This window comes from Paenibacillus massiliensis subsp. panacisoli DSM 21345, from assembly GCF_000426545.1.
GTDB classification, from domain to species: Bacteria; Bacillota; Bacilli; order Paenibacillales; family Paenibacillaceae; genus Paenibacillus; species Paenibacillus panacisoli.
Genome location: NZ_AUFO01000016.1, coordinates 1 through 200093 on the forward strand (window position 1 = coordinate 1; position 200093 = coordinate 200093).

Annotated in this window: 166 protein-coding genes, 1 pseudogene and 1 riboswitch; of the genes and pseudogenes, 134 read left to right on the forward strand and 33 right to left on the reverse strand. The window is 47.4% G+C overall.

Features of this window, described 5'->3' with window-relative positions:
- A partial coding sequence (locus K331_RS29525; protein WP_036634888.1) for a helix-turn-helix domain-containing protein occupies positions 1-243 on the reverse strand: 243 nt, incomplete at its 3' end.
- 1320 nt (positions 244-1563) lie between these two features.
- Between K331_RS29525 and K331_RS0113440 the strand changes: the two genes are divergently transcribed.
- The gene (locus K331_RS0113440; protein WP_028590710.1) at positions 1564-2184 is read left to right on the forward strand and encodes a hypothetical protein; all 621 of its coding nucleotides are present in this window, start codon (positions 1564-1566) and stop codon (positions 2182-2184) included.
- Between the two features lie 1606 nt (positions 2185-3790).
- Here the strand turns inward: K331_RS0113440 and K331_RS0113450 are convergent.
- Positions 3791-4972, reverse strand: coding sequence for a pyridoxal phosphate-dependent aminotransferase (locus tag K331_RS0113450; RefSeq protein ID WP_028590712.1), 1182 nt, complete (start codon positions 4970-4972; stop codon positions 3791-3793).
- 228 nt (positions 4973-5200) lie between these two features.
- On the opposite strand from K331_RS0113450, the gene K331_RS0113455 reads away from it, so the two are divergent.
- The 6 genes from K331_RS0113455 to K331_RS0113480 all read left to right on the forward strand — a co-directional run bounded on the left by K331_RS0113455 (position 5201) and on the right by K331_RS0113480 (position 13637).
- Positions 5201-6019: a carbon-nitrogen family hydrolase gene (locus K331_RS0113455; RefSeq protein WP_028590713.1), complete on the forward strand. Its 819-nt coding sequence runs from the start codon at positions 5201-5203 to the stop codon at positions 6017-6019.
- Positions 6020-6293: 274 nt separating this feature from the next.
- The gene (locus tag K331_RS0113460) at positions 6294-6617 is read left to right on the forward strand and encodes a hypothetical protein (protein ID WP_018886158.1); all 324 of its coding nucleotides are present in this window, start codon (positions 6294-6296) and stop codon (positions 6615-6617) included.
- 2 nt (positions 6618-6619) lie between these two features.
- The gene (locus tag K331_RS0113465) at positions 6620-7030 is read left to right on the forward strand and encodes a hypothetical protein (RefSeq protein WP_028590714.1); all 411 of its coding nucleotides are present in this window, start codon (positions 6620-6622) and stop codon (positions 7028-7030) included.
- Between the two features lie 64 nt (positions 7031-7094).
- A complete protein-coding gene (locus K331_RS0113470; RefSeq protein ID WP_028590715.1) occupies positions 7095-7409 on the forward strand; it encodes a hypothetical protein in 315 nt (104 codons plus the stop codon).
- Between the two features lie 330 nt (positions 7410-7739).
- Positions 7740-10475, forward strand: coding sequence for a glycoside hydrolase family 9 protein (locus tag K331_RS0113475; protein ID WP_028590716.1), 2736 nt, complete (start codon positions 7740-7742; stop codon positions 10473-10475).
- Positions 10476-10625: 150 nt separating this feature from the next.
- Positions 10626-13637: a glycoside hydrolase family 48 protein gene (locus K331_RS0113480; protein WP_028590717.1), complete on the forward strand. Its 3012-nt coding sequence runs from the start codon at positions 10626-10628 to the stop codon at positions 13635-13637.
- 139 nt (positions 13638-13776) lie between these two features.
- On the opposite strand, the gene K331_RS0113485 is transcribed toward K331_RS0113480, so the two are convergent.
- The gene (locus K331_RS0113485; protein ID WP_018886153.1) at positions 13777-14709 is read right to left on the reverse strand and encodes a LysR family transcriptional regulator; all 933 of its coding nucleotides are present in this window, start codon (positions 14707-14709) and stop codon (positions 13777-13779) included.
- A 375-nt stretch (positions 14710-15084) separates the two neighbouring features.
- On the opposite strand from K331_RS0113485, the gene leuC reads away from it, so the two are divergent.
- From leuC to K331_RS0113590, 21 genes are all read left to right on the forward strand, one after another.
- On the forward strand, positions 15085-16506 hold the full coding sequence (leuC, locus tag K331_RS0113490) for a 3-isopropylmalate dehydratase large subunit (protein WP_028590718.1): 1422 nt from the start codon (positions 15085-15087) through the stop codon (positions 16504-16506).
- A gap of 20 nt (positions 16507-16526) precedes the next feature.
- A complete protein-coding gene (gene leuD, locus K331_RS0113495; RefSeq protein ID WP_018886151.1) occupies positions 16527-17129 on the forward strand; it encodes a 3-isopropylmalate dehydratase small subunit in 603 nt (200 codons plus the stop codon).
- Between the two features lie 288 nt (positions 17130-17417).
- Positions 17418-18962 carry an N-acetylmuramoyl-L-alanine amidase family protein gene (locus K331_RS0113500; RefSeq protein ID WP_028590719.1) on the forward strand — a complete coding sequence of 515 codons (1545 nt, stop codon included), beginning with the start codon at positions 17418-17420 and terminating at the stop codon, positions 18960-18962.
- 446 nt (positions 18963-19408) lie between these two features.
- Positions 19409-19993, forward strand: coding sequence for a hypothetical protein (locus K331_RS0113505; RefSeq protein WP_028590720.1), 585 nt, complete (start codon positions 19409-19411; stop codon positions 19991-19993).
- Positions 19986-22133, forward strand: coding sequence for a tetratricopeptide repeat protein (locus K331_RS0113510; protein ID WP_028590721.1), 2148 nt, complete (start codon positions 19986-19988; stop codon positions 22131-22133). Before K331_RS0113505 ends, K331_RS0113510 begins: the two co-directional genes overlap by 8 nt.
- Before the next feature lie 518 nt (positions 22134-22651).
- Entirely contained in the window at positions 22652-24100 is a 1449-nt protein-coding gene (locus tag K331_RS0113515) for an N-acetylmuramoyl-L-alanine amidase family protein (RefSeq protein ID WP_028590722.1), read from the forward strand.
- An 84-nt stretch (positions 24101-24184) separates the two neighbouring features.
- Positions 24185-24823: a GerMN domain-containing protein gene (locus tag K331_RS0113520; protein WP_051289839.1), complete on the forward strand. Its 639-nt coding sequence runs from the start codon at positions 24185-24187 to the stop codon at positions 24821-24823.
- 210 nt (positions 24824-25033) lie between these two features.
- Entirely contained in the window at positions 25034-25744 is a 711-nt protein-coding gene (nth, locus tag K331_RS0113525) for an endonuclease III (protein ID WP_018886146.1), read from the forward strand.
- A 30-nt stretch (positions 25745-25774) separates the two neighbouring features.
- Complete coding sequence (locus K331_RS0113530; RefSeq protein ID WP_018886145.1) at positions 25775-26044, forward strand: hypothetical protein; 270 nt, start codon at positions 25775-25777, stop codon at positions 26042-26044.
- Between the two features lie 221 nt (positions 26045-26265).
- Positions 26266-29973 (forward strand): dynamin family protein, encoded by a 3708-nt coding sequence (locus K331_RS0113535; RefSeq protein WP_084165473.1) that lies wholly within the window; start codon positions 26266-26268, stop codon positions 29971-29973.
- Positions 29974-30333: 360 nt separating this feature from the next.
- The gene (locus K331_RS0113540; RefSeq protein WP_028590725.1) at positions 30334-32103 is read left to right on the forward strand and encodes an ABC transporter ATP-binding protein; all 1770 of its coding nucleotides are present in this window, start codon (positions 30334-30336) and stop codon (positions 32101-32103) included.
- Entirely contained in the window at positions 32100-33968 is a 1869-nt protein-coding gene (locus K331_RS0113545; RefSeq protein ID WP_028590726.1) for an ABC transporter ATP-binding protein, read from the forward strand. The genes K331_RS0113540 and K331_RS0113545 overlap by 4 nt, the downstream gene beginning before the upstream one ends.
- 121 nt (positions 33969-34089) lie before the next feature.
- A complete protein-coding gene (gene purT / locus K331_RS0113550; RefSeq protein WP_028590727.1) occupies positions 34090-35274 on the forward strand; it encodes a formate-dependent phosphoribosylglycinamide formyltransferase in 1185 nt (394 codons plus the stop codon).
- Entirely contained in the window at positions 35267-35725 is a 459-nt protein-coding gene (locus K331_RS0113555; protein WP_028590728.1) for a GNAT family N-acetyltransferase, read from the forward strand. The genes purT and K331_RS0113555 overlap by 8 nt, the downstream gene beginning before the upstream one ends.
- A 162-nt stretch (positions 35726-35887) precedes the next feature.
- A complete protein-coding gene (locus K331_RS0113560) occupies positions 35888-36616 on the forward strand; it encodes a CAP domain-containing protein (RefSeq protein ID WP_028590729.1) in 729 nt (242 codons plus the stop codon).
- A 226-nt stretch (positions 36617-36842) separates the two neighbouring features.
- Complete coding sequence (locus K331_RS29530; RefSeq protein ID WP_051289828.1) at positions 36843-37700, forward strand: GDSL-type esterase/lipase family protein; 858 nt, start codon at positions 36843-36845, stop codon at positions 37698-37700.
- A 26-nt stretch (positions 37701-37726) separates the two neighbouring features.
- Entirely contained in the window at positions 37727-38731 is a 1005-nt protein-coding gene (locus tag K331_RS0113570) for an ABC transporter ATP-binding protein (protein WP_051289840.1), read from the forward strand.
- On the forward strand, positions 38724-39713 hold the full coding sequence (locus K331_RS0113575) for an ABC transporter permease (protein WP_018886136.1): 990 nt from the start codon (positions 38724-38726) through the stop codon (positions 39711-39713). The genes K331_RS0113570 and K331_RS0113575 overlap by 8 nt, the downstream gene beginning before the upstream one ends.
- A 78-nt stretch (positions 39714-39791) precedes the next feature.
- Positions 39792-41771 (forward strand): DNA topoisomerase IV subunit B, encoded by a 1980-nt coding sequence (parE, locus tag K331_RS0113580; protein WP_028590731.1) that lies wholly within the window; start codon positions 39792-39794, stop codon positions 41769-41771.
- Between the two features lie 107 nt (positions 41772-41878).
- Complete coding sequence (gyrA, locus tag K331_RS0113585; protein WP_028590732.1) at positions 41879-44338, forward strand: DNA gyrase subunit A; 2460 nt, start codon at positions 41879-41881, stop codon at positions 44336-44338.
- Positions 44339-44672: 334 nt separating this feature from the next.
- Positions 44673-45077 carry a MarR family winged helix-turn-helix transcriptional regulator gene (locus tag K331_RS0113590; protein WP_018886133.1) on the forward strand — a complete coding sequence of 135 codons (405 nt, stop codon included), beginning with the start codon at positions 44673-44675 and terminating at the stop codon, positions 45075-45077.
- Positions 45078-45199: 122 nt separating this feature from the next.
- Here K331_RS0113590 and K331_RS0113595 read toward each other — a convergent pair whose 3' ends face one another.
- From K331_RS0113595 to K331_RS0113610, 4 genes are read right to left on the reverse strand one after another with little or no spacing between them, the layout of a single operon-like run.
- Positions 45200-46165 (reverse strand): glycoside hydrolase family 43 protein, encoded by a 966-nt coding sequence (locus tag K331_RS0113595; protein WP_028590733.1) that lies wholly within the window; start codon positions 46163-46165, stop codon positions 45200-45202.
- A 35-nt stretch (positions 46166-46200) separates the two neighbouring features.
- Positions 46201-47046: a carbohydrate ABC transporter permease gene (locus K331_RS0113600; protein WP_028590734.1), complete on the reverse strand. Its 846-nt coding sequence runs from the start codon at positions 47044-47046 to the stop codon at positions 46201-46203.
- Between the two features lie 50 nt (positions 47047-47096).
- Positions 47097-47975 (reverse strand): carbohydrate ABC transporter permease, encoded by an 879-nt coding sequence (locus K331_RS0113605; RefSeq protein WP_028590735.1) that lies wholly within the window; start codon positions 47973-47975, stop codon positions 47097-47099.
- 58 nt (positions 47976-48033) lie between these two features.
- Positions 48034-49281 (reverse strand): extracellular solute-binding protein, encoded by a 1248-nt coding sequence (locus K331_RS0113610; RefSeq protein ID WP_028590736.1) that lies wholly within the window; start codon positions 49279-49281, stop codon positions 48034-48036.
- Between the two features lie 266 nt (positions 49282-49547).
- Here K331_RS0113610 and K331_RS0113615 point away from each other — a divergent pair, with 266 nt between their 5' ends.
- The 4 genes from K331_RS0113615 to K331_RS0113630 all read left to right on the forward strand — a co-directional run bounded on the left by K331_RS0113615 (position 49548) and on the right by K331_RS0113630 (position 54257).
- Complete coding sequence (locus tag K331_RS0113615) at positions 49548-50450, forward strand: ArsR/SmtB family transcription factor (protein ID WP_028590737.1); 903 nt, start codon at positions 49548-49550, stop codon at positions 50448-50450.
- A gap of 111 nt (positions 50451-50561) precedes the next feature.
- A complete protein-coding gene (locus tag K331_RS0113620; protein ID WP_028590738.1) occupies positions 50562-52052 on the forward strand; it encodes an alpha-N-arabinofuranosidase in 1491 nt (496 codons plus the stop codon).
- Positions 52053-52300: 248 nt separating this feature from the next.
- Positions 52301-52741, forward strand: coding sequence for a MarR family winged helix-turn-helix transcriptional regulator (locus K331_RS0113625; RefSeq protein WP_036634889.1), 441 nt, complete (start codon positions 52301-52303; stop codon positions 52739-52741).
- 1 nt (position 52742) lies between these two features.
- Positions 52743-54257, forward strand: a complete 1515-nt coding sequence (locus K331_RS0113630) for a DHA2 family efflux MFS transporter permease subunit (protein WP_156897663.1) — start codon at positions 52743-52745, stop codon at positions 54255-54257.
- Positions 54258-54592: 335 nt separating this feature from the next.
- Here the strand turns inward: K331_RS0113630 and K331_RS0113635 are convergent, their stop codons facing one another.
- Positions 54593-55306, reverse strand: coding sequence for an RluA family pseudouridine synthase (locus K331_RS0113635; RefSeq protein ID WP_404821489.1), 714 nt, complete (start codon positions 55304-55306; stop codon positions 54593-54595).
- Between the two features lie 5 nt (positions 55307-55311).
- On the reverse strand, positions 55312-56175 hold the full coding sequence (locus tag K331_RS0113640; protein ID WP_028590742.1) for a class I SAM-dependent methyltransferase: 864 nt from the start codon (positions 56173-56175) through the stop codon (positions 55312-55314).
- A gap of 175 nt (positions 56176-56350) precedes the next feature.
- Here K331_RS0113640 and K331_RS0113645 point away from each other — a divergent pair, with 175 nt between their 5' ends.
- Positions 56351-56767 (forward strand): hypothetical protein, encoded by a 417-nt coding sequence (locus tag K331_RS0113645; protein WP_028590743.1) that lies wholly within the window; start codon positions 56351-56353, stop codon positions 56765-56767.
- An 18-nt stretch (positions 56768-56785) separates the two neighbouring features.
- Here K331_RS0113645 and K331_RS0113650 read toward each other — a convergent pair whose 3' ends face one another.
- Entirely contained in the window at positions 56786-57370 is a 585-nt protein-coding gene (locus K331_RS0113650; protein ID WP_028590744.1) for a TetR/AcrR family transcriptional regulator, read from the reverse strand.
- A 169-nt stretch (positions 57371-57539) separates the two neighbouring features.
- Between K331_RS0113650 and K331_RS0113655 the strand changes: the two genes are divergently transcribed.
- The 12 genes from K331_RS0113655 (at position 57540) to cysC (ending at position 70169) form a co-directional block, all read left to right on the forward strand.
- The gene (locus K331_RS0113655) at positions 57540-58115 is read left to right on the forward strand and encodes a flavin reductase family protein (RefSeq protein WP_028590745.1); all 576 of its coding nucleotides are present in this window, start codon (positions 57540-57542) and stop codon (positions 58113-58115) included.
- Between the two features lie 237 nt (positions 58116-58352).
- Positions 58353-58802 carry a flavodoxin gene (locus K331_RS0113660; protein ID WP_018884187.1) on the forward strand — a complete coding sequence of 150 codons (450 nt, stop codon included), beginning with the start codon at positions 58353-58355 and terminating at the stop codon, positions 58800-58802.
- 27 nt (positions 58803-58829) lie between these two features.
- Complete coding sequence (locus K331_RS0113665; protein ID WP_028590746.1) at positions 58830-59612, forward strand: hypothetical protein; 783 nt, start codon at positions 58830-58832, stop codon at positions 59610-59612.
- A gap of 371 nt (positions 59613-59983) precedes the next feature.
- On the forward strand, positions 59984-60637 hold the full coding sequence (locus K331_RS0113670) for an HlyD family secretion protein (RefSeq protein WP_025680138.1): 654 nt from the start codon (positions 59984-59986) through the stop codon (positions 60635-60637).
- 11 nt (positions 60638-60648) lie between these two features.
- Positions 60649-62160 (forward strand): DHA2 family efflux MFS transporter permease subunit, encoded by a 1512-nt coding sequence (locus tag K331_RS0113675; protein ID WP_028590747.1) that lies wholly within the window; start codon positions 60649-60651, stop codon positions 62158-62160.
- A 166-nt stretch (positions 62161-62326) separates the two neighbouring features.
- Positions 62327-63793 (forward strand): efflux RND transporter periplasmic adaptor subunit, encoded by a 1467-nt coding sequence (locus tag K331_RS0113680; protein ID WP_028590748.1) that lies wholly within the window; start codon positions 62327-62329, stop codon positions 63791-63793.
- A gap of 300 nt (positions 63794-64093) precedes the next feature.
- A complete protein-coding gene (locus K331_RS0113685; RefSeq protein ID WP_028590749.1) occupies positions 64094-64933 on the forward strand; it encodes an STM4015 family protein in 840 nt (279 codons plus the stop codon).
- Between the two features lie 57 nt (positions 64934-64990).
- Positions 64991-66334: an STM4014 family protein gene (locus tag K331_RS0113690; RefSeq protein WP_318842590.1), complete on the forward strand. Its 1344-nt coding sequence runs from the start codon at positions 64991-64993 to the stop codon at positions 66332-66334.
- 44 nt (positions 66335-66378) lie between these two features.
- Positions 66379-67161 (forward strand): STM4013/SEN3800 family hydrolase, encoded by a 783-nt coding sequence (locus tag K331_RS0113695; RefSeq protein WP_028590751.1) that lies wholly within the window; start codon positions 66379-66381, stop codon positions 67159-67161.
- Between the two features lie 166 nt (positions 67162-67327).
- A complete protein-coding gene (locus K331_RS0113700) occupies positions 67328-68674 on the forward strand; it encodes an STM4012 family radical SAM protein (protein WP_226383600.1) in 1347 nt (448 codons plus the stop codon).
- Positions 68671-69561, forward strand: a complete 891-nt coding sequence (locus tag K331_RS0113705) for an STM4011 family radical SAM protein (RefSeq protein ID WP_028590753.1) — start codon at positions 68671-68673, stop codon at positions 69559-69561. The genes K331_RS0113700 and K331_RS0113705 overlap by 4 nt, the downstream gene beginning before the upstream one ends.
- Positions 69558-70169 carry an adenylyl-sulfate kinase gene (cysC, locus tag K331_RS29535; protein ID WP_036634891.1) on the forward strand — a complete coding sequence of 204 codons (612 nt, stop codon included), beginning with the start codon at positions 69558-69560 and terminating at the stop codon, positions 70167-70169. The genes K331_RS0113705 and cysC overlap by 4 nt, the downstream gene beginning before the upstream one ends.
- A 154-nt stretch (positions 70170-70323) precedes the next feature.
- Here the strand turns inward: cysC and K331_RS0113715 are convergent, their stop codons facing one another.
- From K331_RS0113715 to K331_RS0113730, 4 genes are all read right to left on the reverse strand, one after another.
- Complete coding sequence (locus K331_RS0113715) at positions 70324-70602, reverse strand: YxcD family protein (RefSeq protein WP_018884198.1); 279 nt, start codon at positions 70600-70602, stop codon at positions 70324-70326.
- 6 nt (positions 70603-70608) lie between these two features.
- Positions 70609-71064, reverse strand: a complete 456-nt coding sequence (locus tag K331_RS0113720) for a hypothetical protein (RefSeq protein ID WP_018884199.1) — start codon at positions 71062-71064, stop codon at positions 70609-70611.
- Between the two features lie 243 nt (positions 71065-71307).
- A complete protein-coding gene (locus K331_RS0113725) occupies positions 71308-71877 on the reverse strand; it encodes a PadR family transcriptional regulator (RefSeq protein ID WP_018884200.1) in 570 nt (189 codons plus the stop codon).
- A gap of 327 nt (positions 71878-72204) precedes the next feature.
- Positions 72205-72777, reverse strand: coding sequence for a beta-class carbonic anhydrase (locus K331_RS0113730; RefSeq protein ID WP_028590754.1), 573 nt, complete (start codon positions 72775-72777; stop codon positions 72205-72207).
- Between the two features lie 148 nt (positions 72778-72925).
- Between K331_RS0113730 and K331_RS0113735 the strand changes: the two genes are divergently transcribed.
- The 21 genes from K331_RS0113735 to K331_RS31005 all read left to right on the forward strand — a co-directional run bounded on the left by K331_RS0113735 (position 72926) and on the right by K331_RS31005 (position 99617).
- The gene (locus K331_RS0113735; RefSeq protein WP_028590755.1) at positions 72926-74443 is read left to right on the forward strand and encodes a carboxypeptidase M32; all 1518 of its coding nucleotides are present in this window, start codon (positions 72926-72928) and stop codon (positions 74441-74443) included.
- Positions 74444-74810: 367 nt separating this feature from the next.
- On the forward strand, positions 74811-75812 hold the full coding sequence (locus K331_RS0113740; protein ID WP_028590756.1) for an ABC transporter substrate-binding protein: 1002 nt from the start codon (positions 74811-74813) through the stop codon (positions 75810-75812).
- A 27-nt stretch (positions 75813-75839) separates the two neighbouring features.
- Positions 75840-76616, forward strand: coding sequence for an ABC transporter ATP-binding protein (locus tag K331_RS0113745; protein WP_051289830.1), 777 nt, complete (start codon positions 75840-75842; stop codon positions 76614-76616).
- Positions 76617-76621: 5 nt separating this feature from the next.
- A complete protein-coding gene (locus tag K331_RS0113750; RefSeq protein ID WP_028590758.1) occupies positions 76622-77452 on the forward strand; it encodes an ABC transporter permease in 831 nt (276 codons plus the stop codon).
- A 223-nt stretch (positions 77453-77675) separates the two neighbouring features.
- Complete coding sequence (locus tag K331_RS0113755; protein ID WP_028590759.1) at positions 77676-78653, forward strand: aromatic acid exporter family protein; 978 nt, start codon at positions 77676-77678, stop codon at positions 78651-78653.
- Positions 78654-78760: 107 nt separating this feature from the next.
- Positions 78761-79315 carry an outer spore coat protein CotE gene (locus tag K331_RS0113760; RefSeq protein ID WP_018884207.1) on the forward strand — a complete coding sequence of 185 codons (555 nt, stop codon included), beginning with the start codon at positions 78761-78763 and terminating at the stop codon, positions 79313-79315.
- A gap of 178 nt (positions 79316-79493) precedes the next feature.
- Positions 79494-80741 (forward strand): putative amidoligase domain-containing protein, encoded by a 1248-nt coding sequence (locus K331_RS0113765; RefSeq protein WP_226383597.1) that lies wholly within the window; start codon positions 79494-79496, stop codon positions 80739-80741.
- 270 nt (positions 80742-81011) lie between these two features.
- The gene (mutS, locus tag K331_RS0113770; protein ID WP_028590761.1) at positions 81012-83918 is read left to right on the forward strand and encodes a DNA mismatch repair protein MutS; all 2907 of its coding nucleotides are present in this window, start codon (positions 81012-81014) and stop codon (positions 83916-83918) included.
- A 61-nt stretch (positions 83919-83979) separates the two neighbouring features.
- Entirely contained in the window at positions 83980-86340 is a 2361-nt protein-coding gene (mutL, locus tag K331_RS0113775) for a DNA mismatch repair endonuclease MutL (RefSeq protein ID WP_028590762.1), read from the forward strand.
- A gap of 43 nt (positions 86341-86383) precedes the next feature.
- Entirely contained in the window at positions 86384-87202 is an 819-nt protein-coding gene (locus tag K331_RS0113780) for a class I SAM-dependent methyltransferase (protein ID WP_028590763.1), read from the forward strand.
- Positions 87186-88166, forward strand: coding sequence for a tRNA (adenosine(37)-N6)-dimethylallyltransferase MiaA (gene miaA, locus K331_RS0113785; RefSeq protein WP_028590764.1), 981 nt, complete (start codon positions 87186-87188; stop codon positions 88164-88166). The genes K331_RS0113780 and miaA overlap by 17 nt, the downstream gene beginning before the upstream one ends.
- A gap of 19 nt (positions 88167-88185) precedes the next feature.
- Positions 88186-88431, forward strand: coding sequence for an RNA chaperone Hfq (gene hfq / locus K331_RS0113790; RefSeq protein WP_018884213.1), 246 nt, complete (start codon positions 88186-88188; stop codon positions 88429-88431).
- 176 nt (positions 88432-88607) lie between these two features.
- Positions 88608-91241: a PBP1A family penicillin-binding protein gene (locus K331_RS0113795; RefSeq protein WP_028590765.1), complete on the forward strand. Its 2634-nt coding sequence runs from the start codon at positions 88608-88610 to the stop codon at positions 91239-91241.
- A gap of 141 nt (positions 91242-91382) precedes the next feature.
- Positions 91383-91940: a DUF402 domain-containing protein gene (locus K331_RS0113800; protein ID WP_028590766.1), complete on the forward strand. Its 558-nt coding sequence runs from the start codon at positions 91383-91385 to the stop codon at positions 91938-91940.
- A complete protein-coding gene (locus tag K331_RS0113805; RefSeq protein ID WP_211237338.1) occupies positions 91937-92599 on the forward strand; it encodes a YdcF family protein in 663 nt (220 codons plus the stop codon). The genes K331_RS0113800 and K331_RS0113805 overlap by 4 nt, the downstream gene beginning before the upstream one ends.
- Before the next feature lie 149 nt (positions 92600-92748).
- The gene (locus K331_RS0113810; protein WP_028590768.1) at positions 92749-93717 is read left to right on the forward strand and encodes an AAA family ATPase; all 969 of its coding nucleotides are present in this window, start codon (positions 92749-92751) and stop codon (positions 93715-93717) included.
- Between the two features lie 291 nt (positions 93718-94008).
- A complete protein-coding gene (gene hflX, locus K331_RS0113815) occupies positions 94009-95295 on the forward strand; it encodes a GTPase HflX (protein ID WP_028590769.1) in 1287 nt (428 codons plus the stop codon).
- A gap of 101 nt (positions 95296-95396) precedes the next feature.
- Positions 95397-96650 carry a methionine gamma-lyase family protein gene (locus tag K331_RS0113820; protein WP_028590770.1) on the forward strand — a complete coding sequence of 418 codons (1254 nt, stop codon included), beginning with the start codon at positions 95397-95399 and terminating at the stop codon, positions 96648-96650.
- A gap of 83 nt (positions 96651-96733) precedes the next feature.
- Entirely contained in the window at positions 96734-97144 is a 411-nt protein-coding gene (locus tag K331_RS0113825) for a MerR family transcriptional regulator (protein WP_018884260.1), read from the forward strand.
- Between the two features lie 49 nt (positions 97145-97193).
- Entirely contained in the window at positions 97194-98522 is a 1329-nt protein-coding gene (gene glnA / locus K331_RS0113830) for a type I glutamate--ammonia ligase (RefSeq protein WP_018884261.1), read from the forward strand.
- A 366-nt stretch (positions 98523-98888) separates the two neighbouring features.
- Positions 98889-99617, forward strand: coding sequence for a M23 family metallopeptidase (locus K331_RS31005; RefSeq protein ID WP_051289831.1), 729 nt, complete (start codon positions 98889-98891; stop codon positions 99615-99617).
- Positions 99618-99896: 279 nt separating this feature from the next.
- On the opposite strand, the gene lexA is transcribed toward K331_RS31005, so the two are convergent.
- Complete coding sequence (gene lexA, locus K331_RS0113840) at positions 99897-100523, reverse strand: transcriptional repressor LexA (RefSeq protein ID WP_028590771.1); 627 nt, start codon at positions 100521-100523, stop codon at positions 99897-99899.
- Between the two features lie 482 nt (positions 100524-101005).
- Between lexA and K331_RS0113845 the strand changes: the two genes are divergently transcribed.
- From K331_RS0113845 to K331_RS0113860, 4 genes are all read left to right on the forward strand, one after another.
- The gene (locus K331_RS0113845) at positions 101006-101356 is read left to right on the forward strand and encodes a LysM peptidoglycan-binding domain-containing protein (protein WP_028590772.1); all 351 of its coding nucleotides are present in this window, start codon (positions 101006-101008) and stop codon (positions 101354-101356) included.
- A 411-nt stretch (positions 101357-101767) separates the two neighbouring features.
- Positions 101768-101980, forward strand: coding sequence for a DUF896 domain-containing protein (locus tag K331_RS0113850; protein ID WP_025680105.1), 213 nt, complete (start codon positions 101768-101770; stop codon positions 101978-101980).
- A 69-nt stretch (positions 101981-102049) separates the two neighbouring features.
- Positions 102050-102574, forward strand: a complete 525-nt coding sequence (locus K331_RS0113855) for a hypothetical protein (RefSeq protein WP_018884266.1) — start codon at positions 102050-102052, stop codon at positions 102572-102574.
- 20 nt (positions 102575-102594) lie between these two features.
- The gene (locus K331_RS0113860; protein WP_028590773.1) at positions 102595-103389 is read left to right on the forward strand and encodes an HAD family hydrolase; all 795 of its coding nucleotides are present in this window, start codon (positions 102595-102597) and stop codon (positions 103387-103389) included.
- 328 nt (positions 103390-103717) lie between these two features.
- On the opposite strand, the gene K331_RS0113865 is transcribed toward K331_RS0113860, so the two are convergent.
- Complete coding sequence (locus K331_RS0113865) at positions 103718-104260, reverse strand: 1,2-dihydroxy-3-keto-5-methylthiopentene dioxygenase (protein ID WP_028590774.1); 543 nt, start codon at positions 104258-104260, stop codon at positions 103718-103720.
- Between the two features lie 317 nt (positions 104261-104577).
- Here K331_RS0113865 and metH point away from each other — a divergent pair, with 317 nt between their 5' ends.
- The 25 genes from metH (at position 104578) to K331_RS29550 (ending at position 139805) form a co-directional block, all read left to right on the forward strand.
- Positions 104578-108015 (forward strand): methionine synthase, encoded by a 3438-nt coding sequence (gene metH, locus K331_RS0113870; RefSeq protein WP_028590775.1) that lies wholly within the window; start codon positions 104578-104580, stop codon positions 108013-108015.
- Between the two features lie 73 nt (positions 108016-108088).
- Positions 108089-109021, forward strand: a complete 933-nt coding sequence (gene rnz / locus K331_RS0113875) for a ribonuclease Z (protein ID WP_028590776.1) — start codon at positions 108089-108091, stop codon at positions 109019-109021.
- Between the two features lie 348 nt (positions 109022-109369).
- Entirely contained in the window at positions 109370-110149 is a 780-nt protein-coding gene (locus K331_RS0113880) for a TIGR01457 family HAD-type hydrolase (protein ID WP_028590777.1), read from the forward strand.
- Between the two features lie 33 nt (positions 110150-110182).
- Positions 110183-111004 carry an Fpg/Nei family DNA glycosylase gene (locus K331_RS0113885; protein WP_028590778.1) on the forward strand — a complete coding sequence of 274 codons (822 nt, stop codon included), beginning with the start codon at positions 110183-110185 and terminating at the stop codon, positions 111002-111004.
- A 3-nt stretch (positions 111005-111007) separates the two neighbouring features.
- Positions 111008-111847 carry a deoxyribonuclease IV gene (locus K331_RS0113890; protein WP_028590779.1) on the forward strand — a complete coding sequence of 280 codons (840 nt, stop codon included), beginning with the start codon at positions 111008-111010 and terminating at the stop codon, positions 111845-111847.
- A 110-nt stretch (positions 111848-111957) separates the two neighbouring features.
- Positions 111958-112296 carry a cyclic-phosphate processing receiver domain-containing protein gene (locus tag K331_RS0113895; RefSeq protein WP_028590780.1) on the forward strand — a complete coding sequence of 113 codons (339 nt, stop codon included), beginning with the start codon at positions 111958-111960 and terminating at the stop codon, positions 112294-112296.
- Positions 112297-112302: 6 nt separating this feature from the next.
- The gene (locus K331_RS0113900; protein WP_028590781.1) at positions 112303-112617 is read left to right on the forward strand and encodes a thioredoxin family protein; all 315 of its coding nucleotides are present in this window, start codon (positions 112303-112305) and stop codon (positions 112615-112617) included.
- Positions 112614-113387 (forward strand): ABC transporter ATP-binding protein, encoded by a 774-nt coding sequence (locus K331_RS0113905; protein WP_028590782.1) that lies wholly within the window; start codon positions 112614-112616, stop codon positions 113385-113387. The genes K331_RS0113900 and K331_RS0113905 overlap by 4 nt, the downstream gene beginning before the upstream one ends.
- 14 nt (positions 113388-113401) lie before the next feature.
- A complete protein-coding gene (locus K331_RS0113910) occupies positions 113402-114466 on the forward strand; it encodes an SAM-dependent methyltransferase (RefSeq protein WP_036634904.1) in 1065 nt (354 codons plus the stop codon).
- Between the two features lie 256 nt (positions 114467-114722).
- Positions 114723-116213, forward strand: a complete 1491-nt coding sequence (locus K331_RS0113915; protein ID WP_025680113.1) for a serine/threonine protein kinase — start codon at positions 114723-114725, stop codon at positions 116211-116213.
- A gap of 21 nt (positions 116214-116234) precedes the next feature.
- Complete coding sequence (locus tag K331_RS29545) at positions 116235-117401, forward strand: SAF domain-containing protein (RefSeq protein ID WP_051289832.1); 1167 nt, start codon at positions 116235-116237, stop codon at positions 117399-117401.
- A 15-nt stretch (positions 117402-117416) separates the two neighbouring features.
- The gene (locus K331_RS0113925) at positions 117417-118160 is read left to right on the forward strand and encodes a hypothetical protein (RefSeq protein WP_025680115.1); all 744 of its coding nucleotides are present in this window, start codon (positions 117417-117419) and stop codon (positions 118158-118160) included.
- A gap of 1 nt (position 118161) precedes the next feature.
- Positions 118162-119016, forward strand: coding sequence for a hypothetical protein (locus K331_RS0113930; protein WP_028590784.1), 855 nt, complete (start codon positions 118162-118164; stop codon positions 119014-119016).
- Positions 119016-120890 (forward strand): P-loop NTPase family protein, encoded by a 1875-nt coding sequence (locus tag K331_RS0113935; protein ID WP_051289833.1) that lies wholly within the window; start codon positions 119016-119018, stop codon positions 120888-120890. Before K331_RS0113930 ends, K331_RS0113935 begins: the two co-directional genes overlap by 1 nt.
- On the forward strand, positions 120887-122956 hold the full coding sequence (locus K331_RS0113940) for a hypothetical protein (protein WP_028590786.1): 2070 nt from the start codon (positions 120887-120889) through the stop codon (positions 122954-122956). The genes K331_RS0113935 and K331_RS0113940 overlap by 4 nt, the downstream gene beginning before the upstream one ends.
- A gap of 42 nt (positions 122957-122998) precedes the next feature.
- Positions 122999-123415, forward strand: coding sequence for a hypothetical protein (locus K331_RS0113945; protein WP_018884284.1), 417 nt, complete (start codon positions 122999-123001; stop codon positions 123413-123415).
- 33 nt (positions 123416-123448) lie between these two features.
- The gene (locus tag K331_RS0113950) at positions 123449-123832 is read left to right on the forward strand and encodes a hypothetical protein (RefSeq protein WP_028590787.1); all 384 of its coding nucleotides are present in this window, start codon (positions 123449-123451) and stop codon (positions 123830-123832) included.
- Positions 123833-123844: 12 nt separating this feature from the next.
- Positions 123845-124396, forward strand: a complete 552-nt coding sequence (locus K331_RS0113955) for a hypothetical protein (RefSeq protein ID WP_028590788.1) — start codon at positions 123845-123847, stop codon at positions 124394-124396.
- Positions 124383-125357, forward strand: coding sequence for a hypothetical protein (locus K331_RS0113960; protein ID WP_028590789.1), 975 nt, complete (start codon positions 124383-124385; stop codon positions 125355-125357). The genes K331_RS0113955 and K331_RS0113960 overlap by 14 nt, the downstream gene beginning before the upstream one ends.
- Before the next feature lie 105 nt (positions 125358-125462).
- Positions 125463-126719, forward strand: a complete 1257-nt coding sequence (locus K331_RS0113965) for an S-layer homology domain-containing protein (RefSeq protein WP_028590790.1) — start codon at positions 125463-125465, stop codon at positions 126717-126719.
- A 149-nt stretch (positions 126720-126868) separates the two neighbouring features.
- On the forward strand, positions 126869-130129 hold the full coding sequence (locus K331_RS0113970; RefSeq protein ID WP_226383598.1) for a DUF5704 domain-containing protein: 3261 nt from the start codon (positions 126869-126871) through the stop codon (positions 130127-130129).
- Between the two features lie 19 nt (positions 130130-130148).
- Complete coding sequence (locus tag K331_RS0113975; protein WP_028590792.1) at positions 130149-136379, forward strand: OmpL47-type beta-barrel domain-containing protein; 6231 nt, start codon at positions 130149-130151, stop codon at positions 136377-136379.
- Between the two features lie 246 nt (positions 136380-136625).
- A riboswitch (TPP riboswitch) is annotated at positions 136626-136734 on the forward strand.
- Between the two features lie 314 nt (positions 136735-137048).
- Positions 137049-137252: a sulfur carrier protein ThiS gene (gene thiS, locus K331_RS0113980; RefSeq protein WP_028590793.1), complete on the forward strand. Its 204-nt coding sequence runs from the start codon at positions 137049-137051 to the stop codon at positions 137250-137252.
- A gap of 721 nt (positions 137253-137973) precedes the next feature.
- Complete coding sequence (locus K331_RS0113985; RefSeq protein ID WP_051289844.1) at positions 137974-138990, forward strand: thiazole biosynthesis adenylyltransferase ThiF; 1017 nt, start codon at positions 137974-137976, stop codon at positions 138988-138990.
- Between the two features lie 104 nt (positions 138991-139094).
- Positions 139095-139805: a response regulator transcription factor gene (locus K331_RS29550; protein WP_051289834.1), complete on the forward strand. Its 711-nt coding sequence runs from the start codon at positions 139095-139097 to the stop codon at positions 139803-139805.
- Positions 139806-139956: 151 nt separating this feature from the next.
- Here the strand turns inward: K331_RS29550 and K331_RS0113995 are convergent, their stop codons facing one another.
- Together K331_RS0113995 and K331_RS0114000 are read right to left on the reverse strand one after the other, a co-directional pair.
- Positions 139957-140460, reverse strand: coding sequence for a C40 family peptidase (locus K331_RS0113995; protein WP_028590795.1), 504 nt, complete (start codon positions 140458-140460; stop codon positions 139957-139959).
- Between the two features lie 591 nt (positions 140461-141051).
- Complete coding sequence (locus tag K331_RS0114000; protein ID WP_028590796.1) at positions 141052-141693, reverse strand: thiamine diphosphokinase; 642 nt, start codon at positions 141691-141693, stop codon at positions 141052-141054.
- Between the two features lie 432 nt (positions 141694-142125).
- Here K331_RS0114000 and K331_RS29555 point away from each other — a divergent pair, with 432 nt between their 5' ends.
- On the forward strand, positions 142126-142794 hold the full coding sequence (locus K331_RS29555; RefSeq protein ID WP_036634892.1) for a trimeric intracellular cation channel family protein: 669 nt from the start codon (positions 142126-142128) through the stop codon (positions 142792-142794).
- Between the two features lie 3 nt (positions 142795-142797).
- Positions 142798-143271, forward strand: coding sequence for a low molecular weight protein-tyrosine-phosphatase (locus K331_RS0114010; protein WP_028590797.1), 474 nt, complete (start codon positions 142798-142800; stop codon positions 143269-143271).
- Positions 143272-143662: 391 nt separating this feature from the next.
- Here K331_RS0114010 and K331_RS0114015 read toward each other — a convergent pair whose 3' ends face one another.
- Positions 143663-144397 carry an alpha/beta hydrolase gene (locus K331_RS0114015; RefSeq protein WP_028590798.1) on the reverse strand — a complete coding sequence of 245 codons (735 nt, stop codon included), beginning with the start codon at positions 144395-144397 and terminating at the stop codon, positions 143663-143665.
- Positions 144398-144673: 276 nt separating this feature from the next.
- Here K331_RS0114015 and pdhA point away from each other — a divergent pair, with 276 nt between their 5' ends.
- From pdhA to K331_RS0114095, 16 genes are all read left to right on the forward strand, one after another.
- Positions 144674-145741, forward strand: coding sequence for a pyruvate dehydrogenase (acetyl-transferring) E1 component subunit alpha (gene pdhA / locus K331_RS0114020; protein ID WP_028590799.1), 1068 nt, complete (start codon positions 144674-144676; stop codon positions 145739-145741).
- A 98-nt stretch (positions 145742-145839) separates the two neighbouring features.
- On the forward strand, positions 145840-146817 hold the full coding sequence (locus K331_RS0114025; protein WP_018884300.1) for an alpha-ketoacid dehydrogenase subunit beta: 978 nt from the start codon (positions 145840-145842) through the stop codon (positions 146815-146817).
- A gap of 30 nt (positions 146818-146847) precedes the next feature.
- Complete coding sequence (locus K331_RS0114030) at positions 146848-148167, forward strand: dihydrolipoamide acetyltransferase family protein (protein ID WP_028590800.1); 1320 nt, start codon at positions 146848-146850, stop codon at positions 148165-148167.
- A gap of 3 nt (positions 148168-148170) precedes the next feature.
- The gene (gene lpdA / locus K331_RS0114035; RefSeq protein WP_018884302.1) at positions 148171-149592 is read left to right on the forward strand and encodes a dihydrolipoyl dehydrogenase; all 1422 of its coding nucleotides are present in this window, start codon (positions 148171-148173) and stop codon (positions 149590-149592) included.
- A gap of 262 nt (positions 149593-149854) precedes the next feature.
- Positions 149855-150649, forward strand: coding sequence for a thymidylate synthase (thyA, locus tag K331_RS0114040; protein WP_028590801.1), 795 nt, complete (start codon positions 149855-149857; stop codon positions 150647-150649).
- Positions 150650-150712: 63 nt separating this feature from the next.
- A complete protein-coding gene (locus tag K331_RS0114045; protein ID WP_028590802.1) occupies positions 150713-151195 on the forward strand; it encodes a dihydrofolate reductase in 483 nt (160 codons plus the stop codon).
- A 442-nt stretch (positions 151196-151637) separates the two neighbouring features.
- Positions 151638-153125, forward strand: coding sequence for a glutamate synthase subunit beta (locus K331_RS0114050; RefSeq protein ID WP_028590803.1), 1488 nt, complete (start codon positions 151638-151640; stop codon positions 153123-153125).
- 577 nt (positions 153126-153702) lie between these two features.
- The gene (locus K331_RS0114055) at positions 153703-154176 is read left to right on the forward strand and encodes a hypothetical protein (protein WP_028590804.1); all 474 of its coding nucleotides are present in this window, start codon (positions 153703-153705) and stop codon (positions 154174-154176) included.
- A complete protein-coding gene (locus K331_RS0114060; protein ID WP_028590805.1) occupies positions 154173-155174 on the forward strand; it encodes a CehA/McbA family metallohydrolase in 1002 nt (333 codons plus the stop codon). Before K331_RS0114055 ends, K331_RS0114060 begins: the two co-directional genes overlap by 4 nt.
- A 14-nt stretch (positions 155175-155188) precedes the next feature.
- Positions 155189-155917, forward strand: a complete 729-nt coding sequence (locus tag K331_RS0114065; protein ID WP_028590806.1) for a glycerophosphodiester phosphodiesterase — start codon at positions 155189-155191, stop codon at positions 155915-155917.
- 7 nt (positions 155918-155924) lie between these two features.
- On the forward strand, positions 155925-156941 hold the full coding sequence (locus tag K331_RS0114070) for a LacI family DNA-binding transcriptional regulator (RefSeq protein WP_028590807.1): 1017 nt from the start codon (positions 155925-155927) through the stop codon (positions 156939-156941).
- Between the two features lie 30 nt (positions 156942-156971).
- Positions 156972-157796 carry an ABC transporter permease gene (locus K331_RS0114075; RefSeq protein WP_028590808.1) on the forward strand — a complete coding sequence of 275 codons (825 nt, stop codon included), beginning with the start codon at positions 156972-156974 and terminating at the stop codon, positions 157794-157796.
- A 32-nt stretch (positions 157797-157828) separates the two neighbouring features.
- Positions 157829-158872 (forward strand): ABC transporter ATP-binding protein, encoded by a 1044-nt coding sequence (locus K331_RS0114080; protein WP_028590809.1) that lies wholly within the window; start codon positions 157829-157831, stop codon positions 158870-158872.
- Positions 158873-158887: 15 nt separating this feature from the next.
- Positions 158888-160063: an extracellular solute-binding protein gene (locus K331_RS0114085; protein ID WP_028590810.1), complete on the forward strand. Its 1176-nt coding sequence runs from the start codon at positions 158888-158890 to the stop codon at positions 160061-160063.
- Positions 160060-160899 carry an ABC transporter permease gene (locus tag K331_RS0114090; RefSeq protein WP_028590811.1) on the forward strand — a complete coding sequence of 280 codons (840 nt, stop codon included), beginning with the start codon at positions 160060-160062 and terminating at the stop codon, positions 160897-160899. Before K331_RS0114085 ends, K331_RS0114090 begins: the two co-directional genes overlap by 4 nt.
- Before the next feature lie 232 nt (positions 160900-161131).
- Positions 161132-163432 carry a type IA DNA topoisomerase gene (locus tag K331_RS0114095; protein ID WP_028590812.1) on the forward strand — a complete coding sequence of 767 codons (2301 nt, stop codon included), beginning with the start codon at positions 161132-161134 and terminating at the stop codon, positions 163430-163432.
- 61 nt (positions 163433-163493) lie between these two features.
- On the opposite strand, the gene K331_RS0114100 is transcribed toward K331_RS0114095, so the two are convergent.
- Together K331_RS0114100 and K331_RS0114105 are read right to left on the reverse strand one after the other, a co-directional pair.
- A complete protein-coding gene (locus tag K331_RS0114100) occupies positions 163494-164255 on the reverse strand; it encodes an HAD family hydrolase (protein ID WP_028590813.1) in 762 nt (253 codons plus the stop codon).
- Between the two features lie 23 nt (positions 164256-164278).
- The gene (locus K331_RS0114105) at positions 164279-165199 is read right to left on the reverse strand and encodes a hypothetical protein (protein WP_028590814.1); all 921 of its coding nucleotides are present in this window, start codon (positions 165197-165199) and stop codon (positions 164279-164281) included.
- A gap of 320 nt (positions 165200-165519) precedes the next feature.
- Here K331_RS0114105 and K331_RS0114110 point away from each other — a divergent pair, with 320 nt between their 5' ends.
- The 6 genes from K331_RS0114110 to K331_RS31010 all read left to right on the forward strand — a co-directional run bounded on the left by K331_RS0114110 (position 165520) and on the right by K331_RS31010 (position 172335).
- Positions 165520-166707 carry an MFS transporter gene (locus K331_RS0114110; protein ID WP_028590815.1) on the forward strand — a complete coding sequence of 396 codons (1188 nt, stop codon included), beginning with the start codon at positions 165520-165522 and terminating at the stop codon, positions 166705-166707.
- Between the two features lie 151 nt (positions 166708-166858).
- Positions 166859-167584 carry a phosphonate ABC transporter ATP-binding protein gene (locus K331_RS0114115; protein ID WP_028590816.1) on the forward strand — a complete coding sequence of 242 codons (726 nt, stop codon included), beginning with the start codon at positions 166859-166861 and terminating at the stop codon, positions 167582-167584.
- The gene (locus K331_RS0114120) at positions 167581-168936 is read left to right on the forward strand and encodes a hypothetical protein (protein WP_028590817.1); all 1356 of its coding nucleotides are present in this window, start codon (positions 167581-167583) and stop codon (positions 168934-168936) included. Before K331_RS0114115 ends, K331_RS0114120 begins: the two co-directional genes overlap by 4 nt.
- Positions 168933-169631: a response regulator transcription factor gene (locus K331_RS0114125; protein WP_018884320.1), complete on the forward strand. Its 699-nt coding sequence runs from the start codon at positions 168933-168935 to the stop codon at positions 169629-169631. The genes K331_RS0114120 and K331_RS0114125 overlap by 4 nt, the downstream gene beginning before the upstream one ends.
- Positions 169628-171121: a sensor histidine kinase gene (locus K331_RS29560; protein WP_036634893.1), complete on the forward strand. Its 1494-nt coding sequence runs from the start codon at positions 169628-169630 to the stop codon at positions 171119-171121. The genes K331_RS0114125 and K331_RS29560 overlap by 4 nt, the downstream gene beginning before the upstream one ends.
- Before the next feature lie 116 nt (positions 171122-171237).
- Positions 171238-172335 carry a GNAT family N-acetyltransferase gene (locus K331_RS31010; RefSeq protein ID WP_051289835.1) on the forward strand — a complete coding sequence of 366 codons (1098 nt, stop codon included), beginning with the start codon at positions 171238-171240 and terminating at the stop codon, positions 172333-172335.
- Between the two features lie 215 nt (positions 172336-172550).
- On the opposite strand, the gene K331_RS0114145 is transcribed toward K331_RS31010, so the two are convergent.
- Positions 172551-173768 carry a glucose-1-phosphate adenylyltransferase gene (locus K331_RS0114145; RefSeq protein ID WP_028590818.1) on the reverse strand — a complete coding sequence of 406 codons (1218 nt, stop codon included), beginning with the start codon at positions 173766-173768 and terminating at the stop codon, positions 172551-172553.
- A 263-nt stretch (positions 173769-174031) separates the two neighbouring features.
- On the opposite strand from K331_RS0114145, the gene glgB reads away from it, so the two are divergent.
- Entirely contained in the window at positions 174032-176032 is a 2001-nt protein-coding gene (gene glgB, locus K331_RS0114150) for a 1,4-alpha-glucan branching protein GlgB (protein WP_028590819.1), read from the forward strand.
- Positions 176033-176066: 34 nt separating this feature from the next.
- Positions 176067-177512 (forward strand): glycogen synthase GlgA, encoded by a 1446-nt coding sequence (glgA, locus tag K331_RS0114155; RefSeq protein WP_028590820.1) that lies wholly within the window; start codon positions 176067-176069, stop codon positions 177510-177512.
- 259 nt (positions 177513-177771) lie between these two features.
- Here glgA and K331_RS0114160 read toward each other — a convergent pair whose 3' ends face one another.
- Positions 177772-178953: a M20 family metallopeptidase gene (locus K331_RS0114160; protein WP_028590821.1), complete on the reverse strand. Its 1182-nt coding sequence runs from the start codon at positions 178951-178953 to the stop codon at positions 177772-177774.
- A 132-nt stretch (positions 178954-179085) separates the two neighbouring features.
- On the opposite strand from K331_RS0114160, the gene K331_RS0114165 reads away from it, so the two are divergent.
- Together K331_RS0114165 and K331_RS0114170 are read left to right on the forward strand one after the other, a co-directional pair.
- Positions 179086-180540, forward strand: a complete 1455-nt coding sequence (locus K331_RS0114165) for an ABC transporter substrate-binding protein/permease (protein ID WP_028590822.1) — start codon at positions 179086-179088, stop codon at positions 180538-180540.
- A complete protein-coding gene (locus tag K331_RS0114170; protein ID WP_028590823.1) occupies positions 180527-181249 on the forward strand; it encodes an amino acid ABC transporter ATP-binding protein in 723 nt (240 codons plus the stop codon). The genes K331_RS0114165 and K331_RS0114170 overlap by 14 nt, the downstream gene beginning before the upstream one ends.
- A 186-nt stretch (positions 181250-181435) precedes the next feature.
- On the opposite strand, the gene K331_RS29575 is transcribed toward K331_RS0114170, so the two are convergent.
- Complete coding sequence (locus K331_RS29575; protein WP_051289836.1) at positions 181436-181789, reverse strand: transposase; 354 nt, start codon at positions 181787-181789, stop codon at positions 181436-181438.
- Positions 181790-182595: 806 nt separating this feature from the next.
- Here K331_RS29575 and K331_RS0114180 point away from each other — a divergent pair.
- Positions 182596-182862 carry a hypothetical protein gene (locus K331_RS0114180; protein ID WP_028590824.1) on the forward strand — a complete coding sequence of 89 codons (267 nt, stop codon included), beginning with the start codon at positions 182596-182598 and terminating at the stop codon, positions 182860-182862.
- A 287-nt stretch (positions 182863-183149) separates the two neighbouring features.
- Entirely contained in the window at positions 183150-183797 is a 648-nt protein-coding gene (locus K331_RS0114185; RefSeq protein WP_028590825.1) for a 3D domain-containing protein, read from the forward strand.
- A 160-nt stretch (positions 183798-183957) separates the two neighbouring features.
- On the opposite strand, the gene K331_RS0114190 is transcribed toward K331_RS0114185, so the two are convergent.
- Positions 183958-184797: a polysaccharide deacetylase family protein gene (locus tag K331_RS0114190; RefSeq protein WP_028590826.1), complete on the reverse strand. Its 840-nt coding sequence runs from the start codon at positions 184795-184797 to the stop codon at positions 183958-183960.
- A gap of 224 nt (positions 184798-185021) precedes the next feature.
- On the opposite strand from K331_RS0114190, the gene K331_RS0114195 reads away from it, so the two are divergent.
- Together K331_RS0114195 and K331_RS0114200 are read left to right on the forward strand one after the other, a co-directional pair.
- The gene (locus tag K331_RS0114195; protein WP_028590827.1) at positions 185022-185690 is read left to right on the forward strand and encodes a PspA/IM30 family protein; all 669 of its coding nucleotides are present in this window, start codon (positions 185022-185024) and stop codon (positions 185688-185690) included.
- Between the two features lie 168 nt (positions 185691-185858).
- Positions 185859-186263, forward strand: a complete 405-nt coding sequence (locus K331_RS0114200; protein ID WP_025677134.1) for a DUF350 domain-containing protein — start codon at positions 185859-185861, stop codon at positions 186261-186263.
- A 111-nt stretch (positions 186264-186374) separates the two neighbouring features.
- Here the strand turns inward: K331_RS0114200 and K331_RS31470 are convergent, their stop codons facing one another.
- Genes K331_RS31470 through K331_RS0114235 form a run of 7 tightly spaced genes read right to left on the reverse strand, consistent with a single transcriptional unit; the run spans position 186375 to position 192579 of the window.
- Complete coding sequence (locus tag K331_RS31470) at positions 186375-186680, reverse strand: restriction endonuclease (protein ID WP_084165476.1); 306 nt, start codon at positions 186678-186680, stop codon at positions 186375-186377.
- 39 nt (positions 186681-186719) lie between these two features.
- A complete protein-coding gene (mnhG, locus tag K331_RS0114210) occupies positions 186720-187100 on the reverse strand; it encodes a monovalent cation/H(+) antiporter subunit G (protein ID WP_018884334.1) in 381 nt (126 codons plus the stop codon).
- On the reverse strand, positions 187090-187374 hold the full coding sequence (locus K331_RS0114215; RefSeq protein WP_018884335.1) for a Na(+)/H(+) antiporter subunit F1: 285 nt from the start codon (positions 187372-187374) through the stop codon (positions 187090-187092). Before K331_RS0114215 ends, mnhG begins: the two co-directional genes overlap by 11 nt.
- Positions 187374-187850, reverse strand: coding sequence for a Na+/H+ antiporter subunit E (locus K331_RS0114220; RefSeq protein ID WP_028590829.1), 477 nt, complete (start codon positions 187848-187850; stop codon positions 187374-187376). Before K331_RS0114220 ends, K331_RS0114215 begins: the two co-directional genes overlap by 1 nt.
- A gap of 5 nt (positions 187851-187855) precedes the next feature.
- Positions 187856-189334, reverse strand: coding sequence for a Na+/H+ antiporter subunit D (locus K331_RS0114225; RefSeq protein WP_028590830.1), 1479 nt, complete (start codon positions 189332-189334; stop codon positions 187856-187858).
- Positions 189327-189665, reverse strand: a complete 339-nt coding sequence (locus K331_RS0114230) for a Na(+)/H(+) antiporter subunit C (protein WP_028590831.1) — start codon at positions 189663-189665, stop codon at positions 189327-189329. Before K331_RS0114230 ends, K331_RS0114225 begins: the two co-directional genes overlap by 8 nt.
- 1 nt (position 189666) lies before the next feature.
- Positions 189667-192579 (reverse strand): Na+/H+ antiporter subunit A, encoded by a 2913-nt coding sequence (locus K331_RS0114235; RefSeq protein ID WP_226383599.1) that lies wholly within the window; start codon positions 192577-192579, stop codon positions 189667-189669.
- 308 nt (positions 192580-192887) lie between these two features.
- Here K331_RS0114235 and K331_RS0114240 point away from each other — a divergent pair, with 308 nt between their 5' ends.
- Together K331_RS0114240 and mobB are read left to right on the forward strand one after the other, a co-directional pair.
- Positions 192888-194180, forward strand: coding sequence for a molybdopterin molybdotransferase MoeA (locus K331_RS0114240; protein ID WP_028590833.1), 1293 nt, complete (start codon positions 192888-192890; stop codon positions 194178-194180).
- Positions 194177-194743, forward strand: a complete 567-nt coding sequence (gene mobB / locus K331_RS29580) for a molybdopterin-guanine dinucleotide biosynthesis protein B (RefSeq protein ID WP_051289837.1) — start codon at positions 194177-194179, stop codon at positions 194741-194743. The genes K331_RS0114240 and mobB overlap by 4 nt, the downstream gene beginning before the upstream one ends.
- Positions 194744-194766: 23 nt before the next feature.
- On the opposite strand, the gene xerS is transcribed toward mobB, so the two are convergent.
- On the reverse strand, positions 194767-195849 hold the full coding sequence (xerS, locus tag K331_RS0114250; protein WP_028590834.1) for a tyrosine recombinase XerS: 1083 nt from the start codon (positions 195847-195849) through the stop codon (positions 194767-194769).
- Positions 195850-195912: 63 nt separating this feature from the next.
- On the opposite strand from xerS, the gene K331_RS0114255 reads away from it, so the two are divergent.
- From K331_RS0114255 to K331_RS0114275, 5 genes and pseudogenes are all read left to right on the forward strand, one after another.
- Positions 195913-196398 (forward strand): GNAT family N-acetyltransferase, encoded by a 486-nt coding sequence (locus K331_RS0114255; RefSeq protein WP_028590835.1) that lies wholly within the window; start codon positions 195913-195915, stop codon positions 196396-196398.
- Positions 196399-196581: 183 nt separating this feature from the next.
- On the forward strand, positions 196582-197976 hold the full coding sequence (locus tag K331_RS29585) for a helix-turn-helix domain-containing protein (protein ID WP_036634895.1): 1395 nt from the start codon (positions 196582-196584) through the stop codon (positions 197974-197976).
- Between the two features lie 242 nt (positions 197977-198218).
- Positions 198219-198374: an aspartyl-phosphate phosphatase Spo0E family protein gene (locus tag K331_RS31475; RefSeq protein ID WP_084165477.1), complete on the forward strand. Its 156-nt coding sequence runs from the start codon at positions 198219-198221 to the stop codon at positions 198372-198374.
- Between the two features lie 262 nt (positions 198375-198636).
- The gene (locus K331_RS29590) at positions 198637-199782 is read left to right on the forward strand and encodes a pentapeptide repeat-containing protein (RefSeq protein WP_051289838.1); all 1146 of its coding nucleotides are present in this window, start codon (positions 198637-198639) and stop codon (positions 199780-199782) included.
- Positions 199779-200093, forward strand: a pseudogene (locus K331_RS0114275) (hypothetical protein); the annotation flags it as partial. The gene K331_RS29590 and the pseudogene K331_RS0114275, both read left to right, overlap by 4 nt.

Here is a 200093-nt window from a genome sequence, read left to right on the forward strand (position 1 = left end):
AATAAGGGTCGACTGCTGCAATGTCCATTTCCCCACAGGGATGGAGGACTTGCGCCTTTGGACATAGCTCTCCTGAGATCGCTCAGCACGATATGACTCCTGCGCCAGGTTTCGACGGAGTTCTCGGCAAATGGTGGCATGATGCCTGCCTAATTCACTGGCAATGGCTCTGGCACTTTTCCCCTGCTGGTGGAGGATTTCTAGCTTGCTGCGCTCGATTATGCTAAGATGTGTGTAGCTCATGGTGGATTCTCCTTGTGTGAATGCGTGGTGTAGGAACCTTCATTCTACACGAATCCGGCCATGGGCCCTTTTTATTTATTTCCAGTAGGTGTCGCACTTCATATTACAAACCGTCATTATAAAAGTAAAGTAATGGCGGAAAGACAGGTTCAATTATATAGTGATCTTGGTGAATATAAACTCAAAAAAAACCTCGAAGTCGGGTTATACTTCATACTCGAAGGTTTACGTTTAGCCATTAACATACGCAGCATACGTTACATGGTTAGTTGTATGAATTTACTTGAGCGATATAGGGACCATTCCAATCCAGAGGCGATAACTATGTATGAACAATTAAAAAAAAGAAGCATATAAAATTATTAGTTAATATATTGATTGTATAATATTATTTAGAAGAGGACCTCTCAGATATGAAAGGTCCTTATTTACAATGCATGAGAAGGGGTTATGATTTTCGTTCGATCCAACCATTTAAAAAATCATAGGGTTGTCTCTAGTGTTTTATTCAATAAAATGACATGTCCAACTAATATATTACATAGAAAGTTATTCCAGTAGAGTGGTGAGTAATTTTCTAGCTCGTGTATATCTTAGTTAGTCAAGGAGTTGATCGGTCTAAAGCTAAAATTACGTGATTGGAAGCTACAGAAGAGATTACGAGTTTATGTAGTGTGATGTCCCTGTCTTCAGAATCAAAGCATATATTAAATAAAAATGAAGAGGTGTTCTAATTTATGAAAGAGAAAATTGCCATAGTACTAATGACAACATCCCTTGTACTTTCTATGGGCGCTGTAGCCTCAGCAGAGAACTCTTCAGTTAGTGCAGCAGTGGTAGTACAGAAGTGGTAGTAACAAACCTAGCCCCTAATTCTAACGGTGCGGGTCCAGATTAATAAAGCGAGCAATATTACGGAGGAGCCGCAAATCTATAAACTGAAGGAGCGTTTAGCATTAAAAAAATATTAATTGTAATTGGAGTTGTGATGACAGTATTAGTTGTACTACATGTAGGCCTTATAACACTTTATAATGTTGAACCTTCTATTCAAATGAAGATGGAAAGATGATGAAATTTTTCTTACGCTCAAAAATGTTATTAGTACACAGAGGAAGTCTTTGAAAAATTCTCCTGATTTACGGTTGACAATCTAAGCCATATAAAATATGTATACGCGCTAATTTTATATGTCATTTTTATTAGATCAAATGACCCAATAAATTGAATAAATATGAATATTGCATTATTTACCAATTAAACGCTTTTAATTACAATATAAGTGTGATTATCACTACTTTAGGGAGGAGTAACAAGGAAATGAGTAAGAATTTAAAAAGGATTGTTGTTAGTTGTTTGGCCTTTACCTTGTTATTTGGAAGTGTTGGTATTGTAGGGGCCACTGAGTCAACCAGTATTAATAGTAACTCTGATCTTACATCCAGTGATTCATACATAATTAGTGACTCCAAGAGCCTTACCAAAGAACAACTAGAAAGTGTCTATACGATTTCAATGAATAATCCTGCTGTAAAAAGTGGTAATGAATCCTTTGATATTATCACACCTTCTTCTGAAATTATCGGTGAATCAGGAATGGTTGTGGCAGGCCCTTTGTATCAAACTCACACTAATAAATCGGCTCGGATAATTGCAGATGGAATGGTATCATGGCTAATTACAAAAACTCCACTAGGGAAAGCTCTGGATCAGAGCAAAATACTGGTATGGGTTTACGGCATCGCTCAAGGCTGGGGCTTAGACTTTGCTATTGGCCCTAAGTATACAGGGATGTGGACTACCAGATCTTATAATAATCACACAGGAATGTATCATTATTACCTTAACCTTGTCTATTACACTAACAATTCTTTTGTAACCCCGATTGATGTTCAGTACCGAGAGATACACAGGTCTGTCAGGCCAATCGAGAATTTTTAGGACATGAACTAAATACTGCCTTCATAGTCTTAAAAGAAAGCCCAAAGAGTCTATGAAGGCATATACATAAAGGAGAAATATCAATGTTTGGCAATTTTTTTAGGAAAATAGTTCGTGATAGATATCACTTTTTTTTCGTGTTGTGTATAGCATCATACTTTTTGATTTTTACACCTAATCAGCTAACGTTTCTAGTTGAGAACTTATATGGAGGCCGTTCATTTTTTTCTCAATTCACAATCTTCATTATCTTTTTATCTTGTGTTAAGCTCAGTGAATTCTTAATTATAGCCTTGAGAAGTTTGGTTTCAAAGGCTCCGATCATGCTATGGATTCTTTATATTCTCATAATTGCGTTGATGATCTATGGATTGTTTCAAAAATGAATCACTGTTGCATAGTTTGTTTTTGATCTAGCTATCTGTATCCAAAAATTAATTGAAGAACAAACAAAGCCTCGAATTTATCAATAAGCCGAATATATCAAACTTAATTATTATAATGAGTGAAACCACGCCAAGGGGCAATTACAAGCCCTTGTCTTAGCGTGGTTTCAACATGATTCGGTAGTTGATTGAAGGATGTCCTATTATTCAGTAGAAAAATATCCATGCATCCGTGTAGAGTGCGACTTCGACACGCGTACTAAGTTCGGTGAGATTTGTTTCAACCCACGCACTCAAGTAGAGTGCGACTTTCTGCGGAGTGACAATTTTTGTTCCGCTGAATTTATTTCAATCCACGCACTCAAGTAGAGTGCGACCGCTGTGCTTGTGCATTACACAGTTATCGGGAATGTATTTCAATCCACGCACTCAAGTAGAGTGCGACTTGCGTGGGCAGGACAAACAGGATATTGGATGCCTATTTCAATCCACGCACTCAAGTAGAGTGCGACAGCGAAAAACAACTATAAAGGTGTATGATGAGATTTGTTTCAACCCACGCACTCAAGTAGAGTGCGACTAGCTGAGGCAGGACAAACAGGATATTGGATGCCTATTTCAATCCACGCACTCAAGTAGAGTGCGACAGCGAAAAACAACTTAACCAAGTTGTTAGTACTCCTAATTCTAACGTTTAAGCGTGAAAATATAAAGGATAAGTGCTGCTTTCTCAGATGTGTGTTCACATTTCATTCACATTCGACATGGATTCGACAAAATCTGAGGTGCTAATCCCCCGGGGAAATCATGTGAGCTTGGCATTCGCACCAAAGGTTAGCTGGCAATTATGCAGTATAGCTATTGCATTTTACAGCATCAGCAAGGGCAGTAGCGGAGGGTCGGAGGAATTCTGGAGAAACGAAGTGTTCGCCTTTAAAACCTTATTTACACCGCTAACTCTTTTATCTAATGAATAAATCAGGTTTTAACAGCGATCGAAGGAAACCTCCGAGCCCGTAGCGTCACGACGCGCAAAACCATGCCGGCAGCTTCATCATGCACGAATTACGAGTCGAAGCCTCTGCCCGAATAACATGCACGCAGTTCACCATGCTCGAATACCGAGCCCGTTAGCGACTCCATGCACAATTCCCGAGCCCGTAGCCACGCCATGCATCATACCGCGCCCGCAGCACACCCATACCCGCGCCAGAAAAACCTTAGCCGAACAATCCCAGCCTTCCGATACGCTGAGCGGCCTCAATGAGTCGTTCTTCCGAGCTCAGCAGCCCAATTCGAACATAGCCCTCTCCATGCGCACCGAAGCCAACGCCTGGAGCAACGGCCACCTTGGCTTCTTTGAGGAGCAGCTCTGCGAATTCGGATGAGCTGTACTTCTCAGGAACAGGCAGCCAGCTGAAGAATGAGCCTTGGGGACGGTCTGCCTTCCAGCCGATCTGCTCCAATGCACCAAAGAAGGCGTCACGCCGTGATTCATACCGTCCGACCAGCTCAGCGACACAATCCTGTGGGGCTGTAAGCGCCTTGGCTGCCGCCGCCTGAATCCCTCCGAACAGGCTGACGTAGATATGATCTTGCAGCAGATTGATTTTGGAGATAATCTCCGCATTTCCGAGCGCGAAGCCGACCCGCCAGCCTGCCATATTGTAGGTCTTGGATAATGTATAGAATTCGATCCCGACCTCCTTGGCACCGGGAGCTTGCAGGAAGCTTACTGGTCGATTGCCATCAAAGCCGATGGCACCATAGGCAAAATCACTAGCAATCACGATCTGATGCTTCCGCGCAAAAGCAACTGTGTCCTCGTAAAAGGACAGCGGAGCTGTAGCAGACGTCGGGTTGTTCGGATAGTTGAGGAACATCAGCTTGGCCAGCTCACGCTCCTGCTCCGAAATAGCCTGATAGTCAGGCAAGAAGCTGTTGCTCTCCAGCAACGGCATGAACGACATTTTCGCACGAGCAAGTGCTACACCTGACCAATAATCCGGGTAGCCGGGATCAGGCACGAGACATACATCTCCGGGATTCAGCAAGATTTGCGGTAGCTGTACAAGTCCCGTCTTGCCGCCGAAGAGAATGGCGACCTCGGTCTCGGGGTCAAGCACTACGCCATAATCCTCCAAGTACCGACGTGCGATGGCTTCCTTCAGGAAAGCATGCCCGGTGAATGGAGAATATTTGTGAAATTGCGGCTCTGTTGCAGCTGTCTGAAGCTCCTCGACAATATGCTGCGGCGTAGGCGTATCGGGATTTCCCTGTCCCAGATTGATGACATCATGCCCTGCTGCAATTTCACGGTTGACTTGCTGAACCAAGGTGGCGAAGAATTGTGTTGGCAATTCGTTCATGACTGTAGCAGTTGGGATTGGAAATGCGGATATCTTATGCTGGACTGAGTTTGGGTTCATCGGTTTCACACTACCTTTATTGTAGGGTCTGAATTTCGTTAAAGCTTAATCTATCATGATATTCCCGGGTTGTATAGGGGGGATTAACCTGCTATCTGCATGAAATCACGGTTGCACAGAGCTGGATGAAGCGGCTATGATAAGGTCACTACGTTACACGAGAACCGATATCGGGAGTATTATAGACAAAGGAGGCGTATGATGTCACAACAGGGAGATTCACAGGTCCATATTGCACTTATTCAGGCGGATATTGCGCTTGGTAATCCTGAACACAATCGGAGTCATATCGAGAAGCTTATGCAGGAGGCCGTGCAGACCGGCCCTACAGATCTGATCGTGCTGCCTGAGATGTGGAATACTGGCTACGCCCTAGATCGCATTCATGAGCTGGCTGATCCAGAGGGTCAGGAGACACGGGCATGGGTCAGCGAATTTGCACGTACACATGCTGTGAATGTGGTCGCAGGGTCCATTGCGGAGAAGCGCGCGGACGGACAGATTTACAATACGATGTATGTATTCGATCGCGAGGGCAACACGGTATCCTCTTATTCGAAGATTCATCTGTTCCGTCTTATGGATGAGGAGAAGTATCTACAGGCTGGTACAGAGCAGGTACAGTTTGAGTTGGATGGGCACATCCGGGCAGGTGCTTCGATCTGCTACGACATCCGCTTTCCTGAGCTGGCTCGTTCACTTGCCTTGTCAGGTGCGAATATGCTGATTGTTCCGGCGGAGTGGCCGCACCCCAGACTTCATCATTGGCGTACACTGCTCACTGCAAGGGCGATCGAGAATCAGATGTACGTGCTGGCCTGCAATCGCGTGGGGCGCGGGGGAGAGACGGAATTTTTCGGGCATTCGACGATCATTGACCCTTGGGGAGAGATTGTCGCAGAGGGTGGCGAAGCCGAAGGAATCGTGCGGGGAAGCATTGTACCAGGACTCGTCACGGAGGTGCGAGGTCGCATTCCAGTATTTGAGGATCGGCGTCCAACACTGTATTCTTTGGATTAAATTACTTATTAGAATAAAACATACTAATTAGTATATGTAACATTTTTATATGTAAATGTAATCATTTTAATGGTGAGAAAAGTCCTGTTGCTGGATACATTGTATTCAGTGGCAGGATTTTTTACAGTGCAGATTACGATCTACTAGGATCTATGGTGTAGACACTGCGGGTCCCTTGGCTGACCCGTCAGGTTAGGCAGGAACACATTCTTTTCTCCTGCATACTGTATCACGTAGGTTGCATAACTACTGGTATAGTCAAGGAGGGATTATCATGAGCATGCCGCAAATTCCAGAAGAGCGGTTCAGGCCCACCAAAGAAGAGGTTGTCATTGATCTCCTGAAGTCCATTGCGATGGAAGAAACGGCCATTTCTCATATATTGAATGCTGAGGCCGAGAAAATTCAAGCCTTTGTGGGCAAGAATCTGGATTTCCCAGGCTGTCCGACGACAAAGGAGATTATCCGTTTCAATGCGCAGGTGTTCAAAGTAATTGATGTAGTAGTCATGAAGGAATGGCTACTGCTGAGAAAAATGGAAAATGCGATGGAATTGGAGACGACTGCCTGCCACATTGAAGTTGAATGTGAGGAATAGTCATGATCCATCAGGAGCTGAAGGAAGTTGCTCAATCGTTGGATCACTATGTGGATGCAGTGTCTAGACTATCACAGGCGATCGAGCAAAACGGAATTCCTGTAGATTCGGAAGCGTCCATGAAGCGTTTGCTGATGCCTCTGCAATTTTTCACGGATACGATTATGCCGCGCTTCTCGGTGCTGCTTAACGGTGAGACACAAAAGTGGTATGTACTTTCCCGCAAGCTTGGCACCAGAATACGCACACTGCAAGGCAATCAAGGCTCACAGAAACGGCGTATTGCAACGGGGGGAACGGCAGTATATAAGGCGACGCATATTGCGAGGCCTCCCACAACGGTTGTTCGTTCGCTGATTATGGACGTTCCTCCCTGGCTTCATCCTATGGTCAAAATTGGACGAAGAGGCTAGTATCAGATCAAATCGTTCAGTGATGCCAGACTTGGGAAAGATCAAAGTAAAGGAGGGGAGTAGCTTGTCTCAGCCTACAATACCAAATATCACCCCCAATATAACGGTAACTGAGAAGGAAGCAGTAAATTTGCTGCTGGCCTCAATCGCTCTAGAGGAGATGTCACTTGCACATATCATGAATGCCGAGGCCGAGAAGATCCAGTTCGTCCTGGGTACGCTGAATTCGACGACAAGATCGCCTGAGAAGATAACGAATCAGGATTTGTTCAAGATTAATCAATCGGTATTGAATATGATGCATGAAGTGATCGTCACCGAGATATTGCTGCAGATGAAATTCTCCAACGTGCTCAGGCTCGTGGAGAAGAAGAAGTAACCATTCGAGGGTCTCGCTCCTCTGAATGTATGCAATTAAGAGTACAGGCTGGAAAAGCGGAGACGATCAGTCCTTTTGCAGTCTGTACCAGGCTTTTGAAAGTAAACGGCCTAGACGAAAAAATAAAAAAAGGAAATCATAGTAAAAGAATGGATATTTTTTACTTATTGTGCTATATTGAATGCAGGGCCAGAGTAAGACAGGGCATTCACTGCAGCGCGTCCTTTACTTCAGATGAAAGTGAGGTGACGGGCTTTTTGTGTTGCTGATCATGACTGAAAGGAGGCTCTCCAGCTTCACCCAAATCATGAGAAGGAGGCACAGAACAGCATGGGAGGACGCAGCAAGCTTTCGGGAAAGAAAGCAGTTCGTTTTATGTTAGCGCTTACAATTGGTGCGGGAGTATATTCCTTTCCTGGCGCAATTCAAGCGGCTCCTACAGATTACAATTACGCTGAGGCACTGCAGAAATCGATTTATTTTTATGAAGCTCAGCGTTCGGGAGCCTTACCGGAAAATAATCGTGTCGAATGGCGCGGCAATTCCGGAATGACGGATGGATCGGATGTCGGTCATGATTTGACCGGAGGGTGGTACGACGCTGGTGACCATGTCAAATTCGGTCTTCCGATGGCGTACTCCTCCACCATGCTGGCATGGTCTGTATATGAGTATCGTGACGGCTATGAGCAGACTGGGCAGCTCGATGAGATTCTCGACAATATTCGTTGGGCGACAGACTATTTTATGAAAGCGCATACTGCGCCGAATGAGCTCTATGGCCAGGTAGGAAATGGGACCGCCGACCATAACTGGTGGGGACCTGCAGAGGTAATGCAGATGGACAGACCTTCATACAAGATTGATGCTCAGCGTCCAGGTTCTGATCTGGCAGGCGAGACAGCAGCGGCGCTAGCTTCCGCATCTATTATATTCAAGGAGAGTGATCCTGCTTATTCTGCTGAACTGCTTCGGCATGCCAAGGAACTGTATCAATTCGCGGATCAGTACCGCGGCAAGTACTCGGATAGCATTACCGATGCTCAACAGTATTACAACTCCTGGAGCGGCTATGCAGATGAGCTGAGCTGGGGTGGAGTATGGCTGTATATGGCGACGGGTGAACAGATTTATCTGGACAAGGCCGTTGCTGCGAGCAATCTATGGGGCAAGGATCAGAGTGGGAACTGGGATTACAAATGGGCTCATGCATGGGATGACAAGCATATTGGCGCATCCTTGCTGCTCGCTCGAATTACCGGAGATGCCCGTTACGTGAACACGATCGACAAGAATATCCAATATTGGAGTACCGGTGTGGAGGGAACCGGGGAAAGAATCAGCTATACGCCAGGTGGACTAGCTTATCTGGACCAGTGGGGTGTACTGCGTTACGCAGCGAATCAGGCGTTTCTGGCCTTCGTATATTCGGATTGGGTTACGGACGAAGGCAAGAAGGATAACGCTCGCGAGTTCGCTGAAAGTCAGATTCTGTATATGCTTGGCGATAATCCGCGGAATAGCAGCTATGTGGTCGGCTTTGGCAACAATGCGCCAGAGCATCCGCATCACCGGACATCGCATGGTTCCTGGGCAGATAGTCAATCCGTGCCTGACGATCACCGCCACGTGCTGTACGGTGCGTTAGTAGGAGGTCCGAACAAGACGGATGGCTATACCGACAGTATCGGCGATTATGTGTCGAATGAGGTGGCTACAGACTACAACGCAGCCTTCACCGGGGCGCTGGCGAAGATGGCACTTCTGCATGGACAGGGTCAGCAGCCATTGGCTAATTTCCCGACACCAGAGGTGCGAGACGACGAAATGTTCGTTGAAGCGGCAGTGAATGCCAGCGGGAATAATTTTGTCGAAATTAAGGCGTTGCTCAACAATCGTTCGGGCTGGCCTGCGAGAGTCAGTGACCAAATGAGCTTCCGTTATTATGTCGATTTGAGCGAAGCCGTAGCTGCTGGCTATGGTCCAGACGACATCACAGTGACGGCCTCTGGCTACAATCAGGGCGGTGCAGTGTCTCCGCTTAAGCCGCATGATCCGGACAATCACATCTACTATACGGAGGTGGATTTTACAGGAACCAAGATCTATCCAGGTGGACAGTCGGCGTATCGCAAGGAAATTCAATTCCGCCTGTCAGCACCTCAGCACACAAGCTTCTGGAATAACAGCAACGACTACTCCTTCGAAGGCATCGCTTCAACAGGCACAACGCCTGTGAAGGCTATGAATATTCCGGTATTCGACGCTGGCCAGCTCGTATTTGGCAATCAACCAGGAGCCGGTCAACCGGGTACACCAACAGCTCCGGCAGCACCTCGTAGTGTTCAGGCGGCTTCCGGTGATGGCGAAGTCCGGCTTACCTGGGGTGCTTCTGCGAATGCCGAGAGCTACAAAGTCTATCGTTCCGAAGTGAACGGGGGACCTTACAGCGAATTGGACGAAACGCAAGACAAGAGCTATACAGATCGTGCAGTGACTAATGGTCAGCTGTATTACTATGTGGTATCTGCCCTGAACAGTGTAGGCGAGAGCGTATACTCGGTTCAGGTGCAAGGGGCGCCACGGGAGGTTACTGCGCCTGAGGTCGGAGCATTAAAGGTACAGTATCGCAATAATGACAGCAATGCTTCGGACAATCAGATTCGTCCCTCGTTGAAAATTGTCAATACAGGCGATGAAGCTGTAGCACTTCAGGATGTGAAGCTGCGCTACTATTTCACAGTAGATGGCGATCAGCCACAGCAATTCCACTGTGATTATGCTGCGCTGGGAAGCTCCAATGTGAAGGGAGAATTCGTGAAGCTGGATCAGCCAGTGTCCGGCGCGGATTATTATCTGGAGATCTCATTCACCTCTGGAGCGGGTGTACTTGCCCCTGGAGCAGACAGTGGCGAAATTCAGATTCGCTTCAACAAGGCGAACTGGACGAATTATAACGAGTCCGATGACTACTCATACAACGGAAATATGCTCAGCTTTGGAGATTGGGATCGGATTTCACTCTATGTCGGGGAAGAGTTGACATGGGGAACGGAGCTGGATTAATAAGAGAGCTGGAACAGTTGAATGGGCAGAGCCAGCAATGGTGATTGTGTGCCTTACTTCTTGTTCCGCCTCGATAGATCACTTGCCCAAAGAGAAGCAAGCTTCACACTTGATCATTCCAAAATTCATAATGGGAAGGAAGATTAGGGTATGAGGAGATTTACATGGAAAAAGCCTCTCTCCATCGCCATGACAGCAACATTGTCCTTAACTATGGTGTTCGGCTCCTTTCAGGCAACCGCATCAGCGGCTGCAGAAGATTCCACACCAATAGCAGTAGCTTCCTCATCGGAAGCAACAAGATTCCTCCAACTGTATGACCAAATTAAATCGCCATCGAGCGGTTACTTCTCCGCTGAAGGCATTCCCTATCACTCTATTGAGACTCTGATTAGTGAGGCGCCGGACTACGGGCACATGACAACCTCGGAAGCTTACAGCTACTGGATGTGGCTGGAAGTGCTGTACGGATACTATACGGAAGATTGGAGCCACCTGGAAGATGCATGGGATAATATGGAGAAATATATTATTCCGATCAATGAGGGGGATGGCAAGGAAGAACAGCCGAGCCAAAATAAATACAATCCGAATAGCCCGGCTACCTATGCTGCGGAATATCCGTTCCCAGATCAATACCCTAGCCAACTGTCTGGCAAGCACCCAGCAGGAAAAGACCCGCTTGATGCTGAGCTGAAGGCTACTTATGGTAGCAACCAAAGCTATCTCATGCACTGGCTGCTGGATGTGGACAACTGGTATGGCTTCGGCAATCTGCTGAATCCAAGCCATACAGCAACGTATGTGAATACATTCCAGCGTGGTGAGCAGGAATCTGTATTCGAGGCTATACCACACCCTTCACAGGATAACAAAACCTTCGGCAAGACTGGGGAAGGCTTCATGTCCCTGTTCACGAAGGAAAATCAAGCTCCTGCAGCTCAATGGCGCTACACGAATGCTTCCGATGCGGAAGCCCGTGCTGTGCAGGCGATGTTCTGGGCGAAGGAACTGGGATACGATAATGAAGTTTATCTGGAAAAAGCCAAGAAAATGGGCGATTTCCTTCGCTACAACATGTACGATAAATACTTCCAGGTCATTGGCAGTGCTGCTGATGGCACACCGCAGGCAGGCAACGGGAAGGATGCAAGTCACTACCTGATGTCCTGGTACACAGCCTGGGGTGGAGGTCTTGGTCAAGGTGGAGACTGGGCTTGGAGAATCGGGGCCAGCCACGTACACCAAGGCTACCAAAACGTAATGGCCGCATACGCTCTATCCGATGACGAGAACGGCGGTCTGGTACCGAATTCGCCTACAGCCCAAGCGGACTGGGAGAAGTCCCTGAAGCGTCAACTGGAATTTTACACATGGCTGCAATCCAATGAGGGTGCAATTGCAGGCGGAGCCACCAATAGCTATGGTGGTGACTACAAAGCATATCCTGCTGGCACAAGCACTTTCTATGATATGGCTTATGTGTCTGCTCCTGTCTATAAAGATCCACCGTCCAACAATTGGTTCGGCATGCAGGCTTGGCCTGTTGAGCGTATTGCCGAGCTGTACTACATCATGGCGAAAAATGGCGAAACGTCCGGCGAGAATTTCCAAATGGCAAAACAGGTTGTTCAGAACTGGGTTGATTGGTCAATGGACTATGTATTTGCCAACGAGCGCCCGGTTACAGACAACGACGGTTACTATCTGAATGCAGCCGGTACACGCATTCTGGGTGGTAAAAATGCACAAGTAGCTACAACGTCGGCTCCAGGTGAATTCTGGCTGCCAAGCAATCTGGAGTGGTCAGGTCAGCCTGCGACTTGGAATGGCTTTGCAGGTCATGCGCCTAACACGAATCTTCGCGTAGTTACCAAGGCTCCTGGTCAAGATGTTGGTGTACTGGGAAGCTATGTTAAAGCGCTCACATTCTTCGCTGCTGCCACAAAGCTGGAAAACGGCGAATATACAGCACTGGGTAACGAGGCTGCTCAATTGTCCAAGGAGCTGCTGGACGTAGCTTGGGATTACAATGATGGAATCGGGATCGTAACGAAGGAGAAAAACGGTTCTTACTCCCGTTACTTCGAGAAAGAAGTATTCTTCCCGGCTGGCTGGACTGGAAAAGGTGGCCAAGGCAACATTCTGCCAGGCAACAACACGATTCCTTCTGACCCTGCCAGAGGAGGAAATGGTGTCTATGCAAGCTTTGTCGATATCCGTCCGAAGCTGAAGGAAGATCCAAAATGGTCTTACCTGGAGAACCTGTACAACAGCTCGTGGAACCCAGTGACAAAAACTTGGGAGAACGGTGAGCCAGAATTCACTTACCACCGCTTCTGGTCACAAGTAGACATTGCTACCGCTTACGCTGAGTATGATCGTCTGATTAATGGCGGAATTGGCGAGCCAGAACCAGCTGCTCCAAAAGCACCAACGAATCTCAAAGCAACAGCTGGAGATCAAGAGGTGACGTTGAGCTGGAGCAAGTCTACTGGAGCTGATAGCTATACTGTCAAACGCTCCACAACAGCTGGAGGACCTTATACGACTGTGACAACAGTAACCAACAGCACGTACACAGATGTTCAACTGGTAAATGACACTCCATACTTCTATGTAGTGAATGCTGTAAATGCCATCGGCACAAGTCCTGATTCGGCCGAGGTTCGCGCTGTCCCTACAGCTGCACCTGAACCGGCTGTGGGCGATGTGAAGGTCGAATACAGAGCCAGTGATACCAATGCGAGTGACAACCAGATTCGCTTCAATCTTCGGTTGACGAATCATGGAACGGAGGCTGTTAATCTCAGCGACGTGAAGGTCCGGTATTACTACACCGTTGAAGGCGGACAGTCCCAAGAATTCCATTGTGACTATGCGGCGCTGGGTAGCGGCAATGTTCGCGGAACCTTCGTGCCACTGTCAGGGGCGGTAGCGGGTGCCGATCATTATCTGGAGATATCCTTCGCTCCGGGAGCAGGAACATTGGAGCCTGGTGCAAATTCGGGCGATATTCAGATCCGTATGAACAAGTCGGATTGGTCTAACTACAATGAGAGCGATGACTTCTCTTACGATCCAACGAAGACTTCTTATGCTGAATGGGAGAAGACCCCACTGTACCTGAACAATACGCTGATCTGGGGCTTGGAGCCTTGATCTGATATTGATGGTGTAATACCATCACCAAGCGAAAACAAAAGACGGTTCTGCAGGCTGGAGTTCAGCCTTGCAGAACCGTCTTTCATGCGTGTTAAGAGCTGCGAGCCGAATTAGTCAGCTTTCCCGTCTATTCGTCCTATCTGCGGAACGAGAAGCCAACGGAGAGCTGGTCCACGGTGTCCTTGAAGGTATCAATGAATGCCTCCGCGGCCTTCGACAAATAACGTCCCTGGCGGTATGCGATGACAAGCGTTCGGCTCGGTGCAGGCTCAGCGAGCTGCAGATAGACAGGAACGAACTCGCTGCGGGCCGCCCTGGCAATGAACCTTGGAACAAGGGTAATGCCCATGCCTGTGGCAACAAGTGATTGAACCGTCTCAATATTGTTGCTTTCAAATACGACCTTCGGCTCGAATCCTGCCTGCTGACACAGATCGACCATAATTTTGCGGAAGCCCTGTCCTTTCTTGAGCACGACGAAGGGTTCATTCTTCAGCTCCTCCAGACGTACCGGAAGCGGCTCTCTACCGTTAGCGCGCTCAGCGAGAGGATGCAGGGGAGGAACTGCCAGATCAATGAGCTCTTCTCCAATGGGCACATAGGATAGGGAGGGCTCATTCAGGGGGAGGGAGAGCAGACTAAGATCCGTCTGACCGCTGGCTGTTTTCTTTTCCAGATTCATGGATGAATCCTCCAGCAGTGTGATCTCAATGTCCGGGTATGCCTGTTTGAAAGCAGGCAGTACATGTGGCAGCAAGTGTGAGCCTGTGATTGGCATACTGCCGATGACAACCTTTCCCTTACGTAGCTGAGAAATGTCATCCATTTCACGCCGCAGCAGCTCCATACCATCCACGATCTTTTGCGCCTGTCTCACGAAGGTCTCACCTGCATGCGTAAGCTCTACGGTGCTCGTACTTCGCTGGAAGAGCACAACACCCAGTTCCTTCTCCAGCTTGGACACCTGCTGACTAAGGGAGGGCTGGGCGATATGAAGCTTCTCTGCTGCTCTTGAAAAATTCCGCTCCGCTGCAATTTGTAAAGTATATTGAAGCTGTCTGAATTCCATGTTCAACCTGCCTTTATATTCTAAAAATGCGGTTTCTCACACCAATACTACTATTATATATAATATGAGCTGCGAAGACCATCATAGCTGCATATGTGCTACGAAGACTATATAGCCACAGAAGCCAGTGTGTAAGCACTTCGGGTTGCTGTATATATGGGGCACTTACAATTTAATGAAGGTTGCACCTTATCATAGGGAGAGGTTACAGATAAATAATTGGTGACATTCCCCTAGGTTGTCTTTATAGGCTAAGACTATAGCTCTCATAGATATTATATCTTGGAACAATGGACATGGGGATGATATATTAGTGTCACTATAGAGAAGGGTTAACGCCTTCTTACATGTTCGAATCCAACAGGGGTGAATAGAATGAGCAAAAAGACGATGTTTGAAAAGATCTGGGACAATCATGTAATTCATTCGGAAGACAATAAGCCTAGCATCCTGTACATTGACCTGCATTTGGTGCACGAGGTGACTTCTCCGCAGGCTTTTGAGGGTCTGCGCATGAACGGTCGCAAGGTACGCCGCCCTGACCTTACATTTGCAACGATGGACCACAACGTACCTACCAAGGACAGATTCAATATTACAGATCCGATCTCCAAGCAGCAGATCGACACGCTGACTTCCAACTGTCGTGACTTTGGCGTAACACTTTATGATCTGGATACGATTGACCAAGGCGTTGTTCACGTTATGGGTCCTGAGCTTGGGTTGACGCATCCAGGTAAGACAATCGTCTGTGGTGATAGCCATACGTCCACACACGGTGCTTTCGGAGCGTTGGCTTTCGGTATTGGTACCAGTGAAGTGGAGCACGTACTTGCAACCCAATGCTTGCAGCAGGCCAAAGCGAAGACGATGGAAGTACGCTTTGTCGGCAAGCGTAAGCCGGGTGTAACTGCCAAGGATATGATTCTTGGAGTAATTGCCAAGTACGGTACAGATTTCGCGACAGGTTATGTTATTGAATATACAGGTGAATCGATTCGCGAGCTGTCCATGGAAGAGCGCATGACCGTCTGCAACATGTCCATTGAGGGCGGTGCAAGAGCGGGTATGATCGCTCCTGACGAGACGACATTCAACTATCTGCGTGGTCGTCAGCATGTACCTCAGAACGAAGCTTTCGAAAAGGCAGTCGAGGTATGGAGTCAACTGGTAACGGATGAAGGAGCAGAGTTCGATACCGTGCTGGAGTTCGATGTAGATTCATTGATTCCGCAAGTAACCTGGGGAACCAGCCCGGGCATGGGTACGGACATTTCCTCCGCGGTACCGAACCCGGCAGACCTGCCAACCGAGAATGAACGTAAAGCCGCTGAGAAGGCGCTCGAATACATGGATCTGGCACCAGGGACTCCAATGTCTGAAATTCCTGTAGACTATGTATTTATTGGTTCCTGTACGAACGGTCGGATTGAGGATCTGCGTGCAGCGGCTGAGATCGCACGTGGCTACAAGGTATCGGAGCAAGTAACAGCTATCGTCGTTCCTGGCTCTGGACGCGTGAAGATTCAGGCAGAGCAAGAAGGTCTTGATGTGATTTTCAAGGAAGCAGGCTTCGAATGGCGTGATGCAGGCTGCAGTATGTGTCTCGCAATGAATCCGGATGTATTGAAGCCAGGACAACGCTGCGCCTCTACCTCTAACCGTAACTTCGAGGGCCGTCAGGGCCGTGGTGGACGGACGCATCTGGTATCTCCGGCGATGGCAGCCGCAGCAGCAATCCATGGACGTTTCTACGATGTTCGTGACTGGAAATTCAAGCAGGAAGTAGTCAGCTAGTTGACGGGAGGAGACGTACAATGGAAGCATTCAAGACATTAAACGGAATTGTGGCTCCGGTAGACCGGGTCAATGTAGATACAGACGCAATTATTCCCAAGCAATTTTTGAAACGAATCGAGCGCACGGGGTTCGGACAATTTTTGTTCTATGAGTGGCGCTTTGACGAGGAAGGCAATGTGAATCCGAATTTTGAACCGAACAAGTCCCGCTATGAGGGAGCCTCCGTGCTGATCTCACGTGCGAACTTTGGTTGTGGCTCCTCTCGTGAGCACGCGCCTTGGGCGATTCTGGATTATGGCTTTCGCTGCGTAATTGCTCCGTCCTTTGCGGATATTTTCTATAATAACTGCTTCAAGAATTCCATTCTGCCAATCAAGCTCTCGGAGGAGCAGGTCGAGGATCTGTTCCAGCGTACAGCTGCGCATGATGGGTATCGCCTGAATGTTGATTTGGAGCAAAAGAAGATTACGGACGAGTATGGTCTGGAAATCAACTTTGATCTGGATGAGCACCGCAGACAATTTTTGCTGCAAGGGCTGGATGACATCGGGCTGACGCTTCAGCATGAAGACAAGATTTCCTCCTATGAGCGTGACCGTGAAGCTCGTGCTTTTGTATAATTAAGCTGTCATTCATTTGGAGAATAGGGTGAACTGCCTGGAGAGCAGCCATATGTTTGCTATGCTTGTTCTCATTAAATTAGGCCGTCAAGTATAGTAGCTCTCTGGGTAGATGAACTCCTTCGTTCGCAAGATAGAACGGGGGAGTTTTTGCTATTACAAAAAATGCGGAATTTCTCGAAATGTACCGAAACATTTACAAGGCGAACGGCGTCTAATTATGTAATAGGTGTAATCCATATTTTGGAGTCCTGTCGAGACGAACTACAGATTGAAGGAGATATGGAAATGAAAAAATACGGATGGATGATAATCCTGGCCTTTTTTGTATGGTTACTACCCGTATACAATCAGGCTGCGGCGGCAGGTACGTCATTATTCATGAACGGAGAACGACTTGACACGGGAGCCAATGCGGGTCCTGAGATGGTGAACGGGAAAGTAATGGTTCCACTAAGAGTGGTCGGTGAGCAATTGGGCTACCAATTCAATTGGGAGCCGGAGCAGTTCAAAATTACGATACATAAGGATCAGTCAGAAATGGCTATGTACGTAGGACGCACGATGGCCTATGTCGGATCAGAAGAAGTATCCCTCGATACACCGCCTCTACTGCGGGGTAACTCCACAATGGTGCCATTGCGCTTCGTGGGTGAGCAGATGGGTCTTAAGGTAGACTGGAATAATGCTACGAAGACGGTATATCTGGAGAGCAACGCAGGCTCAGGAGCAGGTGGGAAGGGCACCGTGAGCTCAGGTAATGAGGGGACAGAGAAGCCAGTTCCTATGACTCCGACTGACTCTGAACCAGCAGTTACGCCTGGCAATGAAGGCACATCGGATACCAGTGATGCGACCGAGGATAATGACACATCGGATACTTCTGAAACGAATGAGCAACAATTGATTAGGGATATCCTCTTCAGTGACAACCGCCTCACGGTAAGAACAGATTCCGGACTGAAGCCGAGTGTCTTCACGATGACAGGACCTGATCGTATTGTGATAGACTTTGCGGGAGCAGGTTTTGCAGGCGAGCTGAAGGACGCATTCCCGCTCGGAAGCAGCGGCTCCAGAGAGCTGGAAATCTATGATAATCCTGCCGTGAAGCAGATTCGCTTTGCCATGTTTAATGAAGGAAGGACATCATCCGCACGCATTGTACTGCAGTTGAACACAGCGAAGGAATACATCCTGTCGAACGAAGGTGACGACAGCATTGTCATTTCCTTGCAGGACAAGCAAGGTCCGATTATAACACCGAGTGGAGAGAGTGGTCGACATGTTGTCGTGCTGGATGCAGGACATGGTGGTTCAGACCCTGGAGCGTCGAGTGTGACCGGACGCAAGGAGAAGGAATTCAATCTGGCTGTTGCTCTGCTGGTGCAGCAGCAATTGCAGAATGACCCTGATATTGAATTGGTGCTTACTCGTAATGGTGATACCTATCCGGCGCTGAAGGACCGTTCAACGTTGGCGAACCAGGTTAATGCGAATCTCTTCGTATCCATTCATGGAAATAGTATGGACCTCGAAAAGTCTGCCAAGAATGCGCTGATCAATGGAACGGAGACTTATTATACCAAAGCGGATAGCAAAGCTTTTGCCGATGTGTTGCATAAACACCTCATAGCAGCAACAGGACTTAAGGATAACGGTGTACGGGTGAAAAACCTACATGTTACTCGGGAGACAAAGATGCCTGCAGTGCTGCTGGAGGCCGGATATTTGAGTAATGTTAATGATGAGGCTGTATTATTCACTCCTGACACTCAGCAGAGGATAGCAGACGGAATTGTAGCTGGTATTAAAGAGTACTTGGGGTTGCAGTAGTGGCTGACTGACAGCGACAGACTGTAAAGAATATGAGACGTTCATGGGGCCTGCATGGTTGCCTATGAGCGTCTCTTTTTTGCCTGTTCACATAGCTAATAGCCGAGTGTTTAGTTGTTTACGAGATGTTTTTCGTTGTGGCCGCTACTGGCTCGGAGGTTCCTTCCACTCGCTGTTAAAGCCCGATTCCTGATTGGATCATAAATATAGCGGTGGAAATCGGGCTTTAAAGGCGACCACTCCGTTGCTCCAGAAATCCTCCGACCCTCCGCTAGTACGATGCACGGCTGATTTTATTATTTAAAGCTGGCTGTACTAGAGAAACTAGATTTCGCACAAAAAAATTTGTTCTTTATTGTTTTCTATTGGAAATGAAGCAGAATTATTGGTGCCTCTGTGATAGTATTTAAGAATCTATTTGATAATATTGGGAATGGTGGGGTATTGTGAAAATCGATAGGGATAAGATAAGTTTATTAAATGAGACTGTTTATAACGATTTAACAGGGATTATAAAAAAATTGAATAAACGCATTTACATTAAGTTGTATGCTCTTGTTTATGAAACAGAGGAGGTATCAACTCCTGTTAAAATAATTCGTATTAAGAAAACTGTGTCCATAAATAAAGATTCAACCTTGGTTTCTCAAGATACATTGCAGACACTAACCAATGTATACTCCGAAATAAAAATTGATTCTGAGATCGTTGGTAGTTCTTTTGCTCAAATCAAATCTTATATGGACCAGAAGTGGTACAACGAATTCAATCAAGCAAATCAAGGTAATATAGTTGTTGCGGATAGTTCTTCAATTCAAGATGATGATGGGGGTAAAAACAGCGCAAGCAACATTAATGACACGCGTATATTATATGCAGGCCAAATTTCTCTTAAAGACGGGAAGTCTTCATGTTTAGTTACATACATATTAGAAATAAGGAATGCTGATAATGAGACTAAACGGACTTTCTACGAAATGCCGGAGGTCTCTTTCTTAAGAATGGTTTTGGATTATTTCTTTTTTGGATGACATTAAAATAAGCAAAGATGAGATTACACAAAAAAATACAATCAATAGAAAATATAATGAAGACGGTGCCCAGTTTAATAGAAGGTTAGCACGTTTGTTCCTCGGGAAACTCCAAACTTATATTCAGGATAACTTCAGTGATAATGAGTTTAAAGAAGAATTTGAAAACAAACTAAATAATCAATATTACGTTAACAGTTTATTAGAGAAGATTGAAGATGTTTCTACTCTAACTTATGAAAGTAGTAGTCCGTTTGGCTCAATTCTGTTCATGAATAAAGAAGTCATTCTAAAAACACCTCTGATTAGCTTTGCAGTTACATTTACTGAGGAAGATCGGATTCACTTGGATGATGCCAAACGCATACGTAAGTTGCTGGAGCTTACCAACATAGACAAAGACTTATGCCTAATTGCTGATGAGAATGAGATATATGGACTAGGGGTAGTTAAATGGAATCTACAGAGAGAAGTAGAAGTCTTTAATCAAAAGGGGGCTTTTGCACTTAGACTCGACCTAACCGGATTGTCTAAGTACAGTCTTGTATTAGTACAATCAAGTGTTGATCCTGCAAGCAACGGGGAGTTACTAATTGAGAATGGGAAAAAAATCTATCGTTCAGATCTAAAATTAATAGAAACAGAGCTATTGTCCGTCTCATTCAAAAATCCTAGACTTGGAGAGGAAGGGTACAGTTCTGAGAAGTTTACAAGTCTTTTGAAAAATGTGTTTTGGGGACAGGTTGCTGACATTGAACAAGTTAAATTTAAAGTAGACAGACTGGAACAAATTGTTCGCCAAGCGCGGGAACAAAAGCATGGCACAATGGTAGTTATAACTGACCATTGGACAGCCAAGCAGGAGCTGGATGAACTTAGAAAGCAATCTACACTGATTGAGCCAAAGGGGATCAATAAAGACTACATCAAATTTCTAACCTCAATTGATGGTGCGATTTATTTCGACACGGAAGGAAATTGTCATGCTATTGGTGTTATTTTAGATGGTAAAGCAAAGCAGGATATCGGGAATGCCAGCCGTGGTGCACGATTTAATTCTGCACATCGTTATTTGCATAAACTAAAAGACTATAATGCGGATAGGCATGAAGATGAGCCTGAAAGAAAATGTGTGATTGTTATCATCTCGGAGGATGGTTCAGTGGATTTGATTCCAGAATTAGAGAATGAGGAGATGTTATTAGGATTGTCAGAAGAAATTGTTGACTTGATTAATGAGAAATCTTCTGATCAAAATAAAAAAGAGAGACTTCGCGAGAAGGAAGAGATACTTCTGAACTCACCAATCGTGGATAGTGACTGGTTGTTTAGAATAGGAGAAGCACTCTATACAAATAAAAGTTGGGATAGGGCTGTAGACTTTTTTGAACGCGGAAAAACACAGGCAGAGGGAAGCTATATAAATTCGTTTTATTTGAACTTGTTAGGAATATGCTACGCTTGTATTGAAAAATATACTGATGCAAAAAATTCGTTTGAATTGGCTATTAAAAGCGAAAGTGATCTTATGAAAAAAATTGTATATACAGGGAATATAGGAATTAATTTTGTTTTCCATGGTTTTAAGTTGGAAGATAGTAAACAGGAATTCATAAAAGCAATTGAGTACCTTACTAAAAGTATTGAATTAGGAAATAATTCAGAGGACCCCCGAAAACAAATTTATTTCAGTCATAGAGGCAGAAGCTATTTAGAATTGGCAAATTTAGAAGCAGATCAAAGTGAAAAGACTGCTCTATTGATAAAAGCTACGGAAGATTACGAAGAAGCTATTGATTTAAATGATAAAGACGACACCTATTACTGGTTTAGACATAAGGCTTATAAAGGGCTAAACCAAATTTCGAAATGTATCAAAGACTTGATTCAAGCAGAATACATTAAGCATAATGATAATTATATTAAAACTTTGAATGATTTATTAGATAGTGACATAAACCATGTGACAGAAACGGTGGACTTCTACAAAAAGCTCGTTAGTCAGAATAATGGGTCAGAAGGTACGACTCAATTAAATGAACTTATGTCTGAGCTAGAGATTCGACTTGAGTTAGGCAAGACAACTGAAGAAGCCGCTGTCCACAAAGAAATTCAAGTGAATGAGGATCCAAAGTCATAAAATGCAGAGATTTTACTCAATGAAAAAAACTATGATAGACGTTATGTAGCGGAGGGGCGAAAGATTTCTGGAGGAACGAAGTGTTCGCCTTTAAAGCCGGATTACTTCCACGGTCCCATCCTAGTTAATCAGAAATCCGGCTTTAACAGCGACTGGAAGAAACTTTCGAGCCCGTAGCTTCTCCCGCGACATTATTTCCCTACATACTGAGCCCAAATATGTACGAATCATTGAGTCATGCGACAAGAATTCGTCTCTTGTAGTGTGGCTTCTTTTGTATTCATTGACATAAGGATCACACTTTGGGCGTGAATCTATAGTCCTATTTCGCCGTGCGCAATCCTGCATTTCGACAAATTTTCGGGCTAAAGCATAATATTTTGCCGGGAAAAAAGAAATGTTTCGCAACTTTTGGAAGTGAGGAACGTCTAAAAGGTTGTCCGATATTGCGCAAGCATGCATTATCGGGACACTAGCCGGAGCATGTGGCAAAAATTCAAGAATGGTAGGGGTGAAGGATGAAGAAATTTGGCTTTTTATTGTTTCTATTTGTCTTCATGTGGGCGATTCCGGGCTACGGGCACGCAGCATCAGGTGGTGCTTCAATCTACCTTGACGGCGAGCGGATCAGTGTCCCAGGCGGCGCTAAAGTAGAGGTCGTGAATGGCAGTACGATGGTTCCCATTCGTGTGATCTCTGAGAACCTGAATTATGATGTGAATTGGAATCAGCAATCTCGAACGGTCAAGATCTCCAAGGACGGTACGAATATTGAGCTGGTCATTGGCAAGAAGACTGCTACCGTTAATGGACAAAGCAAGACGTTGATTGCTTCTCCACTCATACGCTCCGACATTACTTTGGTTCCACTGCGCTTTATTGCGGAGCAAATGGGTGTGGATGTGAGCTGGGATGCAAATAGTAAATCCGTATACTTAGTTACCCAGAACAGCGGCTCTGGAAACGGTGAGGTAACCCCGCCGGCTGCAGGAAATAATGGGACAGATGGAACAGAGGTCGTGCCGGGAGACACGAATGAGGGTCTTGCACTGGTGAACGGAATCAGCTTCAGTGACAACAAGCTGATTATTTCCACAACCAATGGTACGGTACAACCGTCCACGTTCACGATGGCAGGACCAGACCGGATTGTCATTGATCTGCCCAACACAGCTTTCGCAGCTAATTTTGGAAGCATGCAGTCGCTGAATGAACAGCTCAGCGGGCAATTGGATGTATGGTCCAATGAGAAGGTATCTCAAATACGGTATGCACTATTCAGCGAAAATCCGTCTACCATACGTGTCGTAATGGATCTGACTGAGTCGATGAGTTATAGAGCTTACAATGAAGGCTCCAACCTGATTGTCGTGGATCTGGGCAATACGAACTCGAATACAGGCTCTTCAACGCCAATCGGTCCGAATGGCAAGCCTGTCGTTGTTATTGATGCAGGACACGGAGACCAGGACCCAGGTGCCGTGAGCAAGAACAAGAAACGGGAAAAGGACTTCAACCTGACCATGGCTTTGAAGGTCGAGCAGGCCCTCAGTAAATATCAGGACATTGAGGTTGTATTGACCCGTAGTAATGATACGTTTCTGGCATTAAAGGAACGGGTACAAATAGCTGAGAACATGAATGCCGCAGCATTCGTATCCATTCATGCGAACAGTGCTTCTTCTGCTACGGCCAGTGGAACAGAGACCTACTATCAGCGGAGTGACAGCAAGGAATTCGCGAATGTAATGCATAAGCATTTTGCGGCAGCAACGGGACTTCCTGACCGGGGAATCCGCTATGGTAATTTCCATGTTATACGGGAGACGACGATGCCTGCAGTTCTGCTGGAGGCTGGATATCTAAGCAATACGAAGGATGAGGCCGCGCTCTTCTCAACGGCATTCCAGGATCGGGTAGCCAAGAGCATCGCTGATGCCATTGCTGAGTATCTTGGATTGAATTAGGATGAACGCACATAGGCCATCGCTCAGTTAGATGAGAGATCAGCAGAGTGCACATCGGTGAGGAAGGAGGCGGATACAGTGAAGATGAAAGTCTGGCTAATTTGCATTTTTGCAGCAGTAGTAGCTTTAAGTGCTGGCTGTGCTGGTCGACAAGCAGCTCCTCCGGTAGCACCGGCGACTCCCACGGAGGAGGTATCGGGAGCTACTGAGCAGGAGACAGAGCAAGAAGCGGGTAATGATTCAGAGGGACAAGCTACCGATTCTGGTGTAGTGAATGCTCCGAATACGACCCCGGCTGCCAGTGACCAAGGTACTGGGGAGCAGGAGGTCGTGACCGAAACGATTAGAGCGTACTATACGGATACGCAGCTAATGCAGCTAATCGAGACGAATAAGGAGATTACTTATCCAAGTCAGTTGGAGAAGTATATGGAGTCCTTCAAGACCTTGCAAAAGAGCGATTCTGAGGACCAGCTTACGTTGTGGTCGGATCAGATTGTTGTTCACCAGATCAAGTTCGAGCAAGGCAAGCTGACCTTCGATATCGCGCTTCCGGATGAAGCTCGACTCGGTTCGGGCGGTGAAGCCTTGGCGATCGAAGCCTTCAAGCAGACGATGTTCCAGTTCGATGAAGTGAAGTCTCTGGATCTACTCGTTGATGGCAAGGCACTGGACAGTCTGATGGGACATGTGGAGCTAGAACATCCCATGACACAGGAGTAGCAGGAAAATGCTGCAATTGTGTGAAAAACTGAGTTTTTAGGTGCAATCCTTGTCATTTAATGTTACACTATTAGGGCGCATCCGGGCCAATAATTGGCGGTGCGCCCTAAATAGTAATCATTCCTTGATTTGGAGGATTATTTAGAATGACCGTCTTGATGCGGGCTTGCTGCCGTATCAAGGCGTTTTTTTTGGTAGGAGGTAGGATTCGTGAATACAGCCACAGCACGTCATATTCTGGATACGATCGCAACTATGTTTCCTGATGCTCATTGTGAACTGAATCACAGTAACGCTTTTGAACTGACGATTGCGGTTCTGCTGTCCGCACAGTGTACGGATGAGACTGTTAACAAAGTGACGGCGGATTTGTTTCGTAAATACAAGGCACCTGAAGATTATGTAGCGGTTCCTCTTGAGGAGCTGGAGCAGGATATCAGAAGGATTGGTCTGTACCGCAACAAAGCCAAGCACATTCAGAATCTCTGCCGCATTCTACTGGAGCAGTACAATGGTGAGGTGCCGCAAGCGCATGAATTGCTCGTTCAGCTACCGGGTGTTGGACGAAAGACGGCCAACGTGGTGGTATCCAATGCTTTTGGCGTTCCGGCTATTGCGGTGGACACCCATGTCGAGCGTGTCTCCAAAAGGCTGGGCTTCGCTGGCTGGGACGACAGCGTACTGGAAGTGGAGAAGAAGCTAATGAAGCGTGTGCCGCGCGAAGAGTGGACTCAGACGCATCATCGTCTAATTTTCTTTGGACGGTACCATTGCAAAGCTCAGAATCCCCAGTGCCCGGTCTGTCCATTGCTGGACGTATGCCGGGAAGGCAAGAAACGTATGAAAACCTCCCAGAGCAGGAAGGATAAGGAGAAGAGCAAGGTTTCTCCCAAGCCTGCATCTGCCCGCAAGACCGTTTAATTTTATGATTAGAAAAGGATGAGACAAACAATGAAGTGCATTTCCGTGTATACTGACAATTTTGAAGCTTTTTCCGACGTTTTTGAGCAAGTGCTGGATCGTGGTCTGTCCGAGAACGAAGAGACCGAACTCGAAGGCATTACAGTAAGTCATTCAGGTGATGTACCTGATCATTATCTGGAGCGTATGTCCCAAAAGCCTGAGGTTGTCGTGATGAAGGACAAGTCACGCGGTATTACAATCCTGCAGCACGGTCAAGTATTTGAAATACTGCTGCCAGTGCTGGAGACGGTCAACTAATACGTGGCTTGAAGCACAACATGCTGAATGCAGCAGCAGATCTTCAGAGGGATTAGACCAATCCTTATGGATAAGTGATACATGAGCAGGACGGAATCTTGTTTCCGACCTGCTTTTTTTTTGCTGTTTTGTGCTACAATAGAATGAATTTAAAGTAATAAATGGCAAGCTGCAAATCGAGTATATGTTAGATGAATTCGACAAGGAGTGGAACCGGGCTAATGAAACCAATGATCCACGAAGTGTCCGGAGCCATGGAACGCTTACAGGACTTTTTTCGTCAAGCGAATGATGCAACAGCCGCAGGAGCAGTAGGAGATTTGTTGAAAAAGGCACAGGCCGGGGAGCTGACCATTGCATTCTGCGGTCACTTTTCTGCGGGTAAATCCAGCATGATTAATGCCCTCTGTGGGCATCAGGTGCTGCCTTCAGGTCCAGTTCCGACCAGTGCCAATGTGGTAGCGATCCGGCAGGGGCAGCCGCGCGCTCTGATCTATGGAGCTCAGGCAGCGATGGCCGTGTCAAGTGGGGCAGCAGGAACTGCTGTAGCTGTAGACACATCACTGTCCGTAGACACGCCACTTGAGGTCAATGCGTCAGAGTTGGCTGATTATTGCAAGAATGGTGGAGATTATCGCTCCATTGAAGTATGGCAGGATATTGCCGTACTGGAGGGTGGCGGCGTATTGCTGGATACGCCTGGAGTTGATTCAACCGATCGTGGTCACGCTCTGGCAACCGATTCGGCTCTGCATTTGGCAGATGTCGTGTTCTATGTAATGGATTATAATCATGTTCAGTCCGAGAACAATCTTACGTTTGCCAAGAGTCTGTCGGATTGGGGCAAGCCTTTGTACCTCATCGTCAATCAGGTGGATAAGCATCGGGAGCAGGAACTGTCGTTTGCGAAATATCGTTCATCTGTTGAAGAGAGCTTCCAGGCCTGGGAAGTTCATTATACTGATCTGCTGTTCAGCTCATTGATGAAGCCAGAGCTGCCCTATAACCAATGGGACCAGATTCCTGAGCTTATTCGCGCCCTGATTGCTCAGAAGGAATCGTTAGTCTCCTATAGCTTGCTGACCTCAATGCATGCACTGGCAGAAAGACATGTGCAGGCCGAGGATGAGCGAACGAGGGAGGAGCGAGAAGCTCTGCTGGAGCAGGCAGGTGGTGAGGAGCAGGTCAAGCATAATCAGCAGGCGCTAGCTGAGCTGCAGGAGCGTGACGAATTTCTGAGAACGCTTACGGATCGGGAACGGTCCAAATTCAGATCAGCGCTTGACACGATATTGGAGCAGGCACATTTAACTCCGGCTGAGCTGAGGGACGTAGCTGCTGAATATCTGGATACTAGAAGGCCTGGCTTCAAGGCCGGCTTTTTGTTCGCGCAGGCGAAGACGGAGCGTGTAAAGGAAGAGAGGCTGGAGCAGCTGACACGCATGCTGCGGGATCAGGCTGAAGGACAGCTGCTTCCGCATGTTCGGTCACTGGTGCGTTCACTTGGACAAAGCCATGGGCTATGGAATGCAGAGCTGGAGGAGGAGCTTGCTGTTGCAGCACCGGTCATTGATAGCAAGCTTGTGCAGGAGCAGGTTAGGGAGTCGGCTATATCCAGAGAATATGTGATCCATTATTGTCAGCAGCTGCGTTCTGAGATCATTGCTCGTTATCGACAGGCGTCTCTAGGGCTGGCTGAACGAATATTCAATTCTCTGAAGCAAAAGACGACTCATGAACAGGAGGAGCTTGCTGAACAAATCGGAATAGCGGAGCAGAAGGCAGCGAGCGCACTGCGATACACTCAGCACCAGTTGGAGGCAGAGGCTCACAAGGCGAAATTGCTGGCTGTCCTGCCGGAAGTGGCAGGCCCACCAGCTCATATGCCGCAGGTTCGACCGATGGATGAAGCGGTGCTGACAGCAATAACGGCCCAGCAGCACGTAAGTGATGGGGGGACCGAATCCATAGCAGCATCCGTGCGTGGCGCTGCATATGAGAGCGCTGAAGCTGTAGCTAGTCCGGGCGATGGCGGGAGGTTGCAGCGCTTGGAGCAAGCAGCCCGACAGCTGCAAGCAGCCGCAAATATCGCTGCTCCATACCCAGCCTTGGATTCCTTGGTGCAGGCCCTAGTGGAGCGTGCAACGACTCTATCGCAAGGGAAATTTACTCTCGCGCTGTTTGGGGCATTCAGTGCGGGCAAGTCTTCATTCGCCAATGCTCTGCTTGGTGAGTCCGTCTTGCCGGTATCTCCACATCCAACGACGGCAGCCATTAATCGGATTATGGCTCCAGATCCGCAAGCAGGCCAGCACCATGGAACGGCTGCTATTCGGATGAAGTCGGCCGAGGCCTTTCATGAGGACCTTGCTTACTCTTTTCGTTTGTTAGGTCTCGAAGATCCGGGTACGTCAGATTGGAGGCTGGCGGTAGAGCGCCTGACCCCTGCTGGTGTTCACCCTGCTGGACGGCCTCACTATAGCTTCCTTAAGGCTGCAGCTGCAGGCTGGGACCATATAGGTCCTTATCTGGGGCAGGAGCTAGTGGTTAATATGGACGAATACAGGCAGTATGTAGCTGAAGAGAGCAAGTCATGCTTCGTAGACAGTATTGACCTGTATTATAGCTGTCCTCTGACCCAGCAAGGAATTGTCCTGGTTGATACACCAGGAGCCGATTCCGTGAATGCCCGTCATACGGGTGTGACCTTTAACTACATGAAGCACGCTGATGCGCTTGTATTTGTGACCTACTATAACCACGCCTTTACCCAGGGCGATCGGCAGTTCCTGATGCAACTGGGCAGGGTGAAGGATGCCCTTGTTATGGACCAGACCTTCTTCGTTGTCAATGCTGCTGATTTATCCTCAGGGGAGGAAGAGCTGGCAGCAGTTGTACAGCACGTCTCGCAAGAGCTCCGTAGCACAGGGATTCGTCAGGCCCGAGTCTATCCTGTATCGAGTTTGCTAGCACTACAGGGCAAGTCGCAAGCTGATACAGAGAAGTATGAGCGGTCTGGATTTGCGGCGTTTGAGGAAGCCTTTGCATCATTTGCAGGGCAGGAGCTTGCAGGACTGTCGGTTCGTGCGGCTGCCCAGGATATCGGGCGGCTACGTCAGCGCATGGAGCAATGGGCTGAGGCCGCATCTGAAGGCATCGAGGCACGAGAGCAGAAGCTGCTCATGCTGAAGACAGTACAGGCTGAGACGGCTGCAATTGCATCAGCATGGGCTTCCCAGCGCTCAGTGACAGAGCTGGAGGGAGAGGGAGAGGAACTACTTTACCATGTGCGGCAGCGAATGGGCTACCGTATTCCCGAGTTCATATCGGGAGCGTTTCATCCGTCCGTGCTCAGAGAGGGCGCAGGAGATCTACGAGCGATCTTCGCGGCATGTGGGCGAGAGCTGCTTCGTATGCTGGAGATTGAACTAAGTCAGGAATTGCTTGCAACTACGCTGCGTATTGAGAAGGCGGGCAAGCAGCTTCTTCATCATGAAGCAGCACGTTGCTGCGAGGAGATCAATGGGAAGCTGGACGGTCTGGATTGCATTCCTCCAGAGCCCGGTGCTTGGTCCGTACCAGAGCTGGAGGATGTAGCGTTGCAGATCGGCAGCGACTGGAAGAGCTATTGGTCTTTGTTCAAGAATCCCAAGCACTTCTTCGAATCCCAGGGACGTCGTTCTCTTCAGCAGGCGTTGGAGCCGTTGCTTCGTGATGCAATCGCTACGGAGACGAACCGATTGAAGGTCAGATTGTATGAGCATTATACAGAGCTTGTCCGCAAGGAGAGACAACGTCAGGCTATGCACCTTGAGCGACAGGTGGCGGATAGCATTAAAGGCATGGAGCAATCTATGTCGGGGGCAGAGGAGCCTGGGCATTGGCGGAAGCTGGCCGCAGAGCTGAGACAGCTGGAGGAAGTAATCTAGCTAGCTCTCCTCAGGTACTAGCCACTACATGGGCCATTGAGAAAGAGGTACATTTCAAAATCTTCAACAGCATAGTGCTGATAAATCTGCATATTATTGTAATAATGCAGCATAGGTAGTTAGGAGGCACCCCTGCCATTGGCAGGGGTATTTTATGTCTATGAATGAATAAGAGCGGAAGTGCGAGTTATCTCCCATATTCCATTAAAAGAAAGCGATTTATTTTCAGGAATGGGGAACTATTGCCTGTGAAGGCTGAATTTGCCGGGAAATCCTCTTTGCCGCTCTGTGAAAGCGGTGTTAAACTTCATAAGGCTGATGTACTTCATTTCATTAAAGAACATGATGGAGGGAAAACTCATGGACGTTCTCAGGCAACTGCAGGGCTTCTTCCGAGAACGAAGGCATTATTTGCTGCTTTCGATCCTTTGCCTTGCTATTGCGACTGCGCTCGGGTTAGTCTACCCTACCCTGCTGCGGTTGCTGATTGATGATGTCATTGTCCCAAGAGAGTTTGATGCAGTGCCCATTCTCGCCTTGTCTGCACTAGGTGTAGTGGTCCTCAAGGCAGGTATGCAATTCCTGCACGGCTTCTTCGGTGGACGACTCGGTAATTTCCTCGCTTATCGACTACGTAATGCCTGCTACGAAAAGCTTCAATTTTTATCTTTCCGTTACTACGATACAGCCAAGACCGGCGACCTGATGTCACGTCTGACGGGTGATCTGGAGGCGATCCGTAACTTTATCGGCTTCGGCTTCGCACAGCTCCTGAATGTATTACTGATGGTCATTTTCGGCTCAATCATGATGCTGTCCATCAATTGGCAGCTGACACTCATTACGTTAGTCAGTATGCCGCTTCTTACCTTCGTAGCTCTACGTTTTGAATCCAAAATTCACCCCACCTTCCAGGACATGAGGCTGGCGCTGAGCTCCTTGACAACAGCAGTACAAGAGAATATCACAGGTGTTCGGACCGTGAAATCTTTTGCCAGAGAATCCTATGAGGTTGAGAAGTTCTCACTGCGCAACGAGTATTACAAGAACAATCAGATTGCAGCCGCTACTCTATGGAGTCGTTATTTTCCCGTAATGGAACTGCTGGCTACCTTCAGCATTGTCATCCTTATGGGTGCCGGTGGCTATCTCGTGATTCAGAACACCCTGACTCTGGGCGAGCTGGTTGCCTTCTTTAGCTTGATTTGGTACATTATCGGACCTATGTGGGGAATTGGCTTTCATATTAACAACTACACTCAATCCAAGGCATCGGGTGAACGTGTGCTAGAGCTGTTGAATCAGCCTGTTGATGTCCAGGATTCGCCAGCTGCGCGTTCGTTGGCGGATACGGAGGTCCACGGACATGTCAAGTTCGAGGAGGTTACCTTTGCGTACGGCAATAAGATGCCTGCTGTAGTTGATATTAATATTGATGCACCGCCAGGAAGTGTCATCGGCCTTCTCGGAGGTACCGGCTCGGGCAAGTCTACTGTAATTCAATTGCTCATGAGAGCCTATGATGTTAGCAAGGGGAGAATTTCGCTCGATGGCATAGATATTCGCGAGCTTAAGATCAAGGATCTGCGCTCCCAGATTTCCTCGGTCTTTCAGGAGACCTTCCTGTTCTCCTCCTCCATTCGTAATAATATTGCATATGGCATGAGCTATGTCACCATGGAGGACATCATTCGTGTCTCGAAGCTCGCTAAGGCACATGATTTTATCTCGGAGCTTCCCGAGGGCTATGATACTGTGGTGGGTGAACGCGGCCTTGGTCTGTCAGGGGGGCAGAAGCAACGGATTGCGATTGCACGGGCTTTACTTAAGAATCCCAAGATTCTCGTGCTGGATGATGCCACGAGTGCAGTGGACATGGAGACAGAACACGAAATTCAGAGCGGCTTCCGCGAGGTGATGGAGGGCCGTACGACCTTTATCATCGCCCACCGGATCTCCTCCCTGCGTCATGCTGATGAGATTCTGGTGCTGGAGGAGGGGAGAGTCGTGCAACGCGGCACTCACAAGGATCTTATAGAACAGCCTGGACCTTATCAGGATGTGTATCACATTCAATATGCTGATCATATTGCACAGATGCAAGCTGCATCGGAAAAGGTGAATCCATGAGTATTCAGACAGAGCGTTCCACGCGCAGCGGCTCTTTCAAGCCGTCCGAAAATCCAGAGCAGCGGCCACAGAATGAGCGATTCGTGTATCAAGACGACAACGTAATTGACAAACCCTTCAACTGGGTAGAATTCAAGCGATTGTTCGCATACATGAAGCCTTATGCAAGGCAAATGCTGCCGCTGATTATCGTCATGATGATTCTTGGAACGGTGACAAAGCTATCGGTGCCTTATCTTACTAGCCTGGCCATTGACCGTGCAATCGCACCACCGTCTCCTCTTCAGCCCAGCGTCAGTCTACTATTCCTGCTTACATCGGCAGTGTTCATACTTATCCTCATTCAATGGGGAGCCAATACTTATCGCATTAAATACACAAACATTATCGGGCAGCGGGTCATTTATGATCTGCGCTCCGATCTGTTCCGGCATATTCAGAAGCTATCGTTCAATTTCTTTGATAAAAGACCTGCTGGCTCTGTATTGGTGCGGGTGACGAATGATATTAACTCCTTACAGGACCTGTTCACTAATGGGGCCGTTAATGTAATGATCGACTGCGTGCAGTTGCTGGGCATTATCGTTATTCTGTTGCTCATCAATTGGAAGCTGGGTCTCGCCGTCATTCTGACTGTACCGATCATGTTCATTATCTCGACGAAGCTGAGGGTTAGAATTCGCAGAGCCTGGCAGGAGGTGCGGATGAAAAATTCGCGGATTAACTCCCATCTCAATGAATCCATTCAGGGCATTCGCGTTACTCAGGCTTACACACAGGAACAGGAGAACATGAGCTACTTTGACGGCATGAACAACTCCAGCAAGAGATCGTGGGACAAAGCATCCGCGATGAACCAAGGCTTCGGCCCTCTGATCGATATCACCGGTGGCTTCGGTACGCTGATCCTCTTCTGGTTCGGTTCCTATCTCATCCAGACAGATCAGCTCACGGTGGGCTTATTGGTAGCCTTTGCGACGTATGTGGGTAACTTCTGGGAGCCTATCAATCGCTTGGGTCAAATGTATAATCAGCTGCTGGTGGCCATGGCTTCCTCCGAGCGAATATTCGAATTCATGGATGAACAGCCCTCGATTACCGACAAGCCAGGTGCCAAGGAGATGCCAACCATTCGCGGTGATGTACGCTTGAAGGATGTGGTCTTCGAATATGAGCCAGGCAGACAGGCGCTAAAAGGGATTCAATTGGAGGCAAAGGCCGGGCAATCCATAGCCCTTGTCGGACATACAGGCTCGGGTAAGAGTACGATCATTAATCTATTGAGCCGTTTTTACGACATCACCTCTGGTGAGCTTACGATCGATGGACTGGACATTCGCGATGTGAAGGTAGAGAGTCTTCGTAGCCAGATCAGTATCGTGCTGCAGGATACCTTTATTTTCTCGGGAACGATACGTGACAACATTCGCTTCGGGCGGCTGGATGCAACGGATGAGGAAATTGAGAAGGCGGCCAAGGCTGTGCATGCGCACGATTTCATTATCAATTTGCCGAGGGGCTATGATACAGAGGTAGAGGAGCGAGGCAATGTACTGTCGATGGGGCAGCGGCAGCTTCTGTCCTTCGCCAGGGCACTACTGGCTGATCCTAGAATTCTGATTCTGGATGAAGCAACGGCCAGTATCGATACCGAGACTGAGTTGAAAATTCAGGATGCGCTGAAGGTATTGCTTCAGGGCAGAACCTCCTTCATGGTAGCGCATCGACTATCCACCATTCGACATGCCGATAACATCATCGTACTGGACCATGGTGAGATCATCGAATCCGGTAATCATGACCAATTAATGAAAAAACAAGGTGTTTATCGCGGGCTCGTCGAAGCACAGTTCAGATTTGTGTAAAAAAAATCGTAAAAAAATCGCGTTTTTTGTAAATAAATTAGCGGAGCACTATTGCAATCTTGGGCCTGAACCCTGAAAATATAAGATGTTAGAGCTATATTGTCAGAGGGGGAAGGAACAGATGTGGGGTGCTCCATATTCATCCGGAGCCAAAAAGATGCTGCTGCTCGGCAGTGGTGAGCTCGGTAAAGAGGTCATCATTGAAGCACAGCGTTTTGGAGTCGAATGTATTGCGGTTGACCGCTATGCCAATGCTCCTGCGATGCATGTAGCTCATCGTTCACATTGTATCGACATGCAGGATGCTGATGCACTCAAGGCTCTGATTCGCCTTGAACAGCCCGATCTGATCGTCCCGGAGATTGAAGCGATTGCTACACAAGCACTTATCGAGCTTGAAGAGGAAGGCTACAATGTCGTTCCTACAGCGAGAGCTGCTCGTCTAACGATGGACCGTGAGGGCATTCGGAGATTGGCAGCAGAGGAACTGAACTTGCCGACAGCCGATTACCGCTTTGCAGATAGTCTGGACGAGCTCCAGGCAGCTGTTGATGAGCTTGGTACACCGTGTGTGATCAAGCCACTCATGAGCTCTTCTGGCAAAGGTCAATCGGTATGCAGCCAGCCTGAGGAAGCAGCGGCTTGCTGGGAAGCAGCACTTGAGGGCGCGCGGGGTAAGACTGCAAGAGTCATCGTAGAGTCCTTTGTTCCTTTTGACAGTGAGATTACATTGTTGACTGTACGTTCGGTATCAGGAACGGTATTTTGTCCGCCGATCGGCCATATTCAGAAAGACGGGGATTATGTGGAATCCTGGCAGCCTCACTACATGTCGACAGAAGAGCTGCAAGAAGCGCAGGAAATTGCCAGAGCTATTACTGATGAGCTAGGCGGTTATGGCATCTTTGGAGTAGAGCTTTTCTTGACACCGAATGGTGTGGTCTTCAGTGAAGTGTCACCAAGACCTCATGACACAGGAATGGTCACGATGGTCAGTCAGGAGTTATCTGAATTCGCTCTCCATGCACGCGCAATACTTGGCCTGCCTGTTCACGATGTGAAGCTGATCGCACCAGGGGCGTCAGCTACGTTGAAGGCTGAGAGCTCAACTACTAACTTTACGATTGGTGGCTTGGAGGAAGCACTCGCCATACCAGGCACTCAGGTGCGGGTATTTGGCAAGCCAGAGACCAAGGTTGGCCGTCGTATGGCGGTTGCTTTGAGTACGGCGGAAGAAGTGGAGACGGCTCGTCAAACAGCTAAGCAAGCTGTAAATAAGCTGAAAGTGGAGGTATACCATGTCTAACAACGTTTTGGCTCCCGAGCTTACGATACGGTCCAGTAAGCTTGATGACAGTGAATGTATCACCGGATTAATGCGGGAGATTTGTTATCCGATGACCTGCGGTGTGATGCGCGAACGAATGGAAGCCATTGAGGGAGACGCTCATGCCATGATGATGATTGCTGAACTGGACGGCAAGGTAGTAGGTGCTGTCGGTGCACAGATTGTTCAAAGTCATGCTTATCCAGAGCCTGCAGCACAGATTACGCTATTGATTGTCTGCAAGGAGAACCGTGGTGAAGGAATCGGCAAGCGCCTGGTAGCATCTGCAGAGCAATGGGGGCGTGAGCAAGGCGGTAGCAGTCTTCTCGTAACCGGAGCGAACCGGGAACGTAATGCGGATGCTCTGGATTTTTATGAGCACATCGGATTTGAAAAACATGGATACCGAATTAGCAAGAAGCTTATTTAGCTTCTGATCTGTTAGAACAGCCTAGAGCTGTTCTTTTTTTGCCATTTGATTTCCAGTATTTAAGTTACCCTATCCGCCATCATTCGTGCTATACTGACACAGTAAACATGACAAGTTTGTAATCATTTTGTAATCAATTTATTCACAAGAGGAGTTGACGGAATGCAACGCACATGGAAAAAGATGTTAATGGCTAGTTCAATGACGGTGGCTCTGTCGGCCGCATTGGTAGCCCCTGCTTCGGCAGCAGCAGGATCTTCACCGGAGGACCTGTCTTCATATTTGCAAAATTGGCTCCAAAATAATGGATATAAAGTAGTCGTACAGAAGGGTGAGGTTCAATGGCCTAGCACGCAGACTGAGGTGGTCAGCAAGCCAACCAAGCCTGCTACGACGACCACAACGTCTCCACAGGCTACGAATCCACAGCCTGCGCCAACCAAGCCTGCAGCGTCCCCATCGACGGGAACGAGCAGCAACACGAGTGGAAATAACAGCTCCAGCGGGAACACACAGGACAAGTCCCAGTTTGCAGCCAAAGTAGTGGAATTGGTTAATGTAGAACGGAGCAAGGCAGGACTCGGTCCGCTGACAGTGCATACCAACCTGACCAAGGTTGCTGTTGAGAAGGCTAAGGACATGAGTGTGAACAACTACTTCTCTCATACTTCACCAACCTATGGTTCGCCATTTGATATGATGAAGCAATTTGGGGTCACTTATTCCTACGCAGGCGAGAATATTGCCATGGGTCAAAAAACGCCTGAAGAAGTCATGAAGGGCTGGATGAATAGTCCTGGACACAAGGCGAATATCTTGAACAAGAACTTCACGATGATCGGTGTAGGGTATTACAACGGCTATTGGGTACAGGAGTTCATTGGAAAATAAGAATTCATTTGAAGGAGCGGTTCCCTGACAGGGGGCCGCTTTTTTCTGTCCATACTCTTTAGCTATTATCCCCTAAATTATTCAAAATCCATCATACATGAATCACAATTCAATTTACGTAATACAAGCTTGCGAGGGACGAATCCTGCCGTCGCAGGGTGTAGTATTTGCAAAATATGCCTGGAACCTATATCTTAATTACATTAGCTTTCGGGAGGGAATGGAAGTGAATTCGACAACTTGGATTTGGCGCACAGTAGGTTCTGTGTCGGCAGCGGCTACGCTACTGCTGTTATTTGGCTTCATCTCTGCAATAAATACGATCGTAAATCCATCCTCAGGAGGTGCAGCTCCTGCCCCAGATCAGCAGACAGCACCGTCAGCGACCCCGGCAGCCGGAGCAGATGAAGCCTCCGAGATTCGAGTAGCAGCTATTGGTGATTCGCTCGCCAAGGGTACGGGTGACGATACAGGTAATGGCTTTGTCAGAAGAACGGTCCAGATTCTGAACGAGCAGGAGGGCCGTAGCGCCCGTCTGATTAACAATCTTGGGATTAATGGACTTACGACAGAGGGATTGTTGACCAAGCTCGATGAGCCAGGAACGTCATATGTGCTGAAGGAAGCGAATCTGATCATGCTCTCGATAGGCGGTAATGATCTGTTTGCAGGTGTACAGGCTACGGAAGGCACAGGTGTACCACCGACAGCCGAACAGTTAAGAGCGGTACTTCCTGCTGCCCAAGAGCGAGTTGCGCAAGTGCTGGAGAAGCTGCATACCATAAATCCAAATGCCAAGGTTGTGTACCTTGGGCTATATAATCCCTTCGGGGATTTGAAGGAATATCAGGTGCCAGGAAATGCAGTTGTAGCGGAGTGGAATCAATCTATATTAGCGTTAATGAGCAAGCATCAGAACATGGTTCTGATTCCTAGCTTCGACTTGTTTCAGCAAAATCTGCAGTCTTATCTGTCCTCTGATCATTTTCATCCGAATGGAGATGGATATCAAGCGATAGCAGAGCGAGTTGCACAAGGATATGGTCCTGCACCGCTGTCGAAGAAGGAGGAGGCACAGCCATGAACCAGATAATTTCTAAAGAGGCAGAGATGTTAAATGGTGATGCGGGAGATGTGAGGGACAGACAATCTCGGGCTTCTGATGAAGTAATTCTGTCTGTTCAGGGCGTGAAAAAGAAGATAGGCTCTAAATGGATTATTCATGATGTAACCTTCGACGTACGAGCAGGTGAAATTTTCGGCTTTCTGGGTCCGAATGGGGCGGGGAAGACGACGACGATTCGGATGCTGGTCGATCTGATCAAGCCGACGCGCGGCACGATCAGTGTCTGCGGGTATCCTGTGAACCGTGATCCCGAACGAGCACTGCAGTATGTTGGCTCCATCGTCGAAAATCCGGAAATGTACAGCTACCTTACGGGCTGGGAAAATCTTGAGCATTTTGCACGTATGCAGCCAGGCATTAGAGCGGAGCGAATTCAGGAGGTTGTAGAGCTGGTACAGCTGGATCGGAGAATCCATGATAAGGTGAGTACTTATTCGCTTGGTATGCGGCAGCGACTTGGTATCGCTCAAGCTCTGCTAGGCAAGCCCAGACTGCTTATCCTTGATGAGCCGACGAATGGTCTCGATCCCAAGGGCATTAAGGAAATGCGGATCTTCATCCGTCAGCTGGCCGAACAAGGTATGGCCGTATTCGTATCCAGTCATTTGCTGAGTGAGATTCAGCTTCTCTGTGATCGTGTAGCTATTATCAGCCGGGGCAGAGTGCTTGCAGTTGGAGGCGTCAAGGAGCTGGTAGCGCAGAACTCAGGGCTGGCGGGCTGGCAGCTTGCCCCAAGAGAAGCAGGGTTAGCCATCCTGCAATCAACTGCGGGTGTCAGCGTGCTGGATCGGCCAGATGAAGTACTGGATGATAGCATCATAGCCGGTATGGGACCCACTGCCATCTTTGCCGAGATGGATGAGCAGATGATTCCTGGACTTGTCACGACGCTTGTAGCCGAAGGTGTATCCGTGCTAGGCGTTACGAAAATCAATCCGACTCTGGAGCAGTTGTTCCTGAAGATGACAGAGGGTGAAGTCATTGAGTAGCATTCTTCCGCTCGTACAGAACGAGACGATCAAGATTATCAAGAAAAAGCGGTTTTACGTTATACTGCTCATATTGCTCGTATTAGTGCCCATGTTCACCTATGCGCAAATGAAGGTGGCTCAGAATAATCGGGAGAAATTCGGTGGCGACTGGCGACTTGAGGTCAGACAGGCTATTACCGATAATCAGAATTCGCTGGGCAGTGACAGAGTTCCTGAGGAATGGAAGAAATATCGCAGCATCTTCATTCAGCAAATGCAATACTATCTGGAGCATGACGTGAACCCGAGTGAGCCCAATGGTGTGACCTTTACGCGTGAGTTCATGGATAACTCCGTCAACCTGTTTATACCGCTGTTAATTATGGCCATTGCTTCAGACCTTGTATCCGGGGAACGTACGACTGGCACGATCAAAATGCTGCTAACCCGTCCCGTGCGACGATGGAAGGTGTTGCTGAGTAAACTGATTACGCTAATGATGTTTGTCTCCTTGATCGTGTTGTCGGTCTTTATTATGAGCTACGTCATTTCAGGGTTGTTCTTCGGGTATGGCGGGTTCGGTATGCCGGTCTTTACAGGATTCCAGATTAGTGGTGCTACTGTAGATGTGTCGCAGGTGCAGGCTATTCCACAGTGGCAATACATGCTGCTGCAAAGTGGATTGATCTGGTTCGTAAGCATGGTCGTAGCGATTCTGGCCTTCATGGTGTCCGTATTGGTGCGAAGCACGGCAGCAAGTATTGTGGTGATGATGGCAGCATTAATTTCGGGAACCATCTTGACGAATATGGCTTCGGCGTGGCAAAGTGCAAAGTATCTGTTCATGGTGAACCTCGGCTTGACGGATTATCTGGCTGGTGACCCCCCTCCAATCGAAGGAATGACATTGCTATTTTCCCTTGCGGTGCTTGGGGTCTGGGGAATTATCGGCTTGGTCGTATCATTCACCGTCTTTACGAAACGGGATATATTGAATTAAAATGGACAAAGTAAAAGAAAACATCTGTTTGCATTTTTAAGCAAAACACGGTCATGATTAGACAAAGGGGGAGCATGAATGGTCGACCAACTCGACTTGTTCGCCAGAGAATCCGGGCAAGACAAACGCAGCTCGGATTATGGCGCGGACGACATTCAAGTTCTCGAAGGGCTTGTGGCGGTACGGAAACGGCCGGGCATGTACATCGGGAGCACCAGTTCTTCGGGACTGCATCATTTGGTATGGGAAATCGTTGATAATGCGGTGGATGAGCATCTCGCCAAATTTTGCTCCCGTATAGAAATTACATTGCACAAGGACGGCTCAGTTACCATCACGGATAATGGGCGAGGGATTCCGACGGGAATGCACAAGATGGGAATTCCCACACCTCAGGTAGTCTTTACGATTCTGCATGCAGGGGGCAAGTTCGGCGGCTCCGGCTATAAGAAATCCGGCGGTCTGCATGGTGTCGGTGCTTCTGTAACGAACGCATTATCCGAATGGCTTGAGGTAGAAATCTACCGGGAAGGCAAGGCTCACCGTCAAAGATTCGAATATTGGGTGGATGAGCAGGGCACCGAGCATGTGGGCGAGCCAACGACAGGACTTGAAGTTCTGGGAAATACGTCGAAATCTGGAACGAAGGTTACCTTCAAGCCGGATATTCGGGTCTTCCAGAGCGGAATTAATCTGAATTACGATACACTGGCGGAGCGACTGCAAGAGATCGCATTCCTGAACTCCGGGCTTCGAGTGTTCATCAAGGATGAGCGCAGTGGCAGAACTGACGAGTTCTATTATGAAGGTGGCGCTAGTCAATTTGTTGCTTATCTGAATGAAGGTAAGGACGTACTGCATGATGTCATTCATTTTTCGGCTGAAAAGGACGATATTGAGGTCGAGGTAGCTGTTCAATATAATACAGGCTACACCGAGACGCTGGCTTCCTTCGTCAATTCAATTCCTACACGGGGTGGAGGAACACATGAGACCGGATTCAAAACGGCTTATACCCGTGTTATGAATGATTATGCCCGTCGTACGGGGATGCTGAAGGAGAAAGAGAAGAATCTGGAGGGAAATGATCTCCGCGAGGGCATGATGTCTGTCATTAGCGTCAAGATGTCTGAGGTAGAGTTCGTCGGGCAGACCAAGGATCAGCTCGGTAGTGCTTCAGCACGAAGTGCTGTAGATGCGATTGTAGCAGAGAGCATGCAGCGGTTCCTCGAAGAGAATCCACAGGTTGCCCAGACGCTGATTCGCAAATCCATCCAGGCCTCCAAGGCCCGTGAGGCAGCACGCAAGGCTAGAGATGAGATGCGTTCTGGCAAGAAGCGCAGTGAGAGCTCGAATCTGAACGGTAAGCTGTCCCCGGCACAATCGAAGGATTTCTCGCGCAACGAGCTGTTCATCGTCGAAGGAGATTCGGCAGGCGGCTCAGCCAAGCAGGGTCGTGATTCCAAGATTCAGGCCATCCTGCCGCTAAAGGGCAAGCCGATGAATCCAGAGAAGGCGAAGCTTGCAGATATCATGAAAAATGAAGAGTATCGGGCCATTACGGCTGCTATCGGAGCAGGGATTGGACCGGAATTTGCGGTAGAAGACAGCAATTATTCCAAGATCATTATTATGACGGACGCGGATACGGATGGTGCTCACATTCAGGTGTTGCTGCTTACCTTCTTTTATCGCTATATGAAGCCGCTGATTGATGCAGGCAAGGTGTACATAGCTCAGCCGCCGCTGTACAAGATTACACGCAAATCCGGCAAGCTGGAGACGGTACGTTACGCCTGGAGCGATGAGCAACTGCAGAATTACCTCAAGGAATTCGGGCGTAATTTCGAACTGCAGCGCTATAAAGGTCTGGGTGAGATGAATCCGGATCAGCTATGGGAGACAACAATGAATCCCGAGACACGGGTACTGCTACAGGTACAGATTGAAGACGCCGCTAAGGCTGAACGCCGTGTATCTACACTAATGGGCGACAAGGTAGACCCGCGCAAGCGCTGGATTGTGGAAAATGTAGATTTTACCGCCTTCGAGGAGTAAGATGTACAGCTAGTCTCGCTTATCATTTCATATAGTTCAAGGGCTGTAGTAGTTTTGTAGAAGGGCATGTGTTTGCCAAGAGACATGCAGAAGAGGTGCTGTTTTAGATGAGCTTATCCGAACAATTTTTACCGGCTTTTCTGGAAGAAGTCGTTGGAGACCGATTTGGCAGATACTCCAAATACATTATTCAAGATCGGGCTATTCCCGATGTGCGCGATGGCTTGAAGCCTGTGCAGCGCCGAATCCTGTACGCTATGTACGATTCAGGCAATACACCCGATAAGCCATATCGCAAATCGGCCAAGACGGTCGGCGATGTGATGGGTAACTATCATCCACACGGGGATTCCTCCATCTATGAGGGTATGGTGCGGATGGCACAGCCTTGGAAGATGGGGCATGTGCTGGTGGATGGACACGGTAACTGGGGTTCTCAGGATGATGATCCGGCTGCAGCGATGCGGTATACAGAAGCCAGATTATCTCCCATCGCATTGGAGATGTTGCGTGATATTGAGAAGCGTACGGTGCTGTTCAAGGATAACTTTGACAATACTGCCAAAGAACCCGTCGTTCTCCCTTCCAGATATCCGAACCTGTTGGTGAACGGTGTCAGCGGTATTTCCTCTGGCTTCGCTACGGAGATCCCAACCCATAATTTGCGCGAGGTGATTGATGCCTGCATAGCTGTTATGGAGAAGCCTTCCATCGAACTGGAAGACATCATGATGTTCATCAAGGGACCGGATTTCCCGACAGGTGGACTCATCATGGGAGAAGAGGGCATTCGTGACGCTTATCGTACTGGTAAAGGCAGAATCTATATTCGCTCCAAGACGGAGATCGAATCCCTCCGTGGGGGGAAACAACAGATTGTGATTACCGAAATCCCTTACCAGGTTGTGAAATCACGACTTGTTACAGCTATGGAAAATATCCGCCTGGAGAAAAAGGTCGAGGGTATTGCCGAGGTGCGTGATGAGAGTGGACGTAATGGTCTGCGTATTGTCGTCGAGCTCAAGAAGGATGCCGATGCCGATGGAATTCTCGCTTATCTGCTGAAGAAGACCGATCTGCAGGTAGCCTATAACTTCAATATGGTTGCGATCGTGAACAAGGCTCCACACCAGCTCGGGATCAAGCCTATTCTGGAGGCCTATATTCAGCATCAGCGCGAAGTGGTCACGCATCGGACTCAGTTTGATCTTGAGAAGGCCGAGGATCGTGCGCATGTGCTGGAAGGTCTGGTGAAGGCGCTCAATATACTGGATGAGGTCATTGAGGCGATTAAAGCCTCCAAGAATCGACAGGATGCACAGAATAACCTGCAATGGATGTTCGGCTTCAGTGAACGGCAGGCAGATTCCATTCTTACCCTGCAGCTGTACCGTCTTACCAATCTGGAAATCACCTCACTGGAAAAGGAATTGAGCGATATCCAGAAGAAGGTAGCTCAGTTGAGAGGTATTCTGGAGAGTGACCGCAAGCTGGTCAGCCTGATTCGCAAAGAGCTGCTGGAGATTCGGGAGAAGTACGGCATAGATCGTCGTTCGGATATCCAGAGCCAGGTTGAGGAGATCAAGGTGAATCTGGAAGTCATGGTTAGTGCTGAGGATGTATTAGTGTCACTATCCAGACATGGATATGTGAAACGTACGAGTCAGCTGTCCTTCACTCGCTCGGGAGCAGATCGTAGTGGATCAGGTGTGCGTGATGGTGACTACATTCATCAGCTCCTGGATGTGAACACACTGGATTCCTTGCTGATATTTACCCAGAAGGGGCAATACTTCCTGCTGCCAGTCCATCAGGTTCCGGAGTACAAGTGGAAGGAGCCTGGTACGCCAATAGTGAACGTCATTCCGCTCACCAAGGAAGACCGAATTGTTAGTGTCATTGCAGTGAAGTCATTGGATGAGGCCGACAAGAGTCTGGTATTCACTACCCGCAAGGGTCAAGTGAAGCGTACCGAGCTGAAGGAATACGCCACGAAGCGTTCTGGTGCTGTTGCTGCTTGTAAGGTGTCGGGCGATGATGAGGTACTGTCTGTTACGATGAGCGACGGCTCGAAGGATATTATGCTCATTACACGGGGTGGTATGAGTATTCGCTTTAAGGAAGCCGAGGTTAACCCGATGGGCCGTGTATCCGCTGGCGTGAAGGGGATTCAGCTGGCCGATGGAGACGAGGTTGTAGCCTCGCTTTGGGTTCATGAGGATGAAGGTGAGATCCTTGTCCTAACCGATCTGGGTTACGGCAAACGCTCACTGCTGCTGGACTATCCTTCACAGGGTAGAGGTGGCAAAGGAATTGCTACCTTCGAATTCAAGGAAGGCAAGCGAGTACGATCGAACGGTACACGATTAATAACTGCGGTTCACTGCAAGGAAGCTATTCAGGTACAGGTGATCACTGGAGATGGAGTTGTTACTACATTCCTTTCGGAAAAAACTCCGTTAACAGATCGCAAGGATACCGGCAAGCAGCTTGTGTCAATTGACAAGAAAGACCCGGTTGTAGATGTAGTATTCTGGCCTGAGGTAGATTCAGAGGCAGTTGAATAAAGCGGTAGTATGTATGTGTCTAGAACAGAGCCAACCTGTACGAATAGGTTGGCTCTTTACTGTACAGTCAGGAATCTATTCCTTAGGCGTATAATTCACTTCATTACGGCAGGAAGAAACCTTTTTATGGAATTAATGTCATGACATATCGGATTAATGGTCCATGAAATGGTTGATAAGCAGGAATATGGCCGCTTACGGCGAATTTGTGTTATAGGAGCAATGGATGGGCTTTAGAAATAGAGTAGAGTCTATATGATAGTGTAAGCTCTAATTCATTCTTTAGCCATGTACGGTGAAAGAACAAGCCAAATTTGGTTCGGGAGGTGAATGTGTGCAAGCATCGGAGTTCGCCAGACTGTGGTCAAGACTGACGAAGGATTACAAGGCACATATGGAAGAACAATTGGCTCCTTCATTGACAGAAGCCCAGCTTACGGTGTTAGAGCTGCTAATGGAGCATGACAGAATGAAGCCATCAGAGCTCATTCCTTACTTGGAGACAACCCCCGCGGCGGTAACGATGTTGCTTGATCGAATGGAGAAGAACGGGTTAGTTAACCGAGAGCGGGATCAGCAGGATCGGAGAATTGTATGGATTCTAATCACGCCTCAAGGTCGTGAGGAGGCCCAACGAGGGATTAGCGTACGTGATGAATTTATGTCATCGGTGTTAAGCAGAATCTCCGTTCACAATCAGAATGTATTGCTGTATCTTCTTGGGAAAATTACATCCTGATCATAGATCAGCATATGATCGGCTCCATACATACATAGATGACTAGACAAGCAGAATCCTCTCCTGGTTAGAGCATGCATCATGCGATAGACATGATGCTCTACCAGGAGAGGATTGTTTATTTACGCATTAATGGTATCTGCACGTGGAATACCAAACTGTGGTGTGCCGTCCTCATTCCAATGGATTAGCTGTACTCGTGTATGACGGTTAGGATCATACAATGGATCACCTTCGATTTCAGTATAATTTCTAGCATGAAACACGAGCAAGTCGTGCCTACCATCCTCGGTTACGGTGAAGCTATTGTGCCCAGGACCAAACTGTTTATTTTCGAAGGAAGTCGTAAATATCGGCACAGGTGATTTCATCCATGAAGCCGGATCTAGTAGATCACTATGTTCATCTGCTGTTAATAAGCCCATGCAATAATTTTCATCGGTGGCACTCGCAGAGTAGGTCATGAATATTCTGCCATTACGTTTTAGTACGGCTGCTCCCTCATTAACTAGAAAACCACGAACCTCCCAATCGTACTCAGGAATGGATAAGCATACTTGTTCTCCTTTTAAAGTCCACGGGTTCTCCATCTCAGAGATATATAGATTCGAGTTCCCTGGGATGTCCGGGTCTTTTTGGGCCCATACATAATATCGTCTGCCCTGATGCTCAAAGGTGGTCGCATCCAGGGAGAAAGAATCCCATTTCGTTTTGATTTGAGCTTTCTCAATCCAATTGCCTTCCAATGGATTCGTTGATGCATTTTCGAGTACGAACATACGATGGTCGAATAATCCATCCTTTATCTCTGAAGTACGTGCAGCGGCGAAATACACATACCATTTACCATCTATAAAATGAATCTCTGGTGCCCATATATTTGCACTCATCAAGCCCGCGCTGTGCTTCACCCAGATGGTTACTTTCTCCGCATCAATGAGACCTTCAAGCGTCTGAGAACGACGCAATTCGATTCTGTCATATTCAGGAACAGAACCTGTGAAATAGTAATAACCGTCCGTATGTTTATAAATGAAGGGATCTGCTCTTTGTTCGATTAGAGGATTTCTAAGATTGACTTCAAGCATGTTAACAGCTCCTATTATATAAATTTGATTGTTCATTATCCTTTAATGCCAGAGTTCAAATTAATGGACTGTATAAAGTATTTCTGTGCAAATAAAAATAGCAATAGGGTAGGGATGATAGCTAGCATAGCAGAGCCCATGAGCTGTCCAATCATCCGATAGTTCCCATAAATATCTTGCAGCAGCAGCAACCCTGCTGTAACAGGCATTTTCTCCACATCCGTGTATACGATGACAGGCCATAAGAAATCATTCCAAGATCCTGTGAAGGAGAACAATGCACACACGATCAGAATAGGTTTTACTAGTGGCAAAATAACAGAAGTGTAGATTGCAAAATGAGTTGCACCGTCCACATGTGCAGACTCATCCAATTCCTTCGGAATTCCATTCATAAATTGTCTAACCAAGAAGATGTTACCCATACCTGCTAGTCCCGGCACGATCATGGCCCAAGAGGTATTTACCCAACCGAGCATGTCAATGATTTTGTATGAAGGGATTAAGTTCACAACACCGGGGAAGAGAGAGATACCTAGCAAGGTGAAAAATAAAGCGTCTCTACCTTTAAACTTCATTCGAGAATAGCCGTAACCCGTAATAGAGATGACGATCACGACCAGTAAGGTATGAAGAGTAGCGATAAAAATAGAGTTGAATAACCAACGTAAAATGGGAGCGGTTGATGTATTCGTAAGAATATGAATATAATTCTCTCCCGTCCAACTTTCGGGCAGAAGACGAAATCCGGAAGAAACGACTTCACTTTGGGAACGGAATGAAGTTGTAATGCCAAATATAACCGGAAACGCCCAGATGACACATAATGTAATCAGGAATAAATACGATATGCATTTAGAAATGCTTATTTTCTTCAACATGATCGGCACCTACCTTTTTCGCAGCCTCGCTAATTTCCGTGTCTCGTGAGTTAATCCGAATTTCGATTCATAACATAATATTGCAGCGCAGAAACGATTAATATGACAAGCCCAAGCAACACAGCCATAGCAGACGCCATTCCAGCAATAGATTCTCCTTTACCGAAGGCTAAGTTCCGAATGAACATCATAAGTACTGCTGTGGTCTCATTCGGCCCCCCTTTAGTCATCATTAAGGGCTGAGCGAAGACGTTAAATGCTCCCGCTGTAGTCATCACAAAGGTATAGATCAACGGAAAACGAATGGAAGGTACCGTAATACTGAAAAATTTACGAATAGAGCCAGCTCCGTCCAGTCCTGCGGATTCGTATAGATCTTCACCAACACCACTAATTGAAGCACGGTAAATAATCATATTTCCGCCTACGCCTCCCCAGACTGAGAGGATTACGATAATCATCCAAGCGTATGGTTGATGAGTAGCCCAAGCTACATCGGAACCAAACAAATTGCTGGCAATGCCTAATTGCTTGTTGAAGATCAGAGACCAGATGAGCGCCGCAGCAGAAATAGACACCAATCCGGGAATGTAGATCACCGCTTGAATAAAGCCTTTAGCTTTAACTTTCTTGTGCTCTAAAGCTACTGCAACAAGTAACGGGATAACAATCAGCGGTGGGACGGTGAATAGTACGAATAATAAGGTGTTTTTTAGTCCACTCAAAAATTGAAAATGAAAGGTGGATGAGGTATCAAATAAAATGGTTCTGTAATTATCAAAACCTACAAATACAGGATCACTCATCAAATTCCATTTGGTGAACGAAGCGTAAATTCCATAGATCGTAGGAACTAATATAAACAAAGCAAACAAAATAAGGTGGGGACCTACAAAAAATGCAGGTGACCAGTTGAGTTTCCTTTTCATAGGCGGTAGCTTCTCCTTCTGTAAGGCTATTACTCATGGTACGTCCTGTCGCTACATACTATTTTGTCTCGGCTGGTTGTTGTACGGTCTCTGCAATCTTGTCTTCTACATATTTCTGTGCCTTCTCTAATCCTTCATCCAGTGTAATGTTCCCACGAATAAGATCAGGCGCATAGGTGTCTAACGCCTCGGCGACATATGGATAGTACTCATACGTGTAAATATGAAGAGAATGGGTCTCTGCTTCATTTGAGGTAAAGAAGGACTGCATGAATTTGTCATATTCGGGACTTTCAATGACTTGCTTGCTCGCGACGATCTGACCAGCTTCGGCCCATTTAATCGAATTCTCACGAACGAACTCTAGGAATGAAGCGATGCCTTGTTCCTTCTCCGGCGCCCGTTCTTGATTTTTTAACAAGGAAAATAGATGAGAGGATGCTCTGTTCGTAAATTTATCTGGAGAGAAAGAGTAAATATTAGTTACGCCAAAATGAAGACCTTCGACAGCAGCGTGTCCGGTTGAGCTCCAAGTACCATCCGTAGAGAACAACACATTGCCAGATTGGAACATCAAATATCCATCTTCACCAAATGGGGTCATTAAGCCGGCATCATTTATTTTTTTGATTTCTTCGATGGCTTGTCGCATTTCGGGTGTATCGACTGTAGGTTGACCGTCTTGCTCTACATCGCCGCCGAGATTCTGGATTTGAGCCAACAGTACCCAACTGATTAGAGCGTCATTAACGACGTAGTCGCCTTCTTTTAATTTTCCTTGCAGTGATAGCATTTCATCGAAGGTAATAACATCATCGTCCAGAAAATGTTCCACGTCGTATTCTTTTAGTAAATCTTTATTGTAGTACATCGCATTACTATGAATGTCCAAGGGGACCGTATATTGTGTGCCATCAATCGTACCTGCTGACCACGCTTGGGGAAGATAATTTGATTCTTTAAGCTCTGGTTGCGCTTTCAACACTTCGGTTAAGGGTGTGAGCAATCCTTGCTTTACGAAACTAGGAACACGATCCGCATGAATAAGAGCTAGATCTGGCACGCCTTTGCCTGAATTTAAAACGGTGGAGACCTTGGTGTACATGTCAGCGGTGATCACGTGTTTTATTTTTATTTCAGGGTTAGTTGCATTGTAATCTTTGACCAGCTGGTCCATGTAAGCACCATCATCACCCGTTAGTGGAGTCCAGAATGTGATGGTGTTCTTGTCACTTCCCCCACAACCAGCTAACAAAGTTACGGTTAACAACATGAATGTCAGTAGTAAACCTGTTCTTTTCCTCATGAGTTGTTCCTCCTCTTCAGATTTGTGTTGCAAATGGATAATTATAGCAGGTGGTTGTTTGAGGTTCAGTATACTTGTGGTTAGAAATCATGTCAAACATATTTGTAAATCTAACACGATAAATTTTCTATTTGGTTAACTTATTAGTTAACTTAATATCCTTATTTAGTATTGAAATAGAATTAAAACAACAAATATGTTAAGGTGAAGGGAGTGGATTTTATCATATAATTAATTTACATAAAAATCGCAAAGGATGAGACTGCATGCAATTAGACATTGATGTGTCCTCTTTGGTTGTGTACGAGGCTTTGGCAAGTGAAGTCCGAATCAAGATCATTCAGTTATTGTCGAAAAACAAAATGAATATTAAAGAATTAGCGCAGGAACTTGAGCTAAGCAGTCCTATTGTGGCTAAACATGTTCAAAAGCTGGAGGATGCTGGAATCATTAGAACAGAGAAAATACCAGGTAAATCAGGTCTGCAGAAGATTTCAATTCTCAAGGTGGATCACATTGAGATTAATTTCCCCAAGAAGATATTTCATTCCTTTGCATCTTACGAGACGTCAGTACCGATCGGTCATTACACAGATTATGATCTCAAGCCAACTTGTGGCTTGGCGACCGATAAAGAATTCATAGGCCGTGTCGATGAGCCTAAGTTCTTCATGGACCCCAAGCGAGTGGATGCAGAAATTCTTTGGTTTACGCAAGGCTTTGTCCAATATAGCATTGCTAATTTTTTGAATAAGGAAGAAAAATTACAGCAATTCGAGATCAGTCTGGAGCTTTCATCTGAATTTCCATTCTCGAACGATGTATGGCCATCGGATATTACTTTTACACTGAATGGGCTGGAGCTTGGGACATGGAGGAGCCCCGGTGATTTTGCGGATACAAGGGGAAAATACACACCTAGTTGGTGGCCACACAATATTAATCAATATGGATTATTGAAAACGATTCGAATTACAGGGCATGGGACATACATTGATGGAGATCCAATGTCGGAAGTGTCAGTTGCTGATCTTGATACCTTGTGTGATCGGTGGGTGTTACGTATTGAAGTAAAAGAAGACGCAAGCTATGTTGGTGGAGCCACTATTTTTGGTAAAAAGTTTGGAAACCATCCTCAGGATATCAATTTCAAGCTATTTTATTTGTGATGTATTTGTTTTAAATAAACATAAAAAGTTTCAGTATTTTATTTACAAAAGCAGTTCCGTATGTTAATTTTAGCTCAATCTGAAAATATGATCTAAACAGGAGGGATTTACATGGGAAATTCTGTTCTGGTACATACAGATTGGGTCAAAGGTACGATTAACAAACATATTTATGGACAATTCGCGGAGCATTTAGGGCGATGTATTTACGAGGGACTATGGGTGGGAGAAGAATCAAGCATTCCTAACACCGATGGCATTCGTAATGATGTATTGAAAGCGCTACAAAAGTTAAATATTCCTGTGCTTCGCTGGCCGGGTGGCTGTTTTGCGGATGAATATCATTGGAAGGATGGTATTGGTCCCAAGGAGCAACGGAAGAAGATGATCAATACGCACTGGGGCGGAGTCGTCGAGAATAATCATTTTGGCACACATGAGTTTTTTCGATTATGTGAATTGCTCGGTGCAGAGCCTTATATTAACGGTAATGTCGGCAGTGGAACGGTACAGGAAATGTCCGAGTGGATAGAATACATGACGTTCGATGGCGAATCTCCTATGGCGAACTGGCGCCAAGAAAATGGGAGAGAGCAGCCCTGGAAGCTGAAATATTTTGGTGTCGGTAATGAGAATTGGGGCTGTGGCGGCAATATGCGCCCTGAATATTATGCGGATTTGTATCGTCAATTCCAGACATATGTACGTAACTATGGCGACAATGTGCTGTACAAAATTGCTGGTGGTGCCAACGTTGACGACTACCATTGGACAGAAGTGCTTATGCGTGAGGCTGCACCATTTATGGACGGGCTAAGCTTGCACAATTACACCATTCCAGGCTCTTGGGAAGAGAAGCAGCATGCACTTGGCTTTGATGAAGCAGCATGGTTCGAGACGCTGAAAAAGGCACTTCATATGGATGAGCTGATTACAAGACACTCTACCATTATGGATAAATACGATCCGAGCAAGCGAATTGGAATGATCGTTGATGAATGGGGAACATGGTTTTTGCCAGAGCCAGGCACCAATCCGGGCTTTTTGTACCAACAGAACACCTTGAGGGATGCACTCGTAGCTGGCCTACATTTTCACATTTTCCATCAGCATCATGAGCGTATTCATATGACGAACATTGCACAAATGGTGAACGTCCTACAGGCCATGATTCTGACAGAAGGAAATAAAATGCTGCTGACACCGACATACCATATCTTTGAGATGTTCAAAGTCCATCAGGATGGAAAGGTGCTGGCAACCTCGGTCGAGCACAGTCATTATGAACTTAACGACGAGAAGCTGCCGGAATTCACGGTATCCTCCTCTGAGGATGCAGAAGGCCACATTCATATTAGCTTATGTCACCTTAATCCGAATGCCTCTAGTAAAGTGAATGTGGAGTTGAGGGGATTACAATCGGACATTAATGTTACAGGAACTGTGCTGACAAGCTCATCTATGCAAGATCATAATACGTTTACCGAATTGGACAAAGTGAAGCCAGTAGCCTTTGCAGACTATAGCTTCCACCAGCAACATCAGCTTGATGTGGTGCTACCTCCAATGTCTGTCGTTATGCTGACGATTAAAAAGAAATAGAGCTTGTGATGCGACAGCTGTAAAAGCTACCTCGATATCCAAAGGGCTATTTTCTTCCACGTGAAATGGAAGGAAGTGGCCTTTTGTTTGTGTTGACATTTACATATCGGAAGTGTAACATGTGCTTATTAGTTCGTATGCGAAATATATTAATATGAAATATACGCAAGCGAAATATATACATGCGAATGATTGTGATTTTGTATGTTTAATCTATTTGTATGTTTAATCTAGAGGAGGACGGATTCATGGAAAGGAATAAGGAGGTGTACCGCATTGTTCAATCATTCAGAAGAGTTCACCATGCTTTCATGCAGGTATTCTGGGAGCAAGGAGAACAGAAGAGCCTGACACCTGTGCAATTTCTGGTCTTGTCAGTACTGCTGGAGCGCCCGAATACTAGCCTGACCGAGCTGGCTGAGCGTGCCCACATGGGCAACAGCACGATGAGTGGAGTGGTTGAGCGTCTTGTGAAGGCTGGATACATCAGCCGAGAGCGGCTGCCGAATGATCGGCGTTCACTTACACTTCGGATTACTAGCGAGGGTGAGCAGATCCGAAATGATATTGAGAAGATGTGGATGGACCGTGTCTCCGGAATTCTTGATATTCCAGTGCAGGACCGGGACATCATATTAGATATCCATCAGCAGATTATATCGAAGCTTACAGCTAAAGGAGTGGATTAACATGGGGAATCAAGCAGATGTAGCTGTTGATGACCAGATGAAGACTATAAAAAAAGCACCAATCGTGATCGCTTTACTGATTGGGGCATTTGTTACGTTGTTGAATCAGACCCTTATTAATGTAGCGTTACCTAAGATTATGGGTGATTTATCCATAGACACCCCTACGGCACAATGGCTCATTACAGGCTTTATGCTGGTAAACGGCGTTCTGGTTCCGGTTACGGCTTATTTAATGGCCAAATTCAGTACCAGACAGCTGTTTCTCGGGTCGATGGTCTTATTTACATTGGGAACTATCTTGTGCGGCTTAGCGCCTAACTTTGCTGTTATTCTAATTGGACGACTCGTGCAGGCTAGCGGTGCGGGCATCTTGATGCCGCTCATGACCGTGGTGCTGCTGAATATTTTCCCGATTGAGAAGCGCGGGCAGGCCATGGGAATGGTGGGTGTGGCCATGATCTTTGCTCCAGCGATTGGACCGACCCTATCCGGATATATTGTACAAAATTATGATTGGCGCGTATTGTTCTGGATTATTTTGCCCGTGTCGGTCATTGCCTTACTTATTGGTGCACTATTCCTGAAAAATGTTACACAGCTGTCGAATCCCAAGCTGGATAAGCTGTCTGTCGTGCTGTCCACACTTGGATTTGGGGGCTTGTTGTATGGCTTCAGCTCCGCTTCGGATGGCTGGGACCGTCTACCGGTGTATGGCTGTCTGATCATTGGGGCCATCTCCTTGCTGCTGTTCATTCGCCGCCAACTGCGGGCGTCTGAGCCGATGTTGGAATTTCGCATTTTCAAATATAACATGTACAGCTTGACGACAGCCATTAACGTAATTGTAACCATGTCTATGTATGCTGGGATGATTCTGCTGCCGCTGTTCCTACAAAATGTCAGAGGCTTCACTCCATTGGAATCTGGCCTGTTGTTGCTCCCAGGCTCCATTCTGATGGGCATTATGTCCCCTGTGACGGGCATGATCTTTGACAAAGTAGGAGCACGCTGGTTGTCGATTGTTGGTCTGCTTATTATGACCATTACGACGCTGGAATTCTCACGTCTGTCGATGGACACGAGCTACACAGAGCTGATGATTAATTACACCGTGCGAATGTTCGGTATGTCCATGATTATGATGCCCATTCAGACAGCGGGTCTCAATCAGTTGCCGAATACACTAAATGCACATGGTACAGCTATGTCTAATACGTTGCGGACCATTGCGGGCTCGATTGGTACAGCTGTGCTTGTCACGATTATGACCATTCAATCCACCTCATACGGTGAGAAGCTTGCTCTGACACAACAGGTATCCCCAACAGATGCGAGTGCCATGTCTATAATCAAAAATGAAGCCTTAGTTTATGGAATTAACCATGCATTCTTAGTGGCGACTATCCTGTCCGCCGTGTCATTGATTCTGGCTTTCTTTATCAAGAACACGAATCCGCGTAAACAAGAGGAAGGTGCAACAGCCAAGAAATCGCGGATGGCGACATCATCCTAACTTCATCATTGGGAGTTCGATTGCAAGGGAAATATGCACCATGAGACTGAAATATAAACTGTACTGTAAGTCCGCATTGTGAAGTCCGTTTGTAAGTCTGTGTGGTAAGACAACAGCGTAACAGGGTTGAAAGGGTACCTCCCAGTAAATCGAATCTTATGGGCCATACAAATAAAAGGTCGAAGACGTGCTCCTTGCCCGAGCATCTGTCTTCGACCTTTTGTTGCATGTTGAGACATATAGAAACTACGTCAACTCAACTCAGCGAAAAAGCTGTTCTGCCGCTGTCTGATCCACGAGGTTGCAGGTCCATAGCATGATGGGGAGGGCCAAGACTACAGATCCTCGTATAACTGCGCTGGCCACTCATTCCAGGGGAAAGCAAGTGGCGGCATGGAGCGGAATAACATGGGCTCCTTCGTAATAGGGTGAGGAGCACCAGCCTCCAATGACCACAGGGCAAGCTGCTGTCCGGGCTTGTTAAGCTGCTGCCCGTATTTCTGATCCCCATACAGTGGACATCCAATGTTGCTTAGCTGAACTCGAATCTGATGAGGTCTGCCAGTATGTAGCTCTACTAGAAGAAGGCTCAGCCCACTAGCATGACCCAGAGTTTGATAATCGAGTAAGGCCTCCTTGGCGCCAGGCTGGCTTGGTCTAACGACCTGTACCGTATTCGTACGGCTATCCTTCAGCAGATAATCCTTCAGGCGAGCTTGTGGAGCCGGCGTGCCATGTACGACTGCTAGGTAGCGCTTATGGAAGCTGCGACTTCTTACTGCCTCCGATAGTCTGGATGCTGCTTTGGAGGTCTTGGCGAAGATCATGGTGCCGCCTACGGGTCTATCCAAGCGATGGATCAAGCCGAGAAATACGTTACCAGGCTTTTGGTGTCGAATCTTGAGATCTTCCTTCAGCAGGCTGAGCAGATCGGGATCACCGCTGGCATCCTCCTGTGTCGGAACATTGACTGGCTTCTCCACGGCAAGAACATGATTATCCTCATAGAGCACAGGGATGCCTGAGCTGAGGCCAGATTCATGCATCATGGCGATTATGCCTCCCAGCGGCCCAGAATACCGCAAGGCAGGTTCAGACCAGAACGACTGATGGGCAGGCCGATCTCGCCTGTGCTGATGCTACCTCCGTATTTCGGCTTCATGGTCATGCTCAGCATATTGTGGAGGATGGATGGCGATATTCCGGTAGTATAGGAGTTAATCAACAGGAACAGAGGCTCATCCGAGATAATCTCCATACACGACTCCAGGAACGGATAAAGGCTCTGTTCAAGCTTCCAGGTCTCCCCGCTTGGTCCTCGTCCATAGGATGGAGGGTCCATAATAATGGCGTCATAACGATTGCCTCTGCGTTGCTCGCGTTGTACGAACTTGAATACGTCATCCGTAATAAAACGAACAGGCCGATCTGACAGGCCGGAGAGCTGCACGTTTTCTTTTGCCCATTGGACCATGCCCTTCGCTGCATCTACATGCACGACACTTGCTCCAGCCGCTGCAGCGGCAACTGTGGCACCGCCTGTATAAGCGAACAAGTTCAGCACAGAGATAGGTCTTCCTGCTGCGGAGATCTTGTCCATCATCCAGCTCCAGTTAGCTGCTTGTTCCGGGAATAGGCCCGTATGCTTGAAGCTCGTAGGCTTAATGTGGAATTTGAGCTGCTTGTAGCCAATGGTCCAGCGTTCAGGAACGGGCTTCTTCATATCCCAGTTGCCGCCGCCGGAGGAGCTACGGTGATAGTGACCATGCACTTGCTGCCACTCGCTAGTCTCAGAGGTCAAGGGCCATATAATTTGCGGGTCCGGTCGACGCAGGATGATGTCACCCCAACGCTCCAGCTTTTCGCCGCCTCCCGTATCGATTACTTCATAGTCTTTCCAGCCGTCTGCAACGTACATTGTATAATCATTCCTTCAACAGTCATTTGGACACTATTGTACAACAATTTTGACCAAGCACGCTACCCGGAGTGCTTATCTCTTACTATTGTTGATTAAAGCTGACATTATTCGGTTAAGGTAGGGTATAGGTTCAATGTGCGGATAAATGTCCTGTGAAGGGGGTGTCAAACGGATGCAGAGCAGCATGCACAAAATTGCACTTGTGCTCCTATCGTATGGCTGTCTAGTCACTGTTATCTATGGTATAGCAGCTCTGGAGTACGAGGTGTCCGTAGGACTTGGTTGGACGCTGAATGGGCTGGTGCCCGCACTAGTTGGTTATGGCTTATGGAGGAAGGCTCGACAAGCACGGCAAGCTGACTTGCAGAAAACTATTCTGCGACTAGCAAAGCAGCATGACAATCTACTGACTGCAGCGGACGTGGCCCTTGAGACGGAGCTGGACATGGGTGAAGCAGAGCAGCAGCTGGAAGTTATGCGGACAAATGGGCTCATGCGGCTGAAGGTTGCTGACAACGGGACGTGGGTATATGAATGCAGCTCGCTGCTGACGATGGAGGAGAAAAGGAAAGCAGAATCCTTGTACTGAACTTAACGATGTAGATGATCAATTTCGGTCACTAGGATCGGTCACTAGGAAGGGTAAGGCTTTTTCTATATATTGTTCTGCCGAGGAAGACCCATTCTTTTTCCAATCTACAGATGCTGCGTAAATTCCGTTGCTTAATATGACTGCACCCACCCTGAGCCCTTCGGGATCACGATTAGATTGTTGCTTAAGCAGTAGAGAAAAAAATAAGTTTTCCAGATCAATTTTGATTTTTTGTTCAACCATTGTACTAAATGCTTCATAGCTCCCACTACATTGGGGGCTTAAGTGTGAATTCTCCATCGTCTCTGTATGAAAATCAGCTAATGCAAGGAAGATCGTTACATAAGTTTCCTTATTTAATTTATCGAGATAGTCAAGGTTTTTAAAAATGCTGTCTATTACAGCTTCTTTAATGACAACATCCAATAAATCATACTTATCATGAAAATGGGAATAAAGAGTTGCTCGATTGACAGTTGCTTCATCCGTAATATCTTTTATAGTAATATCCTTGAAGTTCTTTTTTAGAATGAGCTTGATAAAAGCATCCATTAACAATTTTCTTGTCCGCAAAATACGTGGATCAATTTTGTGTGTCATTCTCTGTGTACTCCTCCCTCTCCTGAAGAGATAGACGACTATTTTTCCTGTTTGTTGTTTAAGCGATAAAATCCGAACATTGATGATTGATGATCAATAAACATCAACTTACAATTCACTATGTTACCAAATAATACATTGATCGAACAGGAGAACAGGAGGATTACAAATGAGACAACCGATTGATTATGTTTCAGGACATGCATACCCTGGTATGGTGGTCCTTGTGACATCTAAACATGAGGATAAACACAATATAATGGCGGCTGGTTTCCACACAACGATAGGCTATGCTCCCCTTATTTATGGTGTTTCGTTACGAAAGGAAGCATATTCATACGATTTGATTATGAACAGTGGTAATTTTGGTATTAATTTTGTTCCAGCAAAGCTTGCTGAACTCATTCAGATTGTAGGAACTAGGAGTGGGAGAGATGTAGACAAATTCTCTGCGTATAACATCGAATATGATAATGGTATGAAGCTGGATGTTCCAATATTAAAAGAATCTTATTTTGCTTATGAGTGCAAGGTAATAGATGTAAGAAACTATGGAAGCCATGATTTTGTAACTGGGGAAATCCAGACTATTTACAAAGATGAAGAGAAATTTATAGAAATAGACGGATGGACTATGCCAAATATGAATAAGTTAGAGGTTCCTCTTTATTTAGGACGTTCTGTATATGCTACTTTCAATGGTGATGCAGAGCAGAATGATTATGTAAAGTATCGTTTTAAATAAAGAAAGCTGGAGCTGGGGACTCAATGATTAGCTTCCAGCCTCCACTCCAATACAGTCATGATGAACCAAGTCTCAACAGCAAATAATATGGTTCTTCATGTTGTCCGCCTTGTACAGGCGGGCTTTTTTACTTCTTGAGAAATAATGCTTCATTTTTTATATTTGACAATGAGAATCATTATCAAATATGATGGATATAGAATATGGATCATGAGCCAGAAAGCGAGGATTATATAGATGAAATTTATCATTGTGTACGCAAGCATGACAGGAAATACCGAGGAGATTGCCGAGCTGATTGCGGAGGGGATTCGCCAGGAAGGGCATGAAGTCGTATTGAAGGAATCCCATGAGTGCAGTGCTTCACAGTTGCTGGAGTATGATGGATACATTATGGGATTGTACACATGGGGCGACGGAGAGCTTCCTGATGAATTTGAGGATTTCTTCGAGGAGCTGGATGAAGTGGATCTCGCGGGTACGCGCACTGCACTGTTCGGCAGCGGAGATACATCTTATGCGGAATTCTGTGGAGCTGTAGATTTGCTCGAAAATAAGATCAAGGAACGCGGAGCTACTGTGGTGCAGGAGAGTCTGAAGCTTGAATTTAATCCAAGGGATGATGAGAAGGAGACCTGCCGCTCCTTTGGACGTCAGTACGTACAACATAGTAAAGAACCAGTATGATGTATGCCAAGAAGGGAGTGAAGCTGGATGAAGAATGCTGATCAGGAATCGGTCTCCCTTCCGCTGCTGATGGACTATCAGATCGAGCATTTGTGGCGTTGCCCTTATCGGCTTCAGAAGGCGGAGCAGAAACCCAATCGCAGACAGAGCTGGGACTGGGAGCATCATGTTCAATACGCGGTTGGTCACGCTCTTAGTGAGTACTATCACCTGCGCCCTGAGGTCAGGAATGAAATTCCGCTGCAATATATGCTGGAGAAATGGTGGCCTAAGCGGCCGGATGGCTTCGAATCCGTAACGCATTATTGGGAGATGAAGCACCAAATCACTGCGGGAATCTACAAAGTAGGGACCTCGAATCAGGACCTGGGCGTACCCGTCCTATTATACGAGCAATTCCGTACACCAATCCCAGACTTGGCCATCGAGCTGTCGGTTATTATTCAAGCTATGTGGCAGCAGGCTGATCAAGGTCAGCCGATGCTGGTACAGAAATATTTGGTCAGCTACCATGAAGCGGTCGTTGAGGCTTACCGCCATCTGGTGACTATCTTTTGTCACTATGCCTTTGGTCGGCTTCCTTCCAGCATTGAAGTCTTTTGCTTGCTGGAGAATCGCAGATTGACCTTCTTTACACATCGCCAGTCCTTAAGTCAGGCTATGGATTATGTGGCTTTGCTGCGAGATTCCTTAAAGGATGTCCAGCGGAGCAGCCGCGAATGCCAGTGCGCATCGTGTGTGTCCCGGCGAATGAGCTATTTGAATCGCGTGGAGTCGGCAGGGGAAGGGCCAGGTAGACTGCTGAGCTGAGTAGGTATTTGAGCTTATCAAACATGTTTATTGTGAAAGTACATATAACGGTTGCTTCAGGCTTTGCGGCATTTCGCCGGTCCTGAGCAACCGTTTTTTGTTGTGATTCATACAGAATATTTTGGTATTGAGCCAATTTTGTTATTGATTATTTGAAGAATACTTATATAATATATCATTAGTTTCATATGTTAAAATTGTAATATGGTGCTTCGTGACTAGCTGTAAGGGACAGTCATAGCAACAGGAGATCGCACATGATGTAGAGCAATAAGGGGATGAGGGACATGTTGATTAGGTAAAAATGTAAAATGTTTCAAATTGTTAATGTTACATTTTCATAATAAATATAGAACTGGAGTGGAAAGGCAGTGAGCAAGAAGACAATATTGCCGGTGTTAGTCATTTTATTGATTCTCAGCGGCGGAACAATCGGATTCTATTACTGGTATCAAGGCTCGCATTTTGTGAAGAGCGAGGATGCTCGAATTCAGGCGGATGCCTATAAGGTTATGCCCTTGATCTCAGCGGAAATTACACATATTGATGTGGAGGAAGGCGACGAGCTGCTCAAGGATGAGCCTGTGGCAGAGCAGGACGTTAGTGGACTGGATTCCAGCATGATTAACAAGTCCGTTCTCCATGCCCCGATCAGTGGCACCGTCATCAAGGTGCATGCCAAGGAGCATGAAATGGGAACACCAGGGCAGGCTGTAGTGACGATGGCGGACATGAATAGTTTGTACGTATCAGCGAACATTGAAGAGACAGACATTAGTCGCATCGCGGCTGGGCAGCTAGTGGACGTTACGCTGGATGCAGCAGGCAATCGTTCGATTCAAGGGAAGGTCAGAACCATTGGCCAGGCTACGAATTCCGTCTTTTCCCTAATCTCTTCCGTCAATACGAGTGGTAACTACAATAAGGTTACACAGCGAATCCCCATCGAAATTGAATTGAACGTTCCTGAAGGTATGAAGTTAATTCCTGGCTCGAACGTTGAAGTGAAAATCCATACAAAATAGGAGGGGTAAACGTGGCTGATACTGAAATCACTACCTCTCCACCAGGTGCTGACAAGGAAAGCTGGCTGGCATTTATGGCCATTGTACTAGGGGCGTTCGTTGCAATCCTGAACAACAGTTTGATTAATGTTGCGATTCCGAAGCTGACTACGGATCTGGGCTCAACGACCTCCCGTATTCAATGGGTTATAACTGGTTATACCCTGGCTTCGGGGGTGATCGTTCCGATTACCGGGTACATGGAGCAGAAGATTGGCTACAAGAAATTTCTCATTCTTGCGCTGAGCATCTTCGCGATCGGAACGGCTATTTGTGCTTTGGCGTGGAGCGACAGCTCCTTGATTGCGGCACGCGTGCTGGCTGGTTTGGGTGGAGGCGTCATCATGCCGCTGAGCATGACAATTGTCTACAAGATCATTCCACGACATCAGATCGGTATGGCACTTGGAATATGGGGGATTGCAGCGATGGCTGCTCCTGCCGTAGGCCCGACGCTCAGTGGTTATTTGATCGAATGGGTCAACTGGAGATTCCTGTTCATCGTGTGCCTGCCTGTAACGGTATTGGCGATTCTGCTAGTGGTCTTTCTGATCAAGGAGCCAGAGAAGGGGACGCCAAGGGCCTTTGATCTGCCAGGCTTTGTACTTGCTGCGACCTGTGCAGGGACACTGCTCTATGCTCTATCGAATGGACAAAGCGATGGCTGGACTTCTTTCAAGATCGTAGGTCTGTTATTCATAGCTGTCTGGTCCTTGATTTTCCTGATTTATGTGGAGAGTGGCAAGGAGAACGCTGTGATTGAGATTTCCTTGTTCAAAAATTTTAAATACAGCATTAGCGTAGTGGCCTCCAGCTTGGTCATGATGGGGATGTATGGCGGGACCTTCCTGACTCCGTTGTTCTTGCAAAATATTCAGGGTGTCTCACCGATTGAGACAGGTATTATACTCATTCCCCAAGCGGTGGCGATGGCTGTCATGATGCCGATTGCTGGACGTCTATTCGATAAATACGGCATCGTGCCGCTCGGACTGGTGGGGCTGACACTCACAAGCTTTATGACCTATCACTTGCATCTGCTTACACCAGATACATCCCATGCATGGCTAGAGACCGTCATGGCGCTACGCGGCATCGGAATCGGCATTTGTATGATGCCTCTATCGACAGTAGGGATGAACGCTGTTCATCCAAGCAAGGTAGCCAACGCCTCCACGGCCTCTAACTTGGTGCGTACGGTATCGGCTTCGATGGCAATTGCGGTCTTTACATCCATAATGCAGAGCCGATCGGCAGTGCATGCACAGCATGTATCCGAGTCGATTACTGCAGATGCGGCTCACACTTTTCAGAGTATGCTGGGCAGTGGCTGGACATCTACGGTCTCCAAGCTGATTCAGTTGGATGCTGCATCACGAGGCATTGCGGATACGTTCTTGATCTCATCGGTTCCGTTATTTTGCGCAATACCGCTTATTCTACTGTTCATCGGTCAGCGTAAGCAGCGTGAGCAGGCTTTATAAGCACTCATTATAATGATGGATTTAATTCCGGCTTTGTAAGTACGGATGTTCATTACGGATTCTAAGCAACGCGTTACACAAAACGGCATTCAGATGAAGGGCTATGAAGTACTAGGTCTGTCTGTCGTACAACAGATTATGATCATCAGTAAAGAAGGGAATAGCTATGATAAAAATGCAAATGCAGCGGGCACTACCTGTCCTAATAGTAACAACTGCCCTCCTGTCGGGCTGCGCAACAAGTACGCCAGCAGCAGGGGAAATGGTTGTGCCTGTGAAGGTGTACCAGTCGCAAGAGGGCATCCTTGGTCACGGAAGCCAATATACGGGCACGATTACACCTGCCGAAACGGTAAACATCGTACCGAAAATATCCGGTCGTGTGGCGGCTCTTCAAGTCGATGTAGGGTCCGAGGTCAAGAAGGGACAAGTGCTCTTCACGCTGGAGGATCAGGATCTACGCAATAATGTGGCTAAAGCTGAGGCAGCAGCTACCGCAGCAGCAGCGGGTGTAGAGACGGCGACCGTCTCGCATGAATCCAGCATGGCCCAAGCACAGTCCGGGGTAGTACAGTCCAAGAGCGGTGTTATTCAATCCCGTAATGGGCTCAGCCAGGCCAGCAATGCCGTCACACAAGCCGAGTCCGCCGTTAAGCAGAGTACCAATGGAGTGACCACGGCAAAAAATGCAGTTAAGCAGACTCAGCAGGCTTTGGAGGACTCGCAGCGGAATCTTAGTCGAATCAAGGCCTTATTTGAAGAGGGTGCGGCCACAAAGTCCCAGTTGGAGCAGGCTCAGACAAGCTTGACTGCTGCCGAAACGGCACATAGCAATGCCGAAAATGCACTAGCGAATGCCGAGCAGCAGCACATCGCGGCCCAGAAGGCGCTGGAGACAGCCCGTCAAGCCTATGCGAATGCCAATAGCTCACTTAGCAATGCCTCCAGCGGATACGGAAATGCTGAGCATCAGCTTGAGGTATCACGCAGTACGGCAGCTATTACTGCGAGCCAGGAATCGTTGAAGCAGGCGCAAATTAACAAGGATATTGCACAAAATGCCCTGAAGGACAGCGTCATTACCTCGCCAATTAACGGTGTAGTAGGGGCCCGAAATATGGAAACGGGAGAGATGGTATCTCCTCAGGCAGCGGCATTAGTGGTGACGAATCTGAGCAAGGTCAATACCTTGATCTATGTGCCATCTGAGGACATCAATCAGATCAAGCCAGGCGACCGCGTTCAGGTACGAGCTACCGCTTTTGATTACGTAACCTCAGGGACGGTCAAGACGATCAGCCCGCTTAGCCAGAATGGAAAAGGCTACCCGGTGAAGATTGAAGTGGATAATGCTGATATGAGCTTCAAGGAAGGGATGCTGGCAGCCGTCAGCTTCGCAGATCATGATGCCGAGTCCGGGATTCTGGTTCCTAGCTCAGCTGTACAGCACGTAGATGAGCATGATTATGTGTATGTTGCCGAAGAAGGGGCAGCTGTACGTAAAGAGGTCAAGATCGGGCAAACAGCCGGTTCGCAGACACTGTTAACTGGCGGAATTGGAAAGGGAGAGTCCGTTATTACCAATAAGCTGGCTTTGCTGGAGGACCATACTCCAATTCGTGTGTCCCAATAATCTGTAATATGCAGTTGTTATAATAACTGTTGCTGTATATTAGCGGTGTTACCGATAGTCGGTAGCACCGCTTTTTTGTTCTGCAAATTTCAAGTACTAATTGCGGCAAGGTTGTAGAGCGAGCTAAATGAGCATGAAAGCGGCTGGAGGTCTCAAACGTTCATCATAGTTGCGCGGACCCGAGCTCTTAACATCTTCAGTTCAATCTATCTAGTATGAATTGTCAAATTTTGACGAGAAGCAGGTCGGTCATTTACACTAAGAGAGGCCTTTTTCATATGATAAATGGAGGGATTCACGATGGAAATCAAGTTATCCTTGGATTATGAAGCCTATGAAGGTGGAGCAGTAATGGTGGACCTGGTTCGTGAACTGGCGGGGAAGCCGGAGAGCACAGAGGTGACCTCACTGATCATCGGTGACTGGGGGGGAGCCTATGAGCAGGGCCCGGAGGATTTTGTGGAAGAGCTGATTGCACAAAAGGAACAGTTCTCGCAATTAAAGAAGCTGTTTATTGGAGACATGGGCTACGAGGAATGTGAGGTTTCCTGGATCAATCAATCGAATCTGGGGCCGCTGCTGCAGGCTTTTCCCCTACTGGAGTCGTTCACGGTTAAGGGAAGCACAGATCTGGAGCTTGACCCGCTGAATCATGAGCATTTACAGGAGCTCGTCATTATTTGTGGTGGACTTCCAAAAAGAGTCCTTCATCAAATCCATGCAGCCTCTCTACCGGAGCTGCGGAAGCTGGAGCTGTATCTTGGGGTTGAAGACTATGGCTTTGATGGACAAATGGAGGATATCGTACCATTTCTGAACCAGAATCCATTTCCGAAGCTGACTTATCTTGGGCTCAAGGATAGTGAGCTACAGGACGACATTGCAATCGCTGCTGCACAGTCCCCGGTGCTGAGTCAATTGGAGGTGCTTGACCTCTCCATGGGCACGCTGTCGGATCAAGGAGCTGAGGCTCTGCTGGCAAGCGAGGGTGTGCGTAAGCTCAAGCATCTGAATCTAAGCTACCATTACATGTCGGATGAGATGCTGCTCAAATGGAAACAAACTGGACTGTCTGTAGATATAAGTGAACAGCAAGAGTCTGATGAGGATGATTGGCGTTATCCGGCATTGACCGAATAGGATGTGCGATAGACATTAGTGAATGTAGCTGATGAACGTAGCAAAGGTGGGATCATCATGAATCGCGCGACATGTGGGCAGATAGACGAGGGGATGCTTAACATCTATGCAGACAGCTCTCATGCGGACAACATCGCCTGGATGAAGAATGTGCCTTACATTGTCATCGGTAATTCAGGCAATAAGCGCATACTCGGTATTCAACAAGCCAGAGCCAGTCTCGGACTGCAACCACCCATAGTGCTGACCTACCTTGAACTGCTGGAATGGAAGCGTAGGGGTCGACACCTGTCGGAGATGCCTGAGTTGATGGCGGTGCATGCTAATCATTCTGCCAGCACCAGAGGCCCAGTCCTGCGTCTTGATGCCCCAGGTGATCATTTTGGTGTAGAAATGGAGCTTATCGCTCTAGGCGCCGAAGAGAACATAGGCGACGATAGCCTGCTACCCATGAAGGGCATTCTGGCTACAGGAAGAATGCTCTCGGCAGAGCAGGCCAGATCATTGCAGCCGCATCCAGGGCGTATTTGGTATCCTGCGCAGTGGTTCAAAGGCTACTGCCGATTGCTGGCATGGCTTCGCTCGGAAATGCTGCTATTATGGCCTGAGCATCACTGGATCAATGATCCTGTGGACATTCCAGTCATGTTCGACAAGCGCTGCACCAGTGCCCGTCTGTCTTCAGCAGGGGTGAGAGTCCCTCAATCGCTGCATGGGCACTTACTAAGCTCTTCTGCGCAGACTTATCGTGCGGATGTTGTGATTCCAGGAAGCGGCGAGGAGCTGAGAGAGAGCTTGCAGAAAGCTGGTATGCATCGCGCATTCATCAAGCTGTTCTGTGGCTCTGCTGCTTCGGGTGTGATTGCCTATCAATTTCATCCGGTGACAGGGAAAGAAATAGCTCAGACGACGATCGGCATGGAGCAAAGCAGAGGTGAACTCGTATTCTACAACTCTGGCCGCCTACACAAGTATACCGACGCAGCAAGCATCGGGCGACTGTTGGACTGGCTATGTCACGAGGGTGTACATGTGGAGCGCTGGATTCCCAAAGCTTCCGTTCATGGGAAAGCCTTCGATGTCCGGCAGCTTGTACACCGGGGCAAGGCCTGCCATGCCGTGCTACGTGCAAGTCGAACGCCGATTACCAATCTTCACCTACGCAACGAACGTCTTCGGCCTGAGGAGGCAGGGCTAGCCAATCCTATCCTGCAGAAGGTGGCGGCAACAGCCGAGCAAGCTCTTGCGGCGTTTCCACATTCCACGACAGCGGGAGTCGATGTGCTGGTTCCTACGGACGGTAGCGCACCCTATGTGGTGGACATGAATCCTTATGGTGATCTGCTGTATCATGTTCGCTATGAAGGCATGGACACGTATACCTGGGAAATGGCGCATTAAATATAGAGTAAGATAGACAAATGCAATGACAAGGAGGGTGCCGAATGCCAGATATGAATGAGATTGTAGGTACCCATGACATCCTGATGATTACACTGGATACGCTGCGTTATGATGTAGCCAAGCTGGAGGAGGAACATTGTCCAAACCTGTGTGCGGATGGCCCCTGGGAGAAGCGACATACACCAGGAAGCTTTACCTATGCGGCTCACCATGCCTTCTTTGGTGGATTTCTACCGACGCCAGCGAACACCGACAAAACCTCACATGTAAGGTTGTTTCATACGAAAAATACAGGACTGCCCACGCACCCCCATAGCTGGTTGTTTGATGCACCTGATCTGGTAACAGGACTACAGCAGGAAGGGTATCGGACCATTTGTATAGGTGGCGTCATCTTCTTCACCAAAAAGAACAAACTGGCCAAGGTACTGCCATCATACTTTATGGAAAGCTACTGGCGGATGACCTTCGGTGTAACGAACCCGAGATCCACGGAGCATCAAGTAAATCATGCGCTGAAGCTTCTAGCTGATGCTGATCCTGCGCAGCGGCTATTTATGTTTTTAAATGTGTCGGCTCTGCATGGCCCCAATCATTATTTTGTACCGGGCGCGAAGAAGGATTCCATCGAGACCCAGAGAGCGGGGCTTCGATATGTGGATGAGCAATTGGGGCCTCTGTTCGAAGCGATGCGCAGACGCTCCAAGACCTTCTGCATGGTGTTCTCGGATCATGGAACGGCCTACGGAGAGGATGGCTATGAAGGTCATCGGCTAGCACACGAGGTCGTCTGGAATGTGCCATATCGCGAATTCTTCCTGTGATGAGAAATATCGCGCAGCAGACAGCAGATTGAAGTATGAACGGGGGCTTGATGTCCTGATGAAGCATACATGAAAGGAGGGAGCATTAATGAGTACCGTGCCCGAGGAATCGGCTCTGTTCATGAATCGTGGCGGCTCTACACATCTGAGTGAGAGGCCACAGCGAATGAACAGAGCAGATTGGCCGCAGCACTGGATCGAATGGGAGGCAGGACTACAGGAGGCCCCCTATCGTTCTTATTTATACTCTTATCCACATAAGACGGCATATCATGAGATTAATCCACCAATTCCATTATCCACCCTATGGAGTAAGGAGAAGCTGGAGAGCTATTTTTTGTACATGCATATCCCGTTCTGCGGTGCGAGATGTGGCTTCTGCAATCTCTTCACGCTCCCGGATCGAAGAGCTGATGTCCATGTGGAGTACGTGGATGCGCTTGAGCGTCAGGCACGTGAATGGGCCCCCTTTGTGAAGGGAAGTCCGTTCTCACGCTTTGCGATTGGTGGTGGAACACCTACCTTGCTGTCAGCGGAGCTGCTGGAGCGGGTATTCCATATTGCCAAGCAAGAGATGGGGCTGGATACGGAGCAAGTCTCTATTTCGGTGGAGACCTCACCGGATACAGTTACTCCCGATCGGCTGGAGGTGCTGAAGAAGCACCGTACCGATCGAATCAGCATGGGCATTCAGAGCTTTGTAGAAGAGGAGAGCACAGCCATTCATCGACCGCAAAAGCCCGCTCTGGTCCGACAGGCATTGGATATGCTACAAGAGTATCGTTTCCCGCTACTGAATGTAGACCTGATCTATGGACTACCTGGGCAGACGGTGGAGTCGTGGCTGTATTCGCTGGAACAGGCTCTGTCGTACAATCCCGGTGAAATCTTCATTTACCCACTATATGTTCGTGAGAATACCATTCTCAAGCCTGGACAGACTGGGCTAGAGAAGGATATTCGCCTTGAGCTATACAAGGCCGCGAGTCAACGGCTTCTGCAGGCTGGCTATAAGCAGTTCTCCATGCGACGCTTTGCACGTGAGGGTGCAGGTACTACGAAGTCACTGCTTCCCTACAGCTGTCAGGAGGAAGGAATGGTAGGTCTGGGATGCGGCGCACGCTCGTATACTCAGGGCGTTCATTACGCTTCCAGATACGGTACGAGCATTGCAGCTACACGGCATATTCTTGCAGATTATGTGGCAGCCAAGCGACATGATGCCGTGGACTACGGCTTCATCTTGAATGAAGAGGAGCGGCAGCGTCGTTTCATCCTGAAGGCACTTCTCCATGCAGAGGGACTGGAGCTTGCAGCCTATAGTGAGCGCTTTGGCGCAGAGCCCTTCGTTCACGTACCAGAGCTGTCGATGCTGGTCGGTACAGGAGTTGCATATATTGAAGAGGACGTTCTTCGACTGACAGAGGAGGGCATTGGCTACTCGGATGCCATTGGGGATTGGTTGATTTCATCCGATGTTCGTAACCGAATGGAAGGATATGTACACGCATGAGGGCGACTTTATATTATCGAGGGACACTATCCTCTTGTAATTATACTTGTCCATATTGTCCTTTCAGCAAGACGAAGGATTCGCGGGAGACACTAATGCTTGATCGCAGACAGCTGGCGGAATTTGTAGACTGGGTTGAAGCACAGCAGGAGCATGGGCATACGCTGTCGATCTTTTTTAATCCCTACGGCGAGGCGTTGATTCATTCCTGGTATCGCGAGGCTCTGGTACGTTTATCCCATATGCCCCATATCGAGAAGTTATCTATTCAGACGAATCTATCCGTGAAGCTGGACTGGACGGAGCAATTGCAGCCAGGGAAAATGTCATTCTGGGCGACTTATCATCCAGGACAGACACAGGAAGACCACTTTCTGTCTCAATGTCAAGCCATCTACAGCCGTGGGCTTGGACTTAGTGTTGGAACGGTGGGGATTCGTCAGTCGTTTCCAGCCATTCGTTCGCTCCGGGCTCAGCTTCCGAAGGAGGTCTATATGTGGGTGAATGCCTTCAAAGACCGCCCACATTATTACACGCCCGCGGAGATTGAGGAATTAACCACTCTTGATCCTCACTTTGGATGGAATGTACAGGATTATCCGAGTCAGGGCAAGGCTTGTGCAGCAGGAGAGACGGTCTTCTACGTGCAGGGGAATGGGAATGTCAAACGATGCTACAAGGATCGGCAAGTCATCGGTCATCTCTATCGGCAAGGACTTGAGGGATTGGCTGCTGAGCGAAGCTGTCGCATGAAGATGTGTGGCTGTCACATCGGATATATCCATATGAAGGGGCATCCGATTGGTGAGCAATTCGGCGGAGGACTGCTGGAACGGATTCCAGGTCGACCGATACCGCAGGAGGACAGGGAGGTGCAGCAGGCATGATACAGGCTCGTACGCCGCTTCTGCGACGAGACAAGGAACAGCTTAACGAGCATACAGCAGCCGTAATCTGGTTAACGGGTCTGCCCGGAGCAGGCAAATCCACGCTTGCTATAGAGCTTGAGCATATCCTGCATGAGCAGGGCATTCGAACGGCCCTCTTGGATGGGGATGTATTGCGCCAAGGCCTTAACTGTGATCTGGGGTTTACTGCCGAGGCAAGAGCAGAGAATATTCGAAGGACAGCCGAAGCCGCACGTCTACTAGCGAATGCGGGAGTGGTTACCATCTGTGCATTGATTTCACCCTACGAAGCAGATCGTCAGCAGGCCAGAGAAATCATCGGTCCCATTCCGTTCTGCGAGGTGTATGTGGATTGTGACCTTGATATTTGCGAAAGTCGTGATCCTAAGGGAATGTATCGGAAGGCACGAAGTGGAGATATTCCGGATTTTACAGGAGTCAGTGCACCCTATGAGGTACCCGCTCACCCAGAGCTGCGAATTGCGACTGGGCACAAGGATGTGAAGCAATCGGTCGATGAGCTGCTGTCCGGGCTGTCAGCACTGCAGTTGATTCGAAACGTGAGATTGGATAACGTTCATCACTAGAGCCATTTGAATTTTGGACATTAGAGACAATCAAATTCAGCGATGCAGAAAAGATGGGTCTGATTTTAGCTTATGTGCAAAAAGGGGATTCCCCGGTTCATAGAACCAGCGGGAATCCCCTTTGCTATTAGCGTATATCTATTCGGTGTTCAGACTACGTGCGAATATGAGCTGTGATCTCTTCATCCAGATGCAGCGTCAAATCCTCACGATAGGCCCGAATCTGATATTCGGTATGCACATATCTCAGGATAGCTTCAGTAATGTTGGACTCGACCAGATACTGACTTCTGCCATGAACCCATACTTCAGCAGTGTAGCCTGTGTCCTCATCCCAGCTAAGCTCGACCGAAATATCGGTCGGGCTTACTTGCTTGCGTTCAGCCATATGAAGGCAGACCGCATTTATAATTTCATCCATGCTTATAACCATAGCTTATCAACGTCCTTGGTGAGAATCATTGACTTTGCGGCGATTTTTGAAGTTGCGATACAGTGCGAATGCAGCTACCACAATCAGATAAATAACGAGCAGGTTCACTGCAAGACCCAGGATCTCACCCAGTCCACCCATACCAGCGAACAGTCCGCCAAACAGCAAGCCTGCAATACCGCCGATCATCAGGCCCTTCATGAGTCCGCCACCACCGAACATGCCACCACCCGTAGTACGGTTTGCCGTGTTGGATGCAGCGCCATTCGTGTTGTTCGTGCCGCTGTCGCTCTTGTTGACGTTACTGCTGTTGTTGGCTTTGTTAGGTGTCTGCTGGTAACTCTTGACTCCGGATTTGAAGCCGCCTCTTCTAGCATCTGCCGTGGAAGGCGCAGCCAAGGCAAAGATTAAGGTGAAGGCCATCATAATCATGGTGAATTTTTTAAGTGAGAATGCTTTCATTAATATCGAATACCTCCATTTAATTTAAATTAATCATCTTACTCAGCCGCTTACACATGTTATACGAATCAGCTGGAGAAGGGTTTCAAAAATAATTATTAAAAAAATGATAAATTTATGCGTGTAATACGAACGAGTAATTCAATGCCTCTTTTGTTAACCGTAGAGTACTAATGTGCTCCGAAATAGTTCTGAATGACAGATCAGCTCGGGAGTGATCAGGTCCAAATTCCGATCAAGTTACTAGCTGTTGAGCGTCAAGAACGGATTGTTATCAGCTCTTACATCACCCGTAGCGAGCATGCGAAGCACCATCTGGCACCATTCCAGACCAGCCTTGGCATTCAAGAGACCCTTCTGCACCAGAATGAAATCGCCGAAGGAAGGGCTGCCGAAGTGCAAATTATCTGTCGGGATGTTCTCCAGAATCTTTTCGAAATATTGAATGCGTCCTGTAAAATGCCGTTTGCGTTCTTCCAGCATACGGACGGCGCTGCCCTGATCAGCAAGCCATAGACAGAATAGGCGAAGACTCAGCTCATCCCTCGTAACGGGTGGGGCTGCAGACTCTTGAGTCCATTGCTGCAAAGTATGAATACCTTTGTCTGTAATGGAATACATTTTCTTGTCGGGTTTGTCCGATTGCTGAATCCAACGGGAGGACAGAAGTCCGTTCTTCTCCATACGTGATAGCAACGGGTAGATCTGACTGTGCTTGGCTTGCCAAAAAGGCTGAATCTCCAGCATCAGATCGTAGCCCGAGGATTCCCGTCTAGCGAGCAATCCTAATAAACCATAGGATAGCAAATTCATATTGAATAGTCTCCTTCATCCAATTTGCGAACATGTTGTACATTTGAATCGGCGGCTGAGCGGTCTGCTGCATACGAGCAGCCACTTATTTCAGCATTTTGCCCAACCCATTACAGCGCCATCAAGACAATATATATACGCAAAATATTGAAGTGCACTATAAATATTGTTCTTGAAAATCACGAATTGGATTTATGCAAAAGGCTTATATAAAAGTGTACACTGAAACTGTATGGTTTGACAACTTGTGCTCTGAATTGCTTATGTAACAGAAAGAGACCGATTCCATATGTTTCCTGAAATCGGTCTCTCAAGTGCAGAGGGAACTTATGCTTTTTCCTGCTTATAACCGTCTACTACTAAGGTAAGCTCACCTGTCTCTGGGTGAATAATCATGCCATGCACGGGCACTTCCGCAGGTAGTAACGGATGGTTCTTGATGACTCCCACAGTGCTTGTCACGCCTTCTGTGACATTTTCGAAGCCGCGTAGCCATTTCTTAAGCTTGATACCTGAATTTTCTAGCGTACTTAGGACCTCTTGTGATATTCCGCGCTCCAGCATGTGTCCGATCATGACATCTGAGTTCAAAGCAGCCATGCCGCATTCGTGATGTCCGACAACAACGACTTCATCGGCGCCCAGCTCATAGATGGCTACCAGCACGCTCCGCATGACACTTCCGAAGGGTTGAGAGATGATCGCTCCGGCATTCTTGATGACTTTAACGTCTCCGTTACGAAAATTCATAGCACTATGCAGCAACTCTACCAAACGGGTGTCCATACAAGTGATTAACACCATTTTTTTGTTGGGGAATTTGCCAGTCTTGAAGCTCTCGTATTCTCTTTTTTCCACGAAGGCTTTGTTATGTTCTAGTATTTGCTGGATCTGATTCACGTTCATTCCTCCTACGTTTGCAAGTGATCTTAAAGCGGTAAATTGCTTATTTCAAAATTTAGCTTTTGAAGCGGAATTGAATTTGATTATACGTAACTATAGAATTATCATCAAGTAGTAAGCAAAAAAATGAAATGAGGTGGATAACATGGCACAAGCACCAGCTGAGCGGCTCGAAGAGCTGAAGGAACTGGTTCGCAAGATTAAAAGCTATGTGGAGGCAATCGGACTCATGCATTGGGATCTAAGAACGGGAGCTCCCCGCAAAGGAGTTGATATCCGCTCGCAGACGATCGGAATGCTCACTACAGAATGCTTCAAACTGCAGGTATCGCCACAGATGGGCGAGCTGCTGAAGTATTTTGCAGATCCAGGAATCATGGCAGATCTTAGCGATACAGATCGACGACTGATTGAAGAATGCCGTACAGAATATGAGCGTAATCTTTCCGTTCCGGCGGACAAGATCAAGGAGTACAGCATTCTCGCTGCGCAATCCGAGAGCTATTGGGAAGAAGCGAAGGCTAATAACGATTTTGCTGGCTTTGAACCTTACCTTACGAAGATTGTAGCCTTCAAGCAGGAATTTATTGAATACTGGGGCGTGAAGGCTACTCGTTATGATACGTTGCTGGATATGTACGAGCCTGAGCTGACGGTTGCGAAGTTGGACGATGTGTTCGGAAGGCTTAAGAAAAGACTGGTACCACTATTGGAGCGTATTCAGGCATCTCCGCACCAGCCGACACACGATTTCTTACATAAGGACTATGATGTCAAGCAGCAAGAAGCATTCGGACTGTTCCTGCTCAAGGAAATGGGCTACGACTTCGAAGCGGGACGACTTGATGAGAGTGTGCATCCTTTTGCTACTGGACTGAATCCGGGGGATGTTCGCATCACGACTCACTACATGCCGAATGATGTCCTCAGTGCGATCTTCAGTTCTCTCCATGAAGGAGGGCATGCGCTGTATGAGCAAAATATCTCGCAGGAGCTGGCAGGTACGCTGCTGGCTGAAGGAACCTCGATGGGGATTCACGAATCGCAGTCCCGTCTATGGGAAAACATGATTGGCCGAAGCAAACCATTCTGGCAGCGCTACTATAACGATCTGCAGAAGCATTTCCCAGAGCAATTGAAGGACGTGACGATGGAGCAGTTCTATCTGGCGGTAAATCGGGTGGAGAATTCCTTGATCCGGATTGAAGCCGATGAATTGACCTATAACCTTCATATTATTATCCGTTATGAGATCGAGAAGATGCTGTTCAACGAAGGTCTTGAGGTCAGTAAGCTACCAGAAGTATGGAATGAGAAGTATAAAGCGTATCTGGGGCTCACACCTCCAAGCAACAGCCAGGGAGTGCTACAGGATGTACATTGGTCTGGCGGTGACTTTGGATACTTCGCATCGTATTCGCTAGGAAATATGTATGCCGCACAAATTTTGGCGACGCTGCGTAAGGAAATGCCAGAATTCAATCAATATATCGCACGTGGTGAGCTGCTGCCCATCAAGGAGTGGCTGACGGATAAAATTTATGTGTACGGCAAGAGCCGCACGCCTTCCGAATTAATTGAAGCCATTACAGGTGAAGAATTGAATCCGGATTATCTGGCTGATTATCTGGAGCAGAAGTATACAGAGATTTATAAGCTCTAGTCGGAATTGATCAGACTTGTGATAGTTCCAAACGATAACGATAGCATGCTGCTATGCTTCCCTCAGTTAATCAGCAACACGGGATAACCCCGTTCATCATGGCTGCATGTAGCAGGCCCTCCCAAGGAGGGCTTTTTTGTCGTTATCGCTGCGCGAAGCTTGCCCCAGTAGCAGGAGACATTGTTGCACAGTTTGCGACTTTAAGCACTCAGATAACCCCTATCGACACGAATGAATAGATAATGTAGTAAGTGTAGAGAAGCGGGTGTTAACTTCGTAAGGTCTGTTGTGCGATGTACGATTAACCATTCCAAAGGGGTCTGCATAGTTATATAGAAAGATTGAAGGTGAATTGGGAGGAATGGGGATGAGAACAGCCGGCTGGATCAAGACGGGAATGGCAGCAGTGCTGTGCGGGCTATTGCTCGGTGGCTGCGTGCCAAAGCAGCAAGGGATCGAGATACAACTAGGCGAGGTTGCGCGGACAATATTCTATGCACCGCAATATGTGGCACTGAGTCAGGGCTTTTTTGAAGAAGAGGGGCTGAATGTAGAGCTTACGACGATTCCCGGAGGGGATAAATCCATGACAGCTCTATTATCCAATCAATCGGATATTGCGCTGATCGGAGCAGAGACCTCTATATATGTAGCGCAGCAGGGTACAGAGGACCCTGTCATGAACTTTGCACAGCTGACACAGACGGATGGGACCTTCCTGTTCGCGCGACATGCTGAAGGGCCCTTCGATTGGAACTCCCTGGTAGGGTCCAAGTTTTTGGGTCAACGCAAAGGCGGCATGCCGCAAATGGCGGGAGAATTTACATTGCGTAAGCAGGGGATTGATCCCCATCAGGATATGGAACTGATTCAGAACATAGATTTTGCCAATATCGCTTCGGCGTTCGCTTCAGGCACTGGCGATTATGTGCAGCTGTTCGAGCCGCAGGCTTCGATCTTTGAGCAGGAGGGCCGAGGCAAGGTGGTTGCTTCCTTCGGGGAAGAGAGTGGACACTTACCGTATACGGTCTACATGGCTAAGCAGAGTTATATGAAGAAACATCCCGAGGCCATTCAGAAATTCACGAATGCAGTACACAAAGCCCAGCTGTGGGTAGACACCCATACAGCAGAGGAGATTGCCGAAGCGATCCTGCCATTCTTCAAGGATACTGACAAAGCAATTGTGGTCAGCAGTGTCAAACGGTACAAGGAGCAGGGGACATACGCCGTTAGCCCGGAAATTGACGAAGCAGAGTGGAATAATCTGCTGGATGTGCTGGACGGGGCTGGAGAGCTTCAGCGTCGGGTACCACTTACCGAGATTGTAGACAACAGTCATGCGCTACAAGCCGCTTCGACCGAATAAATCATCGCTGAAAGGGGGCGACCTGCCTTGAACCGAATAGTAGAGCTCAGACATGTGACTCATGTATATGTGACGGATCGTGAGGCCTCTCTGGCGGTAGAGGACTTGAATCTATCGGTCGCTGCCGGCGAATTCATCAGTCTTGTAGGCCCCAGCGGATGTGGCAAGACGACTATACTATCCATGATTGCGGGTCTGCTGCAGCCAACTACGGGGGAGGTCCTGCTCCGCGGAAAGGCGGTAGAGGGCCCTAGCAGCATGGTTGGGTATATGCTGCAGCAGGACTATTTATTTCCCTGGCGAACGATTCTTGATAATGCGCTGCTGGGCTTCGAATTGAATGGCCGTGTGGACGAGGAAGCGAAGGAACGGGCACAGCTCCTGCTGCGTGGCATGGGACTGGGTGGTACAGAGCAGCTGTACCCATCGCAGCTGTCCGGTGGGATGAGGCAGCGTGTGGCACTGGTGCGAACACTTGCGACCAACCCCAGCCTTCTGCTCCTGGATGAGCCGTTCTCGGCTCTGGATTATCAGACGAAGCTGCAGCTGGAGGATTTGATTGCCGAGACGCTCCGCGAACGGGGCAAGACAGCGATTCTGGTCACGCATGATCTGGCGGAGGCGATCGCAGTCAGTGATCGTGTCCTTGTATTGGGCCGAAATCCTGGTCATCTTCGACGCATGTTCCGGGTACCGGCGCAGATTCGCGACACACAACCGTTTTATGCCAGGGAGCAGCCGGGCTTTAACGAGCTGTTCCACGAAATCTGGGCCGAGCTGGAAGACTCGGGCGGAAGGGAGTGACAGATATGGAGAAATCCGTTGTGAAGCGGGATTCATCCTGGCTGAAGACTCTGCACCGGGAGCATCTGAGACGTAGTCGACAGTTAGCCCGACGTGTGCTGTCCGTGCAGCTCGTAATATTATTTGCATCCCTTGCCCTATGGGAGATCGCGGCTCGACTGCGCTGGATTGATGTACTGCTGTTCAGCTACCCTACCAAGGTGGTGCTTCAGATTGTCGGTGATGCACTCAGCGGCGAGCTCTGGGGTCATCTGGGCGTGACTGTCGGGGAGACCATCGCAGGCTTCTTGCTGGGAACACTACTCGGGACGCTGCTAGCAGTGCTCATTTGGTGGTCACCTTTCCTCTCCAGAGTGCTGGACCCGTACATGGTTGTATTTAACAGCATGCCCAAGGTGGCTCTTGGTCCGATATTTATAGTTATGTTTGGAGCAGGCTTCATGGCCATTCTGATGACGACATTGTCCATTACGGTCATCGTGACAACGCTTGTCGTGTACAACAGCTTTCGGGAAGTCAATGATCATTACATTAAGGTGGTCAGGACACTTGGGGGAAGCAAGCGCGATATTTTTGCCAAGGTCATCCTGCCCGCCTCTTTTCCTACCATTATCTCTTCACTCAAGGTGAATGTGGGTATGGCATGGGTTGGTGTCATCGTAGGTGAATTCCTGACAGCCAAGAGCGGGCTAGGATATTTGATTATTTATGGCTTTCAGGTGTTTAATTTCACGTTGGTGATGTCCAGTCTGCTGATTATTTCGGTGGTAGCTACGTTGATGTATCAAGGGGTCGCCTTTCTGGAGCGCAAGCTGCTGGCGGGCAGGCCACAATGATGAACCATAATCACGGGCATAGGTTGGTCATAAGAGAGGGGTTCCAGGAGGCTATATCCTGAGAAGTCCTCTTTTTGTTAGCACCGGCTGAGTGATCGTTACGCATAGAACTAATGCTGATATGAGATTATAGTCATGAAAATAGCGAATGTGTTATTTCTAAAAAAATGATGTATGATGAAAATGCATCAAAATGACTTTCAGAAGGGATTATGTGAATGGCATGGGTTTTCGGGTGATTAAGACAGCGATTGCAGCGCTAATGGCTGTCCTCATCGCAGACGGTCTCGGAGTACATGGAGCGACTTCGGCCGGGTTGCTGGCGATATTGGGGGTGGACGTAACCCGTAAAAGGAGTATCCGCTCTATTTCGGCCCGATTTTTTGCATCGGTGGTAGGCCTTTTGTTTGCAAGCGTACTCTTTCTCTTGTTTGGTCTTCATTACTGGGTGCTGGCGCTATATATTTTGACTGCCTTCCCGATCATTGTAAGGGCTGGTTTCAAGGAAGGGATTGTAACAGGCTCGGTTGTCGTCTTCCGAGTGTTCAGCGAAGGGGTCGTGGACACGCATACACTGCTGACCCAGCTGTACCTTCTGCTCATTGGACTGGGCTCGGCAATGGTTGTGAATCTGATCTACATGCCCCGTACGGATAATACGATGCTGGAGATTCGGCATCATATTGACGAGACATTCTCCGTTATCTTCAGTAATATCTCTCGGACATTGCGCGAGCCTGGCTTCGTCTGGAATGGTCAGGAGATTATTGATGCTGAGATGGCGATTGCCAAGGGGATCACGGAGGCTGGACGTTCTCTGGAGAATCAGGTGATTAATCCGAAAGAGGATTGGAAGATCTATTTCTATATGCGAAAGCAGCAGCTGGAATCCATTCAATATATGCTTCAGCTTGTCTCGCAGATGTACGAGCATATGCCACAGGGCGACCTGATGGCTGAATTGTTCGAGCAGCTCAGTAAGGATGTCCTCACGGAGCACTATACCGGAAGAACAGAGAAGCTATCCGAACTGGTAGGGAACAAGTTCAAGGAAATGGAGTTGCCTAATTCACGTGAGGAGTTCGAGGTCCGCTCGGCTATTTTGCAGCTGAACCGCGAGCTGGAGCGTTTTTTGAAGATAGCCAAAAAGGATAAGGCTCCTGCTCCAACAGAGCATCGCGCTTCTCCTTTTCCTTCCTAAGAGTGCTTCCAGATAAATAATCTCATTTTCTCTATATCTATTTACTCAACATTCGCCCACATCCTGCATACATATGTATGGAATGATTGTATGGAGGAGGTTCAAGAATGTCATTGAGTCATAAACAACATCGTAGAGAAATTATTACCAAAGCGATCTGCGGCAAAGGTCGCAAATTCTCTACCGTAACACATACCGTGACTCCGCCACATAATCCGACCAGCATTCTGGGGGCATGGATTATCAACCACCAGTATGAAGCGGTCTCCGCCGGCGATGGAATTGAGGTTGTGGGAACCTATGATATTAACATCTGGTATTCCTACAACAAAAACTCTCAAACCGATGTGGCGAAGGAAACGGTATCGTATGTAGAGCAGGTTGGTTTGTCTTATGTAGATCCGAAGCACCGGGCTTCTACAGTGGAGGTGTCTGCGGATGCAACGCAGGAGCCTAGCTGTGTGGAAGCGACGGTGTCCTCGGCAGGGAACAGTGTCGTGATTCGTGTAGAGCGTGAATTCGCAGTAGAGCTAATCGCTGAGACCAAGGTCGTGGTACGTGTGTATGACACTGCCGATGAGGAGGATAAGGATTACGAATTCCTCTCCGATGAAGGCGAGTTAGAGGATCTCGACTTCGAACTGCTGGATGATGAGCTGTAGAGAGAGAAGAACATAGAGCGACTGGCGTAGATCAAAAGGGGTGATGGCACAGAGCCCTTGTATGATGCCCTTGCTTTGACTATGGGATAATATATGCGCCGACAGCGGCTAAGTAGAGGGCGGATGCCCTCCTTTTTATTTTTTAGAGGAATTAAGGGGGGCAAGACGAGGTTGTGATGTGAGTGAGGGAGCTGAGCAAATGGTGAAGACCTTAGGAGAGCCTTCTCTATATGCAGGGCTAAGCGAACAGCAGAAGCTTGCACGTCTTTTGCGTAGTGGTATTCGAGCCAATTGGGAGCCATCCCGCACGAAGGGCTTCGCACTGGGCTACGCTGTGCAGATTCGTGAGCTGGAGCTGCTTGAGGTGAGCAGACGAGGAACAGCGGCACGCATGAGGATCATGGCCGTGGAAGGGCAGGATGAGTCGATAAGTGCTGTCTTGATGAAGAAGCTGGAGCGAGCGGCTGTCCGAACGTTGTACACGCTGGGATTGGACAGTGGTGAGGTAATACTGATGCCAGCCATGGACGCAGGGTACGAGGTGCGGTCCGTAAGGGAGGCGCCATGGACGGAAGATTCACGTCTGCAACGCATGTATCAGTCCAGGGAATCTGCTCATGCGCAGGCTGAACGTGATATTGCCGGGTACGGGAGAGCCCTTGTTGGGATGGACCCGGAGTTCATCCTGGTCCGACATGACCAAGGGAAGGTGGTTCCTGCCTCACGATTTCTGGAGCGGTGGGGAGAAGCTGGATGTGATGCGGTGACGAGAAGAGAGCGTACACTTTTTCCGATTGCAGAACTCCGCCCTGCACCCAGCAGTGAGCCTGAGCGGTTACTGCGGCATTTACGAAAGGCACTTGCAGCGGCATCTTCACGAATCACGGATCGTTCCTTACTATGGAGAGCTGGTGCCATGCCACAGCCAGGTCTTCCTCTAGGGGGGCATCTGCATTTTAGCCGTGTACGCCTGGAGGCAGAGCTACTGCGTGCATTGGATAACTATCTGGCTTTACCTATCGCCATCCTGGAGGACCCAAAATCCACAGCAAGACGCCCAAGGTATGGTATCTTGGGGGATTTCAGACGGAAGGAGCATGGAGGCTTCGAGTATCGGACCTTACCCAGCTTCCTGATTTCACCCCTGCTGGCCAAAGGCGTCATTGGTGCAGCTTACCTGATTGCTGAGCATTATCAGGAGCTACACCTCAGGCCACTGGACCAGGAAGAGATCCACGCTGCATTTTATGCAGCTGATCGTGACTGCTTGTATACCTGCTTGGAACCATTGCTGCAAGGGATGGAGAAGGTGGTAGATTATGAGCGTTATGAGCCCTTTACAGGACCGCTCTTTCGGGAGCTGCGTTCAGGCGGTCATTGGGATGAGATGAGAGACATTCGTCCTCTATGGCGGCTTCCTACGTAGGGAAGAGAACACAACGGAAGCCCGCTAGCAACAGTTGGCATGTTTTGAGCTGGCTTTTTTGATATAATGAACCTCTAGGATTGTTCGAATAGATGATATAGGGCATTTTGCATAAATCCAAGAAACGACTTATATCCAGCAACTTATTGATCAAATTGATTTTATTTGTCAATAATTTGTATCCGAAAGTGATTAAAATCGAATTATGCAAAGTGCTGGAATAGCAATATTGGAGACAGTATACAGATTGATGTAATTTTGGAGGTTGTCATGGCCAATTATACGCCAATGATTCAGCAATATTTACAGATTAAGGAACAGGCGCAGGATGCTTTTCTTTTCTTTCGGTTGGGTGATTTCTATGAGATGTTCTTTGATGATGCCGTTCTGGCTTCCAAGGAGCTGGAGATAACACTGACTGGACGTGAAGGAGGCGGCGACGCCAAAATTCCAATGTGCGGAGTGCCTTACCATTCTGCAGACAACTATATTCAGCGCTTGATTGAGAAGGGCTATAAGGTAGCGATCTGTGAGCAAATGGAAGACCCTTCTGTGACAAAAGGGATGGTCCGGCGCGAAATCGTACGGGTCATTACGCCAGGAACGGTGATGGATGGGAAGAACCTCGGTGATCGGGCCAACAATTACGTTGTATGTGTGACAGAGGCTTCAGGGATGTTGGCGCTAAGCGCGAGTGATCTGTCCACTGGCGAGTTGTACGTTACTTCGGTACCGTACGCCGAGGAATGGCTGATGGATGAGATAAATATTTATGAGCCATCAGAGATTATCGGAGATGCTCGGCTGCTGGCACTTATATCCTCCAGAACGCTCCCTACCAGCAGGAAGATTGTCTATACCGAGTGGGACAAATCCAAGGACGATCTCGTGCGAAGCCAATTCGGGGAGCCTGTGTGGGCCCGTATGCCTGAGGAGCGTCGTCAGTGCGTCTCACGCTTGCTGGCTTACTATCATGAGACGCAAAAGCGCTCCTTAGGTCAATTGACTCAGATCTCATCCTATGAACCGAACCATTTCATGATTCTGGACCCGTTCACCCGCCGGAATCTGGAATTGGTAGAGACTGTGCGTGAGCGCTCTAAGAAAGGCTCGCTTCTGTGGCTGCTTGATCGAACCGAGACCTCTATGGGGGCCCGGATGCTGCGCCGCTGGATTGACAAGCCCCTAATCTCGAAGCAAGCGATAGAGGATCGTCTGGAGGCCGTGGACAAGCTATACAACCAGTTCATTCTCCGTGAGGATATCCGTGAGCAATTGAAGGAGATCTATGATCTGGAGCGACTGGTGGGACGTATTGCCTTTGGCAGTGCCAATGCCCGTGATCTGATCGCGCTGCGTGCTTCACTGGAGCGCATTCCTGAGCTTCAGCAACTGTGTGCTGCTTCACCATCCATCACATTGCAGCAAATTGCCAGCAATCTGGACCCATGTACAGATCTGTATCAGGAGATCGAACAAGCTATCATGGATGAACCTCCTGTATCGGTGCGGGAAGGTGGCATGATCAAGCAGGGCTATCACCAGCGGCTGGATGAGCTGAGGGAGGCAAGCACGAACGGCAAACGGTGGATTGCTGAGCTGGAGGCGAAGGAGCGTGAAGCGACAGGCATTCGTTCTCTCAAGATCGGCTATAACAAGGTGTTCGGCTATTATATAGAAGTAACCAAATCGAATCTAGCCTCTCTTCCAGCTGGACGTTATGAACGGAAGCAGACGCTGGCAAATGCAGAACGGTACATAACACCAGAGCTGAAGGAGAAGGAGACTCTGATCCTGGAAGCTCAGGATCAGATGGTCGATCTGGAGTACAGTTTGTTTGCTGCCTTGCGTAGTAGACTGAATGAAGAGATTCCCCGCCTGCAGAGCTTGGCGGAGCGAATTGCGGAGATGGATGTCTATCAATCCATGGCGACGGTCAGCAGTGAGCGTGGATTCGTTAAGCCTGAGATCAACGATGGCTATGATCTAATTGTGGAGCAGGGGCGTCATCCAGTCGTGGAAGCGGTAATGAAGGATGTTGGCTTTATTGCTAATGCGACCAGGCTGGAAGAGGAGAAGGCACGTATATTGCTGATTACCGGTCCAAATATGGCTGGCAAGAGCACCTACATGCGTCAGGTCGCACTGATCAGCATTATGGCTCAGATTGGCTGTTTCGTTCCGGCAGAGCAGGCCAAGGTGCCTCTGCTGGATCGAATATTTACACGGATCGGTGCTGCTGATGATCTGATTGGTGGTCAGAGCACCTTTATGGTTGAGATGGCGGATATTCAGGTCATGACCGAAAAGGCCACCCCACGCAGCTTGATTATTATTGATGAGCTGGGACGTGGGACCTCGACTAGTGAAGGGATGGCTATTGCTCAGGCTGTCATTGAATATGTGCACGACCATATTGGATGTAAGGCACTGGTATCCACTCATTTTCACGAGCTGGCGCATCTGGAGGAGAGCCTTCATTCATTGCGCAACTATTCTATGGCGGTGCAGGAGAGTGGGGACAAGGTTCATTTTCTGCGCAAGCTGGTGGCGGGGGCTGCAAGCAGTAGCTATGGCATTTATTGTGCTCGCCTGGCCGGCCTTCCTGGATCCATTATAGAGCGTGCCAATGGTCTTCTGGATGGTTTTGAGGATGCTGCGTCACGGGTGACCGCTGGTGTGGAGCGTGATGCACAGGCTTATAAGCCTTCCGAAGGTGATAGTCACCTGAAGGAGACGGAGAAGGGGCTCGCGCTGCGCGAAGTCTCTGTGACGTCCGAGATGAAAGCGAGCGAGACCTGGAACAGCCCGGTTACACATCAACAAGCTCGGCAAGATGAATCACAGAATCAGCATGCTCATCAGCATATTAGCCGAGACAATAACACGTACAATAATCAATCTAATGTTCAGCATCCGGACCAGCAAAGTGATCGAGAAGAAAAGATAGCAGCAATAGCAAAGGAACATTCGCCGCAGTCAGATGGCAAGGGTGTATACCAGTTATCGCTCTTTGGCGAACAGGATATTACACCGGTCAAGACCGTGTCCCGTGAAGATGTTGCTGTGGAGCAATTCATCCAGCAGGTCAAGCGTGCGGATGTTATGAATATGACGCCTCTGCAAGCGATGCAGCTACTAAATGAGCTGAAGCTGCGGGCTACGGAGCTGTCGTAATCAAACATAATGCTGTGCTGCTGTTTGTATAAGTCTGCCTGAGCTGTAAGGAGGTAATGCTATGGCTAGAATTAAAGTGCTTGATGAGCATATCGCGAACCAGATTGCTGCTGGCGAGGTCGTGGAACGCCCTGCATCCGTAGTCAAAGAGTTACTGGAGAATTCGATTGATGCGGGAAGTACTCGAGTGGAGGTATCCGTGGAAGAAGGGGGCCTTCAGAGCATTCGTGTAACTGACAACGGCGGCGGTATCGACCCGGAGGATGTGGAGACAGCCTTCTACCGACACGCGACAAGCAAGATCGTCCACGGACGGGATCTCTTCCAGATCACGAGCCTGGGCTTCCGTGGAGAGGCTTTGCCAAGTATAGCTGCCGTATCCAAGGTAGAGCTCCTGACAGCCTCTGGAGATGATGGCAAGGCTCGCAGAATCGTTATTGAAGGCGGTAAGCTGGTGACCCATGAGGAAGCGGCTGCACAGCAAGGAACGGATTTCATAGTGCGAGAGCTGTTTTATAATACTCCGGCCAGGTTGAAATATATGAAGACGATTCAGACGGAGCTAGGCCACATCTCGGACGTGCTATATCGTATGGCCTTATCGCACCCGGAGATTGCCTTTACACTGCGTCATAATGGCAATACACTGCTCAGGACTCTGGGAAATGGCGACTTGCTGCAGGTCATCGCCGCAGTCTATGGTACAGCCGCAGCGAAGGCTATGATTCCGCTAGAGGATGAAAATCTGGATTACCGACTCTATGGCTATGTCAGCCGCCCCGAGTGGACTCGCTCAAGTCGGAATGCCATCTCAACCGTAGTGAATGGTCGTTATATTCGCGGCTACGGTCTGAATCAAGCCTTGCTGAAGGCTTACCATACGCTGCTGCCTATTAATCGTTATCCACTAACGGTGTTGTGTCTGGACATGCATCCATCATTGGTGGATGTGAATGTGCATCCCGCCAAGCTGGAGGTGCGATTCAGTAAGGAGCCCGAGCTCTATCAATTCGTGGAGCAGGCTGTGCGGAGTGCTTTGCATCGGGAAGTGCTGATTCCGAAGGCTGTGAAGCGAGAGATTGGCAGTCCCACCAGCAGAGCCTTCATCCAAGAGCAGTTTCGCTTCGGGTCTGCAGAGCAGGGGGCGAGTACCTTGCCAGATTCGTCTTCGGCGTCACAGCAGACCTCCGAAGCTGTGAAGATGGAGCAGGCAGCAGCTAGTAGCCAGACACATCTGGTAGCTGAGGACGAGGAGCTCGATGCCCCAGCACCTGATGTGATCGCTGAAGCTACGAAACAGGAGGAAGCGTCCAATTCCATTCCTGAGCAGGCTTCCAAGACGTCAGGAGTGCATGCTGGAGCCAGCTCCGAATCGGCTCTCAGCAAGCAACTCAGTGGTGAGCCAAGTCAACAACTTAGCACAAGAACAGAGTTACAGTCCGAAGACACGGCGCATGGAGGCAAGTCATCGCCATCAATGAATCAGCAGGATACAGGCCAATCTGACAAGGTCTATATGGCACCGGCATATTCAGACAAGTCTGACCTAACAGAGCAGATAGCTGCACAAAATGCTGTAAAGAAGCCGGAAAATAGGGAGTATGCTTCAGGTATAGCTGGAGTAAAAGATTCAACAACTTCCAAGATGGCCTCGAGTACAGTGGTTAAGAATGCAAGCGTGATGCCGACAGCTTATAGTAATGGAAGCATCGTACGTGAGACGTCAAGCCGCGGAGCAGGGAGCTATCAGTCCGGGCGGGGGTCCAGTTCGAATCGTGCTTCCATGAGCTGGACACCAGAGCAGCTATCATCGGTAGCGGGATCTGTACCTGAAATTCCGGCTTTTCCTGAGCTCAGTGTCATTGGTCAGCATCATGGGACCTATCTGATTGCGCAAAATGATAGTGGCCTGTATCTGATTGATCAGCATGCGGCTCATGAGCGTATTAATTACGAGTACTATTACGAGAAATTTGGTAAGCCTGAGCAGGCCTCGCAGGAGCTGCTTTTGCCCATTACGCTGGAATTCACCCCATCGGAGTCTGACAAACTTAAGGACCGCTTGAGCTGGTTCGCTCAGGTCGGGGTACATTTGGAGCATTTCGGCGGTCAGACGTTCCGCGTAACCTCTTATCCCTATTGGTTGCCCAAGGGGGAGGAGCAGGATGTTATTGAAGAGATGGCAGAGTGGGTGCTTGACGAAAAATCCATCGACCTTGCCAAGCTGCGCGAGGCCAGCTCGATTATGTGCTCCTGCAAAGCCTCCATTAAGGCTAACCAGAAGCTTACGATACAGGAGGCGGATGTGCTGCTGAAGCGTCTTGCGGCCTGTAAGCAGCCGTATACATGTCCTCATGGTCGCCCCATCGTGATTTCCTTCTCGACGTATGATTTGGAGAAGATGTTCAAGCGAGTTATGTAGTATGTGCCAGTATCAGCAGTTCAGCAAGATATAGCGAGGAAGTATGCCAGTGAGCAGTTATAATCCAATTCAAGATATGATCGTGACTACGGGGGACACCCCTTCCCCCGCGGTCATTGAGCGAGCAGAGGAGTTCGCGTATACGCATAAGCTCAAATATGCACCAAGAGGGCGCTTGTCCATCGCCAGGCTGGCGGAGGTCCATGAAGCCGTGGACGTGCTTGTTATATTGCACGAAGCTGTACGGCTGATTCGACCGGGCCGAACACCCATGTCGTTCCATCCCAGCATGGGGCTCATTCGCGCCAAGCGCGTGCTGAAGCAGGAATCAGATCCGCTGCTGACCATTGCGAGAGTGTCTCCAGGCGATCAAATCCTGGATTGCACAGCGGGTATGGGCTCAGATGCGTTAGTTCTCTCGATGGGAGCTGGTCGCACCGGACAAGTCACTGCGCTGGAAAGCTCTTTCCCGGTGTATGCTCTTTTGCGTGAAGGGATGAGTGAGTATCAGTCGGGTGTACCCGAGATTGACGAGGCGCTACGGAGAATTGATGTGCGCTATTCGGGGCATCTGGAATGGCTCAGCCAATTGGAGGATCGCAGCGTGGATGTGGTTTATTTTGATCCAATGTTCCGAGACCCCTTGCTGGACTCGGATTCCATTGGTCCGTTGCGTAGTTACGCCAATCCAGATCCGCTGAGCGAAGTCAGCATTGAGCAAGCCTGCCGGGTAGCGAGAAAGACGGTTATTCTAAAGGAGAAACGCAGCAGTGCTGAATTCAGACGTCTTGGCTTTGAGGCGGAGACACGCGGACAGAAGAAAACAGTGTACGGAGTGATTAACATTGACAGCGCTACATAAGCCACCACTCTTGGTGCTGGTCGGCCCAACAGCGGTCGGCAAGACCAAATCAAGCATCGACACGGCCAAGACCTTCGGCTGTGAGATTATATCCGGAGATTCCATGCAGGTCTACAGACATATGGACATCGGTACTGCGAAAATATCCGAAGCGGAGATGGAGGGCATCCCCCACCATTTGATCGATATTCATGAGCCAGAGTACCCTTATTCTGTGGCGGAATTTCAGGCGGAATGCCGGGGGTTGATTCACGATATTCAAGGTCGCGCCAAGCTTCCATTCATCGTAGGTGGTACGGGACTCTATGTAGAATCGGTATGTTATGAATATCAGTTCTCCGAGGTGGGTGCTGATGAGGCTTTCCGGGAGGAGCAAATGGAATTTGCGCAGCAACATGGTGCTGATGCCCTTCATGCCAGACTGGCACAGATTGATCCCGAGAGCGCACAGCGACTGCACCCGAATGATCTTCGCCGAGTGGTCAGATCTCTTGAGGTGTACCATGTCAGCGGTCAGACGCACAGCTCCCTTCTGGCGGCACAAACTAAGGAATCTCCTTATCATCTGTGCATTGTGGGTTTGACAATGGATAGGGAAATGCTATATAAACGTATTGAAGACCGCATCGACGGTATGCTGAGGCAAGGGCTTGTAGAAGAAGTGTCCGCGCTAATGGAGCGTGGTGTGCGTAGTGATGCAATATCCATGCAAGGACTGGGCTACAAGGAGATTTCAGCCTACCTGCGTGGTGAGATGACTCTGGATGCAGCAGTTACGTTGCTCAAAAGAGACACCCGCCATTTTGCAAAACGGCAGCTTTCCTGGTTCCGGCACATGAAGGACATTGAATGGATTGATGTCACGCACGCATCATCTGTTCAAGAGACATCTCGGAAAATCCGAGACATTGTTGCAGGAAAGTACGGGACAGACCTTGAATATACTTCAGAACAACTCAAATGATAATTGGGGGTACGGCTAAATGAACAAGTCCATCAACATCCAAGATACGTTCTTGAACCAACTGCGCAAAGAAACGATTCCTGTAACTGTGTATCTGGTGAACGGATTCCAAGTACGTGGAATTATTAAGGCCTTTGACAATTTCACAATTATTATCGACTCCGATGGACGTCAGCAAATGATCTACAAACACGCTATTTCGACCTTCACGCCACAGCGCAATGTCTCCTTGATGCAGCAGCAGGATTCTAGCAACGAGGGATAAGTAGGTCATTTCTGAAACTTTCTAGCTTCACATTGCGTTTAAAAGAATAACAATGAATCCGGAGCAACCTGAAACAAGGTTGTTCTTTTCATTCGGAATTCATTGTCTTTGCTAATCGACATGGATTGGAGCAGCAGAGAGAGACATATTTTGTATAGCGAAAGGGAGTCAGGGTAATGTCAAATGATTCATTGTCCAGATCCGGAAATCGCAACAGACCCAGAACACCTGCCAACCCGAAGCCGAAGGCTAAGAAAAAGAAGATTACAGGCAAACGTGTGATGTGGACGCTGTTTTTTACAACAGCCTTTGCGGTATTCTGTGCACTGGCCGGATATCTGTTTTTGACCGTAAATGGGGAGAAGCTATACCAGGCTAACCTGGACAAAGTAACGGTGAATCCACCTACGGAGATCTACGACCGAAACGGTAAGCTGATGACAGAGCTATCATACGAAAAAAGTGATCCCGTCGAGGGGGATGAGATACCGCAGCTATTGAAGGATGCGTTCGTAGCTACTGAAGATAAACGATTTTATGAGCATCAGGGCGTCGATATTTGGGCCATCGGCCGTGCGGCCGTGCGGGACGTTGTGGCAAGAGCCGCGGTAGAGGGTGGTAGTACGATCACGCAGCAGCTCGCCAAGAACCTGTTCCTGACCCGAGACAAAACCTTTTTCCGGAAAGCAACCGAGGTCTCCATTGCGATGGCACTAGAACGGGACATGGAGAAGGATCAAATTCTGACCCTGTACCTGAACCGGATCTTCTTTGGTCATCAACGGGTAGGTATCAAGGCAGCATCGGAGTACTATTTCGGTAAGAGCGACCTCAATCAGCTGGAGCTGTGGGAGATGGCGACACTGGCGGCAATGCCAAAAGGACCATCCAAATACAATCCATTGTCGAATCCGCAGGATTCCAAGGATCGCAGAGCTGTCGTGCTTACATTGATGCAGGAGCAAGGTTATATCACCAAGGAGCAGATGGATGAGGCCAAGGCTGTAGATTATGCATACGAGCCTCCAGCAAGAGAGCAGAAATACCAACCTTTCATTGAGTATGCTCTGGACGAGGCAGAGGATGTGACGGGGCTTACCCGTGATGATCTGACTGTCGGTGGATACAAAATTTATACGACGATGGATGCCCAGGCGCAGACCGCACTGGAAAAGGCCTTCAAGGACGATGATTTGTTCGAGAAGAGCAGGGACGAGCAGCCTGTACAGGGCTCCATGGTCATTATGAATAATCAGAACGGTTCTCTGGCTGCTATTCTAGGGGGGCGTGACTATCAGCGTGGTAATCTGAATCGGGCTACAAGTGTGCGCAGACAGCCTGGTTCGGCACTGAAGCCGATCGTCTCCTATGCACCTGCACTGGAGACAGGCAAGTTCAATTCCAACTCCCTGCTGAACAATGAGAAGCAGTGCTTCGGTAACTATTGTCCGAAGAACCTTCATGGATACTCGCCAACTGTAGGTATGAAGGAAGCCATTACCAAATCAGAGAATATTCCAGCGGTATGGCTGTTGAATGAAATTGGTGTGAACACAGGCTATACGTTTGCCCAGAAGCTGGGGATTCAAATGGGCGAAAATGATAAGACCTTGGCCATCGCCTTGGGCGGTATGGAGAAAGGGACCAACACCCTCGAAATGGCGCAGGCGTACAGCGCATTTGCCAATAAGGGGAAATATCAGCCGGCTTATGCCATTAAGGAAATACGGGATAGCTCTGACTCTGTGCGCTATAAGCATGAATCGAGCCTGACCGAGGTCATGTCTCCAGCGACGGCTTACTACATGACTGAGATGATGCAGGATGTCGTGAATACAGGCACAGGTAGAAGAGCTAAGATCGATTGGCCAGTTGCAGGTAAGACGGGTACCACTCAAAGTGGCATTTCGGGCAATAGCGGCAACCGGGATGTATGGTTCGTCGGCTACACACCTGAATACACGGGAGCTGTGTGGATGGGGTATGATCAACCTGACCGTAACCATATGCTCAAGAACAGCAGTGGTCTGACGGCCCAGTTCTTCGGTCGTGTCATGAGCGAGGCGCTCAAAGGTCATCCAGTGACTTCCTTTGAGAAGCCGGATGGACTGGAGCCGCCGGAACCCGTGGTAGAAGAGCCGCTGGTGTCCCCGGTTAGCGGACTTGCGGCAGATTATCGCCCTGAGACACAAATTGTCAACCTGTCCTGGAATTCGTCAGAGACGGAGCAGGTACAATACCGTGTCTATCGGAAGGCTGAGACCGAATCGGATTTCCGGGGGATTATTGAGGGGTTGTCAGTAACCAATACAGAGGATATTGATGTACCTGAGGGTATGACCTTTGATTACTATGTCGTCGCTTACGATGCGGAAGGCAATGAGTCTGATCCGTCCAATACGGTTCGCGTTCAGATTACAGCTGCCGAACCACCTGCACAGGAGCAGCCTGGTGATCTCGAACCGGACCCTGAGAACCCTGTTCCAGGTGATGGGACACAACCTGGTAACCCGGAGTGGCCGGGAGTACCAGAGGATCCGACTAACGGAGACGGAGCTGGTGTAGAGCAGCCAGGGGGTACGAATGGGACTGATCCTGTGACTCCTGGTTCCGATAGCGAGATGCCAAGTGATCAGCAAGAGGTTCCTCCAGTAGATCCGGGGAGCACGAATCCATCCAATGAGCCTGTTCAGGGGGCTCCGGATACAACGGTCAATCCCGGGCCAGAGAATAACGGCAATCACGGTAATGGGAATGGTAACGGAAGAAGTAACGGAAATGGGAATCAGGGGAATGGCTTCGGGGGCTAAGTTGAACTATGAAGTCGAAGATAGGAAGGCTACTAAGGTACTTATACCTAGTAGCCTTCTTTTTTGTGACAAGCGTCCGCTTTGAGTGTATTGTGCAAATATGGTAAGCTTGAGGTACCAATGTTGGAGAGGAACGTCTATATGAAGCGTAAATTTGGAGACCGAGCGAATTGGCGCCGCATTACGAATCGCAAATTCACCTGTCGGTATATTCAGAGTGAAGCGTTCACCGGGTACGTGACTCTATACACAATGCTGAACTTGAAGGAGCCATTATGGAAGACGTATGGCAGTCATACGTTCTGTATTGCAGATAAAGGCTATTCTTGGCTGCAATATTATCCTAAAGATGAGCATTATGTAGTAACGGCGATGTTCGATGATAAGCATCAGATTGTTGAATGGTATATTGATACCTGCCGCGGTCAAGGAGTCACGGACCAGGGGGTTCCCTGGTTTGATGATCTGTACCTGGATGTGGTTGTCCTGAGCAATGGCGAGATTTTTTTGGTAGACGAAGATGAACTGGAGGAGGCTCTTGAGAAGGGACATATTTCTGCAGAGGATGCTGCTCTTGCGGAGCGCACCGCTGCCGACCTGCTCAAGGCCATTGATGCACATGTCTTTCCTTATTTCAAGATGTCGCTTCAGCATCGTGCGGAGTGGTTTCACAATGGAGAGTTCAGGAGGAGGCAATGAAGAATTTACTGCGCAAGCACAGCTCCTCCATAGTTAACGTGAGTGAACCATCCACTACCAGTCCGCGCACCAAGCGCTGGCGTGTTATTGCTGTGATTATTCTCGTTGGCGGTGTATTGTGGGCCAGCAGCTTCATCTGGAGAATGAACACAGCTGAGAGCACGGCAAATCTTGTGACTGCGGATGTTGGGATCGTGCTGGGAGCGTCAATGTGGGGAGATGCTCCCAGCCCTGGTCTGAAGGAACGGCTAGAAGAGGCCAGGCTACTATATGAGAGTGGACAGGTCCCGAGGCTGATTGTAAGTGGTGGTCTGGATGATCCATCATTTCGCTATACAGAAGCAGAAGGGATGCAACGATATTTGATCCAGCATGGCATTCCTGAGGAGCATATCCTACTTGAAAATGAAGCAACCAGTACGTATGAGAATTTACTGCTGAGTCAGCAGATTATGAAAGACCATGGCTATAGGACGGCCATTATCGTGACACATACTTACCACGGTCCCAGAGCTATGGAGATCGCACGTGCCCTTGATTACAAGAATCCACAATTGTCTCTTACCGATACGAAGGTTCTTTCTCCGATCGTGCATCAGGGACGAGAGGTGCTGGCTTATGCCAAATGGACCCTTCAGCGCATGTTGCTTGCGGTCTGAACTTATGTTTTCTTGGATCATAGGTGGTGCGAGCCTGAATTGGCTTCGCCCTGCCTCGTGCCATGAACAAAACTGCTAATATGGACATGCACCACTGAATACATTGATTAAAGGGACGGTACCCGATCAAATGTCGAGGTGATGGATGCATGAACGGACGGGGAATGGCAGCAGGTAAACAAGCTGCGGAACGGCCTTCCAGGCAGATCAATGTCGTAATACGCAGCCAGGAGCCTCAGAATTCTATAGAAGCTGCTGCTGTAGCGCTACCTGCCAAGGAATTGCCACAGCATGCTCTGTATCAGGAGATCCGCAAAGAGCTGGATCAGCTCGTTGGTCTGGATAACATCAAAGAACTGGTGTTTGAAATTTATGCTTTCTTGCAAATTGCGCATATGCGTGCAGACGCAGGACTGCTGAGCGATGCACACGTCTATCATATGATATTCAAAGGTAACCCAGGCACGGGGAAGACGACGGTGGCCCGGATCGTTGCCAAGATGATGCAGCGGCTTGGTGTATTATCCAAGGGGCATCTGATTGAAGCGGAGCGTGCGGACCTGGTTGGGGAATATATCGGGCATACAGCTCAGAAGACCCGCGATTTAGTAAAAAAAGCCATGGGCGGCATATTGTTTGTGGATGAAGCCTATAGCTTGGCGCGAGGCGGAGAAAAGGATTTTGGCAAGGAAGCCATTGATACCTTGGTAAAAGCGATGGAGGACCAGAAAAATCAGTTTATTCTGATCCTGGCAGGCTACTCCGGGGAGATGGATTTCTTTCTGCATACGAATCCTGGATTACCTTCGCGTTTTCCCATTCAAATGGAATTCCCAGATTATACTGTGGACCAGTTGATTCAAATCTGTGAGCTGATGGCCAAGGATCGGGATTATATTTTGCTCCCCCAAAGCATACTAAAAATGAAGCAGCATTTAATGTCTGCAAAGCAGGAAAGTCTCCACGCGTTCAGTAATGCGCGCTATGTCCGCAATGTCATTGAACGTTCTATTCGTCATCAAGCGGTTCGATTATTGAATCAGTATGCTAGCGGTCAGCCCGGCAAGCTGGAATTGATGACGCTACGTCCGGAGGATTTGAAAATATCCAACGATTAGGCGATAATGAGGGTTTAGGCACAAGTGTTCTATAAATACAGTAATGATCGGGCGTATGAGTAATAAGGAAGCAGTTAATAATCTCTTAGTAATAGCTTGCTGTAACTGTGTAGTATCATCAAACAGAGTAATATGACCGATGAATAGGATGTATGAGGGTCAGAAATGGGTCAAGCGTGCCCAAATAACAATCATATCTCTAAAGCCTGAGCCGACCTGGATAAGGTCGGTTTCTGCTCGGATATTGAAATTGAAACGAACATTGCAGCAAGAGGAGCTGAACAAGCATAGATGAGTAACCAAACTTTTGATACACAAACAGATATTAAGGATCGTGCAGTCCTGGTCAGCCTGATCACGGATGAAGTGAAGCGTACCGGCGTCGATCCCCAATATTCTCTGGATGAGCTGGTGAAGCTGGCAGAGACGGCGGGGGTAGAAGTATTAAGTGTAATGAGCCAAAACCGGGAGACAAGGGATACAAAATGGTTCATCGGTAAAGGGAAAGTGGAGGAGCTGCGGGCCATTGCGGATACACTTGGTGCGACTACGGCCATCTTTGATCAGGAGCTGTCCGGTGCCCAGGTGCGAAATCTGGAGGAAAGTCTGGACCTGAAGATCATTGATCGTACGCAGCTCATTTTGGATATATTCGCGCAGCGGGCCAACACGCGTGAAGGGATCATACAGGTTGAGCTTGCCCAGCTCTCCTACCTGCTACCGCGTTTGTCGGGACAAGGTAAAAACCTCTCCAGACTTGGAGGGGGAATTGGAACACGGGGGCCTGGTGAAAGCAAGCTGGAGACAGACCGACGTCATATTCGTGACCGGATCGGAGAGCTAAAGCGTCAATTGGAAGAGGTTACACGGCATCGGCGACTGCATCGAGAGAGAAGGCAAAAAAGCGGAGTCATTCAGGTGGCACTGGTGGGGTACACGAATGCGGGGAAATCAACATTACTCAAGCAGCTCACTGCAGCGGATGTGTATATTGAGAATCAGCTTTTTGCTACGCTTGATCCTACCTCTCGGAATATGGAATTGCCAAGTGGAAAGGAAATTGTACTGACGGACACGGTTGGCTTCATTCAGAACCTTCCACATGATCTAGTGGCGGCATTTCGTGCGACACTAGAAGAGGTTAATGAGGCGAACCTGATTCTCCATGTGGTGGATGCTTCGTCTGACATGAGAGATGATCAGATGAAGGTGGTACAGAACATCCTGCAGGATCTGGGTGCAGCAGACAAACCGCAGCTGGTGTTGTTCAACAAGAAGGATGCCTGCTCACCTGAGCAGCTGGAAATGCTTCCGGCAGGTCCTGAATATGTGAAGCTCAGTGCTTTTGATGAAGCGGATTTGTTGAAGGTTCGGGAGATGATTCAGGAGCATCTTACTGGGGATACCGTAGTGTACAAAATTCCAGCGGAGCGAGGAGATCTGACGTCGGTCATCTATCGCGTCGGGGATGTCATTCGGACGGAATATGAAGAGAATGATGTGATATATGAGGTTCGATTGCAGAAAAGCGAGTATGAAAAATACGGCTATGCTTTGCGAGAATTTACAATGGCATAACATGAAATGAAAGTTATTTACATTATAGGCTGTCAAGAAAATGACATGACGAGGTATACTCTTCGTCAGCTTGAGGGGCAAAAAGGGGATTGAGGTTAAGGATGGTTCTTTTTTCACCAGAGATTGAACAGGTCAAGAAACGGGTAGAGGAGAAGATTCAGGGGAGATTACGGGAGATTGACAGCATTGTGGACCTGAATCAGTGGAAGGTCATCGAGGCGTTCCAACGGCATCAGGTGAGTGATTTTCATTTTGCCAATTCGACGGGATATGCGTATAACGATCGTGGGCGAGAGGTGCTCGACCTTGTGTATGCGGATGTATTCGGGGCAGAAGCTGCCCTGGTTAGACCGCATTTTGCATCTGGCACGCATACGATCGCAACAGCGTTGTTCGGTGTGCTACGTCCTGGCGATGAGCTGCTGTACATCACTGGGCGTCCATATGACACTTTACACAAGGTTATTGGTCACGAGAATGATGGGACGGGCTCACTAGCAGACTTCGGAATTCGTTATCGTGAAGTGGCTCTTCAGGCAGGTGGAGAGATAGACTGGTCAGCCGTACAGCAGGCGATCAGCCCAGCAACAAAGGTCATCGGTATTCAACGTTCACGGGGCTATGACTGGCGAGCGTCCTTCACAGTTGCTCAGATTGCTGAGATGATTCAGCAGGTGAAGGAAATGAAACCGGACGTAGTAGTCTTCGTAGATAACTGCTACGGGGAATTTACGGAGAAGCAAGAGCCTACGGATGTTGGTGCCGATCTGATGGCGGGCTCGTTGATCAAAAATCCGGGGGGCGGAATAGCGGAGACCGGAGGCTACATATGTGGTAAAAAGGAATACGTGGAGCTGGCGGCTTATCGCTTGACTGCACCAGGGATTGGCTCAGAGGTTGGGGCTATGCTGGGGACCACGAGACATATTTATCAGGGTTTGTTCTTGGCGCCTACCTTAGTCGGGCAAGCTGTAAAGGGAAGTATTTTCGCAGCAGCTGTGTTTGAGGAAGTGGGCTTCGAATCCAAACCAGGCTGGCAGGAGCAAAGGACTGATCTCATCCAAGCTGTTTCTTTCACTGGTGCTGAGCATCTCATTGCATTCGTACAGGGAATACAACGTGCTGCAGCTGTGGATAGTCATGTGGTGCCGGAGCCTTGGGACATGCCTGGCTATGAGCATCCTGTCATTATGGCGGCAGGGACCTTTATTCAAGGAGGTAGCCTGGAATTATCCGCTGATGCGCCGATTAGAGCGCCTTATATCGGTTATATGCAAGGAGGACTTACCTATTCCCACGTCAAATTTGGTGTTCTAATGGCACTGCAAACGATGAAGGATCGTAATTTACTGTGAGTTTACCTAACATATCATTGACATTTTGCATCAGATAAATGTACAATGAGGTGAAGAAAAGATCACTGGAAGGTTGATGAACGATGGGTGACGAAATTCGCAGAAATATGGCCTTATTTCCAATCGGAATCGTTATGAAGCTGACAGATCTGTCAGCAAGGCAGATTCGTTATTATGAACAGCACAGTCTGATTGTTCCGGCACGTACGTCCGGTAATCAGCGCCTTTTCTCATTCAATGATGTAGAGCGTTTGCTTGAAATCAAAGCACTGATTGAGAAAGGGGTTAATATCGCAGGCATTAAGCAGGTAATGAACCCTGTCTCCAAAGAATCTGAGGAAGCAACGGTAATTACGGCTGATACTGAGGTCAAGCGTCGGGAGCTGTCGGACACGCAGCTGCACCGCTTGCTGAAGCAGCAGCTCGTTGCAGGGAAGAGACCAGGTCAGGTCTCCATGATTCAGGGTGAGCTGTCCAGGTTTTTTAATAAATAATTAGCTATTATACTCCATTACATGATAAGAGAGAAAAGGAGAGGTTACATTGAGTTACAGCAAAGAAGACATTCTCCGTATTGCCAAGGAAGAAAACGTTCGCTTTATTCGTCTGCAGTTCACAGATTTGCTTGGTACCATTAAGAATGTAGAGATTCCTCTGAGTCAGCTTGAGAAGGCACTTGATAACAAAATGATGTTTGATGGTTCTTCGATTGAAGGCTATGTCCGTATCGAGGAATCTGATATGTATCTGTATCCAGATCTAGATACATGGGTGATTTTCCCTTGGGTTACGCAAAACCGCGTGGCGCGCCTAATCTGTGATATTTATATGCCAAATGGCGAGCCGTTCGCTGGAGATCCACGTGGGATCTTGAAGAAAGTGTTGAAGGAAGCCGAAGAAATGGGCTACTCTTCCATGAATGTTGGACCTGAGCCTGAGTTCTTCCTGTTCAAGACAGATGAGAAGGGCAATCCGACAGAAGAATTGAATGACCAGGGTGGATACTTCGATCTGGCTCCAACGGATCTGGGCGAGAATTGCCGTCGCGAGATCGTTCTGACACTGGAAGAGATGGGCTTCGAGATTGAAGCTTCCCACCACGAAGTAGCACCAGGACAGCATGAAATCGATTTTAAATATGCAGACGCTATCAAGGCTGCGGATCAGATCCAGACGTTCAAGCTGGTCGTGAAGACTATCGCGAGACAGCATGGCCTGCACGCTACATTTATGCCTAAGCCATTGTTTGGCATGAACGGCTCGGGAATGCACTGTCACCAATCCTTGTTCCAAGGCGACACTAATGTATTCTATGATGAAAGCGACACGCTTGGCTTGAGCCAGACAGCACGCTATTATATGGCAGGAGTGCTGAAGCACGCTCGTGCGATGGCGGCAATTACGAACCCTACGGTGAACTCGTACAAGCGTCTTGTACCAGGTTATGAGGCTCCTTCCTATGTGGCATGGTCTGCTAGCAACCGTAGCCCGATGATTCGAATTCCGGCATCTCGCGGTTTGAGTACTCGGATCGAGGTTCGTAACCCAGATCCGGCTGCTAACCCTTATCTGGCACTGGCTGTAATGCTGAGAGCAGGTCTGGATGGCATTAAGCGTCAATTGACATTGCCAGCTCCGATTGACCGTAACATTTACGTCATGACAGAGGAAGAGCTGGTGGAGGAAGGCATTGCAAGCCTGCCTGCAGATCTGAAGGAAGCGCTCGGCGAGCTACTGCGCAGTGAAGTAATTGCAAGTGCGCTGGGAGATCATGCGCTCGCATACTTCTATGAGCTTAAGGAAATTGAATGGGACATGTATCGTACTCAAGTTCACCAATGGGAACGCGATCAATATCTGTCCTTGTATTAAGATGATAACCCTTGGGGCCATAAGGCTCCAAGGTTTTTTTGCTTTGTTGAAGGGGCGAAATACCCCTACTGTCGAAGTAGATCAAATACATAGAATTACTACTGCTAAGATATCTATTTCTAAGAAATACTTCCCCCTCACACTTGTTAAAAATTTGGTATGGTAATTTGATTCTAATTCAAATTGAGTATGGTGAGCCCGAATCTATAAATGCTGAAGCTTTTGAGCAGGCGACGAGGTGCCGTTGCTATATCCAGCTGTGATCATAGAATAAAGGAAGAGAGTAATTAGTAAAGAGAGTAGTGAGGGAGATTACTAGCTATTCTAGATGACACGTCCGTATTCATGAAAAGGAGAGGGGCAAGCATGATGACAAATCCATTCGATGGTTACCGACTTACCAGCCCATTCGGATATCGGAATAGTCCTGTGGACCAGGTCAGAAGATTTCATCGCGGAGTGGACCTGGTCATTACCCCGCCTGATGGCGAAATAAAAGCATTTACTTCAGGGTTGGTCCTTCATGCCAAGCTAGGAGTTACCGGCTCTGGATTCGGTAATATGGGTATAGTGGTTGCTATACGTGATGTGCATGGATATCTACATGTATATGCGCATCTTTCTAGTGCGGGAGTAAGGGAGGGGCAGCAAGTTCAGCGAGGCCAGGTCATTGGTCGGCAGGGGAGTACGGGGAGTTCAACAGGACCACATTTACATTACGAAATTCGTAGGACATCATCACCCTCATATGGCTACACACCCACAGAAGCTGGAGTTGTAGAGCCTACTCAATACTTGATAAATTATTATAGGGCAACAGAGCCGGGGAAGGAGAACCCAGTGACACAGGAAAGAGATGTTCATGTCGTCAGCCCATGGGCCGAGAAGGATTGGAAGGAAGCCGAAGCTAACGGTTATTTTGACGGCAGTCGACCAGGAGCACCAATGACCAGGGAGGAAGCAGCGATTGTGATTAATCGCTTGCGGCGAAATTTCTTGACTTTGATTGGGGAAGTCGGGGGAAATGTAAAAGAGCTAGACGAGCGCTTAAAGAGGATCGAAAGTGCCACTAATCAAACACCTAATAATTCCTGAATGAATGTATTGCCAGTTGCGCACGTATCCGTGTACTCGGATACTCACTAAATGATCCTATGGCCTGAATTGAAGCAGTATTAGAAGTATAATGCCAGAAAAATATGCCGGAAACATAGACTAGAATCGCACGTTATGCTTTACGAAAGTATGACACTTAGAGGTACCCTAATTATTACGCAAGAATACACCCTCATAATACTTAGAAGAAGCAAGCGCGCTTGTCCAATCATAGTAAATGAGGGTGTATTGGCTTATATCTTACATACTGAAAGAAGTCTAGTGGAAATCTCTGAAGAGTCCTACAACCTTGCCCAAAATTGTAACATGGGTTAAACGCAACGGTTCAAAAGCAGGGTTCTCTGGCTGCAGTCGGATGTGATCCTTTTCCTTGTAGAAGGTCTTCACAGTTGCTTCGTCCTCTTCAGTCATGGCAACGACGATCTCTCCGTTATTCGCAGTCTGTTGTTGACGAACGATCACGTAATCCCCGTTGGAAATGCCTGCCTCGATCATACTATCCCCTACAACAGATAGCATAAACATCTTGTCCTCGCCAACGAACTGCTGAGGAAGAGGAAAGTAGTCCTCAATGTTCTCAGTAGCTGTAATAGGTACACCAGCTGTAACTTTGCCGACGACAGGGACACGAGACACCGTATAGTTGAACATATGGGCATTATCGGATTCTTCCTGACCCAGAAGCTCAATGGCGCGTGGTTTTGTAGGGTCACGACGAATCAAGCCCTTCTTCTCAAGACGATCCAGATGACCATGAACTGTCGAGCTGGACGCCAAGCCTACTGCTTCGCCAATCTCTCGGACTGAAGGAGGATATCCCTTCAAGCGTACTTCATTACGTATGAATTCAAGTATTGCCTGTTGTCTGCTGGAAATCTTGGACATACCGTATCAACCCCAATATAGTAACGTTTGGGAAAATTATAACATAGAACTTCCGTTCGCACAAACATAAGTTCTAAATAGCGCGTGATTAAATGAAGTTAGATCCGTTTCCAGGTAGCCATTGACTGGAGTACTGGCTATTGAGAAACGTAGGTCGTACGGCATGTAACCATCGCCTAAAGAGTGTACTTTTTTGCAGCATAAAGTGAATGTTTACAATAGATCTACAAATGGGATGCAATTAATGTAGTACATGAATAGTTATCTGACATATGGTTTTGGGTCTATTGAGCTGTTGCTCATACCAAAGACGTCAATTGCTTGAGATCAAGACGGGTGAATGAAAAGAAGCAGAAGTTGATGCTTCGGAACAAAGTCGAAAAAAAAGGAGAACTTTTGTTCGGATAATGTATTGAACAAAACATGTGTTCGTGTTATATTGATTTCAATATTAACGAACACATGTTTGGAGGGCTCGGAAAATGAGATATACAACTTACAATAGCATCTATGCTTCTACAAGTTCTGAAGCAATTTCACATACCCAAAGCTTACTGGTGCGACTTACAAAATCCGTTTTGTTCAGACTTGTTTCAATTATGTTTTTGTTGTGGTTGAGCGGAACAGGAATTATTACAGTACTTGCTGATGAGGGAAATACCCAGCCATTGGCCGAAAAGGTTGTTGTAGAACCTGGAGATACGTTGTGGGGGATTGCGGTGTCCCATAAGCCTGAGAGAATGGACCCGAGAGTCTATATTGAAGCGATCAAGCATGTAAATGGGTTGAAGGAGTCAGGAGTAAGAGCTGGACAGGTGCTGTACCTTCCCTAAGATGGATGTCATGCTTTAAATTTTGGATAGTAGATACTTTGACTATCCTCCCTGCTTTTAAGTTGAGTCCCTATGTTATTAATTTTGCACGATCTCCTATCCTTCATTAAATTAATGATCCATGAATCGGCATTTCAGATGAGAATTAAGTATCTGATATATAAAGGTCTCAGATATTGCACTGTCGATTTTGCAGGATTATGAATACAGCTAATATGAATGAGCTATCCTATGATTCTTATGGAAAATCCAGCTCGATTGTTTATGTACAGTAATATTGTATCTTCTATTACATATCCGTTCCTAGTCTTGTCTGGAACTTCATTTGTAGCTTGTTGGGGCGTGCCTTGACAAGCTCTTTTCTACATGTCAAAGTGTATTATATCTTTGCTTATAATGGAGGGAAATAGATTGGAGATTGAGGTATTAGTTGAGCGCATTAACGTGCTCGCGCGTAAAGCCAAACAAGAGGGACTTACAGAAGAGGAGACCCTGGAGCGAGCTGAGCTCCGTGAAATATATCTCGGCAACATCCGCAAAAATTTCCGGCAGCAGCTGGAATCCATTGAATTCGTGGATGATGAGAGTTCAAAAGAAGATGGATCAGACAGCAAAAAGCAATAATGCTTCGAAAAATCGTAAGACCGCTTCAACTATGCACTAGCGGATATTCCATGGGAAGGAACTGTGAATATGTCTCGATCATTTGAGCGAAAAGTACGTAAAAATATGCAACAGGTCAATAAAAACCGTAAGAAAAACGGTCAACAAACTATACAAGGAGGCAGCGCTTCGACTGGCGACAAGTTCTATGGCCGCAATGTGAGTGTACCGGTCATGCTGGCGGGCCTGGCTATTCTGTATTTGTCCATGACGCTCTTTCTGACCAATCGGGGTATGGGCACCATGGACTGGGTCGTCTTTGTATTGTATATCTTACTAGCAGTTATCTTCTTCCTGCGTCGTCCTTACTTGAGAATAACCAAGGACACACTATACTCTTTCCGCAGCGGTCGTGAGAAGTTCATGGCAGTAAAGGATATCAAGAGTATTCAGGTGCAACGTGGCTATGTAACGGTTGAGAAGAATGGCAGATGGGGCAACTGGGTGTTTTCCAAGACACTCGCCAGATATGACACGGACGCTATTACCGAACGTCTGAAGGCATTTGCAGCACTTCACAACATTAAATTTACAGAAGAACATCCAAAAAGCTAAAGAAGAGTGGGGCGGTTAAGATGACAATCCAAGCGGTTATGTTTGATCTGGACGATACTTTGCTATGGGATGAACGCAGTGTAGAGGAATCTTTCGATGCTGTATGTGAGCAGGCTGCTTCTGAGAAGGGGATCGATCCGGCGAAATTAAAAGAAGCAGTACGTGCGGAGGCGCGTGCTCTTTATGAGTCCTATGAGACCTTTCCATTCACGAAATTGATAGGCATTAATCCTTTTGAAGGCTTATGGGCTCATTTCAATGGAGGAGAGCAGACGGAGTTCCGAAATCTGGAGCAGCTTGCGCCCGTTTACCGTACAGAATCCTGGCGTAAAGGTCTTGAGCGATTAGGTGTACAGGATGCGGAGCTGGCGGCTAGGCTCGCAGATCAATTCATGTCTGAGCGGAGGTCACGTCCGTACGTATATGAGGAGACCTTCGCAGTTCTGAAAGAGCTGAAGGATCGCCAATTCAAGCTGCTTTTGTTGACGAACGGCTGTCCGTCCCTGCAGCAGGAGAAGCTGGATGGTGTTCCTGAGCTGGCGCCTTACTTTGATCACATTATCATCTCGGGAAGCTTCGGGAAAGGGAAACCAGACCCGACTATCTTTGAGCATGCTCTTTCCCAACTAGGTGTTACTAGTGAGGAAGCAATTATGGTGGGTGACAAGCTGACAACGGACATTAAGGGAGCGGTAGCTGCCCATATTCGTGCGGTATGGGTGAATCGGAACGGCAAGACAAATACCGAATCGATTCAGCCAGACTACGAGATAAAGCATTTATCCGAGCTGCACGATATCATTCAATCGATCTAATCAGGCATCTTAACTGATCCTTGAAACCCTTTCGTTGTGGTAAGTTCACGTAATTAGACTTGGCTTATGGAAAAGTGAATTAAAATTTAGTGGTGATAAAAGACAGTATCAATGCAGCGAAAACGGCATGACCTCATTTTTTGTGGGGTCAGTGCCGTTTTTTGCATGCGCAAAAAACAAGCTCCATAGTCCTTTTCAGAACATGGAGCTTGTTCATAGTTAATATCGTACGAGATGCTGAAGCGCTGAGGGACTACGAACTGGGTAAGAATTGAGATTAAGCTGAGACCCATCACCTCAGCTTAAGTTGAATTGTTGCAATTCGAAATTACGCCTTGATAAAGGTAGGATCATCGTAGTGCTCAGCAATCCAGCCATTTTCCTCAATAAACAGTCGCACAGCAACGATTTTTTGATTTTCCATTAGTGTGAAGAAGTGAGGGGTGTTCTCCGGTACGGAAATGACATCGCCTGGAGAGAGCTCAACGTTGAAGTAACCAAGCTCTTCGCCGCCCTTAATGATAAAGATTCCTTTGCCGCCGACAATCGCGCGAATCTCATCCTCGGTATGTGTATGAATATCCTCGAATTTGGCAAGAAGCTCCTCCAGATTCGGTGTGGCTTCAGAGAGAGTGATCACATCCCAAATTTTATAGCCTCTACGTGCCGCCAAGTCCCTAATTTCGCTATCGAATGTCTCTAGTACTTGTTTTTTCTGTTCATCTGTGAGTAAAAATTTCTCCTTCAGTTCGGAAGAAAGCTTGCTGACATCCCAATGCTCATACAGCACCTCTTGCTTCTCCAAAAATGCTCTCACAGCCTGATCTCCGGTAATACGCTCCCCAGTGTTGCGAATCACGATTTCAGCCATTTCATTCTCCCTCTTTTCCACTTGGATTAATTATATTAATATTAATATAATATTATAACCAATGCTAGTTCATTTGTCGATGAAGATTATGAGAGGATATGCATAACTTATCCATAGCTAGAGAGAAATTATAGAGAGTGAATTTCCTGGTGCGCATTTACCATGACGGGGATTCGTATCTGTTGTCGATGCTTAGCTGTAATTTATGATTTTGATTATGTAAGGTTTATGTATGAAAATGCGAGTTGAATGTATCATATTGACGGTCTTTCTGCTAAACTAAGATTTAACGTTTTACGGGGGGGAACATGCACGCGATGAAACCAAGCATTCAGGAATCTATTCTGAAACGAATTCTTATTCTGGATGGTGCCATGGGTACCATGATTCAACAGGAAACACTCTCTCCCGAAGACTTCGGCGGCGAAGAGCTGGAGGGCTGTAACGAGATGCTGGTCCTTACGCGACCGGATGTAATACAGCGTATTCATGAGCAGTATCTGGAGGCAGGGGCTGACCTGATTGAGACGAATACATTCGGAGCTACCTCTGTTGTATTGGAGGACTATGATATCCCTGAGAAGTCACGTGAAATCAATCTGGCTGCGGCTAAGCTTGCACGTGCGGCTGTGGATAAATATACAACACCAGACAATCCCCGCTATGTAGTAGGGGCGATGGGGCCAACGACCAAGACACTATCGGTAACTGGCGGTGTCACCTTTGCTGAGCTGGTTGAGAGCTATGAGGAGCAGGCGCTCGCGTTAATCGAAGGCGGAGTGGACGTACTGCTACTGGAGACCTCGCAGGATACTTTGAATGTCAAGGCCGGGAGTATTGGCATTCGGCAAGCATTTGAGAAGAGCGGTGTGACGCTTCCGCTAATGATATCGGGAACGATTGAACCTATGGGTACGACCCTTGCTGGTCAAAATATTGAAGCTTTCTCCATCTCGCTAGAGCACTTGAATCCGATCTCCATTGGACTGAACTGTGCTACAGGGCCAGAGTTCATGAGGGATCATATTCGTTCGCTGTCATCTATCTCGAGTGCAGCAATCAGCTGTTACCCTAATGCAGGCTTGCCTGATGAGAACGGGCAGTATCATGAGTCACCGGATTCGCTGGCCCGCAAGATGGCTGCTTTTGCTGAGAAGGGCTGGATTAATATTGCTGGAGGCTGCTGTGGAACGACTCCAGAGCATATCCGGGCTATGGCTGAAGCCATGTCTCAATATGAACCAAGACCACTTGTAGGAGAGCATTCTCCTGCTTTATCGGGCATTGAGCCTGTATATATTGAACAGGATAATCGTCCGTATATGGTTGGTGAGCGCACCAACGTGCTTGGATCAAGGAAGTTCAAGCGCCTAATTGTAGAAGGGAAATATGAGGAAGCTTCGGAAATCGCTCGTGCGCAGGTCAAGAGCGGAGCACATGTCGTTGATATTTGTGTGCAGGACCCGGATCGGGATGAAGCTACAGACATGGAAGCCTTCTTGAAGCTGGTAGTTAATAAGGTTAAGGTTCCCTTGATGATTGATACTACAGATGTCAAAGTTATTGATCAGGCACTGCAGTATTCACAGGGAAAAGCGATCATTAACTCCATTAACCTTGAGGATGGCGAGGAGAAGTTCGATGCCGTTGTACCACTGATTCATAAGTATGGTGCAGCCGTTGTAGTAGGTACGATTGATGAGCGTGGTCAGGCGATCACCCGTGAGGATAAGCTGGAGGTTGCCAAGCGCTCACATGATTTGCTGGTGAACCATCATGGTCTCAAGTCGGAAGATATCATCTTTGATACACTTGTATTTCCCGTAGGAACCGGAGATGAGCAGTATATCGGGTCGGCGGGGGAGACGATTGAAGCTATCCGGATCATTAAAGAGGCACTGCCAGGGGTGCATACCATTCTGGGAATCAGTAACGTATCGTTCGGCCTGCCAGAAGCTGGCCGTGAGGTGCTGAACTCGGTCTTCTTATATGAGTGCACCAAGGCAGGTCTGGATTATGCGATTGTAAATACAGAGAAGCTGGAGCGCTATGCGTCCATTCCCGAGTTCGAGCGGAAGCTGGCTGAAGAGCTGATATATAACACAAATGATGAGACATTGGCATCCTTTGTTGCTGCTTTCCGTAATAAGAAGGTAGAGAAGAAGGAGAAGGTCTCCAATCTGACGCTGGAAGAGAGATTGGCGTCATATGTAGTCGAGGGAAGTAAAGAAGGGCTTATTCCTGACCTGGAGGAAGCACTCAAGAAATATGCACCACTCGCGATCATTAACGGTCCACTGATGGCGGGTATGGAAGAGGTCGGACGACTTTTCAATAACAATGAGCTTATTGTAGCTGAGGTACTCCAAAGTGCCGAGGTCATGAAGGCTTCTGTAGCTTTTCTGGAGTCCTTCATGGAAAAGAATGAATCCTCGGTGAAGGGGAAAATTATACTGGCAACCGTTAAAGGGGATGTACACGACATCGGTAAAAATCTGGTAGAGATCATCCTCTCCAACAATGGTTACCGAATCATTAATCTGGGTATTAAAGTACCACCTGAGCGGATTATTGAAGCTTATCGTGAGGAAAAGGCCGATGCGATTGGATTGTCAGGTCTGCTGGTCAAATCAGCACAGCAAATGATCGTTACAGCGCAAGATTTGAAGACAGCCGGCATTGATGTGCCCATTCTCGTAGGTGGTGCTGCTCTGACACGTAAATTTACAAAAACAAGGATTCGCCCTGAGTACGATGGAATGGTAGTATACGCAAAGGATGCTATGGATGGTCTGGATATCGCCAATAAGCTGATGAATCCGCAGACGCGCGAGGTCATGCTCCAAGAAATGAAAAATGAGCAGGCAGCTGAGGCAGCGACCGCGACAGTTCCTAAGACAATGCCAGCGCTTAGCCGGGCTGTGCGTTCCAATATCTCGACAGACGTACCAGTCTATACAGCCCCGGATCTGGAGCGTCATGTTCTGCGTAACTATCCGATCGGCCATATTATTCCTTATGTAAATATGCAGATGCTGCTGGGGCATCATCTTGGGCTGAAGGGCAATGTAGAGCAGTTGCTCGCCGCGAGCGACCCCAAAGCGATCAGTTTAAAGGAAACGGTGGATGGAATTCTTCAGGAAGCGGTACAGAACTCAATTATTCAGGCGCATGGCATGTATCGTTTCTTCCCGGCACAGTCTGAAGGTAACGACATCCTGGTGTATGATCCGGCTGACACATCGAAGGTGCTGCACAAGTTCACCTTCCCTCGGCAGCAAGTGGAGCCATACTTATGTCTGGCTGATTTCCTGAAGCCGGTTAGCTCTGGCATTATGGATTATGTTGGCTTCATGGTCGTCACAGCGGGTCAAGGAATACAGCAGCTCTCGACAGCCTGGAAGGACCAAGGGGATTATTTGAGATCCCATGCCCTGCAAGCTGTGGCTTTAGAGGTAGCTGAGGGGCTTGCAGAGCGAGTACATCACATGATGCGCGATATCTGGGGCTTTCCGGACCCTGCAGACATGACAATGAAGCAGCGTCACGGAGCCAGATACCAGGGGATTCGGGTATCATTTGGCTATCCAGCTTGCCCGGATCTTGAGGACCAGGAGCCGCTATTCAATCTGTTAAAGCCAGAGGATATTGGTGTTGAGCTGACGGAAGGGTTCATGATGGAGCCAGAGGCTTCCGTATCTGCGATGGTGTTCAGTCATCCGCAGGCACAATATTTTAACGTAGAAAAGGTATAACTCTTATTGCAGAATGTTTGGGTGGATGTCAGGCCTGGGGATTTTGTGTGATCAGAGGAAGAAGGTAGAGAGTATGGAACTATACTTTTTGGGGACAAATGCGGGTGTACCGACATTACAAAGGAATGTGACTTCCATAGGATTGCGCCTCCTGGAGGAGCGTCGAAGCATGTGGCTATTCGATTGTGGTGAAGGTACACAGCAGCAGATTCTGAAATCCCCGTTAAAGCTAAGCAAGCTGGAAAAGCTGTTCATCACGCACATGCATGGTGACCATATTTTCGGCTTGCCGGGGCTAATCTCCAGTCGGGCGTATCAGGGTGGTGTGAATGCATTAACCATATATGGCCCACCAGGGATCAAGAAATATATTGATACCTCGCTTGAGCTAAGCCAGTCGCGGATTAACTACCCGCTGGAGATTATAGAGCATCAGGGAGGCGTCATCTTCGAGGATGCGCAGTTTCGGGTAGAGGCCGCTCTCCTGGAGCACAGAATAGACAGCTATGGCTATCGCATCATCGAGAAGGATAAACCAGGCAGGCTGGAGCCAGCACTGCTACAGCAATATGGAATCAAGCCCGGTCCATTGTATGGTCAATTAAAAAACGGTAAGCCTATTCATCTGGAGGATGGACGTGTGGTGCGCCCTGAGGATGTACTTGGTGCTCCGAAGAAAGGCAAAATTGTTACGATCTTAGGGGACACTCGTCCCTGTGAGGGTGTCGTTAAGCTCTCAGCCGAAGCGGACCTGGTCGTGCATGAAGCTACATTTGCCCATGGTTTGGCTGATACAGCACATGAGTACTATCATAGTACTGCTCGTCAGGCAGCTGAAGCGGCACAGCAAGCAGGGGTGGCCCAGCTTGTACTAACACATTTCAGCTCAAGATACAAAGACATGGAGGAGCTGGAGGAATTGCTGACTGAGGCCAAGTCGGTATTTCCTAATACGCTGCTGGCTGAGGAGCATATTATATTACCTATAACAGGAGCCGGAGAATAACGATCCAGACGCTCATTTCAGGCTCATTTTGCAGGTGCCGGAGGCTGACTCCGGCACTTATTTTTGTTCATGTAGAGGCAAAAGGTCGGTGTTCTACGGGATATTTCCGGTGATTATTTTCCGGGCAAGCGCAGGATACGACATTTGTTCTTGACGAAACTCTTAATATTTGATACATAAATTGCTCCCATTCGACCAGGATTTCTTTGGTGTCATGTATTCCTGCTATTGATTTTGACGTATTGCGACACATGGTTTACAATCAGCGGGGAATGAACAGTTTTATTCAGCATTTCTATATTGCCCAAAGATTGCTACTACGGTGGGGAACCGCTTGGAGGTACAGCTATGAAGCCTTTACTTATTGATTTGGACGGAACATTATATCACGGTAGTCATATGATTCCAGAGGCAGATCGTTTCATATTAAGCCTGAGAAAGAAAGAATTCCCTTATTTATTTGTAACGAACAACTCATCAAGGACACCTGAGCAGGTCGCGTTACACTTGTCAGGAATGGGAATTCCCGCCGATTCACAGGACGTATGTACCTCAGCGATGGCTGCCGGCAGATATATTGCGGAAGAACATCCAGGAGCAAGGGTATACTGCATAGGAGAGGAAGGATTACAGCGGGCCATTGTGGACGCTGGTCTACAGCTTGTGGAAGAGAGTCCTGATGTTGTCGTGCAAGGGATTGATCGGCATTTTACATATGATAAGCTGGCTGCTGCGATGCGCTGGATTATGGATGGGGCAAAGTTCGTCATGACGAACCCGGATTTGCAGCTCCCAGCATCTGGTGGACTTACACCTGGTGCAGGCACCTTGGGAGCAGCCATCGAAGCAGCGACTCAGGTGAAGCCATTAGTAATCGGCAAGCCGTCCGGCATTCTGATGAATTATGCATTGGAGCTTCTTGGAGCGAAGGCTGCCGATACGCTAGTCGTTGGGGATAACATACGTACGGATATCGCTGCAGGAGCGGCAGCTGGATGCAAGACAGCCCTGGTTCTGACAGGCGTATCCACACGGACCAATATGGAAGCACATATGAAGGTCGCAGCCGTAAGGCCGGACTATGTATTCAATGATCTGCCAGAGCTCCTGACTTGGTTAGAGCGCTAACATTTTATTTTATGCGGAAGGATTGATGAACCAATGCCTGAACTACCGGAAATGGAGAATTATCGCACTTTACTGTCTGAACGCATTCTGGATCAACCCATTACGGGCGTCACCATAGAACGGGAAAAATCTCTGAACGTATCCACGGATGTATTTCGTAATGCCTTGCTTGGGAACAGTGTCGTGTATATTGAGCGGAAAGGTAAGCATCTGATCTTCCATCTAAATTCAGGACGCCGTCTACTGCTACATCTGATGCTCGGGGGGATGATGTATTTGGGTAGTGAGGAGGACAAGCCTGATCGTACCACGCAAATTGAGCTGGACTTTAGTGGGCTGAAGCTATGGTTCATTGGCTTGCGATTAGGATATCTTCACTTATTGACCTCGAAGGAGACAATGGAGGCACTCTCTGATCTGGGCCCTGATCCTCTAGACCGCCATATGACGCTGGAGAAATTCACTGGACTGCTAAAAGGTCGCCGTGGAACTCTCAAGAGCACACTCGTGAATCAGCATTGGATTGCCGGCATTGGCAACTGTTATGCAGATGAAATTGCTTTTATCGCAGGAATAACGCCTTCCTCCAAAATTACAGGCATTGCTGCATCCGCTGAGCTTACAAGCAAGCTGTATCATGCTATGCAATCTGTACTGCGTGAAGCATATCAGGGCGGGGGTTATATGGAGATGCCGCTATTCAAGGAAGATACTCACACGGGTGGCTTCAATGATCAGTGCAGAGTATATGATCGTGAGGGAGAGGCATGCACGCGCTGCTCCGGTAAGATTCGCCGAGTCGAGCTCGCGAGCCGTAAGGTATTTTACTGCCCAGATTGTCAGACTGAGGTATAACTCATGTATATCGGCGCCCACGTTAGCACCAGAGGAGGCTTTCTCAAGGCCGCAGAGAGAGCCCGAGCCGCAGGAGCGGGGGCCTTTCAGTATTTTTCGAAAAATCCGCGCAGCCTTCAGCTTAAGGCTCCCAATCTTAGAGATACTGAGGCTTGTCTTCGCTATTGTCGTACTCATGGGCTACAATCCATTGTACATACTGCCTATGTCGTGAATCCGGCGACAGGGATGACTCAAGGAAACGAGCTCTATGCTGCGACCGTCGCATCTCTTCGCAATGATCTGCTCATTGCAGAAGGGTGCGGCTCCTCGGGGATCGTTGTTCATTTTGGGCATCTCAAATCAGCAGATCCGCTCACGGGCTACAAGAACATTATTCAATGTTTGAATGATGTTCTGAAGGACTGGCATGGGCAGACGAAAATTCTGCTGGAGAATCAAGCGGGAGATCACGGGCCGATGGGAGTCACGATGGAGGAAATGGTGCAGATTCGCAATCTGTGCCATGCCCCTGAGCGTATCGGCTTCTGTTTGGATACCTGTCATGCCTTTGCTTCGGGGATGTGGAGTGGGCAGCCGGATGATGAATGGTGGAATAAAGGAGAGGCATTGGGCTATTGGGCAACACTCGGAGCAGTACATCTTAATGATTCACGCTATGGAGCCGGGTCCTTGAAAGATCGCCACGAGCGTGTGGGAAAGGGACGAATTGGGGAGCGAGGCTTGCGCTGGTTGTTGGAGCACGAGACGATCCGTTCAATCCCTGTTATACTGGAAAGTGCACCTGGTGAGGATGGTACTCATCAGGAGGATATACACATGCTCTATTCTTGGTTTGAATAGCATGTACAGCCAGAAGAGTATGATAGCAGGAGTAGTATGAAAAGCTACCAAAACGGTAGTACACCAACAGGTTGCAACAGGGGATGATAGGTGGATGGAGGAGCGATCGAATGCACTTATATATGGATGATTACAGGCCTTGCCCACAAGGCTTCGCCCTCGCCAGAGATGCTGAGGAATGTATAGTGATGCTTAGAGAATGCCACGATCAAATAGATATTCTCTCCCTTGATTTTGATCTGGGACCGTGGGGAACGACAGGACTTGAGGTTGCTTCGGCCATTGTGCGAGAGAAGCTGTATCCTAGACGTATTTATCTCCATTCCTCCAGTGATTACGGCAGAAGAGCCATGTATGAGCTACTGTATGAGCATAAGCCAAATGATGTCCAGCTGTATAACCATGCTATGCCTCATGAGCTACTCATCCAGATTGCAGGGGAAGGATAGTCCGCTATGAAGGAGCTTACACAGAAGGAACTGCAACGGAGCATTTGGGAAGGATACCACTTGGCTGTGTATGTGTACACTCCCATGTGCGGAACGTGTGCTGTCGCCCGTAAGATGCTGGATGTCGTAGAGCAGATGCTGGATACAGATATATTGGTACAAGCCAATATTAATGGCATTCCTCAGCTTGTACAGGAGTATCAGATTGCCAGTGTGCCTGCGTTGCTTCTATTCGATGGAGGTAATGAGAGCCCTCGTGTTATTTATCGGATGGAGTCCGTACAGCATTTGCTTGAACAGGTGAGGAGTGTAGAAGCATGATTTCGATGAAGGATATTGTTCTTAAACGCGGGAATGTCCGCATTCTGGATAATGTCAATCTACAGATCGGACAAGATGAGCATTGGGCCATTTTAGGGCGAAACGGCTCAGGCAAAACGACCTTACTGGAAATGATGACAGGCTATCTGTTCCCAACAAGCGGCCAGGTTGAGGTGCTGGGCAATGTATACGGTCAATGTGACGTCCGTGAGATTCGGAAGGATATTGGGTATATCAGTCAATCCTTGCTGGAGAAAATGTCCTTGAAGGACCCCGTGTGGGAAGCGGTAGCGACAGGTGCGTATGCGTTTCTTCGCTTTTATCAGGACATTCCTGATGAAGCTAAGGAAAAGGCTATTCAACTATTGCAGGAGATGAAGCTTGGGCGCACGCTAGAGCAACCACTCGGCACACTCTCTCAGGGGGAGCGCAAGAAAGTCATGCTGGCCCGTGCCTTGATGGCGGAACCGAAGCTGTTAATCATGGACGAGCCGTGTTCAGGTCTTGATCTGTATGAGCGGGAGAACTTGCTGATCGAGATCGATCAGTTGCGGCAACGGAATATGTCGGTCATATATGTTACTCATCACATTGAGGAAATTGTACCTCTATTCACGCATGTGGCGCTCATTAAAGATGGCAAGATAGCGGCTGCTGGGCCGAAAAAGGAAGTTCTGACAAAAGAAACGATTATGCACACCTATGATATCAACGTCGATCTGAATTGGGATGAAGATCGGCCTAGGATTCGGGTGCGCACTGGAGGTTAAGGAATTTGGAAGCAATGTTACCGGAATCAGGCCACGGTGAGGACACGGGCAGTCAAGCCCGTTTTATTTGCTCGGCTAATTTTAGTTTTGCACCCTATGCGCAGGAGGAGCTTCGGCGTCTATTTGGTTCGTTGAAGAGCACGATGCTTGTACCAGGAGAAATTTTTCTAGTTACCTTACCTGCTGAGTCTACAGATGTGGTCAAACGGCTGCAGGAACACCCTGTCATGTTCCTACGCCACTTGTTCCCTGTACAGTATCAGGAGCCTGTGGAGGATGCCGTGTCAGCACTGGAGCAGTTAACGAAATATGTACTGGGCCAGCATAAGAAGCTGCAGGGAAGACGAATTTCCATTCAGGTGCGTAAAACAAAAGACTCGACCTACTGGGCGGAAAGTGCCGGGGCACTTAAGCAGGCTATTACAGATCGTCTGTCGGAGCTACAGGCCGAATTCACGGTGCGTGAGGCGGATTACATTCTATCAGTGCTGGCTGATGGTCCTGTATGGTATGCAGGTCTGTCGGAGCCTGCTGACAATCTGTCTGACTGGAATGGTGGAGCGATTCGCTTCCAGAAAGAAGAGGGGCAGGTCTCACGGGCCAAATTCAAGCTGCTGGAAGCGGCAGAGCAATTTGGTATTGATTTTACTGCCTATCGAAATGCACTGGATATTGGAGCAGCACCTGGTGGCTGGACGTCCTTCCTGCTTGAGCGTGGCGTGAAGGTGACAGCTGTTGATCCGGCTAAAATGGACCCGACTGTTATGAGTATGCCGAACCTGACTTACTTGCGAAAAAATGCAGGTGAAGTGCGCTTTCGGGAGCAGCAGTTCGACCTTCTGGTATGCGACATGAGCTGGAGCCCGAAGCAGATGGCTAAATTGGTTACGAATCTGCTATACAGCCTGGTTAGTGGCGGAACAGCAATTGTGACGGTAAAGCTGATGCATAAGAAGCCGCTTGCGCTCATACAGGATGTCATATCTGCCTTTGAGGAAGCCGGTATGCAGGTACAGCGTGCCAAACAGCTTTTTCATAACCGGGACGAGATTACACTTTATATGATTAAGTATTTGTAGCTGTGTGTAATGCGCTATGTACTAGGTCTTATGGGTAAATGGTTGAATCCAAGGACTGGCTTCGAGAAATTTCAAAAACTAGTTTACAAATTCTGTACACATGCTATATAATTACTTCTAAATTGTATCGTAACTGAATAACGCATACAGGGAAAGCATCCCGAATCACCTCGTAATAGAGGAGAATTCATGGATGACTTTCCCTTTTTTGTGTTGTGAATTTTACATGAATAAGGCTATGGATAGGGGAGGGATCATGTTGAGGGCAAAGGAGCGACTTGCTCAAGGGGAGGTGCTGGTCAGTAGATACCGGATCATTCGAACGATTGGTGCAGGAGGTATGAGCTGTGTGTATATGGCAGAGGATCTCAAGCTGAGCGGAAAAGTGTGGGCGATCAAGGAGACGGCCGTGCAGCATAGCCGCTTAATCGATCTGCGCAGGGAGGCTAGCTTGTTGATATCACTTACACATTCTCGCTTGCCACGTGTGACTGATTTTTTCGAAGATATGGAGAGCGGCTACGTCTATCTGGTGATGGACTATATCGAGGGGGTGACACTAGAGGAGCATCTGCGAAGCGCGGGTGCAGACCTACATCGGGATGATCATATCCGATCGTTCGCACTGCAGTTGCTGGATGTTCTGCAATATCTACACGGCCATCAGCCTGCTGTAATTTACCGGGATTTGAAGCCTTCCAATATCATGATTACGCCAGATTATGAGCTGAAATGCATTGATTTTGGCATTGCGCGCAATTACAAGGTAGGTTATGAAGAGGACACTGTAAAGCTCGGGACGATTGGCTTTGCCGCACCGGAGCAGTATGGAGGAGGGCAGACGGATGAACGCTCGGACCTCTATAGTCTGGGGGCAATTCTCCTGTACATGGCCTCATCCGGCAAATATAGCGAATGGCGACCAGAGGTGGATCGAGAGATTCAATCATGTGTACCTGGTGAGCTGCTGACAATCATTCGCAAATTGCTGCGTTATAATCCAGGTGAACGCTACCAGACAGCGCAAGAGGTAGTTGGCGATATTCAGTTCAGCCTATATGGAGGTGAATGGAAGGATAGTCACCGCACCAAAGGAATCGGGCACAGCGGTACGCGTGTTATTGCACTCATGGGCACTGCAGCTGGCTGTGGAGTGACCCACACGGCTATTGCCATTAGTCATTTTCTTGAAAGAAACGGCTATTCGGTTGCTTTGGCAGAAATGAATGAAGAGACGCGGGCATTTGATCGAATACGAGGCCTTCTGCAGGGAGAAGCAGAGTCTATGGAGCAGAATCGGGCTAGTCGCTCTTTTGCCCTAGAGGGAGTGCATTACTGGCGGCGAAGCTCCAGAGCGGACGTCATTGCTTTACTTGGCGGCAGTTACGAATGGATTGTCCTTGATATGGGTCATCTGAGTCATACGTACAGCCTGGAAGAATTTCAGCGTGCAGACTTCCCAATTATCGTTGCGCCAGGAGCTGAATGGCGAGTGGCTGATCTGATACATTTTGTCCAGACACTTCCCTGCGAGCCGCAAGCAAGATGGAGCTACTGCCTTCCACTCGCTTCGCAGGAAGTTGCTTCTAGGGTCGGTCGTGTTCTAAAGACAAAGCGAATGTTCGCTCTTCCGCTGCATCTGGACCCATTTGGTCCAAGCACGGATATGGAGCAAGAATTAAGTAAATTAATTCATGGCTCTATGCCAGTACGTAAAAAGTGGTTTCGTTTTTTGTTCAGAAGATAGAATGAGGGAGGATCAGCTGGAATGTCCAGATTTAGACTTCGCCACAGGCAACTCGCACTCGCTGTGGGGACCGGCGCAGCGATTACACTGTTAATCTGTACAGCAGTAGGTATATGGATCATGAAGAGTGTGCAAGGCGACTACAGTGAGCAGCGTTCTGCGCTGGAACTTCAGCTTGTTGAAGCACAGGAGATATTAAACCAAGAATTTAAGGAGGTTCCACTGGTGTCCAGGGCACGCACAGCAGGGGATCAACTATCGGCAGAGGATATTGCAATGGTTCGCTTACCAGTGACAGCTTTGCCTGAGAACATTTTGGCGTTGGAGGATGTGATCGGCAAGTACACCAAGATTTCTTTACCAAGAAATACACCGGTTACTGCATCTATGCTGTTTACCAAGGGTGTAACTGCAGCAGATATACGGAATCAGGAGTTTCGGCTAATTCAGCTTCCACTGAAGCTAAAGCAAAGGGAGTTCGTTGATGTTCGCATTAAGTTTCCGACTGGAGAGGATTTTATTGTCCTATCCAAAAAAGAAATAAAAGATCTCTCTGGCGATCTCATTACCTACGAAATGAGTGAGGAGGAGATACTCATGATGTCAAGCGCCATTGTAGACGCCTATATTCATGACGCAACTATATATGCACTCAGCTATGTAGATCCTTATATGCAAAAGAATGCGGTGGTTACCTATCCGCCGAAGCAGGAGGTTCGCAAGCTCATTCAATCGGATCCCAATATCGTCGCAATTGCGACCAAGCAGCTTGAAATCCGCAAAAGAGAGACGCTTGAGGTGCATCTCATAAATATGTCGGAGGCAGACCGCCAGAACTTTAAGGCTGGAGCCGGCATTCAAAATCAAAGCAAAAATGGATTAAGTACCAGCTACACCGAGAAAGGAAGCAATGATTATACATCAGAGCTCCCACCAGTAATGAGCTCTTATCCAACTAGCTCTACAGATTCAACTGTGAATGTGAGTTCCACAATTGAAGGTTCGAGGGGAAACCAGCAGCAAGATCAGGGCAGCAAGGAAGTATACAGTTCTTTAAACAATGATTTGTCAAGCGAAGAGTCAAAAGTTCAGTCCAATTCCGTCAATGTATCGGAAGCGGAAGATCCTGCAGCAACTGTTGAGGATGTCATCTATGGGCAACAGCCGGAGAAGCACGTAGAACCATAAAGAGGAGCATGCTTTGTGAAGAAAATACTGTTTATAGGGGCCTGTGATAAATCTGAGCTATTAATGTACTGTGCCAAAATAATGTCCAAGGCAGCTTGGCATGTGTTGATCGTTGATGCCACGATGCAGCAGAGATACAGCTATATGATTCCGGAATTTGAGGCGAAGCAGATCATTACTGAATGTAACGGCTTTGATGTCGCCACGAACTTTCTTCCTTCTTGTACAGCTGGGGAGACAATCTATGAAGCCTTGAATACAGAATTACAGCAGGAACAGAAGAACTTGGGTACGTACGATTTTGTGTTAATTGATACCGACATCTCGTCATTTCTTAAGTCAGATTCGATTCGGAAGTGGGGAATGGTGGACCAGCATGTGCTTGTGTCAAATGCGGATCGGTACACCATTAGCTGTAATATAGCCATGTTGGAGATATATCTGGGAAAGATGCAGACGGAGCTCATACCCTTTACAGAGATACACTATCCATTCGTGGAAACGATTGTCGATCCAGAGTATTTACGGTCTACCCTGTCTCATTTACCGATTACGTTTGAAGAGGAGCGCGAGTTTTTATTTTATCTGGATGAGCGGGAGGTGGCCCTGAAGAGTCAGATGCAATTCGAATCAGAGTTTCGATTAAAGTCCCTTTCTAGGGCAACCAAGCGCAATCTGCTCCATCTTCTGGGGATCTGGACAGAGGTTCCACCGAAGCAACTACAGGGAGCACTGAAATTAGCTGAGAGGGGAAGATAGGATGGCAATTATTACATTTTGGAGTCCTGATCGTGGGAGAGGTAACTCAGCCAATGCTGCAGCAGTAGGCACGCTGCTTGGACTGGAGTATGACCTGCGAACGTTAATGGTGCAGACTCAGCAACGCGGGGGAGATTTACAGGGAGCTTTCGCCAAATCCAAGGAGCTACAGCTCAAAAATTTTGTGAACACAGCTACTTTAGGCTTGGATGCCCTGGAGCGACTATTAAAAACGAAGCGACTCACTCCGGAAAGCATCAGCAATCACTCTATTTCTCTGGAACCTGGGAGACTGGATTTGCTGCTAGGAACTAACAAACAGAGTCGAGCTTATCAGGATCACTGTTATCGAGAAGAGCTTTCAAGAATGCTACCGTTGTTGTTTGAACAGGCGAATCGGTATTATCAGGCGATCATACTGGATGTGTGCAGTGGATTTGAGAATCCAGTGACTAATCGGCTGTTGGAGCAGTCTGATCTGATCGTGATTAGTCTGGGTCAAGAGACAGATGGGATTGAGAGATGTATGCATCCACAATTTTGGCGAGAATCACTTCAACATAAGCCTAAGCTTATTCTCCTGTCTCAATATGACAGTAGATCTAAATACAGCATGGTGAATCTAAAGCGTACGTATCGGATTCAAGGGCCGATTCTAACGGTACCTTATCTTTCAGCTTATCGGGATGCTATAAATGACAAGGATGTGCTGTCCTGGTTCCGGCGCACACGCCATGTCGGTAGACGTCATGATAGTTACTCATTTATCAGTGATGTACAGCGAATCACAGAAGAGATTTTAACTCAGGTAGGAGTCAATACAAATGTTAAAAGGATAGAGAGGGGAATATCGTAGTGACGTTTCTCATAAATGGCATCATCATTTGTGTGATTCTACTTACTTTGATCGTATGGTGCGTCTACCAATTAAGAAGATTGAATGCATACGAGGTTCCAGCCACGGCATTACCTCAGATGGAACGTGAAAAGTACAGCTTACAGGTGATGATTCAGTACATTAAAGATCAATTCAATGAATTGACTGGAGCCAACCTATACGATTTGGCACTAGATTTGGAGGATTTTAATCGTCATAAGCAAATGCGTACGGAATTGAAGGCAGCCTTGAAAGGCTGCAATAGTGGTGATCTTTATGACAAGCTGTACATCAAGGAGCTTATCTTTGATTTGCTCATTCGCGATTACGGACTGAACGAGCATAATGTGGATCAGATCATTCCATTTGGAGAGCCAGCACAGCTTACGGTTCAAGATCAGTTTGATATTTTGCTGCAATTGTATAAACAAGAGCATCAGTACAAAGCCCTCTCCCGCATGATTGACGAGTATCGGCTGGATGATCTCAAACAGGTGATTGAACATGGTGATACAGAATCCTACATCATTACAGCAGAGGAAATCAGGCACATATATCGGCAGAAGGTAAGGGGTGGCCTTAGCTTTGAGGACAAGCTACAGGTCATTACGCAAAGGATTTATCAGAGCTTCAAGGGATTTGGCGTTATTGATGAGATTCGCAACATGGACATTGACGGTGTATCCGGGGGGGTGTCAGGTATTCCTTCGTCTATGAGGGATATTGAGGACGAAGAGGAGATATTGAGGACGATGCGAACTAATTCAGCACAGGATGCCACTCATTCGATCTGGATTATGTATCGTGGCAAAACGATCCATCTGTCCTTCCTGTCTTTTGGCAGTGAATTAGAACTGAAGCGAATATGTCAGACGATCTACAAATGGAACAATCCAGGCCAGCTCACAGAGCAGAATGGTTATATTGTTAATGACATGAAGGATCATTCCCGCATTGTAGTAATGCGTCCTCCTTTCGCCGAGTCGTGGGTGTTTTTTAATCGAAAGTTCAATCTGTCATATACGAATCTGGAGCAGTTTCTACAACCTGAGGATGGAGAATCTGTCTGTAATGCAGACCTGCCTGCCGAATTGATTGCGCTCTTGATGAAGGGGGCGAGAGTTACAGCAGTTACTGGTGATCAGGGAACAGGGAAATCCACGCTAATGATGGCTATGACTCGGTACATTCATGGGTATCTGACACTGCGGGTACAGGAATTGGCTTTTGAGCTCCATCTGCGCAAGCTGTTTCCACAGCGTAATATTGTTTCTATTCGCGAGACAGCGGATATTACAGGCCAGAAAGGGATGGATATCCAGAAGAAGACGGATGGAGCTGTCAATATTATCGGTGAGGCAGCTACAGCAGAGCAAGTAACCTGGTTCTTGCAGGCGGGGACCGTTGCCAGCTTGTTTACCATTTTATCACACCATGCCAAGACGTTTCGGGATTTGGTCTACTCGCTTCGTAACTCGACTCTTCAGACAGGTCTGTTTCGTAATGAGTCCATTGCCGAGCAGCAGGTAGTGAATGTATTGGATTTCGATATCCACTTGTTCAAGGATGCACGGGGGCGAAGATACATTGAGCGAATAACGGAATGTGTACCTTTATTGGATCAGCAGTCTTACCCGAATGAGCCGGAACAGGCTGCCATGGAGTTTTACAGACGTATGACCGATCGCAAGACTTTCGAGGGACGGGATATTATCGTATTTGAGAATGGTGGGTATGTTGCCAAGCATCCCATTTCGGAACACCAAACATCAGAAATGATGAAGCATATGAATGATGCGGATCGTGCCAAGCTGATTCATTTGATATCAGTCTATTGGGGGCAGTCTGCATGAAACTTTGGCTATTATTCGGGATGGCCCTGGGGGGCTTCATTATATTCATGCTGTTGTTTATTCTTCTTACGATCGGTAACCAACGAACTAGACAGAGGAATATCTTGCAGCAGCAGTTTGGCAGACGTGCTAGACAGCATCGGCTTCATCTGTTCTACCAAAAATCGTATGTTCATTTTCAGAGAGTACCTCCTCTACGCAGGTACATATGGAAAATTCGCAAACGCCTTGAAGTTCTAGATTCTTTTGACGAATACACGATTCGGCGTCAGACGATGAGAATAGCATTTACTACCTTGATCTCGACTACTGTACTGGTAATACTGTTCTGTCTAATCAGTCGGGATTTCATTACGATGTGTTTCATTTTGTTTGGAGCTGTCGTGGTGAATGGAATTATGATTACGACGTTCGTGAACCGTGTAGAGGATCGTCTACTGCAGCAGTCTGTTATTTTATTTGAAAATACACGACATCAGTTCCAGCGTTCCAAGAATGTTGAGGAGGCCATTTATGAAGCTAGTCAGAGTGCTCCTCATGAGACAGCTGGCCACGGAGAACGCATTTATGAGATTTTAACAGCAGATGATCAGCAAAGGGCACTGGATATCTACTATGAAGTTGCGCCCAACAAATATTATAAAATGTTCACCGGCTTCTCTTATCTAGTCTCAGAGTATGGCGATCGAATCGTGAGGGACTCCTCTATGTACTTGAATGCAATTGCCAAGCTAATTCAGGACATTAACTATGACATTCTACGAAGAGATAGACTTAACTATCTTCTCAAGGGACTTTCCACGATCGCAGTGCTCTCGGTTCTGTTCATTCAACCTATTGAGGGCTGGGCGCGAAGGTATTTTCCAGTGATGAGTGACTTTTATACAAGTAAAATGGGCTTTTTTACAAAGGTGTTCTTCTTCCTCATAGTGCTACTATGCTACGCCATGATCAAGAAGCTGCTCGCTAACGATGAAGCCCGGTACATAGCCAAGTCTGAGCGTATGCTGTGGGAGAAGCTTCTTTATACCAAGATACTGCCACTACGATGGTTGGTGGATCGGATCATACCGCAGCGACATCAAAAAAAACACTTTAGACTTGTTCAACTAATCAAGAACGCAAATTCTTATCTAACGTTGGAATGGCTTTATGTACAGCGCATGTTACTCTGTCTGATCGTACTTGTTATGTCGGTAACGATGTTCGTGTACATGCATTCATTAGCTACACACAATGTACTATATGATTCACTGAGGGGTACGGGAGTGTTTGGAAGGTTGGGCCCCAATGAACTAAAGACTGCTCAGCAGAATACAGATTTTGATCGTGCCATAATTCGGACGCTGGCCCAAGGAACAGAGGTAACACCCGAAAGGTTAAGGACCTTAATCAGCACATTCACACAGACTAGTGAGCATGATACGAGAACAATTACAGCAGCTAATCGGATTTATCACAAATATATGGAGATCCAACAGGAATACTTCAAATGGTGGGAGCTACTTTTTACCCTGATCCTGGCAACAGCAGCTTATCACTGGCCCGTCTGGCTACTGCATTTTCAGAAAAAAGTACGTTACATGGAAATGCAGGATGAGGTGGATCAATTTCATACTATTATATCGATTTTGGCTCACTTCGAACGAATGGATGTTGAGACCGTTATGGAATGGATGGAGCGTTACAGTGTGATTTTCAAGGACCCGCTAAAGAATACGCTTAATATCTTCAGTAGTGGCCCAGAGGAGGCTTTGGAGAATTTAAAAGAAATCGTATCCTTTGAGGCTTTTGGGAGAATTATCGAGAAGCTACAGCTGTCCGTTGAGAAAATTCCATTAAGGCAGGCATTTGATGATTTGGAGCTAACAAAGGAGTATTACTCGGAGAAACGAAAGGAGCATTTCAACAGATTAATTGAGGTGAAAGCATTTTGGGGAAGAGCACTGGGTCTTACCCCATCATTTTATCTGATTTTCTTGTATCTCGTTGTACCGATGGTGTATCTAAGCATTATGCAGACGGCAGATTCGTTTCAGCAAATTACGAGAATATCAGGAAGGTAGAGGCAGTTTGAATTGTGAATCATATGAAAAGGAGATAAGGACATGAGTACAGCAGCAAAAGCTATTTTAGGAGCCGCGGGATTATTTCTAGCTATCGCTCTCATTACGCTAAGTGTAACGTTGTTTGGTACAGCGCAGGAGGGTGCGAAGCAAGCACAAACGGAGTTTTCCGCCATTCAGACAGAGCTATCGGGTCAGTCCTATGCTGGTTATGATAATACCATTTTGACAGGTAGTCAGGTGGTGAACACGATCCGCAAATATTCGAATAAAGAGGATTTTTCGGTGAAGGTAATTACTAATAAAAATTCGGGAGGTACGTCTTATACAAAAGGGAACATTGGTGGAACGACGAAGCCAACCTCCAATGAATATGTGAATCCATCTGGTCAATTTGAAGGTACGATTGAACGGGATGTCAACAATGTCGTGACAGGAATTGTATTTAAGCAGAGATAGTATTCAAGCTGGACTTAGGATGGGATCGGGAGCATGAACGTAGTAGAAAGAATGGTATTCATGTCATTAAGCGTAGGGCTATTTATTACGGCAATCACAGTGGCGATATCATTGTATAGTCAAAGTCAGGCTGCTTTGGCTACGGTGGACGAAGCCATAACCATAAGGGATAGAGACTTGATCATGAGTCCTGCCTTAGTGGGAGACGAGGTTGTGTATGGCACCACAGTTCTCCAGTCTATATTTCAGATTGCTGAGATTGATGCGGATATTATTGTGGATGGGTATCTCTTTCAAAAAGATGCTGACATCCATGAGGCAAATGTCGGTATGATCTCGATGGAAGCGGACTATGGCATAGAGTATTTCAGGAATAATCAAGGAAAGCTCGAACGCGTTGTTTTCCGCAAAAGGTAGGGATGGTTGAAGATGGCCAAATACGTACTTTATCCTTTTGTATTTATGGTCGCTTGTGGTCTGCTGTATATTTATCCGATGCAATCAGCCTTTGAGCAGCAGGATCAAATTGCTTATAACATGGCTTATCAGGCAACGACCAACTTTGTGGATGCAGTCCGCAATAAAGGATATATCTCTCCGGTCATGTATAACGATTTTGTCAGGGAACTGGGAACCTCGAATCTCTATGATATCCAGCTTGAACATAAGGCCAAGCAATATCATCCGATATACTCAGATCCGGAAGATCCAGACTCCTTCACAGGACAGACTGACGTATTCTATGACGGGAAATATACCAAGGAGGTAATGGCTACGTTATTTCCTGAAGGGGTGACCTCAGATAGAAGTGAAAGTCGCAAGTACTATATGAGAACTGGGGATTTCTTTTCCGTGACCGTAAGGAATACGAATACGACGAAGGCTGCGCTGATCCGAGATTTTCTGACGGGCAGTGAATCCATTGGTTATAACAGGATCTATATTCCGTATGGAGGCATGATCTTGAATGAAGATTTTTAGCTGGGCTGTGGTGTTTATCATGATCGTGTTCCCTCTGTTCTTTAAGAATGATCTAAGAGTTATGGAACAGGAGCGCACGCAGGAAACTATGGTCATGTATAACGGAGCTTTTCAGGCGGCTGTGCAGGATGCTGCTTTTGCACTGCAGATGAATGAGAATCAGAACCAGGAAAGTAATTACGACTCACTGAAGAAAATTCGAGCCAATAAGGAGTTGGCTGTAGAAGCTTTCTACGAAACTTTATTTCATAATACTGGCATTGCAGATGATGCCATAGCGCAAGGTGTCTTGAAAGCTTATATACCTCTATTAGCTATTATTGACTACGACGGGATCTGGGTGTATACGAATGAATCGTTCCGCAATGAAAGAGGAGAGCTGGAGAACCGGCAGGTGTGGAAATCGAAAAAAGCATACACATATCTGGATGAGCAAGGCAATAGCATTGCTTTCACGCTGGACGACTATATCTATGCCTATAATTCTCACAATCAACAGTGGGTTGAGGGAACGAGAGAGGAAGTCGCTGCTGAAGTGGATTACAATATCTCACTGGTAAATGACCCAGAAGCCTTCGAAGCTGTTCGTAGGCAAACGATAATAGATACATTACAGCGGAATGTGGAGCATACGATCAATTTGTACAACCAGCATGTCAGTCGCGTGGGGATTAGTTACAGGTTCATGTTGCCTGTTATTTCTCAGGAGGAATGGAATAACACCATCAATGATGTTGGCGTGCTCTCCTTCATACAAGGTGTTCCTGTAGGGATGAACTACTATAACAGCTATGCGCTAGGAGGAAGCAGACTGATCAAGTCACCGGTGATATACGGATACGAGCAGGATGGTCAGAAAGTATACTATCGGGAGTCGGATCATTTTGGTGGCGAAATTCTGGAGAAATTCAGTAGTGAGCGTGATGCGGCTCAAGCAGGCTATTATCCTGGGCGACGGTGATTGAAATAAACTTACAATAAATGTATAAAAATATTGGTTGAATAAGGAAAAAGGGTTAAACTAGATATAGTGATAAAAAAAGTGAGAAAAAGGGGATTTATACAAATGAAAAAACTAGCTCTAGCCGTGTTTGCAGGTATTACTTTTACCTCAGCAGTAGCTGCCTTAGTGGGTACACCCAACATTGCAGTAGCTGCTGCAGCCTTCAAGGATGTGTCAAGCACTCATTGGGCCAAAGCTTCAATAGATGCTGCAGTTAACAAGGGATACTTGAAAGGGTACTCGGATGGAACTTTCCGTCCCAATGCCCCTGTGACACGTGCGGAGTTTGCCGCAATTTTGTCCCGTGTCTCCACAAATCAGATTGTAGATGGTAAGGGTAGCTTTGCGGATTTGAAAGGGAATTGGAGTGAGCAGGAAGTTACTAAAGCGTTAGGTATGGGCTTTATGTCACCTTCTGATTATCCTGGAGGCTTCAAACCTTCAACACAGCTGACTCGCCGTGAGATGGCGAAGTGGATGGCATCAGGCTTGGCTTCCGCGCAAGAGGATTTTCAGAAAGCATTAGAAGACACCAAGGATACGCTGGTGCCTGTTGCGGAGTATTACAAGGGTGGCTTGGACAAGGTGGATTACCCGTATGTATCTGTAGCACTTGGTACAGGTCTTATGAATGGCTATGAGGATGGTTCTTTTGGGACCGCGAAGACAACGACACGTGCTGAAGTGGCAGCGATTTTGAGCCGCTATGAAGAAGTGCAGAAGAAAGAAGCGAGTAGCTTCCGCGACTTGAATGAAATGCGTGAAGTGGGTCTGACTGGAACGAATCTGACATCGTTGACGCCATATCAATATGGAACAGTTGCGAAGACAGGGGAAGTAGCGGATTTTAAGCAAATCAAAGATATACCTTATAAATTGAGGAATAACTTAGGGACTCAAACAATTCATAGGATGATTGTGGTAGATGCTACAACGGATAAAAAGCCTAAGAATTTGTATGGAAAGATGTTTATTGATAAGAAGTTTACAGGCTTTGTTGATGCTGCTAGATATAACGTTTTTATTGAAACGACTGTTACACCAAATGGAGACAACATGAATAATTTAGCTTTCGCGAATGCTAATGGTGATCGTCTTATGAGTGGTTCAAATTTTACTAGTGAGACTCTCGAGAAGTATGGGGTTAACGCCTTACCAAAAAGAGAGTTTATCAATTCTGGCTTTTTTAAAAAAAGAAAGGCTCAGAGATTCTGGATGGAGGGAACAATTTCTAAATACTATGTTCCTGATTCTCAATCAGAAGGGATGACAGTGAATGGAAAACATTTGTTGTTTTTTATTCCGAAACCAAGTAAGTAGGATGGTGTTATGTGAGTTATAAGAACAGAATATTTTACTGTACAGTAGCTATTTTTTTTATTTTTAATATGAATCATATTTGTACATTTTCAGTATACGCAAGTGATCCAATTGCAGCAGTAAGCGGATCACTTGAAGATAAATTGCCGTTGAAAGCCCCATATGTTACTCCAGAAGGACCTGCAAAACAACAGAAGTATGTGATACCTGTTTCTGGTGTGAAAGACGCGAATCCAGGAATCTATTGGGTTCAGAGCGATGATGGTAAATGGAGCGCTCAATCCTACCGTGCTCCTGGTGGGAAAGTAATCGTAAATAATGTAGGTACGAATCACGAACCTTGGCCGGCTGTTGGTGAGGTCACAGATAAAATCGATATGAACAAAGATTTATATAAGCCGTTCCGTTATGAAGACAACAGTCAGAGAGCATACAGCCCAGCTCAAGTAAGCAATGCACATATAGCAAAAGCAAAAACTACAGAAGAGCAAGGAAGAAAATCGCAGGTAACAGATTTGGAAATTGCTAATGTTTACTTTGTACTTATAACTTCACTTTCTGGAGAAATTGGATCAGGTGTTAATGACGGAAACGGCCTCTATATGGAGGAGTATAATGAGCAACAATATATTGGAAGTAGACCATTAACCAGGCCAGGCGGCTACCCCAAAAAGACGGCTCTGTACCTGACCCCAGTCGATCTTGAATGGAGAGGCACCATCGTCGAGCATAAGAAGATTCAGGTCACGGGAAAACAACAGCTTGCCATTGACGAACAAGCTCAATTCACTGCTGAGGTGGCCACACAGGCACCGGGTCAAACGAGCTTCGGGCATTGGTTCGCTGTGACAACTCGTAATAGTGAAACTGATAAGACGGAATGGAAATCAGACAACAGCAATATCGCTACTATCGATCCGCAGACGGGCATGGTCACGGCCAAAGCCAAAGGTACCACTAAAATCACGGCAACCTGGAAAAATGATATTTACTGGCTCACCTCTTCAATAGTTGTGGCTGTAGATGGAGAAGAATTGCCCGAGCCAGAGCAGGAGCCAGGAGTTGTATGCACTAATCCTGCTTCAGCAGGTGCGCAGACAGGCAGTCTCATGAATGGTAGTGCTGTAGGCAAAATTAAGGCCGATGAACGTGACGGTGAAAAATTTGAAGTGGCGAAAGGGATTCCGACCAGTGAAAGTTTATATGGTGTCGTTCAGGCGCGGGAGTATCTGTACAACAACAAATTTGAAAAATTCACGGGTACATGTACCTTTACGGTTCCTGTTTCCAAGACGTATAACCTGAAATGGAAAGAGGAGGAGGAGCGGGAGCGGCCTGATGGCACATCACGAACAGTCACTGTGAATAAATCCAGCAGCGTTACCGTGAATCCATATTATGATATCGTACGTCCGTATTCGTACTGGACTGTTCCAGAAATGCAAGCTTTCAAAATTGACAATGCGAAGCTTCAAAACTATGCCTTTGAAGGCGGAGAAATTGTGATTCAGCCAGGAAGCAGCTATGACAGTCCATCCATGACGCTGGAGACGGATGTAGAACATCTCGAATATCCGGACATTGTAACGGCCCGCGCCCCAAGTCAAACCATTGATGGTGGCCATAGTGAGCCAGATGTACCGGATCAAAACCTAAAATCCTTTGCAGAGGCTGCCACGCCACAGCTGAATGTACGAAATGATGCTTTGGAGTTTAATGGTCATACCATTATGGACGGTGCCATTGTTCAAACGAATGGGCCCGCGCCAGGCCGAATTCCAACGCCTCTAAGCATAGATGAAAACGCCTTGTTTAAGCCGCATAATATGATTCCAAAAGTGAAAGTGAATCAAGCAAATAATGCTTCCACAGGAACAATTACCTATCTGCCACTGGAGGGGAGTTTAGGGGAGCCATCTAATCAGGGACAGCCTATTGGAAATCTTAACTCCGTAACGGTCCACACCCCTGTCGTCATGTATCCGTCCATTACGGACGATAAGGCGTTTAATCAACGGGTATCACCAACGTCTGGGCGTGCAGCACTCATTTTGGATCGACCATTTACAGTGACCATGCCAACAAGTGGTGTACACCGAGATATTCGCGGCTTTGGCCATCGGGATTATGCAAAATATACAGCGTATAAGCAGGTACTATTCGAATTTGATGTGTACAACGAGGATAAGAACAAGTATATCCCGAAAAATACGTGGATTGATATTCCAATTGCTCAATTGAATACGACATTTCGCATGCCAACATGGGTAGATGAAGGCAACTATACTGTCCATTTTCGCTCTATGGCGGAGAATGCACCTGCTGAATTCACTTGGCAGAGTATGGCGAATACTGACTTGAATCATCATGTGGCGATTAATACGATTCCTGTACAAGTCATTGGTCGGCTGTACGATTTTAAAATTACAGACATTGCTGATTACGATTGGGAGACCGTCTTCCGAGTTGAAAAGGGGAGTACTAAGCATACAGGAGCAGCATATTGGGTAGGTACGAGCTCTATTGATGGCGCAAAACGCGGTAACACCTTTCCTTATGTCTTACCGATAAGACCAGGCAGCCACCCAAATACAGGATATAAAAATGTAGCGATTAAGACAGGCTATCATTTCAAATTCGATTTCAAGACGAAAGGGAATATGTTCAGTGCTGATGACCGAGTGAGGATCTTACCTACCTTCTACTTCGTTAATAAGGATGGAAGTGGTCGTCAGAAAGTGGATCTATATTACCACAACCAGACGACAGGTCAAAAATTCGTCAAAATCGGATCTACTCAGGACACCGCGCAGCGTAGCATCATTCTTAGTGATCGTCTACGGAATGTACCTGCCGAGGATATCAGCAATACAGCTAAATTCGTTGCGACCTATGGCAATGTGAAATTTGAGCAGCAAGCAAAGCAAAAGGCCGTGATTGGTGGGTATAGTCAGCTGAATTTGACGCAGCATGTTCGCACCTTGATCGGATCAACACAACAAGTGCCTGAAACGGTGGACAAAGGTCGTATGCTAGCTGCCGAACAGCAGTGGTATGGTGAATATAGTTTGCCTGCAGCTCCATATGTGGTACCTGCGGGATTCAGTATTTCGGAATATGGACGAACCCATAAGCTGACTGATAAATCACCCATTTTCTTGCGAAACGGTTATATCGTGGTCAACTTCAACATCGAGACGTATCGCGCTGGAGAGGATCAGCCATACCTTCGATATTACCGCCTTCAAGGAGCGACTACGCCATTGGACAACCAGTGGAAGTTAGAAGGGTACAGTAAAGTAGCTAAGGATCGCTATGGTAACTCCTTTGACGCTTCAGATGGAGATATAGCTTACTATCATGGAGACTTATCCAGCTATGATGACTTTAGTTCCAATGTAACGCATTAAATAGTAAAGGAGGAACGCTATGAGGGGATTAAAGCTCATGTTGACCGTGATTCTCTTCTCTGGCATATTCACGCCGTACTTTAATAAATCGCACAGTGCAGATCGAAGTCGCGATGAAGCAGTAATCAACATGGTTTTATTTCATTCCAATGACACGGACTCCGGTCAGACTAAGATCGAACTTGATCCAGTTGAAGCTCTGGAAGAATCTCAACTCATTAAAGGAACTTCATGTAACAATGATTTAATGACATTTTCTAATACGATCAGATTAACGGATCAAATACCCCCTGATATGCCTAATATCAGTGTGAATTACGTGAATTGGGAAAGCGATGACATCCGTGTCATGATCCAGCATGGCTACGACACAGGTGGCAGTGGTGTTGAGAGGAGTCAATATCGTGTGGATAAGCGGGAGTGGCAGGATTATTCTGGTCCATTCACACTAAAGGCTCAGGATCGGGCTCAGGTTCTAACGGCTCGGACCATTGACCGAGCAGGGCATATCAGTCAACTTACTCATGCGAGCCTGCAGATTGAGCGTACTCGTCCTGCGGCACCTAAGATCATGCTTAGTTCAACGGATTATACGAAGGAGGCTGTGGGGATTCAGTTAACGGGTCCCAAGGCAGGAGAGGAGAAGGTGCAGTATCGTATTGGAGAAATGGGGGTGTGGACGGACTACACTAGGCCATTTCAATTTGAAGCCTCAGGACGCACGACCGTGTATGCACGAACGCTTAGTATCCAGGCAATACCGAGTGATGTAGTATCAGCGGATGTTAAGATTGAGCCTGCATCGGCCATCGTCACGGGAGCCGTGGACATGCTTGCTGTTGAACAATGGGAGCGGAAGGGAGAGGTAGCAGCCAAGCCGTTATTCTCCTTTGTGAAGGAATTTATCCAACAGTTCCAATACTGGGCCATAGATATACAGAAACGGTTCGACAGTCGAATGAAAGTGAAGCTTCAGCAGCCGACAATTATTCTTCCATCGAAGGGATATTGGAGATTAAAGAGGGAAGTTATTAAGGTTTCTGAAAGAAAGCGGAATAAGTACAAAAATAATCTTTTTTTAGCATCTCGTCTTCAACGAATTAGTGTTATTCTGGCAGCAGTTGTCTTGCTACAAAGCTTTGGTATAGCCATCGCCCCTCTCAAAACCTATGCGGCATCGCATATGTATAACTTTAATCGATATGAAGCTGTAGCTATTCCATATGGGCCTTGGACCAATCATTTTGGTGGGGATCCCAAAGCTAATGGCGGTACAGAGGGAACTCTTATTGATTGGCATATTAAAGCGGTAATGTATCAGTATGCCAGATTTGATAGTATTAGTGGGGAATATGTACTTTACGGTAACAAGACAACGATGGAAATTCGAACGGCGAATACCAACACAAATGATTACGATATTAGGGATTATCCCTATGTCGCCTCTATTAGTAGTGAAAATCGGCAAAATCCTGGATACGAGGCCAGAGAAATGCCTCAAAAAACACTGAGAGTTGCGCGGTACTCCTCTTACGATCAGAGTGAGAGGGAGGCTCGATTTACCTTTAATGATTATACAGCAATACCAAGTGGGTATAATTACAGCCCTGGCAACTTTGTAACAACAGTGCAAGCAGCAGATGGCGCTTATCCAGACCATGGAAGGGCAGCAGATGGCTACTTTTACGTTAAGGGTAGCGTCGTCAATGCTGTCCCTTCCGTAGCAATTACTAGTGCTGGTACACACTATATCTCTGTAGTCAATGGATATAATACGATTACCATTTCCGGAACAGCCACCGACACGGATGGTGATACGCTGACCATTATGGGGAATCTAGGCGGTGTGACAAAATCCACTACAATCTATCCGGGGGTGTGGTCCCTAACGTGGTCTGGTTCGGAGCTGACAGAAGGAATAACATCTATGAATGTCAACGTGAGTGATGGATATGGAGGGACAGCTTCCGCTTGGTATTCTGGAAGCATTATCGTCGATAAGACCGCACCAACAGCACCAACAATCACGGTGGATCGTAGTGGCTGGTACAACGGAAATAAGATGATAACAATCACTCATGGTTCTGATAGTCACAGTGGCGTTCAAAAGACGCAGTTACAAATCGGTACTGGCGGATGGACAGACTATACAGCCCCATTCACTGTGAATGAGCGGATAACGGTGAATGCTCGAACCATCGACAAAGCCGGGAATATAAGTGCTATTTCTAGTCTGGATACACAAATTGATAAAACAACCCCGTCAGCACCAACAGTTACATCAGATCATGGTGGCTGGTATAACGGAAATAAGATGATTACAATTACCAACGGTCAGGTGGGCCCGAGTGGGATACAGAAATCGCAATTACAGATCAACAATGGGAATTGGACGGATTATACAACTCCTTTAACGGTCAGTGAACGTGTTACCGTGAATGCACGCACTCTCGATCAGGCGGGAAATATTAGTGCTGTGGCTAGTCTGGATACCCAGATCGATAAGATTCCACCGCAGAAGCCAACTCTTGTGCACGGAGGTGGATCCGATTGGCAGAATAGGGACACCACTATCAACATAACACATGGCATAGATTCAGGTGGTAGTGAAATTAAAGAGACACAATATCGGATTAATACGGGTAACTGGGAAACCTACACCACTCCGATTATCCTTAGTGAGGAGGGGCAAACGGTATATGCCCGGACGTGGGATCATGCAGGTAATGTAAGCAGCGAAGCTTCATCGGAAGCGAAAATCGATATAACGCCTCCAACTTCGCCAATCATTGAAAAAAATACGACTGGTGATACAACGGGAAATGTTGAAATTTCAATCTTACCTGGAACAGACACGGTGAGTGGTGTGAAGATGACAGAGTACAAAGTGGGAGTTACTTCTGTTTGGCAGACCTATTCGGGGCCGATCACCGTTACTGAAGAAGGCGAGCATCAGATATTTGCGCGTAGTATTGATTTTGCAGGTAATCATAGCGGCATTACAAATGGTACGATAGTCATTGATAGAACAGCACCAACCGTTCCAAGTATCAGCTTGTCCACGAACAACCACACAAGAGAAAGTGTTCAGTTTAAGATCTCAGGTTCTGTGGACACAAGAGGCCTCCGGTACGAGTATAAGCTTGGCAATGGGATTTATGTGTCTGGAGAACAAGGGGAAGTTACTGAGGACGGAATAACGGTTATTACTGCACGTGCAGTAGATGAGGCTGGTAACATCAGTGCGGAGACGACTACGACGGTGCGCATCGATAAAACCGATCCAGTCATTCATATTAGCCCATCACAGCGTGGATGGTCACAAGAGATGATTAAAGCTACCATTCAATATCAAGATCATGGCTCAGGCATCAACCCAGATCGGCGCTATTATCGAGTTACTTCTTCTCCACAAGAACCTGATAGCTGGGAGCTAGCAAGCAGTAACAGCTTCCAGGTGAATGTTACGCAAGAAGGTATTTGGTACATCCATGCCAAAGTAGAGGATAACGTAGGGAACAGTACGGTAGCTAGTTCTTCAGCGTTGCATTTGCAGCAACCACCTATAGCACCAGAGCTTTCCGTGCAATCTATCGGCCTCAATCAAGCTGCCCTTCAATGGACTCTTCCTAGCGGGAAGAGCTTTACAGGCGGGTATGAGTACACATTGCGTAATCTTTCCAATGGACAGGGCATGAATCTCACTTATCCTGGGGATTGGGCAGTAGATCATTCGTTATCCTCGGGTACGAGCTATGAGTATGAGCTAACGGTTCGAAATCACGTGGGTGAAGCAGTAAGCCATCCAGTGCGTCTACTTACTTTACCAGCAGCTCCGAGGAATCTGTCTCTATATCCTGTAGACCGAGAGGCTGGACATATCACAGTCAGCTTTGATGCAGTGAAGTCAGCTGATAGTTATAGAATTGTAGCCTTTAACATGGATTCTCAGCAAGAAGTATATAATCAAACGGTAACCACTAGCGTATATCAACCGATTGTGAACTTACAGCCGGACACAGTCTACAATGTTACGGTGTCGGCAATCAATGCTACTGGAGAGGGCCCCACCACGAGTCAATCAATCTTATCGCTCCCGGACGCTCCCGATGGTTTCAAATCGGTTGCGATTGGCGAAAACTTCGTGGACCTAGCTTGGCATAGTGTGACAACGGCAACTTACTATACACTGGATCGTAATAATGCACCTGTCACAGCATCTGTATATGAAGCATTTTCAGATATCGGATTGTCCTCTGGAACGGCGTACAACTATCGTCTCTCAGCCATTAATGCTACGGGTCCAAGTGCGTACAGTCACATGAATGTGCTCACCTTGCCAGGGATGGTCGATAACTTAACTGTAGTCGAAGCTCGGCGTAATGAACTGTCGATTGTCTGGAATCAGGTTCGAGGAGCATCCGGTTACCGAATGGTGGTCAATGGCGGGCAAGAATACGTATTTGGGGCACATGAGCTTCAAGCAACGATTCCGAACCTACCCGCTGGTACACCAGCGAACATAAGTATCCAGTCACTGAATAGTAGCGGACTAAGTGTAACAAGCTCGACTTACGGCCTTACACTGCCAGATCAGCTTGGTGAGCTAAACGTAAGTGATATTAGGGAGAACTCAGCTGTGATTAGCTGGGCACCTGTTCATGGAGCTACAACATATGAGATCAATGTGAATGATCGTAAATATACGGTTTCGGGCACCCATTTTGTTGTTCAAGGATTAACCGGAGGAACTACGTATCAAATCCAAATTGCGGCTGGGAATTCGTCTGGATTTGGAGAGAGTTTAAAGGGACGTTTTATTACACAACCAACACAGGTCCTGGGTTTTACCGCAGAAAATCCAGAAGACCGATCGTTCACATTGGCATGGGAGCCTGTTAAAGGTGCAATAAAGTACATCGTTTACCAAGGGAAAGAAGAGCTTGGCGTTGTTAGCGAGGCACGCATGTCTGTCTTGAAACTTGAACCTGGAATTAACTATACGTATGAGGTCATTGCTGTAAATGAGTCAGGTAACGGGTTACCAGGAGAATTCTACTGGAGGACATATCCAAGCCCTGTAAAGCAGAACGATGTGTGGATCAAAGACATTACAACGTCAAGGGCTACCGCCGAATGGAATCAGATACCCGGAGCGGATTATTACCAGGTGTACTTAGATGGAAAGCTGTTAGGCGACACGATGGACTTGAGTTACTCTTTTGAAGGCTTTGACAGTTCAGAGCGTCATGTCGTCAGCGTTGAGCCTGTGAATAGCAGTGGCACTAGCAAGCCTTATGAGGTTAGCTTTGAAACCTTGCCTGACAGTGAATTTTCAGTTGAGGTGGAATCCAGGCACACCTCTATTACGATAACAGTCGGAAATACCCAACCTAACGATACTATTGTCATTATGAATAAAGGGATGGTCATTTACAAAGGCAGAGATCCTGTGTTTGTATGGGAGCCACTGAAGAGTGGAACAAGTTACGAACTGGACATCTGGACGGAGAACGGCCAAGGGGCTAGGAGCTCAACGAAGAATATTAAGGAACGTACCAAGTCCAGTGCTAAGACATTTACTCCTATGACAGCTACCACTGAGATGATTAAGGAAGAAAATGTTATAAATAATGGATCACAAATTAATGATTCACTAGTTACCATACCAGCCTCAAAGGAGGCTTCAGGGGAAGAAAGTAGCAATTTTTCTGGTGCAGGATTTAAAGACATCGAGCGTACTTTCAATCGTGCCAAAATACAAGAACTAGCTGACCGAGGTATTGTAAGAGGAACTTCTGACAAGACGTACGAGCCGGGACGAGAGGTCACTCGAGTAGAATTTACATCTATGATAGTTCGTGCCCTACAATTGCCTGAGGAGGATACGATATTAACGTTTACAGATATCCAGCCTACTGAGTGGTATATTCCAGAGTTGAAATCGGCAATTAGGCATGTGGTAGCACGGGGTTTTTCGGATGATGTATTTGCTCCTAATCAATTGATTTCAAGGGAACAGGCCTCTAAAATGCTTGGGAATGTCACTGAGCAAGACGGGACGGCAGGGGGGGAAGAGCGATATAATGACGAGCTTCTAATAGCAGGGTGGGCCCGAGAAGAAGTACTGGGACTCACACAGCTCTCCTTGCTTCAGGGCTATCCAGACGGAACTTTTCGTCCGAAGCATTACGTGACTCGGGCAGAGGCAGCCGAGATGATCTATAATTTGCTGCATTATTTGAACTGAGACGTAGAGGCTACCCGCACATCACTTTACAATTTTCGATGTGTTATGATACGATTACATCATCTTCCAATTCGGATCAAGATTTGAACTTGACTAGCTCTACAATAAAATGTGAAGCAGTATATAGTCATTCATGATCTAGTTATTAGAGTTTGATCATTTAGTTAATAAGCGTTGTTAATAGGAAATATAATGTAATCTCCTAACTACCCGTTATTGATCTGCAACTAAAATGAATAATTAAAAAGACAACACTAGGGGAGCCGAGCAACTGGCTGAGATGGAACAATTGTGTTCCGGACCCTTTGCACCTGATCTGGATTATGCCAGCGTAGGGAAGTGGTGATAATTGGATGCATTTAGACAGCTCTACTTGAGCTTACTTTGTATAAGCTACGGTTTTGTGCGTATTGGCTTTGGGTCTTACGGGTATACGCATTGGCCTGTCTATTGTATATCCTTGAGCTTATTTCACCACTTTCCTTCTGGAAAGTGGTTTTTTGTTTTCCCTTTACTTTCATATTTGTTTACTGCTCGGGACTAGTACTTTGCAATGTGAAAGGTGCAATTATTGATAGAAGTACATGTCACTACATAGGGAAAAGGGGGCATAAAGCTACTAGGGTAAGTTTTGGCTTGCTAATATTTTGAATAGGAGGAGATAAAAACATGAGGCTAAAGATTAATGGGCAAGACATGACGTTCGGAGCACATATTAATCGGGTTGATCAGCTGCTGAGCGAGCTCGATTTACAGGTGAAGACTGTTGTAATAGAGCTCAATCGGAGAATTTTGGTGCGGGATATGCATCACCAGGCAATATTGTGTGACGGAGATCGAATTGAGATTGTCCATTTTGTAGGCGGTGGTTAAACGTGTTGCACATTAAACTTAAACAGAGTAGCTCCTGATTACTGCTGGATACAGGTATTTGTATATCTGGATATACACAAACACGTGTTTGAAGCATCCAAAGGGGAAAGTGTTGCATTAATTGTACAATGATTGAAACTGAAGCAGAGAGGATTTATCAAGACATACTGACCTGTTAGTGTTATGGGCTGTCACGAAATATTTTAGGTGTTCCATATGAGAAGGATGCAACAATTGCACAGCTCCCCCGGTTCCCGAATTGTATGATATGATTAAGTGTAGAAGTGATCAGTCATTCGTTTGCATTAACCTTATCTTGCATACCGTCATCTGTTCCTCTCCGCTGTAGCGTAAGGACAAAAGTACGGACAAAAACAAGGACAAAATGGGGCCAGTTATCGTGCTCCACTTCTGGCTACGTACTGTTGTCAAGAGTTCGCTGGTTCCTTAACAATAGCAGAGGCAATGAGAAGAACCGGTGAGAAGAACCAGTGAGTAGAATTGAGGAGCAGATCCAATTAAGATTCGTTGTTTACAGAGGTAGATACGGATCTAAGGTAACAATGATTATGATCAAGCCACAAGCAATGGCAAGCAGCCCATCGGAAGGAATGGTATGTACGTGAGTGAATCAGCAGAACCAAGTGAAATTCAAGACCACCAAGACCACCAAGACCACCAAGACCACCAAGACCACAAGCAGGCTGACAGCGCTTATGATATGGAACGGTACTCAAGACAAATCCGTTTTGCTCCGTTCGGGAGTGAGGGCCAGCGGCGGCTATCAACCTCGCATGCACTCATCATTGGTGCGGGTGCCCTGGGTACAGGGATAGCGGAAACCCTTGTCCGCTCAGGTATTGGTACCTTAACGATTGCAGATCGTGATTATGTTGAATGGAGTAATTTACAGCGTCAGCAGCTGTACGATGAGAATGATGCGATCTCACGAACGCCAAAGGCGATTGCTGCTCTTAATAGACTTTCTGCCATCAATTCCTCGGTGAAGATCCATGCGCACGTGCTGGATGTGAATGTGGAGGAACTGGAAGAGCTCATTGCTGGCGCAGACATCATCATGGATGCGACCGATAATTTTGATACAAGATTACTGATAAACGATATTGCCTGTAAGTATGGCATCCCTTGGATCTATGGTGGATGTGTGGGAAGCTACGGTATTACTTATACATTTATACCAGGGAAAACGCCTTGTCTGAGCTGCCTGCTGGGTAGTGTTCCACTTGGTGGAGATACATGCGATACGTCTGGTATTTTGCCACAGGCTGTACAACTCGTGACAGCACATCAGACCTCTGAAGCACTGAAGCTGCTCAGCGGGCATGAAGATGTACTACGAGACAAGCTGCTCTCCTTTGATGTTTGGCGGAACGAACAGGTAGCTATTGGGGTCAATAATGCAAAAAAAGCGGACTGTCCATCCTGTGGGCCAGCCCCGCGTTATCCTTATCTGGATGCGGCCAACCGACAAAAGACAGACGTGCTATGCGGGAGAGATACAGTTCAGATCAGACCTTCGCGCAAGCAACAGATTTCGCTCAAGGATATGGCTGAGCAATTGGAGAAAGCGGGTGCTCAAGTAACATTGAACCCGTTTCTGCTATCACTGGATCTTGGAGAGAATCGAATTGTGCTGTTCCCGGATGGTCGTGCTCTGATTCATGGCACCAAGGATATTGCGCGAGCTAGAAGTCTCTATCACCGATATTTTGGCTAAGCTAGCGCTCTCTGAATGTCCACGAATGATTCTACCCATACTGATGACGAGCTTTCCTTTGGAGTATAGAGACGGGCTTTGTGTTTAAACAAGGAAGGCTCAGATTGAGCAAACGGGTGAGAGTATTGGAGGACATGATCCTGATCCTGAGTGAAGAGGATAAAATGGAGATTATACTAGCGCTCACAGCGGATGGGTATCAAGTGACATCTTTACATCATCGTGAAGAGGCTGTAGAGTGGCTACAAACAATGAATACGGATATCATGCTGATGGAGGTTAAGGGAAGGTTATCTTTGGAGAGTCTGCCACAGGATATTTTAACTGCGCTGAGGATGTGCGCTCCGCACATTCCTGTAATTTTCCTGCTAGATCGCTACGACCCTGAAAATGTAGTTGCCAGCTTCGAGGCTGGTGCCAAGGACGTAGTTCATGTTGCAGAGGATACCTCAATTGTCTTGGCAAGAGTACGAAATGTATTACGCTGTACCCGCCCGAGTCATCGTATGCAGAGTGAGCTGGAGATCGGGGATATGATTATTCACCAGGAAATTAGACAAGTGTGGCGTGCTGGAATTGAAGTGGAGCTTACGCCCAAGGAATTTGATCTGCTGCTGTATCTTGCTTTGCAAGTGAACAGGGTATGCAGTCGTCGCGAAATCCTACGACATGTATGGGAGCATGACTATATCTCTGATACGAATGTGGTGGACGTCTACATAAGACATTTGAGGAAGAAGCTGGATCGCGGTCATAGGCAAAAGCTAATTCGCACCAAGCGCGGGATAGGCTATTATATTGCTCAGCCCGAATGAGTACAAGCTTACTTGTGAAAAGCTAACACAAATTCATGATTATAGAAAAAGTGCTCGCATTGGCTGTTGGCAGCCATGCAGAGCACTTTGTTTTTGGTGGATATTCAGACTAAGTCGTTCTGTACTACTTACTGTAATACATTAGGGCGGACTAAAGTACGCGACGAGCCTTCAGATAGGTTTTCTTCCATGTACCGGAGTTCAGATCGGAGATCGTCACACCTGGCTTGCCGTAGGTATGAAGTATTTTGCCATTGCCTGCATACACGGCGACGTGAGTTACATTTTTCCCGTTGGCACGACTACCACTGGAGAAGAATACCAGGTCTCCTTTGCGCAGATTAGACTTGGATACCGCTTTGCCTTCCTTGGATTGAGCAGCCGATGTTCTCGGCAGATCAACCCCGTACTTCTCAAAAATATGTTGCATAAACGAGGAACAATCGAAAACTCTGGTTGTTTTTGTAGAAGCGCCGAAATCATAAGGAGTTCCCATGTATTTTTTTCCGTAATTCAACAGGCTGTCGGCGGTGGACTGGCTTGTAGCTGTTGCGGCTTGAACCGGCTGTGCGTCATATATAGCAACGGCACCGAGGCCGATGGAGACTGCAAATCCAACAGTAGCAATTTTCTTAAACATTGGTTGTAAATTCATGATGTGTGTACCTCCAAGAAATGTGTAGTCATTCATGCGAGATGAATGCTTGTCCGCTTTCCTGGAATGAGTATAACAGTTTTGTAACTTCCTAAAAGTTGGATGAAGGCATGAAAAGCTACTCACACAGCGTTTTTGTGGCTTTTATGAAAAAATGATTAAAATTATGACCTTAAACAAATATTGGAATTTTCGAAAAATAAAAAAGAGAAGAAACCTTTATATATCAGGGTTCTTCTCCTCATTTGTTGATCTCTAGCAGCGTGGATCATGGGTTGTATAAATTACAAAATTGTAACTTTGTATTTCAAGTTTTTTAATCTTTATTAATTAAATTGTGAGGGGAACTACTCTGGCAAACGTGCTAATACGTATAGTCAGGAACAAACACATCTTACAGAGGTGTATTAATAAAATGAACGAGTAATGAGGCATAACAGGTATGATAATACATCTATCTAGTATGTTCTAACTATAAACAGCACCGGCTTGCCCCGTACTATATTTGCCCAACGGTTATCATATAATATCTGTCGCTTTAAGGTGATATTCTCCAAAGTGCGTATAAATCAATCAGCATGATAATCCAGCTCAGTCTCGGCTTTGAATCACGAGAAGTACTCCGCTACAGATGGTGACCAACCCTGCATCTCCCGCCAGATGATTACTAATGCCTAAAGATTGTCCGAGCTTGAGTGTGGCATCTACTAATGGATACTGGAAGCCCTTCAGCGTAATCCCTGTCACCTCAGAGCTCAGCGGAAGGAGTGAGATATAGGGGTATCCCATAGATTTCACTTCCAACAATGAGTCCGTGAGCATGATGTAATTATTCGAATCCTTGATGCTGCAAGGTATGCGATGCTGTAACACCTGCATTAGCAGTTGAATGTTAGCCAAAGTATGGTCCATCCTCGTTCCTGTGGCGCCTAGCAGAAGGATCTCATCAGGCTGCTGCTCCAGCGCAAGCTTAATAGCCAGCTCTGTATCAGTAAGATCTTTGTCTACGGCATCGCAGGCCAAGAGTCGTTCTGCGTAGTCTTCAATCTGATGAAGTTGTTCTGGAAGGATGGAATCGAAATCCCCGACAGCGAGATGGATCGGTATATGATGCTGCATCAAGTAGAGTGCTCCGCGGTCCGCGCCGATAATAAAATCATTTGCCTGAATTTCTTTCCAATCCTCCTCGTGAAGCTGTCCCCCTGAGTAGATTACTACACGCTTATGTGTCACGTTCTCATCTCCTTGATATTTAAAGCTAGCTTGACGCCCTGGTGTACTTACTTGCTAAGGTTCAGCCTGTTGTTCATGTTGCTGGTCCTATGTAAGCGGATCGGGGTGAGGGCCGAAGTACCAGACTTGTATTCCACACGGGCTGAATCAATTTTACATTATGTATTGTATGGATTGTATGGATGTAGCCAGCTTATTTTTTACGCTTGTGAGACATGGAGTATTTGCTGGTTCGAACATCTCCATTCAATTTGATCGTTTTATAGTATAACGTTGATTATTCTCTTGCACAATTCGGCGACATGCCGCTACAATAGATTTCATGTGAAAGATGACACCCCGGGTTATATTTTCGGAAGATTTGAGAGACTATGCCTGGTGTTGGCGACGACAAGTGACAACATATGGAGAGGAAGCGTAGAAGGATTGGACATGCACATTTTTGATTGGTTCAGCATGATCGGTACAGTGGCCTTCGCAGTATCAGGCGCGATTGTTGCGATGGAAGAGGGATACGACATTCTTGGCGTGCTGGTACTAGGCCTTGTGACTGCTTTTGGGGGCGGTGTTATCCGTAATGTACTAATTGGTGTTCCGGTGACTACGTTATGGAGTCAGGGGTCGCTGATTATGCTGGCTGTTATTTCAGTAGCCATTGCTTTTATTCTCCCATTATCCTGGATTACACATTGGCGTAGAACTGAGGTGTTCTTTGATGCCATTGGTCTTGCAGCCTTTGCGATCCAAGGCGCGTTGTATGCGACTCAAATGAATCATCCGCTGATTGCAGCTATCGTTGCTGGTGTCATGACGGGGATTGGCGGCGGAATCATTCGAGACATATTGGCTGGACGCAAGCCACTGGTGCTCCGAGATGAAATCTATGCCGTGTGGGCGATGGTAGGTGGCTTCATGGTCGGTACGGGCTTTACGAAGACCCCGGGGGAACTCATCATTCTGTTCACGGGCATTGTATTGTTCCGAATGTTATCGGTATATTATAAATGGAAGCTTCCTAGACGTGCGCTGGATACCGGATCAGCCGGAACTACAGCCGCAGCGAAGCCGAAGAGAGATTATGCAGATTGGGGGACGCCTTAACAGATGAACAATCACATTAATGTATTATTCGTGTGCCTGGGCAACATTTGCCGCTCACCAATGGCCGAGGCTGTATTCAGACATCAGGTTGCTGAGAGAGATATGAAGGAGCAAATAACGGTAGATTCTGCCGGTACAGGAGATTGGCATGTAGGCAAGCCACCACATGAGGGTACATTGAACCAACTGAATATGCATGGCATCAGCAGTGATGGTCTATTCGCTCGTACTGTCCAGGGAGAGGACTTTGCGCAATTTGATTACATTGTATGCATGGATGATTCCAATGAGCAGAATTTACGTCGCTTGCCTGGTGGGGGAGATGCTGACATCCTCAAATTCATGGATTTGCTACCCGATGAGCTGCAGCGGGAGGTCCCGGATCCGTACTTTACAGGTAACTTTGAAGAGGTATATCGCTTGATCAACGCTGGCTGCGAGAAGCTTCTGGACAAAATTGTCGAAGAAAGGCTATGATTAACTATAGTAGCGCCTGCTTGAAGCTGATGTGCTAAGACGACTTTACATAGAAGCGTCTGTAATAGGTACTCACATGCTGCTACTGTCGAAATAAGCCGAATCATGGAGTCTCCACAAGAGACTCTGTTGTTTGTGAGCAATTGTAAGCGTACACATTCAGATGGAAGCGTGTAGCCCTAATATTTTCTGTAGGGAGCTACGGATTGATGATGAGTTTTCACGGATGTCCCGATGCGCAAATGTCATGAAAGGAGGGATTAGAGCTAGTAGTAATGGATGCAGCGTACACTCAGAGCTGTGGGTAACGGTATAGTTATGGGTAACAGTACGTGGGTAAACGAATGATGGAGCAATCGTGAAAAGAAAAAAGGGAATCGTACGATCCCCTTTAGGCCAAATTCAGAAAATACATAAGTGCATCGGGCAATTCATTCTGCCAGAAGCCCCACAGATGCTGGCCATCCTTCTCGCGATAGGAGACGGTTGCTCCCCGCTCCTCAAGCAGCTGGCGGGTGAGACGATTAAGCTCCACAAAATCATAAACGCCAGTATCACTCTTGAAGTTCGTCTCCTGCAGACCGACGACCATCCATACATCCAGATGGGACAAGTCTTTTTCTTTTGCGATCAAGGCTCTGGACTCATCGTAGTAAGCACCGGAGAGACTGATGATCCGTGTGAACAGGTCGGGATAAAGCAAGGCCAGATGCAGGGACACACTGCCTCCCAGTGAGTCTCCGGCAAGAATTCGTTCGGAAGGCTCCCGGCGCACAGCATATTTTCCTTCTATATAAGGAATAATCTCTTCGGCGAAGCATGAGGTATAAGCCTCGAATCTGCTGCCAAATGGGGCATACTCGGAAGTACGGATGGAAGTATCCACCTCTACACCGACAATGATGAAAGGCTCAATGCCTTCATCCAAAATCAGCCTGTTCGCATGTGTAGCGATTCGGCCAAAATTGAAGAACTCTTCTCCATCCTGACAATAGACAACGGGGTAGCTAAGAATCTCATTGTATCCGGGTGGGAGATAGATACGAAGTGCTCTTTTGGCACCGAGCCACCGGCTTTCGATCTCGTCTTTCAGAATGGTGCGTTTCAAATAGCGGGAATCCGTCATGTTTCGTCACCTTTCATGGGTAAATTTTTGCAATCATGATCACAATAAGTTAAGATTACCGTGATTGAAATTGCAAGTAAAATACAACATTGTTCTGTTCAAATTTAAAAGATGTACTAAGCTGTTATATAAAATTTAGTCGCCTGTTACATATAGCAAAAACAGAAAATCTTATAAAAAATGCCGTTTTCCTTTGACGGGAGAGATGAAACAGGTGTATAATAATTCTATAACAGCGGAACTTGATATTCAAATTTTTTTGTTGAGGTGAAGATAATGAGCAAGGTTCCTTATGAAGTATATACAGAGGAGGTAGAAGCTCTGTCTGTACTTTCACCGGCTGGTGAAATCGTTAATGAAGAGAAAATGCCTAAGCTTACTGATGATCAATTGAAAGAAATTATGTACCGTATGGTATTTACACGTACTTGGGATGACCGTGCCGTGAACTTGGGCCGTCAAGGTCGTCTGGGCTTCTATGCACCGGTATCCGGACAAGAAGCGACAATGATCGGTAGTGAATTCGCTCTGGAGAAGGACGATTTCGTTGCACCTGGTTACCGTGATATTCCACAATTGGTATGGCATGGTCTGCCATTGTATCAAGCATTCCTGTACTCCCGTGGCCATCAACATGGCGGCCAAATCCCTGATGGCGTTAAAGTATTGATGCCACAAATCATCATCGGTGCGCAAATTCTGCATGCGATGGGTCTTGCTATGGGCTTCAAGCTGAGAAAACAAAAACAAGTCGTTATTACTTACACTGGTGATGGCGGTTCTTCCGAAGGTGACTTCTACGAAGGTCTGAACTACGCTGGAGTTTACAAACTGCCGGTTATTTTCTTCGTACAGAACAATGGTTATGCGATCACTACTCCGTTCTCCAAGCAAACTGCGGCATTGTCCATCGCACATAAAGCGGTTGCTGCTGGAATCAAAGGCGTAAAAGTAGACGGCATGGACGTGTTCGCGGTAATCAAGGCTGTTCAAGAAGCAGCTGAGCGCGGACGTAACGGCGAGGGTGCAACCCTGATCGAAGCGGTAACTTACCGTTTCCGTCCTCACTCCCTGTCTGACGATGCTTCCAAGTATCGTTCCAAAGAAGAAGAAACAGAGTGGAGCGAGAAGGACCCAATCGCACGTCTGGCTAAATATCTGGAGAAAAAAGGTCTTTGGACTGAAGAAGATACAGCTCGTGTGAAAGAAGAAGCAAAAGCAAAAGTGAACGAAGAAATCAAAAAAGCTGAAAAAACCGAAAAAATGACAGTAGCAGGCTTGATCGACAGTATGTTTGAGTCCACTCCTAAACATCTGGAAGAGCAAAAGGCTGATTTCGAATAAATGCACGTACAGGCCGGGGGACTCTCGGTCTGGCTTGAACGAATTATAGAGTAATGAAATGAAATGTGACTTGTAATGTTTAAGGAGGAAATGAAGCAATGGCACAAATGAACATGAAAGAAGCGATCCGCGACGCACTGCGCGTTGAATTGAAGCGTGATCCTAACGTTCTGCTTTTTGGTGAAGATGTAGGTCATGTGGGCGGCGTATTCCGTGCTACGGAAGGTCTGCAAAAAGAATTCGGTGAAGAGCGTGTATTCGATACTCCACTGGCTGAATCTGCAATCGGTGGTCTGGCTGTAGGTCTTGGTATTCAAGGCTTCCGTCCGGTAGCTGAAATCCAGTTCGTCGGCTTTATCTTCGAAGCTCTGGACCAAATCGTCGTACAAGCGGCACGTATGCGTTATCGTTCCGGCGGTGTGTACAACTCTCCAATCGTATTCCGTACACCATTTGGTGGCGGTGTAAAAGCAGCTGAGCTGCACACAGATTCCCTGGAAGGTCTTCTGACACAAACTCCAGGTATTAAAGTGGTTGTTCCATCCAATCCTTATGATGCGAAGGGTCTGATGATCGCTTCCATTCGTGATAACGATCCTGTCTTCTTCATGGAGCACTTGAATCTGTATCATGCATTCCGTGCTGAAGTGCCAGAAGAGGATTATGTAGTAGAGCTGGGCAAAGCTAACGTAGTTCGCGAAGGCTCTGACGTAACGATTATTACTTATGGCATGATGGTTCATACTTCTGTTAAAGCAGCTGATGAGCTGGAGAAGAAAGGTATCAAGGTTGAAGTTATTGACCTGCGTACGATCAGCCCGATCGATATCGATACCGTTGTAGCCTCCATCAAGAAAACGAATCGTGCTATCGTCGTTCAAGAAGCGCAAAAGAGCGCGGGCGTTGCTGCTGAAGTCATTGCACAAATCAATGAAAAAGCAATCCTGCACCTGGAAGCTCCAGTACTGCGTGTAGCAGGTCCAGATACTGTGTATCCATTTGCTCAAATCGAAGACACTTGGTTGCCTAACCCTGCACGTGTAGTGAAAGCAGTCGAGAACGTCCTGGCATTTTAATTGAACTGAATAGATAGGGAGGTTTTTTGCGTGGCAAAGTTTGAATATAAATTCCCTGAACTGGGCGAAGGTCTGCATGAGGGCGAAATTATCAAAATGCATATCAAAGTCGGGGATAAAGTAACCGACGAAGATATCGTCATGGAAGTGCAAAACGACAAAGCGGTGGTAGAAGTTCCTTGTCCGGTAAACGGAACAGTTACTGAAGTCTTCGCTAAAGACGGAGATGTATTCCATGTTGGTCAAGTTGTAGCAGTAATTGATGCTGAGGGTGAACTGCCTGAGCAAGATGATGCACCAGCAGACCAAGCGGCTCAAGAAAAAGATGCAGCTCAAGGTGGAGCTGAGACTTCGAACTCCGCAGCAGCTTCCAGCCCGTCCGATGCAAAAGAAGGCGGTCAAGGTGCTACTCCAGCTGCTCCTTCCAAAGAAGTACTGGCTACACCTAGCGTTCGCAAGTTTGCTCGTGAGCAAGGCGTAGACATCGCTCAAGTAACAGGCACTGGCAGCAATGGCAAAGTGACTCGTGAAGACGTTGAAGCCTTCAAAAATGGTGGCGGCCAAGCAGCACCAGCAGCATCCGGCAAAGCTGAAGAATCCAAAGCAGCAGCACCAACTGCATCTGCGGCAGCAACTGCTGATCAACGTGTAGAAGAAGAGCGCGTACCATTCAAGGGTATCCGTAAAGCGATCTCCAATGCGATGGTTAAATCTGCTTACACTGCACCACACGTTACCATTATGGACGAAGTGGATGTTACTGAGCTGGTTGCTTTCCGTACACGTATGAAGCCAATCGCTGAGAAGAAAGGCGTTAAGGTTACTTATCTGCCATTCATCGTGAAGGCACTCGTTGCGGCATCCCGTGAGTTCCCAGTGCTTAACGCAATGATCGACGAAGAAGCGAACGAGATTGTGTACAAAAAGTACTACAACATCGGTATCGCTACAGATACAGATGCTGGTCTGATCGTTCCAGTCATCAAGGATGCTGACCGTAAGAGCATCTGGATGATCGCAGACTCCATCCGTGATCTGGCAGCACGTGGTCGCGAAGGCAAGCTGAGCCCGAACGAGATGAGAGGAAGCACGATCTCCATCACAAACATCGGTTCCGCTGGCGGTATGTTCTTCACTCCAATCATCAACTTCCCAGAGGTAGCTATCCTGGGTACTGGTCGCATCAGTGAGAAACCAGTTGTGAAAAATGGCGAAATCGTAGCTGCACCAGTTATGGCTCTGTCCCTGAGCTTCGACCACCGTATTATCGACGGTGCCACTGCACAGAATTTCATGAACTATATCAAACAGCTGCTCGCTAATCCTGAGCTGCTCGTTATGGAGGTGTAATCAATGGTAGTAGGAGACGCTTCTCTGGATATTGATACATTGGTCATCGGTGCGGGTCCTGGCGGTTATGTTGCCGCCATCCGTGCAGCACAGCTGGGTCAAAAGGTACTGATCGTTGATAAATCCGAGCTGGGTGGAGTGTGCTTGAACCGTGGTTGTATTCCTTCCAAGGCTCTGATCTCTGCAGCTCATCAATATGAGAATGCACTGCATGCTGATTTCTTCGGCGTATCTGTAGGCGACGTGAAAGTCGACTTCACGAAGACTCAAGAATTCAAAAACGGTGTCGTGAAGAAAATGACAGCAGGTGTATCTGGCTTGCTGAAAGGCAACAAAGTTGAAATCTTCAACGGCGAGTGCATGTTCATTAACGAGAACGAAGCACGTGTATTCAACGATCACGAGTCCCCTCGTTACCGTTTCAAGAACTGCATCATCGCGACGGGTTCCCGTCCGATCGAGCTGAAGCCATTCCCATTTGGTGGACGCATTCTGTCCTCGACAGAAGCATTGAACCTGCCAGAAGTGCCTAAGAGCATGATCGTAATCGGCGGTGGCTACATCGGTGCTGAGCTGGGTCAAATGTACTCCAAGTTCGGTACGAAGGTAACTATTATTGAAGGTCTGGATACTGTATTGCCAGGCTTCGATAAAGATATGACTAGCCTTGTAGCGAAGAACATGAAGAAGACGAACATCGAGATCGTAACAGGTGCAAAAGCTGAAAGTGCTGAGCAAACAGATAAAGATGTTACTGTGAAATACTCTGTGGGTGGCGAAGCGAAAGAAGTAACTGCTGAGTACCTGCTGGTAACGGTTGGCCGTCGTCCTAACACAGATGGCGAGCTCGGTCTTGACCTGATTGGTGTAGAGACAGATGAGCGCGGCTTCGTAAAAGTCGACCATCAAGGACGTACTAACCACAAGCATATCTTCGCCATTGGTGATATCGTAGCTGGACCAGCTCTGGCTCATAAAGCCTCTTACGAAGGTAAAGTAGCTGCTGAAGCTATTGCTGGCGAGCCATCTGTAGTAGACTACAAGTGCATTCCTGCTGTAGTCTTCACAGATCCAGAGTGCGCAAGCGTAGGCTACAGCGAGTCACAAGCTAAGGAGAAAGGCCACAAAGTAAAAGCTGGCAAATTCTCTTATGCTGCTAATGGCCGTGCGGTATCTCTGAATGGAGCAGAAGGCTTCGTGAAGATCGTTGCAGACGAAGAGACTGGCCTCGTGCTGGGTGCTCAAATCGTAGGTATCGAAGCTTCCAACCTGATTGCTGAGCTGGGTCTGGCTATCGAGATGGGTGCAACCCTGGAAGATATCGCTCTGACTATTCATGCTCACCCTACACTGGGCGAGATCGTAATGGAAGCTGCTGAGCTGGTATTGGGTAACCCAATCCATGCGATCGCACCACGTCGTTAATTCTCGCTTCTGACGATCTAATAAGTTATTTGTAGATTCTAACACTTGTCATTAGTGTTAGCTAGGAGTATTCCCAAGCAACTGCATGTTGCTTGGGGGTGCTCCTTTTTATATGATCTATATTGAAGTCTGAGGAGAAATGCTTAAGTCCATTGGTTTTAACTTGTCAGCTGACATCTCCAGCAAACTGTTGGTGGGGATCCATCAGGCATGTTACACTAAACTAATGAATTATGTACTAGCATGGAAATGAGGAGAAGCTATGAAGAACTATCAGGAGCTGTTACGAGATATTTTGGAGAATGGAGTGGACAAAGGTGACCGTACGGGGACAGGCACACGTTCCGTCTTCGGACGCCAGCTACGTTTTGATTTGAATAAAGGATTCCCGCTCGTTACGACTAAAAGAATACATCTCAAATCCGTCATTCATGAGCTATTATGGTTCTTGAAGGGGGACACCAACACATCCTACCTGAAGGAGCACGGCGTGACGATCTGGGACGAATGGGCTGATGAAGAAGGGAATCTGGGACCGGTGTATGGCTCGCAGTGGCGCGCATGGGAGACGCCTGATGGTCGTCATATTGATCAGATTGCGAATGTGATTGATTCCATTCGGAACAACCCGGATTCGCGCAGACATATTGTAAGCGCCTGGAATGTGGCCGTCATTGATGAGATGAAGCTGCCGCCATGCCACTTTGTATTTCAATTTTATGTGGCTCAGGGTAAGCTGTCCTGCATGCTCACAATGCGCTCTGTAGACACGTTCCTAGGTCTTCCGTTCAATATTGCCAGCTATGCCTTGCTCACGCATATGGTTGCTCAGCAGTGTGATCTGGAGGTTGGAGAGTTCGTATGGTCCGGTGGTGACGTACATATCTACTCCAATCATATGGAGCAGGTACAGACGCAGCTGCAGCGTGAGCCATATCCATTGCCGAATCTAGTGATCAAGCGTAAGCCGGACTCCATCTTTGATTATGTCTACGAAGATTTTGAGTTTGAGAATTATCAGCACCATCCAGGCATCAAAGCACCTGTTGCAGTCTAAGTAGGCAAGGGACTGCTTTTTTAACGAAGCAGCTGTGTCAACGCAGTCTTGAGGAGGGATTTCATGAGCATTACGATGATTTGGGCGATGGATAGCAATCACCTGATCGGCAAGCAGAACCGTCTGCCATGGCGTATACCACATGATATGGCTTTTTTCAGAAGACAGACGCTCGGCAAGACAGTCGTATTGGGGCGCAAAACCTGGGATTCATTTAACCAGAAAAGCCTTCCCCAGCGGAGAAATATCGTCATGACCCGTGACCAGGAGTTCAAGGTCAGCGATGCTGAAGTTGTGCACTCCATCGAGGAAGTCTTGGATCTGGCGAAGAAAGAAGAGATTATGATCATTGGTGGGGGAGAGATCTATGAGCTTTTCTGGCCCCATGCGGATAAATTGCTGGTTACCCGGATTCATGAAGAGTTTGAGGGAGACTCCTATTTCCCTGAGCTCGATTGGAGTTCATGGCGCATAGCAGACAGCACTCCGGGCATCAAGGATGAGAAGAATCCTTACGATTATGAGTTTATTACGTATGTACGATAAGCTCTGTATGAAGAGAGCGATATACACAGATTCATTCTGAAGACACCTAATTAGCAGTAGAAGCAGCAGATTCCGGGCTTAGAGTCTATAGTCCCATAAATAGATACTGAAGTAAGTATGATTAGGCGAATTGATTGCTTATTGTGAGTCGATGATCATACGCCTTCCCCTGACGTGAACAAAGGAGACAGCTTGGGCGGAATAGCTGCTCTTAAAAGTCCAATATGAATTATTTATTGACTTGATTCAAAAATAGTTTCGCTAAAACGAAAAATGTTGCACAACATTTTAACACTTCTGTACGCTGATGTGATACAATAAATCAAATTTGAAATCAACGAGGAATACCATTTTATCGTTCGGAAGTACTGGGATGAATCACTGTATCATTACCAAAATGTTCGTGAAATGGCACAGAAGCGAAGAGATGGGGGAAGGTAAGATGTCTACACCAACTGGATTTATGGAATATAAAAGACAGCTTCCAGCTGATCGCAATCCTGTAGAGCGGATCAAAGACTGGGAAGAATTCCATAAACACTTGTCTGAAGAGGAATTGCGTACACAGGGTGCACGATGTATGGATTGTGGAACCCCTTATTGTCATACCGGAATGGACATGGCCGGCAGTACCTTCGGATGTCCGGTGCATAACCTGATCCCGGAATGGAATAATCTTGTATACCGTGGATTGTGGAGGGATGCACTGGACCGCCTGCACAAAACGAACAATTTTCCTGAGTTTACTGGACGTGTCTGTCCTGCTCCATGTGAAGGTTCCTGTACTGTAGGTCTGATTGGGCAGCCTGTCACGATTAAGACGATTGAAGAGGCTATTATCGAAAAGGGCTTTGAAGAGGGATGGGTGACACCTAATCCTCCTGAGAAGCGTACGGGCAAGCGTGTAGCCGTCGTAGGCTCTGGACCTGCTGGTCTGGCTGCTGCTGCACAGTTGAATAAGGCTGGTCATCTGGTTACAGTATACGAACGTTCTGATCGTATCGGCGGACTGTTAATGTACGGTATTCCAAGCATGAAGCTGGAGAAGAAAGTGGTACAGCGCCGTGTGGATCTGCTTGCAGCAGAGGGAATACAATTCGTGACCAACACAGAGATCGGAAAGGATATTCCGGCTCAGCAGTTGGTGGACGAGTATGATGCTGTTGTAATGTGTGGAGGTGCGACTAAGCCACGTCAGTTCAACATTGAAGGAAGTGAGCTGAACGGCGTCCATTACGCAATGGATTACCTGAACAGCTCCATTAAGAGCTACCTTGATTCCAATCTGGAGGATGGCCAATATATCCCGGCAGAAGGCAAGGATGTTATTGTCATCGGTGGGGGGGATACGGGCTCTGACTGTGTTGCTACTTCACTCCGGTTGGGCTGCCGCAGCGTGACACAATTCGGTACACATAATAAGGCACCATTGGAGCGCGATCCGATCGCCAATCCATGGCCACAATTCCCGAATGTCTATCAACTGGATTATGCACAAGAGGAAGCGAAGGCTATCTTTGGCGAAGACCCGCGTGAGTTCTCCATCATGACGACGAAATTCGTAGGGGATGAGCAAGGTAATCTGAAGGAATTGCACACGGTTCAGATCCAGCGGATCGTAGATGAATCCGGCCGCAAGATCTATCAACCGATTCCGGGCACGGAGCGTGTATTCCCTGCACAGCTAGCGCTGATTGCGATTGGCTTCGATGGTCCAGAGTCAACGATTGTGGATGAATTGGGGCTGGAGACAGACCGTCGTTCCAATGTAAAAGCTCGTTATGGCAAATACGTAACCAATGTTGAGAAGGTATTTGCAGCTGGGGATATGCGTCGTGGTCAAAGTCTCGTCGTATGGGCAATTAATGAAGGCCGCGAGGCTGCCCGTGAGGTGGACAAATATTTGATGGGCGCAACTGTTCTGGTATAAGTACAGGATAAGTGTAAATGTAAGTCTGGAGCCGTCACATTAGGCTAAACGTGTTAACTCTGTCGAATCATTGTATTCGGCAGAGTTTTTTGTTTTTTTAATAGATCGCAACGTTTACACAAAATATAATGTTATTTAATATAACGCAAATTGTTTTATTTAATTTTTATAATGTTATATTGATAGGTATTATAACATATTAGGGCGGATAACAAACATAAAATTATCTATTAAATTCTTTTTTATAACATAAATTATTTATTTATCACCATATATGATAGATTATATAACATTTGTTATTGTTTAATTCAATTTCGCTCGTAAATACAATCTCAGCATACAACGTCGTACCTAGAAGCCTTATAAGACTACATTACAACATATGTAGAGTCATTCTCCCCTTCATGACAAAGGAGATTGACTCTTTTTTTGCGTGAGTTTTCAAATCTACTTTCATTTACAGAATATTTACATGCCAATGATATCGGGCTAACTGATGCTTTATAACATAAGTGCATGTGGTACCGTTCCCACTGTGGGATCAGTCTCACACTACATAGTAGAAAGGAACGTCATCATGAAGCTGCTGGATCTACAAAGCAATTGCACTCCTGAGGACTCCAGGACACATATTCGGATTCCTTTTGTACTGACCCAGGCGACGGAAGAGCTGAGAATCCGGTTCGAATATGCACCCAAGACATTGGATGATAGAGAGCACTCCATACGTTTACTGGAGGAGAGCTTTGACGAATATTTGCTGCCAGCTCAGCGGCAGCAAGCCATTACACATGTGGATCAATATCTCCCACTGAAGAATCTCATTACTTTGTCAATTGATGATGAGCAGGGGTACCGGGGAGCTTGCCATCGCCATGATGAGATACAGGACTTATCCCTGTCCGCAAGCAAGGCGTCTCCAGGGCTGATGGCAGGGTCGCTCAGAGCGGGCTCTTGGTCAGTTACGCTTAGCCTACATTGTATTGTTACGGAATCATGCAACTACCGGCTGCAAATTTGGACAGCTGAAGCAGAGGAGGAAGACGCATGAGATGGCTGGGTTGTGAATTGCATACCCATACCCTGCATAGCGACGGGAAGCAGACCTTGTCTGAGCTGGCAGCAGGAGCTGTACAGCTGGGATTTGATGCGATTGCATTGACAGATCACAATACGATGTCTGGCCTTGATGATCGGGAGGAGCTCTCACAAGAGCATGGTCTGCTGATTATCCCAGGGATGGAATGGACGACCTTTTACGGACATATGGTTACGCTGGGTCTGAATGAATTTGCTGACTGGCGTAAGACGGATAGAACCCAGATTAGCTCCGGCATTCAGGAAGTGCAGCTACACGGGGGAATTGCTGGTCTGGCTCATCCCTATCGGATCGGAAGTCCCGCATGTACTGGATGCTACTGGGAATATGAGATACATGATTGGTCCAAGGTCAATTACATTGAGGTGTGGTCTGGTACGTTCGCATCCATCAAGATCAGTAATCAACGGGCGTACTCCCTGTGGACGGACAAGCTGAATGCAGGCTACCGAATCGCTGCGACATCCGGAAGAGACTGGCATGAACAAATAGCAACCGAGGAGCCGATCTCAGTGACGTATCTAGGGATTCCAGCTGACACAGAGCCTACAGAGGCTGATTTGGTGCAGGCACTCAGCGTAGGACGTGCATCCGTTACGATAGGTCCGTTGCTGACGCTGGAGCTTGAAGTGAGGGACGACAAGGTAGGCATCGGTTCTGTAGTTCGCAGAGATTCAATGGAGGAGCCCGTCGTAGCCCATATAAGTCTGGATTTCACTGTCAGATCGGGCTTATGGAGACTTCAGGAGCAGACTTGCCGTCTCGTACTATGTTCCAATCTCGGAATTGAGGATGAACGGGACATTCCATTGAGAGCTGTATCCGGGTCTGAGCATTACGAGGCTACGCTCAACAGCAACGGACGGCAGTGGCTGAGAGCAGAGCTGTGGGGCACAGTGCAAGGGGCCAATACCCTGATTGCCTTTACAAATGCCATTTATTTTGAATAAGGAGTGGGAATAAAATGAAGCCTTTTCCTCTGGTCACAGCCCACACGGGATGTATGGGCATGCCTGAGCATTCGTTGGCATCGCTTAGAGCAGCTTTAGAGCAAGGAGCGGATGTGTACGAGGATGATATACGTGTAACCAGCGATGGTGAGCTCGTGCTGGCTCATGATGATGAAGTGCTACTGTCAGATGGACGTGTAGGTAGTATCGCTGGGATGACGCTTCAGCAGTTAAATGATGGACTAGCAGAGACGTTAACCAAGTTGACGGATATATTGCCGATCATTAGAAGCTCAGGAATTACGATGAATCTGGATATCAAGACAGCGGGTAGTCTGGAGCCTGTGTTTAGGCTGATCGAGAAGAGTGAGCTGATCGAGCAGGTGTTTCTGAGCGGCTGTGAATCCGCTGCAGCTCTGGAGGCGGACAGACATGGCCGGCATATTCGCAAGCTGCTTAATGTCGATATTGCCAGTTTTCAGTCCTTACCTTATGTGGATGCCATAGTTAAAGCCTGCGAGGATGCTGTAGCAGCGGGCTGCTTCGGACTGAATGTCCCTTATCAGCTAGTTGCTTCAGAGTTGATTCATGTAGCGGAGTCCAGTCAACTCGCTGTGTATGTCTGGACGGTTGCTGAAGAGGATGACATGAAGCGCATGGCCGATATGGGGGTGGCATCCATTACGACCCGCAATGTGGCGGAACTCATGAAGGTCAAGGCGGAATGGACGATGCAGAGGTGAGAGACGGTTGAAGGATAAAGTGAATTATAGCCTGAAGGAGCTAGCTCAGCTGGCAGGGGTGTCCAAATCCACAGCTTCAAGAGTCATATCAGGAAAAGGCTACGCCAGCCCTGAAGTGAGAGAGAGGGTGCTCAGCGTAGCAGAGCAGCTGCGATACAAGCCTAATGCGGTCGCCCGGGCGATGGTTACCAAACGGACCTACAACATCGGTGTCATTGTATTCCGCGAGACGTTGCCGATTGTGTCCCATCCGCTCTACGGCAAGATTATTGACGAGATCTTGATGGCCGCTGAGGATCGAGGCTACTCCATCTTTTTGAAGACGGATAAGGAAATGTCCCTTCGCTCAATGGATTATATGCTGGAGCAGCGTGTGGATGGCCTGATTCTGGTGAGTCGATTGCGCAAGAATGTGATTGACTACGTGAAAAAATTCAATATTCCCTACCTCATGGTTAATGGCTCTACGGATGACCCCGACGTCATCCATCTGGTCAGCAATGACGAGGAGGGGGGAGAGCGTGCGGCAGACTATCTGTATGGACGGGGACACCGAAAATTCTTTATTATCGCAGGTCCGGGTGCTCATCGCAGTCATTCGCTCCGTCTGGAAGGGTTCTGCAGACGACTTGGGCAGCTAGGCATTCAGGCTGGGGAGATTTTTGTGACAGAATCGCCTGAATCTCATTTTGAATGGGGTAGCAAGCTTATGGCCAAGCATGTTGAGGACATTAGGCAAGGTGGGTATACGGCATTATTTACAACCAATGACATGTTGGCGCTCGGTGCGATGAAGGTATTGCTGGAGCGTGGCGTACGCGTGCCAGAGGATGTGGCCGTCATGGGCTATGACAACATTGAGTATGGAGCCATGTATTCTCCGTCACTGACAACGGTAAGTGTCAATGCCACAGGCATTGGACGAGATGCTGTTGATATCCTGGACAGGCTGATTTGTGGGGATACGAACGTGCCGACATTACTTGAGTATCCAAGTGAAATCAAGATCAGACAGTCTACATAAATCCACGAAGGTAAAGGAGTGTGAAAGCACATGATGTGGTACTGGAAAGCTGTCGGCTGGCGAAGGATTATCGAATTTATGCTGCTGACCGTGTTTGCCATCTTTTTTGCAGGGCCGTTATTGAATCTGCTTGTGCTGGCGTTCAGTGAAAAATGGACCTATCCGAACGCACTACCACAGGAGTGGGGTTTTAAATGGTGGAACTTTGTGCTCGCGAAGGATGATATCGTATCGTCGATCTCGCTCTCCTTTCTGATTGCTGCGCTCGTCACGGCGCTGTCCATCGTGCTGTGCATTCCGGCTGCCTATGCCTTTGCAAGACTGCAATTCCCGCTGAAGCGCATCTTTCTATTCTCGTTTTTGCTGACACAAGCCTTTCCGAAAATGGGGCTATACATCTCGATCGCTGTACTCTTCTATCAAGTTGGACTAATGAACACGCTGCTTGGTGTGGTGCTGATCCATATGATCAATGTGTTGATGTTCATGACGTGGATTCCGACAGCTGCCTTCCGTAATGTGCATGCGGCACAGGAAGAGTCGGCAAGGGATGTGGGAGCCAGTCCATTCAGAGTATTTCGCAGCATTACGCTACCGATGGCGATGCCTGGTATTATGGTCGCTTCTGTATTCACATTTCTCAACTCGCTGGATGAAGCGCAGGGAACGTTCCTGGTCGGGATTCCTGATTACAAGACGATGCCAGTTATTATGTACTCCATTATCTCTGATTTTCCAAGCAGTGCAGGAGCGGTATTCTCTATAATTCTGACCCTGCCGACGATTATTCTTCTATTGGCCGCGCAGCGCCTTGTTAGTGCCGATGTGCTGGCAAGCGGATTTCAGACGAAGTAACGGTACTGTTCAGGATAGAAAGGGGCAAGAGCATGCAATTAGCAGTACGTGAGCTGACGAAGAGGTACAAGACGGGTGATGGGGTTAGCGGCATCAATCTGGAGGTTCAAAAAGGAGAGCTAGTCACCTTGCTCGGACCGTCAGGATGTGGCAAAACGACAGTGCTACGCAGCATTGGTGGCTTTTTGGAGCCAGATTCAGGGGATATCCTGATTGAAGGTCAAAGCGTCATTCAGCTTCCACCTGAGCGGCGTCCGACCTCCATGGTATTTCAAAGCTATAATCTATGGTCGCATATGACGGTCTATGACAATCTGGCCTTTGGTCTCAAAATTCGCAAAATGCCGAAGGCGGACATTCGTAATGCTGTCACAGATGCGCTCAAGCTCGTGCGTCTTCCAGGCTTCGAGAAGAAATACCCGTCTCAATTGTCCGGTGGACAACAGCAGCGTGTCGCCCTTGCCAGATCACTCTTGCTCAAGCCGGCAGTCCTTCTACTGGACGAGCCTTTCTCCGCGCTTGATGCGAAGCTACGCTATGAGATGCGTGAGGAGCTCCGCGAGATTCAGATGCAGACAGGACTTACCATGATATTCGTCACGCATGACCAGGAGGAAGCCTTGTCGCTCTCTGACCGCATTGTGGTCATGAATAGCGGACACATTGAGCAGATTGCCAGTCCACAGACCATATATGATGAGCCGGCTACCTTATATGTGGCGAGCTTCATCGGCAAAATGAACTTTTTGGAGGGGGTGGCGGATGAGCACAACATCCGGGTTGGAGCAATAGCATTTCCGAATGCACAGGGATTAAGCGGTCAGATCACGGCGGCAATACGCCCTGAGGATGTGGATTTTTGCGAAGCAACAGAGGAGGGCAATCTACTCTCTGGTGTAATCAAGCAGATTATGATTTTGGGTCATTATGCAGAGGTGACAGTAGATCTATCAGAGGGACTGGGCCAGCTGCGTGCCTTTCAGACGAAGGAAGCTACCAAGGATTTAGCGATTGGGAAACAGGTTGGAATCTCCATTGCGAGATTGACTGGATATCCGGCAAAGGTAAACCAATAACGGAGGATGATGAATATGCTTACTAAAAAAACGTGGTTGACAATGTTCTCTTCAGTTATGCTATCTGCCGTTGTGCTGGCTGGTTGCGGTGGTGGTGCCGCTACATTGAATTCAGCTACAGGTACCGGCCCAGCAACATCGTCAGGAGCTTCCGGTGAGAAGACTTCCTTCAACTTCTACTTCACAGGCTCACAAAATGTTAAGGATCTGTGGGATACGCTGGTTCCTATGTTCGAGGAGCAGAACAAGGAAGTAGACGTTAATATGGTCTATATCCCCTCAGGTACGGGAGCAGAGCCAACCTATGATCGCATTTTGGCTGCCAAACAGGCTGGTAAAGGCTCCGGTGACATTGATCTGTATGAGGATGGCATTAACTTTGTAAACCAAGGCACGAAGGATGGCGTGTGGGAGCAATTGTCCAAGGATGCTATTCCGAATCTGGCTAATGTAAAGGAACAAACGATGCAGGATGTCGACAGCTACGCGATTCCTTATCGCTCCTCTGCGGTAGTGCTGGCCTATGATAGCACCAAGATCACAAATCCCCCAACTACATTGGATGAGCTGTTAACGTGGATCAAGGCTAACCCTGGGCAATTTGCATATAATGACCCGTCTACTGGCGGCTCGGGCAGTTCCTTTGTACAGACGGTGATCTATAAGGATCTGCCAGAAGAAGATATTCATAATTCCGATCCTGCTGTGATGCAAAAATGGGATTCCGGCTTTGCTACGCTGACGGACCTGGGTCAATATGTGTACGGTGACGGCATCTATCCGAAAAAGAACCAAGGAACACTTGATTTGCTGATGAACAGTGAAGTATCCATCATTCCGGCGTGGTCAGATATGGTACTGCAACAGCTGAATGAAGGGCTATTACCGGATACCGTCAAGATGCAGCAGATTACGCCTGGCTTCAACGGAGGACCTACTTATCTGATGGTGAACAAGGAATCCGACAAGAAGGAAGCGATCAACCAGTTCCTGGACTTCGTTCTCTCACCTGAGGCTCAGGCCGTTGTAGTAGATAAAATGAACGGTTTCCCGGGAATTGAATTGGATAAGATGCCACAGGAGACGCAAGAGAAATTCAACGGTGTCGCTGAAGGCTTCCGTACCTTTAACATTGGTGACCTGAGCACCGAGATCAACAAACGCTGGCAAAATGAAGTCGCAGCCCAATGAGTAAGGAACTGAGGCAAGCGATTACCGGATTGGGAATGGTCCTTCCATCCTTCGGTATTCTGTTATTCGTAGTTATTATTCCAATTGTGCAGACGTTGATCATGAGTCTGGGGAACGGTGAAGGCGGGTACGATCTTAGCCGCTATGAGCTGCTATTCACGGACAAGGGCATGCGTAACAATATCATTTTCACCCTACGCATTACCCTAATTACCTGTGTGTTCGTGCTGCTGATCAGCTACGCGCTTGCCGTGTATATGCGATTCAACAACGGACCGATCGTTGATCTGATTCGCAAGACGTATATGATTCCATTGTTTATTCCCGGGGTCATAGCCACCTATGGCTTGATCAACTTGCTCGGCAATCATGGCTGGCTGGCTCGTATTCTGGTTGGAACGGGTGTTGAGCTTCCACGGATTATTTTTGACGAGAAGGGTATCATCATTGCTAATCTGTGGTTCAATATCCCGTTCACCACCATGTTGCTTAGCTCGGCGCTGGCTGGAATACCTTCCTCTGTGATTGAGAGTGCGAAGGATGTAGGGGCAGGAAGGCTCAAGCTGTTTGTCCGCTTTATTCTTCCGCTTACCTATAAGACGTTTTTGGTGGCTGTAACCTTTGTGTTCATGGGAGTTATCGGATCGTTTACAGCACCATTCCTGATCGGGGCCAATTCCCCGCAAATGCTGGGTGTGTCCATGCAGCAGGTATTCAGCGTCTTCCAGGATCGGGAGCAGGCAGCCGCGATGGCATTCTTTTCCTTCATGCTGTGTTCGATACTTGGGGCCTTTTATATTCATTCCATGGCCAAGGAAGAGAATGCCAAAATATAGTATGGGGCAATAAATATAGTTTCATATAGTCTCGTATGGGACTGGTATTGACCAGGGGCCTCATATTCCACCAAGTGTGGGATGTGAGGTCCTTTACTTGTGTGCATGGGATAGACATGGACGGGTTATCACTATTCATTTTCAGTTCACGGCAAATTCGACATCCGTAATCTGTGTTATAATGTGTGCTGCAGGCTCGTACGGGCAAGGTGGTCAGAAAGGATGAATAGCTATGAAGACATTGGTTATCGCGGAGAAGCCAGACATGGGACGAACCATTGCGGCTGTCATTGAACCGCGTGCCAAGAATAACCGCAGCTACCTGGAGGGGGAGCAATATATCATTACATGGGCGATCGGACACCTCCTGGGCTTGGCGGAGCCAGATGCGTATGATCCCAAATATAAGAAATGGAGTATACAGGATCTTCCAATCATACCGGATCGGTTCCAAATTGTGCCGAATCCGAGAACGAAGGATCAATTGAAAATTATCGGTGAGCTGGCGGGGCGCTGCAACCATGTCGTTAACGCCTGCGATGCCGGGAGAGAAGGGCAATACATATTCGCGCTCATACAGCAGCAGCTAAGACTCAAGCAGCCTGTAAAAAGACTGTGGATCTCCGATCTGACGGCGCAGAGTATCTCGGCGGGCTTCGCCAATCTTAAAGATGCCGCAGATTTCGAATTTTTGACACAGGCAGCCAGGGCACGCAGTGAAGCAGATTGGCTAATCGGCATGAATGCATCGCGCGCGTTCACGACACGACATAATGCCTTGCTCTCTGTAGGTCGGGTGCAGACGCCCGTGCTGGCACTTATTCACGATCGGGAGAAGGAGATTGAAGCATTCCAATCGCAGACCTTCTATGATGTAATTGCCTATTTCAAGCAAGAGGATACGATATATAAGGGAATGTGGCAGGGAGATCGCTTGACCGAAGTCGAGAAGGCAGAGGCGATCGCCGCGCAGACGCGGGGGAAGCCAGGCAACGTCGAAAGCTACGATGTAAAGGAGACTAAGGAATACCCATTTAAGCTATATGATCTTACCCTGTTACAGCGGGAAGCCAATGCGAAGTATGGATACTCTGCCAAGAAGACGCTTGATCTGGCACAGGCCTTATATGAGAAGCACAAGATTATCTCCTATCCGCGGACCAATTCCAATTATGTAACAGAACAGAACATTGAGGGAATGCACAAGGCGCTACAGATGCTCAAGGGGACTTCCTATGCCAAATGGGCTGACCAAGCCGATAGTAAACGGGTGCATAAGAACAATAAAGCGGTCTGTAATCCGGCGCGGGTCGAGGATCACCATGCGATACTGCCCACGCTGAAGAGGCCGGGTACCTTAAGCAAGGAAGAGGAGCACATCTATGATCTTATCGTTCGTCGCTTCCTGTCGCATTTCTACCCGCCAGCCGAATATCGGGTGCATAGCATCATCACCAAGGTGGAGGAGCATCGCTACAAGACAGGTGTGAAGGAGCTGATCTCCTTGGGCTGGAAGGTGCTACAAGAAGCAGCTGGTCAAGGCTCCAGCAAGCCTAGCAAGCGAGGGAAGAAGGATGACGCGGAGGACAAGGAAGAGGAGGAACTGCTCGACGGTCCGTTCCATCTGAAGCCAGAGCAGGGTGTACTTTGTACAGAGGCAGAGGCTAAGGAAAAGGCAACCAAGCCACCTAAGAGCTATACCGAAGGTACTCTGCTGAAGGCCATGGAGAGTGCTGGCAAGCAGATGGAGGACGAGGAGCTGCGTGAAGTCATGAAGGATGCAGGACTCGGAACTCCAGCGACGCGTGCTGCCACGATTGAACGTCTCAAGCAGGTCGGATATATCGACATGAAGGGAAAGCGCATCCTCATCACCGAGAAAGGCAAGACCGCAATTGAGCTTATTCGTGGGGCCGGGGTTGATCTCCTCGCTTCGCCGGAAATGACTGGGCAATGGGAGCGGCGACTTCATCAGATCTCGCGAGGTGAGGCGCAGCAGGAGAAGTTCATGGACAATGTCAAGAAATTCACCATTTCTGTCATCGAAAAGGTAAGGCAGCAGAAGCCTGCTGCGGCAACTGCCTTCGGCGAGGATTCGCGTGGTCGCAAAGGTGGCCGAACGGTGAATGCGAAGGGCAGTGCGAGAACAACGAGAAATGTGGGCGGAAGAGGCAGCTCTGCTGGAACAGTCTCGTCACGTGCAACTGGCGATTCGCCTGGTGGACAGGCACAGAAGAGCGCGGACCCGACTACCCGCAAGCTGCTGGGAACCTGCCCACGGCCTGGGTGCGGGGGCGCAATCATTGAAGGGCGCAGAGGTTATGGATGTACTCATTTCAAGCAAGGGTGTTCCTTTGTCATCTGGAAGGAATATGCAGGTAAGAGCGTATCTGAGACGATGCTGGGATCATTGCTAAGTAAAGGCCAGACCCAGAAGCTTACCTTCAAGACCCGCAGCGGGGAGTCCGTTAAAGGACGAATTTTGTTGGAGGATGCTTCTACAGGCAAGCTTGGTGTGCGGAAGGAAGAGTAGAGCATCATATAGGAGCACGCTAGTAAGCAACACACAAAATAAGGAGCACACAAAAAGAACCCTAGCCCAGGGTTCTTTTGTGTTGGTGGATTTGAATGCTGTCATGGATGACACTAGGGACCTCGGTCAGCTTCTGAATGGTGTACATTACCGAGGAAGGCTTCTGCTCTAGCTCAATCATGTTATACACCCATTCCTTCGCTTGCTTCAGGTAGATGGCGTGAATACCGGCCTCCAGGGCGGGTGAGATGTCCGTACGCAGAGAATTGCCGATCATCCAGGTTACTTTGCGATCGAAGACATTTTCCTCCAGAATACGTTCCAGCGCGGAGAAATTCTTATGCTGGCGAATGTAGATACGATCTTCAAAATAATCCGTTAGCTTCATCTGATCGATCTTCTTCTGTTGAATGGCAACCTCGCCACCTGTGTACAGATTGAGTTGATGGCCATTCTTCAGCAAAGACTCTAGCGTCTGGGTCATTCCCGGGTAGGGCTCGACCTCTTGGCTGTATACGTTTCTCCCCAGCTCCAGTAGCATACTTTCATCGAAGGACCCTGGAATGCGTCCAAACTGCTTGCAATAAAAGCGGTAGGTCTCAACTAGAGAGCGGGGGAAATGCTCGCTGGCAAATCCAACCTGAGCTACTCCGGCTACGTCAATCTCAATCTGCTTACTGCGGATCTGCTCCTCGGTAAGACCGTGCTCCCCGAACCATTGCAGCATCTGGTCAACGAATTGATCCAGGATCAGGTCAAAATACTTGTTACAATATATCAAGGTGTCGTCAAGATCGAAAATAATCTGTTGTTTGGCAGTCAATTGATGCGTCACTCCTAACCAGTCTACAGTCGGATATACGTCTCCAGGAACATTTGCAGGTCCGCAGCGCCCTCCGGCCGAATGCTGAATTTCTCTTTTTGATAGCGGCCGATATGTATGCGCAGCATACCAGCAACTCTCAGTATCATCAGGTCTGACATGAGCTCATCATCATCCTTCTTCAGATCCTTACGCATATCGGCAAGAGACTTCGGCTCCTCCGCTACATATCTGAGCAAGCGTAGACGCTGCGGCTCAGCCACCGCCCTTGTCAGACGGAGCAGCGTCGTAGGTGGATCGTCCTCGCTTTCTTCAGGAACATCAACAGGATATTGAATGAGCAGCGTGCGGCTGTAAAAGCAGTACGTATTGATAGGACGATTGTGCACGATAGGAAACAGCACCACAGTATCAAGCGCATCCAGATGTGGGACTACAAGCCCAGCAGTGGCATATTCGACGAGAGCCTCGGGCTCCATTTTTGTCAGCAGCATCCGTTTCTCGGCAGCATCCTCTTCAGCCAGAATCCGCATACTGTGCTCCAGAGAGCGGAAGTAGTCACGGTACCATGAACGCAGAAGAGGGGTATAGTCTCTCCGAATTCGTATGGAATCCTCCAGGGTAAGGAAAGGAACGTGATGAACAATCAGATCATACATGTCCTGATCAAGCCCATCCTCCAGATAATCGAGGTATTCCTTGATTTCATCTGTATCAGCAGGACGGCAGATGGCCCAGGCATATAGCACATCGTAATCGTTAAAGGGCCAATCTTTGGCCCGAGTCAAGGCAGAATGCACTTCAGGTGACAGTCGCCCATCAACCTCTTCAATCCATTGGGACCCCATGTCCATATCCCGGACCCATTTTTTGGTCACATATACCATGAAGCTGCCTAGCAGCTCGTATACAGGGGATACATCAATTCTCACCTCATAACTCATGTAACACGAAGCCTCCTATCCTATATCTCCAGCCATTAAAGGCTTGGCCGGAAGGTCATTATATGAAGGTGAAGATGCGATTTTCAGCAAGAATTACATTATTCATTATGGCTTGTTTTACAGGACGTTGTCCACTATAATGTGAACTAGTGTGTTCAAATTCGTATAAAAGCACCAATGTTATTTATGCTTTGTCTCTGTAGGCTCTACAGGGCACATATGGTCATGACCTGAATCGTCATCGAAGATGGCGATTTATTTTTATCTGTCATGTCAAACTTATTCATTACTTGTGATCCGGTTCTACAATTGGAGGAATTATGTTGTCAATTCGTCATGCATCGCCTGCAACTTCATTTAAGCTGCAGTATTTCATCTTGATTGCTGTCATCGTCGTAGCAGGACTCAGCCAGGGCATGCTGCTTCCGGTACTATCGATCCTGCTCGATCGCATGGGGGTTCCTCCATCATTGAACGGGCTGAATGCTGCAGCGCTATATATAGGCTCATTTGCCATGACGGTCATTGCCGAGCGAACGCTTGGCTTTTTAGGGTTTAAGAAGCTGATTGCTGGCGGACTGGCACTGGTCCTGGTGACTGTATTGGTATTTCCGCTCATCCCGGACGTAAGGCTGTGGTTCGTGCTTCGTCTGCTTGTTGGTGTTGGTGACAGTGCCCTGCACTATTCCACCCAGCTGTGGGTGCTCATGATGGCTCCGCCGGAGACAAGAGGCCGAAATATTTCATTTTACGGCATGTCCTACGGGTTAGGCTTTAGTCTTGGTCCGCTGGGTATCAAGCTGCTCGATTGGGGAATGGCTGTTCCATTCATCCTGATGGCGGTCCTACTCCTGATTGTCCTTGTATGTGCTCTTTGCTGGCTGCCGAATGCTCATCCAGAGGCCCATGAGACAGCCGCGAAGCCTGACCGTGCACGTTATCGCAAAAGCTATAGCTGGGCATGGTACGCCCTGCTGCCGGCTTTTCTTTACGGATATATGGAAGCGAGCATGAACAGCAACTTCCCGCTATATGGACTGCGTATTGGTTATACGGAAAGTCAAATCTCCGCACTAATGCCTTTTCTTGGCCTGGGGGGACTTCTTATGCAGCTCCCATTGGGAATCTGGAGTGACCGTTGGGGGCGAAAAAAAGTGCTTATTATTTCGGCGCTAGCTGGTGGTGTCTTGTTCATGCTGGTACCGTGGTCGGGGACTCAGTTTGTCTGGAGCATGCTTCTACTGGCAGCCGCTGGTGGACTTGTCGGTTCCTTCTTCTCGCTGGGACTGGCTTACGCAGCAGACATCATGCCGAGGTCTCTGCTTCCCGCCGCAAATGTTGTGGCATCCTTTCATTTCAGTATTGGCAGCATAGCGGGTCCTAATCTGGGAGGACTGCTTCTGGATTATACAGTTCCTGGTAGTCTATTCCTGCTGCTAGGTGCCTTCTATATCCTGTTTGGTCTGTTAGGTGTTGGCTTTCGCTCACGTAAGCTGGAAGCCTCGTAGCATATCTTTGCTGTTAACAATTAGGACCGTGGGAAAGTTCAGTTTGCATGGTCATTATTGGGAGTTTACAATAAACTAAAGATACTGTGTTCCTTTTCACTGCATTACATACAGCCATATTAAAATTTTTAGAGGGCAAAGGGGATTCCGGATGATCAGAATACGTCAATTGACCAAGCATGTCGGCGCTGACCGAATACCGGTGCTACGCGGCATTGATATGGATATTCATACAGGAGAGTTCGTCGGATTGGTAGGTCCTAGCGGCAGTGGAAAGAGCATGCTGCTGCGATGCTTGTCCATGAAGGAGACGTGGGATCGCGGAAGCCTGATTATAGAGGGAAAGGATATGCTGCAGGAGGGGTTCCAAGGTAAGCAGACGCTCAAGCGTGAATGGGCGTATCTGGAGCAGAATCCCTATGTTCAGATGAATCGTTCAGCACTGAAGAACGTATTAATTGGACGCGCCGGGCAGACTCCTCTCTGGCGAATGATTACCGGCATGATTCGCTCAGACGACTACATGGGAGCTATGGATACACTGGAGCATTTGGGTCTGCTGGATAAGGCTCATGACAAGTGTGAAAAGCTGAGTGGAGGCGAGCGGCAGCGCGTCGCCATCGCCAGAGCCATGGTGCATGGTGCGAAGGTCATTCTTGCGGATGAGCCCGTGAATGGGCTGGACCCAGCTTCCGCAGATCGTGTGCTGGATACGTTCCGGCAGTTATGCAAGGAGCAGAAGTTGACGGTTATTGCAGTGCTTCCCTTGGAGTTGGCAGAGAAATATGCTACGCGAATCTGGGGGCTACAGCAAGGTGAAGTGGTGCTAGACGTCTATGACCGGAGATTAACCTATGCGGAGAAGAATTTGCTGTGAACGGAAGTGTGAGCATGATTGGCAGATGGATTAAAAGGATCGGTGTGAGCGGGACTCTGCTGCTAATGGCTGCATTCCTTGCAGGCTGTGGGATTTTTTCGGACAGTGATCCCATCAGCCTGATGCGCAAGCCGCTGCTACCTGAGGAAGCTCAGAAGCTTAGTGGTGTGGTAACCAAGCAACTAGCGGGGCGAGAACCCATTCGTCCGCGTGATCCAGCGGATACGACCTCGATTCGAATTGAGGATTTGAATAATGACGGTACGAAGGAGGCCGTATTGTTCTATGAGACACCCGAGGATGAGAATGTCCGCATTCGCGGGATGCTGCTCGAGAATCAAGGGGGGACCTGGGTCAAGAAGCTTACTTTTGATGGAGCAGGCCTGGTCCTTGAATCCTTCAAGCTGGTGGACGTTACCAACGATGGTACAATTGATATCGTAGCCGGCTTCTCCCGTGGAGAAGACGACGCAATGAAATACCTGGTGGTCTACTCGTATACCGGAGGTACACTAGAGAAGGTATGGGAGACGCCTTATACGTATTTTGCTGTTGATCAGCCAGACGGTCGGGCCGCGGAACGCAAGCCCTTGGACATGAATGGTGACGGATTGACAGACATCACTATTGTGTCTTTGCTCAAGAATGAGTATTACAATGTAACTACGTATCAGTACAATGATGGCTTCAAGGAACTGGGCAAGGTAGATCTGGATAATCAGGCCAACTATGTACTTCGTGCATCGGCAGGACAGGTGGCCGAGAACAAAACAGGACTTATTCTGGACACCTTTGTTGGCCAAGGCTCGACGGTCTCCAATATCATTACGATGGAGAATGGCCAGCTCATCAGGGCTGACATTGAAGACCAGACGTTCAAGGATGCTTACATTCTTAGCGAGGACGTTGATCGGGATGGGATATTGGAATTCGGCAAGCTGGAGACGCCAGCAGGATGGGAGGATGCAAGCCCAGGCGAGCGTCCACAGCTGATATCCTTCTATCAGTGGGATGGCAAGAAGGGCAGCATCTTCAAGTTGCAGCAATATCGGGATTGGCAAAGCCGCTACTATATTAATATTCCGCCTGAGCTACATGGTCAGGTAACGATAGATCGCAAATCTGATCTGGAGAAGCATATTATCTTCATTATGAAGGATACAGGTGAAGTGCTTGCTGAGATCAAGTTCTTTTCTCTTACGGCTTGGGAGGAGAACGGTTCTGAATGGCAGGAGCTCGTGCGGACACGCGAGCAGGTTATCGGACTGAAGCGATCAGATAAATTCAAGTCAGGCAAGGATATTCGTACACTGATGAAAAATAACAGTATCGGAAAGGAAGGACAGAAGTGAGCAAAGTATTGATTATGGAGGATGAAGAGTCCATTCGTAGTTTTATCGTTATTAATCTGAAGCGTAACGGCTTTGAGGTGCTAGAATCAGCAGATGGGAATGAGGCGCTGAGCATCCTTAATTCGGTGCCTGATATTGATATTGCCCTTCTGGATGTAATGGTGCCAGGTATTGATGGTTTTGAGGTATGCAGAAGAATCAGAGAAACGAATGAGCGAATCGGCATCATTTTCCTGACAGCCAAGGTGCAGGAGCAGGATAAGGTCTATGCGCTGTCCGTAGGAGCCGATGATCATGTCAGCAAGCCATTTAGTCCTACTGAACTGATCGCACGGATTCAGTCCTTGCTGCGTCGTGTGAATGTGCATAGAGAAGGTGCAGCGAAGGTATCCTTCCAATCAGGCCCATTCTCACTGGACCTGATTACGAAGCAATTCAAGAAGGGGAGTCAGCTCATTGAGCTTACTCCTACCGAGTTCTCCCTTGTTCAGTTCTTTCTGGAAAAGGAGAACACTCCACTGAGCCGGGATGTCCTGCTGGATCATGTATGGGGGAAGGAGTACATGGGAGATCCGAAGATTGTGGATGTGAACATTCGCCGCTTGCGTCAGAAGCTGGAAAACAATCCTTCCGAGCCGATGTATTTGCAGACCGTGTGGGGACACGGATATAAATGGAAAGGTCAGGGGCAATGATCAAGAAGGGGATCGCCAGACAGATTGTACTTCACTACTTTTTTGTGGTCTTCTTGACTTTAACACTGGCTGAAGTCATTTTTATGTTTGCGATCAGAACCTACTACTATGATGCGATTTTTAACCATATAGAACTGAATGCCAATGTCATCAGCCGCACAAGCCAGCTCTATTACAACACGGATCAGACATTGAACTCCTACATGATCAGCAATTTCTCCATCGACAGCACGCAGTTGGAGGTGCTGGACGGGGAAGGAAATGTGCGTGTGAACTCATCTGGCTTCGAATCGGATCGGAAAATTCAGACCAGTGACGTAGCGCAAGCCCTGGCAGGAAATACAGGCCGCTGGGTCGGCAAGCAGCCAGAGACAGGTCAACAGGTCATGGCCGTCTCGAAGCGGCTGTCAGGCACAGGTGCGGATGATGTGTACATCCTACGCTACGTTACCTCGCTGGAGAAGGTAAATGAGCGACTCTTCAATATGACCTTGATGTCGGTAAGTATCGGGGGTGCTGTACTGGCGATTGTCTTGATCTTCAGTATGGGCTTGGCGAATTCGATTGTAAGGCCTATTAACAATATTACTGCTGTCTCCGCGCTGATGGCGAAGGGCAGATTCGATGTTCGGGTGAAGGGCGATTATCGCTATGAGCTTGGTGAGCTGGCTTCTACCCTGAATTATATGGCTCAGGAAATTGTGCATACGAATCAGGTGAAGGACGATTTCATCTCCTCCATCTCGCATGAGCTGCGTACGCCTCTTACGAGTATTAAAGGCTGGAGTGAGACGCTGAATTCCGGAGGATATGACCCGGAAGAGACCAAGATTGGTATGCAGATCATTTCCAAGGAAACGGACCGACTTATTGGCCTTGTGGAGGAGATTCTCGACTTCTCCAAGCTGCAGCAAAATGAAATGAAGCTGGTCATGGGGACGGTCAATATTCGGGAGCTGCTGCAGGAGATTATGCTTAATGTATGGGCCAAGGCTGAGATGAAGAAGATCAAGCTGAAGATGGAAGCGGACGAGGAGCAGGTATTCCTGGTTCATGGGGATGGTAACCGACTCAAGCAGGTGTTCCTGAACATTGTAGACAATGCCATCAAGTTCTCTCATGAGAGTAGCCATATCTTTATTCTCATCAGCAAGTCCAAGGACCGAATTACAGTGGCCGTTCAGGATTCAGGTATTGGCATCAGCATGGAGCATCTGGAGAAGGTAAAGGACCGGTTCTTCCAAGTGGACCATCAACGGGGTGGTACTGGGTTGGGTCTGGCGATTTCGCAACAATTCGTAGAACGGCATGGCGGTGAGATGACACTGAACAGTGTATTGGGTGAAGGAACGACAGTTACCGTGATTTTGCCTGCATCGACCGAGCAGCCGGAGGCGCGGAGCGATAGTACAGATGCTACATCACTTGATCAAGCTATAGAGCAGCAGCCAGGTTATGAGCTGGAGGAAGAGAGCAAGCAAGACAAGTAGCATCTGAAATCTGAACTCCTCGTATTCCTCATTCATTGTGGATTCGTCTGTTCTGAATAAATTCGACTGTAGCATTCGACACGGCAGGAGTAGGGGAGTGGGGAGCAGTGGGCCAAATGAGCTTACTAGAAGCATACCAGATAGAGCAAGGTGAACTGAGGCTGTACCGTGCAGAGCGAACACAGCTGCCAGACATCTTGGTATTACTCAGAGATGCCGCAGAGTGGATGGTTAGCAGACAAATCGAGCAGTGGAAGCCGGAGATGTTCACTGAGGAAGCGATTCATGACTACTTTGAGAGCCGGGAAATCTATATCGCATACCTGAACGAAGCTCCGGCAGGCTTGTACACTTTACAATTTGATGATCCAACCTACTGGAAAGACAAGAATGACCCGGATTATGGATATTTGCACCGGTTAACCGTGCATAGTGGCCTCAGGGGACTCAATCTAGGTCCGAGACTACTGCAGTCAGCAGAGCGGATTGTCCAGCAGCGCGGTAAAAAGGGACTCAGGCTGGATTGTGTCGCCCATAATCGCAAGCTGAATCATTTTTATCAGATGCAGGGCTTTCGGTTGATGGGGGTATCCGATATGGGGACCCGCTTCGCCTCTTTGTACCAAAAGTCGTATTCAAGGGCAGAATCAGAGCTCGACGAACGAATACAATTGGTGTTCTTACAGAAGGAAGACATTCCAGTCCTGCTGGAATGGGTACGTCACCAGACAGAAGAGGAATACGTGCAGTGGGCCGGTGCGGCCTGGGCGTTCCCGCTGACCGAGGAGCAACTGCTGGCTGAGCTGGAGCAGGCGAATCTGCCTGCCGAATCAGATCGACTACTCTTCAAAGTGATGCATGCTGACGACATAGTGGGGCATGTGGGCCTGTTCCGCATTGATCGTCATCATGAGTCCGCCCGGATCGGTAAGGTGCTGATTGCGAGTCCGCACGACCGCGGAAAGGGCTGGGGGCAGCAGGTCATTCGTGAGGCGCTTCGCATCGGCTTCGAGGTACTGAATTTGCACAGGATGACGCTGGGTGTATATGATTTTAATCGCCGTGCAATTGATGTATATACGGCAGCAGGTTTTCAACGTGAAGGAATAATGCGAGACCAGGCTAAGGTTGGAGATCGTTTCTGGACCCTTCATGAGATGGGCATATTGCACAACGAATGGCAGGCCAGGAATACGGCCCATTGGAAACCTTAATTATTGTAGTAACCGATAAGCTAAAAGATCATGACGACCCTCGGTTATTGTGAGTTTGTTGGAATCTTTGGAATATGATCTATTCACAAAAGCATCCCCATGGCAGCTGTTCAACAGCCATCTTGGAGATGCTTTTTTTGAGAGACTTATGCTGTTAAATCCAGGTATAAAGATTGGCAGCTACTTTAATCATTTGTAATCATGATCTGCCTACCTTAAGAGGACAAGCCTTCTGCACGGAGGCGTCCATTTTTTTCGTAGACCTCTTTTAGCAGGCTCTTCGATGGCTGACGCAATACCGGCTTGCCTGGAACCATCTCACCAGGACCTACCACAGCGATATCGTGAAGATTGCCACGGATGACGGCACCATCCTTCACGATGGCTCCTTCACCAATAATGGCATGCTCGATCACAACGTTGCGTCCGATGCGGGCGTTAGGCATAATTATGCTATCTGTGACACGAGAGGACTTGCCGATCTCGGCTCCACAGAATACAATGGAATTATTAGCTGTGCCCTCCACGTAGCAGCTTTCATGAATCAGGCAGCTATTAGCAGCAACTGTATTTTTCCGCAGAGCGGGCTTGACCCGTGTAATTCTTGTATACATTGGCCAATCTTCACGCATGAGGTTGATTTCACTGTTCGGCTGTAGCAGATCCATATGCGAGTCCCAGAGGCTTTTTACTGTACCAACATCCTTCCAATAGCCCTGGAATTCATACACATATACAGGATCTTGCTCGGCAAGCATCTTGGGAATGATATCCTTCCCGAAGTCATGACTTGAGCTATGGTCATTAGCATCTGCCAGCAAATATTCCTTCAGATAGCTCCATCTAAAGATATAAATACCCATCGAAGCCAAGTTACTGTTAGGCTGTTCTGGCTTCTCCGCAAATTCAACAACCTCCTGATGCTCATTAGCGCTCAAGATCCCGAAGCGGCTCGCTTCATTCCATGGTACCTCCATGACTGAGATGGAAGCAGCAGCATCCTTTTCAATATGGAAATTCAGCATATCTCGATAATTCATATGATAAATGTGGTCACCAGACAAAATTAGAACGTGCTCGGGATTATGCTGCTCGATGTAGGCTATATTTTTGTAAATAGCATCTGCAGTTCCCGTGTAGCCTTCTTGTCCTACGTTATAGGAAGGCAGCAGGCTTACGCCAGACGTCCCATTATTGTGCAGCCCCCACGGCTCTCCTTGGCCGATGTGCTGATGCAATGACTCAGCCTCATACTGAGTCAATACGCCGACAGTATCAATCTCCGAATTCGCACAATTGCTGAGCGGAAAATCAATAATGCGGTAATGACCGCCGAAAGGGACGGCCGGCTTAGCAATTGTAGATGTAAATGGTGCAAGGCGTCGCCCTTCACCGCCAGCGAGAAGCATTGCAATACAATCTTTGTTCTTCATCTCGTTTTCCCTCCCGATAATTGTCGTCGTTGTTCATTACATAAACGCAATTAGGATTCATGAAACTTTATAATGTTTTACATTCAATGGAAAAAATGAACTTACCATAGTTACATTTCCGATCAATATTTATTAATCTAGGCAAAATCTTCACCTTTTCCGCATAATTAAATTTGAAGCTTACTCGTTCATTTTCTGTTCAAACTGGTAACAATGGGGTAATGAACCTGATGGAAATATAAATATGTAAAGCAGGTGATGGATTGGAAGAGCAAGGTCGGCACAACAAATCCACGGATGAGTACAGTGCAGGTTCAATCTCACAGCAGGACATTTACTTATTTCATGAAGGCACGCATTATGGGAGTCATCGAATCATGGGGGCTCAGATGACCGTAGAAAATGGTACGCCTGGCGTGCGTTTTACTGTATGGGCACCGAACGCACAGCATGTGGGTCTGGCAGCCGATTTCAACCAGTGGAACGGTCAACAGGATTCGTTATATAAGATACCCCAATCTGGCATATGGACTCGGTTTTTTCCTGGGATTCAGGAAGGAACATTTTACAAATACGATATTACCGCAGCTGATGGTGAACGTATGTTGAAGGCAGATCCCTATGCGCTACGTGCGGAGCTGCGACCAGCTACAGCTTCTGTGGTGGCCTCTCTGGAGGGATATAAGTGGAGGGATGGTTCCTGGAGGCGGAGACGCAGGGAATTATATGCCAAGCCAGTTCATATCTACGAGCTCCATATGGGAACCTGGCGGCAGAAGCCGGATGGTACTTTTTATACATATAGGGAAATGGCAGATCAGCTGGTGGAGTATGTAATAGAGATGGGGTATACGCACATTGAGCTTATGCCGTTAAGTGAGCATCCTTATGACCTGTCTTGGGGCTATCAGCTAACAGGTTATTTTGCAGTAACCTCGCGCTATGGCTCCCCGCAGGACTTCATGTATTTCGTGGATACGTGTCATGTTGCTGGCATCGGGGTCATCATGGATTGGGTACCTGCTCATTTTGCGAAGGATGCTCATGGGCTAAGACGCTTTGATGGGAGTCCGCTGTTCGAATATGCCGATCCGCTATTGGCCGAGAAGCCTGGGTGGGGGACGCTGTCCTTCGATTACAGTAAAGGGGAGGTACGTTCCTTCCTGATCTCGAATGCGTTGTTCTGGATGGATGTGTATCATATTGACGGATTGCGTGTAGATGCGGTGACCAGTATGATTCGTCTTGATTTTGAGAAAGCAGAGGGACAATATCGGCGAAATGCACATGGAGGTATTGAGAATGAGGAAGCGATCCAGTTTCTTCAGCAGTTGAATGAGACTGTGTTCCGGTACTACCCATATGCACTCATGATGGCTGAGGAGTCAAGCGCCTGGCCGAAGGTTACCGCCCCGACCGATGAGGGAGGACTGGGCTTCAACTATAAATGGAATATGGGCTGGATGAATGACACTCTTGATTATGTAGAGACAGAGTTCAGTCAACGCCAGGAAGCTCACCATTTACTCACATTTCCGATCTGCTACGCTTATGTCGAGAACTTTACCCTTCCACTGTCGCATGACGAGGTGGTGCATGGGAAGAAGTCACTGCTGGACAAGATGCCAGGGAGCTATGAACAGAAATTTGCGGGGCTTCGTCTATTGTTGGGCTACCAGATGACCTCTCCAGGTAAAAAGCTGCTGTTCATGGGTGGAGAGTTCGGTCAGTTCATTGAGTGGAAGGATGAGGACGCGCTTGACTGGTTCCTGCTGGATTACGACAGCCATCGCCAGATGCACCATTTCAGCAGGGAGCTCAACCAGCTGTATCTGCGTGAGCCAGCCCTTTGGCAACTAGATCATTCCTGGGAGGGGCATCAATGGATCGATGCGGATAATCAGGAGCAAAGTGTCATCAGCTTCATACGTAAGGGGAAAAAGAAGAAGGATGACCTATATGTTGTAATCAATTTTGGGCCTGTCGACTACCCTGCCTTCCGCATTGGAATGGAGCGCTCAGGCATCTATCAGGAGCTGCTGAACAGTGATGATAAGCAGTATGGTGGAAGCGGGGAATTGAATACAGGTGGACTACGAACGGAAGCTATTCCGTGGCATCAGCAACTGCATAGTCTGGAGCTTCATCTTGCACCGCTTAGTATGGTGATTCTGAAGAGAGAAGCTGCCATACCCAAGACGAGTGTAAGGTCGGATATAACGAAAAGTGCAAAGAACATTTTAATGAAAAACCAAGGGAACTAATGAAAATATAGAGACGAACAAAGGAGGAATCCGTATGAATATTGTATTTGCTGCTGCTGAAGTACATCCTTTTATGAAGACAGGCGGTCTGGCTGATGTGATCGGAGCTCTTCCCAAAGCTCTTCAGGCATCTGGTGCCAAGGTGAGTGTCATTATGCCCAAGTATAAAGGGATTGCCGAAGAGTATGTTCGTAAAATGAAGCCACTGGGCAACATGCAGGTACAGGTAGGCTGGCGTGATCAGTACTGCGGAGTGTACCTACTGACGCATGAGGGCGTGCAGGTGTATTTTATAGATAATGAATACTACTTTGGCCGGGATGGAATCTACGGCTATATGGACGATGGTGAGCGGTTTGCATACTTTAACAGAGCTGTCCTTGAGGTGCTCCCGCTGCTTGAATCCAAGCCTGATGTGCTGCATTGCCACGATTGGCACGCAGCAATGATCCCGTTATTATTGAAGGATCAATATCGTCAGCTTCCTTTCTATAAGGATATCCGAACTGTATTCACGATACATAACCTGCTGTATCAAGGTGATTTTCCATATGAGGTGCTCACCGAGCTGCTAAATGTCAGTGGGGAGTATTTTACGCCAGAGGGTGTGGAATATCACGGAAGATTGAATTTCATGAAAGCAGGGCTGGTATTCTCGGACCACGTTACGACAGTAAGTCCGACTTATGCACAGGAGATCCAGACCGAATATTATGGATATGGACTTGAGGGACTGCTTCGTAAGCTTGGTTATGAGGGACGACTGAGCGGGATTGTGAATGGTATTGATGTGAAGAGCTACAATCCGGCCACGGATGGGCATATTTACAGCAAATACCGTACCAGCCTCGCCAAGAAGCTGGAGAACAAAATCGGTCTGCAGCAGGAGCTAGGGCTCCCGGTACGTCCAGATGTACCTTTGCTGGCGATGGTTACGCGCCTGGTAGATATGAAGGGGCTTAGCCTGGTCACCCGTGTACTGGATGAGATGATGTATTACGATGATTTTCAGTTCGTCGTATTGGGCACAGGAGATCCGGCTTATGAAAGGTGGTTCCGTAGTGCAGCAGAGCGCTATCCGCTGAAGATGGCTGCTCAAATACAATTCAGTGAGTCCCTCTCACGTAAAATATACGCCGCCAGTGACATGTATTTAATGCCATCCCGGTTCGAGCCATGTGGAATCAGTCAATTGCTTGCATTGCGTTACGGAAGCATTCCGATTGTTCGAGAGACCGGTGGCTTGAACGATACTGTGCAGGCATATAATGAATTTACAGGGGAAGGCAACGGATTCAGCTTCGCTCATTACAATGCCCACGATATGATGAATACGATTCGCAGGGCGGTTGATTTATATAAGCAGCCTGAGCATTGGCAACGCTTGACACAAGCTGCATTCAAGGGGGATTACAGCTGGAATGTATCGGCTGCAGCCTATCTGGATATTTATAATCGACTGATGGAAGAAGACAGATAGGATCTTGACCAGATTAAATATGAGTGTAGTACCGCTGATATAGAATGGATAAAATAAAACACCTTCAAGGCTAGAGATCGCAGCCATGTCATAAATGGAAGACATGATGGCAATCCCGTATTGAAGGTGTTTTTGTGTTTGCTATGGATAAGGCTAGCCAGCCTAAGACACATTTGCCATAACAGTCTAGTTCAACAATTGGACTCGACAGTCAGGTTCTGGTGAATTGTTCGAATATTACGTGCGTACTTGCTTGACACTAGGCTTGTACTGACGTGTTACGTGTGAATTCTTCCTTGATTCGTGCTAGCAGCTCAGGCTTGGTAATGACATCGCTAGCCGTCCAAGCTAATGTCTTGGCTGCTAGCAGCATACGGTCCAGAGCAAGCTCTTGCATCGCATGATCACGGAATTCTGGAGTATGCAGCATATGGCGCTCAAGCGTAACCTGTACATAAGGATGAATGGATGGACAGTGTAAGGATACATTGCCCAGGTCCATGGAACCATGATCACCACCGTTAACAATCAGGTCAGCATCAACACCGGCTTCTATCAAATTGGAACTAAACGCAGTGGATAGCTCCTCATTGGTCAGCATTTCGTCATACGAGAGCTCATAGTTAGATACTTCGAGGCGGCTGCCGGTCTGCAGAGCTGCACCTTCGGCGATCTGAATTACCCGCTGTGTCAGCTTGTTCAGCTGCTTCCGTGTGGCTGCCCGTACATAAAATTGCGCGGAAGCATAGTCGGGTACGATATTAGCCGCCTGGCCGCCGTGGTTAATAATTCCGTGAATACGTACATCGTTCGTCACATGTTGTCTGAATGCATTCACGCCATTGAACGTCTGAATGACCGCATCAAGCGCATTGATGCCTTCGTGAGGACTTGCAGCCGCATGGGCGGCCTTTCCATAAAATTCAAACTGGACGGCATCAATCGCCAAGGATCGGCCTGAGGTTTCGAATTGATAGAGCGGGTGAACCATCATAGCGACATCACAATCATCAAATAGCCCTGCCTCCGACATCGGTACCTTTGCTCCGCAGGTCTCCTCTGCTGGGGTGCCATAGACTCGAATCTCCCCACCAATTTCATCAATGACGGATTTTAGACCTACAGCCGCACCGACACTCATCATGCAGATCAAATGGTGCCCACACGCATGCCCAAGATCAGGCAGCGCGTCATATTCGGCGAGAAACGCAATGGTCGGTCCTGACTTGGCAGCTCTGTAGGTAGCTATAAATGCTGTAGAGATCCCAAGTATCGGGGCTTCTACCGTAAAACCGTGATAGTTCAGCTCCTCCTTGAGTTTGGCGGAGGCTAAAAATTCTTCATTTCCCAGCTCCGGGTGTGCACCAATATATAATGAAATTTCCTTGAAACGGGAACCATATTCCTTAATGGTATGCTCAATTTGCTGCTTCGTGTTCATTTTCTTACATCCTTTCACAACATTGAAATATTTCATGGTCAGAATGATAAACAATCGTTTGCATAATCATGCATTCTCATCTATAATGACACAGTTATGTTAATTATACAGGAATAAGGAGAGAAGGAAAGTTTGAAAAGAATATATTGTCGTTATGCGGCCATCGTACTCGCTGCTGTCATGATGATCCTGGCAGTGGTACCAGCTTATGCAGCGGATTCCACCAAGCAGAAGCTGGTTCTCGGAACTAGTGCTGATTTTGCACCTTATGAGTTCCACAAAACGATAGATGGCAAGGACCAGATTGTCGGCTTTGATATTGAAATCGCGAAAGAGATTGCTAAGGATCTTGATCGTGAGCTTGTAATTGAAGATATTGGATTTGATGCGCTACTGCCAGCTCTGCAAAGCGGACGGGTAGATATGGTCATCTCGGGGATGACTCCTACAGACGAACGTAAGCGCAGCATTGATTTCTCGGACAACTACTATCAATCCCGTCAGGTCATTGTCGTCAAGGCGGAGAATAAATCCAAATTCCCGACGATGGATAGCTTGCGTGGAGCCAAGATTGGTGTCCAGAAAGGCTCCATTCAAGAGGAGATTGGTATGGGGATTCCAGACGCACAGCTGACCTCTCTGGACAAAATCTCAGACATCATTCTCCAATTGCGTACGAATCGGGTGGAAGCTGCCATTATGGAAGATACGGTAGCTGCCGGTTATCTGGATAGTGAGGTCGTCCTTGCGCCAGCAGTACCGGATGTGCCAGAGGTACAGGCAGCCATTGGTATCCAAAAGGGCAATACCGAGCTGCTGAACTCCATTAATGGAACATTAGACAGACTCAAGGCCAATAATGATATTGAGCGTATGGTTGAAGAGGCAAGTGCCCTTGCTGCGGATCGTCCGCAGGCAAAGTCTCCAAACATTATTGAAGTGTTCTGGGAATATCGTAATTATTATATTACAGGTGTAGGATATACGTTGCTGCTTTCAGCGCTTGGTGTGCTGTTCGGCTTCATTATCGGTCTGTTCATCTGTTTTATTCGGATGTCAGGCATTCGAGTGCTGCAATGGATTGGAACGACGTATGTCGAGATTTTGAGAGGCACACCGATGCTGGTGCAGCTCATGATCGTGCATTACGGATTCTCCTTGACCTTTGGGATCAACTTCAGTCCATTGCAATCAGGTATCATTACGCTATCCATCAATAGCTCCGCCTATCTGGCAGAATTGTTCCGCGCAGGAATTCAAGGCGTAGACCGTGGACAGATGGAAGCGGCACGTTCCCTCGGGATGAAGAGAGGCAAAGCGATGAGATTTATTATTTTGCCGCAGGCCCTTAAGGCAGTGTTGCCTGCGATTGGTAATGAATTCATCACAATCATCAAGGAATCCTCAATTATCTCGTTCATTGGCATGATGGATCTGATGTACCAGGCCTCTGTTGTTAAGAACATTACTTTCCAGGGGATGAGTCCATTCATCATCGCCGCGGCCTTGTACTTTGTCATGACATTCGGACTCTCCAAGCTGCTTGGATTGTGGGAAAGGAAGTTGAGAGCTAGTGATAACCGTTAATCAATTACGCAAGTCCTTCGGTCAGAATGAAATTCTGAAGGGACTCGATGTGCATATCAAGAAGGGCGAGGTCGTTGTTGTCATTGGACCAAGTGGTTCGGGCAAAAGTACTTTTCTGCGTTGTCTGAATCTGCTGGAGGAGCCATCGGCAGGTGAAATTCTGTTCGAGGGCGAGCCGATTACAGCCAAAGGCCATGATATTAATAAGACCCGTGAGAAAATGGGTATGGTGTTCCAGCATTTTAATCTGTTCCCGCACATGAATGTACTGCAAAATCTGACGATCGCGCCTGTTCAGGTGCTTGGAAAATCTCAAGCTGAGGCTGAGAAGATCGCGGACGACCTTTTGGCTACAGTAGGGCTGTCCGATAAGCGTGTTGCCTACCCGAACCAGCTGTCAGGTGGTCAGAAGCAACGTATCGCCATTGCGCGTGCGCTGGCTATGCAGCCACATATGATGCTGTTCGATGAGCCGACCTCGGCGCTTGACCCCGAGATGGTCGGAGAGGTACTGGACGTTATGAAGAAGCTGGCTGAGCGCGGAATGACGATGGTCATCGTCACACACGAAATGGGCTTCGCACGTGAGGTGGGAGACCGGATTCTGTTCATGGATAACGGGCAGATTGTTGAGGAAGGAAGTCCTGGCAAGGTATTCGGAAATCCTGAGAATGAGCGCACACGCGACTTCCTCGCGAAGGTACTCTAGTTACATTTCGAATAGTACTGTAGCGACATCTCGAACCATAACAGCTACATTTTAAACACTATATGTATGGTAAAAGAACAGCCCTAGTAGGTCCATTCAAGGACCTACCAGAGCTGTTTTCGAATTAGGTAACTATATAAGCCTATATAAGCCACAACTAAATTTATAACTTGACGAGAAGGCGATCTATTGTTTCCAGCGGTTGCTTGTTGATTCTTTACTCACGTGAAGTCGAATCTTGTAAAATTTCTCGAAAAAGAAGTTATTCACAACATCAGCTTTGAGCCACAGCCATGGCCCCTCAGCAGGGTTGAGATTTGGACAGTAAGGAGGCAGAAAGACCAATTTCAAACGGGGATGTTCCTCCAAGAAGGGCTGTAATTCCGTAGTGTGATGAATCCAACTGTTGTCTAAAATCAAGGCGATTTTCCCATCTGGATAAGCAGCGAGAAGATCCTTCAGAAAGCGAACGGCGGTATCCGTCTTTTCTTCTTCACGGTGATTGACCTGACCGGTCTCATAGTCTATTGTAGCAAACAAATTAGCCCATCGAGTCTGCCTTGTCTACCGATGTAAGCCTGCTGTTCGTCGATCTAAGAAAAAAAGCAGATGACAGCACCAAGCTGACATTTCGTTTCTCTTGGGTTCCCCGCGTTCCATTCAATAAAACAACCTAATGTACTGCAGTCAAGATGTTGTTTTACCTTTAATATTATAAAAGCAAGCCCAAAATGGCCGTGTGCTTCGAACAAACTTGATTGGTAAAATCATATGAAAAAGAAACACACCAGTGCAAAACAATAACAACTGGTGTGCTTTAAAATCGTGTTTTCGTTTAAATAGTTATTGATAATTAACTACATTGGAATTTAAAGGGGTCATAACAGTAACACCAGATTGTAGTGTCAGTATACTACCTGTCATTCTCGCCCTATAGTTACCAGCGCCCCAATCTCTAATCAAGAAAGTCTCCTGATCACCTTGGAAGTATGTCAAACTACCTCATTTATTAATTGCCTTTCTTCCTATAATTTCCCAAGAACCAAAAGAAGACTTTTGAAAGTACATAGTGAAGTTAACGCTAGAAATCTGATACTTTGGTTCAAGATTAATATTCCAGTTGCAATACATACGTCCAGCCACATCTGTGCAAGTCAATAATAACCTTCCAGCATGTCCTAGAGCTGATGGAGTAACTAATTTTGAATCATATACATCACTTATTACTGTGTTATCAGCATTATTTATCGGTACGAATTTAATTTCTTCTGTTTCAAAGGTGATATTCTGAGAGGTACTTTCGGCATCAGTATTTATGTATATTGGAATTTTAAGGAGAATTGCTTATGAAATATAAAATTACCGAAACTCATATTTATGTATTAGATTCTCACAATGCGATTCACGATGTACTGTGTTTTCCAAGATCGAATAGAACATACGAAGACTTAAGTGAGTTAGTTGAGGATTGCCTGACCTTCGAGCTTACTAACCCTGAACATTTTGAATCATTTGATCATATGAAGGTGACCTCTCCATCAAAAGGAGGAAATTTTTATACCCAGGACTTTCTGAATCCCATTTTGAAATTGGTAAACGAAAATAGATTGTAATATATCGACACGAAAAGGACTCCATTGACTTAATAGTTGTATTAGTCCTTAAGAAGCTTCTTTGAATGGAAAACAGATATTAACTATGCGTCAAATCCAAGTTAACGGCATATACCAACATTTTCATGCAGTAAAGGTTACAAACTTGTGATAATATGCTTACAAATCTTAACCTTTTCGATTGTAGGTTGCGGTAATTAATATTTCTAATCTAGAAAGCCATAATTCTGAATCGTAAAAGGTGAGAAATTTTGTAATGCTGTCATACATAGGAGGATAACTTACATATGAAATCGTTCGGTAAGATGATGAAATCAACCTTGTTGGTATTGGGTGTAGGTCTGACTGTAGCTGCGGGAACCGCAGATGCGGCAAGTGTACATGTGGCCAAAGATGGAGATACATACTTCAAGCTGGCGCGTCAGTATGGGGTGAACATGGAGGCGCTTATGGCGGCTAATCCGCAAATTCCAGCCAACAATATCTATGACGGACTGAACATTAAGCTGCCTGAGGATACGGCAATGCAGGCCAAGTCGATTTCTGCTACTCCAATAAAGGAAGCTGCGAAGATCTCAGCCAAGCAAGTGGAGGCGTGGGGAAAAACGTTTAACTACTCCAAGGTACTGAATGTGACGGCTACAGCCTACTCAGCAGCAGCTGACGAGAATGGCGGGTGGGGGCCTGTGGATTACTTCGGCAATCCGCTGAAGATCGGCACGATTGCTGTGGATCCTAAGGTGATTCCGATGGGCACCAAGGTACTCGTTACAGGACACTCTCATCCTGGACTACCTGCTAATGCCTTTGTGGCGGAGGCACTTGATATGGGCGGGGCCATTAAGGGCAACAAGATCGACATCTTCATACCTGGCTCGAAGGCTTCGGTCAGCCAGTTTGGTTTTCAGGATGTAAAGCTGTATTTTATTGAATAGGAGCTTTGTTGAAGATTAGCTTTTGACAAGCTGTAGTTCTCTGTCAACCATGAACATAATCGGTAATCATTGAATCGTATTAGTGAATAGATTGAAGGATGTCCCGTCAAGCCATGGGTTGGCCTAGGGACATCCTTTTATTTGTTTGGAAATAGCTTGCTCACTGCTTCTTGCTGAGCGGCAAGGAGGCAGGCACGTGTAGCAGCTCGGGAAGAGTAACGAAGGAGTAGCCCTTACCTTCCAGCTCGCTAATCATGCTCGGAAGCACGCGAATGGTTCCGTGCAGATCAGTTGTAGTTCCACCACCTGCATGCATGAGAATAATAGAGCCTGGCCCGGTATGAGGCACCACGTTATTTCTGATTTGGCGCGGACTGAGGCCCTTCCAGTCCATGGAATCGACATTCCAGTTCACAATCTTATACCGCGAGCTGCGTGCCCAGCGTAATTGGGGCTCTGTAATCTCACCATAAGGCGGCCGGATCAGCTTGGGACGAAGGCCTGTAATCCCTTGAATAATTCGTTCCGATCTGAGGATTTGCTGGCTGAACTGACTCGAATTAAGCTTGGCAAAATTCGGATGATTGAAGGAATGGTTGCCGACGACATGTCCTTCCTTTACAATTCTTCGGACCAGATCAGGATGCTTGCGTGCACGACTTCCAACAATGAAGAACGTTGCCTTGATCTTATGCTTCTTAAGAACATCCAGTACATAAGGCGTGTAACGTGGATCAGGAACGTCATCGAAGGTTAATGCAATTTGACGAGTCTGCGAATGAGGACCACTCATCTTGAAGGTATCAGCATATTTTTTTCGCAAGTCCCCAAGTGTGCGAGGCTTGGTACTGGTGGTCTGTACATTTTGAACAGACTGGTCACTCTCTGCGGGCTGGGGAGAAAGCCATGCAGCAGCAGCGGATTGGACATGGCTGTAAGCAGACGGATAACTGCTGGAGAGCAGCAGTGCCGCTAATGTAATATTGGTCCATAGTGGCATGGGATTAGCCCCCTTTTTCGTTTCTCTCGCGCATCAGTGTGTTAGTATTTCCAAATGCCGTCAAATTATGTAGTAGCATCATTTGAAAATGCCAGATAATTTGCTATGACATGATGGGTTAAGTTAAAATATAAGTAATTGGAAAAAAGCTGAAACGATTGGAGTATCCCTGACGTATATAGAAGTATTGATAAAATCATCGGTAGATCAAAGGAGGAACTGCAATGTCTATCTTCAAGCGACTAAGAGATCTTACACTATCGAATATTCATGCGGTTATTGATAAAGCTGAGGACCCAATCAAAATGACAGAGCAATACATCCGTGATATGCGTGAGGACCTTGAGGACGCCGAAAAGGCGGTTGCCGCCCAGATTGCCATCGAGAAGAAATTCAAGCAGCTGTACGAGGAGCAGACAGCTCTTGCTCAGAAGCGTGAGGAGCAGGCTCATACCGCCGCCAAGGCACAGAACGTGGACCTAGCGCGCCGAGCGCTGGAAGAGAAGAAGACAGCAGAGGATAAGGCAGCAGAATACAAAGCCAGCTATGAGCAGAACAAGGCGTCAGCTGATCAATTGAGAGCCAAGCTGACAGAGATGCGCAAGCAACTAGAGGAAATGAAGAGCAAGCGCGAGACACTTGTAGCCAGATATCAGGCTGCCAAAGCGCAGACAGAAATCAACAAATCCATGAGCACATTCAGCACGGATTCAGCTGCTTCTGGAATGAAGCGTATGGAGGAGAAGATGCTCCAAATGGAAGCGCGTGCTGAGGCAAGCAACGAGCTAGCAGACAAGGGCAAGTCGCTGGATGATGAGATGGAAGCCTTGACCAAGAATAGCGAGGTTGAGGATGAGCTGGCTGCATTAATGAAGCAGTATGAAAATAAATAATTGCTGCTAAAGCGTGAGACGAATGGCGAAGGTGAGAACAATCCACTCTCCTTCGCTTTTCAGTCTGCTGTTTTTGCAAAGTACCCTTAGTTAAGCATGACTCTATACTACGTTGAACGGTACTGACAGCATGTGCGCTTGAGTAACAGATGAAGGATGGTAGGACATATGGATCTTCACTCCATTATTGCGATGTTCACTTGGACAGTCGCAGGAGCAATTTTGTTGTTTTTATTCATGTATCTAGACTCCTTATTTACGAAATATAAGGATTTTGAAGAGGTCAAAGCCGGCAACGTAGCAGCAACGACTCGATTGGTCATGAAGTTGGGAGCACAGGCCTACATCCTGTCCGCCTCCATGGCTACTGCCAACAAATTGAGTGAGGCATTGGTGTATTCCTTGCTCGCTTTTCTCATGCTCTTCGTACTGGAGGGGTCTGTGCGAGTCGTTCTTCGAAAATGGGCTAAATTTGATCTTGATGAAGGCACTCAACGTGGTCACATCGCGCATGGCTTGTTCAACGGCTCCTTGTATATCGTTGGTGCCCTGATCATTGCGGCCTGTTTCTGACGGTATAATGCACAAAAAACACTAGAGCTGTCACTCGGAAGCAGCCTTCGTGCAGCAAATCCAAGGATTTGTCACAACGAGAGAGCGGCGTATGGAGGACAGCTCTTTTTGTCATTTTCGGGATTGTCGTACATTTGCGGATTTCCGTGATCTGGGAATGGTGCTGGCTGGTTGCTTGCGGATCCATTTGAGAAAGGAAGCCATCTGCAGATTGGATTGCAAAGCTTCTATGGTGGTGAGCTGGAGCTCGATCAGTTGACGATTCGTGAACAGATGATGAATATGCTGATGGCATGCAACACACAGATCCGCAGTGGGCAGGAAGGAGCCACCTTCTTCCCGCGGTGTTAAATGGTGTACGGTAGTCACAACCGGGGTGCGTCTGCAAAGCTCACATTGGTCTGGTGCCTTCGTCATTTTCAATTTATCCTCCTCTGCACAGGAACACATACAACTTTAGTCGTGAGCTCGACCATCCTCCTTGCGCTGGCCCTTGAGCACAGGCTCAAGCACATCCTGCACACTGCGCTCCCATAACGGAACATCGGTCCTATACGCAGCGCGTACATTCAGATGACCAGCCAATGGGGCCGTGATGAACACGAATACGATACCCAATAATAGTCTGGCGCTTGCATAATGATCATAAATCCAGAAGTAGAGAAAGGCTGCAGTAAGAATACATAGAACGCCAAGTGTGGTACTTTTGGTTGCGGCATGAGCACGCAGATATACGTCAGGCAGCCGAATCAGTCCGAAGGTGCTTAATATGCTCACAATGGCCCCAATCAATACCAGTCCTCCAACGATTAGCCCACCTGCGGTCTCAACGATCATTCTCACGCTCAAGCACCACCCCTCGTTCAATATAACGGGCAAAAGCTACCGTGCTCAGAAAGGCGAGTATGCCAATCAGCAAAATAATATCAAGATACGCCTGCGTATGCTGTGCCATGGACAAGACCGTAACCACGGCGATGAGATTGATGCCAATGGTATCTAATGCGGTAATTCTATCCGCCATGGACGGCCCACGTAGCACTCGATACAAGCAACCACAGATCGAGACCGATAATAGAAACACTGCGATCAGAAATATAGCCTGCAGCATCAGCGAGTCACCTCCATTATGCTTTTTTCAAAAGTATTGCGAATTTCCTCAGCCATGCTGTGTTCATCCGTAATGTTCATGGCATGAATATAGAGCGTGCGGTTATTATGCGAGACTTCAAGCAGCAATGAACCTGGTGTAAGAGATATCATGAGATACAATAGACTCAGCTCCCAATCCGTGTTTAGCTGGCTTTTGTAGATAAAGACGCCTGGGCGAATATCCAGCTGTGGCTTGATAACCTGCCGGATGACGGTATAGCTGGCATGCACGAGCTGGACGAGCAGTACTCTGAGCAGCTTGAGGATCGCCCAAATCCTCATGAGATATAATCTTTGCGGAAAGAATCTGCGCAGCACTGCAATCAGAATCAGACCAAGCAGGTAGCCGATCAGGAACTGCAGGACGGTCCATTCCGCACTGAGGAACATCCAGGTGAGCGCGATGATCAGATTAAGCAAAATTTGAAAGGCCATCAGATCTACTCCTTTAACACGGCATTAATGTACAACTCTGGCTTCAGCAACAGAGTGCCCGATTCAGAGACGAACGGATAGATGAGCTCGGCAGCAGGTCCAATACATATGATCAGCACAAATAGCAGCATGGAAGAAAGGAGAAGTGGGCGTACGGGATACAACGTGATTTCTTTTTGCGTGACTGGAGTACCCCAGAAGGCTTTTATAAAAATTTTGATAATGGAGTACATCATCAGCAGACTTGCCACAATGGCAATGATCGTTAGACCGTACAAGCCCGCCTCCAGACCGCCTTCGAATAGCATCAGCTTGCCTGGAAAGCCGCTTAAAGGTGGAACACCTGCCAGAGCCAGTGCTGTAATGAACAGCATCCAGCCCAGCAATGGGTAGGATTTGATGAGTCCGCCCATTTTGTTAAGATTGGATGTCCCTGCCGCCGCAATCAAGGCTCCGCCAAGCAGGAACAACAATGTCTTGATTAGCATGTCGTGAAATAGGTACAGCAGCAGACCCTCCAAGGCGATTTTGCTGGAAGAGGCCATCCCGTAAGCGACGAAGCCAACACCTGCCACTACGTTATAAACCATAATCTTATTCACATCCATGTACGACACTGCACCGATAACCCCAAGAATCATCGTCGCGCCAGCCATCGTGCCGATCACTGTCTGCGTGAGGTCTGGATCATGATAGAAGATTAGCGTGAAAATCCGGATTATGGCATACAGTCCGACCTTTGTAAGCAGGCCTGCGAACAAGGCGGTCACGACAGAAGGGGGCGCTGCATAAGAGCCTGCCAACCAGAAGAACAGGAACAGCCCGGCCTTGATGCTAAATACAATGAGTAACAGCACGGAGATGACACTCAGAATGCCATCCTGACCGATCTCGGTCACACGAACTGACAGATGGGCGAGGTTCAGGGTTCCAGTAATGGAATAGAGAAAACCAATTGCTGCAACGAACATCGCGGACGATACAATATTGATAAGTACATACTTTAGCGTCTCCCGCAGCTGGTGTGAGGTCCCTCCAAGGACAATAAGTGCGTATGAAGACATCAGCATCAGCTCGAAGCAGACGAACATATTGAAGAGATCCCCCGTCAGAAACGAGCCATTGACACCTGCCATCAAAAAATGAAAAAACGCATAAAAATGGTGCTCTTCACGTTGTCGGTTAATGCTGCGAAATGCATAGAACATACAAGATACAGAGATTAGCGCTGCTGTGAAGACTAATAAAGCAGCCAGGCGATCAGCGACGAGCACGATACCGTAGGGAGCATTCCAGCCCCCCAGATTCAAGGTCTGAATACCAAGCCCACCTGTCTCAATGAGAAGGAGCACAGCCGCAGCCGCGTTAATGAGTACAGACGTTCCACTCACCATCCGCTGCCAGTGAATACTTCGAGAGAGCAGCACGAGTATAATGCCTGTTAACAGTGGGACAAGGATCGGAAGAATCACTGCATTATTCATGGCCAAGCTTCCTTACTTCTTCCATATCGTCAGTTTTCAATTTAAGGTAGGAGCGATAGCTGAGCACGAAATAAAATGCGAGCAAGCCAAAATTGATGACGATGGACGTCAGTATTAAGGCTTGGGGAAGAGCATCGACGTAGCTGTCCGCGCGCTCTCCCAATAAAGGAGGAGAGCCGTTCTTCAGGCCAGCTAGTGTGATGAGAAGCAAATGTACGGCATGGGTCAGTACGGATGTCCCCAGAATGATCCGCAGCAGACTGCGAGATAAAATCAGATATACAGCAATGGTAAATAAAATACCGACACTTAGACACATGATGATTTCCATATCAACGATCCTCCCCGATTTGTGTAATAATGGTCATCGTTACACCAATTACAGTCATATACACCCCTATATCAAAGAGCAGTGCTGTAGCAAGCTCCGTCGTTCCGAGCAGCGGTAGATCAAAGTAACCGAAGGTATGGCTAAGAAAAGGGGCCTGGAACAGAAACGAGCCCATGCCTGTCAGCACGGCAATCAACAACCCGACAGCTGTCAGTTGACGATAGTCAAGGCGAATCACACGATGCATCGTCTCTGTCCTAAAGGCAAAGCCTAGCAGAATCAATGCGGCCGCTGTAACCAGGCCGCCAATGAATCCACCGCCTGGCTCATGATGACCTGCGAAGAACAGATGCAACGCGAAGGTCAGCACGATGAAGATTACAATCTTCATGAGCGTCTGCAGAAAGATATCATTGCTTCGCAGTGGCACCGTACTCCATAACAAGGAGTGCTGCTCCAGATCCCTTTGCTTCTCAAAGGCCTGAACGCTTGTTGGGTTGTGGAATTTGGTGCGTGCACCGAGGTCCTTGCCATCCAAACTCAGATGGATCATGCCATAGATGGCCAGAGAGGCGACACCGAGCACGGCAATTTCTAGCAATGTATCAAAGCCGCGGAAGTCTACGAGGAGCACATTAACGATGTTCTTACCACCTGCCAGCTTGTAGCTGTTCTCTGTAAAATAACGAGAGATGGATTCTACATTTTCGCTTCTAGTCGCAGCCAGTGCAATCAACGTCATAATGGCTCCTACAGAGACGGCGATAATCAAATTCACAGTGCGATAAGATCTCGAAGATTTGCCTAAGCGCAGCTCCGGCAGGTGATAGAAGCACAGCAGCATCAAGGCAACGGAGATCGTCTCTACGATCATCTGAGTCAAGGCCAGATCGGGTGCCCGGAATAAGACGAAGAACAGTGTAACCAGATAACCGACGGCCCCTGTGAGAATAACAGCGGATAATCGTTCCCGCGCGAGTGGAATGCAGATCGCGGCAGCAATCAGGCCAGCGAGTATCAGCATTTCGTAGATACGGATTGGAGCTAGCTCAGTCCGGTCCCATGGAATGACGTTCGCTCGGTAGAACGTGTAACCTAGCAGCAGTACACTAAAGGCGAAAATGTACACCAAATAATTACGGACCGAGCCGTTCATATAGAGCTCAGTGAGCCTGCGTGCAGCGTTGCCAGACCGTCTGAAGAGCTGAGTGAACAAAGTATTAATGGACAGCTGATGTGGATAGAAGCCATATACTCTGAACCAGCGATGGCGTGTGTAATATAGCAATGCTCCGACGAGCACGACGCTGATGGTCATGAACAACTCCGGTGTCCAGCCATGCCACATCGAGAGGTGTACCTTAATATGCTCACCTTCCGTAAGAGAGGAAGGGAGTACAGAGATCATGGCAGGCTCGAGTATCGTGTAGGACAACACATTCGGGAAGAGACCGAACAGGATGACGAGGATGACCAGAATCGCAGGTGGAATCAGCATCCCGATTGGTGGTGACTTCACCTTACCTGAGGTCAAGTAAGAGTGCGGCTCTCCAAGAAAAGGTTTGCTTAGCAGGACTACGGAATAGATGAAGGTGAACACACTTCCGATCCAGGCCAGAACAGGAAACAAAGTTCCCCAGGTCTCAAGGCCGTAAAAATTAAAGCTCATCATGTCAACGGTTGCCTTAAGGAACTGCTCTTTGCTCAAAAAACCGCTAAACGGAGGTATACCGGCCATGGACAGTCCGCCAATTACCGTTATGGTAAACGTAGCTGGAAGGATCGTAACCAGCCCACCCAGCTTGCGCATATCTCTGGTGCCTGTAGCATGGTCCACAATTCCTGCTGACATGAACAGGGCACCCTTGAATAATGCATGATTGAACAAATGAAAGATGCCCGCAAGCGTTGCTGTCGTATAGAGCACAGGCTCATGTGTCCCTCTGTATAAAGCTGCTGATCCCAGCCCAAACAAAGTCATAATCAGACCTAGCTGTGAGATGGTAGAGTAAGCCAGCAAAGCCTTCATATCATTTTTGCGTACTGCTGAAAAAGCGCCATAACATAGTGTTATTAACCCAACAGACGAGATCGTCCAGAACCAGCCTGCGTTCCCAGCGAACACAGGAGTCAATCTGGCAACCAAGTAGATTCCTGCCTTGACCATCGTAGCAGAATGCAAATAAGCGCTTACGGGGGTAGGAGCCTCCATCGCATCAGGTAGCCATATGTGAAATGGGAACTGTGCAGACTTACTAAAGGCCCCGATCAATATCAGAATCATGGCTGGCATGAACATCCAATGCTCTGTGATTGGCCCCAATGCAGCTATGGTCTCTCGAATGCTGAAGGTTCCTGACATAATTCGAAGCAGAATAATTCCTCCGAGCATACAGAAGCCACCGAGAACGGTAATCATGAGAGATTTAAGGGCACCAGCTGCAGATTTAATCGACTCATGCTTGTAGCCGATTAGCAAGAAGGAGGAAATGCTCGTCAATTCCCAGAATCCATAGAGAACGATTGTATTGTCAGACAGGACAATTCCCAGCATGGCTCCCAGGAACATCATGAGGTATAGATAGAATGGACCCAGCTGGTTTTTGGTCCGATCCATGTAGAAGATGGAGTACCACACGACTAGCGCACCAATGCCTGTAATTAACAATGACATCAGCATGCTCAGACCATCAAGTATTAGTGTGAAGTAAATTTCCAGCGAAGGAATCCAAGGCAGGATGGACTGGGGAAATACCTCCTGCTGTACTGTGGGAATCTGGCTTATAAAATAAAGGAAGAGTAGTAACGAAGCCGGGAAAATGAACCAGCCTGTATGTACTTTGGGTACCCAGCGATACGCGAGTAAGCCTACAATACCGGCAAAGAAAGGAATAGCAACAATCAAGTGCAACATATAGATACAGAGCCCCCTTGTGGATAAAATAGTCATGCATGAGGCTTACAACAAATGCAGTGGACACAATTTACACTGTCTTAACTCTTACCCAAAGATTGCTGGTACAGAATCGGATTCTTGTTACAGATCTGTAACAAGGATGCGAACGGCAGATTATAGTGTCGACGCAGCGCAGAGTAACGAAAGGATTTCGCTTCGAAAAATCAGGTTGACACAGGATGTTACTTTATGCGCTCCTATTGTTCTGGCAGATATGTTATTCTGAATGAATGGAAAGGCGTACATAGAAGAATGGAGTGAGAAGTATGAATCAATGGTTACATTCAGACGATTACACCACAGAACGGTACCATCGCAAAGCTATCTCTGTTGAACAAGCGCAACAGCTAGTGATGCAACGTGTTATACCTGGGGCAAGCGAGCAGGTACATCTCACGGAGGCAGCAGGGCGCTTCCTGGCGGAGTCTATATATGCACCACACCCTTTCCCAAATTTCAGGCGCTCGGGCATGGACGGCTATGCCATCGTCAGCTCAGACACAGCCATATGCGGAGGCAGCGAGGGTCAAGATGTATGGCTGCAGGTCATTGATGAGGTGGCTTGTGGATTCGTATCCGAAAAAGTGGTGGAGTCCGGGACGGCGGTGCGTATCATGACAGGGGCGCAGGTACCGGATGGTGCTGATGCGGTCGTCATGTTAGAAGCTACTAGATTGAAGGAAGAAGCAGGACAGGTCTATGTCGGACTGAAGAAGCGGGTTCAACCGGGAGCGAATGTAACGGAGATCGGCTATGAGCTGAAGGAAGGCGAGCTGCTGCTCCAGAAGGGCACACAGCTGGGCCCAGGAGAAATATCGGTGCTCGCTACTTTTGGAGTCGGGATGGTTACGGTATATCGCAGACCACGGGTGGGTATTTTCTCGACAGGCTCTGAATTGCTGCAGTTGGACGAACCCCTTCGGCCAGGTCGGATTCGTAACAGCAACACTTATATGCTGGCTGTACAGATTCGTAATGCAGGAGGTATTCCTTGCCTACTTGAGGCGATCACAGATGATGTAGAGCTGGCCCGCGAACGGCTGCACGAGGCACTTGAGCAAGTGGATATGGTCGTGACGAGTGGCGGCGTGTCCGTCGGAGATTACGATATTATGGGTGAGCTTGTCCGGCAGGAGGGAGTGGAGCTTCTGTTCAATAAAATCACGATGCGCCCTGGTAGCGTAACTACCGCTGCCGTGATTGACAATAAGCTGTTATTCGCTCTTTCCGGTAATCCGGGAGCATGCTTCGTCGGGTGTGAGCTATTGGTGAGGCCATTTATACGTGGTATGCAAGGAGCAGAAGCACCTTATCTGGTAGAATGGACAGCATTTATGGGTGCAGACTATCGCCGGATGAATAACTACACACGCTTCGTAAGAGCGACGCTGAGCTTCAGAGAAGGGAAGGTTGTCGCAACTCCAGCCAGAATTGACGAGTCGAGTGTCATGATCTCGATCAAGGACAGCGATTGCCTGATCGTCATTCCTCCAGGTACGCCGGAGGTGCTGGAAGGGGAACGTATTCAGATACTCAAGCTGGAGAAGGCGTCCATATGACCGAACGAAGGGAGGATGTCGAGTTGGAGAGAGAGGGACCGGAGCGGACGGAGCCTTTCATCTTACAGGTCGCAGGGTATAAGAATACGGGCAAGACTACATGGCTGACAGGGCTCATACACCACCTTAACGAGCAGGGCATCCGTTCTGCGGTCATTAAGCACGATGCCCACAGCTTTGATATGGACCACCCAGGTACGGACACCTTCAAGCTTCGTGAGGCTGGAGCGGTGGGCGTGGCAATTACGTCAGCGAAGCGGACAGCAATTATAGAAGAATATGATACGTCGCTGGAGGAGTTGATTGCTGTCTTCTCGCACAGTGGACGCTATGACTGTATTTTTATTGAAGGGTTCAAGCAAGCGGATTACCCGAAGCTGGTCATGATTCGTCAGGAAACGGATCTGGAGCTGCTTGACTCGCTAATGCAGGTGATTGGTGCTGTATATGCTACCGACTGCCAGAAACTGGTCAGCAGCCGCGCTGCGGACATAATGCTGTATGATTACAGCAAGCCCAAGCTGGCGGCTGACTGGATCGTGGATAAGCTCAAAAGAAAATAGTTTGAAGATGCATAAAGCTGGCCTCAGGCATCGGCACGACGCTCAATAGCATCGGACATAGTCTTATCTGTAAGATGGGCATAGACCTCGGTCGTCTCGGTTGAGGCATGGCCAAGCTGCTCTTTGGTTTTGTAGATATCATTTTGCAAATAATAGTCGGTCGCGAATGAATGTCTTAGCTTGTGTACGGTCAGGGAAGGCTTACCATAGCGTTTGGCATACTTGATGATCATGGCCTGTATGGCACGCTTCGTCATTCGTTTGCCTTCCTGTGCACCATTGGGAATGGCCAGGAACAGAGCCTTCTCACGCTTGACAGGGCGATAGCGCTGATGACGAAGCTCCAGATATTCCGCTAGATCGTCTCTGGCTTGTCCGCGAAAATAGACGGGAGTCTTGAAGGTCTCGTCATTATTACCTTTTCGATAGACATAGAGCAGCTTGTTGTTCATGTCCAGGTCATCCACATTCAGATTGACAACCTCGGACACCCGCAGCCCGGAATTCAGAATGAGGCTGGCAATGCAAGCATCCCGTTCCTTATTCAGGTTATAGGCATACATAGCTTGCTTATTATCGGCAGCATCATGTCCATAGCCCTCATGGATGTAAGCAATGAATTCCAGCAGCTCATCCTCCTCCAGCAGCTTGCCTTTCAGCTTGGCTGCGGTGTCCTTGGGCTTATGAATTCGCTTGATCTCTACCTTGGCCATAATGTTCCGCTTCAGTAGTGGATAGAACTCTTCATCCTCGGCGATCTGGCTTAAGTAATGGAACATGGAGCGCAGGGAGGACAGCTTGCGTGATACGGTAATTCGCGAATTCGTTCCCTCTCTTTTCGTTGTCAGAAAAAGCCGATAGCTGGTAATACTATTCATATGTAGCTTCTCCAGCTCCTCCAGCGTTACACCACTATTGCGATCTGCAGAGGAGAGTCCTTCGGCGCGAAGCCAATTGAAGAAGATATCGTAATCTCGTACATACTCCAGCAGAGTAGAGGGAGACAGGTCCGGCAGCTTATAGTCGACAAACTGCTGTACATACCACGGCATGGACGGAAGCTTCTCGTCAAGCTTTTGCCGATCGATTTCCTTTTGGACATTCATCTCATACACCTCAGATATTCTAGGATTCTACTGTATTTTAGCACATTGCAGGAGGCGACGACATTGAACTTGAGGATTGAGCGTGTCCCGTATGAGCAGAAGCATATCATCAAGCATCTGATGCAGTTTTATTTGTATGATTTCACGGAGTTTCTTAATATCCCATTGGCTGAGGATGGGCGCTACCCGCCTTATCCGGATTTGGGTGAATATTGGACGAGTGGGGATGCCAAGCTTCCTTTTGTCTTCCGAAGAGACGATGTGCCTATTGGCTTTGCCCTGATCGATCAAATGGAGGACAGCAGTGAGTGTGATTTTTATATGGCGGAGTTCTTCGTGCTTCGTCCGTTCCGCAGAGATGGCATCGGGACCTATGCAGCACAGCAGCTGTTCCGGATGATGCCAGGCAGATGGAAGGTTACACAGGTGAAGAGTAACGTCCCGGCCCAGCTATTCTGGCGTAAAACGGTTGATTCCTATACGGAAGGGAACTACAAGGAACGAACACATCCGTGGAAGGGGAATACCAGTCAATATTTCACGTCATGAAATAAAATGATTAATTATATGAATTATTAATGATGTTATGTATTAATTTGCTTTCTCTGATTTATAAAAAGCTTCATGCATGGACTTCTAATTGTAAACGGATATTGACCGCTGTAAAATTTTAGAATATAGTTTGTTTTTAGTAGTATATTCTGGAATTTATGTGTGAGAGGTGGTTTTTGTGTGGAGCCTGGACATACAATCTTAGAAGAGTTGGAGGATTATTTAAAAAGTAATAGTTTGACAATAGCACAATTTTCCAAATGCTGTGGTATTCATCCCAGAACTCTTAATAATCTGATCAATAAATCACGTCCTATTGCTGTAAGCCAGCTTGATCTTATCACGAAAGGTATGAAACTTGCTGAAGGTTATTTCTATGAAACTTACATAGATAGTTACATTATAGGTGATGCGATGGATTGGCGAAGAGTAGAGCCTTTAATCTTTAGATGTGCAGAACTCAACAAATTAGATACAATCCAACGTATCGTAAATCAAGCAATGGAAAAATTGGTGTACTGTTCAAAACTGTTTAATACGGCAGAGAAATTATTAACTAAAAAGCTACATGCTACTGCAATTCTTCTTTATGAAGGTGTCGCTGAAGGGGAACGATTTCAACACTCAGAGCGTTTGGCTGTATGCCAATATCGCTTATTTGCTTTGAGATTGAATGAGAATCAGGAACAAAATTTGCAGGCTGCTCTGCAATTCGAGCCTTTTGTATCACGTTTGGATGAAATGGATCAACTAGATGCGTTGAAAGATCTTGGTAATACATATCGTTCATTGAGAAGATGGGACAGGCTAGAACTTACAGCATTGAGATTGGAAGCTGTTGCTAAAGCACAATATTCAATAAAACATTCCAAAGCTGAAATGATTGAGAGTAAGCGTATCAGCCGCCCACCATTTTTCTATATTTCTTATTCATTCTTACTTAGAGCATGTGCTCAGGCGGAACTAGGTGATTACCAATCGGCACTTAAGCTTACTGATCAATATTCAGAACTAGATTGGATAGAAGAAAAGGATTCAGAGACTTTGCATTGGAAGGAATTGTTTAAAACATGGGCACAAGCGAATATACTTGCTTATAAGTTATTAGATGGGGATTTTAGTATTATTCCGGAATATTTAGCATACATTGAAACAAATACAGATGAAATTTTACCAGCTCTGTTCAACATTATGGAATCAGCGAATCGTTATAGCTACAATGTAGATGATATTCTTGAACGTTTTGAATCACATATTAATAAATTTATAGAGAAGCCTGAAATAATTGGAGTTTACACCAATCAAATTATGTCAAATTATTTTGTTTTATTTCTAAATGATATGGCTTATTATAATTTGATTAAAGGGAATCTTGAAACAGGTTTCAATTATCTATTAATTTGCCTAAAGAAATCTTACGAGATTAACAATAAACCATGTATTATTAAGTGTGTAGGCCTATTTGAGAGTTTCAGGGGACAAGCAAATCAAGATGTAGAAGAAGACTATCAAAATACGATTAAAGAGGTGTATGAATATGAAAAAGATAATCGTACTAATATGTTTATGTACTAGTTTTACTTTAATTTACTCAGTTCCAATTCAAGCTGAAATATCCAAAACTGTTACTGTACAAGGTTTTACACATGGTGGAGGCTAAAAGGAATTATCGTTAAAAACTATAATAAATATACTTTTGCACCAAAAACACTTTTGAATTTTTAAAAAGTGTTTTTTTATTTTTGATCAGCGGTCAAAAAAAAGAAAAGATGATTTTTGACTTTTTATTCTAAATTATTACATAAGGAGGGAGAAGAATGACAACAACAAAAATAGGTGTTTTGCTTCGCATTGAACGAGCCAGAAGGAAACTGTATAAAATCCAGAAAGAGAATGTGTCGCTAACACATCCCAAAGTAATCCAGCAATCAAGGTTGTTGGATGTCCTAATAAACAAATATCAAGGAAGTTGATCGTTATTTGAAAAAATGTAACTAGTATAGCTACCTTTATCAAACTGAAAAACTGCAGAAATGCGTATGGGTATTTCACGAATGTGAAGGCACAACGGACTAATCTCAAACATTAGTCGAATAGTAAAAATTAACTAATATAATTTATAATTACATTGTATTTAAATTAGAACAATTCATATGTTTTGTTCGTTTGATTCCAATTTTTACAATATAGATGCATCTTCACATATCAATCTGGAAAAGGCAGTGAGAGGCAGCAATGAACAGATCACAAGCCATCGAGCATTTTGAACAGAATACAGTGATCCCACGAGTGCAAGATATGCTTCAACGGCTTGAATCTTACTATCAGCTACATAAGGCCCAGCTAGCCCAGTCATTCTGGGTTTCCATAGAACAGATCATCGCAGGATATGGAGCTTTGCAGGAACAAGGGCAGCAAGATGCGCTTGGTTATATTACATTCTCTCTGCTACGAACATCCATGCTCAGCGGTCAGAGTCTCTACTTGTTAGAAGCCTCGAACAGGCTTTGGTTCCTTGACGAACAGGCGTACTCTGCGTGCTATGACGCGGCCTGGGCTTATGGCTTCTTGAAGCCTCTGGAGACGGAGCTGTTGCAGTTGGCCAAAAAGTATGCTGGAGCGATAGACCCGACAGATGTGCAGCGATGGATCATGAATACCGCAGCTTTCGTCCATCAGTACGTGCTTGCATTAGCCCGCTATACCTTGCGACATCATGAAGATCAACTGATGTACAGATTGGACCGTGTCCGACTTGAGCGTGAATGTGAAATTCGCGTTGGTGAATATCGGGATCTAAGCGAGATTGTGTATAAGGTAGATCGCAGAGAGCGCTCTGCAGAAGAGCTAGGGAATGAGCTGTCAGGCAAACATGAATTTGTGTATTCCGGTGAGGTGTTCCGTGATGCCGAGCTGACGCAAGGAGATTATTCGGGGATTCATTTGTACTACAGTGATTTGCGTGGAAGCTCTTGCAGAGGAAGTCGTTTCACCGATGGCTATTTGGTAGGGTCCCGCTGGGATGAAGCGGACTTGTGCGGTGCGGATTTCAGCGGGGCATTTCTGGCAGAGGCGAGCTTTAAAGATGCAGACCTGCGGGGTGCGTCTTTTCGAGGTTGTATAGGAACGGCAGGCTTATTGGCGGAGAAGCATTGGGAACGACCTGGCTATGAGCCGGTGTGCTTCACAGGTGCTAATTTGGCGGGGGCAGATTTTACGGGCGCTTGGTTGCCCGGTGCAGATTTTCGGGGAGCCTTGCATGTGGATGAGGCTATGCTTCATGGGGCCTGGCTGGAAGGAGCACAATTCTCTTCAGATGTATCCGAGGGATTAGAGCGGACCAGCAAGACAGCAACGAACAGGAAGCTGGTGGAATCATGAAATATTGGATCGGCAAGCCGGAGCACAGCATTGTGCATCCGGCCATCCCTGTATGGGATGAAGAGGCGAATGGAGAGGACTTGAGTCTCGCGGATTGGACACAATGGCCAGAGTCCAGTGCAGCCCAGTTCCGCGTGCGAGGCCATGATCTTACGGTCTATCCTGATCTGATGTTTGGCGAGCTGCTGCTCGTGTCCGATTCTGTGCATGAACTGCTGCGCATCTATATGCCACGGCTGTTCAGCCGGATGGCGCTGCTGCGTGATCTGGATCGAATGGAGCAGCGGCTCTACTGGCTTGTCCAGCCTCCA

Bases quoted from the DNA above. Each gene is read 5' to 3' on its own strand.
- mutL (WP_028590762.1), top strand. From the start codon at position 83,980: ATGGCTAGAATTAAAGTGCTTGATGAGCATATCGCGAACCAGATTGCT.
- K331_RS0113860 (WP_028590773.1), top strand. From the start codon at position 102,595: ATGACAATCCAAGCGGTTATGTTTGATCTGGACGATACTTTGCTATGG.
- K331_RS0113665 (WP_028590746.1), top strand. From the start codon at position 58,830: ATGAAGAATGCTGATCAGGAATCGGTCTCCCTTCCGCTGCTGATGGAC.
- K331_RS0113985 (WP_051289844.1), top strand. From the start codon at position 137,974: ATGGAACGGTACTCAAGACAAATCCGTTTTGCTCCGTTCGGGAGTGAG.
- K331_RS0114110 (WP_028590815.1), top strand. From the start codon at position 165,520: ATGTTGTCAATTCGTCATGCATCGCCTGCAACTTCATTTAAGCTGCAG.
- K331_RS0113480 (WP_028590717.1), top strand. From the start codon at position 10,626: ATGAGGAGATTTACATGGAAAAAGCCTCTCTCCATCGCCATGACAGCA.
- metH (WP_028590775.1), top strand. From the start codon at position 104,578: ATGAAACCAAGCATTCAGGAATCTATTCTGAAACGAATTCTTATTCTG.
- K331_RS31005 (WP_051289831.1), top strand. From the start codon at position 98,889: ATGATGACAAATCCATTCGATGGTTACCGACTTACCAGCCCATTCGGA.
- K331_RS0114240 (WP_028590833.1), top strand. From the start codon at position 192,888: ATGAATCAATGGTTACATTCAGACGATTACACCACAGAACGGTACCAT.
- K331_RS0113940 (WP_028590786.1), top strand. From the start codon at position 120,887: ATGAAACTTTGGCTATTATTCGGGATGGCCCTGGGGGGCTTCATTATA.
- K331_RS0113615 (WP_028590737.1), top strand. From the start codon at position 49,548: ATGCAATTAGACATTGATGTGTCCTCTTTGGTTGTGTACGAGGCTTTG.
- K331_RS0113885 (WP_028590778.1), top strand. From the start codon at position 110,183: ATGCCTGAACTACCGGAAATGGAGAATTATCGCACTTTACTGTCTGAA.
- cysC (WP_036634891.1), top strand. From the start codon at position 69,558: ATGATACAGGCTCGTACGCCGCTTCTGCGACGAGACAAGGAACAGCTT.
- K331_RS0113805 (WP_211237338.1), top strand. From the start codon at position 91,937: ATGAAGAATTTACTGCGCAAGCACAGCTCCTCCATAGTTAACGTGAGT.
- K331_RS0113780 (WP_028590763.1), top strand. From the start codon at position 86,384: ATGCCAGTGAGCAGTTATAATCCAATTCAAGATATGATCGTGACTACG.
- K331_RS0114095 (WP_028590812.1), top strand. From the start codon at position 161,132: ATGAAGACATTGGTTATCGCGGAGAAGCCAGACATGGGACGAACCATT.
- K331_RS0114185 (WP_028590825.1), top strand. From the start codon at position 183,150: ATGAAATCGTTCGGTAAGATGATGAAATCAACCTTGTTGGTATTGGGT.
- K331_RS0114180 (WP_028590824.1), top strand. From the start codon at position 182,596: ATGAAATATAAAATTACCGAAACTCATATTTATGTATTAGATTCTCAC.
- K331_RS0113915 (WP_025680113.1), top strand. From the start codon at position 114,723: ATGTTGAGGGCAAAGGAGCGACTTGCTCAAGGGGAGGTGCTGGTCAGT.
- K331_RS0114060 (WP_028590805.1), top strand. From the start codon at position 154,173: ATGAGATGGCTGGGTTGTGAATTGCATACCCATACCCTGCATAGCGAC.
- K331_RS0113735 (WP_028590755.1), top strand. From the start codon at position 72,926: ATGGCACAAGCACCAGCTGAGCGGCTCGAAGAGCTGAAGGAACTGGTT.
- K331_RS0114090 (WP_028590811.1), top strand. From the start codon at position 160,060: ATGAGTAAGGAACTGAGGCAAGCGATTACCGGATTGGGAATGGTCCTT.
- K331_RS0113700 (WP_226383600.1), top strand. From the start codon at position 67,328: ATGAACAGAGCAGATTGGCCGCAGCACTGGATCGAATGGGAGGCAGGA.
- K331_RS0113535 (WP_084165473.1), top strand. From the start codon at position 26,266: ATGAAACCAATGATCCACGAAGTGTCCGGAGCCATGGAACGCTTACAG.
- K331_RS31470 (WP_084165476.1), bottom strand. From the start codon at position 186,680: ATGACGAAGGCACCAGACCAATGTGAGCTTTGCAGACGCACCCCGGTT.
- glgA (WP_028590820.1), top strand. From the start codon at position 176,067: ATGAATATTGTATTTGCTGCTGCTGAAGTACATCCTTTTATGAAGACA.
- K331_RS0114010 (WP_028590797.1), top strand. From the start codon at position 142,798: ATGAACAATCACATTAATGTATTATTCGTGTGCCTGGGCAACATTTGC.
- K331_RS0113825 (WP_018884260.1), top strand. From the start codon at position 96,734: ATGGGTGACGAAATTCGCAGAAATATGGCCTTATTTCCAATCGGAATC.
- K331_RS0113485 (WP_018886153.1), bottom strand. From the start codon at position 14,709: ATGGAATTCAGACAGCTTCAATATACTTTACAAATTGCAGCGGAGCGG.
- K331_RS0113720 (WP_018884199.1), bottom strand. From the start codon at position 71,064: ATGAAAGCATTCTCACTTAAAAAATTCACCATGATTATGATGGCCTTC.
- parE (WP_028590731.1), top strand. From the start codon at position 39,792: ATGGTCGACCAACTCGACTTGTTCGCCAGAGAATCCGGGCAAGACAAA.
- K331_RS0114075 (WP_028590808.1), top strand. From the start codon at position 156,972: ATGATGTGGTACTGGAAAGCTGTCGGCTGGCGAAGGATTATCGAATTT.
- mutS (WP_028590761.1), top strand. From the start codon at position 81,012: ATGGCCAATTATACGCCAATGATTCAGCAATATTTACAGATTAAGGAA.
- mobB (WP_051289837.1), top strand. From the start codon at position 194,177: ATGACCGAACGAAGGGAGGATGTCGAGTTGGAGAGAGAGGGACCGGAG.
- pdhA (WP_028590799.1), top strand. From the start codon at position 144,674: ATGAGCAAGGTTCCTTATGAAGTATATACAGAGGAGGTAGAAGCTCTG.
- K331_RS0114160 (WP_028590821.1), bottom strand. From the start codon at position 178,953: ATGAACACGAAGCAGCAAATTGAGCATACCATTAAGGAATATGGTTCC.
- K331_RS0113855 (WP_018884266.1), top strand. From the start codon at position 102,050: ATGTCTCGATCATTTGAGCGAAAAGTACGTAAAAATATGCAACAGGTC.
- K331_RS0113625 (WP_036634889.1), top strand. From the start codon at position 52,301: ATGGAAAGGAATAAGGAGGTGTACCGCATTGTTCAATCATTCAGAAGA.
- K331_RS0113540 (WP_028590725.1), top strand. From the start codon at position 30,334: ATGGACGTTCTCAGGCAACTGCAGGGCTTCTTCCGAGAACGAAGGCAT.
- K331_RS0113750 (WP_028590758.1), top strand. From the start codon at position 76,622: ATGGAGAAATCCGTTGTGAAGCGGGATTCATCCTGGCTGAAGACTCTG.
- K331_RS0113725 (WP_018884200.1), bottom strand. From the start codon at position 71,877: ATGAATTTGCTATCCTATGGTTTATTAGGATTGCTCGCTAGACGGGAA.
- K331_RS0113685 (WP_028590749.1), top strand. From the start codon at position 64,094: ATGGAAATCAAGTTATCCTTGGATTATGAAGCCTATGAAGGTGGAGCA.
- rnz (WP_028590776.1), top strand. From the start codon at position 108,089: ATGGAACTATACTTTTTGGGGACAAATGCGGGTGTACCGACATTACAA.
- K331_RS0113645 (WP_028590743.1), top strand. From the start codon at position 56,351: ATGCAGAGCAGCATGCACAAAATTGCACTTGTGCTCCTATCGTATGGC.
- K331_RS0113465 (WP_028590714.1), top strand. From the start codon at position 6,620: ATGATCCATCAGGAGCTGAAGGAAGTTGCTCAATCGTTGGATCACTAT.
- hfq (WP_018884213.1), top strand. From the start codon at position 88,186: ATGAACAAGTCCATCAACATCCAAGATACGTTCTTGAACCAACTGCGC.
- K331_RS0113910 (WP_036634904.1), top strand. From the start codon at position 113,402: ATGTTACCGGAATCAGGCCACGGTGAGGACACGGGCAGTCAAGCCCGT.
- purT (WP_028590727.1), top strand. From the start codon at position 34,090: ATGTGGGGTGCTCCATATTCATCCGGAGCCAAAAAGATGCTGCTGCTC.
- K331_RS0113800 (WP_028590766.1), top strand. From the start codon at position 91,383: ATGAAGCGTAAATTTGGAGACCGAGCGAATTGGCGCCGCATTACGAAT.
- K331_RS29590 (WP_051289838.1), top strand. From the start codon at position 198,637: ATGAACAGATCACAAGCCATCGAGCATTTTGAACAGAATACAGTGATC.
- leuD (WP_018886151.1), top strand. From the start codon at position 16,527: ATGGAAGCATTCAAGACATTAAACGGAATTGTGGCTCCGGTAGACCGG.
- K331_RS0113610 (WP_028590736.1), bottom strand. From the start codon at position 49,281: ATGAGGAAAAGAACAGGTTTACTACTGACATTCATGTTGTTAACCGTA.
- K331_RS0113620 (WP_028590738.1), top strand. From the start codon at position 50,562: ATGGGAAATTCTGTTCTGGTACATACAGATTGGGTCAAAGGTACGATT.
- K331_RS29555 (WP_036634892.1), top strand. From the start codon at position 142,126: ATGCACATTTTTGATTGGTTCAGCATGATCGGTACAGTGGCCTTCGCA.
- K331_RS0113570 (WP_051289840.1), top strand. From the start codon at position 37,727: ATGTTAAATGGTGATGCGGGAGATGTGAGGGACAGACAATCTCGGGCT.
- K331_RS0113690 (WP_318842590.1), top strand. From the start codon at position 64,991: ATGAATCGCGCGACATGTGGGCAGATAGACGAGGGGATGCTTAACATC.
- leuC (WP_028590718.1), top strand. From the start codon at position 15,085: ATGAGCAAAAAGACGATGTTTGAAAAGATCTGGGACAATCATGTAATT.
- K331_RS0114115 (WP_028590816.1), top strand. From the start codon at position 166,859: ATGATCAGAATACGTCAATTGACCAAGCATGTCGGCGCTGACCGAATA.
- K331_RS0113460 (WP_018886158.1), top strand. From the start codon at position 6,294: ATGAGCATGCCGCAAATTCCAGAAGAGCGGTTCAGGCCCACCAAAGAA.
- K331_RS0113475 (WP_028590716.1), top strand. From the start codon at position 7,740: ATGGGAGGACGCAGCAAGCTTTCGGGAAAGAAAGCAGTTCGTTTTATG.
- K331_RS31010 (WP_051289835.1), top strand. From the start codon at position 171,238: ATGAGCTTACTAGAAGCATACCAGATAGAGCAAGGTGAACTGAGGCTG.
- K331_RS0114145 (WP_028590818.1), bottom strand. From the start codon at position 173,768: ATGAAGAACAAAGATTGTATTGCAATGCTTCTCGCTGGCGGTGAAGGG.
- K331_RS0113455 (WP_028590713.1), top strand. From the start codon at position 5,201: ATGTCACAACAGGGAGATTCACAGGTCCATATTGCACTTATTCAGGCG.
- K331_RS0114025 (WP_018884300.1), top strand. From the start codon at position 145,840: ATGGCACAAATGAACATGAAAGAAGCGATCCGCGACGCACTGCGCGTT.
- K331_RS0114055 (WP_028590804.1), top strand. From the start codon at position 153,703: ATGAAGCTGCTGGATCTACAAAGCAATTGCACTCCTGAGGACTCCAGG.
- K331_RS0114235 (WP_226383599.1), bottom strand. From the start codon at position 192,579: ATGTTGCACTTGATTGTTGCTATTCCTTTCTTTGCCGGTATTGTAGGC.
- K331_RS0113890 (WP_028590779.1), top strand. From the start codon at position 111,008: ATGTATATCGGCGCCCACGTTAGCACCAGAGGAGGCTTTCTCAAGGCC.
- K331_RS0113945 (WP_018884284.1), top strand. From the start codon at position 122,999: ATGAGTACAGCAGCAAAAGCTATTTTAGGAGCCGCGGGATTATTTCTA.
- K331_RS0113545 (WP_028590726.1), top strand. From the start codon at position 32,100: ATGAGTATTCAGACAGAGCGTTCCACGCGCAGCGGCTCTTTCAAGCCG.
- K331_RS0113515 (WP_028590722.1), top strand. From the start codon at position 22,652: ATGAAGAAATTTGGCTTTTTATTGTTTCTATTTGTCTTCATGTGGGCG.
- K331_RS0113605 (WP_028590735.1), bottom strand. From the start codon at position 47,975: ATGAAAAGGAAACTCAACTGGTCACCTGCATTTTTTGTAGGTCCCCAC.
- K331_RS0113895 (WP_028590780.1), top strand. From the start codon at position 111,958: ATGCACTTATATATGGATGATTACAGGCCTTGCCCACAAGGCTTCGCC.
- K331_RS0113755 (WP_028590759.1), top strand. From the start codon at position 77,676: ATGGGTTTTCGGGTGATTAAGACAGCGATTGCAGCGCTAATGGCTGTC.
- K331_RS0114045 (WP_028590802.1), top strand. From the start codon at position 150,713: ATGAGCATTACGATGATTTGGGCGATGGATAGCAATCACCTGATCGGC.
- K331_RS0114190 (WP_028590826.1), bottom strand. From the start codon at position 184,797: ATGCCACTATGGACCAATATTACATTAGCGGCACTGCTGCTCTCCAGC.
- K331_RS0114085 (WP_028590810.1), top strand. From the start codon at position 158,888: ATGCTTACTAAAAAAACGTGGTTGACAATGTTCTCTTCAGTTATGCTA.
- thiS (WP_028590793.1), top strand. From the start codon at position 137,049: ATGAGGCTAAAGATTAATGGGCAAGACATGACGTTCGGAGCACATATT.
- K331_RS0113880 (WP_028590777.1), top strand. From the start codon at position 109,370: ATGAAGCCTTTACTTATTGATTTGGACGGAACATTATATCACGGTAGT.
- mnhG (WP_018884334.1), bottom strand. From the start codon at position 187,100: ATGATCGTTGAGACCGCAGGTGGGCTAATCGTTGGAGGACTGGTATTG.
- K331_RS0113500 (WP_028590719.1), top strand. From the start codon at position 17,418: ATGAAAAAATACGGATGGATGATAATCCTGGCCTTTTTTGTATGGTTA.
- K331_RS0113900 (WP_028590781.1), top strand. From the start codon at position 112,303: ATGAAGGAGCTTACACAGAAGGAACTGCAACGGAGCATTTGGGAAGGA.
- K331_RS0114080 (WP_028590809.1), top strand. From the start codon at position 157,829: ATGCAATTAGCAGTACGTGAGCTGACGAAGAGGTACAAGACGGGTGAT.
- K331_RS0114050 (WP_028590803.1), top strand. From the start codon at position 151,638: ATGTCTACACCAACTGGATTTATGGAATATAAAAGACAGCTTCCAGCT.
- K331_RS0113520 (WP_051289839.1), top strand. From the start codon at position 24,185: ATGAAAGTCTGGCTAATTTGCATTTTTGCAGCAGTAGTAGCTTTAAGT.
- lexA (WP_028590771.1), bottom strand. From the start codon at position 100,523: ATGTCCAAGATTTCCAGCAGACAACAGGCAATACTTGAATTCATACGT.
- K331_RS0113655 (WP_028590745.1), top strand. From the start codon at position 57,540: ATGAGACAACCGATTGATTATGTTTCAGGACATGCATACCCTGGTATG.
- thyA (WP_028590801.1), top strand. From the start codon at position 149,855: ATGAAGAACTATCAGGAGCTGTTACGAGATATTTTGGAGAATGGAGTG.
- K331_RS0113865 (WP_028590774.1), bottom strand. From the start codon at position 104,260: ATGGCTGAAATCGTGATTCGCAACACTGGGGAGCGTATTACCGGAGAT.
- K331_RS0114105 (WP_028590814.1), bottom strand. From the start codon at position 165,199: ATGAGTTATGAGGTGAGAATTGATGTATCCCCTGTATACGAGCTGCTA.
- K331_RS0113740 (WP_028590756.1), top strand. From the start codon at position 74,811: ATGAGAACAGCCGGCTGGATCAAGACGGGAATGGCAGCAGTGCTGTGC.
- K331_RS0113640 (WP_028590742.1), bottom strand. From the start codon at position 56,175: ATGTACGTTGCAGACGGCTGGAAAGACTATGAAGTAATCGATACGGGA.
- K331_RS0113650 (WP_028590744.1), bottom strand. From the start codon at position 57,370: ATGACACACAAAATTGATCCACGTATTTTGCGGACAAGAAAATTGTTA.
- K331_RS0114220 (WP_028590829.1), bottom strand. From the start codon at position 187,850: ATGGCCTTTCAAATTTTGCTTAATCTGATCATCGCGCTCACCTGGATG.
- K331_RS0113715 (WP_018884198.1), bottom strand. From the start codon at position 70,602: ATGGTTATAAGCATGGATGAAATTATAAATGCGGTCTGCCTTCATATG.
- K331_RS0113660 (WP_018884187.1), top strand. From the start codon at position 58,353: ATGAAATTTATCATTGTGTACGCAAGCATGACAGGAAATACCGAGGAG.
- K331_RS0113950 (WP_028590787.1), top strand. From the start codon at position 123,449: ATGAACGTAGTAGAAAGAATGGTATTCATGTCATTAAGCGTAGGGCTA.
- K331_RS0114065 (WP_028590806.1), top strand. From the start codon at position 155,189: ATGAAGCCTTTTCCTCTGGTCACAGCCCACACGGGATGTATGGGCATG.
- K331_RS0113930 (WP_028590784.1), top strand. From the start codon at position 118,162: ATGGCAATTATTACATTTTGGAGTCCTGATCGTGGGAGAGGTAACTCA.
- K331_RS0114200 (WP_025677134.1), top strand. From the start codon at position 185,859: ATGGATCTTCACTCCATTATTGCGATGTTCACTTGGACAGTCGCAGGA.
- K331_RS0113960 (WP_028590789.1), top strand. From the start codon at position 124,383: ATGAAGATTTTTAGCTGGGCTGTGGTGTTTATCATGATCGTGTTCCCT.
- K331_RS0113530 (WP_018886145.1), top strand. From the start codon at position 25,775: ATGAAGTGCATTTCCGTGTATACTGACAATTTTGAAGCTTTTTCCGAC.
- K331_RS0113845 (WP_028590772.1), top strand. From the start codon at position 101,006: ATGAGATATACAACTTACAATAGCATCTATGCTTCTACAAGTTCTGAA.
- K331_RS0113440 (WP_028590710.1), top strand. From the start codon at position 1,564: ATGAGTAAGAATTTAAAAAGGATTGTTGTTAGTTGTTTGGCCTTTACC.
- K331_RS0113680 (WP_028590748.1), top strand. From the start codon at position 62,327: ATGATAAAAATGCAAATGCAGCGGGCACTACCTGTCCTAATAGTAACA.
- K331_RS0114015 (WP_028590798.1), bottom strand. From the start codon at position 144,397: ATGACGGATTCCCGCTATTTGAAACGCACCATTCTGAAAGACGAGATC.
- K331_RS0113560 (WP_028590729.1), top strand. From the start codon at position 35,888: ATGCAACGCACATGGAAAAAGATGTTAATGGCTAGTTCAATGACGGTG.
- K331_RS0114225 (WP_028590830.1), bottom strand. From the start codon at position 189,334: ATGAATAATGCAGTGATTCTTCCGATCCTTGTCCCACTGTTAACAGGC.
- K331_RS0113965 (WP_028590790.1), top strand. From the start codon at position 125,463: ATGAAAAAACTAGCTCTAGCCGTGTTTGCAGGTATTACTTTTACCTCA.
- K331_RS0113630 (WP_156897663.1), top strand. From the start codon at position 52,743: ATGGGGAATCAAGCAGATGTAGCTGTTGATGACCAGATGAAGACTATA.
- xerS (WP_028590834.1), bottom strand. From the start codon at position 195,849: ATGAATGTCCAAAAGGAAATCGATCGGCAAAAGCTTGACGAGAAGCTT.
- K331_RS0113760 (WP_018884207.1), top strand. From the start codon at position 78,761: ATGTCATTGAGTCATAAACAACATCGTAGAGAAATTATTACCAAAGCG.
- K331_RS0113995 (WP_028590795.1), bottom strand. From the start codon at position 140,460: ATGAATTTACAACCAATGTTTAAGAAAATTGCTACTGTTGGATTTGCA.
- K331_RS0113820 (WP_028590770.1), top strand. From the start codon at position 95,397: ATGGTTCTTTTTTCACCAGAGATTGAACAGGTCAAGAAACGGGTAGAG.
- K331_RS0113635 (WP_404821489.1), bottom strand. From the start codon at position 55,306: ATGATGCATGAATCTGGCCTCAGCTCAGGCATCCCTGTGCTCTATGAG.
- K331_RS0113975 (WP_028590792.1), top strand. From the start codon at position 130,149: ATGAGGGGATTAAAGCTCATGTTGACCGTGATTCTCTTCTCTGGCATA.
- K331_RS0114195 (WP_028590827.1), top strand. From the start codon at position 185,022: ATGTCTATCTTCAAGCGACTAAGAGATCTTACACTATCGAATATTCAT.
- hflX (WP_028590769.1), top strand. From the start codon at position 94,009: ATGAGTAACCAAACTTTTGATACACAAACAGATATTAAGGATCGTGCA.
- K331_RS0113905 (WP_028590782.1), top strand. From the start codon at position 112,614: ATGATTTCGATGAAGGATATTGTTCTTAAACGCGGGAATGTCCGCATT.
- K331_RS29560 (WP_036634893.1), top strand. From the start codon at position 169,628: ATGATCAAGAAGGGGATCGCCAGACAGATTGTACTTCACTACTTTTTT.
- K331_RS0113600 (WP_028590734.1), bottom strand. From the start codon at position 47,046: ATGTTGAAGAAAATAAGCATTTCTAAATGCATATCGTATTTATTCCTG.
- K331_RS0114215 (WP_018884335.1), bottom strand. From the start codon at position 187,374: ATGCTGCAGGCTATATTTCTGATCGCAGTGTTTCTATTATCGGTCTCG.
- K331_RS0114230 (WP_028590831.1), bottom strand. From the start codon at position 189,665: ATGGAAATCATCATGTGTCTAAGTGTCGGTATTTTATTTACCATTGCT.
- K331_RS0113555 (WP_028590728.1), top strand. From the start codon at position 35,267: ATGTCTAACAACGTTTTGGCTCCCGAGCTTACGATACGGTCCAGTAAG.
- K331_RS0113810 (WP_028590768.1), top strand. From the start codon at position 92,749: ATGAACGGACGGGGAATGGCAGCAGGTAAACAAGCTGCGGAACGGCCT.
- K331_RS0113595 (WP_028590733.1), bottom strand. From the start codon at position 46,165: ATGCTTGAAGTCAATCTTAGAAATCCTCTAATCGAACAAAGAGCAGAT.
- lpdA (WP_018884302.1), top strand. From the start codon at position 148,171: ATGGTAGTAGGAGACGCTTCTCTGGATATTGATACATTGGTCATCGGT.
- K331_RS31475 (WP_084165477.1), top strand. From the start codon at position 198,219: ATGACAACAACAAAAATAGGTGTTTTGCTTCGCATTGAACGAGCCAGA.
- K331_RS0113795 (WP_028590765.1), top strand. From the start codon at position 88,608: ATGTCAAATGATTCATTGTCCAGATCCGGAAATCGCAACAGACCCAGA.
- K331_RS0113705 (WP_028590753.1), top strand. From the start codon at position 68,671: ATGAGGGCGACTTTATATTATCGAGGGACACTATCCTCTTGTAATTAT.
- K331_RS0113955 (WP_028590788.1), top strand. From the start codon at position 123,845: ATGGCCAAATACGTACTTTATCCTTTTGTATTTATGGTCGCTTGTGGT.
- K331_RS29545 (WP_051289832.1), top strand. From the start codon at position 116,235: ATGTCCAGATTTAGACTTCGCCACAGGCAACTCGCACTCGCTGTGGGG.
- K331_RS0113695 (WP_028590751.1), top strand. From the start codon at position 66,379: ATGCCAGATATGAATGAGATTGTAGGTACCCATGACATCCTGATGATT.
- gyrA (WP_028590732.1), top strand. From the start codon at position 41,879: ATGAGCTTATCCGAACAATTTTTACCGGCTTTTCTGGAAGAAGTCGTT.